Genomic DNA, 225,478 nt, shown 5'->3' with positions numbered 1-225,478 from the left:
CGTCTGGCGTCCGTGCCGACGATTCAGCCATTCGATCAAATGTTCCGAGTTATCAGATAGAACGATACCCGTTCGGCCTCTCCATAAGTGAGCCATGGGCCCAACGTACTCGCTCGGCGCCAACAGGGATCGGATCGGCCGTGGGGCGCTCTTGCGCCCAAGATAGGATAAAAACTCGTCGGAGATTTCTCGCTCGACGAATTCTGGGTTCGACCAATTCGCCGCAAGCTCCAACAGCCTCTTCAAGTAGGCATGTGCAATCCCAACCGGATTGGCAGGATCTACCGGGGTTCGGCTGGGAAAGGCACAGATGAACCCATCTGCTTCCAGGTGTGGAAGAGTGCCGAGCGCCGGCGGGCGTCGCATATAGAGACGTGGTGCCGACCAGGGGAAGACGGCGTCGAACACCAAGTCTACCGCCACAACGTCTGGCTCGACCGCTACCCTGAAGCGCCAACCTGCGACCCAAGGCCCCTTTGGCAGACGTCGCAGATCGTCGGCAGTAAGCCTCTGTCCGCGCCATTGGGTCTCAGCAGCCCGACCGACACTACCAAGCACTTCGCTCATGCCAGCAAGATCAGGCGTAGCGTTCATCTCCGCCCAGCTTCACCGCAGGCCGCTCGTCCTTGGTTTCAAGCAAGTTACTTGTCAGAACTTCGGGAGATGCGACGGCAGCTGCTGCCTGAGGCGCGTCGTCCACCAAAAGGCTCACATCTGTTGGAAACCTCGATCCGAAAGCGTCCAACATATGCCGCACGGTAGTCTGAGGGGTACTCGATCCGATGAGGGCCGCGTCTAGTTTCGCCGCCAAGTGCGTTGCAGCTGAAGCAAATGCCTGCCGGTCTGTCTCGCTCCATCCCTGGTCGAGGCGCTCACCAGGGACAACCGGGTTCGGTATCTCCTGGCGTAGGATGTCTGGAAGTGCGCGCGCGACGGCGAGCAGAGCCAAGTCATCTCGGCCACTAAAGGGTTTGTAGCCGCCATGGTTTTCGAAGACCTCGACAACAGCCCACATGAGCGCAATCGACGCAAGACCGCGAAGGTCCTGCTCATCCCGCCAGGCCTTCAGGTAGCGCGATACGAAGCGAACCTGGTCCCCATGATCCCGTACAGCATCCCGAAACCAGTCTTCCAGCTTGCGCGGGTCGGACGGGATCCACTTGCCGCGCCCGTCATCGCCGCGGCACGCAAGGCGCATTTGGTCAGCGGAAAGTTGGCCATAGATCTGGTTGGCAAAGTCATCATCGCGCAGCTCCGTGAAACCATCCCGCATCAGTCGGTTCTGGGCCATCGCGGTTTCGATCAGGCTGGCGAACTCCTTTTCCGGGACAGCGTAGAGCGCGATGTCCACGTGCGCCTCCCGATCAATCTCGACGCGGACGCAGGACGTCTTCGTCTTGAGCGTCCAACCATTCTTTTGGCACACATCCGACAGAAGTCGTTCAACGGCCCGGAAATAGCCATCTGCCGCGACCGAAGGCTTGAAGGCACCATCGCGGTCAATGTAACGTGTCGGAAGGAACATGCCGTCGTCCAGATCGATCTGCAGGGGAGGCGTCTTTCCCTTCGCCGGATCGTTGACTGTCGAATATGAGAAGCTTCCTTGCATCCGAAACTTCGGCCGACCGAAAGCTTCGGTAATATCCAACTGCTCTGAGTTGAGCGCAATGATTGCATCGCGCGTGACCATTTCGGTTATTGGAAAGCGGTCAGTCCAGTCCTTCAGTCCCGAACGTATCGCGTCTCGCAACTCGTCACGGGCCGCGCGCAGCTCTTCTTCACGCTCCTTGGGAAGCTTGAGCTTCTTGACGTAGCAGCTCTCGTTGGCACTGTTGAGCGCTTTGTGTGCGTTCACCGGCATAATGTTCCCTTCTCGTTCTAACGACCAAAATCATCAACTGGACTTTCAGCCTGTCGGATGGGACAACACCATGTAGCGGCTAGAGAGTCGTAAGCCCACAACATATATGGCATTTCCGACCTGATTCCAAGAGGTGGGAGTCCCAAAGTGTAGGAGAACAAAACATGTATACACTATTGCCATGGAAAACTCTGGGTACGGCGCTGATGATCGTTGTCGGACTTGCCGTCTATGCAGATAATTTCGGCGCTTGGGTCGGTGTGACGGTTTCCGACTCGGTGGTCATCCGCTACCTGCCAGTGGCTGTTCTTACGGTACTCGGGATTGTTTTCGGCCTCACGGCCTACTGGGCGCCATGGCGGTTCCTTTGGCGAACGATGCCTGTGCTCAACCGGACGGTGTTCCCGGACCTTAATGGTGTGTGGGTCGGGACGACTGCATCGAACTGGCCGACGATTGAAAAGATGCGGAACGCGGCAACTACCGAGAGCGCAATCGACCTTGCTGAACTTTACGGAACAGCGGAGCGCCACGATGCCATCGCGGTTGAGATTTCCGCTTCGTTGTACTCATTAAGGCTTGCGACGGGGCTGAGCTCCATGGACGCTACGTCTTACTCAATCACGGCACGACCTTGGAAGTGCCAGCATACGCCACGCATTCACCTCGCTTATGTGTATGAGCAGGAAACTAAGGACCCCTCGGCCACGGACGAAGAACGCCACTTGGGGGCAGCCGATCTCGTTTACGATGCGCATTCTCCGGATAGCCTCGAAGGTGTCTATTGGACGAGGCGTAGCTGGATCGAAGGGCTGAACACAGCTGGCCGGCTCAAATTACGCCGAGTGGCGCCGTCGAAAGATTCCTCGAAGACCCTTCGCGATTATGCGCTGGAAGAAAAGACGCGGCTCGATCCATGAAGTCCATTTTCTGCTGGCAATCCTACTGGTTCTACAACGGAGATTCGCAAAATGCCTGCGCCCCGATGTAGTCGCTCAATTGGCCGGTGGTGATGAAGAGGCGAATCGGACGACCGTTGCATTTGGTGGCGGCGTGCAACTTCGTACTCATGCCGCCCTTTGTCCGGCTAACCAGGTTCTTCACTCCCATTTTCACCTTGAGGCAGGTCGCCGCGTGGTGCGCCTTCAGATAATTCGCATTTATAATCAGTGCCTTACTTTCAAGGCCCACAGCAGCCAGTCCCACAAGGATTCGGGCGAGCAGGCCCGTTTGACTCAGGCGTTTGCCACGGGGCTTCGAGGAAAAAGTTCGAGACGCGCCATCATTGTGCCCATCAGCCGGAGGAAATTTTTCATGTCACCGTTCGCTTTCCAAGCACGGAATCAGCGGAAAGGAGCATGATCAATGGGCCGCAGCCCTGAGCGTAAACGAAGCAAGTTCCTTATGTGGAACGCCGAACTAACGTTCGATAACCGCCTTTCTCCCGAAGAAGCGCTCTACATCGGTGCGCAAGAACAAGTGCCCGAAGGTTTCGCCGCCCACGGTGAATCGCTCGACTCCCCCAGAATACAGCTCCGTAACAAGCGTTCTCCAGAAGCCGTTGTATTCGTCGGCCAGGGTCATCTGGGTAAGAAACCGTCGGTGGAAAGCGGCGATATCATCTTCAGTCACATAAAACCGTCGAGCCCCAGAATTGGAAATGACCTCGTGACTTGCCGACGTATGCCCTGCCATCACAAGCCGTTGGAAGGCTTGACCCTCTCTCATCCCGACAGAACGCCCAAACGCCGCTGCGGAGCTGACGACCTCTGCCGGTAGCTTTGACGGAGCTTCGACCGGGACTCCGACTTCTGCAGCAAGATGGTCTATCTCGACCTTTGAGACACAAAGGGACCGGTAACCGGCCAAGCCCTTCAATCGAGCGACATGCAGGCGACCATTCCGCATAGCGTCAATGATCTGGCCAACGCTCAAGCCGCTCCGTAATTTCGCCTGCTGGACCACCTCCCACTGGTTCTGGTCTTCGGCGTCACCAGTCACCAATGCGGTCAATTCCCTTAGGAGATCAACGCCATCCTGCAGTCGCCAAGGCGATTTCACCGTCGGTATCCTTGTTCTGGGAACCAGAACCTTGTCATCAACCAGCGATTTGAATTGAGATCTGGTCGCCCCAATCGCCTTCCACATTTCGATTGGACCGACGAGTGTTGGGATCTCGGCCAGCAACGAGGCATGACGGGTGGCATCGAACGTCTTGCGCGCCGCCGGCCTTTCGTCACCTTGGTCGTACGCCCCCGCTTCAACAAGAAATTGATCCAACAGGAACTCCCCCACACCCGTTTCCTTTGCTGCTGAAGTTAGCGAATGCAGGCGCCGCTCTGGAAGACTGCGGCCCAGTATTTCGTGATTGGCTGCAACGGGCCAGATCATAACGATCCGTTCCCAGAGGATGCGTCTGAAATCGTCGAATGCGCTCTCATTGAGATGAGCGTAAGCAAGATCACGGTAAAGTTCGCCAAAGGCCTTGTGCGGTAAATCACCTGCATCTGGAGCAAGAGACGCCAGCCTATCGAGTGCATCGTCGATCGCTTCCCTGCCTTCACTGGCGACTCCAAATCCAATTCTCTGTGCAGTTCTAAGTCGGATGGCCCCCCGAACGCCGCGATATTCGGGAAGTCTCAAGAGTTCGGAGCCAAGAAGTCGGCAAAAGGTTGTTGCAGCGTATAGAGGTTGTCCCGCCAACCAAGTGTCATCACGTCCGTTTTCAAGACGCTGATCAAGCCAGAGATCATAGGCATTCAGGGAAATCCGCTCCTGCTTAAGTGTGTCTTCCAGCATGTTCTCCAGAAGTTCTGCAAGCCTGGCGCTGATATCGAAGCGTTCTGTCGGTATTTGGTGTCTCCAAAGAGGGATCAGCGGGTGACGATGCCGAACGCATACCGAGACCTCGCGCAACTGCCAGTCCCCGCGCATCGCCATTGACTCGAGTGGCTTGGTCGAACTTCCATCTGCGTCATCTTGAAGGCAGATCGGACAGCCTCGGATCGTAGGATTCCTGAGCGCGCGCGATACGAACTTCTCATTTCGGAAGATCATCCGCACATCGTCGGCCTTCTTTCCCGTCCATTGAACTAAGTTGCCCATGGCCGCGTCGTCCAAATCAGCAATCTCTGCAATGATCTCCAGAGCTTCAGGGGCGAGATTGATCAGTCTCTTTATGGAAAAACCAATGTCGACGCAAAAGTTCTTCAGATCGACCCGGTTCATGGCAGCTGCACGGGATACGTACGAGGGAAGAGTCTCTCGAAGGATCGGTTCTGGTTTGATCGAGAGTCGACCCATCTCATCAACATTCTGGATCGTATGTCAGTTGCGGTCTCGCGCATATCTTGTGAGCGCGCCCATGGCAATTGGTGGCAATTCCCTCGCCCACTAAAACTCAGCACCCGACGTTGCGGCAAATCTTGGATGGAGGCTTGCTCTGCACCTTCAGTTTTCTGACCGAGGTGCTAGTAGCGTGTGCCAGATGGGTACACGACTGACATCAGAAGAACGTAGCCGGATACATTGGTGCCAGCTTTACTTTGCGCTGCCACGCGAAGGCGTTGCGAGGCGATTTCCCACCGCGGAGTCGGCAGAAGCTCAAGTTTGTAGAGTTCGGTGGCCTTCGGGCATCCGGTGTCCGCGATGTGAAGCGATGGATATCCTTCACTTTGAAGCGCGAAAAAGATATCAGTGCCGAAAATGCAGGCATCAGTTTTCCGCGAAAACCGGGACAATCTTTCATGGAAGCAACATCACCATCCGCAAGTGGTTGCTTGCTGCTGAGTACATAATCGCAAGTTATGCGAGAGATCGAGCAACGTACGTACTTACCTCTCATCAACTGAAAGATCGCATTGGACTGTCCTATAAGGTCGCGCATGCACGCCGGAAAGATCTGATGAATGATCTCACGAACACTACACCCGGCTTGATCGCGCGCAGCATCTGCACCGATCCGATACAGTTGCCACCAGATCTGGTGCCGTATTCGAGTGAACACCTGATGTGGTGCCGCGATCGTCTTGCGAGCAAGCCAGCCTAGACGCCTGCTTCTTAAAAGGGACAAATTCCTCCAAAAAAAGTTCTCCGAGCTGTATAAAGGCAAAAATTTTCCTCCTAGGTGATTTTTGAGATGAAGAGCAGACGCCTCAAAACACTAAGGAGAATTGATGGTCGGCCTAGTCTGGCCGCTTGAGTTGAAACGCTGGTCGACAAACATGGCGTGGCGGAAATTCGCAATAAGCAACTGATTTTGCGAAATAAAATTTCTGGACTCGACTTGTTTGAAACGACTACGTTCGTCGTGAGTGCTCACTGCACCACGTTCTTGGCGAGGGCAATCGAAAGGAATTGTATGGAAAAATGAGAGAATGGCAAAAGGGGCTGATCGCTGGAACGATCAACCCCCTGAGACTGGAAGACCAGCCGTGTTGCAACGTCAACGGTATCTGAGGAAGAGCCCTTAGACAACGGTTTTCCGCACTCTGACAAGCTGATTGCCTTCTTCGTGGGCTTCCCACGAGGGCCGGTCGGCTTGCATTCATTCAACGCCATTCGAGTCCCGGACGCGAAGACCGGCATTCCCCAACTTTGAGAGGCCAGAAACGCATTCCCCGCGGGCATGCGAACGGAGAACTTATGTCTAACGAACCCTTCGACACAGATCATCAGATCTATGCCAACTCGACCTTTGGTCCGCCGACACTGGCGGACCCTGACGATCCGTTTCGGGTCGAGAATTCCCACCTCATGAAAATGGAACTCGGTAAGTCCAGCAGCTCGTGCAAGCTGTCGTTTGTGACGCGGCTTAACCGCCGGACGGTCTTGCAGGAATTTTGGTGCGCGTCTTATGAAGAAGCCGCTGTCTACCAAAACCTGGCGGGGCACAGGGATGTCGTCAATTTCAAGGAGCAGCTCACGCGCGTTGATTTTGTCGATGGGAACGGCAAACCGACCCATACTAAGGTCGATGCCCATGTTTTGCTGAAGGACGCGAACGAGGTATTGTTCTCGGTCAAGTATGACAAGAAAGCCCGCCGAAAGTCGTACATCGAAGAGATCGCAAACATCGCAGGTCAGTGCAGCCGTCAGGTTGCCGATCGGTTCAATCTGGGCTCGCGCTACGCGTTTCACCCTGTTTTTCGGAAATGTGCAGCCGAAATTCACAAAGCTCGGCGTGGATGGGACCCGGAATCTGACCGCATCGTGTTGGAGGTGGCATACGATCTCGGCGGTGTCTTCAGCTTTGGCGAGTTGATCGATCGCTCAATGTTGGGTGCCAAGGGTTACCGCGCGGCGGTTCGCCTCATTGGTGATGGGGAGATCACAAAAAACATCTTGGATCCGTTTTGCCCAGAAACCCGGTGCCGGAGTGCGGCATGACCCTATTCAAGAACCTGACTGAGGCTGACCGTGTTACTTTTGAAGGCGCTGATGTCTGGAAGGTAACTCCGAAAGTTGACCCTAAGACGAAAGAGATCACGCACTACGTGCTTGCGGTATATTCGGATTCCGATGCGCAGATCAGGACCTTCTGCCCAGACGAGATCGTCACTCTGATCGAAGCTGAACGGCTCGTAGTCGACCGCGGATACTATAGCCTGAAGCGTGTCGAAGATCGTCGGATGCATAGCCGAAAAGAGCTTTATCTGGCTGGCAAGAAGCAACGGGAGTCTATTGGTCGTAAGGTCTTTCTCGCAGAACGCATGGTCCATTATCGTCGTTTGGGCATGACGCTTACACGCGAGGGTGTCGGTATTTTCACGTCAAAGATCGACACGGACTATCGGCAATTTCAAGCTCGCGTAAAATATGGAACCGAGAAGGCGAATTCTTCTCAGTCGCTGCACCCGCTTCCCTGTAGTGATACATTGCTGGGATATCTTCGGAAGTACGAGAACGCCGACAATGACCCGAACGTTTTCAACACCAAGCGCGTCTCTGTTCAAAAGCCGACCTTTGAGAATGATGACTTTAATTTCGTGATGAATATCCTGCGCGACTACGCGCGTGGTGGACCTAGTTCCGAGGATAGCCGCCCGGTTGGCAAGTCTTCAAAACGGGAAATTGCGCAGCGCGCCGTCAAGGAAGTGGCTGAAGAGAACGCGCGCCGGGCGAAGCTGGGGCCTCTCAAGCTGATTCCTGTGAAAAGCGTGAGAACGTACGAGCGCTACATCGACGAATATCTCGACCCGTTCACAGTTGTCCTGCAGCGAGAAGGCCTCGCAGCAGCTACTCGGAAATTTGGCATGTCTGAGGCTGGCATGTCGGTCAGCACAGTTGGTGAGAACGTCCAATTCGATGCATGGTGTTTCCATGTCGTCACCCTTGATGTGACACGCGCCGAGTACGAAAGGATGACAAAGGAGGAGCGCGCGAAAGTGAAGCGCGTGCGCCGATGGGTAGTTGTCGCGATCGATGTCGCTTCAAGGATCATCCTGGGATACTCCATTTGCCGGAGCCCAAACCAAAAGGCGACACTCGAAGCTCTCAGGTCCTGCTTTATGGACAAGACATACCTGTTCCGGAATGCGGGCATTAAAGACTCAGACTGGGATCATGTCTGCCCAATCCAGCTCGTTTCGACGGATTCAGGTTCTGAGTTCGGAAAGCACCCATTCGGTGGCGCTGAGTTTTCGGGCGCGGTGAAGCGGCTCCATAGTTCGTTCATGAACACAACGGCTGGGGTCGCAAATCTGCGAGGTCATATCGAGAGGTGGTTTCGAACCTGTGAACTGAAGTTCGCGAGAACCATTCCCGGTTGGACTGCAAGTATGCCGTCGAAACTGAACGACCGGAGACCATACGAAGAGGCATGCGTCACGGATGATGAGCTTGACCAGCTCTTCGTTATCTTTATCGCCGAATACCATAACACGCCGCACCGGGGGCTGAACGGGAAAACGCCCGCGACTGCTTGGGAAGAGCTGACGCAGGATTTTGCTTACGATCCAACGCAGATCCCAGGTGCCCAAGATCTTCGCGAAGCTTGTGGGTTCTCAACCACTGCACGGGTAACGCACGAAGGCATTCGCTTCGCCGGTGCGACCTACCTCAATGAATTTATTCGGAACGATCGAAGAACACCGGTGGCAGATCGGGTCGCCGCTCCAGATGGAACGGTGGAGATCATCGTTGATCCGATGGACATGGGTGCCATCTCCGTTGTTGGCCATGACGATACGATTTCCGTCCCCGCATTGGACAGCTCATTGCGTGGGAAGACCCTTCGGCAGTGGCAAGAAGAACGCCAGCTAAGGCGTGCGGAGGGGGCTCTGGACGGCCAACGTCGCAGTGGCGCGCGTGACGAAGCACAGCGGCGCCGCGCGGAACTCGTCGGAAAGATCATGCGTGGCAATGACATGGGGATGACCGGTTACACTCAAACGGAGTTGGATCGTGCCAGCCTCGAGCTGTCATTTGGAAAAGGCTCTAACGAAGAACCCTTCGTCGGACGGGATGAATATGACGATCCCATTTACGGCGGTTTCGAGGCGGATGCCAGTGATGTCGCTGATGAAGCCGAGGTCACGCAGGACGCAGACGTAGGGGACGAACACGGGGTCAACTCGGTGGTTCTCCCGGACGAGCCCGGTAGTCTCGACCGATTCCGGACCAGCAAGAAATTCTCTCGTTAAGCAGATGAAAGAGGAGCTCCTACCATGATGTCGGAAGCTATGATCGCGACCTTTGAGAAACAGAAAAAACAGGCTCAGCTAAGTGTTAGCCTAAAGAAACCTTACTTTGAAACTAAGGTTTTCGAGGACTTTAGGGCGCGCGTTTTCAAAGTTCTGTTGGAGCGTGATGAGCTCATCCGCAACGGTATCAGGGAAGTTCAAGGCGCCGCGTTGATTGGCCCGCCCGGCATTGGCAAGACACGAATGGTCGAGCAGATTTCCGCAGACTTTAGGCAATTGGTAGCTAAAACCGGTGGGCTAGAATTCGGCTCGAACTTTTGGAGTGTGACTATTCCGAGCCGGGCAACCGTGAAAGAAATCTGCGAACTGATCTTGCGCCAGTTGGGCTATCCCATCTCACCTACATCTAGGCGCAACCCAGATTATCTGATCGGCCTTGTGCGCAGTCGATTGAAAGATCGGGACGTCGCCGCCCTTCACCTCGATGAGGTACAGGACAGCGGTCGGTACACGACCAACAACACCATGAAGCAGATCACGTCGAACTTTCGGAATTTGATGCAGGACGATGATTGGCCAGTTAGCTTGATCGTCACCGGAACCATGGAGGCAAAGGCCATTATCAATGACAACGACACGTTTTTGAGGCGGCTTGAGCCAATCGAAGTTCTGCCCATGGAGTTCAGCGAAGAAGGAGTTGCTCTGAAGACAGCGGGCAAGGAGTTGCTGAAGAAGGCTGGAGTACTCGATGATGGTCTGTTGGATGAGGATGAGTTCATTCGGATTCTGATGCACGCATCCGCACAGCGGTTTGGCATTGCCATCGAAATCTTGATTTCTGCGATCAGCAGCGCCGGGATGTCGAAGCCAAAAACCATTTCCTTCGAACACTTTGCGAAAAGCTATTACGAAAGGATGAACTGCGATGATGCACTTAATCCCTTCCTCAGTCGTGATTGGCGAAGCATTGATACGATGATTGCTATGGACAGGCACATCAAAGAATCAAGGCAGACCCGCAGGAAACCTCGGCAGAGATAACCCGCCAGGATCAAAGATATTCAAGCCGCTCAGAGATGAGCGGCTTTTTTCTTGAGAAAATCGAAGAAAACGAACGGTTTGGGAATGTCGTAAGACGGAATTTAGATGTCGCGGAGACGAAACATAGAATGTCGCACCCAAAATATTATCTTGATATAACAATGAAGTGTTATTTTTTAGGAACGGACTTTGGATGTCGAACGTCACCTCGTCCAAAGCGGGCGATATCGGCAAATAACGCATCACGCGGGAACTTCGGTGGACGCTCATTGTTGGCTTATTGACCACATGAGGCGGAGGCATACCCATGCAGCAGATCACCACAACCAATCCCGCAACCGATCAAGACATCGCCACCTATGATGTGATGACTAAAGACACCGCATTCGAAAAGATTATGGTCGCGCATCAGGCCTTTCTGCAGTGGAAGGCAAAGACGCATGAAGAGCGCGGCGCATATTTGCGTGATATCGCCGCCGCATTGCGGGATGCGTCAGACGCATTGGCACAGCTGATGACGGAAGAGACAGGGAAACTGCTGCGCGATGGTAAAACCGAGGTCGAACTCTGTGCGCAGATTTTCGAATATACGGCCACGCACGGTCCAACGGTTCTCGCCGATGAAAATCGCACCCACAACGGTGGCAAAAAGAAAGGCATAGTCGCCCATTGCCCGATCGGCGTGATATACAGCGTGCAACCGTGGAACTTTCCGATCTATCAGCCTGTGCGCGTCCTTGCGGCGAACCTGATGGCAGGCAATGCGGTGATCCTCAAGCACGCCGAGATTTGCACCGGAAGCGCACTCAAGCTGAAAGACCTCTGTGAGGTGGCTGGGCTGCCTGAGGGGCTGTTTGACGTCATCATCATCGACCACGATACGTCAGACGAAGTCATCGCGCATGACCTTGTACGTGGTGTGACGATGACGGGCAGCGACGGCGCTGGACGTCATATTGGTCAGGTCGCAACAAAAAATCTCAAGAAGTCGGTTTTGGAATTGGGATCGAATGACGCCTATGTCGTTCTTGCCGATGCAGATATCGCACTGGCCGTGGAAACCTGCGTGAAGGGCAGGCTATACAACAACGGTCAGACCTGTGTCTCGGCCAAGCGGTTCGTCGTCGCCGACGCTGTCTATGATGATTTCGTCGATGCATTTGTCGCACAGATGAAAAACGTCAAGATGGGTGATCCAAAGGAAGACGATACGCAGTTAGGCCCGCTATCGAGCAAAGAGCAGTTCGACACCGTGCATCAGCAGGTCAAGGACAGTATCGCGCACGGGGCCGTGGCGCTTTGCGGCGGCGATCCGGGGTCCGAAACAGGTCAGTTCTATCCTGCGACCGTATTGAGCAACTGCACACCCGGCATGCCTGCCTATGACGATGAAATCTTTGGACCCGTTGCGTCGGTGATACGGGCCGAGGATGATGAAGATGCGATGCGCATCGCGAATGACAGTCGTTATGGTCTTGGCGGTGGTATTTTCACCAAAGACGAAGCAAAGGCGATCGACCTTGCCCGCAACCATTTCGATACCGGCATGGTGCGCATCAACTCTTTCGGCGCCGCCGACCCCAATATGCCGTTCGGCGGCGTGAAAGATTCCGGTTTCGGGCGTGAACATGGTGGTTTTGGCATGAAGGAATTTACCAACGCCAAGGCCATTTTCCTTCCTTGATTAGATGTGACGACGCATATGTGCCGCCACACGACAAGATGGTGACCAATCATGTGACAGAGTAACCAATAGTGCGCGCAAAAAGAACATAGCGCGAACTTAAAGTTCCGAAAAATCTCGCAATCTCAATGCGTTGTGCGATTCGAATTTTGTCGAGAAACTAATTATTTGCGCACGAAACAATTAGTCCGCGCAAATTTTTTTGAACTTTTTTGCAGTCTGCAAGGATGATGCAGAACGCACGAAAAAGCCCGCGTCAGAGACGCGGGTCTACATGGCAGACAGTTTGTGAAACGAGAGCTTACCCGGTCAGGGCTTCAACGAAGGGATGGTCCCTACGATACATCGTGTCGAAGCCCCTGTGGGTGAAGGGCGTGGCGGCCCGGCTCGCCTGTGTCTTGGCGACCCAGACGTCAATGAAGTGGTCCGCGCGGAGCATTCCACTGCCTTCTACCTTCTCGGCACCGATGGCACCGATCGTCAGCTTGATAGTCAGCCCCCAGCGGAAAGCCCCCGCAGCTACCAGACGATGATAGAAATCTTCGGTACGGATGCCGTCTTCCACCTGAAGTCCGGACTTCATTGCATAGCTGCCGACGATCTCGTGGACCGTATGAAAATCGTCGGGCAATGAGATGTCCTCGAATTCGATGCGGTTGATCAAGCGGTAGAGCTGCGGCTCCTGTCTCAGATAGCCGTTCAGTTCCGGCACACCCGAGAAGATCAGGATCAAGGGCCAGTCGTGGGACTTCATCAGTGTCTTGAAGGAGTCGAGGATCGCAAGTCGATCCGTGTCGTTCTTCTTGCGGAAAATGTGCTGTGCTTCGTCGTAGTGGATCCCGACGACACCGGCGAGCTTCGCCTCTGTGACAACACGCTCCCAGATCTCCGTTTGGGTCAGGCGAGCTTTTTCATGGAGCGGAAAGCCGATTGCCCCAATGGTGTTGCGCCCCAGATCCTTCCATCCCTGCGTCCCGCTCAAGATACACTCGGCAAACCGGGCGGGCTGACCTGACGGCAGGGCAATATCGCTGCTATTGAAGCGCTTCAGGAGTTCCCTGATCTCCTTCGTCTTCCGCAAGCCGGTACCACCTCGAAACCGTCCTCGCCCATCCGCCCCTCAGCGACGGCCCGTTCCTGACCAGCCTTGCGGGTCCTCTTCAGGAATTTCCGGTACCGCTCCTCGACGCCTCTGAGTGATGGGACATCATCGAGGAATTTGAGATCATGGAACGGGATCGTGGAGTTCGAACGAGACATGGCGGAATCCTTTCATGGCGCAGCCGTGCTTCTGCGCGCTTCGCCCGGCCAAAAGGCGGCGGGCTGACTGATATGAAAGGTTCCGGAACCTGTAGAGCGAACAAAGCGCGAACTGTCAAATCAGAGGCAGCCGAGAACTCTGGGACGACCTCAAGGGCACCGAGACGATCCCGACTTAAGCAATGTAAATCGATAGTTTATCCTGAACCTGGCACAGCTGCCAAACCGCTCTCAAATCAATTTGCGCGCACTATTGCTTTCTTTTGCGCGCACTTCCGGTTTTTCTGGCATGTCGCTGGATGATGGTGCTGTGAGGGAGGATTGAACTCCCGACCTCACCCTTACCAAGGGTGCGCTCTACCACTGAGCTACCACAGCACGATGGGCGGGAATTAGCGACAATCGCGCAGTGGCGCAAGCCCTCTTGCCGAAATTACGACGAGGCCGCAACAGGACGCCGCCGCGCCATCGCCGTCCGCCAGACACCACTCCGGAACCGCAGGTGAAACAAGGGAAACTTGACCAATTCCTCGGCCAAAAACAAAGCAAAGACCCATACGACCGGCGCATCCAGATAAAGGATCAGCAGCGCCGTCATCGGCATCCGGAACCCCCATTGCGAGATCAGGAAGATGTTCATCACATAGACCGTATCGCCACCGGCGCGCAGGGTATTGCCGCACATCGCGTTACTGATCTTGGGAAAGGTCAAGACCAACAGAACGGGCAGGAAACCCCACAACGCATCTAGCGTCGCGGGCTGCAGATCGGGGTAAATCCACGGAAACGCCAGCGATGCCCCCAGATACAGCAACGACACAAAGCCTGCCAAACCCAGCGCCACCCGCCAGCCCTGTGCCAAAAACCCGCTCAGCACCGCATCCGGTGCGCGACGGCCCAAAAGCTGCCCCACGAAAATCCCCGTCGCCTGCGCCCAGCACATCATCACGACGCCCACGACCATGACCCATGGCATGATGATCGTCATCGCCGCAAAGGCGTGGATGTCCATCCGCGCGAACAAAAGCGCACCGACCGAATGGGCCAGCGTATTGCTCATGAATGTCCCGGCGATGGGCAGGGCGAAGACCAGGCCGAACCAGGCAACCCGCGGGAACCCGCCCTGCGACCACCCTGGCACGCGCAGAACTTGGGCATCAAAACGCCACAGGCACACGGTCAAAAAGACCAATCGAAAGCCTGCGGCCACCGCACTCCCCGCCGCGGCCCCGGCAAGGCCCAGCGCAGGAAGCCCGCCCAGCCCATGGATCAAGGCGACACTCAGGCCGATATTCAACGGCATCTCGGCCAGACGGCTATAAAGCGGCACGCGCGGGCGGCCCGTTCCATTGAAATGACACGTGATCGGCTGACTGATGGCCTCGCACAGGATGACAACCGCAAAAAGACGCAGATACCCCATCGCATCCGCCGCAATCAGTTGCGTGTGGGCGAATGCCGCGAACAGATCGGCGGCGAACAGGGCAACGACAGCCAGCCCACACAGGGTCGCGGCCATGGTGACCGCCATCCCACCCAGCAAGGCACTTTTCAGGGCCACTTGATCATCCGCACCCTGCGCCTGTGCCACCAGAATCTGGATCGCGTTCGACAGCGAAAAGATCACCCCGATCAACAGCCCCGTCAGCACCCCCGCCAGCCCCATCGCGGCCAAGGCACCCTCCCCCAACGGGGCAACCAGCGCTGTATCGATCATCATCACGCCATACAGAAGCAACGCATTGATCCCCAGCGGCCATGCCAGCCGGAACACCGATGTCATAGTGGGTGTGCTCATACGTCGAACCCTACGCCTAGGTATGGGGAAATGACAGACAGACGAACAACGCCCGAGCTTTCACAATTTCGCCTCAAAGAAAGTGTTCGTTGAACCCAAGGTGGGAGCTAAAATCATGTTTGATTTCGCCCAAGCTGGCATGGCCTTTGCGTTTCTCATTGGGGTCGCCTTTTGGCTGTGGGGTGCGCATCGCATAGCGCGAACCACAAAGATATTGATAAGTGGTGGTGTGGCAGAGGGCGCTGCATACCAGGCACGATACACTGCGAAAGGCACGCTGGACCAAGAAGTTTCGGTGTCGATTGTATTTACGTCGGACCAGGGCGAATTTGTTGAATTTCGGCAAATGGTTCCGGTCGTGCGCGAGACATATCGCGTCTATTACGACCGGGCAAAACCGGCCAGAGCCGTTGTTTATCCATGGTTGCAACTGTTTTACGGAACATTCTTGTTGTTACTCGGCGGTTACTTTGTCTCCCAGCTTTATGCAGACGTCCTGCAGACCTTTTGGGAACGACTTTGAAAAGGCCGTTTCACACCTCTCTGGACGCATTTCCCCCGACTTGATAACAGAGCGGCCATGAACAAAAGCGTCGACAAAACCAAGGCAAAAGCCAAAGACCGGGACGACCGGCTGAAGGCGGCGCTCAAGGCCAATATGGCCAAACGCAAGGCGCAGGCGCGCGCGCGGGCCGAGCAGAACAACAATAAGAAAGGCTAGACAGGCATGGATTCCATCGTCGTCACAGGGGGCACGCCCCTCAACGGGCAGATTCAGATCGCAGGGGCAAAGAACGCGGCGCTGACGCTGATGCCGGTCACACTGCTTTCCGAAGAGCCGCTGACGCTGACCAACACACCCCGCCTGTCGGACATCAAAACGATGACCGCCCTCCTGCAATCGCTGGGGGTCGAGGTCACCGCGCTGCAGGACGGCAAGGTGCAGGTGCTGTCATCGCACAACGTCACCAACACGACCGCCGATTACGACATCGTCCGCAAGATGCGGGCCTCCAACCTCGTCCTCGGTCCACTCCTCGCCCGACACCATCAGGCGATCGTCTCCCTGCCCGGCGGCTGCGCCATCGGCGCGCGCCCAATGGACATTCACGTCACCGCGTTGGAAGCGCTCGGCGCCGAAATCGAACTCAAGGACGGCTACCTGCACGCCAAGGCCAAGGGCGGGCTCAAGGGCAATAAGGTCCCCCTCCGTTTCGCCTCTGTCGGGGCCACCGAAAACGTGCTGATGGCCGCCACGCTCGCCAAAGGCACGACCGTGATCGAAAACGCCGCGCGCGAGCCTGAAATCGTCGACCTCGCCCAATGCCTGCGCCGCATGGGCGCGCAGATCGACGGCGAAGGGACGGACACGATCACAATCCAAGGCGTCGACAAACTCGGCGCCGCCACCCACCCCGTCGTCACCGACCGGATCGAGCTTGGCACCTACATGCTCGCCCCCGTCTTTGCGGGGGGTGAGGTCGAATGCCTCGGCGGACGGATGGACCTCGTCGGCGCTTTCGCCGAAAAACTCGACGCTGCCGGGATCAGCGTGACCGAAACCGACAAAGGCCTGAAAGTCGCCCGAAACGGCGCACGCGCCAAGGCCGTCAACGTCACGACCGAAGTCTTCCCCGGGTTCCCCACCGACCTGCAGGCGCAGATGATGGCCATGCTTTGCACCGCCGAAGGGACCTCCATCCTCGAAGAAAAAATCTTCGAAAACCGCTTCATGCACGCCCCCGAACTGATGCGGATGGGCGCGGATATCGAGGTCCACGGCGGCACCGCCACCGTCCACGGTGTCGAGCGGCTGAAAGGCGCGCCCGTGATGGCCACCGACCTGCGCGCCTCGGTCTCGCTGATCCTCGCAGGGCTCGCGGCAGAGGGCGAAACCGTGGTCAACCGCGTCTACCACCTTGACCGCGGCTATGAACATGTCGAAGAGAAACTGGGCGCCGTCGGCGCGAAAATCGAACGGGTCCCAGGATCATGACTCAGGACGCTTCATTCGAAGACGGCAAGGAACGGCCCCTGCGGCTCAAGGCGCTCGACGCCGAGGACCTCTCGGTTATCGCCACCCTCACCCAAGACGCCATCTTCCCCGCGTCCGAGATGCAATACGACCGCAAAGCGCGCCGCTTCGGCCTGCTACTCAACCGGTTCCGCTGGGAAGACGCGGCCAACGCCACCGCGCGCAAACGCGGCTATGAACGGGTGCAGGCGGTTCTGGCGTTCGAGGACGTCACCCGCGTCCAGACCCAGGGCGTCGACAAATCCGACCCCGACATGGTGTTCTCGCTCCTCGGGATCAGCTTCACCCCCGGCGACGACGGCACCGGACGGATCGAACTGACCCTGGCGGGCGACGGCGTGATCGGGCTCGACGTCGAAACGCTCGAAGTCATCCTGCGCGACGTGACGCGGCCTTATGTCGCCCCATCCGGCAAGGCACCGACCCACCCCGATTGATCACAAAACAAAGCTCGAGGGGCGGAAGGTCGTATCGATCAGCTCATTCTCGAAATCCAGCACCAGCGGGCGCTGGATACCGGGCAGGATGCACAGATCATAAATCTCGGATGCCGGGCCATCGATCGTCAGCACATGAACGGGCTTTTCGGTCTTCAGATCGACAATCGTGATCTGGCACGCAGGGTCCTCCCCGGTGTCCTTCAAACGACGGTTCAACGGGGTCGCGTCATTGCCTTCGAACACACCGTCGCGGCGGGGTTTCGAACTGCCGACCAGGGCGTAATGCTTCCAAAACGCAATCCCGCGGGTAAACCCGGGCACCGCGCAAATCGGGCGATACCGCCCGGCGTCCAAATCCACCTCGCCAAACTCACCCATGCCACTATTGGCGACGAACAGCCGCCCCTGATGCAGCTGCGGCGAATGGGGCATATGCAATCCGTCGCACACGATCTCATCCGTCTGCACATCGATCACGATCCCACTGGACACGTCACGCGGCAGGCTGCGCCAGCCCCGACCGGGCGTGGCCTTCGCAAAACACGTCACATAACGCGGATACCCATTTTCCAGCGCCAGACAATTCAGATGACACAAATCACCAAAGGCAAATTCCGGGATAAAGGGCGGCTTCCAAATCGGCTCAAAGCTCCACTTTTCATGCAATCGCCCGATACAGTTGAAATTGCACGCCGCAAAGAACACACCCTTATCGGAAGCCCGCACATCATGCAGATTAACCAATCCCGTGGTTGTCGCCCCCATCGGCACCCAAACCGCGTCATGCCCGTGTGATGTCTGCCCCTTGCCCAGGAAATTCTCGAACCGCCACAACTGGTTACGGCCCGCCATCCACAAGGTCCCATCATGCAGGCTGAGCCCCATTGCGCGGGTAAAGGTCGCGTCGCGAAACTGCAGCTGGCGCAGGTCATTGACGCCCAACATGAACAGTTTGCCAATGTGATAAGTGTTGAACGCGAGCGACACACGCTGGTCAGCCAGCCATTTCGGAAAGCCGGGCGTGTACGAAAAACCTATCTGATCCGAGCGGCGCTCGGCCACTTGCATATCAGGCTGGCCCTGATCCCCGTCATGGTTGATACTCTCCGCCATAAAGCAAGCCATAGGACATAAAGTCTTGCACGTATATCGGTAACTTGGGGCGGACGAGGATGACAAAGCAGGACAACACAGATGCCGATGGCGGCATGATCGCCGTCTCACCCCTCTACCCCAACCTCGATGTGCTGACGGTGATTGGTGAGGTCTGTTTTCTCTGCTTCCATTCTACCCTATACCGGCACTGGAGCATGCAAACGATCGGTCGAGTCTTCGAACCGCCCATCTATCTCAAGCAATTCCAGATCTACCGCGCCCGCGGCGTACCGCGCGGGCTGGTCACATGGGCCAAACTCGACGCGGCAGCCGAAGAAAAGCACCTGCATGGCGGCGGGCTGGACACGTTCGAGGAATGGCGATCCGGCGATCAATTCTGGATCATGGATCTGATGGCGCCATGGGGGCATGGCCGGACCATCATCAAAAACGTGCTCGACACGGTGCCCGTGGACGAATTCAAAACGTTGCGGGTCAAAAACGATCGGCGATCGGTGGTGACATGGCAGCGCAGCGCCAACCGAAAAAAATGGACAACAAAACGCTGTAGGATCTCTTAGAGTAAACTATTAGTTGTATCATCGGCCGTTTTCGCCGATTTTACATAACAGTCATGATGTGAGGGGCAGGTAATGGTTTCACTTTCGGGGCCGACAACAGGGACGATCAGCGAAGGAATCAATGGGTCCGGTCTAGTAACTATCACCGGGACGGTGACAAATACCGAACCCCCTGGGGCGCCAACATGGCTTGCCGGCGGTTACACCGTTTTGGATGCACCAGCAGCAGGCACACTGACGATTGTCCAGAACACCACCGGAGGCGAAGGCGGATATACTTGGACCTACACGATCGACTCTGATGATCCGTTTCTGGATGCGATTGATGACGGCGACACAACAACAATCGATTTTACCGTTCGGGTAACAGACGTTTCTTACAATGCAGCCAATGGCTACGCGACTACGGTTGGCGGCGTGCCGGTTGTCGACGAACACACCGTCACCATCACCATCAACGGCCGGAACGAGGTCTGCTTCCTCCGCGGCACCGAAATAGCCACACCTACCGGCCCTCGCCCCGTTGAAGACCTCGCACCGGGCGATCTCATACTCACCAAAGATAACGGCCCTCAGCCGATCCGCTGGATCGGGTGCAGCACCGTGTCCGACGCATTCCGGCGCGGAAATGACAACCTTGAACCGATCATCATCTCGGCCGACGCCATTGCACCCGGCATGCCCAGCGCCGACCTCATCGTCTCGCCGCAGCACCGCATCTTGATCGCCGCCCCGCAATGCACGCTCTTGTTCGGCGAAGACGCCACGCTCGCCAGCGCCAAAAGCCTCTTGAACGGGCACAGCATTCGCAGGGCGGACAAGCGACTGGAAAACCTTGAATACTGGCACATCATGCTCGATACGCACGATGTCATCTTCGCCAATGGCTGCCCGGCAGAAACGCTTTATTTCGGCGACATGACGGACCAGGCCCTCAGCAAGGCGCAAGCCGCTGAAATCGACGCGCTTTTTCCTGACCTGCACGATGAGAAACCGGTGATGGCCTACCCCGAATTGAAAACGTTCGAGGCCAAGGTGCTGATGTCAGCTCTGCACGGTTGACACGGACGCCCTGCCTGCGAATTCTTAACAATCTCGGGCTTAAGGTGAATTCGTTAACAATTCACCCCGGCAGCGGGCGCGAGGGTCCGATGGAATTCTGATGAAATTCCGATGGTTTTCCGATAGCTCCTTTCGCCGATTAAATAAATAAATTCAAATACTTATATACAATCAATGGAAAAGTACTACGTTTTGCCGCCAAACCCTTAACACCACCTTAACATCCGCTACTTTTCCCGCATTGATGCCCCCCATCCATCCCGCTATGTCCTCGGGAAAGGAGCATCCGATGCCGCAATTTCTGTCTACCACCGACCCCGATTTCGAATCTCGCTTCACGGCCCTGCTGAACGCCAAACGCGAAGACAGCCCGGACGTCGATCATGTGGTGGCGGAAATCATCGCCGACGTCCGCACCCGCGGCGATGCGGCGGTGCTGGAATTGACAGCCAAATTCGACCGGCTGGACCTGACACCCGACAAGATGCGGTTTTCAAAGGCAGAAATCGACGCCGAATGCGCCAAGGTCAGTGCGGAGGATTGCGAAGCGCTCGAACTCGCCGCAGACCGCATCCGCGCCTATCACGAACGGCAAATGCCGCAGGACGCGAGCTGGACCGACGAAGCAGGTGCCATGCTCGGCTGGCGCTGGACGCCCGTTTCAGCCGCCGGCCTCTACGTCCCCGGCGGCCTTGCCTCCTATCCATCTTCGGTCCTTATGAACGCCATCCCCGCCAAGGTCGCTGGCGTCGAACGGCTCGCCATCGTCGTGCCCACTCCGGACGGCGTGACAAACCCTCTTGTCCTCATGGCCGCCCGCATCGCTGGGGTCGACGAAATCTACCGGATCGGCGGCGCACAAGCCGTCGCGGCGCTCGCCTATGGCACCGAAACCATTGCCCCCGTTGATAAAATCACCGGCCCCGGCAACGCCTTCGTCGCCGCCGCAAAAAGGAGGGTCTTCGGCAAGGTCGGCATCGACATGATCGCCGGGCCGTCCGAAATCCTCGTCATCGCAGACAAGGACAATGACCCGGACTGGATCGCGCTCGATCTGCTCAGTCAGGCGGAACATGATGAAAGCGCACAATCCTTGCTGATCACCGATAATAAGGCGTTTGGACAGGCCGTTGCAGAAGCCGTTGAAAAGCGGCTTGAAACACTCGAACGCCGCACGATCGCAAGTGCCAGTTGGCGCGATTATGGCGCGGTGGTCACCGTTGAAAACATGGAACAGGCGGTAGCTCTGACCAACCGGATCGCCCCCGAACACCTCGAAATCTGCACCGACAATGCCGATGCATTGGCAGCGCAAATCAAACACGCAGGCGCCATCTTCATCGGCGGCTGGACGCCCGAGGCGATCGGCGATTACGTCGGCGGCCCCAACCACGTCCTGCCCACGGCCCGATCCGCCCGGTTTTCCAGCGGCCTCTCGGTCATGGACTTCCTCAAGCGGACGACTTTGTCGCGCATGACCCCCGAAGCACTGGCTGCCATCGGCCCGGCGGCTGAACGCCTCGCACGATCCGAAAGCCTCGAAGCGCACGGCTTGTCAGTACGTGCCCGGCTAGACAAACTGAACCAATGATCCGCTCTCTCTTCCTCACCCTTGCTGTTGGAACCTTCGCAATGACCGCCCATGCGAACGAGGCCGAAGACCGCAGGGCACGCTCGATCGCGATCCTCGAAGCAGAGGGTATCCCATACCTCGACTCGCTGCCGCTGATCGAAACCGAAAAGACCGCCCTGCGCCGATCCGAAGAAGAGATCGTCCAGCGGGCTATCGCCCTTGCCATCGTTGCGGTCAAAGGCGAAACCGGCGATCACGCACTCGGTCTGGCGCTGATCGATCAGTTCGACGCAGATGGCTTTTTCAGCCCGGATGAATTGGCCTATCTGAACGATCCCGACCCTGACGAACAAACCCACATCAACTTCATCTGGCGCTACGAAAGCGCGTACGTGATGCTTTGGGCGCTCGGGTTTTATGACGATCTGGGGCAACCCGCCGATATCGTCGATGTCGGCCAAATGGCAGGCCTCTTGCGCGATCTGGGCACCGAAGGCCTCCGCCGCGAGGGCAGATTGCGCCCGCAAAGCGAAATCCTCGATGCCGCCGACCTGATCTATCGCTACAACTGGGCCGCAGTGAATGCACGGGTCAACGGCAAACCACCGCCTGAGGGTGTAAACCCCAGCGTCACCTATGAACGGCACTATGCCCTGAATTGGCTGATCGGGTATCTGGATCAGGCTTGGGATGATATTTCGACAGATACCTGAGCCTTGCCCGCCTCGGGACCGCGGGCTACACAAATCCGAACCCTGATTGGACCCGATATGATGCCCCGGATCACCCGCATAGAGCTTGACGATGCGAACCTGCCGCCACCCACGCCCGAGATCGAGCAGGAACGGAAAGTGGCGATCTTCGACCTGCTGGAAGATAACCGTTTCATCCTGCCGTCCCGCGAGGAACGCGATGTGCCCCCCGGGCCTTACGCGCTGAACCTGTCCATCCGCGAAAAACGGCTGGTCTTTGATATCAAACAGGAAAATAATGATCCGGCCAGCGAATTCCACCTCTCGCTCGGCCCGTTCCGGCAGGTCGTGAAGGACTATTTCCAGATCTGCGAAAGCTATTTCGATGCCGTCAAAACGTTACCGCCCAGCCAGATCGAAACCATCGACATGGCCCGCCGTGGCATCCACAACGAAGGGGCACGGGTTCTGCAGGAACGGCTGGACGGGAAGGCCGAGGTCGATATCGACACCGCCCGGCGCCTTTTCACCCTGATCTGCGTCCTGCATTTCGGGGGCTGACTTGGCCGAGGACGGCAAATATCAGCCGCTACCGCAATCGGTCCTGTTTTGCTGTGACTACAATTCGGTCCGCTCGCCGATGGCCGAGGGGATCATGAAAAAGCTCTACGGAACCGAATGTTACATCCAATCCGTCGGCGTCAAGAACGAGCTTGAGATCGACGGATTTTCCATCGCCGTCTGCGAAGAAATCGGCGTAGAACTGTCGCGGCATCGGTCACGCTCATTCGATGAGATGGAAGATTGGGGGGATGACTTGTCGTCCTTCGATCTGGTCCTGGCATTGTCACCCGCCAGCCAACGCCGCGCGCTGGATCTGACGCAATTCTACCACCTTGACGTCGAATACTGGCCGATCCTCGATCCAACGGGGCTTGGCGACAACCGGGAGGCCCGGCTTGACCTCTATCGGCAGGCCCGCGACCAGATCATAGAGCGACTGAAGACCCGCTGGGGCCCGGGGGTCGACACCTGAATCGTGTCCAAACCGCGCCAGATCGTAACGTGATTTGAGTTTGCTCTTGAAAAACCACTATCAGAGGCGCATCTAAGCGCCGTCCGCAAATAGCGGATGCACAAAACAGGAGATCACATGGCCAAGGAAGAACTGCTCGAATTCCCCGGTGTCGTGAAGGAACTCCTGCCGAATGCGACATTTCGGGTCGAGCTGGAAAATGGCCATGAAATCATCGCACATACGGCAGGCAAGATGCGCAAGAACCGCATCCGCGTTCTGGCTGGCGACAAGGTACAGGTGGAGATGACGCCCTATGACCTGACCAAGGGGCGGATCAATTACCGTTTCAAATAAGGGTCTCGTGGCTGTATGACGACCCTGCGGCCTGACCCGTCATTGCGGCTGGTGCTTGGCTCGGGCTCGCCCCGGCGGCTGGAATTGTTGGCGCAGGTCGGGATCACCCCCGATGACGTAAGGCCCCCGGATATCGACGAAGACCCGGCAAAGGGCGAAGTGCCCCGTGTTTATGTCAACCGGATTGCCGGCGAAAAGGTCGCTGCCGTTCACACGGCAGCGGATGAGGTCGCGTTATGCGCAGACACCACTGTCGCCCTTGGTCGCCGGATCATGGGCAAACCCGCTGACGCGAATGAGGCAACCGCCTTTCTGCAGGCGCTTTCCGGTCGGCGTCACAAAGTCATCACCGCCATCGCCATCAAACGCGGCGACCGGATCTGGCAAAAGGACGTGCAGACCAGCGTCGCGGTCAAGCGCCTCTCGGGCAGCGATATCGCATGGTACATCGACACGGGCGATTGGCAGGGCAAGGCAGGTGGCTATGCCATTCAGGGGCCAGCGAGCGCGTTCATCAGCTGGATCAACGGATCTTTCCACGCGGTCATGGGCCTGCCGCTGCCAGAAACGGTCGGTTTGCTGACCGCCGCCGGATATCCGGTATTGGGCCGGCGCGCATGAAGGGCCGCACTATCATTCTTGATCAAGTGAAGGGCATGGAGGCGGCAGCGCTGCTGGTCGATGGTAAGCTGGACGATCTGTTGATCGATCACGTCGATGCGCCCCGCCCCGGAGCGATCTATCGCGGCATCTGCGACCGCCCCATCAAGGGCCAGGGGGGCATGATGCTGCGGCTGTCCCATGGCGATGTCGCCTTTCTACGGCACGGCAAGGGGTTGCGTCCGGGGCAGGCATTGCTGGTGCAGGTCACAGGATATGGCGAGGGTGGAAAGGCGATCCCGGTCACCGACCGCGTCCTGTTCAAAAGCCGCTATGCCATCGTCACACCCGGCAAACCGGGCATGAACATCTCGCGCCAGATCAGTGACGATGACCGACGGGACGAACTGCTGACGATCGCGCACGAAGCTCATGACCAGGCCCATGGCCTGATCCTGCGCTCGTCCTGCGCGACCGCTGCGGCGGATGATATCACTGATGATGTCATCGCCATGCAAGACCTTGCCGCTGCCGTCCTGGACGACGCAGACGGCACCGACCCGGAAGCGCTGACCGAAGGTGACGGCCCCCACACGCTCGCTTGGCGCGAATGGACCGATAGGGCGGAGGTGGTGACGGAGGCTGGCGGTTTCGAGGCATATGGCGTGCTTGACCAGATCGCCGCGCTGACCGGCTCCGAGACCGCGCTGAACCCCGGCAGCATGGTCGTCGAACCCACCCGCGCTTTGGTAGCGGTGGATGTGAACACCGGAAACGACACGTCACCTGCCGCAGCTTTGAAAGCAAACCTCGCGGCATGCCGCGCCCTGCCGCGCGCGCTGCGGCTGCGCGGGCTGGGCGGGCAGATCAGTATCGACTTTGTCTCCATATCCAAAGCGCATCGGCGGCAGGTCGAACAATCGCTGCGGGCCGCATTCAAGGCCGATCCGATTGAAACGGCATTGGTCGGGTGGACGACCATGGGCCTGTTCGAATTGCAGCGCAAACGCGAACGCGCGCCGCTGCCATTGGCGTTATTGGAGGATATCTGATGAACTGCCCAATCTGTGATCGCCCAGTGGACACAAAATACCGCCCATTCTGCTCAAAACGCTGCGCGGATCGTGATTTGGGCAAGTGGCTGACCGGCGGCTATGCGATCCCATCCGATAGCCCCGACGATGTGGACGACATTGAACGCGAGATGCAGGAAAGCCAGTCACAAAAGCCGCACTGACGCAGTTTTGGCACGGGCCAAAGGCACCGGTATTTTTGTGGCAAACGGACTGGACACCCCCGCGCGCCTCGCCTAAGAAGCGTCCACCCAGCAGGTCATCTGCGCCCGTGCCCGGGTAGCTCAGGGGTAGAGCAGTGGATTGAAAATCCTCGTGTCGGTGGTTCGATTCCGCCCCCGGGCACCACTTAACAAGCTGATATAATTGCGTTTTCTGCTCATGGCTGATCCTCGTTCCGGTCAGGTTTGACGCTTTTCTGCGAAGGTTTGACACTTTCGGCCCGCCTTCGGTTCTCTTCTTCCAATGTCGCCATCGTCTCGCGGTTCTTGTCGGCAAGGTTCGCAGACCGCGAATAGTGCCGCGCCATGGACGGTGTTTTCTGTCCCAACAGGTCCGCGATGCGGCGTTCGTCGAGGCCCGCTTCGCGCAAAGTCGTGGCGACCGTGTGCCGCAAGCCCTTGAGGGTCAGGCCCTTTTCGATAAGGCCTTCATTCTCAAGGGCGGTTTTGAAACGGTGCCAGACGGTTGAGAAGCCGTTGTAGGTCCAGGCTTCACCGCGCGAATTGGAAAGCACGGTCTCGGCTTCGTGGTCGGGCATACGGTCAAGTGCAACCTGAAGCGTCGGACTAACCGGAATCGCGACCTCTTCGCCGGTCTTGCCTCGCACGCCCCAAATGGTGCCACCATCGACCTGATCTTTCCGCAGTCGCAAAGCGTCGGATGGATCGAGGCCGGTGTTCATCATCAGGGCTAGGGCCACGCGCACATGTGGCTTGGCCTTGCCCAAGACAATGTCTCGCTCCTCGATAGTCCAGGGACGGTTGGCATAAGCGCGGTCGCGCGGGCGGCGCTTGGGAATGACGTCTTTGGCGAAGTTGGCGGAGATAAGACCCTTCGGAATGTTGTAGCGAAAGACTTCGCTTAGAAGCGTGCGGACCATGTTCGCCCGCCGCCAGCCAATCTTCTTCGCGGCCTTGTCGTGGATGCCTGCGATCAGCGGTGTGTCGATCACATGGATCGGCGTGTCTCGGATTGGCTCAAGGAAATCGGCGCACTTGCGATAATCGCGCCGGGTCGCCTCCGCCAGGTTCTGATAGTGCTCTGTCTCAAAGTAGGACTGGATCAACCCGCCAAGGGTACCAGCTTTTGGCGCTTTCGCCCGCTGAGCTTCAGCGATGGCGCGGATCGTCTCGCATTCGGCAAAGAAGTCGGCGGAACCAATAGGAGCGTTGGTCAGGTCAACCTTGTGGCCGGTCTCGCGGTGATAGCATCGCTGCTTGCCGTGCCGGTCCTTGAAAATCTTGAACCCTTTGACCCGCACCTGTGTCATCAAAGGCGGTCCAGAATGGTGTCGCGGGTGTCGGTCACGGCCCCGGACTTCACATCATCAATCCAGAGATCGAGATCACGGCGATCCCAAAGAAGCGTGCCTTGCTTCAACTCAACGGGCCGAACCGGGCAGGCCGACTTGAAGTGCTTCACAGGCAACCCGGCATAACTCGCGGCCTCGGACTGCTTCAGCATGCGCTTGTCGATCACGCTGATATTCAGATTGGTCGTCGCCATGGCCTGACACCCCCATCAATTCGCTGCCGAACGCTCGGCCCCTTTGACCTTGGTCGCGTTCTTCTGAAACCGCTCCCATCCGCTCATCGTCAGCATCTTTGTTTTGGACGATATCTCCACGAACTCCAGTTTCCCGGCGTTCATGAGTGCGCGAATTTGCGCAGGACTAAGCCCAACGATTTCGCTGAGCTGTTTGGGAGAGAGAAGACGTTCCTGGGTCAATTTCAGCCTCCACTGTTGGATATGAATGGAATCGCTTGTTCCGCACCTTTTGACATGCTCAGATGGTAATAGGATAGAAATAGCGTCATTTTGTGCAGTTTCGCTCGTTATGACGATCGCGTCAATGGGAACCTTGCATGCCGCAGGACAATAGGTCAGCTTTCGCTTCTATGGGCGCGCGGCTCGCAATCGCGCGCAATGAAGTTGGCCTGACACAAACAGCCATGGCGGAGGCGATTGGCGTCTCTCATCGCGCCTATCACAGCTACGAAAAGGGCCAGCGCGGTTTGCCCGTCGAGGCTCTCGTGGCGATAGCGGACCGGTTCGAAGTGGATGCAGCGTGGATTCTGCTCGGAACCAAGGCTGTCCGAGCGGCGCATGACTTCGAGGCGCTAAAGCGGATCGAGACTTCACTCGATCAGCATCTGAATGAAGAAGACATCAAAATAAAAAGTGAAAAGCGCGGGGCCATCGTCGCGCGTTGGTACCAGTCGCATGTCGAGGGGCGGGAAGTAACGGATGATGACGTTCACACTTGGATCGAACTCGTAAGGGAGTAAGCAAATGCAAAAACCAAGCGACCAATGGAAGAAACTTCGCCGGGCAGCACTGGAACGTGCGCGCCGTAACGCAATTGACCCTCTGGCACCGCTGCACTGGCTCTATGCCTTGGCGTGTGTCGTTTACCTTGCCGGTTTCGTGGCTCTTCAGTTCCACCCCGGCGGCGCGGACCTTTCCGTACTGCTGGCAGTGATGCTTGTTCCGGTAGCTATTGCTGGCCTGCTGATCCCACTCCTGACTGGATCAGTCCTAACCCTGCATTTCACGAGCCGCCGCTTGGACGCGCTCGCGAACGAAAACTAACCGGCGAGCAACGCCACAAAAGGAAGAAGGCACGGAAATGTCCGGCAAATATGACGATTTGAGCAAGGCACAACTGATCGAGCTTCTGGAAAAGCGTGACCGGACCAAGAAACTTGGTTTGGTCTGGGAACGCGACGAGATCGCTGCGGATCAGGCCATTGATGAAAACTTCATTGCCTGTGAGATCGTGCCCGAGTTGTCGGACAAGCCTGCGCCCTGGGCGAATATGATCATCGAGGGCGACAACTTCGATGCGCTGCGTTGGCTTCGGATGACATTGTCCGGGCGGGTGAAGTGCATCTATGTCGATCCGCCGTACAACACTGGTAACAAAGACTGGGTTTACAACGACCGATACATGGATAAAGAGGACCGCTTTCGCCAATCCACGTGGCTGGAGTTTCTTTTCGAGAGGTTTTCGTTGGCTCGTGATCTCTTGGCCGAAGACGGAGTAATTCTTGTCTCAATCAATGACGAGCAGCGTGCCTTGCTAGAGTTGATGATGGATGAGGCAATGCCTGGGAAACGCATTGCTACCTTCACTTGGCGCACGCGAACAGGCGGAAACGATTCTAAAGGCGCATTTATTTCAGAAAATCATGAGCATGTGCTGATCTATGGGGGTCCTGACTTCCGTTTCGGTGGATACGAAAAGACCTTCGAGAAATACATCTTCTGGGATAAAGAGCGGAAGGATCACTTTCGTCTCAGCGACATTAGTCAGCCGAAAGACATGAACGAGCGGATCAACGGTTTTTATGCCATGTACGATCCACAGACTGACACCTACTACCCTCCCAATCCGCAAAGGGTTTGGCCTTCGCCCTTACCGAAGGGAGCCAAGTATGACGCTACTGATTACCCGGACCTTATGCCGGTATTTCCACCCGACGAAGCGACCAAAGGTAAGCTGCCAGCCAAGGACCAAATTTCAAAATGGGTGAAGCAAAGGCGTATCGTATTTCCCGAGGACCAGAGAGTTGAAGTCTTCGACGATATTGATGCTCTTCGAGCTGCCATCGATGCTGCTGATGTTCCTATGGCGAGGAAAACAAAGAAAATTTGGCGTGAGATGCCTCATCTGGAATTTTGGGTTGGGAAGCGCATTGGATACGGCATTCCGCAATGGGTTCGGTACAAGAAAGAACTAAAGAACGCGACGCAACCTGTTTCTTCGTGGATCACGCCGCTAGCAGAAACGCATACACTTCCAGCGACTGAAGAAGTCGACCCGAACGCGCATCTTGTGTCAGGATCAACGCAAGAAGGCACGACAGATATTCAAGACATTTTCGGCTCTAAGGCGTTCAACTATCCCAAACCGGTCTCGTTGGTTCGCGAAATGGTCCGTCAGGCGACAAGTCAAACCGGGATTGTACTGGATTTCTTCGCGGGGTCGGCGACTACTGCGCAAGCCGTGATGGAACTGAACGCCGAGGACGGCGGGGATCGGCGCTTCATCATGGTGTCTTCGACTGAAGCAACGGAAGACGAGCCGAACAAGAACCTTTGCCGAGATGTGACGGCGGAACGGGTCCGGCGGTTGAACGCCAGCGATGATCCCAAATACGACGGCCTTTCTGCCCCGTTTGCCTATCTGCGCACCCGTGAAATTGCATTCGAAGATCTGGACTATGATCTTGCGCCCAAAGACGCCTGGGCCGCACTGGAAACACTGCATGGCCTGCCATTGACGATCTATGAAGACGCAGCGGCTTGGAATGCGCATGAGAGTGAGGGTGTCACGCTTGTCATGGTCGACAAATACGATTCCGTGTTGTTGGACTGGCTGCGCGAGAGGTCACGTCAAAACGTCTTTGTTTACGCCTGGGCACCCGGTCAATTGGCGCGGGAACTTGGCGACGTAGAGGTCGAAATCCGTTCTGTGCGCGACACGCTCGTCCGAGGTTTCCAGCAATGAGCGACGGTCGCTATGCCCTTGCCAAATACCAGGACCGCGCGGTTGAAGCGCTGATCGGCGTTGTGAAGAAGGTCGCGGAATACCACGACGACCGGACCAAGGATCGCCAGCAGATTGCCCTGAAAAGTGGCGTAACGTTGCTGCAAGCCCCCACCGGTTCCGGCAAGACGCTTGTGCTGGGCCGGGTACTCGAAGGGCTGCGAGGCGGGCTTTCGCGTCCTGTGGTTTGGTTCTGGTTTGCGCCCTACGCGGGGCTGGTGACGCAAACCCGCGAGTCCATTGTGGATCAATGTGGCGCGTTGCGGGTACGGGATATTTCCAAGGACCGGGAACCCGTGGGCACACGGGATGGCGACGTGTTTGTCCAAACCTGGGGCGCAGTGGCCGCGAACAACAAGGATGCCCGCAAAGTGCGGCGCACAAAGGAGAGTGCGCTATCGCTGGATGATATGATCGAAACGCTCCGCGATGACGGCTTCTTTGTGGGGGTGGTGATTGACGAAGCGCACCTGAACTTTGGAGCGTCCGCACAAGCGGCGGCCAATTTCTATCTCAACACCCTCAAGCCAGACTTCACGATCCTGGCGACAGCAACGCCGAACGACGACAAGCTGGATGCCTTTGAGGATAAGGCCGGGATCGAAGTGGCAAGCCGTGTCATCGTCCCGCGAGATGATGTTGTGTTGTCCGGCCTGAACAAAGAAGGCTTGATGATGGGCGTGATCCGCATGAGCGATGCGGATCGTGACCTGGTAGACCATGAGCAAGCAACGCTAACTGCCGGATGGACCCAGCATCTTAGGGTGAAGTCGCGCCTGGAAGAGCGGGGCATCGCGCTCACACCCTTGATGTTGGTACAGGTCGAAGATCAGGCCAAGGGCGGAGAAGACCCGGTTGAGCGTGTTCGCCAGAAGCTTGTCGAAGTCGGCGTCCCCGAGAGCGCAATCGCGACGCACACCTCGGGTCAACCCGACCCGGATTTCCATACCCTCGCTTACGATCCAGACAAGCAGGTTTTGATCTTCAAAGTTGCCGTTGCAACCGGATTTGATGCTCCGCGTGCGTGGACACTCGTTTCGGTTCGCCCGAACCGCGGCAAAGAGTTTGGTCTGCAAATTGTTGGGCGGATCATGCGTGTCCACCCACTCATTCGGCCTTTCCACGGAGAAGACGATTTGTTGGACCGGGGATATGTGTTCCTCACTGATCCTGAGATGCAGGCAGGCTTGGACGCCGCTGTGGAAGAGGTAAAAGCGGTCAGACAGAGTATCGAGCTCCTGACAGACAGATTGGATGTCTTCGAGTTTGGAAGTGCGTCTAAGCCATTGGTCAACAATTCTTTTGCTCTCACAGCAACGGCCACACCGCAAACTCCGTCAGACCCTGAAGAACGCCAGCTTCGCCTTTCAAACTTGATCGAACAGGGGCTTGTGAAGCCAGAGGTCGAAGATCTGCCCGAAGAAGAACAAGACAGGGCAATCCTGGCTGGAGAAGCCTGGCAAGAGATGACGCAGACACCGCTATTCGGAAACTTGCCTGAGACGAAGCGACCATCAACGTCGACCGGACAGTCGAAGCCCAACTTGCGCCCCTATCCTTTACGGACAGATATCGATCTACCGAAAGGGCTATGGCGCGAATTGCCCCCTGATCCGGGCAATGCGGACAAGCTTGTCGAAGACATCGCGAAGGTCTTTTGCAGCACGTCCAACATCGTTTCGTTGCTTCAAAAGAAACGCGCAAAAGCCAAGATGAGCCTGCGGGACTTGTTTGTTGAAGACATGTCTGAAGAGGTCGATATTCGCCTGCGGCTTTCAAACGTCCGGGTCGCTGAGAAGGCTCAGATGGCCTTTAACTTCAATGACGCGATCGACCCTCGGTTGCTCAAGCGTTCCATGATCTCCGAGTTGCGGCGGATAGTTGACGACGAAGGCATTGAGGCTGAGGAACGCGACCTGAGACGCGCTCTGGACCTTGCGGTCATGGGCGAGCCTGAAAAGCTCAAAGAGGCTATGAAAACGGCCCAGGGTCGCAATGTGAGGCTATCGGACGCTGAGCCAATCCCTACGAGTTACTTCGGCCCGGACGGTCTTAAGGAGGCACAAAAATCCGCGTATAGAGTTTTTCCGGCGCGCCTAAACACAGAAGAGTTGGACTTTGCCGAAGTGCTGGATGCCGACGGTACAGGAACGGTGCTTTGGTGGATGCGGAATCCCGAAAACGAGCGTTGGGCTACCAGGATTGTTTTGCCGAGCGGCAAGAATTTCTTCCCTGACTTTGTGGTTGGTGTCGCTGGACGCGCAACTCCAAATGCTATCGCGCTCGTTGAGATCAAAGATGACGGGGAGACCGGTCGCCTTCAGTCGGATCGCAACATCGATAAGATACGCGTCCAACACAGGGAATATCGAAATGTTTTTTGGACCTACCGAGACAATGGCGAATGGGTTCGGGCGCGTTACGCAGAAGGTCTACACCGCATCTTGCCGAAGGACATGTTCCAGATTTCAGAGATGGTTTTCTTAGAGTGATAGTTGAGAAGTTAGCATGACAAGGCGATTTGAAATCGACGCTGAAACCCTTCCAGACCTGCCCGGAATGATGCTTGTCACCGTCGAGGCTCTGAAAGACCTCGGCGGGTCCGCAACGATCCAGGAGCTCGATGAGAAGGTGATTGAGCTGGAAGGTGTGACAGAGGCTGAACAGGCTTTCACCATGCCCCGCGACGAAAACCGGACACGGGTGAATTACTACCTCGCCTGGGCGCGAACCTATCTGAAACGGGGTGACGCGCTGAACAACTCCAAGCGCGGGGTCTGGGCGCTGACAGAGTCAGGTTCCGCGATCTCCGACCTAAGCGCGACGCAAGCGATCTATGATCAGGTGACGCTGGAAGAACGCGAGCGCGCGCGCCTGAAGCGTATGGCCGCCAAAAAAGCTGACGCTGGCACGGGTGAAGAGATCGAGGTCTTGGCCGAAGATGGCCCGGCTGATGAGGAAGATTGGAAATCGGCTCTCCTATCCGTGCTGGGCAAGATGACTCCAGACGGGTTCGAACGGTTAGCGCAGCGCCTTCTACGCGAAGCGGGCTTCACAAAGGTTGAGGTGCGAGGGAAGTCCGGCGATGGCGGGATCGACGGCGTTGGCGTGTTGCGGGTCAATCTCGTGTCGTTCCAGGTCTACTTTCAGTGCAAGCGTTGGAAGGGTAGCGTTGGCTCCAAGGAAATCCGTGACTTCCGAGGGGCCTTGCAGGGCCGTGCAGATAAAGGGCTGTTTATCACCACTGGGCACTTTACCAGCCAAGCTTCGGACGAAGCCACACGCGACGGCGCGATTGCGATTGATCTCATCGATGGCGACCGGCTCTGTGAGTTGTTGAAGGAGAACCGGCTCGGTGTCACAACCGAGATGATTGAGCGGGTCAGCATCAATCCTGAATGGTTCGGTGGCATTTAGAACAAACGCACCGAGAAAGCAACAAGGTTGTCAATTGACAACTTAATGAAAGAAGCCTATTTATGCGTAGAAAGCCGCACAAGTCCAAGGAGATCGAGGCGGTCCTGCGCGAGTTGGAAGACTTAGGTTGGACAGTCACTTTGCGTTCTGGGCGTGGTCATGCTTGGGGCCTGATCCGGTGCCCGAATAACGATCCTGACTGTCGGTGCGGTGAGTTTTGTCAGATGGGTGTCTGGTCGACGCCCCAGAATCCGGGCCGCTTTGCGCGGCAATTGAGAAGTCGGGCGCTCGGTTGCACGAAACTCGACAACACGAATGAAGACGCGCAAGAGGATGAATAATATGGCAGAAATTGAGTTCGAACTGATCTTCGCCCTTCCAGAGGGTGAGCATGAAGTATTCGATCTGATGGACGCGGTCTTCGAGGCTGGCTTCGAGGATGCCATCGTCGGCACTGGCGTGCCTGGCATGCTTGGCGTTGCACTGGAAGCAGCGAGTGATCGCGCGGAGGATGCGATCCTCGATGCTGCGCGTGCGATCCAAAAGCAATTGCCGGAGGGCTCGGTTTTGCGAGAAGTGCGGCCTGACCTCGTTAGCTTGGCGGATGTTGCCAAGCGGTTGGAGGTGACGCGCCAGTCGCTGCAAAAGCGTAAGATGCCCCCGGCCAGCCAAGGCGGGCTGTTCCGGATGGAAGAGGTTGCTGTCGTCATCATGGACGCGGCGGCAGGCAAGGGTACTGGAGCGCGCAAAGGGCGCTTCGTAGTGGACAAAGCGGGTAAGTGGCTGAGTGCGGGGAAACCGGCGCGTCGGGTAAATGCGGGCCTTGCCGTTGGCGCGATTGACGGAGCGACGCTAGAGGTGCGGGAGGATGCCAGAAGTTTTTTGTACTCTGAGTAACTTAAAGAGCCGCGAGCTACACGATCCTTTCATTCTTGTCGCCGAATCGGTCACGGGCTTCTGAGAGCACTTCCAAAGACTGGACAACTGAAGTTATAGCCTCGGTATCAACCCATTGTTTGGATTTCATTTCCTGAAGGTAGTTGTGGAGAAGGCCGATTGCTTCGTCGAACTTGGTATGAGTGTTTTCATCATAAACCTCTCGACGCTTTGCCACATGTTCAGCCCACGCAGAAACCGAATTTGTCATTACTGAAATCACAAAACGTGAGCGAACATAGCATTCAAAAGCCTCCGCTGCGATTTGGAAAATTTCGATCCCTTCTTGTGTGGCCGACAGGTCCCGCGCCGCAAGAGATAGTGAAGACTCAAAGCTTTCTTTACGCAACGATTTGATGTCTTCAGTGGGTATTGCAGCGTCTCCGAAATGATATGCTTGGTCAGCTAGCCGACCCGCCTTCAAATATAGGGTGGTAGCCGACGCCAGATTGCCCGTTCCGTGTATGATACCCGCTAGCCGATTGCTTGCGACGGCTTGCCGGTAGGTGAACCGGCCAGAATTGATGGACCTTCTGGCTTTCTCGCAGACTGCCAGCAAGCCATTCCAGTCTTCCTTTTCGGTCAAGACCTCGCACCAATCGTCGAATAGTTCATTTCGTCGACAACCCGCGCCAAAAGCTCTCTCTAGTGCGTTCTCGGCTTCGTCTAGTTTTTGTGGGCGAACTTTCAGATAGCAGCGTCCCAGCAAGCACAAGAGGCTAGGGTTGGCATTTGGTCTGTTTGCAACAGAGTACTCAACCAATCCAAGCGCGTCATCTGCACGATCCTGCTGCCAAAGTGCCACGGTGCGCCTAATTACATGCGCAACGTCTCTTTCGTTTCCTGAATAGGCTTTGTGAATATCAATTATTCTACGTTCAATTGCCTTAGGGTCTGTGATCATTGACTTAATCGTCTCTTGAAGCAGAGAGATCGATCTCGAGACCGCGTATCTAAAGCCACCTACATCTTCACTGTCAGGCAACTCCGCGAGATGGTGTCTTCTGAGTGAAGTTAGATCATCGTTGAGCGTCTTATGATCTTGCTGGAGTACTTCCTCGAGTTCGACGCGGGATGCACCCTTCGAAACGCAAAGAGCATACAGCAGACGACGTTGCCTATCCGAAAGTTGCTCCAACTCTCGCCGAAATGCAAAGTTGCGAACGTCTTCTCCCTCGTTGTCACGCCAGTCATTGAGCGCCTTGTCCAGAGGTTCCCCAAGGGCAACTAGCTGGAGGATTGACTTAAGGAATAGGGGGGAACCTCCTGAATAGTCGAATAGTCTCCTAAAAACCTTCGAGTCTGAGCTCAATTTCAACTGTTTGATGTCGAGCGCGTTGGCATAGCGTCTTGTCAACTTTAGGAAATCGGGCCGTGCAATTCCTTGCACTTGTAAGAGCTGTGCTGGCGCTGCCCCTAGATTGATACGTGACGTAAAAATTGCACGGGAACTGCCAACACCAACCCGATTGGCCAAGCCAATCGCAGTATTTAGAGTCTGAAATATTTCTGCTTGGTCGTCCGGACTGAGAGTGTCTAGGTCGTCAACGACGATGAAAGCCGAGATGACGGCGAGGCCCGAGGAGAGCGCGTCAATAAATTCGTCTCGGCTTTCAAGTCCTTCAATCTCTTCCTCAGAGAACGCTATATTCTCGAGTATCAGTTTGTATAGTTCAGTTGGGGTGGAAAAATCTGGAGAGAACTCCCCTGTGTTGGCTATCGGTCGTCCCAAGTCGGCTCGGAATGAATACTTCTTGGCTCCAAACCAAAGAATGTTGTTGACGAAGACTGGCGGCGAGTGTTCGATCTGTTCGCAAAATTCCCGCACCAGAGTGGTTTTCCCCATCCCTCCAAGTCCTGTGACGAGCCGGGTTGGATTGTACTTATCGAACATCCACTCCCACAGTTGACGCAATTCTGAGGAACGGCCAAAAAACTCGACAAGAGTTGGGTCTCTGCTGGGAAGATTTGCGTAAACAATTGATTTATGGAGGCTTTGATCCTTCTGACCCATCCCCGTGTCGCGTGAAAACAGAAATGAGTAATCCGCTGGAGTTTGCGCCTTACGGCAACTATCGTCAAAGCGACCAAACACATCGTTCTTCTCGTATATGTAGTTGCCTCTCGAATTTCGCCCTTTAGAGTTTTTGACGAACTGAGCTGGCTGGTCGTTGTCTGGTCGTCTTGGTATGAATAGAAGCCCCAATCGTGCATTCTGAAACGAAACCAATCGATAGACAAAATCAATTGACAAGCCCAAATCGGCTTCGACTCTGCTCTTTAAATCATCAAGCAATAGATGCTTATCAAAACCGATCAGCTCTCGCTTCTTTTCCTCAAAGCCTATGATTAGATACCCTCCGGATGAATTATAAAACGAAGCGATATCTTTCACGAGCTCGCAGAGGGAACGAACATAGTCCTCAGTGTTTTTCTTCTCTTCGATGACATTGCAGTCAGCTTTGAAATCCCAGAGAACGTCTTCGTGGTATGTAAAGTCACCATCGTCCCAAAGTAATTCAAGAACTTCAGTGCCGCATGAGCCTCGATGCACCATTTTGCTGACAGCGCTTCTTATGTTCGAAATTACAAAATCACTCAATTCTTTGCTCGCCTTATCGCGGAATGTACGCCCATTTTTGGACTTCAGGTCGAGGGCGAGTCAACGTCCTTGAAGCTCTGTGGTTCGCGATTTCCTGCAAGTTAGGCGAAAACGCTTGGTTTGGGCTATTTCTCAACAAAAATGGCTCTACTAAAAATTCGCGAAACCGGCTCCCTCGTCTCCGATGGCGAGGCCGCCGTGAGAGGTCATCCTGCTGCTGGGCGTTCAAGCTCGCGAAGTGAGAGGGCGTACCGCACTCAATGCCTCAATCCCCGCTCTGCATGCGCTTCCTGGCTGTCTAGCTGTCCCTCAATCTCTTGGCGGCGGCTTTCGCTAAGGTCAAGCTCTGCTGCAAGGTCTCGTCCAGCGTCTTGTAGCTCGCCTCGTCGTTCAGCAATCCGCTCAAGGCCTGCATGGATGCGGCTTGTGAACGAATGAGCAAGGTCACGCAGTCTTTCAAGCCAGCCAGCTCCTTCTCGATCCTCCCGGTCGAGCGTGTCTCCAAGGCGGTCAAATCCTTCGCGGAGGCCTCTGAGGCCGTCACCGACCGCTCGACACAGGCGAGCAAGTCGCGTTCCAAGGCTGTCAGTTGGGTCATCTAGTCCTCCTCGATCCGAATGCAGGTGACGTGTCTCTCGCCCATCGTGCAGGTGCGCAGCCGTGTCTTCGACGGGTCCAGGATCAACCACGTCCCCTCGGGCCGCTCGATCCGTGTCAGGCCCAGTTCCGTCAGTTCCGAGCGGGTCAGATGCACTGTCCAGAAAAAGCTCGCGGCCATCATCGAGGCGATCCCCGTTAGCACCATCCCCGCGATCAGCCAGGGCGAGATCGTCAGCCAGCGGCGGATCGAGCTCAGCCCCGTCTCGAACATGCTCGCCGTCTCGGTCTGGAAGTGGTGCGTATCGCTCGCGATGGTATGCTGCGCGGCGCCCACAATGTTCTTCAAATCGATCCTGAAGCTTTTCAGCTGGGATGAGATCGAGGCGACGTGTTCCTGCCTGATCTCGTCGAGTTCCGCGTTCAGCTTCTCGCTCAACCGGGTCGGCTTGCCAGTCTTCATGGAAAATCTCTCCTTTCAGCCGCCAACGTTCGCCGGTCTCGGGGTCGCGGGCGGTGATGTAGGCCTTGCCGGTGCGCGGCAGGTCGAAGCCCGCGTCGGTGAGGGCGTCGATCATGGTCGAGCGGTCAGTAATCAGACCCATGTCGATCTGGTCCTGAATCCAGGCGTGCAGCTCGTCGCGGCCCTGGGCGTGGGTCGGGGCCTCGACGGTATCGCGGACCTCCTGCGCGCGCTCCACATCCATCGGGTCAGCCCAGCCGTGGCGCTGGTTCATCAGGTCTCGCAAGCTGTCATAGTCGTCCTGGTATCCCGGCGGCGCGATGTTGAGGCTCTTGCCCGTCGTCAGCTCTAGGCGCGGTGTGCAGAAATGAAGCTCGACCCGGCCTTCGTGGCGATGGCGGACCCAGAGCACCTCATATTGCTCAGGGTCCAGCCCCGCGAAGGCCAGCCGCTCGAACCCATCCATGACCTCAGCCTGCTGGTCCTCGTTCGGATCATCGCTGTCCGCAAAGCTGATCACGCCTGCGCGGTAGGTCCACTGGTGGCGGCTGGCGTCGATCAGGGCTTCGGTGCGCTCGGGATTGCCGCGTAGGACTTCGGGCAGCGGATCGCGGGTGACGGTGATCGGCCGGCCGTCGGCATCGCGGATCAGATCGCGATTGCCGTCATAAGCCAGCACGCGCTCGGCTACGAGGTACCCGACCGGTCCCGCGCCCGCGCCTTTTCCGTTGGCGAAGAACTTGATCAGCATCGCCGCGCCTCATCGAGGAGCGCGGCGAGCTGGCGTTCGATCACCACAAGGCGGCGCGCGACGGTCAGCGTGTCGAGGTCGGTGCGCCCGGCCTTCATGGCGTGATTCAGCCAGCGGGCGATCTGGTTGAGGTTGCCGCCGATGCGTCCGACAGCCAGCACAAGCGCCGGATCAACGCGCGGCATGGGCTTGCGACGGCGGGCCTCAGTCAGGCCAAGCGCCTCGCGCAAAAGGGTCGAGGCGGGCAGGCCAGCGGCATCGGCCTTGGCGCGCAGTTGGGCCTTCTCGGACGCGGTGCAGCGGAAGACGAAGGTCTCGGTCAGCGGCTCTTTGGCGGGGGCTTTGCCCGCGCCGGTGGGGTTCGAAGGGGAGGCTTGCCGCCCCTCGCAAGGTCCCATGTCAGCAGCGTCAGCGTATGACATGGGTCGCCTTGCTGTTTGCGCTTCGGTGGGATCGGTAGCGGTCATGATCTGAGGCCTGCCGCCTGGATTTGCGCCTGCGTCACGAGCTCTAAGGCCAAGAGCGCTTCGGCCTGGCCGGGAGTGATGTGGCGGCAAAGCGGATGGCGATCCGTGACCCAATTCGCCAATCCTGTGAGAATCTCGGCTTCCTTGGCCTTCGTCTCTTCTCGGCCTTGGGCGATGTCCTCCACATAGGCCCGCCAGCGCCCGGACTTGAACCAGTTGTCCGAGAAACAGACTTTCGACCGGGTGAAGCCCGCGCTCTCGGTCGCGTAGGCCTTCACGGCCTGCAACAGGTCCTTGACCTCCGTTCCGGCGTTCAGGATGTTCCTGATCCGCTCGAGACACTCAGCCTTCCCGCGCAGACGGTCAGGCGGATAGCAGGCCAACACCTTCACAGCCTCTTCATCCTCCGCGGCCACGCGCTCGCGCGTAGGTGGTTTATGGATGGTTTTAGGATGGTTTGGGGGCCGTGGTGGCCCCGGTACCCCGGCCACTGTGGCCCCCGTTCCGGGTCCAGTCTGGACGGGGTCCACTGTGGCCCCCGTCTCAATCTCGGGTTCTGCGGTCAATTCCAGCGCCTCGATCCGGGCCAGATCGATCCGGTAAACGACGGTGAAGCCGTTCTTGCACCCCCGCGCGCCGGTCTCGATCAGGATACCTTTTTTCAGGAAGTCGCGGATCGTGCGTTTGACGGTCGTCTCCCCCAGCTCGGTATGCCGCTGGATCGTCCCCTTGGAACACCAAATGCCTGATCCATCATCTGACGCCTTGTCGGCCAGAAACATGATGATCTGCTTGCGCGTCGCGCTCCCGAACTTCCGCTCCGCACACGCATTCGCAACCCGCCAGCTCATCGGATGGCCTCGGGGCCAAGGTTTGACAATTCGCCGCTAAGTGTTTGATGGACCGTGGTGGGTTTGACAGATTTTCCGGCCTTAAGCTGTTGAATGCCGTTAGTAAGCTTCGGTTTGAAAATCCTCGTGTCGGTGGTTCGATTCCGCCCCCGGGCACCATAAAACTAACGGCCTTGCTAGTTTTTCGGAATTTCAAGCTCTTTGAGAGCACTGAAGTTTGGGACGATCTTCGCGACGAGGACAGGCGGAACTCCTCCATCCTTTTCGTTCCCGTAGATTGTCTCAGACAGTGCCCGAAATACTATCGACGGAGCGGCATCAAACCGCGACCGGTCCATGTCACTCTCTCAAAAGCAGTATCAGTGCCACGATCGTGAGCCCGACACCCGCCAGCACGAGTGGCGACGGAACCGCTCCGCCAAGCGCGATGTTCCATAAGATAACCCATGACGGGGTCAAATACGTGTAGGCCATGACCTTGGATGACGGCAATCGCAAGGTCGCGAATTGGAGCAGTGTAAACGTCGCGGCACTGGCAAAGATGGCTGTGTAAAGGATCGTCACCCAGACCATACCCGGCAGCGCCATCCAATCTGTCGCCACCAAGTCCCGCCACCCCCACGCGGTCAGCATGACCGATCCCGCCAAGAGTGTTCCGAACGTGAAGACGATGGCAGTCTCGCCCCTGTTCAGTTTGCGGACAAGCGGCGTATAGATCGCATGCGCAACACATCCCCAGAAGTAGATGATCTCTCCGCGTCCGATCTCGAATTTCAGCGCCGCGCTCAGATCCGCCTGAAATATCACCCAGAGTGCACCCAGAGCGCCCACGGCCAGGGCCAAAGCCATTCGCGCTGTCAGGACCTGCCGCAGCAGAAGGTATCCGAAACCCGCAGCCAGAATGGGTGTCAGTGTAAAGACGGCCGCGGCGCTGACCGCTGGGGCGGTTTTGAGCCCTTCGAACATCAGGACGAAGTATGTCGCAAAGAATGCGGCCAGCAGGACGTATCGCCAAGGTGCTATGGCCGCCGACGCCGGCAAACCTGTGCTGACCCATGCAACACCCCCGATGATCGCGGTCGCTATCCAGAATCGGGCGGCGTTCAGTGCGGTCGGCGATATGTCGTTGGCCGCCAATACGCCCAGCGCAAACGATCCGGCAACCAGCAGCGAGAAAGCGAGCATTGCCAGATGCCCGGCATGCGCCGGTTTCATCAGCAATCCATGTCTTTGATTCGATCCTTTAGAAACCGCAAGAAAGCCTGCACCTTGGCCGTCCGGTGCAGATCAACATGGGTGACCAGCCAAAGCGGCGCGGCCCATTCGTCTTGCCGCGGTATGACCTCTTTCAGTTCGGGGTGCTGCAGCAGCGCCTGCGTCGGCACAAAGCCGATGCCGGCACCCGCCAGAATGGCATCCTGCATATTGCGGTTGTCGGTGGCCCGATAGGTGAAACGATCATCGGCTACCATCCCCCGCAACCAGCGCACAAAAGGTGCGCGGCTTTGGTCATTGTCGTGGACGACGAAGTAGTGATTTTTCAGGTCGTCGATATCCTGCGGACTGCCATGCCGCCCGATATAGCTATCCGATGCGGCCAACGCCATTTGCTGCGACAGGAAAGGTTGAACAACGTTGTCCGGCTCTTCCGGCATGGACCCCGCCCGGATCGCCACATGCGCCTCGCCATATTCGAGCCGAAAGAGGCGATCACCCGTGCGATAGCGAATGCGTACTTCGGGATAGGCGGCCTGAAATGCGACGAGGATCGGGGTCAGCATGCGCGACACCATACCAAGCGACGTCACCACCAAATCGCCGGTGACGCCATCGCCCTGCCCCTTGATCCGGCCGGCCAGTTGCGTGAATTGGTCATCGGTCGCTTGTGCCACCTGCAGCAAGTCCTGCCCGGCCTCGGTCGCGGTGTAGCCGCGCGCGTGACGCTGGAAAAGTTTGACCCCAAGCCGCTGTTCCAACGCATCGATGTGGCGGATCACCGTCGCATGATGGACGCCGAGTCTGTCCGCCGCTCCGCTGACGGTGCCGTTGCGCGCCACTTGATAGGCGGTGCGGATTTCGTCCCAGTTATCCATGGCGTGACCTGTGCGCTGGCAAACATTCGATGTTAGAATTCAGGCATTTTGTTTGTTGATGCAAGGCGTAATTCTTGAACGAGAAATGCAACGCACAAAAGGTGTAGCACATGATCCGGAAAATTCTTCTTGTGGATGCGTCTGGTACGGTGGACGGCTCGGTTTCTCGTGCGGCGACGGCCAAGCTGATCGCTGACATGGCTCCCGCAGACATGACGATCCGCGATCTGGCCGAAACGCCCCTGCCACAGGTCGATCAGACCTGGATCAATGCCCGGCTGGTACCGGCGCAGGAACGCTCCGAAAACGAACGGGCCTCCCTCGCCCTTTCGGACAGACTGATCGCCGAAATCGCAGCCGCCGACACGATCGTTATCGGAATGCCGATGTACAATTTTGGCATGCCTGCCGCTTTGAAGGCCTGGATCGATCTGATTGCCCGCCCGAAAGTCACCTTCGCCTATACGGAAAACGGCCCCGTCGGCCTTTTGGAAGGGAAACGCGCGATCGTCGCCGCGTCTTCTGGTGGCGTACCGATTGGTAGCGATATGGATTTTGCCACGCCACACCTGCAGCAAGTGCTGCGCTTTATCGGTATCGACGATATCACAGTGCATGTGGCCAAGGATGTGGTCGCCGCGGCGGCTTAGACCCTTGAAGGCAGGCGGATGCCGATCGCATGCATCCGCCCTTTGCCTTTCATTTATATAAAGAAATCTGCTTCTGTCAGCGTTTCGACGCCTTCCAGAATGATTACCTTGTCGGGCACGGCGTCGGAATCCTCATCTATTTCCAAACGTCCATCTTCGAACCGCGCCTCGATGCCCAAAAGCGGATCAGCATCACCGGAAAAGGCGGCGTCCCCCAGATAGTCGACGCGCGTGCCCAGCTCTCCAAAGAAGATGCTGTCTTGGCCGGGCTGGAAGTTCTGGATCACATCGGGTGCATCGGCGGGGCTGTCATCGGCAAAGAAGTTGTAGCGGTAGATTTCCCGCACATCATTCGAGCCAACAAAGGTGTCGGTGCCGATATTGCCGAAGACCTGGACGACTTCTGGCTCGGGTTCCGGTTCTTCGGCGGTCCCGTCGATAATGAAACCTTCGAGATCGTCGACCTTGAACGTGTCCACCCCGATGAGTTCAAAGGCAAGGTCTGCGACCTGATCATTGTCGATATCCAGTTCCAGCAGCCCATTTTCAAACCGTGCTTCGGTCACGGCATCATCAGCGTCCGAGAATTCACCATCACCGATAAAGCGAACCTCGGCTTGTTCGCCGCCAAAGTCGAACACATCCTGACCGCTTTGGAAATTGTAGATGACGTCGGGGTTTTCCGGATCACTTTCGCGAGCAAATTGCAGGTAGGAATATGTCTCGGCCGTATCGTCCGAGCCGAAATAGACATCGGCACCTGCACTGCCGATAAAGGTGACCGCTGCAGCAGCCCCGGTCGAGATCAGCAGGTCATCCCCACCGTCACCGTTCATAATCCGCCCGCCGATCAGGATATCGTTGCCACCGCCACCGGTTATCACGTCCTCGCCATCGGGATCGAGGATGATGTCATCGCCACCTTCGGTCAAAAGCGCGGTGGTATCGCCAAGTATGCGGTCGCTTCCTGGGCCACCTATGACCACGTCATTGCCGGCGCCGCCTTGAATATTGTCGTTGCCTTCAAGACCCCGGATAAGGTCATCGCCTTCGGTTCCTTCGATCCGGTCGTCGTCTGCGGTGCCAAGGATATCGTTGAATTGTGGTATCATTGCAGTTTTCCTTTTCAGGTGTTTCCGCACTGACTGCGCCCCAAGTCGCATGCATATGTGGTGTCAACGACCGAACCTCACTGTTCGGTCTGGGGATGTTTAAATCAGCAAGAATGTAAGCCAGTACATTTTCGGCGGCCGCGCCCATAAATGGCGACTAGTCGCCGAAATCCCGAACGTCTCTGCGCAGCTAACGGCACAGCGCAGTCCCTTTCACCCAGATGTGATGTTTTGCCATTCCATCATCATCAAATACGGCATCGCCTGATATTTGGCGTATTCGGTTTGGGTACAATCATGCGGCTGTGGTTCGTCGAAACAGGTGAGTGTCAGGCCATGTTCCAGAAATGCACCCAGATATGTCGAGAGTGGACGGTGCCAGTTCCGAACGCGCAGGCCATCCCATTCGAACCAGATCTTGCCATGCTGCAAATACCTGCCAAGCGGACGTATTTCTTCACCTGTATCCTTGCAGGTTTTGCGCCCGGCGATGGCGCTGGAGGTGGCAAAACTGGACAGGTTCGCCACAAGTATCCGACCGGCGGGGCGCAGCACCCGCGCCATCTCCGCGATCGCGCTATTTGCGTCATCGATGTCGATCAACGACAGGTAGCTGACGACCAGATCGAACGAAGCGTCTTCGAAGGGCAACGCCTCGGCAAAGCCTTCGACGAACGTACCGTCCGGTTGCGCGGTCTTTGCCGCATCGATCATCGCCGCGACGGGATCCAGGCCGGTTGTCGCGATTCCGATGTCGGCCATCATACGGCAGAACCGCCCTTCGCCACAGCCGATATCAAGCGCGTTGCGGGGTGCGGCCTGCCGGACCCGTGCCATCATCGGTCGGTCGAGCACATGGCGGCGCGCGAAGTCTGCTCCTTCGGCACTGCGGGAGATCCATGCTGGGGCCGAATGCGCCCAACCATTTTCATCAGGGTCGCGTGGGGACATCGGACCTGTCTCCTTTTGGCATGGCAGAGCGCCAAATTATCACCCGTTTCCAAGATGACCAGACGCCCCTTGACCGCATCGCGCTGCGTGCGAATGTGCGCCTATGATTTCGGTGCAGCAAAAATTTTGGAACATCTATGCAAGCATGGTCCAGAAACCGACACTGGCGGCGGTTACACATCAGCCGCTGGCAAGGTGGATCGCATATCTGAACGCGGTCATCACGTTCAAGACACCCCAGGGCATGAGATTGACCAATCAGGATCTGACGCATCAAGGTCATACTGTCCGCGCCACAATATGCCATGTGGGGCCAGAACCGGCCGATGGCACGATGCTCTATCTGCATGGCGGCGCCTTTATGATCGGTGACCTGCGGATGTATCGACATTTGGTCGCGCGGCTTGGGCAGGCAGCGCGTCAACGCGCCTACTTTCTGCACTATGATCGCGCGCCGGAATATCCGTTTCCAGCGGCGCTTGATCAGGCGACGACAGCATATCTCGCGCTGTGCACCGACCCGGCGGCTGGACCGATTTCGCTAGTGGGTGACAGTGCCGGCGGCAATCTGGTTTTCGCGCTGCTGCACCGCATCTGCACCCGCGACCTGCCCCGCCCTGCCGCGGTTGCAGCAATGTCGCCCGTTGTCGATTTGCGGATGAGAGCGAAGTCGTTGACCACCAATCGCCGCACGGATCATCTGGTGCCGACAAGTTGGGCCCGCCGCGGTTGCACGGCCTATATGGGCAGCGCCGATCCTATGAATCCGGAGGTATCACCGGTGCTCGGACAGTTCGACGGTGCACCACCCTGTCTGATCCAAGCTGACGAGACCGAGATGTTGGCTGACGACAGTCGCGCGATGGCGGCGGCATTGCAGGCACAGGGTGTGCAGGTCGATCTGCAGATGAGCAAGGGCCTGATCCATGTGTGGCACCTGAACGTCGGGCGGTCGCCCGAGGCGGATGCATCGGTGGCCGAAATCGGGCGGTTCCTTCGGGGGGTGACTTCGCGGGAAACGGTCTAAATTTGACGAATGATCAACGCCATCACCTTGCTAAAAACCGCGCTGACGGTAGCATTTCTTTATTTCGGCATCCGCAAGCTGATCGGATACCATGTGGATATCGGTATTTATGAGGCTATCGGCTTTGGCCAGTTTCCGCGATACATCACTGGGTCGGTCGAGGTGCTGGGTGCCATATTGCTTTGGGTGCGCGGGGCCGAAGGGTTTGCCGGGATGTTGTTACTGACCACAATCTGCATCGGGCTTTCGGCGCTGCTGATTTGGGTCGGGCCGCCTTACTGGCATATGTTTGTGTTGATTGCTGGCACCAGTAGCGTCGTGTGGATTTATCGGGACCAGTTCCAAAGGTTGATCCGTTAACCCTTTCCGCCTAGCTGCACCGCCATGAAGATCATCCGCAATACCCCGGAGCAGCTGATCCTGCGGTCAGTGCCGTGGTTCATGGCAGCGCTGCTGTCTATCTTTCTTTTGGCCGTGATCGGCTTTGGTATGCAGTCGTTTTTCGAAGGGGATCGCGAAGGGGCGTTTTGGGGTCTTCTGGGCATCCCGGCTTTCCTAGGTATCTTTTTGATCGCCTTTATCCGCCGGGACGAGGTGATCCTCGACCGTACCCGCAATCTGGTCGAGATGCACCATTCGACATTTTTAGGCCGCAAGCGCGTGCGTCATGAATTGCAAAATCTGGAGCGCGCTATGGTACAGGCCCATTACGGCAGCAAAGGTGGCAAGACGCATCGTGTCGCGCTGGTGCTGAGCGGCGGAATGGATGTTGGACGGCATCCGGTTACACCGGTCTACTCCGGCGGGCGCAGCGCGCACCGCGCCATGGAAGCCATAAACATCTGGCTAGCCATGGATGTTGACTCGTCCTGACCGCAGGCGTAAATGCATCTCGAAATCCGGATTGCGTCAGCTTTCCGGTCCCTGAATTTAGGGATCGCCCCTCGTCAGCGCGTCGCGCCCACGGGGGCGCTACTGCTTTTTGCTTTGCCTTCTTATATTGGCAAGGTGACCGAAACGACGTGAGGGCCTTGGCCGATGTTTGAAAATCTCTCCGAACGCCTGTCCGGTGTTTTTGACCGGCTCACCAAGCAAGGTGCCCTGTCTGAAGACGACGTCAAAACTGCACTGCGCGAGGTGCGGGTCGCACTGCTGGAAGCCGATGTATCGCTGCCCGTGGCGCGGGATTTTGTGAAAGCGGTGCAGGAAAAGGCCACCGGTCAGGCGGTGACAAAGTCGATCACACCGGGCCAGCAGGTCGTCAAGATCGTCCATGACGAGCTGAAGCATGTGCTGACGGGCGATGATGATCCGGGTGCGCTAAAAATCGACAATCCGCCTGCGCCGATCCTGATGGTGGGTCTGCAGGGGTCGGGTAAGACGACGACGACGGCGAAACTGGCCAAGCGCCTGAAGGATCGTGACGGCAAGCGCGTGCTGATGGCGTCGCTTGACACCAACCGTCCCGCTGCGATGAAGCAGTTGGCGATCCTCGGTGGTCAGATCGGTGTGGACACACTGCCGATCGTGCCGGGTGAGACACCTGTGCAGATTGCTAAACGGGCGAAGACGCAGGCCTCTTTGGGCGGCTATGATGTCTACATGTTGGATACGGCCGGGCGCTTACATATCGATCAGGAGTTGATTGCGCAGGCCGCCGAAGTGCGTGATGTGGCCAACCCGCGCGAGACGCTGCTGGTTGTCGATGGTCTGACCGGTCAGGACGCGGTGAATGTCGCGCAGGAATTCGATGACAAGATCGGTGTGACCGGCGTTGTCCTGACCAGGATGGACGGTGACGGGCGTGGCGGTGCGGCCCTGTCCATGCGGGCGATCACCGGCAAGCCCATTCGCTTTATCGGCCTTGGCGAAAAGATGGACGCGATTGAGACGTTCGAGCCGGAACGGATCGCCGGCCGTATTCTGGGCATGGGCGACATCGTGGCTCTTGTCGAGAAGGCGCAGGAAACCATCGAGGCCGAGCAGGCCGAAAAGATGATGCGCCGGTTCCAGAAGGGCCGGTTCAACATGAACGACCTGAAAATGCAGCTTGAGCAAATGATGAAGATGGGCGGCATGGAAGGGATGATGGGCATGATGCCCGGTGCCCAGAAGATGGCCAAACAAATGGATCAGGCGGGCTTTGACGACGGGATCCTGAAACGCCAGATCGCGCTGATCAATTCGATGACCAAGAAAGAGCGCGCAAACCCAGATTTGCTGGCTGCTTCCCGTAAAAAGCGTATCGCCAAGGGTGCCGGTCTCGAAGTCTCCGAACTCAACCGCCTTGTGAAACAGCACAAACAGATGGCCGCCATGATGAAGAAGATGGGCAAAGGCGGCATGCTGAAACAGGCGATGAAAGGCATGTTCGGCAAGGGCGGCGGCATGCCCGACATGAACGACCCAAAGGCGATGGAAGAAGCGGCGAAGGCGCTGCAAGGCAAGATGCCGGGCGGTCTGCCCGGCCTTGGCGGTGGCGGGATGCAGTTGCCGCCTGGCCTGTCGGTGTTTGGGAAGAAGAAGTAAGCCATGACGCCGGCCCCCACCCTGACCACAGCGCGCCTTGTGCTGCGCGGCCCAGAGAAACGCGACCTCGCGGCCTTTACCGCGTGGATGACACGTTCCGAGCGGATGGAGGTCGTGGGCGGCAAGGGCACTGAGCGCGATGCGTGGCGCGGGTTTCTGGCGGGTATCGGACATTGGCAGTGGCATGGTTACGGCTTTTTTACCGTCACCGAAAAAGCGACAGGTGTCGCGGCGGGTCGTGTTGGCATCATCAACCACATCGAATGGCCCCAGCCGGAACTGGCCTGGCATATGTTCAACGGGTTCGAGGGCAAATCCTATGCGTTCGAGGCGGCTTGCGCGGTGCGCGAATGGGCTGGGCGATCGCTGGGGTTGGAGCGACTGATATCTCTCATTTCGCCGGATAACCTGCGATCGATGCGTCTGGCGTCTCGCTTGGGTGCGATGGAAGACCGGCGCGATGTGGTGGACGGGGAAAACGTCATCTTTTTCCGGCATCTGTCGCATGACGACCCCCGCGCGGTGAAGCAAGCGGCGGAGGCGATTGGATGATCCCGCTCCTGACCACCGACCGTTTGACCCTCGGCCCGTTCACCATGGCGCAGTACGAGGCGTTTCGTGCGTTTTGCGAAACTGATCGATCGGTCTATATGGGTGGTCCCACCGATGATCCGCGGGATGCATGGGATAGCTGCATGCAGGGCCTGGGTCAGTGGATCGCGCGTGGTTATGGTGCGTTTTTCATGACCGAGACGGCGACAGGTGCCCCGGTTGGCCGTGTACAGTTGCGCCATCCGATCGATCTGCAAGAGCCGGAACTGGCCTGGGCCGTCTATGCCGATTTTGAAGGTCAGGGGTTGGCGCGCGAAGGGGTTTTGGCGGTGCGTGACTATGCCTATCGGACGCTTAGCCTCGGCCCGCTCATGTCGCTGATCGCCCCGGAAAATACGCGGTCAATTCGGCTAGCCGAAAAACTTGGCTGCGTGCCCGACGGTGAAAAGACCGATGATGACGCGCCGAGCGTGACGATCTATCGGCATCCGGGGGTCGCAGCATGAGCGTATTGCAGACCGAACGCCTGATCTTGCGCCAACCGACACCGGATGACTGGCCGATTTATCGTGACTTCATGATGTCGGACCGCGCGCGCTATTTTGGCAGTAGTGGCGATCTGGGCGCGACGTGGAAGGCCTTTGCCGCGGAACTGGGGCACTGGCAGATCTATGGCGCGGGGCTTTGGGCTGTCACCTTGCGCGATGATGACATGATCATCGGTCTTGTCGGCCCGTGGCATCCGCCGCACTGGCCCGAGAAAGAGATTGGCTGGATGATGCTGTCTGCTGCCCACGAAGGCAGGGGCATCGCGACTGAGGCTGTCCGCGGCAGCCTTGAGCATGCTTTTGATGTGCTCGGATGGGACACGGCGGTCAGCTATATCTGGCCCGACAATAAAAGGTCAGTCCGCTTAGCTGAAAAGCTCGGGGCGGATCTGGATCAGGGTGCCATGGGTCCGACGCCGGAAACGCTGGTCTATCGTCACCCAAAGGTGGCCGCATGATCCCCGTTCTTCACACCGAGCACCTGACGATGCGTGCCCCCCGTTGGGATGATTTCGAGGCTTACGCCGCTTTTCGGGGGTCGGACCGTGCCAAGCTGCTTGGCGGCCCGTTCACACGCGCGCAGGCCTTTAACCAGCTGGCCGAGATCATCGGTCACTGGACCTTGCGCGGCTATGGCCGCTGGATGGTCGCGGATCATAAGACGGATGAGCCCTTGGGCATTGTCGGGCTGTACTATCCCGAGGATTGGCCCGAGCCAGAGATCGCATGGTCGGTTTTTGAAAATGCAGAGGGTCGCGGCGTTGCTTATGAGGCGGCACTGGCAGCCCGAGATTATGCATACAATACGCTTGGCTGGACTACCGCGATCAGTCTGATCGAGCCGGCCAATGAACGCTCGGTCGCGCTAGGGCGGCGGATGGGTTGCACGGATGGTGAGACCTATCAGCATGAGACATTGGGCCTGATGCATATCTGGCGTCATCCGTCACCGGAGGATCTGGCATGATCCCGACCTTACATACGAAGCGGCTAACCTTGCGTCCCTATCATCGGAGCGATTTCGACACCTATGCCGCGTTCATGGCAAGTGATCGCGCCAAATATATGGGCGGGCCGATTGACCGCGATAAGGCGTGGACTTGGTTTACCAATGATGCCTCAACATGGGCGCTTTACGGCTTTGGCACGCTCGCCGTTGAGATGGAGGGAGCATTGGCCGGGGCGGTTGGGCTGACCCATCCACCGCATTTTCCCGAGCCTGAATGTGGCTGGCACTTTTATGATGGATTTGCGGGGCAAGGTCTGGCGACGGAGGCCGGGCGCACCATTTTGAACCACACATTCGCTACGACCGATTTAGAGACGATCGTCAGCTATGTGCATGTCGATAATGCGGCCTCGATCCGGGTCGCGGAGAAGCTGGGCGGCGCCTGTGACCCGCACGCGGCAAAGGCCGATGGCGATGGCGATGGCGATGATACCGTTGTTCTGCGGCATATGCGGGGTGCGGCATGAGGCCTTGGGAGAAAGCACCGAGCGGTGGGGCCAGTCAGGTCACCGCTTTGACCGCGACTGTACCGGTCATTGAGACCGCACGGTTGGTCCTTCGCCTGCCCCGCATTACCGATTGGGCCGTACTGGAACCTATTTTCACGACGGAACGGGCTGTCCATATCGGCGGGCCCATGTCGGCTGAAGATGCATGGTTAGACTTCAACCAATTAGTCGCTGGCTGGGTACTGCGCGGGCATGGCGCTTTCACCATCTGCGACAAACAAGATAAGGTTCTTGGTCTTGTGTTGCTGGGCCATGAATTCGGCGATCCGGACCCTGAACTGGGCTGGCTTTTGACCGAAGAGGCCGAGGGACAAGGTTACGCGACCGAAGCGGCGCGCGCCCTTTTGCCACTGTGCCGCGAAATCTATGGCGATCAATTCGTCAGTTACATCGCAGACGGCAATGACGCCTCTGTCCGTGTGGCGCAGAAGCTAGGCGCGACCGAAACCGGCACGCATCCGATGGGCACGCACGTTGCTGTTTACTGTTATTCTCAGGAAGGAGACGCAGGATGACTGATCCCGTCACCCGTGCCGCCGAAATTCTCAAAGGTCATCGCGAAAGCATTGACCGGCTTGATGCCATACTCGTCTACACATTGGGCGAGCGGTTCAAGCATACGCAGGCCGTGGGCCGCCTGAAGGCGGAACATGCCCTGCCCCCGTCCGACCCCGCGCGTGAAGAAACGCAGATCGCGCGGCTTACCGATCTTGCGAACCGGGCCGATCTTGACCCGGAATTCGCCAAGAAATTCCTGAACTTCATCATTCAGGAAGTCATCCAACACCACAAACAACACCAATCCTGAGGGTATCCCCCTCAAACCCATCTTTAAGGAGAAAATCTGATGGCTATGAAAATCCGTTTGGCCCGTGGCGGCTCAAAGAAACGTCCGTTTTACGCGATTGTGGCTGCTGACAGCCGTATGCCGCGCGATGGCCGTTTCATCGAGAAACTGGGCACCTATAACCCGATGCTGCCGAAAGACAGCGAAGACCGCGTGAAGATGAACATGGACCGGGTGAAGTACTGGTTGGACGAAGGTGCACAGCCGACCGACCGCGTATCCCGTATGCTGGAAGCGGCCGGTGAGCTGCCCAAGAAAGACCGCAGCAACCCCAAGAAAGGTACACCTGGCAAGGCCGCACAGGCCCGTGCCGAGGAAAAGGCTGAAAAGGCGAAAGCTGCCGAAGAAGCTGCAAACGCTCCTGCAGAGGAAGCTCCTGCAGAAGAAGCCGCTGCTGAAGAGTAAGCCAGTTGATGCCCGGTTTCGCGCCGGGCATCGGCCCGTAATCTATGTTTCGTCTTCTGCGTTTGATCATCTTCACCGCCTTCGCATTTATTGCAGGAGTGCTTTATGAACGCAGCAATGCGGAAACGGCGTGCAACGTCGGGGGTGGGCTTTGGATCGACAACATTTGCGTCGGAGTGGACCTGAATGAGTGATCGCGTCATCGTCGGCAGTATCGGCGGCGCCTTTGGGGTGCATGGTGAGGTGCGGCTGAAATCCTTTTGTGCAGCGCCCGAGGCGATTGCCGACTATACCCCCTTGCATACGGAAGACGGCCGTCGCTTTGCGCAGGTCGTTTTGACCGGGCAGTTGAAAAATGGTTTCACTGCCCGTCTGGACGGTGTGATCACGAAAGAAGACGCCGACGCTTTGCGCAACACGTCCCTGTACGCAGATCGCGCTATGATGCCGACGCTGCCGGATGATGAATACTACTATGCCGACCTGATCGGAATGACCGTGCTGGATACAGGCGGTCAGACCCTTGGCACCATACGCAATGTGCTGGATCACGGGGCTGGCGATTTGCTGGAGGTGGCGGTGCCCGGGCAGTCGGATACGGTGCTTTTGCCGTTCACGCAGACCGCAGTGCCAACCATTGATCTGCACGTGGGCCGGATCATTGCGGACCCGCCAGAGGGTTTGTTTTAGGTACGGTTGAGGTCCCGGACCAAGTCCGGGACGGTGCTGCACTTGGTTTCACTGCAGAAAATGACTAGACGCAGCGCATGTCGAAACCAACCAAATCCCATGGCCGCCTGTCGATGCGCCCTACCCTGCAACCGCGCGAGTTAATCACGGATGCGCCCGACCTGGACGGGTCCTGGACGGCGCAGATTATCACACTGTTTCCGCAAGCCTTTCCGGGTGTGCTGGGCGAGAGCCTGACAGGCAGGGCCTTGCAGGACGGCCTTTGGCAGTTGCAGACCTACGACCTGCGTTCGCATGGCATCGGCAAGCATCGCAACGTCGATGACACACCGGCAGGCGGTGGTGCCGGGATGGTGTTGCGGGCTGATGTGTTGGCCGCTGCGATTGAAGAGGCGCAGGCCAACGCAAAAGGGATTATGCCGTTGGCCTATCTATCGCCGCGTGGTGCGCGGTTCGATCAGGCCATGGCCCGGAGCTGGGCACGGGCTGATGGCGTGACGTTGCTTTGTGGCCGCTTTGAGGGGGTAGATGAGCGGGTGCTGCAGCACTTTGCTATTCAGGAGCTCTCTCTCGGGGATTTTGTGATGACCGGTGGAGAGATTGCCGCACAGGCGATGATCGACGCTACGGTCCGATTGTTACCCGGTGTGCTAGGTAATTCAGCGAGCGCGGAAAAAGAGAGTTTTTCCAACGGACTGCTGGAACACCCTCAATACACTCGACCGGCCGAATGGCAAGGGCATGCGATCCCCGAAGTCTTACTGTCGGGCAATCATGCCAAGATCGCTGATTGGCGGCATGATATGTCCGAAAAGCTCACCCGGGAAGTACGGCCTGATTTGTGGGCGGACTATATCGACGACTAAAGCAGCCCGCGGAATTGTGCGGAAAGTATGCCAACCCTGTTCAGATCCGTACCGCCGACCAATACGTAACCGATCCCGTTGTCGACCCAGCTTTGCGTGGCGAGATCATGCGACATGACTTGCCGCATGTCGCCCCCAGCACTGGCAGCAGTGATGCAAAAGGCGAAGGGCACACCATCGTCATCCAGATAGGCAATCTGGATCAGGGGCTGTCCGTCGATTGCCAGGATCTGCGCGCGCTTGAAGGTCAGTCCGTTGATATCGATTGCCGCGCCCAAATCAACGCCCAGCATCTCTTTTGCCTGTCCCAGAACGGCTGCTGACTTTTGCGTGGGCTGGGTCGGCCCACTGAGTGTCTCGGTCACATAAAGCGCCTGATAAGACGCCACGGTATCAACCCAATCGGGTGCGGGGCGCAGCAAGGCCATCGCGACCATGCCCAGCGCGAACGTCGCGGCGAGTGCTGCGGGTATCTTCCAAAGTGACGTCTTGATCGCCGCCAAGTTTTCCGGGGGCGCAGGCGACCTAAGACTATCAAAATCATATGCGGATCGCAGGATATCAAGATCAATCGTCAACGCCTGATGACGCATGGCAAGCTCTGGATCGGTTTCCAACGCTGCGGCGATCCGGGTCGACAACGCATCGTCAGCCGCGCCATCAAGATAGGCGGTCAGGTCTTCGTCTGTGACGGGCCTATTTTCTTTGCTCATCCATCAAGTCCCGTTCTTGCCGCGGCGGCGCTGATCGCCTTGCGCGCGCTCGCCAATCTGCTCATCACTGTGCCCACCGGAATCTCCAATATCGCAGCCGCATCGCGATAGGAATGCCCTTCGACGTAGACCAGCAATACCGTCAGCCGTTGAGCCTCTGGCAAGGTTTGCACCAGATCAAACACCTCACGGGCGAAAATATTCGCCTCGGCTGTTGGTTTTTCATCGGCAAGGTCGCTGTCCTCGATCGCCACCAGCCCCGCGCCCTGCCGCACCTTGGCCGCCCGGATATCGTTCAGCCACAGCCGTCTTGCGATCGTGAACAGCCAGCGATCAAGATCAGTGCCGGGCATGAACTTGTCTGCCTTTGCCAACGCGCGTTCGCAGGTCATTTGCGCCAGATCGTCGGCCATATTCCGGTCGCGCGTCAGGACCAGACAAAACCGCCACAGCCGCGGATAGAGGTCCGGCAGCCCGTCGGCCACGACAGCCCGCGCAGATTTTTTGCGCAACCAGCGAATAAGTTCTCCTCCCCGGGTGTTCATTTAGCAACCGCTGATCATGGCGGGGCGTTTTTGTACCTATGGGAGGAGAAAGATATGCGCAATTTCAAACTGGCCACTGCGGCGATTGTGATCGGCCTGGGCTCGGGCGCGTGGGCCGATGGCCATGCGGGCGGCTGGGTGCTGAATGGCGATCAATCCGTCGTGAGCTTCGGATCCGTCAAAGGCAATGTTACCGGTGAGGCGCATACCTTTACCGGATTGACAGGCTCGGTCAGCAAAGACGGCGCCGCGACGGTTGAGATCGACCTGAACAGTGTCGAGACCAATATCGATATTCGCAATGAACGCATGATCGAACATGTGTTCAAGGCAGCCCCGAACGCGACATTGAAAGCGCAGGTCGATATGGCGGCCCTTGACAGTCTTGCGGTCGGTGAAAGCACGGTGACCGAGATTGAAGGTGATGTGGCGTTCTTAGGGGTGGAGGCCCCGGTATACATGGACGTGTTCGTAATGCGCACCGATGAAGAAAATGTCATGGTTACCACCAATAGCATGATGTTCATCAGCACTGATGAGCTGGAGATCAATGAAGGGATCGATATGTTGAAAGAGCTGGCCGGGCTTGATCAAATCACACGGACATCCCCTGTGACGTTCCGCTTGATGTTCAGTGCAGGATCGACGGAGTCCTGAGCCTCAAAGTCGGTGACCGGGCCTATCACGACCGGCCACATTTCCCTTGATCTGAACCGAGCCAGACCTTAGACAGCGGCATCCTCGGGATCGGGTAACCGATTCCGGGCTTTGATCTATGGAACCGTCGGAATACGGGTCGCTGCTTCGTTGCCGCATTCACCCCCGCACAGGCCGGATGATCACAAGAAAGAAATGATGACGGTATCTGCGGCGGGCAGCATGACTGAACCCGGAAACGACGCGCAGCTCTGACGGCACGAAAACACGTTGCGGGAAAACCCGTGCTTATAGATAGGAGCGGATCAATGGACTTGATCGCACAACTCGAAGCGGAGCAGGTTGCTGCGCTGGGGAAAGACATCCCCGACTTCAAAGCGGGTGACACCATCCGCGTCGGTTACAAGGTAACCGAAGGTACACGGACACGTGTGCAAAACTACGAGGGCGTCTGCATCGCCCGCAAGAACGGCAGCGGGATCGCAGGATCGTTCACCGTTCGCAAGATTTCCTTTGGTGAGGGCGTGGAACGTGTGTTCCCGCTGCATTCCACCAACATCGACAACATCACAGTGGTCCGCCGTGGTCGCGTGCGTCGTGCAAAGCTGTACTATCTCCGCTCGCGCCGTGGTAAATCCGCGCGGATCGCAGAAGTCACCAACTACAAGGCCCCCAAGGGCGCCGAAGCATAAGGACGTCAGACATGAAAAAAGATATTCACCCCGATTATCACATCATCGACGTCAAGATGACCGATGGCACTGTGGTTCAGATGAAATCCACGTGGGGCAAGGAAGGCGATCAGATGTCGCTTGATATTGACCCTTCGGTCCACCCGGCATGGACCGGTGGTGGCACCCGCCTGATGGATGCTGGCGGCCGCGTATCGAAGTTCAAAAACAAATATGCAGGTCTTGGCTTCTAAGACCCACGCAGATGGGCTTCACCCACCCTACTGTTTTTCGAAACGCCGCTCTTGTCAGAGCGGCGTTTTGCTTTGCTTAAGCTGAAATGGTCTGATCAAAGTCACCGTTGGTAGAAACGCGGTTCCGGATGAAATCCGAGACCGCTTTGCGCTAAGCCGAAGCCTTACCACGTGACCTGTTACGACGGCGTCCGCCGCCGGGTTTTCCAGCAGGACGTTGATCGCCGGGCTGACCTTGACGTGGTCCGCCACGCCGCTGACCGCCATTGGGCCGCTTCTTCTGGCCCGGCTGTACTTCCCACCGGCGCCCAGAGGACGTTGCAATGGTCTCTTTCATCGCCTTTTCGATGTCTTGAAGTTCGATCATCTCGTCAGGTGCGACGAGCGCCACCGCGGATCCATCCGCCCCTGCCCGCGCTGTACGGCCGATCCGGTGAACGTAATTCTCGGCCACATTCGGAAGGTCATAATTGTAGACGAACCGAACGTCGGGAATGTCGATACCCCTTGCGGCCACGTCGGTCGCGACCAGAACCCGAACGTCGCCTGCTTTGAAGGCCCTCAATGCCCGATCCCGTTGACCTTGCGATTTGTTACCGTGGATCGAGTCAGCGGCGAAGCCTTTCTTTTCCAGCACCTTGGATAGCTTCTCGCAACCGTGTTTGGTTCGGCCAAAAACGATGGCGCGGTCGTCGCGGTGAGCATCGAGCAGTTCGACCAACAGGTCGAGTTTGGCGGCCTGAGCGACAAAATGGACACTCTGGTTGATCTTACGGGCGGCCTGTCCCGGCGGGTTCACCTGCACACGGACCGGATCACTCAGATAGGTTTGCGCCAGTTCGTTCATCAATTTCGGCATCGTGGCGGAAAACATCATCGTTTGCCGATCTTTCGCCAACAGCGGCGCGATCTGTCGCAGGGCATGGATGAATCCCATGTCCAGCATCTGGTCGGCCTCATCGAGGACCAGGTAGATCGTTTGATCCAACCGCACGGCACGACGATCCAACAAGTCGATGAGACGACCGGGTGTTGCGACGAGAAGGTCCACACCGCCCGCAAGCCGTTTAGTCTGACCGACGATCCCCGCTCCACCAACGACCAAGGCAACTTTCAGATGGCTGCCTTTCGTATATGCCGTGAGGTTTTCGGAGATTTGCTTGGCCAGTTCGCGCGTTGGGGCAAGGATCAAACCACGCGCGGTCTTGGCCTGTGGTTTGACCCCCGCTTTCAGTAGCGCATGGATCATCGGCAAACCAAACGCGGCGGTTTTGCCCGTCCCGGTTTGTGCCAGCCCCATCACATCGCGGCCGTTCATGGCATGCGGAATCGCCTGTTTTTGGATCGGGGTCGGGTCAGTAATACCCTGTGTCTTCAAAGTTTTCGTTATTCGGGGCGCAAGGCCCAGCATGTCAAAATCCATTATGGATATCCACTTTCTGTGGGCCAGACGCCCACATGATATTGGCCCAGTCATCGCTGGGCGGTTGCAAGGTAGCGCTGGATCAATGGCCAGCGCGGAACCCTCGCGTGATGTTGGGAACCTGGTTTGGTCGATGCCTTGCGGATGACTTTACCGTCCCGCGCTGCTCACGCGGCAGCTTGCATCGGTTGGGTGGCAAATGAGGCCTATCCCATCACATGTCAAGGTCACCATAAGTGTTTCGCGGCGTTGTGCGCCTTGTGCAACCAGGCACGAAGATCGATTTTCGGATCCAGGGGCGTAATGTTGATCCAATTTCCGCTCGAGAAATCTGGATGTCTCATGCCGCCCAGTTCAAGCAGAGCTTTGGCATGTAGCGTCGACAAACGCAGCGTCACATATTTCATTCCTTCTACAAATGCGAAGATCTGACCATCCCGCAGAACGCCCGCCGCCGGGAAATCTGATCTGTCTCCTGACATCCATGCGGCATCCGAAATACCGTCCGCTGCAAGACGAAGCGGCATGCCGATATCAGAATGGGCCGCGCCGCCTCTGACAATCGCAATAGCCCGGTCGTTTTCGGTATCTTTCATGCGGGCAAAATGTCTCGGCTGCCCATTTCTGTAAAGACATCACAGTGTTTTCCAAAGCTGCGCCTTCCATCCCCAAGATCGACACCCTATAGCGTCGTCGGGATCGCATTAAGGAACACCGACGTGGCGCATATCATTGTCGTTGGCAACGAAAAGGGTGGCGCGGGCAAATCGACGGTTTCGATGCACGTGGCGACGGCCTTGGCACGTATGGGCCACAAGATCGGTACACTTGATCTGGATTTGCGGCAGAAAACGCTGGGCCGATATATTGCGAACAGACAGACATATTTGGCAAGGACTGGTCTGGACCTGCCAACTCCCGAATATCATGAACTGCCTGATATCGCAGCAGACCAGCTGGCCCCGGGTCAAAACAAGCAGGATGTGGCGTTGGGCCGGGTTATCGAGACAATGCATGATGTTTGTGACTTCATTCTCGTCGACTGTCCGGGGTCACATACGCGCCTAAGTCAGTTGGCACATGCGATGTCAGACACACTGATCACGCCGCTGAATGACAGTTTCGTCGATTTCGACCTGCTGGCCCATGTGGATGGAGAAGGCGAAGAGATCATCGGACCTTCAGTTTATTCCGAAATGGTCTGGAACGCCCGCCAGATGCGATCAGAGGCAGGGATGAGCCCCATTGATTGGGTCGTCGTCCGCAACCGGCTGGGTACGACGGCGATGATCAACAAAGAAAAGATGCAGCGCGCAATCAAGAAACTCGCCAAACGGATCGGGTTTCGCCCAGCCCCCGGGTTTTCCGAGCGGGTGGTGTTCCGCGAACTTTTCCCGCGTGGACTGACGCTATTGGATCTCCGGGATATCGGGGTGACAAGCCTGAGCATGTCGAACCTTGCCGCCCGGCAGGAATTGCGTGAATTGATCAAGGCACTGGATTTACCAGGTGTTAAACCGGATTTTTAAGATCCTGAACGCCCCAATCCCGCATTGCACCGATCACCGGCAGGATCGTCCGCCCGCGTTCTGTCAGCGCGTAATCTACACGCGGCGGCACCTGGGGGAAGACGGTGCGGGAAATCAGGCCGTCGGCTTCCAATTCGCGCAGTTGTTGGGTCAGCATTTGTTTGGTGATGGCCGGAATCGCACGTTGCATGGCCCCGAATCTGTCCACGCCGTTGGTGATGCAGAATAGCAAAAGCGGTTTCCACTTACCGCCGACAACCGACAGGCAATGCGTGACGGGGCAGTCTTTATCCTTATGTGGCAACATTAGTTCCGTTTTCATGACTACCTCATAAAATCCTGACTAGTTGCCATAAACATATCTATGAGCAGGTTAGAGAGCATCGTCAAGCATAAGGAGATTACGATGCGCTTATCTATCCTTCCTGCCCTTTGTCTGCTGGCCAGCCCGACCACTGCCCAGGATACCAGCCTCGCAGGTCTACAAGACCGGATCATCGGCGAATGGACGTCGATCACCTGCGAAATGCGACCGCAGCAAAACGCCTCTGATCCGAGTCTCGCTCCGACACCCAGTTATTTGGTGCGTGATTTTACCTATGATGCGGATGGTGGCTTTGCCGCGAACATCACCGTCTACGCCGACCCGGCCTGCAGCATGCCAGCCATCGCCTATGACTTTGCGGGCGAGATCATATGGCACGATGCCAACCCCGCCGTCGCGGGGGCATGGTCGCAGGATTATCTGCTGAACGATCAACTGGAATTGACTGTTCTTGCACAGCCAATGGCTGATGAACTGAACAGATTACCGCAAGGTGCATGTGGTGTCGGTCCCTTCGAAGTTGACGTGCGCCGGGACATTCTGGGACAGCCCTGTGCTTTGCTGAAATTCATCGAGGGCAGCGATTATGTCATTGACCACGATTTCTTATATGTCCGGGAAGATACGCCCAATATGCTGTTCATGGGGGGAAAGCATGTAGACGGCACAGGCTTTTACGCAGCTGAAAACCGCCCAATGGTAGGCTTGCAACAACCACTTATCCGAGTCGATTGAGCAATTCGCGGCGCGCGTTGGGGCGCGTCCGCCAATTTCTATTGCCTATAGGTTCTCAAAGGCGGAGGAGGGGTTTGCAATAAGCGATAGAGCGTCAAAACGATCCGGAAATCCCGATGCCGGTAGCGCTGATGTAGCTGGCGGAACCGGCTAGTTTCCCGCTTTGTGGGAGGAAAACGACCAAGGGCCACAGATCACATTCGGTTTGCTACACAATGATCCAACGACCGCTTTTTCAAGGCTCCGAAGAAATGCAGTCGCTAACCGTCGGATGGTTTCGGCCTTCGCGGCGGCACTACCCCTGCCATACGCATGCTCAGACTGACACGCGGCGTCGTACCGGTTTCCGATCGGGATCGCGTACGGAGAACAGGGGTGTTTTCCGACACATCGCTCCTGCTTTCGCGAAGGACGATGTAGACACCGCTGGCGATGATGATGGCCGCCCCGACGATGGTGGGGCGATCGATGATCTCGTCAAAGAAAACCATCCCAAAGATCGCGGCCCAGATAATCTGGCTGTACTGCATAGGTGCAATGATCGCGGCCTCACCTGCCTGATAGGCCGCGACGACCAAACGGCTGCCGATCCAGGCAAAAACCGCGATCACTGCCAGCATTCCCAGATGTTCGATCGGCAAAGGTTTGTAAACGAAGGGTAGGGCCACCGCCATGACAAGAAAGTTCACCACCATCGGATAAAGCAAAATGACGACGGGCCGCTCTTCCGCTCCGATTTTCCGCACCACGATCGACGCAACCGACCCTCCGATGGCTGCCGCGATCGCCGCCAGATGACCCAATGAAAATTCGGTCTGTCCGGGCCGCAGGACGACCAGGACACCCACCAGCCCAACCAACACGGCCATCCATCGGCGCAAGCGGACCCGTTCACCCAGAACGGGGATCGCAAGGACCGTGATCAATAGTGGTGAAGCGAAAAGGATCGCGTAGGTCTGGGCAAGCGGCAGGACCGAGAAAGCGTAAAAAACCGAAACGCCTGTGATCACCGCTGCAACCGTGCGCAGCGCCATCCACCATGGATGAACCGGAACCAGCGTGCCGGGCTTGGCATCACGCATCAGCATGATCGTAGCTAGCGGAAAGCTTAGCAAAACGCTGAAAAAGACGATCTGGAAGGGCGAATACGACGCCCCTAGCGTTTTCACAAAGACATCGTGGGTCGAAAAAATCGCGAAAGCGATCAGCGCCAGCAGCGCACCGCGTACATTCGATGACATCGTATTGCCCCTTATCCGTCGTCATTTACCTGACAAAGGAACAACGAGGCGTCAACGCCCTCTGGTTTGGGAAGGCCGACTTCGCTTGAACCGTGTCCTTTAGCTGGCGTTCAGTGCGTCCAGAATGGCGTCACCCATTTCTGCGGTGCTAAGCGGGGTCCCACCTTCCGGTCCCATCAGATCGCCGGTCCGCGCGCCATCCGCCAGCACTTTCTCGATTGCCGTTTCCAAACGATCGGCTTCTGCCCCCTGATCGAAGGAATAGCGCAGCGCCATGGCGAAACTCAGAATACAGGCAATCGGGTTTGCTTTGCCCTGCCCCGAGATATCGGGTGCAGAGCCGTGAACAGGTTCGTACATCGCTTTCGGCCGGCCATTGCCCATCGGCAGCCCAAGCGAAGCCGAGGGCAGCATGCCCAGCGACCCGGTCAGCATCGCGGCGCAATCGGACAGGATATCACCAAACAGATTGTCGGTTAGAATGACATCGAACTGTTTCGGCGCACGCACAAGCTGCATCGCGCCGTTGTCCGCATACATGTGGCTCAGCGCGACATCTTTGTAATCGGCCTGATGAACCTCATTCACCACATCACGCCAAAGAATACCGCTTTCCATGACGTTGGCCTTTTCCATCGAACAAACCTTGCCCGATCGCTTTTTGGCAAGCTCAAAGGCCGCCCGCGCGACCCGTTCAATCTCGGCCTCGGTATAGCGTTGCGTGTTGATGCCGACACGCATGTTGTCTTCGGTATGGATGCCGCGCGGTTCGCCAAAGTAAACGCCCGAGGTCAATTCGCGGACGATCATGATGTCGAGACCCGAAACCACATCATGCTTCAAGGATGAGAAGTCCGCCAAGGCATCGAAACACTGCGCGGGCCGCAGATTGGCGAACAAATCCATCTCTTTACGCAGGCGCAACAGGCCGCGTTCAGGTTTCACACTGAAATCAAGATCGTCGTATTTCGGCCCACCGACGGCCCCCAGCAACACTGCATCGACCTCTTGCGCTTTGGCCATCGTGTCGTCATGCAGCGGTACGCCATGCGCATCATATGCGGCACCACCGACCAAGTCCTCGGAAACATCGAAAACCAGATCGCGTTTGTCCCCGAACCAATCGATGATCCGCTTGACCTCGGCCATGACTTCGGGACCGATGCCGTCACCGGCAAGGATCAAGAGGGATGGATTGGACATCGTGAAACTCCTTAGCGTTCGTGGTCGGAAACCGACTAGCCCGGCGCCGTGCAATGTTCAAGCCACGAGCGGTTTCAGCCCCGCAGCCAGCAAATCCCAAACTCGGCGAATTCGTGGAGTCTGTCGCATGGCTTCATGCGCGGTTAACCAGATCGGCAATGTCGGTAAGGGAATGCCGAAATGCAGTTCTTCCACCAACGGATCGCTGCGACCGATACTGGTTTGTGCAAAACCGATGCCACAACCAGCACGGACCAATTCCCAATAGGCGATGTTATCGTCACACCGCACCTTGAAAAAGCTGCGATCAACGGCGATCCCCGCTGCGTTGAAACCGTCGATGATCGACGGATTGGCATCGTAGCCCACGAAGTCATGCTTATGAATATCATCCACGTTCGCAGGCCGGCCTCTTTTTTCGAGATAAGTCTTAGCGGCATACACGCCGAGCCCCAATTCGCCGATATGTTGCGTCACGAGGTCCAGTTGCGTCGGTCGGTACATGCGTACCGCGATATCGGCCTCGCGATATAGCAGGTTGCGACTGTCATCGCTTGGAACCAGTTCGACCGCGATCGCCGGTTCGGCCTCGCGAATGGATGAGATGATGGTAGGAAGATGCATCGCCGCTGTCGCGACACTGGCCGTGATCCGAACCGTGCCTTCCAATCGGGCCTGCTGACCCGCCGCCGATAGCGTGATCTGGCGGGCGGCGTCGCGCATCGCCTTTGCCGGATCGACCAAAGCGGCGCCTGTCTCGGTCAAGGCAAGGCCCCGCGGACGGCGATGAAACAGCTCCGCGCCCAGCTCTTCTTCGATGGTTCGGATTTGGCGACCCAGTGTCGGCTGGCTGGTGCCTATGTGCCGTGCTGCGCCCGACAGACTGCCCGTTTCTGCAACCGCCAAAAAGGCTTGTATCAGCGACCAGTCCAATGATGTGAGTGTTTTGTCCATTCATAGGTGAATATATGATCTGCAAATTTCGGCAATTCCAATGTTGGAATGAATAGGTGAGATTGCCGAACATCACATAGGCGGGAGCGATCCGATGCAACAAACAGTTCTTATCCTCGGCGGCAATGGCAAGGTCGGGCGACATGCCGTAGACGCATTCTGGAATGCCGGGTGGACGGTTCGAAGCTACAAGCGGGGCACGGATATGGTTGCCGCGGCAGAGGGTGTCGATGTCATCGTCAACGGCTTGAACCCGCCCAACTATCACAACTGGGGTCAGATCATCCCACAGATCACCACCGAGGTCATCGCTGCGGCCAAGGCATCCGGGGCAACTGTCATCATCCCAGGCAACATCTACAACTACGGCAACAAGCCGGGCCTTCTGGATGAAGATACGCCGCAAGTCCCCAACACCCGCAAGGGCAAAATCCGTGTCGCGATGGAGCAAGAGTACAAATCATCCGGCGTCCGGACGATCGTGCTGCGCGCTGGGAACTTTATCGATCCGTACTGCGACGACGACCTGATGAAAGCGGCACTCCTGCGCGATATCGGAAAGGACAAGCTGACAACGCTGGGCGATCCCGATGCAATACAGGCTTACGCCTACATGCCCGACTGGGCGCGGGCGGCATTGGCATTGGCTGAAAAGCGTTGGGACTTACCCACTTTCTCGGACATTCCGTTTCCCGGGCATAGCTTTACCACGACCCATTTGCGGGCCTTGATCGCAAACCACACACAGCGCGACGTCCGGATCGTCGGATTTCCATGGTGGATGATGAAGTTGCTATCTCCGTTTTGGGAATTGGCTCGTGAAATGGGCGAAATGCGCTATCTTTACGACATGCCGCATCAAATCGGCGATCGGACATTCCGCCGACTTTTGCCCGACTTTGTTCCAACAGATTTGGAAACGGTCATGCTAAGTGGGCTACCGGACGATATCGACCCAAACAAGATGATGCGGTCCGGCGGGCAGGTGATCCCCGCTGAATGACCGGTCTTCCGGCGTCGGCCAAAACGTACCGGCATCAACCACATCCCAAGTCGCTGCGGGCAGCACATAGCTGACCCGCAGCTTGCCAGGACCACGATCCGACCAATCCGCATTCGGCTGGTCAACCAATGGGTCCTGCAATCTTGGATCGCTCAGAAACGCAGCCATCGCGTCATTCATCCCATTTCCGGCGGCGGCATCCAGATTAGCGTTCCCCGCGATCAGAAAATGGCTTGGTACAGTGCCATTGCCGCCATCCAAAACCCACTCCCACATCCGCAGCTCATCGCGGTTGCGCAGTCCATTCCTGTCCTCGGGTCCGTCGAATACAGGAGGAGTCGCACCAAAGGCCAGCAAATGAAATCGGCCATCCGGGCCATCAATGGGAACGATCCAATGGGCTGTCGACGACAGCCTGAGGATGTCAATGACCTCATCGGCGTAATAGCCCGCGGGCATTGTGGCTCCGGGTAGGTCACGCCACAGCATATCCGACAAATCATCGACTTCTCCGATGGGATAACGCGACAGAATCGCCAGCCCGCCATCCCCTGCGAACCGACCATACCCCAATGCGTCACGTGGCTCTCCGGTGCGACCATTTTGGTCGAGGTCGAGATCCGTTTGCACGCCGCTATTGGGCTGTGCAGCGAAACGGTAGGGATAGTCGCCGTCGAAAAGATCGGCAAACGCCCCAAGCGCCGCGCCATCCAGATCGTAGTCGAAGTCCGTCAATAAAAGGACATCGGGCGCGGCCTGATCTATCACAATGCGCACCGCAGAAATCTGTGGATCGTCCAAACGGGAAATGTCTCGAAACAAAAGGCCCGGACCATCCCGGCTCAGCGGTGCCGCATAAGTGGCGACACGGATCGGATCAGCCGTTGTACATAGGGGAACAATGGCAAGGATTATGCTGGCAAATATCCGTTCGCCGCAGCCTTTTCGTAAGCGCGTTGCCGTTGCTGACGGATCATCTTCGCCACCCGGTTCAACGCGATCCCGCGCATCACGATCCCCGCAGGAAGAAAAGCCCATGCCGTCACCGTCCAAATCATCGTTTGCGGGTCGTTCAGCACAATCGGCGCACCGAGCCATGCGGCGAACTTCACGACCACCGGAATCAAGAAGGGCAGCAAAATACCTAATAGAACATTAAATTGCGCATCACGCTGCAAGCGTCGAACTACATCGCCGCCCGCCGTTGGATCAAAGGTCGGCAGATTGACCCATACATTGAACGCCCCACCACGACGGGGCCATTGTTGCAATCTGAGAAGTAGGACGAACCACACGATCGACAGGATTGAAATCGTATAGGCAAGACCCGCGGTATCCCGCAGTGCGATCAGGGTCTGTGGGCTTGTCTGCTCGGACATCATGGTCATCATCAGACGCACGGGAGATAACGGGAAATCCAAGGCTGCTCCGACATGCGCACCACTGTCTTGGAAAAGTCCGGTAAAGCCTGACGGATTTTCGTAACCACGAAAAATGATCGAAAGAGAAAAAACGGTCGCGAAAAGTGCGCAAAAGCGAACGCGATTGAACGGTGGTGCATCTCGGAACTCGACCAGGCTGGGGCTGCTTGCGCTGTATTCCACGATAGTGAACAAAGCCGCAAAGATAGCGACCAGCGTCACAACCTGCCGTCCATCCACCGTTCCGCCCGCAAGCATCAAAGATGGAAGCGCGATCAGCAATATGACAAGCGCAGCGCGTGCAAATGCTCCTGGCAGGCGGAATAGCAACTGACTTCGTACCCTTTTCGGTCGCTGGTCGATACTTATGACCAAAGTTCCAAACTATAAATAAACGGCTTTGATGACACCGCGAAACCGCGTCATGTAAAACCGACCACCCTATGACAACTTAAGGCAGGTATCCGCGTTGTCCAAATGATTTGAGAAACAACGTTTGGCGTATGCGTTGATCAACGCGCCAAGACACATCAACTATACTACTTTCGCGGTACCATACCATGATTAACCATAAAAAAGAACAGGTTAGCGGTTGGCAGGCGCAACGTCAGCAAGACGTTTTTTCGGCAGTCAAAAAGCCCGTTGTGGTTTGCTATCTTGGGCTCATAATCACAATCTCGTCAAAGCCAGGGGCGCACGGTCGTCGCTTCCGCTTCAAAGGCATCGATCGCAGCCGCTTTTTCCATCGTCAGCCCAATATCGTCGAGCCCATTCAGTAGGCAGTGTTTTTTGAAAGCATCAACGTCGAAACTGAACACATGACCATCCGAGGACGTGATGGTCTGCGCTTCCAGGTCCACCTCGATCCGGGCATTCGCCCCCTTCTCTGCGTCATTCATCAGCACGTCGACCTGATCCTGCGGAAGAGCAATGGGTAGGATCCCATTCTTGAAACAATTATTGTAAAAGATGTCGGCATAGCTTGGCGCGATGATGCAGCTGATACCGAAATCCTTTATCGCCCAAGGCGCGTGTTCGCGTGACGAACCGCAGCCGAAATTGTCACCCGCCACCAGAATCTGCGCTTCGCGATATTGCGGTTTGTTCAAGACGAAATCCGCGATCTCCTCGCCATTTTCATCATAGCGCATCTCATCGAATAGGTTCACGCCCAAACCCGAGCGTTTGATCGTTTTCAGGAATTGTTTGGGGATGATCATATCTGTGTCGATATTTACAAGAGGCAAGGGCGCTGCAACGCCGCTGAGTTTCGTAAACTTGTCCATTTTCGATCCTTTCTTAGGCCGCCAGTGCGGTGTTGTGAGGGGCACGCATCGTACGAATTCCGATCCTGCGCCATTTTGTTGTCATTGTCTGTTGATCTGCATGGTCATAGCCTGCCGCCGTAACAGATATGGATATGTTTCGATGCCTATTATTCTCGCCCTGATCGGGGCCGCCACTGCATTTTACTTTTTGGTCATTCGCGCCCGCAACGCGGCCGACATTGCCACGGATGTCGTTGATATGGCCAACGACGTCCGGCTCGCCGCACGTCGCTTCGGCTTTAAGCGCCGCACCAACCTGCACCCGGTCGAAAGCATCGAAGACCCAAACCTCGCCATCAGCGCCATCGCGCTGAGCTTTCTTGAACTGAACGACCTGCCGACCCAAGAACAACGAAATGCAATGGTCGTGCAATCCCAGTCCGTTCTCGACGTCAGCAAGATCGACGCCGAGGAAATGATGGTGCTTGGACGTTGGTTCATGAGCGAATGCGGCGGGCCTGACGCTGCGATCAGCAGGATAAGCAGGAAACTCTGCAAGATCGACCCAAGCGGCTTTGATCCATTGATGGGGCTTGTCAAAGCGGTGCTGCCCGACGACGGATTGAACGACAAACAGCGCGATGCGCTGGACGACATCAAGCGGGCGTTTCGGATCAGGTGATTTGGACCGTCGCCATGCCGCAACATCAGCTTGACGTTCAAAATTGAACTCGGACATTCCGGCAGACGAGCCACATCTTGTCAGTTGATGTTCGACTACGGTCCTCTCAGGCAGCCATCCGCTTTGGGTAAATTCATTATTCGCCATAATATGTTGGGAGGTTACATGATCTCCCGCACATCCGTCAGCCGCCCCGTGATCGCCGCTGCCGCTGCCATTTGGGGTGACATCAGGTGCGTGCGTCCGCCCCGGCCCTGACGGCCTTCGAAGTTACGGTTGGATGTGGCCGCGCAGCGCTCGCCTGGGGCCAACTGGTCGGGGTTCATCGCCAGGCACATTGAACAACCGGCAAGTCGCCATTCGAACCCCGCCTCTTTGAAGATGTCCGCCAAACCCTCTTCCTCGGCCTGAGCACGGACCAGGCCAGAGCCCGGCACGACCATCGCACGTTTTACGCGGATTTTTTTGCCCTTCAGAATCGCCGCCGCTGCGCGAAGGTCTTCAATGCGGCCATTGGTGCAGGACCCGATAAAAACCGTGTCGATCTGGATGTCCGACAAAGGCGTGCCCGGTTTCAAATCCATGTAGTCAAGCGAACGCTGGGCCGCGCCGACCTTGCCGCCTTCGAAATCGTCGGCAGCGGGGATCATGGCCGTGATCGGCAGCACGTCTTCGGGCGATGTGCCCCATGTCACGACTGGCGCTATGTCTTCACCTTTCAATGTCACGACCTTGTCGAAGTGCGCGCCTTCATCGGTATAGAGAGTCCGCCAATAGGCTTCCGCCGCCTCCCATGCGGCGCCTTTCGGCGCGTGAGGACGCCCCTTGCAGTATTCAAAAGTCTTCTCGTCGGGCGCAATCAAACCAGCCCGCGCACCCCCTTCGATAGCCATGTTACAAACTGTCATACGGCCTTCCATCGACAAGTCGCGAATAGCTTCGCCGCAATACTCGATCACATAACCCGTTCCACCAGCGGTTCCGGTTTCGCCGATGATCGACAGGGTGATGTCCTTTGCCGTCACACCGGGGCGCAGTTTGCCGGTGATCTCGACCTTCATGTTTTTGGATTTTTTCTGGATCAAGGTCTGGGTGGCCAGCACATGCTCGACCTCTGACGTGCCGATCCCGTGGGCCAAGGCGCCAAAGGCGCCGTGGGTAGCGGTATGGCTGTCGCCACAGACGACAGTCATACCAGGCAAGGTCCAGCCCTGCTCGGGCCCAACGATATGCACAATACCCTGACGAACGTCGGTGACGGGATAGTAGTGAATGCCGAACTCCTTGGCATTCTGATCAAGAGCCGCGACCTGAATCGCGCTGTCCTCGGTCATGTTCTTGGGGTCTTCTCGACCCGCGGTGGTGGGCACATTATGATCAGGAACGGCAATCGTCTTTTCCGGAGCGCGGACCTTGCGGCCCGCCATGCGCAGGCCTTCAAATGCCTGCGGAGAGGTCACCTCGTGGACGAGATGCCGGTCGATATACAGCAAGCATGTGCCATCGTCGGCCTCATGCGCCACATGGGCATCCCAGATTTTATCATAGAGCGTCTTGGGGGACATCGGTCCTCTCCCGTTTTGTCAAAATGTAGGTAATGCAAGCGTACGGAAGCAGGCGCTAGGCCCGCGCAGGGATCGTGCACGTCGCACCATAAAACCGCCAAGGCAGGCGAGCGCGATCATCCATGTCGAAAATTTGCTTCATGAATTTGAGATACACACGCCGCTACAATGCTGCAAGGGGCGTCAGGCCCGTTTTTCAAAAGGGATTCATGACCGAAAACTGAAACAACCCTTTAAGAAACCTAAGTGAGTTCAGGGTCAGTCACGGCAGGAACCACTGCTCCCGCTTTCACATTATCAAATGTTGTCTGAGCATCTTCAACCGACAGACCCGCATTCACCGTCACATCCACCCTGACGGCCTCGACGACTGTTTCGATGTCAAGGCTTCTACCAAGGACAAATGCGCGGGCGGTCTCAAAAGTTTCACCATCACCCGGTTCATCCGCTTCATTGGCGAATGCTACCTCAATATTATAGCCATCTTCGCCATTGATGGTTCCTTCGGTAACCGTGACCAAAAGGTCCGCATCTTCGGCGCTCGCATCACTCGTGTCGATTGTCATCACGATCTCATCGTCCAGCCCAAGTTCCCGAATAATAGCAACCGTCTGCTGTTCATCGTCATCGTTAGCTAAGGCGTAGTAGGTATTGCTTCCTGCGACACCATCCAACAGACCGCGACCAGTAACCATCACCAGCTCATCATCACCATCACCGCCAAAGGCCCGACCCTCTTCCCCCCAGAGGAATACATCATCATCGTCGTCTTCACCGCGCAGGGTGGCATCGCCGACGTCCCCATAGATCACATCGTCACCGGCACCCCCAAACACAATGTCAAAGCCTTCGCCACCATCAATGGTATCGTTGCCGCCGCCACCACGGATCGTATCGTTGCCGCCATCACCGTTCAGTATGTCGTCGCCAGGCCCACCGAAAATTTCGTCGCGATCTGGGCCACCATTTACCACATCCTCGCCTTCGCCGGCCCGTACCTCATCTACACCAGCTCCTGCATCTATGACATCATCCCCTGCAAAGCCGCGGATCAGATCATCACCGTCGGTTCCGTTAAGTTCCGGATCATCGCCTAGTGTCCCCCGAATCTCGTTTCGTTCCGGGCCATCATCATCATCGTCGTCGCCTCCAAGATTTGGTATGATCAATGCGGCACCGAGGCCAATCAGCAACAATAAAGTCAGGTCCATCTGGAAATTCCTTTGCGGGCGTCAACAAATTCGTAACGGCCCTATCCAGTTCCGGCAAGGCCTGACGGGACGCCGCCCTAATTTCGCATCTCGACTGTGCGCTCATCGCCATGCCATAGTTCTTGCACCTCAACAAAACCCATCTTTTTGTAGAATTGGACCGCAAAAAGCGACGATCTGACGGAAAAGCGGGTAACGCCAAGATCAGGTGCGGCTTGTCGGAGGCTTCGATAAAGGGCGGCCCCTGCGCCGCAGCCTTGATGAACAGGATCAACAAAGAAGGCCCGGACCCTGCCTACGTTACCCTCTGCAACCAAACTTGCGGTGCCGATGACACACCCGTCCAGCTCAGCGACCAAACAAATGTCGAAACGATCGATCATCGAATGCACGCCAGATTCGGTAAAATGGCTAGCAACCCGTTGAATATTGGCCGGTCCATAATCGGGCATGTTCGATACATATAATGCGTCGCACACGACACGCGACATCGCGCATGCGTCGGCTGTCGTCGCCGCTCTGACCCTGATATCATCCCCCATTCCATACCGCTCCGCTTGATAGGCCCGCGCGGACCGTGCAACACTTCTTTCAGCCGCACCGGACAAAGGAAACCCATGTCGCGCCACGTCACCATGAAAGGCCCCGATGACGCGATCTCGGAATTGTCGACGGACGAGCAGCTCGAACAGGTGATCGGCATTGGCAGCGAACTTCTGGAACGCGGACAGTTTTTTCTGGAAGCCATGTTCCGCACATGGAATCTGTACCAAATCCTGATTGCGATTGGTCTGCTTGTCGTGGCGCACCTGATGCGGGCACTCTTGGGGCCCCGCATACGGGCGTGGATGGCGGCGCGCGAGAATTGGCCGAAATGGCGGATGCGTATCCTTGCCGTCATTCATCAGCGGCTAAGGGCGATTTTCTTCGTCGGGCTCATCTGGGCCACGATTTGGATCATGCGCGAGATCACCTGGCCAAGCCGCAGTTATCTCCTCAGCATCATCGGCACGCTCGCTTTCGCATGGCTGATGATCGTTTTCGTCACGCGGCTGATCAAAAGCCCATTCCTGCGAAAGGCCGTTCGATACGGGGCATGGACATATGTCACCCTGCGCATTCTCGACCTTCTCCCGCAGGCCGAGCGGCTCTTGGACAGTGCAGGCTTTCAAGTCGGCGAAATCCGCTTTTCCTTGCTGCTGGTCGTACAGGCATTGGTGGTCCTTGGGGCGACCATCACACTCGCCCGCTTTCTCACGACCACGACCTCGAGCCGGGTTCGCCTTAACGACGATATCAGCCCGTCGATGCAGGTTCTGATCATTAAGGGCGTGCAGATCGCCTTTTATGGGGCAGCCCTTTTTATCGGCGTACGTGCGTTGGGCATCGATCTGACAGGCCTCGCCGTGTTGTCCGGGGCCATCGGCGTCGGCCTTGGTTTTGGTCTACAAAAGGTCGTCTCGAACCTGGTCTCCGGCGTGATCATCCTGCTCGACAAGTCGATCAAACCGGGCGACGTCATCAGCCTGGGTGAAACCTTCGGCTGGATCAATTCACTGGGCGCCCGCTATGTTTCTGTCGTCACCCGCGACGGGCGCGAATACCTGATCCCGAACGAAGACCTGATCACTGGCCAGGTGGTCAACTGGTCCCACTCGAACGATTTCGTCCGGCTCGACATCTTTTTCGGGACGTCATATGGCGACAATCCCCATGACGTTCGACGTATCGCCATCGAGGCCGCTCAAAGCGTGGATCGGGTGCTCAAAAACCGCCCCGCCGTTTGCCACATCGTTGGTTTCGGCGATAGTTCCGTCGATTACATCCTGCGTTTCTGGATTACCGACCCAACGGGGGGGCTGACGAATATCAGAGGAAATGTCTATCTGGCGCTTTGGGATGCGTTCAGCGAAAACGGCATTTCGATTCCGTTCCCACAGCGTGAAGTCAAGTTACTGGACAGCGATACTGTGTCGGTTTCGATGCGAAACGGATCAGCGGACGCTCACGACACATCATTTGAGACATCCGAGGTCAAGATCGACAAGCCCGCGCCTTAGAAGTCGAACGCGCCTTGCCGCTGGTCGCGCGTTTTACGGCGGGGATCGCGATCATTGACGAAATGCCCCCGCGGATCTTTCCGACTGGCATGTTTGTCGATCACCCGCGCGGCCTCTGCCCGGAAACCATCACGCCGGTGCACCGCGTAAATCCGATACCGCGCCTCTTTCGCGGCAGCGGTCACATCGACGATTGGGGCCGGATACGCCAGCGTATCCGCATCTTCCCATTTCCAAGGCTCTTGCAAATATGCGTCAGGAACATCGGCCAGTTCGGGCACCCATCTTCGCGTGAACACACCCGTCGGATCCTGATCGTGCCCCTGCTTGATCGGGTTGTAAATGCGGATCGTATTCATCCCAGTCGTCCCAGACTGCATCTGCGTCTGTGGCCAATGGATACCAGCCTCATAGTCCGTAAATTGCCGCGCCAGAAGCAACCCCGTCCGCCGCCAATCAAGCCACAGATGGTATGATGCGACCGCCATCACCATCGACCGCATGCGAAAGTTCAACCAACCCGTCGCAGCCACGTACCGCATACACGCATCAACGAACGGCAGCCCAGTCTCACCCTTTTCCCAGGCCTGTCGACGCGCGCTGTGATCCACCCGAAGCCCTTCGTAGGCGGAATGCAGGCAACGACGCTCGAGCGTTGGTTGGTCCTCCAGTTTTTGCATGAAGTGATCACGCCAAGCCAACCTGGCCTGAAACGACTGCAGTGATTTGGCCCAGTCCCCGTTGACCTCTCGCTGACGGGCAGCCCCGGCCTGCGCAGCCTCGCGACCTGACAGGCAACCCCAGGCCAGATAGGGCGACAGGCGTGAACATGCATTTGCACCGGTCAGAGGCGAGGACATGTCTCGGCGATAGGTTGCACCACGTTCGGTCAGAAAGCTGCCCAAGGTCTTCATTGCCATCGTGCGACCACCTATTTGGCGCTGCGGGCAATAATCAGGCGGCAATAGGTCGGGGACCTCATCAGAAGACGCATTCACGCCACGAACTTCTGACGGCGCCCGCACCTGTTCTTCCCGCAAAAACGTGTTCCGCGCCTTCGCCCACCCATCGCGACCATTCAGGCGACGGACGACTCCGGATTGGGCAAGTTCGGTCCAGATCACGCCATGCACCCGCGCCCAATCCGCTACCGCCAGATCGCGGGCATAGGTCCATGAATTGCCGGTTTCCTCATGGCTGAACATCGCAGAAACAGCGTGGGTCCGGCGCAGGTCGTCCAATATATCCGTAGCGACCCCAACTCGGATCACAAGCCGCAGCCCAATCCCGGTAAGCTGCTGCCTTAGATCAATCAGGCTTTCCTGCACGAAATCCCATTGCCGCACCGACATGTCTGGCTCTTGCCAATAGTCCGGCTCGATAATGTAAAGCGGCAGGACCGGCCCTGCCGCCACTGCTCGGGCCAAGGCCGGATGATCCGCCACCCGCAAGTCTCGTTTGAACCAAAGGATGGATGTCATACACCGTCAAATAGCGGCAAAGCGGAGCGCGTCAAAAAACACTCCGTTCATCATATTTGTCTAGAACACTCCCGTCGGATGCAGCCAGATATCGCCGTCAGGCCGGTGCCGGCCCTATTCGTGGTTCATTCGATTCTCGATCAGATCATCAACCACAGACGGGTCGGCAAGCGTCGAGGTATCGCCCAGTGCTCCGTAGTCGTTTTCGGCGATCTTACGCAAAATGCGACGCATGATCTTGCCCGAACGGGTCTTCGGCAAACCTGGGGCCCATTGCAGCAAATCGGGCTTGGCGATCGGGCCGATCTCGGACCGAACCCATGTTTCCAACTCTTTGCGCAGTTCATCCGACGGGTCCTCCCCCGTCATCAGGGTCACATAGGCATAAATGCCCTGCCCCTTTACCGCATGCGGGTAACCTACCACAGCGGCTTCGGCGACCTTTGCATGCGCCACCAGGGCGCTTTCCACCTCTGCCGTGCCCATGCGGTGGCCAGAGACATTGATCACGTCATCCACCCGGCCGGTAATCCAGTAATAGCCATCGGCATCGCGGCGGCAACCATCGCCCGTGAAATAGTAATTCTTGTAGTCCGCGAAATAGGTCTTTTCGAACCGTTCATGATCACCCCAGACAGTGCGCATCTGGGCCGGCCAACTATCCTTGATGCACAGCACGCCTTCGGCGGCTGTATCGTGTATTTCTTCGCCGGTTGTGGGCTCTAACACTACGGGTTGCACCCCAAAGAATGGCAGTGTCGCCGAACCCGGCTTCGTTGCCGTAGCCCCCGGAAGCGGTGTCAACAGATGCCCCCCGGTCTCTGTCTGCCACCATGTGTCCACGATGGGCACACGCCCCTTGCCAACCACGTTGTTGTACCAGTTCCATGCTTCGGGGTTGATCGGCTCGCCGACTGTGCCCAGCACTTTCAGATCAGACAAATCGTATTTTTCGACGAAATCATTGCCCTGCCCCATCAGGGCTCGAATAGCTGTCGGTGCGGTATAAAACTGATTGACCTTATGTCGTTCGCATACCTGCCAAAACCGACCCGCATCGGGATAGGTCGGCACACCTTCGAACATCAACGTCGTCGCACCATTCGCCAGCGGTCCATAGACGATGTAGCTATGGCCCGTGACCCACCCCACATCGGCGGTACACCAGAAAACATCACCGTCGTGATAATCGAACGTGTACTGGTGGGTCATCGACGCATAGACGATGTACCCACCTGTGGTGTGGACCACACCTTTGGGCTGGCCGGTCGAACCAGATGTATAGAGAATAAACAGCGGATCTTCGGCAGCCATTTCCTCTGGTGGGCAGTCCGCCGAGACTTTCTCCTCCATCTCATGCAACCAGAAGTCGCCATCCTCACGCCAGGCGATCTGCTGTCCGGTCCGCCGAACGCATAGGCATTTGACATCGTGCATCACATTGATCAGCGCCTGATTGACGCTGTCTTTCAGGTTCGTCACACGACCACCCCGCGGGGCACCATCTGCGGTGATCACGACCTTCGCCTGCGATCCGCTGATCCGCGCCGCCAACGCATCGGCCGAGAAACCGGCAAATACGATCGAATGGATCGCGCCGATCCGCGCGCAGGCCAACATCGCATAGGCCGCTTCCGGGATCATCGGCATGTACAGCACAACCCGATCGCCCTTTCTCACGCCCAACTCTTTCAGGCTATTGGCCATCAGACAGGTCTTTTCGTGCAGGATCGCGTAAGTGATATGCAGCGGTTTGTCGTCAGTGCTGTCGGGCTCCCAGATGATGGCCGTCTGATCGCCCCGATCTTTCAGATGTCGGTCGATGCAATTCGCACTGACGTTCAACGTGCCATCTTCAAACCATTTGATATCGATGTTGCCGGGGGCGAAACTGGTGTTTTTGACGGTCGCGTAGGGCTTGATCCAATCAATCCGCTTTCCATGCTCCGCCCAGAAGGCGTCCGGGTCGGCAATGGATGCGGCATACATCGCTTCATACGCCGCCTTGTCAGCATGCGCTTCGCCGGCCAAAGCGGCGGATGGCGGGTAGGTTTTGTCAGTCATGGCATGTCCCCTGATCTGTATTCTGCGCGAACCGGCGGCCGCGATTTCCTCCGAATGCTATGATGATGAGATTACGCAAGAAGCCAAGTCGGACCAAAGTGTCGCGTTGCAATTTGTCAATCTTCACATCTTCTCCGCGCAGAAGATGTCAAAAAATTAACACCCTTTTCATTCCGGTCGCCGAAATCCTAGATTTACATATGGATGCCATTCTTATCCTCGGGGCTGCCGTTTGGGCGGATGGCCCATCCCCCACCCTGCGGCGGCGGACACTGCACGCGGCTAAGCTCTGGCATCAGGGCGTCGCACCCTTGATCGTTCCTTGTGGGGGGCTCGGTGCGCACCCACCAACCGAAGCTGCCGTCATGCGGGATATTTTGCTGCAGGCCAAGGTCGCCGATCGAGCCGTATTGCTCGAGGATCGATCAACATCGACACTCGAAAACATCCGCTTTGCAAGGCGGCTCCTTTCGGGGCCCGTCGTAACGATCGTGACGGACAAATATCATGAACGGCGGGCACTGATGGTTGCACGTCATTTCGGACTCAAAGCGTCGGCATCTTGTCCGCCGCAAACCGGCTCTACGGCGAGACATCGACTCAGAGAGGCATTTGCGCGCCCGGCCTATACCGTTCAGCTTATGCGCATATCCCGCGACGACCGATCCGCCTGACCCTGTCCGCGACTGAACGCTCACCAAGGCAACGCGACGCGCGTCGCGCATCAGGTCGCCGCAAAACCTTACCCAAAAAAGCCGCGCGTCGCGAACAAGACCGCCAGCACAAAACACAACGGCCCAAAGTACATCTGATCAAGGCGCGCGAACGGCTGTTCCGGGGTCATACGGCGCCAAAGCCTCATATAGGCCATTGTCCCACGAACCAGAAAAACAACGGCGCCCCCCCAGGCGATAAACCCGACAACGGTGCCGCTGCCCCACACGACAATCGCCATCATCGTCAAGACGCCCGCGACCAGAAAGCAAGGGATCGGTCCCGGCATCCTGTCGGTATTTCTTGCGCCGACAACAGCATGGGCCAACCGTTCCTCGTCGCGTACGGGAAACCAGATGCCAAATCCCCAAAGGGCATGCACGGCCGCAACAGGCAATAAAATCAAAGTGATCAACAGACTCGAAAGCATTGTTCGCCACTTTGGCACTCACCCCGACAAAGATCAAAGGGCGTACGTCAGACGGGTTGCCGACTTTGCAGCATCCGCAAACGTGGCGGATGCCGCTTGCGATAAACGTACCGGGCCCAAACGCGCATGAGCGGCGTCGTCAGGCCCGCATCGATATGCACCGTATCAGTCAAACGGGCACCTTCATTTTCCGGTACGACCTGAAGAACATGCTCCCATCGACGGATAGATCCGCCGTGTTCGATACTGCGAAAGCAACGCAATGCCGGGTCATAGGCGGCAAGCGTCATGTAATAGTTCATCGGCGGCATCCAACCGAACAACCGCACGCGCACATCAAAGCGGTCGCCCGCTTTCAGTCGTCCCTCGGTTGGCATACCCTCGAATGTGGCAACGCCCCGCATTGCCTCAGCAAAGCATGCAAAGTCTGTCGCAACCTGCCAGACAGCTTCAGGTGGCGCCTGGTAAAAATGACTGATGACGACAGGTTTCGGCATATCGCGATCTCGCTCGATGTGCCGCTATGAATACGCCCATCTTCCAGGATGGAAAGAGCCAACGGCACCCGGTGGTGCCGCTGGCCCTTTCACGGCAAATCAGGCCGATGGTATGTCGGTTCGAACCTGATAGCGGACCGTACCTTTGACGGGCTGTCCCCAGTTTAGATGGACGCTCTGTCCGTCAGCGCCCTGACTGCCTTCAGCCCACGGTTGGTCATGCACCCGTACGTCCACGCCGTTCGTGATAGCCCCGTCCGGCATGACCGCATCGACGAAACGCGCGGGCCCGCCAAAGGGCAGCGTCTCTTCCGTATCCAGCGTCCAAGTCGTTGCTTCGGTCACCTGTGTATGGTCCAGAAACGCTGGATTGAAGGCGGGCAGGTTCACATTGTGATACACATTGTCCGAAAACACCAAACCCCGCGTCCGATTGCGATCAAGGTCGGCAAATGTGGTATCCACATACTCCACACGATCGATCCGCCCGTTCAGGGACCGGAAGACATTACTGACAACCGAGAAACCGTTGATATAGTGGCCTGGGCCATAAGGTTTGATCACGATGAAATTGAACCATCCCGCCACATCATTCGTGGTGAAGATGTTGCCGGTAATCGTAAGACCACCGAACGAAAACTGGTTGCCGAGTGCGGGTGAACTCGAATGCTCGTTCGTCCATTCGATGAAATTGTTGTCGCAGTAATTCCCGGTGAACACCGATTTCGGGTTCAAGGCGGTGATCACAACACCACCTTTGCGCGGGCCGTTAATCTCATCATCACCATGAAACCAGTGATTTGCGGTGATCAGCGTACCTGTCCCCGCCAGAACGCAGAAATGTTTGAACTTGCTGACACGGTTGTCGCGGATTTTGACATCGTTCGCATTCGCATTGAACCCGATCGTGGTGCGCTCCGACACCGGAATCGCCTGCTCGAAAGATATCAACTGACACCGGTCTATCATCATCCCCTGACAGCCGACACCGGGTGACGTGATGCCGCGATCCCTGGGCCGGTTGATAAAGCAATCACGCACGTGGAAGGTAAACCCGTCCGGGCACATCATGATGCCGCTGGCGATCCCGCGGCCCTGGAATTCGATGTCATCGATGACGAACTGGCTGAACTTATCAAAACCAGAGAAGTCCAGCATATATTTGAAGCGCGTAAAGGTGAAGTCCTGGGTGCCTTCCGCATCATAAAGCGGCTGGGTTAGGTCGACCGTTCCCGCGCTGACATTAACGGCACTTACATAAATCTCGCGCCCCACACCATTGCCCGTGACAAGGGAACCAACCGCGATATTGGCCACATTCACGACGTTGGTCAGGCGCTTCTGGTCGGTCACGGCATAAGTCGCCTGCGAGGTCACTACATCCGGATCCCAAGCAGCACCATCTATCGGCTGAAACTGACCGTTACGGATGACACGGCGCGTCTCGAACCGCGTCCGGGTCGGATCGGCGGCTTGCATGTCAACCGGCTCGCTCAAAGAAATCCGGCGCCCGTTCAGGTCCAGCGACTCATGCCCGGATGAGTTGATTAATGCCTGAAAGGCCTTTTTGAACGCGATCTCCTGATCCTCGAACGCCTCCACATACATCTGGTAATTGAAGTCACGGCGCAGGATGAACCGATGCTCTGGCGCTTGCACCACATGACCCTCAAAATGAATGCGATTGTCGATGGTGACGCTATTTTCCAACAAATATGTCCCGGTCGGAACCATGATCGTGCGGCCGGCAGCCGCGGCATCCGCCAGATCAAAGGCCGCGGAATCGTCCGTCACGCCATCGCCTTTCGCACCGTAATCTCGGACATCGACCAGCCCGACCAGATCGCGCGTGAACAGGGCGGATACGTCATCGACCACAATGTCATCGACACGCACCAACCCACCCGATGGACCGGTCAAATCGATCCCCAGGTGCCCATAACTTGCGCCGGTCCAGACCATATCCACGCCTGTGCGATCTGCCGTGGCGATAATGGCGGAAACCTCGACGACCTCACCATAGGTGGTCAGCGTGACCGATGAACCGAATTCCGGCAAACCCGTCGCCTCCGACCCGCCAGCCAAGCCGGCCCAGCCAGAAATGCGCACCGATGGCAATGGCCCCGCTACCGCCTTCACCCGTGCCGTCACCTTCAGATAGCACCCGGGCAGAACCGGTGTCTCACCCATATAGCGCACCCGCGCGACCGGTTCTGTTTTCAGGACCTCCAGACATCCTGCAAAGTCCTGATCAGCCGCCACGAACACACCGTTCCCGCTGGCCGCATAGGTATCCGACCCGGGCGTGCCATCCCCGCTCGACCACACACCCAGGCCCGCCGCAAAGGGCAATGGGTTGAATACAATACCGTCAGTAATCGCCTTGTTCATGAAAAACCCCTCTTGGCATCCGGTGAGCGCAGGTCGCGCCATTCGGTGCAGAGGGGTAATGCGATTGTCTAAAGAGGCGCTGATACCACCGTGACGGTGGCCTGATCAGGCCCCAACGTCGGGCCCAGGTAGCAACTGGACACCGTTGATCTGCCAGCCCTCGGGCGTTTCGATCATCTGATAATCCAGCACATGCAGCCCGCCGCGGGCATCACGCAGCATGATCTTTTGCCAAAGGTTTCCGGACACATCGCGCAGTTCTAAAAATCGCACATCCGCATTGTCCCATACCATGGGATAGCCTTGCTGGACCATCACACCGAAATTACCGGGGTTGCCAAAGATGCGCTTGATATTCGGGCTGGCATATTGCCACGCTCCCTCAACGTCGCGGTCGTTAAACGCCTGCAACTGGCTGCCAATCACATTCTCGATCGCATCCGCATCCTGAGCCAATACGGGTGAGGCCAACATGCAAAACCCAAGAAGAAAAGCAAATAATCTGCGCATAATCCGTCTCCCTTTCATATGGAATACGGCGCAATGCGCAGATCAGTTCACTCGGCCAGGCGTCCTTCGATCAGCGCGATGGTCTCGTCCACACCATAAAGTGCGATAAACCCACCAAAACGCGGTCCCTGCGACGCACCCAACAGCACCTCGTAAAGTGCCGTGAACCATACGCGCAAAGGTTCGAACCCATGCTCTTTACCAACGGCGAAAACCATCGTCTGCAGCTCTTCGGCATCCAATCCCCCATCCCAGGTCTTCAGATGCGCCACCAAATCCTCCATCGCCGCACGCTCCTGATCGGTCGGCGCACGGTAAACCTTCGTCGGCTTTACGAAGTCATTGTAGTAACGCACGGCAAAACCGGCCGCCTGATCCATTTGCGGGTTCTTCTCCGCTGACGCTTCTGGCGCGTAACGCTGGATAAAACCCCAAAGCGTTTCCTTGTCCTCAGCCCCCGAAACCGACGCGAGGTTGAGCAACATCGCAAACGGCACGACCATATCCGACGCGGGCACGTTATGCCCGTGAATGTGGAACACCGGGTTGTTCATCCGGGCGGCGGCGTCCTGATCTGCATAAGCCCGCAACTGCTGGTGATACTCATCGACCGCTTTCGGGATCACATCGAAATGCATTCGTTTGGCCGTCTTCGGTTTGAGGAACATGAAGTATGACAAGCTCTCCGTCGCCGCGTAAGACAGCCATTCATCAATCGAAATCCCGTTGCCGGAAGATTTGGAAATCTTCTGACCATTCTCATCCAAAAACAGCTCATACGAAAAATGGTTCGGCTTCCGTCCCCCAAGTATCTCGCAAATCCGGTCATAGATGGCCGTATTGGTGGCGTGTTCCTTGCCATACATCTCAAAATCGACGTCCAGTGCAGCCCAGCGCGCCCCAAAGTCAGGCTTCCACTGCAGCTTCACGTTGCCGCCGGTCACCGGCAGGGTCCATTCGCGGCCATCTTCATCATCAAATGTGACCTCACCTTTCGCGCCATCGACATTCTTCATTGGCACGTACAAAACACGACCCGTCTCAGGATGGATGGGCAAAAAGATCGAATATGTCCCCTGCCGCTCTTCCCGCAGCGACTTCAACATGACGGCCATCACATCGTCATAGCGTTCGGCCGCACGCAGAAGCACCTCGTCGAACTGACCCGAGCGATAAAACTCCCGCGCCGAGTAAAACTCGTACTCGAACCCGAACGTGTCCAGAAAACGGCGCAGCATGGCATTGTTATGATGGCCAAAGCTCTCGTGCGTCCCAAACGGATCGGGGACAGAGGTCAAAGGCTTCTGAATGTGCTCCTTCAACATCTCTTGCTGCGGCACATTTCCCGGCACCTTCCGCATCCCATCCAGATCGTCCGAGAAGCAGATCAGCTTCGTTGGAATGTCAGAGATTACCGCGAATGCGCGGCGTATCATCGTCGTGCGCAACACCTCACCGAATGTGCCTATATGCGGCAGACCGGACGGGCCATAACCCGTCTCGAACAATACATAGCCCTTTTCAGGCGGCGCTTTTTCATAGCGTTTCAGCAACGCGCGTGCCTCGACAAATGGCCAGGCCTTCGATGTCATCGCCGCGTCGCGAAAATTGCTCATGATCTCTCTCACATTTCGTTGTCGCCCCTGCGGCAACAACACCGCGCACTCCCTATTGCGGCGGGCGGGTCGGGTCAATAAATGAGGTGAAACAGCAAAGGACGCACAATGTTCGAAGACGCACCCCTTAGCGCGCAAGACGCGCTGGCAGCCCTGATGATCGCGGTATCCGCCGCCGATGAACAGATCAGCACGTCTGAACTTGTGAAAATGAGTAATGCGATCAACAACTTGCCTGTCTTTGCAGGCTATGACGCCGAGCGCCTGCCGCGCATGTCTCAGATGGTGTTCGACCTGCTCGAACAGGAAGACGGGCTTGAGGCGCTGTTCGGTCTGATCCGCGACACGCTGCCTGAAAAGCTGTTCGAAACAGCCTATGCGCTGTCGTGTGACGTCGCCGCTGCGGACGGGCGCATCGTCGGGTCCGAGGCCCGGATGCTCGAAGAGATCAGGGATGAGCTGAACCTCGACCGACTACACGCTGCGGCAATCGAACGCGGCGCCCGCGCACGGCACATGACCCTTTAGCAAAAAAGTCGGTTTCTTTCGTTCCGCCAAATTATGAACAAAGTTCAGTCACACATTGAACCAGCAGCTGCTTGAACGATAGCAAAGCCGCAATAATGTCGAAACCAGCCAAGGATTCTCCAAATGCCCATGTTCGTCTTTTTCCTGATCACACTGCCTTGTGCGCTTTATGCCATTCTTCAAGTCATCACGTCCGAGGAAACACGCGCGAACAAGGTCGTATGGACGCTGCTCATTGCATTGGCCCCTTTGGTCGGGTTCATCATCTGGTTCATCGGCGGGCCGCGTACCGCAAAAACCAAAAAAACGGCGGATTAAAGCAACCTGATCCAATTCTGCAGGATATCCTGCTGCAACCGTTTCGCAGCGCGGTTCCAACCGACGGCACCGCGGGGTGATTCGTCTCCGGCCCGTTTGCCCGCCTCGCGCGCCGCGAGGTCTGCCGCGAAAAATGCGAATGAAAGCTGTCGCCCACTTTGCGCCCGAACATAACCGGCAAGGCTGGACACAAAGTTCAGCGTTCCGGTCTTGCCACGAACCTCGCCCGGAAATTCCGACAACCGATCGCCACTGCGATCGGTCAGCGTAACCGGCTTCAGGATGGGATGCAGTGTCGCACGCACCCCATCCGCGGACAGAAACTTCACCATATCCGCCGCCGAGATGCGGGACTGATCACCCAACCCGGAATGATCGACGAAATTGGCACGGGCACCCGCACGTTGTTCGGCCCAACGGGCCATACTCAAAGCCGAAGTTCGCAAACCACGCCGCTGACCGCTGGCGGCGGCACTTGTCGCAAGGCCCGCAGCCTCTGCGGTGATATTGGTCGAAAATCGCAACATGCCGCGCATCATTTGCTCTAGCGGCCGACTCTCGAAAACCGCCAGTTCACTGATCTGCGGAAGGTCGGCGATTTCCTTGGGTGCGGCCAACACAATCCCATGCGACCGGGCAAAAGTGGCGAAGACCTCGCCTGCATAACGCGCGGGATTGCGCACCGGCAGCCAGCGCGACCCACCGTTGTTCAAAGCCCGGCGCGCAACCGTCCATTCATCGACACCTTCCCGGCCTCGATAGGTAAAAACCGGCGAAGCGCGATTGACAACGGCCATCCGGGCAGAGGTCACCTGTGGCTTGAAATTCTCGCTGCGTGCATCCAACACCGTGGTGTAATCATCACCTGATCGCTTCCATTCGAAATACACACGGTTGAAGTTCAGATTCAAACCGGTGATCGTAGGATTGTATCCTAGGTGATCCAGCTGCGACGGATCGATTTCATCCAGATTGACCAGCGCATCGTCCCACACGAGGAAGTCACCATTCACCGTGCTCAGTCCGGTATCCTTCAACCGGTCCGCCAAGGTCGCCAGCTGATCTGTCACGAGGTTCGGATCACCCCCGCCCGCCAAGATAAGATCGCCGTCCAGAACCCCGTTGACCAGCGGTCCCGTTGCTAGCAGGCGCGTGGCAAACCGATGCGCCGGTCCTAATGTCTCAAGCGCGTACAGCGCCGTGACCGCCTTGGTGACACTTGCCGGAGGCAGCCGTAAATCGGGAGCAACCTCCTGCAGAACCTCACCGCTTTCCAAATCCGCAAGTACACAGCCGACATCCCCCGACAGCCGGGCACGGCGGATGATCGTTCCCAAATCGGCGGTCGGAACGATCCGCGCGCGCGGCCGCATCGACGTAAACGGCGCTTCAGCCATCACGCCTGTCGCGACACTCGACAAAACCCCACCAAGAACACCACGCCGCGTGAAAGACATCACCACTGTCCTCTCGCTCGGATGGCCGTCGAGGATTGATGCGACATCGGCAGATTGACGAATGACCACGCCGGTGGCGCCATAAGACCTAGGCAATGGGCTGCCTGTTTCGGCAATCGTGCCTGCGCATAGATGCGCGCAGTCTTCGACATCCGCGCCGCGATCCGATCCCCCGGGCGTGCCATCACGCCGACGGGCACATGATCCATAATCCATCGCCAATCCTGCCAACGATGAAACTGCGCAAGATTATCCGCCCCCATGAGCCAGACAAAACGAACCCCCGAATATCGCCGCCGTAATGCCGCAAGGGTCTCCGCCGTGTACCTTGTCCCAAGACGCGCTTCGATATCCGTGATGATCACGCGCGGGTGGCTCATGATCGCGCGTGCCGCCGCGATGCGCTGCGACATCGAGGCTGGACCCTTTGCCTTCAAGGGGTTGCCCGGGCTCACCAACCACCACAACTGATCGAGACCGAAACGTTTCAACCCAGCCTTGCTGATGTGAACATGCCCTTCGTGTGGCGGATCGAATGACCCACCCAAAAGCCCGATGATCTGCCCCGGTCGCGCGACGGGCGTCGGGTTCATTTCCGTATCCCGTCCGGGCACCTCTGTCGCGTCATGCATCCCATAATTGAAAATTTGGTCGGTTCCCGCTATAATGCCCGCATTTAATTGCGATTTGTACTAGTCATTTCATCAGGGACCAAGTCAATGTCACCTATTAAAGTTATTGCTCAACTGTTCAAAGTATCCCCGAAAATCGCCACCATGATCCTTGCCGGAGTCGGCCTGTTCGCCGCAGCCGCCATCGTGCTAGGGTTCGGCTTCGATATGGCCGATCTGCAACTTGTGGCCATCTACATCCTCATCTTCGCCACCTGCGTAACGGTCTTCACTTTCATCCTCAACGACGGGCGCATGCGGTCGACGATCTGCTGGATCGTCATCGTCGCGTTCGGCGGATGGACCGTTGGGCTCTTCGACTCGGCACTACAAGCCACGGGCCGACTGCCCAGCTTGCCCTGCTATATCCGGATGCCGATCGAACATCCGCAAATGTGCGAGGTGCGGCTCGCCCCGACGATTGCGGTCGTCGGTGAACAGCAGGAGGCCAGGCTGACTTTGCCAGCAATTCGCGGACCCGAAAGGCTCTGGTTGGCGCAGGCGGATGTCACTGCACAGCCCGCGAATCCCCATCTGACCGCAAACACCAACATCTACTTGCAATTCACGCCCAACGTGCCACGTCAGCGGGTGGTCGACCTTGCGGCCAACCTCACGGACCTTAACTGGCACATCGAAGGTGGTGACAAGGGGGGCGAGCAGGTGAAGGCAGGACCGGACCGGAACGAGGTCCGCTATTTTCATCCCGGAGATCAGGCCGCCGCCATGGCGCTAGCGCAAAGCCTGCACGCCCTGAACCCGACAGCCCCGGTCGCCGTGCGGGATTTCACACGCTTACGGCGCGCGGCGCCGGACGGGCAACTAGAGATCTGGGTCAATACGATCGGCCCACGGCTCAATCCGACAAACTAAACCGCATGAACGCGAAACGGCGGCCATCCGGTGCCCAGCAAGGCACGTTAATCGTGCCTTGCCCGCCGAACAGTGCAACCAATTCTTCCGCCGGACCGCCATCTGACGACATCAGACGTAGCGTGACATCCAAACCGAATGGATGACCCTGCGTTCCTGGAGGATAGGCCAGATACAGAATATGCCTGCCGTCAGGCGATGGATGCGGAAACCAGTTCACAGCCCGATCATCCGTCATTCGCTCCATATCCTGCCCATCAGGGCGGACGCGCCACAGGTCCACCCGACCGTCTCGCTCGCCATTGAACCAGATCCGCTCACCGTCTGGCGTGTAGTCGGGGCCATCCACATGATCGAACGTATCGGCAATGCAGGTTTCCGCGCCCCCATGCGCCGGGCAGGTCAACAGCACGAACCGCCCATCCCGTTTGCCGACATAGGCCAGCATGGCCCCATCAGGCGACCAGCCGTGCCAATACGATGGAACGTCCTCCGTCACCCGCAGCGGCGATCCACCCGTAATGGGCAAGGTATAGATGCAACTCCCCTCGGTGCGGCTCTTGTCGCTGATAACAAGCGTCTTCCCGTCCGGCGAAATCCCATGATCATTGTTGCAAGCGACCGCAAAGCCGGCGTCGATCGGCTCCAAAACCGGTGCCTGCAAAGGAACACGATAAAGTCGTCCATCACCGTTGACGATCAGATACCCTTCCGGGTGCCAGTTGGGCGCTTCGATAATGCCCTCATGGACCAATAAGACTTCGACCCGCCTGTCTTCCAGATCATAGATGCATAGCTCACTGATCACGCAGGACGTCCTTTCGTAAGGTGGGTTTCAACCCACCGCCCCGGGGCATAGTCAAAATGCGAAAATCGCGCTTCGGCTGCATGACCGGTTACATCGAAACAGACCATCCCGACGAACGTGCCCGTGAAAGATGCATGCTCGCCGCGCCCACCCTCATCTGAAATGACCGAGGCATCCAGCGCCGGCCCTATCATCTGCCAGTCGTGATCCTGTTTGTACCAGAATTGCTGTTCCTTGCCGTCGACACGAACGCGCAACGACACCAGACCATCTTCAAGCATGATGGGCTTCGCCGGAAAAGCCAAAGCGCCGTCAGGCCGATCCCCCAGACAGGACATGATGGTCAAAACCCGACCATGTCCCGGCTCGTACGTGACCAACACCGCATGAAACTTGTGCCGATTGTAATACGTCGTCAGCCCCGCAGCCTGCTGATACGTCTTCGGATCGAAGGTGACGGTGGTCTCGGCTTCATAAGCCAGATGTTCCTGCCGCCGCGCGACAAGGGACTGTTCGAACCATGACCCAAGGCTGTCTCGCCCGATCAACACCAGCGCATCCGCTTCGACTCGAAAAATCCGGTCCGGCTCCGGCGTCCGCAACCACTGAAAGGCATCCGGCAGCACATCATTGAATGTATATCGCGCGGCCCGGGTCGGTGCCGGTTCCGCCTCGGTCGGCCCCGGCACATCCACCCGCGGCACCGTCCCGCCGGATTTCAAATACAACCAGTCATCGCGCCAAACCACTTCCTCCAACCCGGTTTCGCGACCCAAGGGGCAAAAGGGGCCCGGCAGCGGGCGCCCCATCAGGAAGGTGTGATAGCATTGGCCCCAATGGGTCTCGACATACTGGCCATGACCTGTGCGCTGGATCGGTCCGTTATCAGCATCTGTACAAATCACATGCTTGTCCGGGTGATCTTCATAAGGGCCCCAAATGTCGCGGGACCGGGCCAGGGTCACCGCATGCTGGTAACCGGTGCCACCCTCGGCGGTGGTCAGATAATAGTACCCGTTGCGCTTGAACATGTGCGGCGCCTCGGTCAGGCCGCGATCCGTCCCGACATAAATATTGCGAACGGGTCCGAACAGGCCGCGATCGGGCAACCATTCCTGCAGTAAAATCCCATCGAACGAGGCATGCGCAGGATTACCACCCGTCCCCGGCCCCCGATGGTTCCACTGCACATTCATGAACCACTTGCGACCATCCGCGTCGTGAAACAGGGACGGATCGAAACCCGACGCATTCACGAACCATGGATCGGACCATTCACCATCGATGGTCTCACATGTCGTGATGTAATTCGGCGCATCCTTGAACGCGCCATCCAGCCTTTTCACATCCGTATAGACCAACCAGAACCGCCCATCGGCATATGATAAACACGGCGCCCAAATTCCGCAGCTATCTGGATTGCCGCGCATATCCAGAAGCGAGGCCCGGTTCAAAGGACGCGCCACCAGCATCCAGTTCACCAGATCACGGGAATGATGGATTTGCACGCCCGGATACCACTCGAACGTAGATGTGGCGATATAATAATCTTTCCCCACCCGACAGATCGACGGATCGGGGTTGAAACCCGGCAGGATGGGATTGCGGATCATTTCCCGCGATCCGCCGCGCCCTCTCTGGTCTCGGACGAGGCGGCCCAAAGGTTGATCGCCTCTTCATCGGCGTATTCATCGATTTCGGCCAGCTCTTCCGCCGTAAAATCAAGGTTATCGACCACACCCGCACAATCGATCACCTGACTTGGCTTTGAGGCACCGATCAATGCCGTAGTGATCCCCTCATCACGCAAGACCCACGCAATCGCCATCTGTGCCAGCGTTTGCCCACGACGCTCGGCAATCTCGTTCAGCTTACGGATGTTGTCGATCGCACGATCAGACAGCATCGACGGAAACAACGACTTGTCCTGCGCCGCCCGGCTGTCCTCGGGTATACCGCCCAGATACTTCCTCGTCAGCATCCCCTGCGCCAACGGCGTAAACGCGATCGACCCGATGCCCAATTCGCCCAGTGTGTCCTTCAACCCGTCGCGTTCAATCCACCGGTTCAACATGTTGTACGACGGCTGATGGATCAGACACGGCGTGCCCAGATCATTCAGGATCGCGACGGCCTCACGTGTCCGCTCCGAATTATAGGATGAAATTCCGGCATAAAGCGCACGACCGGACCGAACGATGTAATCCAATGCGCCCATCGTCTCTTCCAGCGGGGTGTTGGGATCGAATCTATGCGAATAGAAGATATCGACATAATCAAGGCCCATCCGCTTCAGGGATTGATCACAAGACGCGACAAGGTACTTGCGGCTACCGAATTCGCCATACGGGCCTGGCCACATCAGATAGCCCGCTTTCGAGCTGATGATCAGCTCATCACGACACCCGGCAAAGTCCTCTTTCAGGATTGACCCGAACGCATGCTCGGCCGAGCCCGGGGGCGGACCATAATTGTTGGCCAGATCGAAATGCGTGATGCCATGATCAAAAGCAGCCCGGCAGATATCGACCTTGGTCTGATGCGGGGTGTCATGGCCGAAATTGTGCCACAGGCCAAGCGACACCGCGGGCAACTGCACCCCAGAACGGCCACAACGACGATAGACCATGCGGTCATAACGATCATCGGCAGGAACATAGACCATTTTCAGCCTCCTATAACGTTTTCGGGCACGGCATCATGAGGCAGGATCAAAGTCAACCTGACATCCGGAAAACCAGACCCGGACATGAAGGCCAAACTGTGCTATGCTGTTTTCACCGCATCATATTTCGCGGCATAAATTTATTTCGAAAGGAGTGCCCATGGCACAGATGACAACACGCGCCGGCATATTGCGTCGGCCTCAAACCGATCCATCCATGCACGATCGCAGGTCGAAAACGACGCCTGTGAACGACTGGCAAAATGTGATCCTGCGCCCGGAACTGGCCCAAATCCGCCGGCAAGAAGTGATCTGGACCGAAAGCCTCGACCGGCGCTGAATCGTAAGGTGGGTTCAAACCCACCTTGCGATTGCCACGGTGATCACCAGCCTTATCTTGGCGGACATGGTACGAAACCGGCTTCAGTTTATCGGACTTGCAGCGCTGATCCTTTTGGTGGTCCCGTTCGCGATCTATGCGATCAATTTCGGACAAGGCGGATTGCGGGATGCCCTGCCCAAGCCGCACTACATTCGATCAAGCGACACAACCGCAAACGGCGCCATCTTCACGCATATGATCCTCGGCGGACTGATCACCACTATGATCCCGCTCCAGCTGATCGGTGTCATCCGCACCCGCGTCCCGGTTTTTCACCGTTGGTCGGGGCGGATCATCACCATCGGCGCAGCCATCACAGCTCTCGGCGGGCTCATCTACATCGGCCTGCGAGGCACGATCGGCGGCCTACCGATGGATGTTGGCTTCACGCTTTATGGCATACTAATGCTCACCGCGGCGCTGCAAACCATCCGCCACGCACGCAGGGGACAGATTAATGCTCATCATGCCTGGGCACTGCGCCTGTTCTGGCTTGTGCTCGGTTCGTGGCTTTACCGGGTCCACTATGGCCTGTGGTATGCCGCAACCGGCGGTGCATGGTCCAATCCAGATTTCAGCGGCCCGTTCGATCTGGTCCAGAACTTCGCATTTTATGTCCCCTATCTCATCGGGGTCGAGATCTACTTGGCCCGCAAACGATATCGCGTCGCCGTCAGTTGATCCGAAACAGCACTGGTCTTGCTGTCGATAAAGCCAAGACCGCGCATGTGGCTTCTGATCACCGTATCGCCAATGACCGCGGCTTTGCCTTTGCGATACACCAACCAGATATGCTTTGCCGGGTACGACTGGGCAAGTGCAGCAGCATTGTCCAGATCCCGATCCTCAAGAATGATGGCCACCAATATCCCTGCATCTTCCGGCGTCGAAACGAGGTTGTTGATCAACGCGGCCTTCAATGCAGCGTCATCCAAGACGCCCTGCACATATGCCGGACTATCCTCGGAAACACCCAGTTTCTCGGCCAACGTCGGCGGTGTTTTCAACAACGCCTTCCGCCATCGGGCTGAAGCGTCAGGCGAGAACTCCATCAGCAAATCACCATTCGGGGTCGCGACCAAAACACCATCATCCGTCAACGCAACATCACGCATATCAGACCGGGCGATGGTGGCCCGGATATCGCCACGCAGGGTCAAGGCAGCGCTATCCAGATGAAGGCGCGCCTCTGCAACAGCACCTTGCCAATGACACACCGCGACATCCTCTCGGCCCACAACGATCTCCCTCAGCCGCCGCTTTTCATTGTGACACACAAATGCAAACTTGCCACCATGACACAGCTGACCACACGCGACGGCAGGCCCGTATCTCGGCTCACATTCGGCACCATGCAATTCGGAGGCAAAGCCGACGCAACGGCGAGCCAGGCCATGTTCGAAGCCGCATGCGCAGCCGGGATCAACCATTTCGATACCGCAGTAGGCTACAATGATGGAGCTTCAGAAAAGCTGCTCAGCCCCATGATCAAAGACGATCGCGACAGCTACTTTGTGGCGACCAAGGTCGGCTATATAGGCGGGGCCACCCGAGACAACATTCTGAAGCAATTCGACCGCTCACGCCAGCAACTGCAGGAAGACAGCGTTGATCTGCTTTACATGCACCGCTTCGATGATCAGACCGAGCTGAAAGAAACCTTCGGCACTCTGGCAGAATTACAGGGCAAGGGACTAATCCGCTACATCGGCGTCTCGAACTATGCCGCATGGCAAGTGATGAAGGCGCAGCAGGCCGCCTATTCGCAAGGCACCACGATCGACGCGATCCAACCGATGTACTCTCTCGTCAAACGGCAGGCCGAGGTCGAAATCCTGCCCATGGCGCAGGATCAGAACATCGCGGCATTCCCGTATTCACCCCTTGGTGGCGGTTTGCTGACCGGCAAATACGCAAACGGCGATGGCGGACGGCTGACTGAGGATACACGCTACGCCGCCCGCTACGGACAACCGTGGATGCATGACACGGCAAAGGCCCTCTTCGACACGGCCAAGCGATTGAACATCAGCCCAACAACCCTCGCCGTCGCGTGGGCGGCTGCACGTCCATGCCAGCCCGCTCCAATCATCTCGGCAAGGTCAGTCACACAACTCCAACCCTCGCTGGACGCCATGGAATTCAAAATAAGCGACCGCTTGTACGCCGACATCACGGCGCTCAGCCCAGCGCCAGCGCCAGCGACAGATCGACTGGAGGAGGCATGATCGATTTCCTCGTGATCGGCGGCGGTATCGCCGGCACATCCGCCGCCGCGCGGTTGTCCGAGCTGGGAAAAGTCATCCTTCTCGAGGCGGAAGACCACCTCGCCTATCACGCATCGGGCCGGTCAGCGGCATTGTTCGAGGAAAGCTACGGCAAACCCGCGACTATCGCCCTGAACAAAGCCAGCCGCGCGTATCACGTGCATGCCGACGTACTTAGCCCACGCGGCTTGCTTCTGATCGGGACGAAAGAAAACGCCACAGCATTCGCGCACGACCAGAAACACATGACCCTCGATCCGATCACCCTGGCAGAGGCCCGGAAACTGATCCCCGTTCTCGACACCAAAATAGTGGATCGGGCGGCATATCATACTGATGCTTGGGATATCGACACGGATCGCCTGATCCAGTCTTTTGTCCGGACAACCCGGCAAAACGGCGGACAAATTGTAACCGGCGCAAAAGTGACCGGGATCACGCGCAGCGGCAACGACTGGAACATCCTTTGCGGCCTCGACGCCTATTCCGCACATAACATCATCAATGCAGCAGGCGCATGGGTCGATCACATCGCAAAAATGGCGGGCATTACCCCCCTGGGATTTACGCCGATGCGCCGCTCCATGGCGCGCATACCAGCACCCAACCAACTTGATGTCAGCGCGTGGCCCATGCTCTTTGGTCCGGGCGAAACCTGGTACGCCAAACCCGATGCAGGCGCACTGCTCGTCTCTCCAGCCGACGAAGACCCGACCGATCCGCATGACGCATATGCAAACAACCTGACGCTGGCAGAAGGACTAGACCGATACAGCAAACACGTGACCGCCCCGGTCGAACGTCTACTCTCATCCTGGGCCGGATTGCGCACCTTTGCACCGGATCGGAACCTCGTGCTCGGACCCGATCCTGATACACCCAGCTTCATCTGGTGCGCCGGTCAAGGGGGCTACGGGATGCAATCATCACCGGGGGCGAGCCAGCTGCTCGCCGATATCGTCGCCGGTCGTTCCTCCGCGATTGACAAGGTACATATCGACGCACTATCGCCCGCGCGGTTCAGAAACGGGGGCCGCTAGGCATGCCGACCAACGCCCAAGGACAACCGATAGGTGCTGACGTGCCCGGCTGGGACGGGGCACGTGACATCCCGTATTCCGCGATGCATGGGCATTTCTGCGACGTCGCCCCGCTAGACATGACGCACGGCCCTGACCTCTTCACCGCCTACAGCGCCGACACGACTGGCACGCTTTGGACATACATGCCCACCGGACCTTTCGATGATATCGAGAAACTCACCGAATGGCTGCAAACCTGTTGCGCCAGCCGCGACCCGCTGTTCTTCGCCATTATCGACAAACAAACGTCCAAGGCTGTTGGGGTCGCCAGTTTCCTGCGCATCAAACCCAAGGACGGCGTGGTAGAGGTCGGCTATATCGCATTCGCCCCGGCGCTACAAAAAACGGCCGCTGCGACCGAAGCCATGTATCTGATGATGCGCCACGTCTTTGACCTGGGCTACCGGCGCTATGAATGGAAATGCGACGCACTGAATGCTGCTTCACAAGCCGCGGCCAAACGACTCGGCTTTCACTACGACGGGCTTTTCCGGCAGGCGCTTGTCTATAAAGGGCGCAACCGCGACACCGCGTGGTTTTCGATCCTCGATCGCGACTGGCCACGGATCAAACACGCTTTTGAGCAATGGCTCGATCCCTCTAACTTCGACGACCACGGCCAACAGATCCGGCGCCTATCCGACTGGATGCCAACCGATCTTCAAACCTGATGAAACCGCAACGGCTTGGTGTCTTCGCGAACGACCACGCCTTTCGCTTCCAGATCGAGCTGGACGGTCTTCTGCCACCAACCCGATGTCGCGCCCCCGGGGAACAGATCATCCGGCAAATGCGGTTTCGCGGCCTCTTTGGATTCCTTGGCTGTCATACCGGGCGCCGCCTTTGGCAAAGTGGCCAGCATCGCCGCCTTCATCGCCTCATACTTCGCTTTGTCGACACGACTGATCTGACCAGGCACGTTGACGTTCTCGACTTCTATTTTCTCACCCATGCGGCCCTCCACGTAAGATGGGTTTAAACCCACCTTACGACAGGTCAGCTGTCAACCATCGACACGAATGTTGCCGTTCTGCGGATCATACGGGCTATCTTCGACAATCTCGGCAGGCCACAACTGATCGAACATCTTCACTTGCAGCTTTGTCCCAACAGCGGCCATATCGGGCGACACATATCCCATCCCGATCGACTTCCCGAACACCACCGAATACCCGCCCGAGGTCAGGCGCCCCACCCGTTTGCCGCCAAGGTCATACAAAGCCTCACGCCCCCACGGATCAGCGTCATCCGGGCCATCTACCAAAAGGGTCACACATGTACTGCGGATGCCCTTTGCCTCCATCGCGGCATTCCCATGAAAGTCCTTTGACAAGTCCACAAACCGCGGCAAATCGGCCTCAAGCGGCGTGGCATCACGCCCCAGTTCCGTCCCAAACGCCCGATAAGATTTCTCCTGCCGTAACCAGTTCTGCGCCCGCGCGCCGACCAGTTTCAACCCATAGGGCTCGCCCGCCTTTTCAAGCAAATCAAAAAGATAGTTCTGCATCTCAATCGGGTGGTGCAATTCCCACCCCAACTCGCCCGTGTAAGCGACCCGAATAGCCCGCACCGGGCACATCCCCAATTCAATGTCGCGGACCGACAACCACGGGAACCGCCTATTCGACAACGCCGACTCTGGATCCGCATCCTTGATCACCGACTTCAACACATCCCGCGCCTTCGGCCCGGCGATGGCAAAGACACCCCATTTGGTCGTGACATCCTCTTCGTTGATCCGACCAAACGCGGCCTCTTTGTCCATCACCGCCTGATACAGAAAATCCTCATCATAGGCATGCCAACCACCCGCGGACACAAGGTAATAGTCATCCTCCGCAACCCGCACGATCGTATATTCCGTCCGGGTCGTCCCCGCGGCGGTCAGCGCATAAGTCAGGTTGATCCGCCCCACCTTCGGCAACTTGTTGCAGGTAAACCAATCGAGGAACGCCGTCGCCCCCGGGCCGCTGATCCGGTGCTTGGCAAAGGCTGTCGCGTCGATCAGCCCCACACCTTCACGGATCGCCTTCGCTTCATCCACCGCATATTGCCACCAGCCGCCCCGGCGAAACGACCGCGCATCATGGTCAAAGCTCTCTGGCGCATCCAGCGGCCCAAAATAATTCGGCCGCTCCCACCCATTCACCTGCCCAAACTGCGCACCCCGTGCCTTTTGGCGATCATAAGCAGGCGCCGTCCGCAAAGGCCTGCACGCCTCCCGCTCCTCGTCCGGATGGTGCAGAACGTAGACGTGGGAATAGCATTCCTCGTTCTTCCGCGCGGCATATTCGGTCGTCATCCACGACCCGTACCGCTTCGGATCAAGTGAGGCCATGTCGATCTCGGCCTCGCCTTCTACCATCATCTGCGCGAGGTAATGACCTGTGCCACCAGCCGCAGTGATACCAAACGAAAAGCCCTCAGCCAGCCACATATTCCGCAGCCCAGGTGCAGGCCCAACCAGCGGATTGCCATCGGGCGTATAGCAAATCGGCCCGTTAAAATCGTCCTTCAGCCCCACCTCCTCCGACGACGGAATGCGGTGGATCATCGACATGTATTCCGCCTCGATCCGCTCCAGATCGAGCGGAAACAGATCGGCCCGGAAACTGTCCGGCACGGCATATTCGAACCGGGCCGGCGCATTCCGCTCATAGGGTCCCAGAATCCACCCACCCCGTTCCTCGCGCACATACCACTTCGCGTCCGCATCGCGCAGGACAGGATGTTCGGGATTGCCCTTGCGCCATTCCACCAGCGCCGGATCAGGCTCGGTCACGATATACTGATGCTCGACCGGGATCGCCGGGATCTTGATCCCCAACAGCTGCGCCGTCCGCTGGGCATGGTTCCCCGTCGCCGTCACGACATGTTCAGCCTGAATGACGATCTGCTCGTCCGAGGCAACCAGATTGCCCCCCCTCTCGACCATCTTCGTGCAGGTCACGTCCCAATGATCGCCAGTCCAGGCATAGCCATCCACCTGCCACTTCCGCTCGATCATCACACCATGCTGACGGGCCCCTTTGGCCATCGCCATCGTCACATCAGCGGGGTTAATGTAACCATCCGTCGGATGATAAATCGCGCCCTTCAGATCCTCGGTCCGCACCAGCGGATAGCGCTCCTTGATCTGCGCAGGACTCAACCATTCATAGGGCACATCACACGTCTCGGCAGTGGATGCATAAAGCATGTATTCATCCATCCGTTCGTGCGTCTGTGCCATCCGCAAGTTACCAACCACGTAAAATCCAGCGTTCAGCCCGGTTTCTTCCTCCAGGGCCTTGTAGAAATCGACCGAGTATTTGTGGATATGGGTCGTCGCATAGGACATGTTGAACAATGGCAGCAAACCCGCCGCATGCCAGGTCGAGCCGGACGTCAGTTCATCCCGCTCCAACAGCATGACGTCATCCCACCCCGCCTTGGCGAGGTGATACGCAATCGACGTGCCCACAGCACCACCACCGACAACCAATGCTTTGACCTGCGTCTTCATCCGCACGACTCCCTGTCACCTTTCCGGCAGCATGAGCGAAACGGCCGATAGGCGACAGAACCAGCCGACACCTTGAAGCCCGATTGCGACGCCGCCGGGCGTAAGGCGGGTCGTGACCCACCTCCGAGGTCAGGGTTTCCGCACTGGCACAAAGCCGCCGGGCCGGTGTCTAATCAGGGTGTAGGAGGTTATGATTATGACACGTTTTTCCGTCGAAGACGCCGCCAAACTGGCCGAAGCCAGCTACAAAAGTACCAATATCATCAGCCCCAAGGTCATGAAATCCTGCCCTGACCGAGACGTGCAGGCACATTTTCTGGAAGGCGATATCCTGCTGCTGCCCGGCTCCAACTCCGTAAGCGATTATCTGAGATTCAATCTCCGTCCGCTCCGGCTTGGGCATCGCTCTCTCAAAATCGATGACAATGGGGCCGAAACGGGCGCATCCGGCACGCGCTGGCATCAGGGCTTTCTTGCCTATTCCGCCGTGATCATGCACTGGCTCACGCTGGAAAATGCACGTCCCCGCTTCATCATTGGGCACTCTCTAGGCGCCGCCGCGACGCAAATCCTCGCCAAAAGCTATCGTGTACCGGCTATCGCCTTCGCCGGACCCCGGCCCAAATTTTCACGAAACAGGGTCATGCACGACCGGAAATGCCTGCTCATCAATCGCGGTGATGACCCCGTCCCACGACTGCCCACCAGCTTTTTCCACTTGGCGAAGGTCAAGAAGATCGCACTGGCACAAGGGTCCCATGGAATCGCGCATTCGATGCGGCATTATCGGTCCATCGTCGATACGGGCTTGTCACACGGGCTTTTACCCAGCCATTGGGCGGGTGAATAACGCCTAGATCGCGGGATCGACCAATGCTCTCAAACCGGCGATATCAGTCTGTTCTAGGACTGCGCGCACATCGGACTTATCTGCGTTCGTCCACAATTCGATATCGACCTGTGGCCCGATAAACCCGACAAAGCGTTGGGCATCGGTGGTGCCTTCGATCGCGGACACGGCAAAAGTCATCCCCTGCACCTGCATCTTATCGGTCGCACCATATTCGGTTTCGCACAGGCCGCGCATCATTTCCTGCAACAGGCCAAACTCTGCGCCGGGAACACCTTCGAACGTCGCTGCGGGCAAAAAACGGATCGACATCAGGATCATTCGGTCGCCGTTGCGATAGGTCAGTGCGGCATGTTCGACATTCCGATCACGGCTGCGCACCCGGGCCTGCTCACCTATATGGGTGGCCATATCGCGATTCAGTTCGGCAATGGCCGGATTTTCGACGGCCCAATCGATCGGTGCAACACGCGCCATCTTTTCGTAGTCGCCATCTTCGGTATCGGCGCGCGACCAACCGGCCGCCGGATCAGCAGCAAAGGTCACAATCGGCGGGCGCACCGTCTCGATTGCCAGCGCAGCGGCCAAAGCGGTCGGCTGCCCGTCCGACACAGCGGCCACCTCCACCGTCGGCACTTCTTCGCCGACCTGCGCCACTCCTGCCTGCACATCTGCGACATAGGCCGAAATCCGCGCCTGATATCGGGCGAAATCTGCCTTGTCAGCCTGCGACAAACCAAATACGAGGCCGCCGCCAAGCAGCGCCAGAATCAGCAAAGAGCCATATTCCAAAGGGTTTCGGGACATTCAGTGCCACCCGTCGTTTTTCTTTATTGTTATGGTGACAGAAACAGTGGCGCAACTGAGGCAAGTATCAGAAAAATTCTGGCCTACAACATCGAAGGCACGACCAGATCCGGCGGTCGGTGGCCATCAGCGAAGGTGCGGATATTTACGATCACCTTCTCGCCCATCTCGACCCGCCCCTCCAACGTGGCCGAGCCCATATGCGGCAGCAGAATTGCATTGGGCAGTTCTTTCAAACGTGGGTTAATCTCGTGTCCGCGCTCGAACACATCCAGCCCCGCCCCCGCGATCTCACCCGCGCGGAGCATGCGCGTCAGCGCATTCTCATCGATCACTTCCCCACGCGACGTGTTGATGATCACCGCTTCCGGCTTCATCAGCTTCAACCGCCGCGCATTCATCAAATGAAAGGTCGAAGGTGTATGCGGACAGTTGATCGACAGCACATCGACACGCGCCACCATTTGATCGAGGCTCTCCCAATAGGTCGCCTCTAATCCCTCTTCTGCCTCTGCATGCAGACGACGGCGATTGTGGTAATGCACCTGCATCCCGAACACACTCGCACGCCGCGCGACGGCTTGCCCGATCCGACCCATCCCCAGAATACCCAACCTGCGGCCACGAATCCGGCCGCCCAACATCGCGGTGGGTGACCAGCCCTCCCAGTCGTTCGACTGTGCCAACCGCAACCCTTCGGCCAGTCTGCGCGTCACCCCAAGGATCAGCGCCATCACCATATCAGCGGTATCCTCGGTCACGACACCCGGCGTGTTCGACACATGAATGCCCCGCTGCCGGGCGGTCGTGACATCGATATTATCAACACCCGCCCCATAATTCGCGATCAGCTTCAGCCGATCACCGGCCCGCGCCAACAGCTTTGCATCGATGTCATCGGTGATCGTCGACACAAGCACATCAGCGCGCGCCATGGCCTCCGCCAGTTCCGATGTCGTCATCGGCTTGTCCTCATCGCGCAATTCGACGTCGAAAAGCTCTTTCATCCGGGTCTCGACCACCTCAGGCAACCGTCGCGTCACGACAACACTCAATCGCTTACCTGGCATGTTCGCATTCCCCCGACTTTTCAAAACGCGCGTGCCATGGCAGGTTGCGCCAAAGGGACGCGCAGCACAAGAACTGTGCGCCATAATACAGGCGGCAATGGGCAGATAATGCAAGTTCGGGTGAATTGGTTTCGCGCAATGGGGTCGGCGATGTTCGCCGTATTGGTCTGCGTGGGTATGGGCCATGCGCAGCAGACAGAGGCACCATTGCTCGGCCCCGAAACCAACCTGCCGCTCCCGCGCTTCGTCTCTCTCAAGGCGTCCGAGGCCAATGTCCGCCGTGGTCCATCCCTCTCGCACCGAATCGACTGGGTATTCCAGCGACGCGGCATGCCGCTGCAGGTCATCGCCGAATACGGCCACTGGCGGCGGGTGATCGACCGCGACGGCCAAGGCGGTTGGGTCCACTACACGATGCTCTCCGGTGCCCGCACCGTCCTCATCGACGGCGAAACCGTACCGTTGCGCAGCCGCCCCGAAATCGGCGCCCTCGAGAACGCGATGCTGGAACCCGGCGTGATCGCCCGGCTCGGCGACTGCAACCCCGATTGGTGCCGCCTGAACGCAGGCGGCTACCGCGGCTGGGCGCGCAAGTCATACCTGTGGGGCGTCGCCGCAGGTGAAATTCGGGATTGATACTGCTCACCAAACCCTAACAGCCAGCTAACGGAGAGCGCGCGAAGGTCCGATGGAATTCCGATGGTTTTCCGATGCAATTCCGATCGACGTTTTCCTACGCCGCCTTGTCCAATCCCCGCCCTTTCAGCAGCGCCTCCACCCCCGGCAAACGGCCCCGGAAAGCGGTGTATAGTTCCGCCGCATCAACAGAGCCACCAGACGACAAAACAGTCTCCTCCAAACGCTTTGCAACCCCTTGATCAAACGGATCACCGGTCTCTTCGAAGGCGGCGAAAGCATCGGCATCCATGACCTCGGACCACATGTAACTGTAATACCCGCTGGAATAGCCGTCGCCCGCAAAAACATGCGCGAAATGCGGCGTCGCGTGGCGCATGCGAATGGCGTGCGGCATCCCGATTTCTTCAAGGATTTCAGCCTGTTTCTGCATCGGATCAGCCGGGGCTGGCCCATCGTGAAAGCCCAGATCCACAAGAGCCGAGGCCACATACTCCACCGTCTGGAACCCCATATCATAGGTCGTGGCGGCCAGCACTTTCTCCAGCAACGCCTCCGGCATCGCCTCACCTGTATCGGCGTGAGTCGCGAACTCGGCCAGCACTTCGGGAACCTCCAGCCAATGTTCATAAAGCTGGCTCGGTAACTCAACGAAATCGCGGGCGACGGACGTGCCGCTAATACTTTCGTAAGTCACATCGGACAGCATCTGGTGCAGCGCATGGCCAAACTCATGAAACAAGGTCCGTGCATCATCATAAGACAACAACGCCGGTTTCCCCGCCTCCGGTTTCGCAAAATTGCAGACATTCACCACCAACGGGCGCTCTTCCCCGCCCAACCGTTTCTGAGACCGCATCGCCATGCACCACGCACCCGACCTTTTCGACCCACGGGCAAAGTAATCGCCCATAAACACCGCCAGATGCTTACCATTTCGGGTGACCTCCCACAGGCGAACATCTGGATGATAGACAGGGCCTTCGAACGCCTTGAATTCCAGTCCAAATAATCGGTTCGCACAGGCAAAAGCAGCCTCGATCATCCGATCAAGTTGCAGATACGGCTTCAACTCCGCCTCATCCAGATCATGCAATTCCTTGCGGCGCTTCTCGGAATAGAAACGCCAATCCCATGGCTCCAACGGGCCATCCCAGCCGTCTGCATGCAGCATTCGTTTAAGCACCGCGGCATCCTCTTCTGCCGCAGCTTTCGCAGGCTCCCAGACCTGCATCAGCAGGTCGCGCACCGCCTCCGGCGTTTTCGCCATCTCGGTTTCCAGCTTGTAATCAGAAAACGTGTCGTAGCCTAACAAAGCCGCCCGTTTCTCACGCAGCTTCAAAGTTTCTGCCGCGATCCCGCGATTGTCGGTCTTGCCCCCATTCGCGCCGCGCGACACCCAGGCCTCATAAGCCTTTTGCCGCAGATCCCGCCGCTCAGAGAACTGCAGGAAAGGCACAATCAACGACCGGGACAGGGTCACAACCGGGCCACCTGCACCCTTTTCTTCCCCAGCCGCCTTTGCTGTCGCAATGACGAAACCGGGCAGACCGATCAGATCATCGCCCTCTAACTTCAAGAACCATTCCCGCTCGTCCGCCAGCAAATTCTGGGTAAACTCGGTGCCCAAGACCGACAACCGAGACTTCACCTCGCGCAATTCTTCTGCCGGTTTGCCTTCCAACTGCCCGCCCGCACGCACAAACCCGCGACGGGTCAGCATCAACACGCGCTGTTGCTCATCCGTCAAATCCACATCATCACGTTGATCCCACACAGCCTGAACCCGCGCGAAAAGCGCTTTGTTCTCAGCGACTTCAGAAGAATACGCACTCAACTTCGGCGCAAATTCACGCTGCAATGCCTCGCGGACCTCATTACTGTCAGCCCCCGCTACACCATAAAAAACGCCCAGAACCCGGTTCAAATCGTCATCAGCGAGTTCAAGCGCTTCAATGGTGTTTTCAAATGAAGGGGATTCATCATTCTCAGCAATCGTGGCGATATTCGCGCGCGCCGTCTCTAACGCGGCATCCACAGCCGGAGCAAAATCATCGTCGGAAATCTGATCGAAAGGCGGCAGTTCAAACGGGGTGTTCCAATCGGATAGCAGCGGGTTTGTCATGGCAGATCTCCTTTCGTCATAAGGTAAGGTCAGCGCAGGCCAGTTGCCAGCGATCCGCCTATCATCTTGCCAAAAATACTCAGAAATCCGCCCTATCGGCTGCGCATCCGCTTCTCGAATTTGCGCAAGGCCAGGGACAGCGAAATCGTGATCGTCAGATAAACAAGAGCCACAACGTTGTAGGTTTCGAAATACCGAAAATTGCCCGCCGCCGTGACCTTGCCCAGCTGGGTCACATCGGTGACCCCTAGAACCGAAACCAGCGACGAATCCTTGACCATCGCCACAAAGTCGTTGCCCAGGGGCGGCAAGATCATCCTCAACGCCTGTGGAAAGACGATGAAACGAAAGCGTTGCCAGCGGTTCAAACCCAACGCTTCCGCAGCCTCGATCTGACCCTGATCGACCGATTGCAGCCCTGCGCGGAAAACCTCGGCCAGAAAGGACGAATAGGCAATCGTCAACGCGATCACTGCCCGCCAGAGCAACGAAAAGTCCCGCGTGCGCACTGGTTCGAACCCGATGCTTTCCGCAATCCAGTTCCATGCCGCCACCATTGCCGGAGCCAGCACGAAGGCGACGTAGAGAAGCAGCACTATGATCGGGATGCCCCGCACGACCTCGACATAGAACCGCGCCACCTGTCGCAGAATCAGGAACCGGGACAGGGCTGCCATGGCCAGTAACAATCCTAACACGCAGGCCATCGTATATGACACGAGCGTCACATAGATCGTCACCCAGATCCCACGTTGCAACGTATTGAGAACACGCGAATATTCCTCGACCGTCAGCACCTGCCAGAACACATAAAGGCCGATCGCCACAACGGCGACCAGCCACCAGGGAAAATCCCTGTCGTCAGGGGATGTCGGTATCAAAATGCTTCGTCCCGGACCCGACCCGGGACCTCCACGTCAGCGCCTATTCACCCAATTTATACTCAAGAAACCACTTCGTATTCAGCGCCTCGATGGTGCCATCGGCCTCCATATTCGCAATCGCGGCATTGATCGGCTCCACAAGGTCGGACCCTTTCGGAAAGATGAACCCGAAATCTTCCGTCCCCAGCTTTTCGCCGATGATCTTCAGACCGCCATCAGACGCCTCGACATAACCATTGCCCGCTGTGCCATCGGTCAAGACCAGATCGACATCGCCAGCACGCAAGGCCTGCACGGTGGCGCCGAATGTCTCCATCAGCTTGATCCGCGGATTGGCCTCGTCCCCGTCGAGCACATCATAGACGCCCACATAGAACGGCGTCGTCCCGGGTTGTGCTGCCATCAGCAGGTCCTCATCGGCAGCAAAACCGGCCGCATCTGTGAACCGCTCTTCATCGCCGCGCACCAGCATCACCATCTCGGACGTCATGTATTTGTCAGAAAAATCAACGACCTCCGCCCGATCCTCGCGGATCGTGATGCCCGTCATCCCCAGATCAAATTGTCCTTCCGACACAGCCGGGATCATCGCATCCCACGAGATATTCTCATAGGTCACCGTTGCGTTCAGCCGCCCCGCAATCTCGGCCATCGCGTCGTATTCCCAACCGACCGCATCACCGTTACCGTCGATGAACTGCAGTGGCGGATAGGCGTTTTCGGTCACGACGACAATCTCGCGGCCTTCAAGATCGGGCAGATGGCCATCGGCCACGGCAGAAGTGGCCAGCATCATTGCGGCCAAAATCGATAGAAGTCTCATGAAGCGTCTCCCCAGATTAACGTTATAAAGTATGATCGTCACTTGGCCGCGCGCAAGCCTTTGCCGGCACAAACCGGACAATCGGCGCGCGGTTTCACGGCAATCGTACGGGTCACAGCGTAAAGTGCGTCATAAATCAGCAGCTTGCCATGCAAGCCAGCACCGGCGCCGGTCACGACCTTCACGGCCTCAACTGCCATCATCGCCCCGATAACCCCGGGCAAAGGGCCAATGACACCCGCCTCTGCGCAGCTAGGCACCAGATCGGCATCAGGGGCTTTCGGGAAGACGCAAGCGTAACAGGGCGTTCCCTGCGCAGGGTCATAAAGACTGATCTGCCCTTCCCATTGCGTCAGTGCCGCCGCAATCAGCGGCTTGTCCTTTTCGACCGCAGCACGATTGACCAGATATCGGGTTTCGAAATTGTCGGTGCCATCAAGGATCAAATGATAATCATCGAACAAGTCACCGGCAATCTCTTCGGTCAGACGCCGATGATAAGGCCGTACCGTCACAAAAGGGTTCTGGGCCTTCATCGCCTCGGTCGCCGAATGGACCTTGGGCATCCCGATATTGGCATCGCGGTGGATCACCTGCCGCTGCAGGTTGGCGTTTTCGACGGTATCGTCGTCGATCACGCCGATGGTCCCGACACCCGCCGCTGCCAGATATTGCAGCGCTGGCGCGCCCAGCCCCCCCGCCCCGACAACCAGAATCTTTGCATCGCGCAAGGCCTTCTGCCCGGGTCCGCCGACTTCGCGCAGCACGATGTGGCGGGCATAGCGATCAAGCTCGGTTTCGGAAAACGTTTCCGATTCGACTTGGGGCATTTGACGTTCGGCGATCCGCGACCTTAGTCCGCCCAAAAACTTTCGATAGCCCCAGACCATGAAACCAAAGGCGATCAGCAATCCCCACAGCCGTGCATCACCACCTGTGGCCATCCGCAGCGGGTGGCCATCCGGCAGGGCGATATGCAGCATCATGACGGCGATCAAAAGGATGCCGATCATGGTCCAGCGCGCTTGATAAGGCGCCTTCATCGCGATGCCGACACCCCAAAGCGCCGCAGCCATGGCACCGACCATGATCATAGACCGGTTGACCCGAATCCGCCCGTGCCGCGTTTGGTCAGACCCAGAACCGGCACCGTCTTGAATGTCGCCCGAGCCACGGGCGCAACCACCATTTGCGCAATGCGCATCCCATGAGTGACCGCAAACAGGTCCGCCCCCAAATTGATCAGCAACACGCCGACAGGGCCGCGATAGTCCCAATCGATGGTTCCGGGCGCGTTGACCATGCTGATCCCGTGCGCCAAGGCCAGCCCGGAACGGGGTCTGATCTGAACCTCGAACCCTTCCGGGATTGCCATCCTGAGCCCCGTCGGAATCAGCTTGCGCGCACCGGTCGGCAGTTGAACATCACGCTTTTCGGGCAGGTTCGCACGCAGGTCGGCACCCGCCGCACCGGCGGTTTCGTAACAGGGCAATCCAACGCTCAGATCAGCCCCGTCATCCCATTGCACTTGGATTTCCGGGATCACGCGATCGCCTCGGCGATGCGTTTTGCCAAAAGGGCAGCAACCTGATCTTTGCCCATGCGGGGCCAGCTTTCCGCGCCATCCGGAGTGATCAGCGTCACCGCATTCTCGGTTCCACCCATGATCCCCGTGGCGGGCGAGACGTCATTGGCGACGATCCAATCGCAGCCCTTCCGATCCCGTTTCGCGGTGGCATGGGCGATCAGATCGTCAGTTTCGGCAGCGAAACCGACCACAAGTTCAGGCCGCGCCTTTTTCATTTGCGAAACGGCGGCAAGGATGTCCGGGTTTTCGCCAAACTCCAGTTTAGGCAGGCCGCTGCCATCTTTCTTGATTTTGCTTTCGCCTGCATTGATCACATGCCAATCGGCGACGGCCGCGGCGAAAACGGCCGCATCGGCACGAGACGCATCTTTCACGGCATTCAACATTTCGCGCGCAGTTTGCACCTTGATCACCCTCACACCGGGCGGCGGCGGAACATCGGCCGGGCCGGTGACGAACGTGACATCGGCCCCCAAGTCCGACAGTGCTTTGGCGATGGCGGTTCCCTGTGCACCCGACGATCGATTGGCGATGTAGCGCACGGGATCGATCGGCTCATGCGTCGGACCAGAGGTCACCAGCACATGCTTGCCCTTCAGCGGCCCGTCCGACAATGCCTTGTCGATGGCGGCAATAATCTCGGGCACCTCCGCCATCCGACCCGACCCATATTCGCCACAGGCCATGTCACCCTCATTCGGGCCGACATGCCGAACGTCATCGGCTTGCAAAGTCTTCAGGTTCCGCTGTGTCGCGGGATGCTCCCACATCCGCACGTTCATGGCCGGCGCGATCAACACGGGCTTGTCCGTCGCCAGCAAGAGCGTCGTCGCCAAATCATCCGCATGACCACCCGCCATCTTCGCCATCAAATCGGCTGTTGCCGGGGCCACGACAATCAGGTCTGCTGCGCGGGACAATTCGATATGGCCCATCTCCGCCTCGTCGGTGAGATCGAACAAATCCTGATAGATTTTCGCGGCGGAAAGCGCGGATAGGCTAAGCGGGGTTACAAACTGGGAGCCTGCCGTCGTCAACACCGGCGTTACCCGCGCCCCATGTTCACGCAACCGACGTACCAAATCCAAACATTTAAAGGCGGCGATCCCGCCGCCCACGATAAGCAATATATGTTTTTTGGCCAGCATGTCTCGCCCCCGGCATCGTCTGTCGCGACACTAGGTCAGATGATACCGGAATGACAATGACATGCGATTAGACGAAAAACGCATGCACCTCATTGCTTTGCGCCTCAAGGCTCTTGCGCATCTTGCCGAATGCGGCCGCTTCGAGCTGCCGCACACGTTCTTTGGACAGGCCCAATTCGTTACCCAGACTTTCAAGCGTGCGCGGATCATCCCGCAGCTTTCGCTCGCGCACGATAAATTGCTCCCGATCGTTGAGCGCTGACAGCGCCGTCACCAGCCATTGACGCAATGTTTCATTGTCATGACTGTTTTCGACGGTCTCCGCAGCCTGCGGCGCATCATCTTCCAGAGCATCGATCCACTCGCGTCCTTCATCTTCGGCCGATTGCGTCGCATTCAGCGAAAAATCCGATCCCGACAAACGGCCTTCCATCATCTCAACATCATGCAGCGGCACGCCGACTTCGACGGCGATCAGCTCACGCATTTTCTGGCGATCGATTTCACGGCCCTCCGCCGCCGCTTCCCGTTCCAGTCGGGCTTGCACACGGCGCATGTTGAAGAAAAGCGACTTTTGAGAAGAGGTCGAACCGGTCCGTACCATCGACCAATTCCGCATCACGTAATCCTGAATAGATGCCTTGATCCACCAAACCGCATAGGTCGAAAAACGCACGCCGCGATCCGGATCGAACTTATCGGCTGCCTTCATCAGACCGACAGATGCCTCTTGGATAAGATCGTTCATCGGTGCGCCGTAACGTTTGAATTTTGACGCCATCGAGATCGCCAAACGCATGTAGGCCGTGATTAGACGATGCAATGCCTTTTCGTCCCGATCATCCCGCCATGCATAGGCAAGTGCCAGCTCCGTCTCGGCGTCGAGCAATTCCGCTCGCATCGCTGTGCGTGACAGGGTTTGGTCGGAAAAGCGGGCAGCGGTCATATTGTCTCTCCCATGTTACAAACAATGCGTGTGCTTTGTGTTTGAAATGGTTACGTGAGGTGAAACGCATTGGATCAAAGAAAGTTGCGTGATGACGTTGCCAAAATTGACAATGGTGCTAGGCGGGGCTGCCTCGGGAAAATCCGCTTTCGCGGAAGCGCTTGTTTTGCAGGCAGGAATTTCACCCCTATATGTCGCGACCGCACAAGCATTCGATGATGAGATGTCCGTGAAGATACGGCGCCATCAGGCGCGTCGCGGCGATGATTGGGACACGGTCGAGGAACCGTTCGAACTGGCAACGTTTCTTGGCACACTTGATGAAACCAGGATCGTTCTCATAGATTGCGCTACGCTGTGGCTGACCAATATCATCCTCGATCACCGCGACATCGCGGCAGAGACAACAGCGCTGATCTCGGCTTTGCGCGTGTGCGCTGCCCCCGTCGTCATCGTTTCGAACGAGGTCGGCTATGGCATCGTCCCGGAAAATGCGCTGGCCCGCAATTTTCGGAATGCTCAAGGGACGCTCAATCAATCCATCGCGGCCGAGGCCGACCGCGTTATTGCCGTGATGGCGGGGCTGCCGATCGCATTGAAGGGGCAGTTGTGACCCACCTATGGTTCGTCAGGCACGGGCCCACACATGAAAAGCGATTTGTCGGCTGGCGGGATGTACCCGCAGATTTGTCCGATCACGCGCAACTTGCGCGGCTCGACGCATATCTTCCCCGCGAGGCTGTGATCGTCGCATCCGATCTGCAAAGGGCCTCTGCAACCGCTGACGTAATATCGGCGGGCCGGTCAAGACAACCGGATGATCGGGACTTGCGCGAATTCGACTTCGGACGATGGGACGGGAAATCATTCGCCGAAGTCAGCGCGATGGACCCGGCCCTCAGCCGCCGTTTTTGGGAGGAACCGGGTGATATCGCGCCGCCGGACGGAGAAAGCTGGAACACCGTCGCCGGACGGGTGAATGGCGCGATCGACTCTCTGGTCGATCAGAATATCGGCCAGCATATCATCGTCGTCGCACATATCGGTGTCATCATGACCCAGATACAACGCGCCAACGGGGGTGACGCCTATGCGGCGATGGGCCACCAGATCGATAATCTTTCAGTTACCGACATGCGCTGGACCGGTACGTGCTGGGCTCTTGGAATGATCAATCACGTTCCGTGATGGCCGACTTCAAGAATGACCATTATGAACGACCGTCCCGACCGGGATATCGTTCGCGCCATGACGTACCAGATTTACATCGGCGATCGCACGTTCAGCTCTTGGTCATTGCGTGGCTGGCTGATGCTGGAAAAATTCGGGCTGGACCATCAGGACCACCAGGTCGGCCTTTACACCGGCACCTATCGGGATGAACTGGCGCATCTTGTCCCTGCACGTACGGTGCCCGCGATGCAGACACCCGAAGGCCATGTCCTGTCCGACAGCCTGGCGATGGCCGAAACACTGGTCGAGCGTCACCCGGACATCGATCTTTACCCCCGCGATCCTGGCGCCCGGGCTTTGGCGCGATCCATCTGTGCCGAGATGCATAGCGGTTTCACCGCACTGCGGGCGGAATGCCCGATGATCATCCGACATCGCTGGACGGGGTTCCAGCCATCGACCGCGACGCTTGATGATCTGGGGCGCATAGAAACACTTTGGGCGTTGGCCAGGGGCAGGCACGGTGGCGACGGACCGTGGCTCTTCGGTCGATATTCGCTGGCAGATGTATTCTACGCACCTGTCGCCTGCCGTATCATCGCCTATGATCTGCCTGTTTCAAATGAATCCATGGCATATGTGCAAACGCACCTTCAAGACCCCGCTTTTTTCAAATGGCGTGCGGCCTCATTGTCCGAAACGTTCGATCCATGGCCCTACACCGTGGATCTGCCGCAAAAGCCGTGGCCGGGCGATCCTGGTTAACCATTCCTAAACCACGCCCATCTACCCGTTAATCATTAGATGGGAGTTCCGGCATGGTTGCCAAAACCTATACGGTCGCCTTTGAAGGGATCGAAGCACGACTGGTCGAGGTGCAATGCGCCGTAACGCCGGGCGTCCCGGCCTTTTCGGTCGTCGGCTTACCGGACAAAGCGGTGTCCGAGGCCAAGGAAAGAGTGCGCGCCGCCCTGACGGATATGGCGATCGCGTTACCGTCCAAGCGGATCACGGTGAACTTGTCCCCTGCCGACCTGCCGAAAGAGGGTTCGCATTTCGACCTGCCGATCGCACTTGCCCTCCTCGCTGCTCTCGACATCGTACCGCGCGAAGACGCGGAAAACACAGTGGCCTTGGGGGAATTATCGCTGGACGGCGCGCTTGTGCCGGTCGTCGGCGCGCTACCCGCTGCAATGGCCGCCGCGGAAGAGGACCGGACGCTGCTTTGCCCGCAAGCCTGCGGGGCGGAGGCCGCATGGGTCGGCGCGGCCAACGTCATCGCCCCCGCATCGCTGGCAGGCGTCGTCAGGCACTATACCGGCCAAGCGGTCCTCCCTCCATCCGAACCGGGCGAAGTCCAAAGCACCGCCAAACCGCGCGACCTGTCCGAGGTCAAAGGACAGGAACGCGCCAAACGCGCAATCGAAATCGCCGCTGCGGGCCGGCACCACCTGCTGCTTGTCGGTGCGCCGGGATCAGGGAAATCCATGCTGGCTGCGCGCATCCCCGGTTTATTGCCACAGCTTACCCCGGCAGAGGCACTGGAAACCTCAATGATCCATTCCCTGTCCGGTCTGCTGGACGAAGGGGGCATCAACCGCGAACGCCCGTTCCGGGAACCGCACCACACAGCTTCGATGCCCGCCATCGTCGGCGGTGGCCGCACGGCCAAGCCGGGTGAGATCAGTCTGGCACATAACGGGGTACTCTTCATGGACGAATTCCCCGAATTCGCCCGCACCGTCCTCGAAACCCTGCGGCAACCGATCGAAACGGGCGAGGTCGTCGTCGCGCGCGCCAATGCGCATGTGCGTTACCCTTGCCGCTTCATGCTGATCGCGGCAGCAAACCCGTGCAAATGCGGACATTTGGCGGACCCGGCGCGCGCCTGCGCAAGAGTTCCACATTGCGGTGAAGAATACATGGGCCGCATATCAGGCCCATTGATGGACCGTTTCGACCTGCGGGTCGAAGTACCCCCCGTCGCCTTCACCGACCTCGACCTGCCCGAAAGCGGGGAAAAATCAGCCGACGTCGCCGCTCGGGTTGAGAAAGCGCGCCAAATGCAGACCGCACGCTATCAGAACCACGCGAGCGTTCGGGTCAACGCAGATGCCGAAGGACACCTCCTGGAAGAGATTGCGACGCCGGATACCGAGGGGCGTGACCTTTTGACGAAAGTCGCCGAGCGCTTTGGCCTGTCCGCCCGCGGCTATCATCGGGTGCTACGTGTCGCGCGCACCATCGCTGATCTGGAAGGGGCCAAAGACGTCCGCAAACCCCACGTGGCCGAGGCCGTTGGCTATCGGTTGGCGTTGTCCAAAGAGGTCTGAGGAACCGTCGAAACCCAATCATCACCGCGCGCGCCAAACTAGAAATGATACAGCGCCACCCGGAACATCAGCCAGACGAAAGACATCATCCTCGCCCGCACCTTGCCGACAATGTGGGACCGCTTCGGATATTAGTTTTGCCAACGTCGATCCAACATCGATTTAATGACGACGAAAATCATCAGTCTGCTTGGTCAATGGACAGATCATTGAAAGACCGGGACATGGATTCGCACCAAAATCTCGAATGCCCTGGGCCTGTCGTTCGGGTGACCAGGCCAGGCACAGCATGGGGCGAACGCCATAGCGAAGGCCCAGATTCAAAAGGCGGTGGCGCATGTCAGGCGGCGCGGCGTCCTTCGATCGCCTGCCAGATCTTTTCGGCCACGTTGATCCCGTCGAACCGCTCAAGTTCCTGAATGCCGGTGGGCGAGGTCACATTGATCTCGGTCAGCCAGTCGCCGATGACGTCGATACCGACGAATATCTGGCCCTTATCGCGCAGCAATGGACCGATCCGCGCACAAATCTCTTTATCGCGATCGGTCAGGTCCACCTTTTCGGGCCGCCCACCTACATGCATGTTCGACCGCGTCTCACCAGCCGCAGGCACACGGTTGATCGCACCGACCGGTTCACCATCCACGAGGATCACGCGTTTGTCGCCCGCAGACACGGCGGGCAGGAATTTCTGCATGATCAACGGCTCGCGATTAATGCCCGAAAACAGCTCGTGCAGCGACGCAAGATTGCTATCGCCCTCTTTCAGCTTGAACACCCCGGCTCCGCCATTGCCATAAAGCGGCTTGAGGATCACGTCCCCATGCGTCGCGTGAAATGCCTTCAGCGTCTCCAGATCACGGGCGATCATCGTCGGTGGGATCAGGTCGGGGAACTGCAGGACCAACAGCTTTTCCGGATAATTCCGTACCCAGAATGGATCATTCACCACCAGCGTATCGGGGTGAACCATATCCAGGATATGGGTCGTCGTGATGTATCCCATGTCGAAAGGCGGATCCTGCCGGAGCCAGATCACATCCATCTGCGCCAAGTCGATGACCTGCTCATCCCCTAACGTGAAATGGTCGCCTTTCTGCCGTTTCACCTGCAACGGCCAGCCGCGCGCGACGACCTTGCCTTGATCATAGGCCAGCTTGTCGGGCGTGTAGTAGAACAGCTCATGACCGCGCGCCTGCGCCTCTTCGGCGATGCGAAAGGTGCTGTCGGCATCGATATCGATAGGACTGATCGGGTCCATCTGAAAGGCCACTTTCAACGCCATGCTCCACCTCTTCCATTTCGCGGTCGAATGTTAAATGGCGAAGTTGCACGCAGGGCGCAATGCTTTGTTCAGGCTTCCATAAAGGCGTTTTCCATCACGTTCACGGCACCATGCGCGTCCACCAATGCCAGATCGAACCGCATGTCGGTCAGCAATCCGCGCGGTTCGCCTGCGACGAATTCGGTCGCGGCGGCGCAAATCCGGTCCATCTGGCGCCGGGACAGCCGGGTCGACGCGGTCGCGAAATCGCGGCTTTTCTTGACTTCGACAAAAATCAAAGCCTCTCCATCGCGCACGATCAGATCAATCTCGCCCGCCTTACCGCGCCACCGTTGCGCCGCGACGACATAATGGCGCCGGGTGTAGTCCCGTGCGACGATATCCTCTGCCGCCTGCCCGCCAAAGTAACCCTGCCGCCCGGTTTCCGCGGTTTGCCGAAATGTCATGTATCGTCCTTCATCCGCAACGCGGTCTGATAAACATCGCGACGCGGCAGGCCCATAGCACCCGCCACCACCGTCGCTGCATCCTTGACCCGCATGGTTTTCATGGCCTCTCGCAATGTTGCCTCGACATCGGCGTCACTGGTGGCGACCGCAACCGGTTTACCGACCAAAACCACCAACTCGCCCTTCACCTTTCGTTCCTGAAAAGCACCGGCAACCTCCGTCAAATTGCCGCGCGTCACCTCTTCGAATCGTTTCGTCAGCTCACGACAGACGACCGCCTGCCGCTCGTCACCGAACACTTCGCGCAGATCGCTTAACATTTCGCCAATACGCTTGGGGCTTTCGTAGAAAACCAGGGTAAAAGGCAGCGCCTTCAGTTCGGCCAGTTCGGTCCGGCGTGCTTGTTTCGCCGCCGGTAGAAAACCGACAAAGGCGAAACGATCGCTGGGTAAACCGGAAACCGTCAACGCCGCCAGCACTGCAGATGCGCCTGGGGCCGTCGTGACTGGCAGGTCGTTTTCGATCATCGCGCGGCCCAGTTCATATCCCGGATCGGCCACCAACGGCGTGCCTGCCTCAGAGACATAGGCGACGGATTTGCCGTCTTTGACTGCCGTGACCAGTCCCATGATCGCGCCATCAACGCTGTGATCATGAAAGGCGATCACCTTTCGCCCATTTAGCGGCACCCCGTGGATTTCCATCAACTTTCGCGCCGTGCGCGTATCCTCGGCCGCGATCAGATCGGCGGTCGCCAGAACATCCAGCGCCCGCAAGGTGATGTCCCGCGCAGTCCCGATCGGCGTCGACACGAAATAGAGCCCGGCGGAGAGTGGCTTGGTCGGTTGATTCATCGCTGGACCCGCGTGCCCCCATCTTTATGATGCCCCTGAATAACGAGAAGAGCGGGAGAGGTCATCCCGCTTCGTTCGCAACAGTTTTCGGGGGATCGTTTTAATGCATGCTCGTTCTATCGTTTGGCGCAGCCTGGCCCTGCGCGTTTTTAGTGCCCTATCACTTTTGTGGCTGGCGGCCTGCGACACGACAGCCTTGTCGCCCAATGCCAATGTCGGCCCGCAAATCGACGCCGAAGCCCCGGTGCAGGTTGCCCTTTTGGTCCCCGGCGGTTCCGGCGCGGGCAGCGATGCGTTTTTGGCGCGGAACCTGGAAAATGCGGCAAGGCTGGCCATCGCCGATCTGGATGGGGCAGATATCCGGCTGCAGGTCTATAACACAGGCGGAAACCCCGCCGTCGCCGCCGACGTCGCGCGGCGTGCGGTGGATGAGGGGGCCCAGATCATCCTCGGACCGCTTTTTGCCGAGGCCGCCGTTTCGGCGGGGGTCGCCGTCGCCGACCGGAACGTGAATGTGCTGGCGTTTTCCAATAACCCAACGATCGCTGGCGGAAACGTCTTCGTGCTCGGGGCCACCTTCGACAACACTGCCAATCGCCTCGCGCAATACGCCAGTCGTCAGGGGATCAGCCGCTATCTTGTTGTCAATGGCGATGATGTCGGCGGCAATGTCGGACGCAACGCGATTACATCCGCCGTCCAAAGAAATGGCGGACAGGTCATCGGAAACGAAAGCTATTCGCTATCCCAACAGGGGGTGGTTTCCGCCGCAGGACGCATAGCAGCCGCCGCACGTAATGCCGACGCGATCTTCATGACCGCATCCGTCAATGCAGAGCTGCCAATTCTCGCCACCTCGTTGCCAGAGGCCGGTATCGACACAAGCACCACCCGTTTCATCGGTCTGACGCGGTGGGATGCCGCCCCACAAGCGCTCGCCTTGCCAGGACTGCAAGGCGGATTATTCGCCGTCCCGGACCAGGGACGGGCCGGTCTGTTCGCCAACCGCTACTCAGCGACCTACGGCGAAGCGCCCCACCCTCTTGCAGGTCTCGCCTATGACGGGATCGCCGCCATCGGCGCTTTGGTCGCCGCCGGAAACGAGAACGCGCTGACCAAAGCCGCATTGACCACGCCACAGGGCTTTCAGGGCACATCGGGCGCATTCCGCCTTTTGCGCAACGGTCTGAACGAACGCGCCCTTGCCGTCGCAACCATTCAAAACAACCAGGTCGTGATCCTTGAACAAGCGCCAAGAAATTTCGGCGGCTTCGGCTTCTGATCCAGTCGCCACTGCGGACGACAGCGCGCCGGACAATCTCATTTGTCCGGCGTCGGTCATTTTTGATGGCAGCGCCGTGCGAGCCACCATACTGGATGAACTGGGCGATCTGACGGCCGAACAGGACGTCAGACGCACAAGTGTAAGCATCCTCAAAAAGGCACGGTCTGAGGGGCGTGAAGCGATCGCCGACGCATTTCGCGCTGCGCCATTCAAAGCGCGGGCCACGACCCGCGCTTATAGCTGGCTGACAGATCAGGTCATTCAGCAGGTCCTGCACATCGTAACGACGATATTGCACCCGCTACCCAATCCGACCGAGGGCGAAAGGCTGTCCGTGATCGCCGTCGGCGGCTATGGACGCAATGAAATGGCCGGGTTTTCGGATGTCGATCTGCTGTTTCTGACGCCCTACAAGATCACGCCATGGGCGGAAAGCGTGATCGAGTCGATGTTGTACATCCTGTGGGACCTAAAGCTAAAGGTCGGCCATGCCAGCCGTACGATCAAAGACTGCATCCGGCTTGCACGCGAAGATTACACGATCCGCACATCGCTTCTCGAATATCGCTACCTGGCAGGTGACCCCGACCTCGCGACACAGCTTGGCGATCAACTGCGCCGGGATCTGTTCCGCAACACGGCCTCGGAATTCGTCGAGGCGAAGCTGGAAGAGCGGGCCGAACGACATCGCAAACAGGGCGGCCAGCGCTACGTGGTCGAACCCAACGTGAAAGAGGGCAAAGGCGGGCTGCGTGATCTGCAATCGCTGTTCTGGATCAGCAAATACGTCAACGACGTGCAGGATGCGGCGGACCTGATCGATCTGGGTGTCTTCACACAGGATGAATTCGAAACCTTCATCAAGGCACAGGATTTTCTATGGGCCGTGCGCTGTCATCTGCACCTGATCGCGGGGCGGGCCATGGATCAGTTGACCTTTGACCTCCAGGTCGAAGTCGCCAATGCGATGGGCTATACCGATCAGGGCGGCAGGCGCGGGGTCGAGCATTTCATGCAGGCTTACTTTCGGCATGCCACCAAGGTCGGCGAGCTGACCCGCATCGTGTTGACCGCGCTCGAGGCGAACCACACCAAGGCCGAACCCATGCTGGTGCGCCTCCTGACACGCCGCAAGCGGGCGAAGCCGCCCTATGCGATCAAGCAGAACAGGCTGACCGTCGCCGACGAAAAGGCCTTCTTCGACGACAAACTCAATATGCTGAGGATTTTCGAAGAGGCATTGCGCACAGGCACGCTGCTTCATCCAGATGCCATGCGCCTTCTTTCGGCCAATCTTGACCTGATCGACGATGACTTTCGCGAGAACAAGGAAGCACAGCGCACATTTCTCGACGTCCTGCTGAAACACGGGAACCCGGAACGCGGACTGCGGCGCATGAACGAACTGGGCGTACTTGATGCCTTCATCCCCGAATTCGCACCGATCGTGGCGATGATGCAATTCAACATGTACCACCACTACACGGTCGACGAACATACGATCCAATGCATCAGCAACCTCGCACAGATCGAACGGAAAGAGCTGATCGAGGAACTGCCCGTCGCGTCCGGCATCCTCGAACGCGGCGTGAACCGCAAGGTTCTTTATGTCGCCCTTCTTCTGCACGATATCGGCAAAGGCCGCCCCGAGGATCATTCGATCCTGGGCGCGCTGATCGCCCGCAAGGTGGCACCACGCCTTGGCCTGAAGAAAAAGGAATGCGAAACGGTCGAGTGGCTGATCCGCTATCACCTGCTGATGTCCGACGTCGCGCAGAAACGCGACATCTCCGAACCGCGGACCATCCGCGGTTTTGCGAATGCGGTAAAGTCGGTCGAGCGGCTTGACCTTCTGACCGTGCTGACGGTCTGCGACATCCGCGGCGTCGGCCCGGGCACGTGGAACAACTGGAAAGCGGTGCTGATCCGCAACCTTTACAAGGCCACCAAAAACGCCCTGCAGACCGGAATCGAAGATCTCAACCGCGAAGCACAGGAAACCGAAGCAAAGCGCGCGTTGCGCGACGCACTGGCAGATTGGACACCCAAGGACATCAAGTCCGAAATCGGGCGGCATTACGGGCCCTACCTGCAAGGCATGCCGCTGTCAGCACAGGTCGTCTTTGCCGGTCTGCTCCGCGATATCGCCGATCACGAAATCCTCGTCGATCTGATGCCCGATCAGGACCGCGACGCGACGCGCGCCTGTTTCGCCATGGTCGACCATCCTGGCCTTTTCAGCCGGATGACCGGGGCGCTTACCCTTGTCGGCGCGAATATCGTCGACGCACGGACCTACACGACCAAGGACGGCTATGCCACGGCCGTATTCTGGATCCAGGACAATGACGGCAACCCCTTTGAAGAGGCGCGATTGGCACGACTGCGTCAGATGATCGTGAAAACGATCAGGGGCGAGGTCGTCCCCCGCGACAAATTCAAGGAAAAGGAAATCAAGAAACGCGAACGCGCCTTCAAGGTGCCGACCAACATCACGTTCGACAACGATGGTTCGGACATCTACACGATCATCGAAGTTGACACCCGCGATCGCCCCGGACTTCTGTTCGATCTCACACGAACGCTTGCGAACAACCACGTCTACATCGCCTCAGCCGTCATCGCGACATACGGAGAGCAGGTTGTGGATACATTCTACGTCAAAGATATGGTCGGACTGAAATATCACTCCGAGGCGAAACGGGACGCGCTGGAACGCAAATTACGCCACGCGATCACACAAGTGGCAGAGCGGGCGGGGGCATGATGAAACGTTTTGTCATGGCAGCGATGATGACGCTGGTTGCTGCATCGGCGTTCGCCAACCCGCCCTATCGCAATTCCGTCGCGTCCAACGATATCGCCTTCATCACGTCGGACGACCCGAACAATTTCAACTGCGTGGCCTTCATCGAAACGGGCGAGCGTGAAATGCCGAAAGGGCCGCAGGACGGACTTTTCGCCGAGGCTCATGTTTATGAGGCCCGTTTCGACGACGGCTTGAACATCGAATTATGGGTGCATCACCAACTTGGTGATCTTGCGGTGGGTTATGCGGGAAAGGTCGGCCTGGCCATGGGGCATCTGCCGACCCGCATGCGGCAAACGCTGAACCATGTCGTGATCCTGCCGGGCGATGAGGCCGCGTTCGAGGAAGCGGGTGGCGGTTTCTTCGGTATGTTCGCGGGCAACATCGACACCCGCATCAGCAACGACGACCTCGAAGAAACTGTCTTTCATGAAACCGTCCATGTCGCGTTGGATCGCACATTGGGGCGCGGCGCTGCGTGGCGTGCGGCGCAGCAGGCCGATGGCGATGCCATCACCCGATATGCCGCGGAAAATCTTGATCGGGAGGATTTGGCCGAAAGCGCCCTTTTCGCCTATGCTTATCATGCGACACCCGGACGGCTCGACGACAGCGTGGTAAGAAACATCCACGACCGGATGCCGAACCGGCTGGAGGTGCTACGGCAGGTCTTCGAAGAGAACGGCCCTCGCTTCCAGCAAATCGCCCCAGCCAAACCTTGCAGCTAAGTCCTCGCCCATGAAACCGATCCGCCTGATGGCAGGCTTCTTTACCGTCGGCATCTGGACGCTGCTCAGCCGCGTCCTTGGCTTCGCCCGCGACATCATGATCGCAGCCTTCCTTGGCACGGGGCCAGTGGCCGAGGCCTTCCTGATCGCCTTCTCCCTCCCCAACCTCTTCCGCCGCTTCTTCGCCGAGGGCGCATTCAACATGGCGTTCGTGCCCATGTTCTCGAAAAAGCTGGAGGCGGATGACGGCGCACACAAATTCGCGCAAGATGCCTTTGTCGGGCTGGCAGGGATCCTCACCATCTTCACCATCATCGCGGTCATCCTGATGCCCGCTTTGGTCGTTATGATGGCGAGTGGGTATCTGGGAACGGAGCGGTTCGACCTCGCCGTCTATTACGGACGGATCGCCTTTCCTTACATCCTCTTCATCTCGCTCTCGGCGCTGCTCTCCGGCGTTCTTAATGCGACGGGGCGTTTCGCGGCAGCGGCGGCGGCACCGGTGCTGCTCAACATCATTTTCATCATCGCCCTCCTCGGCAGTGCCGTTTTCGGCAACAGAGCGCCACCCCAGATCGGCACGGCCCTCGCTTACGCAGTCCCTGTCGCGGGCATCGCGCAGATGATGCTGGTCTGGTTCGCTGCCAAGCGGGCGGGTTTTGCGCTCTTACCCGGCTGGCCGACTTTCACGCCAGAGCTCAAACGGCTCGCCATCATCGCGGCCCCCGCAGCCCTGGCGGGTGGTGTCGTCCAGATTAATCTGCTCGTCGGGCGACAGGTCGCCAGTTTCTTCGATGGCGCGGTAGCCTGGCTGAACTATGCGGATCGCCTTTACCAACTGCCCCTCGGCGTTGTCGGAATCGCCATCGGCGTCGTCCTATTGCCCGACCTCTCCCGCAGGCTGCGTTCGGGCGATGACGCGGGCGGACGCGACGCCTTCAACCGCGCGACCGAGGTCAGCCTCGCCCTGACGGTCCCGGCCGCAATCGCGCTGATGGTCATACCCCTGCCCCTTGTCAGCGTTCTTTACGAACGCGGCGCGTTCACCAGCGATGACACGGCAGCCACGGCCATCGCGGTCGCGATTTATGGGCTGGGCCTGCCCGCCTTTGTCTTGCAAAAGACGCTGCAACCGCTTTATTTCGCCCGCGAAGATACAAAGCGGCCGTTCTACTACGCCCTCGTCGCACTCGCGCTTAATGCAGCCTTGGCGATCGGGCTGTCGCCCCTCATCGGTTTCACAGCAGCAGCCATCGGAACGACGCTGACAGGCTGGGCGACGGTGGCGCTATTGTGGCGTGGGTCACGCCGCATGGGCAGCGCTGCACAACTGGACGCGCGCTTCAAGCGGCGTGTGTGGCGCATCCTTCTGGCCGCGATCGGCATGGGCCTGATCCTGGCCTTCGTCGCCACCGTCATGAAACCGTTCTTTGGCATTGCGGGCATGCGCTATGTCGCGCTGGTCCTGCTCGTCATCATCGGCATGACGAGCTATTTCGCACTGGGCCACATGGTGGGCGCATTCCGACTGTCCGAGTTTCGACAGGCCATGCGGCGTCAGGAACGCTGACGCATCCGCGCCACGAAAGCGGTCCAACCGCCCGGTGCAAGAATCATAGATATGGCAAAGCCACCCACAAATCCTGCCAGTTCAGCAATCCAAGTGGGTGTCGCGCCAAAAATCACTCCGTAGATCAACTGGATCACCAACAGGACCCCGATCAAACGAAAGGCCAGCACCTGGTTTTCGCCCGCTTCGGACAGACGCAACCACAGCGCATATGTGTAGGCACCGATCAGACCGTAGACCGGGGGAAATCCACCAAATAGCGGGTAAGTGCCACCAGCCAACAAGCCGAAAACAACGGCTCCAAACACACTGGCCACCAGATACACGATCAGCACACGCATGCCGCCGTAATACTCGCCCACGAATTTGCCCAGGGCCAGCGTAAGCGCCGCGCAAAAGGCCACCTGGGTCGGTTCGGCGTTTATGAAGGGATAGGTGACGAACCGTTTCAACAGATCGAACGAAAAGTTGCCTTGAAACGCGACCAGATCGAACACCCGGGCGGAAAAACCGTAATCACTGACAGCCTCCAACCGCCAGCCCACCCCTTGCGGCCCCCCGATCATCCCGTAATTGGCTAATTGAAAAATCACCTCGATCCCAACAATCACCAAAGCCAGCAGCAAGACCGCGGCGGGGATGGTGTTCAGCGGGCTTTCTGGCTGCATCTGTGCATCTCGGGCTGTTGAAGTTGACGGGTCGCTCTGGCATGGGTATGCGACGCCAGCCACGAAATCCAGCCCTCGGACCCACCTTATGAGCGACAAGAAATTCACCCCGCGCGTCTTTTCCGGGATCAAGCCGTCGGGCGGCCTGCAACTGGGTAATTACCTCGGCGCGATCAAGCGTTTCGTGCAAATGCAGGACGAGATGGAGACGGTCTATTGCGTCGTCGACCTGCACGCGATCACCGTCTGGCAGGACCCCAAAGAGCTGGCGAATGGCACGCGAGAGGTCGCCGCGGGTTACCTCGCCGCCGGGCTTGATCCGACCAAATCCATTCTGTTCAACCAGTCGCAAGTCGCCGCCCATGCCGAGCTGGGCTGGATCTTCAACTGCGTCGCCCGCATGGGCTGGATGAACCGCATGACGCAGTTCAAGGACAAGGCCGGGGCGAATGCTGAAAAGGTCTCTTTGGGCCTTTATGCCTATCCTTCGCTGATGGCGGCTGACATCCTGCTTTACCACGCCACCCACGTACCTGTGGGTGAAGATCAAAAACAGCATGTGGAGTTGACTCGCGACATCGCGGCCAAATTCAATCACGATTTCAAGACCGATTTCTTCCCGATGACCGAGCCGATCATCGACGGCCCCGCCACCCGCGTGATGAACCTGCGTGACGGGACCAAGAAGATGTCGAAATCCGGCGAAAGCGACATGGAGCGGGTCAACATGACCGATGACGCCGACACGATCGTGAAGAAATTCAAAAAGGCGAAGACGGACCCGGAACCTCTGCCGGATACTCTTGAAGGCCTGAAAGACCGGCCCGAGGCGCGGAACCTGGTCGATATCTACGCCGCACTCAACGACAGCACGCCGGACGCCGTGATAGGTGAATATGCCGGTGCCGGATGGGGCAGGTTCAAACCCGCTCTCGCAGATCTTGCCGTATCGAAACTTGCACCTATAGCCGACGAAATGGCGCGACTGATGGATGACCCAACCGAAATCGACAAAGTCCTGAAAAACGGTGCTGATCGCGCGCGTGCCATCGCCGATCCGGTCCTCGCGCAGACCTACGATATCGTCGGTTTCCTGCGCAGCTAAGTGATGGCGGTCTCTCTGGATGATATCGACCGCAAAATTCTGAAAGCCCTGCAAAAGGACGCGAGCGTCAGTATGGACGGGCTCGCCGATCAGATCGGCCTGTCGCGTAACGCCTGCTGGCGGCGGGCAAAAGCGCTGGAGGCGTCCGGTTTCATTCGTGGTCGTGTCGCCCTTGTCGATGCGGCCAAGGTGGGCTGCGGCCTGTCGGTCTTCGTCTTGATCAAGACGGCGCAGCACGACACGGACTGGCTGGACCGGTTTGAACGGGCTGTCACGGGCATGCCGGAAATCATGGGCGCGCACCGGATGGCGGGCGAGCTGGATTACATCCTGCGGGTGCGCGTTGGCAGCGTCGATGAATATGACGCCTTTTATCAACGGCTGATCAGCAAGGTGCCCGTCGCCAACATCTCGGCCAGTTTCGTGATGGACGATATCAAGGATACGACGGAATTACCGCTCTAAAGGGGACAGCGAATGATCATCGGCCATATTGGCGCTCGGGCGGGCAGCAAGGGTGTCCCGAACAAGAACTTTCGGATGCTGCATGGGAAACACCTGATCGATTGGTCGCTGGATCAGTTGGTGGAAAGCGACCGGGTGAATCACGTGGTGGTCTCGACCGACTCGCAGGACATCTATGATCATGCAGTGGCAAAGGGCTGCTTGCCCATGGGCTTACGCCCTGCTGAACTGGCCTCCGACACGGCGGCCAAATGGCATGTCTGGCAGCATGCCTTGGGCAAGGCTGAAGAGATGGTTGGGCCAGCGACGGCTTTCCTCGATCTCGACTGCACGTCTCCTTTGCGCAGCCCGGATGATATTCCTGCTGCACTTGACCTGTTCATGGCGGAAGAGCCCGACATGGTCATGTCCTGCTGCGAGGCCCGCAAGAACCCTTACTTCAACCTTGTCGAGCCGGACGAAACCGGCGCGTTGAAGGTGTCCAAACCCTTGCCCGGCGGCGTTGTCGCCCGCCAACAGGCGCCGACGGTCTATGAGCACGCGGCGTCCACCTATGTCGTCAAACCGGATTATCTGCGCAGCGCCGGCGGCCTGTTCGAGGGCCGCGTCATCCCTTACCTGATGCCGACCGAACGCTGTGTGGACATCGATAGCCCCTTTGATTTCAAGCTGGTAGAGTGGCTCTTGGGCGAGCAATTAAAGGGGCAGAGCAATGCATGAGCAACTGAAAGGCCGCACGGTCTTTATCACGGGGTCGGGGGGTGTTCTCGGGTCCACCTATGTGCAGCGGATGCTGGAGGCCGGGGCGCGCGTTGTTGCGTCTGACCTAAAGGGGCATCGGGCTGATACTTTGGTCGAAAGCCACGGCAGTAACGAGAATTTCCGTTTCTACGATCTGGATGTCAGCGTCGAGGATGAAGTCGTGACCATCTTTCAACGGATCATGGGCGACGGGTGGGAACCCAATGTGATCCTCAACAACGCCGCGATTACAGGCGAGCTGCTGATGGGCGCAGGCAAGTCCTTTCCCGACTTTGCCAATACGAGCGTCGAGGATTGGGAAAAGACCCTGCGCACCAACATGACCGGCGCGTTCATGATCGCCCGCCAGATGGACCGGGATATCGTTGGGAAGTACCCGGCGACCCTGATCAACGTGGCCTCCATGTACGCCCTTAACGGACCGCACCATCAGATTTACGAAGGGATGCCGTTCAAGTCTTTCTCTGCTTATTCCGCGACCAAAGCCGGGATTCATGGACTCACGCTCTGGCTGGCAGGCTATTGGGCAAAACGTCATGCAACGGTGAACACCATCGCGCCGGGGGCTGTATTCAATGGCCATTCAGATGAATTCCAGCGCCGTGTGGGCGAGTTGATCATGGCGGGCCGCATGGCGCAGCCGGATGAGATCGCAGATGCCATGCTGTTCCTCTGCTCGGAACAGGCGGGCTATATGACCGGGCAGTTGGTCAATGTCGATGGCGGTTTCAGCGGATGGTGACCGACACCTTTCTGGTGATCGGGGCCGGATCGATCGGGAAAAGGCATGCCGGGAACCTGGCGGCGCTGGGGGAAAAGGTCGAGTTGATCCCCTACCGATCATTCGATCATGCCGCGATTGGCAAGCGTAACGACGTCGCAGGTATGGTCATCGCGACGGCAACGCCTATTCGTTTGGACCTGATCACCCTTTGCGCCGAGAAAGGCTGGCCGTTCTACGTTGAAAAGCCGTTGGCGTGGACGACCGAACAAGTTGATGCGCTTTATGACGCAGCCGCTCCGGTCGCCCATCGCAGTGTCATCGGTCTGATGATGCGCTATCACCCTGCCATCCGCACTTTGGCAGCGAGGGATTTGTCCAACATCTACAGCTTTGCCTTTGAGATCGGGCATGACGTGCGGCAATGGCGGGCGAATTGGTCTTTTGCGGATAGCTACGCCTCTGACGCCGAAGGTGGGGGCGTTCTGCTGGATCTGTGCCACGAACTGGACATGGTGCATGCGCTGTTCCCCGATGCCGCCGTTGGTACGGCGCAAAGCCTTGACCACGCCGATTTCCCGCGGGTGGATTTCGCCACGCGGGTGAACCTGTCGGCGCCGCTAGGCACGGTTGCGATGGATTACCTTTCGCCGGTCAGCATCCGCAACGGCAGTCTGCGCGGGCGGGAGCAGGTGATCGACCTCGACCTGTTACACCCGACGCTGCGTATTCAGGACGGCGATGGAGACCGGACACAGGACTTTACCTTTGAACGAAACGATATGTTCCTAGGGCTGATTGCTGACTTTGTGGCTTTGTCGAAAGGGGCGGCGCCTTCGGACAATCCTCTTTTTCCGCGATTCGACCGGATGCGGGGGAGTTGTGATCTGGTGGCAAGCGCGTGGCAGGCCCGTCAGTTCGTGGGCCAAGTCGGTGTCGATTTTGCCGCCAAACCTTAACAGATTGCTAACTTTTGGACGGATTTTGGTGAAAAATTGCGATGTTTTCTGAAAAATCAACCTAACTTTCTGAATATAAACATATTTTCCCGAAATCCTCGTGTCGGAAATGCGTCGGACAAACGTCGGACTTCCGTCGGACCCCGCCGCACGCTGCGTGGGCTTTGCATTAACGAATTGAGCTTAATGATACCGGCGCTGCCAAAGCGTTAATCCTACGCCCGCCCGACGTTAACGCCAACCCTGCCAGAACCGTAGCGACGCCTGTTTTGCGTCGAAACTGGCCTGCAACGCATCCGCATCATATTCGGTCGCAATCCAATCACGAATATCGATCGGGTCTTGGGCATTGCGTGCCTCATACACATCCAAGAAATGATCCAGAATACCGGTCCTGATGCGCCGGATATGCAAGTAGCGAAAGCTCAACTGCTTGCGCGCCTCTTTCACCGATTTGCCTTCCTGCACCATCATATAGAGCGCGGCGGCCAGCCCCGTGCGATCCGCACCCGACTTGCAATGCATAAGAAACGGGCGGTCGATCTCTTCAAAAACATCGAGCAGCAACGATAGTATATCACGCAGTGGCGCAGACCTGGCACCCATATGAACAGTGATCAGGTCAAGGCCAAGCTGTCGACAGCTTTCTTCCTCGAACAGATAATGCGGCTGTTTTTGCACGCCGCGCAGGTTCAGCACCGCCTTGATCCCCATCTTGGCATAGCGTTCAAAGCGTTGATGGTCCGGGTGGTTCGACCGATAGGCCCCCGGCGCGAATTCTTCGAAATTGTGCCAATATCTCCGCAGCACACCATGATCGAGCCACTTGTAGTGCCACAGCGACCGCCGCCGTTCTTTGGGATCGGTGATGTCGTGCCCGAACGAGGCGCGAAACGCCTGTTCCTTTCGTTCGAGATACTTTTGCAGTCTGCCGATCATCGGGGGTTGCACATCTGTGGTCACTGCGCTGTCACTTGGCGTATCGGCGACGTCATTGCAATGGCAGGTAGGATTTGCGCTGCGTCAGGAAGTTTCCTAAACACAGGCGCAGCAACTGCGGGGAACAGCCATCATGAACATTGCCGGACGCGACATCGGGCCAGACCATCCCCCCCTCGTCATCGCCGATATCGGGATCAATCACGGGGGCGATCTGGCGGTCGCGAAAAAGATAGTGCGCCTTGCGGCAGGTGCAGGATGCGAGGTGATAAAGCACCAAACGCATATCATCGAAGACGAGATGACCGAGGAAGCCAAGCAGATCTTCCCCCCGAACGCCGACGTGTCGATCTGGGACGTGATGGCCGCCTGCGCGCTGTCGCTGGATGAAGAGGCCGAACTGAAGCGGTATACCGAAGAACTGGGGATGATCTGGATTTCGACCCCATTTTCCCGCGCAGCCGCAAATTTCCTGCACGATCTGGACGTACCCGCATACAAGATCGGGTCGGGCGAGGCCGACAATATCCCGCTGATCCGCCACATCGCGAGACTGGGCAAGCCGGTGATCATGTCGACGGGTATGCAAAGCATCGACACGATTCGCGCGTCGGTCGATATTCTGGAGCAGTCGGGCGTGGAATATGCGCTGTTGGAGTGCACGAACCTTTATCCCTCGCCGCCTGAAATCGTTTCACTGCAAGGCGTGACCGATCTGAAGAACGCTTTTCCGAATGCGGTTGTCGGCTTTTCGGATCATTCCATCGGGCCGGAAATGGCGCTGGCCTCGGTCGCGCTGGGTGCTTGCATTCTCGAACGGCACTATACCGATACCCGCTATCGCAAGGGCCCCGACATCATCAACTCGATGGACCCGTCCGAGCTGCGGCATATCATCGACCGGTCGCGCGAAATTCATACCGCGCTGCACAACCCGAAAGAACGGACGAGCGCCGAGGAAGACGTCTATCGCTTTGCCCGTGCCTCTGTCGTTGCGGACACGGACCTGCCTGCCGGGCATGTCATCACCGAAGCCGACATATGGGCGCGGCGCCCGGGATCAGGCGAAATCGCGGGCTATGATTTCGACAAGGTTGTCGGCAGGACGCTGCACCGCGCGGTCACGCGGAATACGCAGCTGAAATGGAAAGATTTTGAAGAATAAAGGATGGCAACGGCGTTACTCCGGCGGAAGCGCGCGCCGGATATCACCGCCATTTTTATTGTATGCCCGGACAAAAACAGGTGCCTTGAACAGGTGCTTTAGCACAACCGAAATCACCTTTTTCACCTGAAGTTGGCGCGGATATCCTCCCATTTTCACCTCTAAATCGGGGTAATGCGTTGTCAGGAACCGTCGCGCCACCTCGCGATACGCGGCGGGCAACTTTCCCGCGGGATCGGTCCAGGGTTTTTGATCCGATATGAAATGAATGATCTGAACATTGACGTACATTTCAAACATCGGTCGAACCACGGACCACTGCCAATTCCAGGCGAGGTCAAGGCAAGCCCAGTTTCTTTGCAGCGCAAGATTCAGAACGGTCTGATCGAAATACAGTTTGTCAGAGCCGTACTTATCAAACTGCGCAATGCATTTTTCCTTGATCTGCTGGTCAAGGAAGGTCCCGGTATCGATAAGCAACACTCCGGAATTGAAGTACGATCCGGTCATGCCGACATTTTTCTGGTCGAATGTACTTTTGCCGGGTCTTTTCAGCTTTAGCGAATCGCTGGCAGCACCCACCGGCGCGCCATGCAGGTCGATCGAAAAGATCGTCCCGATATCTTCGCCGACAACCATCGTGTCACAATCAAGATACAGAATGCGATCGTAGACGCCTTCGAATACCTCGGCCAGAATGATCCGCAGATACGCCGCATGAGAAAAGCGGGCCGATGTCGGCAGCCCCGTAAAGGCCGATTGCACGTCGACCTCACATGTTCTGATGTCACCGTTGGCCACCGCTGCGGGCGGTTCCAGCCGTTCCTGTGAAACGATGCAGATATCGAAGGCGCGGTCAGGCGTTGTCCGCAAAAGCGTGTGAATTGCCAAGGCCGCATAAGGCAAGTATTTGGCGTCGCAGCAGAAAACGACGGCATTTCGGTGTTGCGGGGGACGGTTTTCATGGACCAAAACGGCTTTCACGGTATCGACCTTTTTGATAACAACATGCGACGTTGATTGCGGAAAATCAGGCGATTTAGGGCGAAAGACCATGAATACCGGGGGCTTACAAGGGCGTATCGACGGCACGAGCCCGACCTTCGCCGACCTTGGTGTCTGGCTGATCAACCTTGATCGCGATACCGACAGATTGGCCGCCATGGATCGACAGCTGGCCAAAATGGGCATGGCTTATACCCGTTTTCCGGCAATCTATGGCAAAGACTGCGCGGCAGCGCTTGCTGAAAATGTGGATGCGGACGCCTATGCCCGGAACATGGGCAGCCCGATCCTGCCGGGAAAGATGGGCTGCTATGCCAGCCACCTGGCCGTGTGGGACAAGTTTCTAAAGTCTTCGCACGACATCGCGCTTATCCTCGAGGATGATGTGGTGTTTCATGATGATTTTCTGGAAAGCGTCGGTGTCGCGCTGGCCCATGCGGATGATTGGGACCTGATCCGGTTCAACTGCATTCGGGCGAAGCTGCCGATCGTTCAAAAGACATGCGGAGATTATCGGCTGAATGCCTATCTGGGTCCTTTCACCGGAAACGCGACCTATCTGATCCATCGTCACACCGCCGAACGCCTGACGCCACATCTCTGGCCACAGACACGCGCTTTCGATCATGAACTGAACCGGTTCTTTGTGCATGACTATCGGCAACTGGGGTTGGAGCCTTGGTCGAGCCACCCCGATGACGGTGGGGTGTCCACGATAACGGGGAAGGGCTTTGGGCTGGTCGACAAACCGGCCTGGTATCGCCGCTTGCCGCATTATCGGCTGAAGGCTGCGAACTATTTTCGGCGGGGCTATTGGCTGATGCGGCAGGGGATGCTTTGGCCACGCAAGGCGCCGCATCATGATTGAAACACTCAGCACCCTTCGGGTGCCCGAGGGGGCCGGACAACGCCGGGACGCACCGCCGCGATGCAGGGTCACGAACGATGCGTTCTGGGACACCTACGACACCAGCACGCTGATCTACGATTGTGTTTATTCTCCCGACGAACGGAAGTTGCGGCTGTATTGTCCGAAGCTGTTCAATCTGGAAAGCCTGCTGACGCAAACCGTCTTTGCGGTCGACGGCACGCAGTTGGGTGGTGGAAAATGGCAACGATCCCGGCATCTGGATGTCGTCGAATACAGCGATGTCGCGCCTGCGAACGAACTGCATTGCGCCATGCCGACGGGCGATCGCGTGCTTGCCGTCAATACAGTCGACCGGCGGCTGGACGGGCTGAATACCCTCTACACGTTGTCCAGAAACAACGACCTGATGTGGATCGGGGACTGGGCCAGGTTTCATGTGGCGCAACACAAGGTCGAGGCGATCGTTTTCGTCGACAACGGAAGCGACAGGTATTCCACTGATGAGGTTGCGGATACCCTCAAGACGGCCACCAACCTAAAGAAAATCATCGTTTTGGACGCGCCACTGCGGCATGGCCCGCGTTCGCACACATGCACGTCGTCCGGCGATGCCAGGTTCTTTCAGACGTCGATCATGAACATCTGTTTGAACCGCTTCATGTCACGGTCACGCGCCGTTCTCAGCATCGATGTCGACGAACTGGTCGTGCGGAAAACAGATGTGACAATCTTCGATGCGGCAAGCGACAGCAGGCTGGGCCTGAGTATGTTCGATGGGCGGTGGCATTATGCGGATCAGCGGATATCGCCTGTTCGGCACGCGACCCACTATCTCTATCGCGATGGCGAAGCGCCCTGCCCCACCAAATACGCGATACGTCCGAAAGGGCTGATCGCACGTGGCCGGCAAATGGAGGTCCACAGCCTGTCGAACGTCAATCGTCGTCTCTACCCAAGCGATAAACGCTTCTATTTCGCGCATTGCCGTCAGATTTCGACAAACTGGAAATCCACCCGCCAAAGCGACAGTACCCAAGATTTGTCCGAGGATCCGTTGCTGAAATCCCAGTTGTCCGCTGTTTTTCAACCGTCATCGGAAACCACATGACCCGATCTCTTCTTTTCGTCACGGGCACACGCGCCGATTTCGGCAAGCTGGAACCCCTTGCCATCGCCGCCTGCGATGCCGATCACGACGTGTCGTTCTTTGTGACCGGAATGCACATGTTGGCCCGATACGGCCTGACGAAACTCGAGGTGCAGCGCGTCTCGGGCGTGCCGACGCATGAGTTTCTCAATCAGCGGCCCGGCGACCCACAGGACATGATCCTGGCCAAAACGGTCATGGGCTTTTCCGATTTCGTCAAGGAACACCGCCCCGACCTCGTGATCATACATGGTGATCGGGTCGAGGCGCTGGCCTGCGCGCTGGTCTGTGCGACGAATTACATCCCCTGCGCTCATATCGAAGGCGGCGAAGTATCGGGCACGATCGATGAGATCTATCGCCATTGCAACAGCAAGCTGGCGGCGCATCATTTCGTATCATCCGAGGATGCGGCGCGGCGGGTCAAGCTGCTGGGCGAGGCGGATAGCCATATCCATGTGATCGGTTCACCCGAACTGGACTTTCACGCCGGACCATCGGGCGTCACGATCGACAAGGTCAAAGATCGCTACGCCATCACGGCGGATGATTTCGGCATCTGCGTGTTTCACCCCGTCACATCCGAGGCCGACACGATCGGTACGCAGGCCAAGGCACTGTTCGATGCGCTGATGCAATCGGGTCGATATTTCGTCGTGATCGCACCCAATAACGATCCCGGTTCGGCCGACATTTTCGCGCAGATCGACCAGTTACCAAAGGACCGCTTTCGCGTCCTGCCGTCGATGCGGTTCGCACATTTTTCAGAGCTGATGAAAAACGCTGCCGTCATGGTCGGCAATTCGTCTGCCGGAGTGCGCGAGGCCCCGTTTATCGGGCTGCCGTCACTGGACATCGGCACGCGGCAGACGAACCGGGCAAAGGCATCGTCGGTGTTTTTCGCCGATGCCGCAGAGGCGGAAGGGATCGCGCAGTTTCTGGCGACGCAATGGGGCAAAAAGTATCCGCGTGATGCTGCCTTTGGTGGGGGCAGTGCCGCCGAAAGATTTGTCAATGCGCTGTCACAAGATGCGTTCTGGACCGCGCCCATGCAAAAGACCTTTCAAGAGACGACCGACTGATATGCGCCGGGGTCTGTTGCTAAGGGCCTATCTGGCGCTATCGCGCAGCTTTCCCTTGGTCGCGCCTGCGCTGTTGCGCCGTCGTCTTGCCCGCGGGAAGGAACACCCGGATCGCTGGCGCGAAAAGGTGGGATTGGATCTGACGGCGCGGCCCGACGGCAAACTGATCTGGCTGAACGCCGTCGGTCTGGGCGAGGTTCTGTCACTGCGTGGCCTGATCGCGCGGATGGCCGAACACGATCCCGATACGCATTTCATGATCACCTCGACGACCCGTGCATCCGCCGAGGTGATCCACCGCAATATGCCGCCCCGCACATTTCACCAGTTTTTGCCCATCGATGCGCCGCGCTATCGCAGGCGTTTTCTGGATCACTTTCACCCGGACCTGTGTGTCTGGGCCGAACAGGACCTTTGGCCCGGCTTCGTGAATGAATTGGCCCGGCGCGACATCCCGCAGGCCATGGTGGCGGCGCGCATGAACGACGCCTCATACCGATCACATGTCCGGGCGCGGGCGCTGTTTCGCGATCTGTATGGGGCGATGAAAGTAATCACCGCGCAAGACAGCAGGACCGCGGCGAATTTGAAATCTCTTGGCGCTGCGGATGTCACTATCACCGGGTCGCTGAAACCCGGCGCGCCCGTGCTCGCCTGCGATGCCGGTCAGTTATCCGATCTGCAAACCATCCTGGGAAACCGGTTTGTCTGGGCGGTCGCCCCGTCGCATCCCGCAGACGAGGATATCGCGCTTGCTGCGCATCGAACGCTGCGCGAGGTCGTGCCGGGCGCATTGTTGATCATCGTTCCACGCTATCCCGAGCGCGGCGTTGAAATCGCGGCCCGATGCGACCCGAAGCCACCGCTGCGGTCGTCCGGCGAACGACCGGGTACGGACGATGCGGTCTGGATTTGCGACACGTTTGGCGAACTTGGCTTGGTCTATCGGCTGTGCATGATCGTACTGATCGGCGGCACGTTCAGCGACATCGAAGGGCACAACCCATGGGAAGCTGCGGCCCTAAACACCGCGATCGCGCACGGGCCCCGCGTTGCCAACTTCGCGAACGACTATGCCATCCTGCGAGACGCCGAAGGCGCGATACCAATCACGACGGCAGATGATCTGTCCGATGCGCTGATGAAAGATGATTTGACCCAGCGCGCGGTGAATGCGCAGGCCGCCGTCGCCAAAGCGGCTGGTGAAACCGATGCATTGGCGGCACGGCTGATGTCACTGGTCGGGGCGGATCATGGTTGACGATTTTCCACCACTGAAACTTCGGATCGCGCTGTGGCTCTACAGCCTGCTGTGGTGGGTGATGCTGCCCGTCATCTTGCTTTACCTGTGGCATCGCGGACGAAAAGATCCGCTTTACGCGCAGCACATGAACGAACGTTTCGGACGTTACGACCGCCCACTGAATGGCGCGGTTTGGGTGCATGCCGTTTCCTTGGGCGAGATGCGTTCGGCCACCCCGCTGATCCGGGCGCTGTTGGACAAGGGGGAAAAGGTGGTCACGACCCATTTCACCCCTGCCGGACGACGCGAAGCGGAACGGGAGTTCGCGACAGAGATGGCGAACGGCAGCGTACGCACCATCTGGGTTCCGTTCGAATATGGCTTTGCCTATCGCCGTTTCTTTCGCGCATTTGCTCCGAAATACGGGCTGGTCATGGAAATCGAAATCTGGCCCCGGATGATCACGGCCGCGCGAAAGGTGGATGTGCCGTTATTCATGTGCAACGCGCAATATCCCGAAAAGAGCTATGAGAAGGATAAAGGCGGTGTGCGCGCGGCGCTGATCGCGGGCTTTGCCGGCGGTTTCGTCAAATCAGACATTCAAAGGGCGCGTTTTGCCGATGCGGGGTTGCGCGATATCCATGTCACCGGCGAATTGCGCTTTGACCAGCCCATCCCGCAGGCGCAGATCGATGCTGCCGTGGCGCTGCGCGAAGGATTATCCAGAGGCCGCCCGACCTATACGCTGACCAGCGTGGTCGAGGGTGAAGACGCAATCTACATCGACATGATCCGAAAGAATCCTGACGCCTTTTTCGTCTATGTCCCACGGGCGCCCGAACGGTTCGATGAGGTCGCCCGATTGCTGCAAGATGCGGATCTGACCGTCGCGCGCCGATCTGCGCTGCTGAATGATCATCTGTTATTGGAACAGGGCCCGCCCGACATCAATGTCCTTCTGGGGGACAGCATGGGCGAGATGTATTTCTACCTCGCCCTATGTGATCGCGCGATCGTCGGGGGTGGCTTTCGCGAAAGCGGCGCGCACAATGTGATCGAGCCGCTGGCGCTAAAAAAACCGGTCATCGTCGGCCCGCATATTTGGACGATCGAATATCCGGCGACCGAGGCGATCGCTGCAGGTGTTTGTACACAGGTTCAGGATGCAGCGGCCCTTTCGCGGGTCGTGGCGCAACCGCCGACAGTGACCGATGCGCAAATCACGGCCTTTTACAAAGTTCATGCGGGCGCGGTGCAGCAGACGCTGGAGGTGATCGAAAAATTGACTTAACCCACATCCTGCGGCGCCACCGCCGTTGCCTTGATGATCGCAAAAATGGATTGCCCGACGGCCAGTTCCATTCGCAATGCGCTGCGTCGGGTGATCCGGGCCAGCAGATGATCCTGCCCCGCCCGCAATCCGACAGCGACACCGGGCCCGCGCCCCTTTTCAATCGCGGTGACGGTCACGGGCAGAACGTTCAGCGCGGACATGCCCACCGGCTTTTCACGCGACAGGATCACGTCTTGCGCCGGGATACGCAGCCGGACCTTCTGCCCCAACGCGCCCAGATTGCCGGGCATCATCAGGCGACCGCCAGAAAATGACAGTTCGGTCAGCCCGTCATCCAGCAGCCGCCCCGCGACTTTGGCCATGATCACCGCGCCCGCATCGCGCACACCAAGCTGGGGAACCAGCGATGGCGTCGCCAGAACGTCGCTCACCGGCCCCGAGGCGACAACCCCGCCGCCTTCAAGCACGACCAAAGTCGTGGCAAGGCGCGCGACCTCCGAAATATCGTGACTGACATAGAGGATCGGGACCTTGGCCGCGTCCCGCAGCCATTCGAAATAAGGCAGTATCTCGGCCTTGCGGCCTGTATCCAGCGCCGCAAGCGGCTCATCCATCAGCAGGATCTGCGGATCCGACATCAGCGCGCGCCCCAGCGCCACGCGCTGTTTCTCACCACCAGACAGACCGGCCGGGCGACGGTTCAGCAGATCCTCCAGCCCCAGCGTCGCGATGATACGGTCCCGGTCATGCGCGCCGCCATAGGTCAGGTTGCGCTCGACCGTCAGATGCGGAAACAGACGCGCATCCTGAAACACATAGCCGACGCGCCGTTTTTTCACGGCCAGATCGACCCGTGCATCTGCGTCGAACAGCACCTGATCACCCAAAGCGATGCGCCCGCTGTCGGGGCGCAGCAGCCCTGCAACCGCATTGATCATCGACGTTTTGCCAGACCCCGACCGCCCGAACACCGCCGTCACACCGGCGGGGGCATCGAATGCAGCGTCCAGGATGAACCGACCCAGCCGTTTGCGTATATCGACCCGCAGCATCAGCGGCCCACCTTGCGCGCCATGCGATGGGCCAGCCATTCCGATACAAGCAGCGCACCCATCGCCAGCACGATCGATACCACGACCAGACCGACGATCGCCGGTTCCTGCCCCGGTACCTGCAGCAGACCATAAATGGCGGAGGGGATTGTCTGTGTCTGTCCGGGAATGGCAGCGACGAACGTGATCGTCGCGCCGAATTCGCCCAGCGCCTTGGCAAAGCCCAAGACCGCGCCCGCCAGAATACCGGGCGCGATCAGCGGCAACAAGACCGAGGTGAAGACGCGCGACCGCGACGCGCCCAATGTCTTTGCTGCCTCTTCCAGCCCGTCGGGCACGGCCTCAATCCCCAGCCGGATCGCGCGGACCATCAGGGGGAAGGCCATGATCGCGGCCGCCAGCGCGGCGCCGGTCCAGCGAAAGGCCAGCGTGATTCCGAAGGTATTGAGGAGGAAAGCGCCGATGGAGCCTTGGTTGCCGAAAACGACCAAAAGCAGGTAGCCGGTGACGACGGGCGGCAGGACCAGGGGCAGATGGACGAGGCCGTTCAGCAGTTGCCGACCGGGGAAGGATTTGCGGGCGAGGATGTAGGCGACGGCAAGGGCGAATGGTAAAGCGCAAATGGTCGCGACCGTGGCGACCAGCAGCGACAGTCGGATGGCGGCCCATTCGGTGGGGCCCAGGCCCTCGATCATTGGGGTGGCTCGACGGGTGGGAGGAAGCCGAAACGGGCAAAAATCTGTTCTCCCTCCGGTCCGGTCAAGCGGTCAAAGTAGTCGGCGGCTTCGGGGCTGTCAGAGACAAGCGCTGCGACATAACGGATTGGCGGAAAGCTACCTTCAGGAAACACGGCAACAGTGCGCACATCATCACTGCTTCGCGAGTCTGTTTCATAGACGATCCCCAAGGGTGCTTGGCCCCTGATCACCTGCGCGAGGGCGGATCGCACATTGTCAAACTCTGCCAGATCATTTTCGAACGCCTCCCACAGACCGAGATTTTCAAGGGCTGCCTTGGCATAGATACCTGCAGGTACGGCCTCGGTCATGCCCGTCGCAATACGCCCGCCATTTATGGCGGCACGAATACCGTCTTCGGTCAAAGGAACATCGCCTATGTCTTTCGGGCCAACCAAAACGAGCCAATTCGTTGCAAAGTCGGCAACCCGGTCCGGAGCGACGTGGCCGCCATCGATCAATATGTCCATCCAATCGACATGAGCGAGTATAATGATATCAGCGGGCGCGCCCTGCATGACCTGCCGCGCTAAAGTGCCGCTACCGCCGTAAGAGACGACGATATCGCTGTCCGCGGTTAGCGCATCCAACGGCTCTTTCAGGCTGGCGGCGGCGAAAACGGTCACCTCTGCGGTGGCGGAACCGGCAAGCAAAGCGAGGTATATGGTCAGATACTTCAACATCATGGCGCGACTATCCGGCTGTTGCCCTTCGATGACAAGGTGTCAGACCCAGGCCCGCGATCGTTCGCGCAACTCCGTCACCCATTGTCGGATGTCCGGGTCAATCGCACCCTGGCGCGGAGCGTCTCGCAGCGTGGTGATCCAGTGCGGCAAGGGTTGCTTTTCACGTCCCGGCCCTTGCCACCGCAATGCCGCCAGAACGTCCTGCCCCGGTTGCGGCAGCGCATCGGGTATCTCGGCCCCTGTCAGTGTTGCCCAAACGCCTGTCCATAACCGCCCCACGGACCACGGATTGTAGCCGCCGCCACCGATAACCAAATAGCGCGGGCTGAGCGGCCTCAGCGCGGCCACGATCGCCCAATGCGCGTTATTCGACAGCGCCATCCGCGATTGCGGGTCTTCTTTCACGGCGTCGGCGCCGCACTGTAGGACAATCGCATCCGGGCGAAAGTCGACAACGTGGCGCAGGATGAGTTCCTCGCGGATGAAGGCCATATCGTCGTCGTGGCTGCCCGCAGGCACCGGCAGGTTGAAGACCTGACCTACGCCACGATCCGTGATCGCCCCGGTCCGCGGCCAGCGGTTTTGTTCATGGACCGAGATCATCAGCGTGTCGGGGTCGTCGGCAAAGGCATATTCGACTCCATCAGGGTGATGCGCGTCGATATCGACATAGGCGATCCTGCGCGCGCCATTCCGGCGCAGCGACTGAATCGCCAGCACCGGATCGTTGAGGTAGCAGAACCCGTTCGCCCGATCAGGAAAAGCATGATGGGTGCCAGCAGCCGGAGCGTAGATGACCCCGCCATCGCGGAGCAGTTCGCCCGCCAAAAGCGCCCCGCCCGACGATGTGGCGGGGCGACGGTACACCTCGGCAAAGACCGGGTTGGCGACGGTGCCTAGGCTGTGCCGCGCCTTGACCTCTTCGGTCACGGATTGCGCGGCCTCGGCCGCCTGCAGGGCGGCGACGTATTCCAGGGTGTGGAAACTGTAAAGCGCCGCAGGCTTCGCGCGCGGGCTGTTGATGTATTGCGCAGGCGGCAACCACCCCATGGCACGGCACAAATCCATGACCGTCGACACCCTTGGCACCCGCAACGGGTGCCAAGCGCCATAACTGGAATGGCGATAAATCTCGGACCCGATAAATTGCGGCACAGGGCTTGTCGTTGCGCTTTTGCCATTGATAAACTGCGACATAATCGGGAATTAACCCATTTTGAAAGCGGAACCATGGTCCAAATGCCAGTGCGTCAACTTCCGCTGAAATTTCAAACGAAACACAAGACCGATATTCGCGCACAGTTCGCCGCCCTTTGTTGGCGCGTAAAGAACGGCAAAATTCAGGTTTGCCTTGTCACCAGCCGCACCCGCAAACGCTGGATCATTCCAAAGGGCTGGCCGATGCGGGACCAAACCCCTGCCCTCGCCGCCGCGACCGAAGCCTTCGAAGAAGCCGGGCTCAGCGGCCATGCGATCGACCATTGCCTTGGCATCTATACCTATTCCAAGCCGCTCGATCGACGTATGACACCGGTCGTCGCGATGGTTTATCCGGTTCAGGTGCGCAAGGTGCACAACACCTGGCCCGAGAAAGGTGAACGCAAACGGAAATGGTTCACCCCCAAAAAAGCGGCCAAGAAACTGACCGAGCCGCAGTTGAAACGGATTGTTGCCGGTTTCACACCACACCAGCTGCCCAAATCATCGTAACTTGCGTCAACCTGCAGAAGCCTTATCTAAACGGTCTGACCTGGATAAACGGTAGCGATGATCAAATTCCACCTCAAATGTGACCAAAGCCATGCATTCGAAAGCTGGTTTCAGTCGGGTGCGGCGTATGAAAAGCTGACCGCCGCTGGTATGGTCAACTGCGACATCTGTGGCTCGACCAAGATATCCAAAACGATCATGGCCCCGGCCGTCAGCACGTCATCGCAGATCACGGCGCCCAAGCGGATCGAGGCGGCGCTGACCGAGATGCGGCAGAACGTCGAAAAGAACTCCGACTATGTCGGCAAGAAATTCGCTGATGAAGCGCGGGCGATGCATGACGGGGTGAAGCCGGAACGCGCGATCTATGGCGAGGCCAGTTTCAAGGATGCCAAGAAGCTGGTCGATGACGGCATCCCGGTGATGCCGCTGCCCTTTGTGCCCAGCAAGAAGACAAACTGATGACGGTGCTGATCACCGGTGCCAATCGCGGGATTGGCCATGCGCTGTTCTGCACCTATCAACAGCGTGGTGACGTGATCGGGACGCATCGCGCGCCTGATGACGGGGCAATGCTGGAATTGGACGTCACCGAGACGGCGTCACATCAAAAGTTAGCTGAAAAACTAAATGATACGCCGCTTGATCTGCTCGTCTGCAATGCCGGGATTTATTTGGATAAAGGCCAGTCGCTAAGTGACGGATTTCCGGCGGATATGTGGGCGGATAGCTTTGCGGCGAATGTGACGGGTGTGTTTCTGACCGTACAGCACTTGCTGCCCAATCTTCATAAGGCGGGCGGTGCGAAGATCGCGATCATCTCGTCCCAAATGGCGTCGCATGAACGTGCACCGGGTGGCAGTTACATCTATCGCGCCAGCAAGGCCGCCGCGCTGAATCTTGGGCGCAATCTGGCCGCTGACCTGCGGCCCCAAGGGATCGCCATTGGCATCTACCATCCGGGCTGGGTCCGCACGGATATGGGCGGCGGTGCTGCCGACATCAGCGTGGACGAGGCCGCCGCCGGTCTTGTGGCGCGGTTTGACGCGCTATCCATCGAAACCACGGGCTGTTTTGAAACCTGGGACGGGCGCCGGCATCCTTTCTAATTGCGCTTCGCCGCCCGCGCCCTTAAGGAAGCGCGGACGATTTTGAAGGTTTGCAAGGACGTGCGGGATGCCGACACTTGTCATGAAATTCGGCGGCACCTCGGTGGCCAATCTGGACCGGATCGCGCGGGCGGCGAAGCGTGTCGCGCTTGAGGTGGCCAATGGCTATGACGTGATCGTCATCGTCTCGGCCATGTCAGGCAAGACCAACGAATTGGTCGGCTGGGTTGACGAGACATCGCCGCTTTACGATGCCCGCGAATATGATGCGATTGTGTCGTCCGGCGAGAATGTCACCGCTGGCCTGATGGCTTTGCGGCTGCAGGAAATGGATATCCCGGCACGGTCATGGCAGGGCTGGCAGGTGCCGGTCAAGACGACGTCTGCCCATTCCAGCGCGCGGATCGAGGAAATTCCGACCGACAACATCAACGCAAAGTTCGGCGAAGGAATGAAGGTTGCCGTCGTCGCGGGCTTTCAGGGGATCAGCCCCGAAGGCCGGATCACCACCCTGGGGCGCGGCGGGTCGGATACGACGGCTGTTGCTTTTGCCGCGGCCTTTGGCGCCGAACGGTGCGATATTTATACGGACGTCGATGGCGTCTATACGACCGATCCGCGGATCAGTTCCAAGGCGCGCAAACTCGACAAGATCGCATTTGAGGAAATGCTGGAGCTCGCATCGCTTGGCGCGAAAGTCCTGCAGACCCGTTCGGTCGAGTTGGCCATGCGCTACAATGTCCGCCTGCGGGTGCTGTCATCATTCGAGGAACCATCAGAAAGCGCGGGCACACTCGTCTGCGATGAGGAGGAAATCATGGAATCCAACGTTGTGGCCGGGGTCGCCTATTCCCGTGACGAGGCCAAGATGACCCTCATTTCCGTCGCTGACCGCCCCGGCATCGCCGCCGCGATCTTTGGGCCATTGTCCGAGGCGGGGGTGAACGTGGACATGATCGTCCAGAACATTTCCGAGGAGGGACGGACCGACATGACCTTTTCCTGCCCGGTGGATCAGACCTTGCGGGCGGAAAAGGCAATGGAACAGGCCAAGGCAGATGGCCACATCAACTTCCACGATCTGGTCAAGGACGATGCCGTCGCCAAGGTGTCGGTCGTCGGAATCGGGATGCGCAGTCATGCGGGGGTGGCGGCGCAGATGTTCAAGGCCCTTCACGATGAGGGGATCAACATCAAGGTCATCACGACGTCCGAGATCAAAATTTCCGTTTTGATCGACAGAAAATACATGGAACTTGCGGTGCAAGCCCTTCATGATGCTTTCGAACTGGAAAAAGCGGCGTAACCCGGAAACAGGGTCCGGCCGTGGCGCGGGGGGCCAATGCCACATCGGTTAGAAAGCGAAAGCCGCAAGCTGCTTGGCCGCCTGCGCGAAGCACTCGCGGCGCATGGCGAGGGCCAGGCACGGCTTGACAAGGTCGTGCAACTGATCGCAGATTCGATGCTGGTCGAAGTCTGTTCGATCTACCTGTTCCGCGACGACGAAACGCTTGAACTTTGCGCGACGATGGGGCTGCGCCAGGACGCCGTGCATCAAACACGTATGCGACTGGGCGAAGGTCTGGTCGGGCGTACCGCCAAATTCGGGCGGGTGATCAATACGGCCGACGCCCCGGCGGAGAAGGGTTTCCGCTTCATGCCGGAAACGGGGGAGGAACGGTATTCATCCTTCTGCGGTGTGCCCATTCAACGGCTTGGCGAAGCATTGGGTGTGCTGGTCGTGCAGACCAAGACCGAACGCAAGCTGACCCAGGATGAGGTCTATGCCCTCGAAATCGTCGCCATGGTCATCGCCGAAATGACCGAACTTGGCGCTTTTGTCGGCGAAGGCGCCGCCCTTTCCGCGCGTCACCAACAACCGGTGATGCTGCGTGGCACCGTCGCGCAGGAAGGCGCGAGTGAGGGTAAGGTGTTCCTGCACGAACCGCGTGTCGTGGTGACGAACCCGATCTCGGACGACCCGGAAAAGGAACACGACCGGCTGGTCAAGGCCATCGATGAATTGCGGGCCTCCGTCGACAACATGCTGACGGGTGCGCGCACGGTGGATGCGGAACAGGCGCAGGTGCTGGAGGCGTACCGCATGTTCGCCAATTCCGGCAGCTGGTTGCGGCGGATGAAAGCGGATATCGAGAACGGATTGTCCGCCGAGGCGGCTGTCGAAAAGGAACAATCGCTCGCCCGGACCCGCCTGTCGCAAGCTGGCGATCCTTACCTGCGGGAACGGATGAACGATCTGGACGATCTGTCCAACCGGCTGCTGCGCATCCTGACGGGCCAAGGTGCGGATGCCCGCGCCGATATGCCCGACAACCCGATCCTCGTGGCCCGCAATATCGGGCCCGGCGAATTGCTGGATTACGGGAAGAAGCTCAAAGGGATCGTGCTGGAAGAGGGCTCTGTCGGCAGCCACGCCACGATCGTCGCGCGTGCATGGGCGATCCCGCTGATCATCAATGCACAGGGGGTGACAAGCGAGGCGCTGAACGGCGACACGATCCTTGTGGACGGCGAACAGGGCATCGCGCATCTGCGGCCCGATGACACGGTGCACGGGGCGTTCCGAGACAAGCTGGCGATGCAAACCCGCGCGCAGGAACGCTATGCCTCGATCCGCGATCTGCCTGCGACGACGAAGTGCAACAACACCATTTCCCTGCAGATGAATGCCGGCCTGATCGCCGACCTGCCGTCACTGGCCGGATCGGGGGCCGAGGGCGTGGGCCTGTTCCGTACCGAATTGCAATTCCTGATCCGCAACCAGATGCCCAAGCGGGCCGAGCTCTCGGCGCTCTATTCACGGGTGATCAACGCCGCGGGTGGCAAACGGGTGGCCTTCCGGACGCTCGATATCGGGTCGGACAAGGTCCTGCCTTACATGAAGCCCAATGATGAACCCAACCCCGCCATGGGGTGGCGCGCCATCCGCGTCGGGCTCGACAAACCCGGCGTGCTGCGGATGCAGTTGCAGGCACTTCTGCGCGCGACGAATGGCGGACCTTTGGCGGTGATGTTCCCTTTCATCACACAAACCCGCGAATTCCGCGACGCCAAGGCGGAAATGGACAAGGCGCTCGCCCGCGAGAAAAAGCTGGGCCACCCCCTGCCTTCGTCTCTGGAAGTGGGCGCGATGCTGGAAACACCGTCGCTTGGCTTCGCACCTGACGCCTTTTTCGAAGAAGTCGATTTCCTGTCGATCGGCGGCAACGATCTGAAACAATTCTTCTTCGCCGCCGACCGTGAAAACGAACGGGTGCGCAAACGCTACGACACGCTCGACGTCAGCTTTCTGTCGTTCATCGAACGGGTCGTCAAACGGTGCGATGCGACGGGAACGCCCGTGTCCTTTTGCGGCGAAGATGCCGGGCGCCCGGTCGAAGCGTTGTGCTTTGCCGCCCTCGGCATCCGCAACCTGTCGATGCGCCCGGCCTCCATCGGGCCGGTCAAGCATTTGCTGCGGCGCGTCGACCTGGGCGAGGTCAGGAAGGTGATGGATGACGCCACCGCGAACGGCGATCAATCCGTGCGCCGGGCGGTGGCCGACTGGCTGGTCTATCAGGTTTAAGCGGCTTTCGACGCGGACAGCACGCGATGGAATTCGTCCAGGACAACCTGTTGGCCATGCACATGCGCCAGGCGGCGCAGGCCAAAATGCACATGCGCCAGTGATACATAGTAATCCACGAAAGCATAATTCGTGCCCGCCCCGGCAGCGGCGCCCAGCAGTGGCACGGTCTGAGTCGACAGCTTTTGGGTCAGCATTGCGGCAAAACGCGGGGCCACCTTGCGGATCAGACCGCTAAGGGCGGCGCCCGAAATGCTCAACCGGGCACCGATGAAAGATGTATCCACGCCGTCATCCTCTTTCCCCGGCCCGCCCGATCCGAATACGGCGAGGCATTCCATCCGCGTCTCTTCCGACAGGGGATCCTCACCATATTCCGCAGCGACGCCCTGCACCGCGCGAAAGATGATCGTGGTCGCGACCGGCAGTTCGGCCAGCGCCGTCGACAATCCTCCGAAACCGCCCATCGCCCCCGAGATGGTGCCAGCCGCACGGTGCAACCCGTCAGACCCGATCTTTCCGCCCACACCCCCACGGGATTTGCTGGCCAGTTCATAGCTTTGGTGCAACGCCTTGCGGGCCAAGTCTTCCATCTGATTGCGAAACTGCTTGGGCAGCAGTTTCAGACCATCCTCGACCTGACCACCGACAAAGGTAATCGCCTTCATCAACACGCCATTCGCGCGGGTCTGGCGACGGGCAATCGCTGCGATCTCCTCTTTCGCTGCATTGGTCAGCGGCACCGGCGGATCGCGGGGATTGATCTCTTTCAGAACGGTTTCATCATCATGCATTGACTAAAGATGGGGGGATAGTCCGGAGATTTCAATCATCTATGGGCCTCACCATGCCAGACAAACCATCCCAGCCCCCATCAATCAGCGCCAGACCAAGAACGCGATCGGGATTCGTAGGGGGCGGCATGACAATCCCCGACAGTCGCTCAAACCCGAAACGCCGGTAATAGGGCGCATCGCCCACCAGCATGATCCGCGCCCAGCCAGCCGCACGGGCATCATCCAGACACCGCATCATCAGCGCCTGCGCCACACCTTCGCCCTGCCGGGTCGGATGAACGGCAATCGGCCCCAGCAGGATCGCGACCGCGTCCCCCACCCTTACCGACCAATTCCGCACGGCACCCGCCAGGATGCCTGCCGGATCGCGGGCCGTGAGGCATAGGGGTGCAATCGGATCTACACCTTCGCGCAACCGGTATGAGGACAGCGCCGTGCGTCCGGGCGCAAAGCACAGATCATACAGCGCCTCGACCTCCCACCAGTCAGCGCCCGTTTCCTGGGCCAGTGTCATCGCCGTCTGCTGCATCTTTCTTTCGTCTGGCCAAGCGTGCCGGGTCACGCTAACCCTTGGGCAATCCAAGGAAAAGACCGCACATGTTCTATGAACCTCAAAACGGGCACGGCCTGCCGCACAATCCTTTCAACGCCGTCGTCACGCCGCGCCCCATCGCATGGGTATCCACGCGCGGCAGCGACGGGCGTGACAACCTTGCCCCCTATTCGTTCTTCAACGCCGTCGCCTATGTGCCGCCGCAGGTCATGTTCGCCTCGACCAGCGCCAAACCCGACCGGGACGGCACCAAGGACAGCGTCGGCAATATCCGCGACACGGGCGTGTTCGCCGTCAACATCGTGGAATACGCGGCGCGCAACATCATGAACCAGACCTCCGGCCCGTGGGAACGAGAGACCGATGAATTCGCCCTGGCGGGTGTGGACAAGGCCGAGTGTGAAACGATCCCCTGCCCGCGCGTCGCCAATGCCCCGGCAACGCTGGAATGTAAGTTGACGCAGATCGTCCAACTGCCCGGTGAGGCGAACTTTACCGTCTTCGGCGAGGTCACCGGCGTTCATCTGCGCGATGATTGCATCGTCGATGGCAAGTTTGACGTCACCACCTTCAATCCGCTCACCCGCCTCGGCTATCGCGATTACTCGGTCATTCGGGAAGTGTTCAGCCTAACCCGCCCCGACGACTAACGCCGTCGTATAGGCGGCATAGGCCATCACCATCACCAGCCCCGCCATCCGGGAAATCCGGCCAAATGCCAGCATGATCAGCGCGGGCATAACCGCAGCGCCGATCAACACCCACAGGCTGAGGCCCAGCATATCGGGTGGAACGGCCAGCGGATGAACCAGGGCTGTGATCCCCAGAATACCCAGCACGTTGAAGATGTTGGACCCGATCACGTTGCCCACCGCAATGTCGCCCTGGCCCTTGCGCGCCGCAATGACCGACGTGACAAGCTCAGGCAATGACGTGCCGACGGCGACAACGGTCAACCCGATAACCGCGTTTGAGACATCAAAGGCCGCCGCAATCGCGCTTGCCCCATCGACGAGCAGTTTGGCCCCGATCAACACGCCGACCAATCCTGCAACGAAGAACGCAAAGCCTTGCCATAGCGGCCCGGCCACAACAGGCAGTTCAGGTGCATCATCCTGCGTCGCGCTGCGCAAAGTGACGATCAGGTAGACCGCCAATAGCAGCGCACAGCCCGCACCTGCGACCCGCCCGATATCGCCCAAAAACATCAGCCCGGCACACAGGGCCGTCACGCCCAGCATGACCCACCCATCGCGCCCGAGAACAGCCCGCGCCGCAACTGGCGCGATCACCGCGGACAGACCAAGGATCAGCAGAATGTTGGCGATGTTGCTGCCGACGACATTGCCCAAGGCAATCCCGGGCAAACCATCGAAGGCGGCAATCAGGCTTGTCATCAATTCAGGCACTGATGTGCCGAAACCGACAAGGGTCAACCCAATGACCAAAGGGGATAGCCTGGCCCGCTGGGCCACGCCGACAGCACCGCGCACAAGGCTTTCGCCGCCAACAACCAGCGCCACCAAGCCTGCGAGCACGAAAAGGACGTCAGCAATCATGACACGTCACCCCAGGCCAGACCGACACCTCGCGCCGCTGGCCAACCCGGACGCGCTGTGCATTTGGGCGCTGCGTGGGGTGACGTCAAGATATCCGGTCAGTCGGTGAACTGAAAATTCAACCGTGCATCGCCGCGATATGTGGTCGGCCTGTCAGGGTTCCGGAACGGGCTGCCGCCGGGCAGTGCCTCATGCTGCAGGTAGCTGTTGAAGACGATGGCGATACTCATCAGCACACCGGTGCCCTGCATGCCGGTCCGCTGCATCGCAGGCTGGAGCCGATTCAGGATGTGCCAGGCCGGATTGGCCATGCGGTTGGTCAACCGAAAGCTGCGATGCGCGGAATCGTCCACCCACATCAGATTGCTGCTGCGAAACGAAAACGACAGGATGATGTCGCCCGCCGCCTGAAACAATCCACACGCATCGCGAAAATGGTGAAGGTGCACGATGTCGCTCTCTGCCGTCAATGCGCGTTCCAGCGCCGATGTATTGGCCTGCGCATCGGCCGCGGCAATGGCACGATGAGCATTGGTGGGCGCGGTCATGATGCTGGCCATATTCGACATCTCGAACACTTCACCGACGCTGACGCTTGTCAAACGGTACTCGAAACCGCCGCTTCCAACGGCGAACAGATGAATGGGCATATCAAATTCCTTTTTTGCTAATGCAGGCACATTAGCAAAAAATCGAAATTCACAAAATAGCGCCGCAGGTAAGGAATCTAATGCCCTCCGATGATCCCCGTCCGGACATCATAGTCGACGGCCAGGGCATAGTCCGGATCGTCATCGCTATCGACCATCAAATGCCCTGCCTTCGACAGCAGCTTGTGACAATCACGGGTCAGGTGGCGCAACTGAATCTTCTTGCCTGCGTCCTGATATTTTTGCGCGACAGCCTCGATCGCCTGCAAAGCCGACTGGTCGGCGACGCGGCTCGCGGCAAAGTCGATGATGACGGTATCGGGGTCGTTTTCGACCTCGAACAACTCCATGAAACCATCGGCTGAACCAAAGAACAGCGGCCCCTGGATTTCGTAGACCTGCGCCCCTGCCTCGGTCCGGCTTTCCCGTTTGATCGCATGGATGCGCGTCGCGTTCTGCCATGCATAGGCCAATGCACTGACGATCACACCGACGACAACCGCCGTGGCCAGGTCGGTCATGACGGTGACAACCGTCACAAGGATCGTCACGAACGCATCGGTGCGCGGCACCTTCCGCAGGATCCGCAGCGAATTCCACGCGAATGTCCCGATGACCACCATGAACATCACACCGACCAGCGCTGCCAGCGGAATCCGCTCGATCAGCCCGCTCGCGAACATGATGAATGCCAGCAGAAACAGCGCAGCCGCGACACCTGCGACCCGGGTCCGTCCGCCGGATTTCACGTTGATCATCGACTGCCCGATCATGGCACAGCCACCCATTCCGCCGAAGAAGCCGGTCACCGTATTGGCCGCACCCTGCGCCAGACATTCCTGGCTCGCCCCGCCGCGCTTACCGGTCATCTCGCCGACAAGGTTCAGGGTCAAAAGGCTCTCGATCAGGCCGATCGCGGCGAGGATCAGCGCATAGGGCAGGATGATCTCGAACGTTTCCCAATTCAGCGGAACCATGGGCACGTGGAACGGCGGCAGGCCACCCTCGATGCTCGCCAGATCACCCACCAATGGCGTATCCAGCCCGAACCCGATGACGATCGCCGCGACGATCCCGATCCCGGCCAGTGGTGCGGGCACCACATTGGTCACCTTGGGCATGAACCAGATGATCGCCATGGTCAGCGCCACCAGCCCCAGCATCAGATAAAGCGGCAGGCCCGATAGCCACTCGCCATTGGCCATCCCGTGCCCCCCACCGCCATGCGCCGTGCCGGGCACCTGAAACTGGCCCAACTGGGCAAGGAAAATCACGATGGCCAGCCCGTTGACAAAGCCCAGCATGACGGGATGCGGCACCAGCCGGATGAACTTGCCCCAGCGCATGATGCCAACGACAATCTGGATAAGGCCCATCAGGACGACCGTGGCGAACAGGTATTCGACGCCATGCTGCGCCACGAGGCTGACCATCACGACGGCCAGGGCCCCGGTCGCCCCTGAAATCATGCCCGGACGGCCCCCGAATAATGCAGTGATCAGTCCCACGATGAAGGCGGCATAAAGGCCCACCAGCGGCTCTACCCCTGCAACGAACGCAAATGCGACCGCTTCTGGCACCAGCGCCAGTGCCACGGTGAGGCCCGACAAAACTTCGGTTTTCAACTGCATCGGCGTCAGCGGCGCGTCGGGATCACGAAGGGAAAGGCTGTCGGCGAAACTCGCCAAAAGTGCACGGGCCATCAGGATGTCCTGTCAAATCGGGGATTGTTGAGGCTGCCCTAACGAAGGCCGCGCAACTTGTCACCCCTTCCGCCCGACCAAAGACGCGAGGTCGCGCGATTGACGTGGCAAACAGGGTTCACATTTCACCCGATCCGTTTCAGTGTCCCCATGACCATACGACGAGGGCGATCATGCAAACCAAAATCGGGATCATCGGCGGATCCGGCATTTACGATATGGAGGGACTGCAGGATGCGACATGGACCAGTGTCGACAGTCCCTGGGGCACGCCGTCCGATGACATTCTGACCGGCACGCTTGACGGCGTCGCGATGGCGTTCCTGCCCCGCCACGGGCGTGGGCACGTGCATTCGCCGACCACTGTGCCGTACCGCGCCAATATCGACGCGCTGAAACGGGTCGGCGTGACGGATATTATTAGCGTCAGCGCCTGCGGATCATTCCGGGAAGAGCTGGCACCGGGCGACTTCGTCATCGTCGATCAATTCATAGACCGGACCTTTGCCCGCGAGAAATCGTTCTTCGGCACCGGCTGCGTCGCCCATGTGAGCGTCGCGCACCCGACCTGTGACCGCCTGTCCAGCGTCTGCGAAAAGGCGGGGCGCGATGCCGGGATCACGATACATCGGGGGGGCACATACCTTGCCATGGAGGGCCCGCAATTCTCATCCATGGCCGAAAGCAAGCTCTACCGTGAATGGGGCTGCGACGTGATCGGCATGACCAACATGCCCGAAGCGAAACTCGCCCGCGAGGCCGAGATTTGCTATGCCTCCGTCGCCATGATCACCGATTATGACAGCTGGCACCCCGATCACGGGGCGGTGGATATCACCGAAATTATCGCGACTTTACGAGGGAATGGCAGCAAAGCCCGCGATCTGGTCGCGCGCCTGCCCGCCCTTCTCGGCCCCGATCGCGCCCCCTGCCCGCATGGCTGCGACCGGGCGCTCGAACATGCCTTGATGACCGCCCCCGACAAACGGGACCCAGCCCTGACCGCCAAACTCGATGCCGTTGCGGGTCGTGTTCTTTGAAAGAGTGAGCCCCATGAAAACTGTCCAAGACTACATCCGCACGATCCCCGACTTTCCCCATGAAGGGATCATGTTTCGGGATGTCACAACGCTTTTCAACGACCCGCGCGGCTTTCGGATCGCTATTGACCAACTTTTGCACCCGTATGCGGGCCAGCCGATCGACAAGGTCGTGGGGCTTGAAGCCCGTGGCTTTATCCTCGGTGGTGCGATCGCGCACCAACTTTCCCTGGGCTTCGTCCCGATCCGGAAAAAAGGCAAGCTGCCCGGCAAAACCATCGAACAGCCCTACACGCTGGAATATGGCGAGGCCGTGATGGAGGTGCACGACGATGCGCTGCAGGCCGGTGAAAAGGTCCTGCTGGTCGATGACCTGCTCGCCACCGGCGGCACGGCGGAGGCTGGGATCAAGCTGATCGAACGGATGGGGGCCGAGGTCATCGGTTGCGCCTTCATCATTGATCTGCCCGATCTGGGCGGACGGAAAAAGCTGGAGGCGCTGAACATGGATGTCCACGCCTTGTGTGAATTCGAAGGCGACTAACCTCCTCTTTTGGCCAAAAATATCCCCGCCGGAGGCAGCGCGACGGTTCAAGAAAACCAGCGCCAAAGTAGCGCACGGGATCGCCACACACGGCCAAACATATCTCGCGCCGCAGGCGCTCCTTTGGATCAGAGCTGTCGCAAAACAGCCCCGGGGTTCATGATGCCCAGCGGGTCCAGCGCGTCCTTCACCGCGCGCAGCATGGCCATCTTGGCCGGGTCGGCATACCGTTCCAGATCATCCACTTTCAGTCGCCCAATACCATGTTCGGCACTGACCGAGCCGTCCATCTGATGCACCAGATCATGCACGGCCTGTTTCACCAATGCGCGCTCTGTTTCATAATCCGCACGACTCGATCCCGGCTTTGGAAACACGTTGTAATGCAGGTTCCCGTCGCCCAGATGTCCAAAGCAGTTGATGCGAAATTCGCCAATCTCTGCAAGAACTTTTGGCGCCCGCTGAATAAATCCGGGGATCGCGCCCAGCGGGACCGAGATGTCATGCGAACTGACCGATCCGATCCGCCGGTTCGCCTCGGGAATGCTTTCACGGATGTGCCAGAAATCGGCGCGTTGGGTCATGTTCTGGGCGATCACGCCGTCGCTGACGAGGCCCTGTTCCAAAGCCTCCGCAAACAGGTTCTCCAACGCGACATCCGGCGCCAGACCGGCGGGCAGTCCGACATCGATCAAGACGCACCATTCGGGCACCGTTTCAAAGGGCACCCGTATTTCGGGCCCGACTTCCGCAAGAAAATCAAAGCCTTGCCGATGCATGATTTCGAACGCGGAAATCCCATCGCCGATTTGCGCCCCGGCCAAGGCGAGAAGATCCAAGGCCGCGTCCGGGGACGGCACCACCATCATCGCGGCCCCGACCTCTGCCGGGCGCGGTGCAAGTTTCAGCGCAGCGCCTGTGATGATCCCAAGTGTCCCCTCTGCCCCGATCATCAGATTGCGCAGATCATACCCGGTATTGTCCTTCCGCAGCCGTGTCAGCCCGTGCCAAATCGACCCGTCGGGGCGCACGATCTCGAGCCCCAGACACTGCGCGCGGGCATTGCCGTAGCGCAGGACATTCACTCCACCGGCATTCGTCGCCAACAAGCCCCCGATCCGTGCGGACCCTTCCGAAGCCAGTGACAACGGGAAGAGGCGGTCAACATCCTCCGCCGCTTTCCGGATATCGGCGAGGATCACGCCCGCGTCACAAACCAGAACATTTTCAACGGGATAGATGTCGCGGATGCGGTTCATCCGTTCCAGCGACAGCACGACCGGCGCCGCGCCATCCTCTAGCAGTTGACCACCGACCAGACCTGTCCCGCCGCCATATGGCACCACGCCTATCCGCGCCTCGGCGCAGGCTTTGACGACTACCGCGACCTCTTCCGTCGATCCTGGTGCTATGACCAGCCCCCGCCCCGCCCAGCGCCCGCGCGGTTCTGTGAGGTAAGGTGCAGTATCCTCTTTGAACGCGGCAGCGGGCAGCAGTTCGCGCAGTTTGGCGGCGAAATCGTCAGTGACGGGGTTGAGCATTTCGTTGTCCTTTCAGCCCTCTACATGGGCCAAAAGGCAGGCCAGTCCAACCTGATTTCAGGCCGCGTTTGCCGCGCCTTCCGACAAGGCACCCAGCTTGGCATAGGCGATCTCGGGGTCGACCGCGCCAAAGCCCGCGAAGGTCCCGAATCCGCAATCCGATCCGGCGATCACGCGATCTGCACCGACGATTTTCGTAAACCTTTCAATACGTTGCAACACAAGTTCCGGATGTTCGACAAAATTAGTCGTGGTGTCCACCACACCGGGAACCAGAACCTTATCATCCGGTATATCGCCCGCACGGTCGCGGAACACGGTCCATTCATGGCCGTGGCGCGGGTTGGATGTCTCGAACAACACGTACCGCGATTTTGTCGCCATCAGCGTATCGAACATCTTGGCCATCGGAATGTCGCAGACATGCGGTCCTTCGTAATTTCCCCAGCAGATATGCACGCGCACTTTGTCCTGCGGCACGTCGGACAAGGCGTGATTCAGCGCCTCGACATGGCTTGCCGCGATCTTAAGGAATTCATCATCGGACAAATCGTTAAACAACATGTGACGCGACAGTGCGAGGTCGGGGCAGTCGAGTTGCACGTCAAGGCCCGCGGCGACGATTGTCTCGTATTCTTCCTTCATCGCGTCGGCCAAGGCGGCCAAGTAAGCCTCGCGTGTTTTGTAAAAATCGTTCTGCAAAAACAATGAGATGACACCCGGGGAGGCCGCGTTCATGAAACCGCGTGTCGCACCATGTTCAGCCATTGCCGCCTTGAGGTTGGCGATATCTTTTTGCAACTCGCCCTGCCCTTTGGACTTCACCTCGCCCACGCACATGGGTCTTGCGTATTGGGGGGTGCCGCCGCCTTCCGCTAAGCGTTTGAGAAAGCTGGGGAATTTCTTGAGGTCGGCGGGCGCATTGCGCGGACTGTCGCCGTCGAAGCCGGTATAGCGATCTTTGACATAGGTAGCATAGCTGATCTTGGACGTCTCGCCGTCGCTGACGATGTCGATGCCTGCATCCACTTGTTTTTTCACGGTTTCCGAGACCGCTGCGGTCATCGTGGCGTCGAATGCGGCCTGATCGTAGGCTTCATTGTTTTCGCGGGCGAAGATGAAATCCACCACCTCTTGCGTGCGCGGCAGAGAGCCGGTGTGCGTTGTTAAGACTTTGGCCATTTGGCGGTTTCCTCGCTATCGAAATTTTATCGGAATACTATCGGAATTCCATCGGACCCTTGCGTGCGGTGGGTCGCGTTAACCATTAACCTTTCCAGGTCGGTCCGGCAGGATCATCGGTGGCGACGACGTGGTAAAGGCTCGCCTCTCCGGTCATGGCGGGCACGGCACTGTGCGGCAGATTTTCGGGCACCGACATCGTGTCGCCGGGGGCGAGCGTCGCGGTACCATCGTCCCACGCGACCCGCCAATGCCCGCGCATCGGCATCAGGACCGAAGGGCGGTCATGCTGGTGCATCTGATCGCTGGCTGACGCCCGTGTGACGAAAGCGACCTCAAATCCCGGCTTGTCTGGCAACATGCCCTTCTCGCCGATCACGATCGCCGGTTTCGTATCGGCCATGGCCACCATGTCCCAATAACGCGCAACGTGCCGAGGGATCACATCCGCCGTCGTCGGCTCGGGGTAGTTCATCAATTCTTCAGGGGTCAGCAATGGCATCGGCATGACCCCGTCGGGTAGGTTTTGCCCCTTCTTGCTGTCGTAGAGTTTGCCATTCTGGCCCAAGACCAGCCCATGATCCTGCGCGTCCGTGATCACGTGCGGTGCCCAGATGACCCCGCCGCCCGCATCATCCCCGCCAAGGATCGCCATGATCATCCCGTAATCGGTGCCGATGTTTTCGAATCCGCGGAAAATGCCGGTGGGGATGTTGAAGATGTCGCCCTCTTCCAGCACGACCTCGCCCGCGGTTCCGTGCTGCCCCCAGAAAAACCGCCAGCGGCCCTTGAGGACGAAAAACACCTCGGCCGTACGGTGGGAATGCAGCGAGTTCCGGCATTTCGGCGGCTGCCCCGCCGCCCCGATGTTGAAGCCGTGCGGGATCGCGATATGCACATGCTGGTCCGGGCTTTCGGACACGCCGCCGCCGATGATCGTGAAGTTTTCCTTTTGATCCGATCCTGGCGTGTGGGCGTCGATAAAGGCGGTTTTGCAGGGCTGCAGATCGCCATAGCGGACGATGCGGTGTTCCATTTCGGCGGGTGTCATTTGCTTTCCTTTAACAGGGCGGTAGGATTTCGCGCGCAAGATTGTTCCATGCTTGAGCGCCCGCGCTTTGAAGTTCTGGATTGGCAGGTGCACTTGTTGTGATACGCAGCATGAGCATCTGGCCACCGAGCGCCGTGCGCCACTTGAACTGCTCCAGCCCCCAGTGCGCAACATGCTCAATATAGCCAGCAACTGTTCCAAGCGGTGCCGCGTTCACAGTGCAGTTCGGGACGCTCGCAACACAATCATCCTGCAGCACGGCGATGGTATTGGTCCCCTGTGTCAGCCGCACCTCAAGGTCGCGCGCGTCAATGCCCAACATCAGTTGAACGGTGACAAACGGATCGGCCATCGCCGTTCCGGTTGCAGTACCGGGTTCAATGACTTGCATGCGCGGCAACCCTTCGTACTGCATAGCAACGTTGGCGAGGTCGTCTGTACAAAACGCAGTTTGCGCCCCAGCGATCATCGGGACAAAAGCGAGCGTTATGGGGAGAGCAATCCTCATTTGGACGACGCTCTTGCCATCAAAATCTGTTTCCAGATGGCCACTTCGTCGTAAAGCGCCCATTCCCGGCGGAGGCCGATGCCGTCAGGGCCATAAGGCCCGAATTCGGCGTGGCTGATCCCCATGACGTGCACCTTGGCGCCTGTCGGTGCGCCGAAGGTCCCCCAGCCGTCATGCACGCCGTCTAACGACCAGCGGATCGCGGCGCGGGGGGGCAGCATGTTACCCTCCATCCCGATCTGGTGGTGGATTTTGAAGTCCGCGTGCGGAAAGGACGACCGCAGCCCGACCCAGAATTCCAGCACGTCGTCCCAGCCGATGGCCCGTTTCGCCCCCGCATATTCGCCGATCACCGCCCGGTCATAGCTGTCGCGGATATGGGTGAAATCGTGGTTCATGATCCGGGTGAGCGTGTCGGCATAGCGCTGGCCCCAGGTGTTGTCGTTGCCTGTGCCGCTATAATCGCCCTGGATGTCGGCGTCGGGCGTGAAGGGTTTGCTGGCCTGATCCGGGCCGCCTTCGCGGTCGATCAGGCTGGCGGCATAATCGCGCGGGTCGAGGCCCAGTTGCCGCACGATGCCACCGTAATCGCGGACGAGCCATTCGTCATAGATCGTGTCCTCTTTCGCGGCGCAATCGGCGAGGACATAGACCTGCCAATGCTTGCCCGTCGCCGGACCGAACTGGCCGTCGCGGGTATGGGTGGCCTTGGTCAGCAGCCGGTGGGAGGACAGGTAGCCGGTGTCGGCATCGCCGGACCAGATCACATCCTCGCCCAAAAGCTCTCGGTCGGGGAATTCGTTAATCGTGGCCATGGTTGACGCGATGACGGCCTGATTGCCGCGGCTGATCCCCATGGGTGACCGCACGGGGATGTCGTCGCTGTAATAATGGTTCAGCGTGCCGACGCCGCGATCTTCCCAGATTTCCTTGGTGATCCCGATGATGTAGTCGGGGAAATCTTTCCAGCGATTGGAAAAGCCTTTCATTGTATTGGGTCCTTGGTGCTGCCGCGCCGGATCAGCGGGCTTTCGATTTCGATGTGTTTTGTGGGACTTGTGGGATTCTCGATGCGCGTCAGAAGCGCATCGACGGTGGCATCGACCATGCGATTGAGGGGTTGCCGCATCGTGGTCAGGTCGTAGGCCGCCCAAGCGGCGAGCGGGACATCGTCATAGCCGATCACCGCCACATCATCCGGGACGCGCAGCCCAAGTTTGCCGCGCAAGGTATCCATGACAGAGAACGCCATGTGATCGTTGCCGACAAAGATCGCATCGGGCGGGTTCGGTCCGGTCATCAGTGTCTCGGTCGCGGCGGCGGCTGTATCGCGATGATACATCCCGTCGATGATCTGCGGTGTGATCCCGGCCCCATGCATGGCCTCGCAGAACCCCTGCTGCCGGTCGCGCCCGGTGGAGGAGCCCTGCCAACCGCTGATATGGGCGATCACCTTGTGCCCGCAATCCAGCAGGAATTGCCCCGCTGCGCGGCCCCCTTCGACATTGGCGGAGGTCACGCTGGACACGTCTGCCCCGTCTTGTCCGCGATTGAACATGACAATGGGAATGCCTGCCGCGTTGCACCGATCAGTCAGGTCGTTGGTCATCCCGACCGAGGCGGTGATGATCCCGTCGACCTGATAGTCGAGCAGTTGCTGCATGACCTCTTCGATATCGGCCCGGCTGTTGGCGGCGGTGAAGACGAGGATGTGATAGCCCCGCTCTTGCAGCGCATTCGACAGCCTTTCCAGCGCGTGTGGGTAGAATTGATTGTCGAGGTAGGCCACGACCAGTGCGATCATCCGGCTTTTGCCGGTGATCATGGCGCGGGCCATCATGTTGGGGCGGTAACCGAGTTCTTCGGCGGCCTTGCGCACCTTTTGGACCGTTTTCGCGCTGGCCGACGCCCCGGGCGTGAACACCCGGCTGACCGCCGACTGGCTGACGCCTGCGCGCTCCGCCACCTGAAGGGAGGTGATCTTTTCCATCAATCCGCCGTCCAGCCGCCGTCGATCAGCATGTGGGTGCCGGTCATCAGCGCGGAGGCATCGGAGGCGAGATAGACGACCGGCCCCATGATATCGCTGACCTCGCCGATGCGGTCGAGTTTGATTTTCTCCATGATCCATTTGACCCGGTCGGGGTTCTGGAACGTGGGCTCGGTCAGGGGGGTGCGGATGAAGGTCGGGCAGATCGTGTTGACCCGGATCCCCAGCTTGCCCCACTCGATGGCCATGGCCTTGGTGAAGCCTTCGACGGCGTGTTTCGTGCCGCAATAGACGGCCCGGTCGATCCCGCCGACATAGGCCATCTGGCTGGTGATGTTGATCAGGCTGCCGGGTTTGCCGGCGTCGATGAGGCCTTTGGCGACGGCGCGGGTGAGGAAGTAGGCACCCTTGAAGTTGAGGTTCGAGACGGCGTCGAAATCGGGTTCTTTCGTGTCCAGCACGGGGGTGTGGATGGCGAGGCCCGCGGCGTTGACGAGGATATCGAAGGGGCCATTGGCGGCGACGGCACCTGTCGTCGCGCGAATGTCGGAGACGTCGAGGGGGAGGACGTCGGCGCTCATCCCAGCGTCGGTCATCTGCTGGGCGATGTCGTTGAGTTTGTCCTTGCTGCGTGCGGCGAGCGTGACCGTGGCCCCTGCCTGCCCCAAGGCCACTGCGCAGCCGAGGCCGATGCCGGAGGAAGCGCCGGTAACCAAAGCGCGTTTGCCGGTCAGGCTGAAGGATGGCGTTTGTGGCAGGGTCATCGGGTGGTTCCTGTGGCCGGTGTGGGAGCCTCCGGCGGGAGTATTTTTGGCGAAATGATAAGGCTACTCAGCGGCTGTTCCGTAGGCCACGTTCTTGCCGCCATAGCGGCGGACGCGGATGTTGCATTGTTCGGCGTGGCCGACGAAGCCTTCGAGCATGCAGAGGCGTGAACCGTATGCACCGACGAGGGCGGCGGCCTCGTCGGTGAGGACCTTTTGATAGCTGTGCGTTTTCAGGAACTTGCCGACCCAGAGGCCGCCGGTATACCGCCCAGCCTTTTTTGTGGGGAGCGTGTGGTTGGTGCCGATGACCTTGTCGCCGTTGGCGACGTTCGTGCGGGCGCCGAGGAAGAGCGCGCCGTAGCAGGTCATGTTTTCAAGGAACCATTCGTCGCGGTCGGTCATGACCTGCACGTGTTCTGAAGCGATCTCGTCCGCCATGTGCAGCATTTCGTCGTAGGTGTCGCAGAGGATGACCTCGCCGTAATCTTCCCATGACGTGCGGGCGGTTTCGGCTGTTGGCAGGATGACGAGGATACGATCGATTTCCGCAAGCGTCGCTTTTGCCAGTTTTTCCGAATTCGTCAGCAGGACGGCGGGGGAGTTGTAGCCGTGTTCGGCCTGGCCCAGCAGGTCGGTGGCGCAGAGTTCGGCATCGACCGTGTCATCGGCAATGACCATCGTCTCGGTGGGTCCGGCGAAGAGATCGATGCCGACGCGACCAAAGAGTTGCCGCTTGGCCTCTGCCACGAAAGCGTTGCCGGGACCGACAATCATGTGGACGGGGTCGATGGTTTCCGTGCCGAGCGCCATGGCACCCACGGCCTGCATGCCACCGAGGACGTAGATTTCGTGTGCCCCGCCCATATGCATGGCGGCGACGATGGCCGGGTGCGGTTCGCCGTTTTGCGGCGGGGCGGAGGCGACGATGCGGGGGACGCCTGCGACGTTGGCCGTCAGCACGGACATGTGGGCCGAGGCGACCATCGGGAACTTGCCGCCGGGGACGTAGCAGCCGACGGATTGGACCGGGATGTTCTTGTGGCCGAGGATCACGCCGGGCAGCGTTTCGACCTCGATATCCGTCATCGAAGATCGTTGCGCCTGTGCAAAGGTGCGTATCTGATCCTGTGCGAATTTGATGTCTTCCATGTCGCGGGTCGAGACCTTGGACATGGCCGCTTCGATCTCGGATTGCGTCAGGCGGAAGCTGGGCGGGCTGTACTTGTCGAATTTTTCGGACAGGTCGCGGACAGCGGCATCGCCGCGCGTTTCGATGTCTTTGAGCGTGTCTTCGACAATCTTGCGCACCTTTGCATCGTCTTCGGCGCGCTCGGATTCTGGTTTGCCGGATTTGAGGTATGTGATTGTCATCTTTGCTCTCCGCGTCCCGGGTCTGAACCGGGACCTCAACGTCAGTTCTGCCAGAGATCCCGGATCGGGCCCGGGACGGCGTTAGTCTGGTTTTGCCGGTTTGGCGCTGCCATTATCGTAATTTTCCCAACCATGGCCGTTGAACACGTCAACGCCCAGTTGCGCCATGACGGATGCGAAATCGACCGATACCGGGTTGTCGGCGATCCGACCATCCTCGATCCGCCAGAAATCCATATATGGTATTTTGATCCGCTTGCCGGTTGGCGCGATCCCCATGAACGTCCCGGAATGCGTCGCCTCGATATGGCCAAAGCAGGCAGCCCAATCGCCGTCGGCCATGAATTTTTCAGTCTTGTAGTGGCGGTCGGTGAAGGCCGCGCGGATCGGGAATTGCCAGTTGCGTTGAAAGTCGGCGATGCCGTTTTTGGTGCCGCAGCCTTGGTTACCCCGCCAGACGAAATCCTCGGTGAAATAGGGGGTCATGTCCATTTCACCGGCCGCGAGTCCCGCCTCCATCCGTTTGACCGCAGCGAGCGACGCGGCGGTTTGTGCGTCGTGGCTCATGTCAGGCGCTCACCGGTCTCGGAATCGAACAGGTGGCAGATCTCGGCCGGGATGCTGGCGCTGACCGGATCGCCGATTTCGGCCCGGTAATCCTTGGCCGATTTGACCGAGATGATCGTGCCGCCTGCGCGCATCGTGACCATCGTCGCCTCGCCCAGCAGTTCGAGCGAGTAGACCTTGGAATTGGCCTGCGCCTCGTTCGCGGCCACGCTGGCGTCCTCGGCCCGGAAGCCGAGGGTGACCTTGCCATTGTGATTGCTGGGCAGGCCCGAGATGCTGATATTCGGCGCGGTGAAGGTCCCGTTTGCGATGTCGCCATCCATCAGGTTCATGGCGGGTGAGCCGATGAAGCCCGCGACGAAGGTGTTCGCCGGATAGTCGTAGATATCCGTCGGCGTGCCGACCTGCTGCACGACACCCTTGTTCATCACGACGACCCGATCGGCGAGCGTCATCGCCTCGATCTGGTCGTGGGTGACGTAGATCGTCGTCGTCTTGAGTTCGTGGCTGAGGTTCTTGATCTGCGCGCGGGTGGATACGCGGAGTTTCGCGTCGAGGTTGGACAGCGGTTCATCCATGAGGAACACGTTGGGTTCGCGCACGACGGCGCGGGCAAGCGCCACGCGCTGTCGCTGACCGCCGGACAGTTCGGCGGGTTTGCGGTGCAGGAATTCGTCCAGTTCGACCATGGCCGAAGCGCGCTTGACCCGTTCTTCGTGTTCGGATTGCGGAACCCCGCGCACCTTCAGCGGGAAGCGGATGTTGTCGTAGACGTTCATGTTGGGGTAAAGCGCGTAGCTTTGGAACACCATGGCGACGTCGCGGTCTTTCGGGTCCAGATCGTTGATCCGCTTGCCGTCGACCAGAATGTCGCCGCCCGACGCATCCTCGAGCCCTGCGATCATGCGCATCGTCGTCGTCTTGCCGCAGCCCGAAGGGCCGAGGAGGACAAGGAATTCCTGATCGGCGATGGTCAGGTCGAATTCCTTCACGCCCACAAACGATCCCCATCGTTTGCTCACGTTGCGTAGCTGAATTTCGGCCATGCGCACCCCCATTGCATACGTTTGCAAAAACACTCGCCTGATTCCGAAACTCGCGCAAGACTTAATTTCGAATCTTCCGTTGCGCCTGTTTTTTCCAGAATTATCTTGCGCGGCCATGGCGTTTACCGCTTAACTTGCAAACGTATGCAAACGCGCCGCGATTCGGTCGTGGCGAAAAGAGTGTGGTGGCAAACACCACGTTGGGGGGCGCCGTCAACCGGTGCTGTCAAGACAACTGGGAGAGTACAAGCATATGACTTTTATGACGAAATTGACGCTGGGCACGGCCTTTGCCGCATTGACGGCGACAACGGCTTTGTCGGACGGCCATGAAGGATGCGGCGATGGTCGCCTGAACATCATCGGCAACGAATTCCCCGCGATCCAAACGGTTGCGGCGGCTGCAGTGGAATGTGCCGGCGGCGAGGCCGAGGCGAACCTGACCGCCGATCACCAGACGCTGAATGTGGCGGGCATGACGGGTAATCCGGCGGAATATACGACTGCAATCGTGGCCAATTCATCCATCGTCGCGCTGATCAATGAAGATGTGATCCGCCCCTTGGACGATCTTGTCGCCGAGTTCGGGCAGGATATCCCGCAGCAGCAGCTGATTACCGTCGACGGTAAGGTCATGGCGGTCGCGTTCATGGCAAACGCCCAGCATCTTGTGTACCGCGAGGACGTGCTGGAACAGATCGGGGCCGAGGTGCCGACATCGTATGAAGAGGTGCTGGAGGCCGCCGCGCAAATCCGCGAGGCGGGTATCATGGAATATCCCGTCGGCGGGGCCTATGCCGCCGGGTGGAACCTGGCCCAGGAATTCACCAACATGTATCTGGGCACTGGCGGGCAATTCTTTGAACCCGGCACCGCACAGGTCAGCATCAACAACTCGCAAGGCGTGGAAGCGCTGGAGATGATGAAGGCGCTGTCGGAATACATGAACCCCGATTTCCTGACCCATGACAGCAACGCGACCTCTGCCGAATGGGAAGCGGGCAACGTTGCCCTGATGAACATGTGGGGCAGCCGGACCGGCGTTTTGATGGATGAAGAAGGGTCCGAACCAGAAGTGTACGAGAACACCAAGGTCGGTGGCCCATTGACCGTCGGTGAAAGCGGTACACCGGCGACGACGCTGTGGTGGGATGGCTGGACCGTCGCCAAGAATATCAGCGACGACGATGCCGCAACCACATTCAAGGCCATGGCAGCCGGTGTGTCCCCTGCGATCCTGAATGACGAAACCATGCCACAGGCCGTTTGGCTGATGGAAGGGTTCGAGCCCGCCCCGGTGAACGAAGGCGTGCTTGCCACGGTTCAGTCCGGAGCGGCCCCTTACCCGATGGTTCCTTTCCAGGGCCTGCTGCACACCGCATTGGGTGACAATATCGCCGACTTCCTGCAGGGTAACGAAAGTGCCGAGCAGACGCTGGCCGATATCGAGGCGGCCTATACCGCCGCGGCAAAAGAAAAAGGCTTCCTTCAGTAAGCCAATCCGGCGAGGGGTCGGCCCCTCGCCCATCTGACGACCAGACGCAAACCGGGGGCGATTGCGATGAAACACGGCACCTTTTTCTGGTTCGTCTTTCCATCTGTATTCCTCATGCTGGCTTTTATCGCGCTGCCGATCGTGTCGATCGTGACGCAGTCACTTTATTCCGAGCATGAACAGGTTGTCGTGGTCGTCGAGAATTGCGGCCCGTTCGGCTGCACCGAATCCACCAGCGTTGATCAAGAGGCCACTGCTGCCCTGCGCGAGGCCGAACCTTTGGGCAAATGGGCCGGTCTTGATATCTACAAGGACCGCAACCATCTGGCGGTCGATCAGGTCGCCAGCGCGTGGGAGAACACGGTCAGTTGGTCCCATTTCTGGGGCACGATCATGAACCTGCCCTTCTATAGCGCCATGGCGTTTACGCTGACCTACACTGCGATCGTCACACCCATGACCATTATTCTGGGCTTTGTCGTGGCTGTTGTCGTCAACTCGGTCGCGCGGTCCTTGCGTGGCCCGACGATTTTCTTCTCGCTTTTGCCGATGATCGTGACGCCTTTGGTGGGCGCGCTGATCCTGTTCTGGATGGTCGATGCGCGCGGTATTCTTGGCACGGCTTTGCAATGGCTCGCGGATGATCCGTCGCTATCGGTCAAGGCCTCGACCCCGCTGATGTGGATAATGCTGATGGTCTATGGCACGTGGAGTTCGATCCCCTTTGCCTTCATCGTCTATTATGCGGGCCTACAGACCGTAAATCAGGACACGTTAGAGGCCGCGATGATCGACGGCGCCAGCCGGTGGGAACGGATTCGGTATGTCGTGATCCCGCATCTGGCGCCGCTGACGACCTTCATCGCGCTGATCCAGCTGATGGATAACTTCAGGGTGTTCGAACCCATCATCTCGTTCGAGGCCCTCGCCCATGCGCGGTCGCTGTCCATCGCGATCTTCACTGATCTGGGGGGCGAGACACGGTTGTTGTCGTCCGCCGCCGCCACATCCGTCATCACCATCGTCTTTGTCGCCATCCTGCTATCGCCTGTCCTGATCCGGACATGGCGTGATTTTGGCACGCAAAAGTAAGGGAACGCCCGATGTCTGTTGCTACCCGTCGCCCGCTGACCCTGCGCTTTCTGGCTACGTCTTTTCTGGTGCTGTGGTTGATCATGGCCGCATTCCCCTTCCTTTGGACGCTGTGGGGGTCGTTCAAGGTTGAGGGGGATTTCTTTTCAAAGGCCAACTGGGCGAATTCGCTTTTCGGCACGCTGACCACGATTGAAACGGGCGGTAGCTTTACCGGCGACGGGTATTATGGCGCGTGGGTGCAGGAGGAGTTCTGGCGGGCGGCGCTGAATACGGCCATTGTGTGCATCTGTGTCGTGACCATCTCGCTGACCTGCGGCACGCTTGCAGGCTATGCCCTGTCACGCTCGACCTATCGCTATGCCTTCTGGTTGCTGCTCTTCGCCCTGATCTTCCGCGCGACACCGCCGATCACGCTGGTATCGGGCTATCTGCTGCCATTCTTTGAGTGGAACTTGTGGGGGCATTTATCGACGACGATCATCGTGCTTGTGGCGATCAATCAGCCGTTCACGTTGTGGATGCTGCATTCATTCTTTAAGAACATCCCGCAGGATCTGGATGAAAGCGCGATGGTGGATGGCTGCACCCGGTTTCAAGCGTTCAGGCATGTGATTATCCCGGTCATGTGGCCCGGTGTGATCACCACGGGACTTTTCAGCTTCCTTTTGGCTTACAATGACTTCGTTGTAACTACATTGCTGCTGACAAAGGAAAATCAGACCATGGTGCCCAAGATCGCAAGTTTCCTTGGCACAACCCAAACCAAGGGCAACGTTATGTTCGCAGTTGCTGCGGTTGTTTCTGTCACCGCGCCATTGTTCGTGATGATCCTGTTCTTCCAGCGCCAGATTGTCTCTGGTCTGACAGCAGGTGCCGTGAAGGGTTAAGATGACTTTCCAAGACGAAAAGGCCCTGCTGCGCGCCCATTATGCTGCGCTGGCCAAAGCGACGCCCGGGAATGTGGGCGCGATCCTTGCCGAGCGCACGAGCGACGACTGGCACTGGCGCGGGATGCATCCCTTTTATGAACAGCACGGCGCGCATGCCGTGGCCGACAGCTTTTGGGCGCCGTTCCTGACGGCGATGTCACGGGTGCAGCGGCGGCAGGATATCTTGTTTGCCGGACGGAATGAGATCGACGGGTTTGACGGCACATGGGTCGTGTCCATGGGCCACCTGATGGGCCTGTTTGATGCACCGTTCCTCGGGATCAAACCGCATCGTCGCATTGCGATGCTGCGCTATGCCGAGTTCAACCGGATCGCTGACGGCAAAATCGTCGAAACCGCGATGTTCTGCGACCTCCTGCATTTGATGCGGCAGGCGGGCCAGTATCCCCTGCCCCCGCAGACCGGCGCGCATCTGGTCCAGCCCGGCCCGGCCACCCATGATGGCCTGCTGTTCGACGATGCCGACCCGGCTGAGGGCGAGAAAACACTGACGCTGGTCAATCGCATGATCGGCGATATCAACGCGCATCAGAGATATGAAAGCCCCCAAGACGAACTGCGCCGGAGCTGGCACGACGATTTCATCTGGTGGGGGCCGGAAGGGATCGGCGCGACTTATACGATTGATCGGTACGTGGAACAGCACCAGAGGCCCTTCCGCACGCAGATCAAGGACCGGGTCTATAACGGGCATGTCGCGCGGTTGGCCGAGGGGAATTTCGGGGGGTTCTTTGGCTGGGCGAACCTGACCGTCACGAATGCAGGCGGTTACATGGGCCTGCCGTCGGGCAAGCCTGCGGACATGCGGGTGGTCGATCTTTATCGCCGGGACGGTGACAAGCTGGCCGAGAACTGGATCTTCATCGACATGCTGCATTTCCTGCATATGCAGGGGCTGGATGTGCTGGGTCGGCTAAAGCAGACCTAGGCGAAGGTGTGGGCGGAGATATTGATGTCTCCGCATTCCTGCAGCGGGATATCAGACGCGCTCAGGTCATCTTTGATTTGCCACCCCTTCTGCGTGAGGCCCATGCCCACCGGATGGATTGTCCGTGCCTTTCTGTTGGCATTGATACGGACAATCCGCCGTCCACGAATAGCAGCGGCGAAGGCGGGGATGCGGGGATCGTTGTCAGACTGCCCGCTATCGATGTTGAACTGCCGCATCCCCCGCTGCACCGTCTCGCGCACTTTGTCGGGAAAGCTCTCCACCAGCTTCGCCCGCGCCCGCCATGCCGCCTGATCCATGCCGAGTGTGGCCAGCGCCGTATCGGCTGATCCGAGGATCACGCCCAAAGCCTCGGCCTCGTCCTGATCCAGCCCGGTCAGACGGGTCCGATAGTTGAATCCCAACTCGATCCCGCCCTGATTGCCTTGGAAAACGATAATCGGCAGCCCCGCCTCGGTCATCGCATCCACATCGCGCAGGATGGTACGGGGAGTGACCTCGAGCTCTGCGGCCAACTGTACCGAGGTCAACCGCCCCCGGTTCTGGAGCAAGAGCAGGATCTGCAAAAGACGGGATGCGCGCAATGGGCTTTCTCAAACATGACAGAAGACGTCATATTAGGGTTGCTACGCCCGGTCCTGTCAAGAGAGTGGAGCGAACATGGCATCATATCATGTGGCGCGGGATATCGGAGCGAGCCCGGAAAAGGTCTGGGCGATCCTGACCGATCCGGCCAAGTTGAACAGTGACTTTGGGATTGTGAAAATGACGGGGAATATCCGGTTAGGCAGCAAGATCAAACTCTGGTCCGAGGTTGATCCAAAGCGAGCATTTGGTTTGCGGGTCAAGACCTTCGCGAAGGATGCAAAAATGGTCTGGGAAGGTGGGATGCCGTTTGGTTTGTTCACCGGAACGCGGACGTTTACGCTGACACCCATCGCCAACGGGACCAAATTCGACATGCGCGAAGACTTCACTGGCCCGCTGGCCGGTTTGATCACCAAATCCATCCCCGACCTGCAACCGTCCTTCGACAAATTCGGCGACGCACTCAAACGAAAGGCAGAACAATGAACCGCGTGACATATGGGACTGGCGTCGCTGGCGATCCGTGGATCCTGAAGACACCTCCGCTGACATCCGCATTCGAGGTCTGGAAAGACGAGGCAACCGACCCACCAGCGCTGGTCGTTCAGGTCGGCAAGACCCAGCTATCCTACCAGCTGCGCGCCATCGCGGATGCGCACGCGATGCTGAAAGCGCATGGCGACTGGATGCCGCTGGGCAATGCGGATGAAGGCAAGCCGGTCAAGGATGGCACGTTGGAGGCCTGGGCGCGAGATGCGGGCAACCCCGTCGGCGGCTACTATGGATTGCGCAAAGGCTATCGCGGGCGCTTCGCGAATTACGTCGCGCCGGTGCTGGAGATGCTGGGGCTGGTGGAGTTGGAGCACAACGCGCGAAACAACCGGGTGCGGGCGCTATGAGGCGTGGTCCGACGGCATCCATTTCAGCAGATCGGCGGGCGGGTCATAGGCATGCTCCAGATGGTTCGCACCCCAGCGCGCGATGGCTTGAATGACAGGTAGCAGATCGGCCCCCTTGGCTGTCAGAACGTAGTCAAAACGTGGTGGCTTGTCCTGATAAGGCACCCGTTCGATCAACCCATGTTCATTCAATCGCTTTAGGCGGTCGCTGAGAATATTGCGCTTCATCCCCTCGGCGCTGGCCACGAAATCCGAGAATTTCCGCGCGCCGAACAGCATGTCGCGCAGGATCAGCAGGGTCCATTTGTCGCCGATCAAATCGAGGGTCGAGGCAATCGGGCAGTCCGAGCGGTAGGTTGTGTTCTTCATCGGCGCTGTTTAGCGCAGTCAGTTGCAAAAGAAAACTCACCGGATATAGTAAGTTGCAAATCAGAACTGACTCGGGAGGCGACACCATGAAACCTTTGATCCTTGGCGGCCTGCTTTGCGCTTTGGTCGGGCAGGCCAATGCAGGACCGCTGGACGATGCCATCCGGCAAGGCGATGTGCTGCGCGCGGATGCAGCGATCGACGATGGAGCCAGCATCGATGCGCCGATCCCCCCGTTCATGATGACGCCGCTGGCCATGGCTGCGATCCGCGATGATTTGCCCATGGTGGACCTGCTTTTGTCCGAGGGCGCCGATCCGGACGCGCCCGGTTTGCGCGGCATGAATGCATTGTCCGCCGCGGTCCGCAGTTGTACCGCGGGTGCCGACGTGATCGCGGCGCTTATCGATGCGGGCGCTGATCTTGAGGATCGTTCGGGCGCCGACCTGACGCCGCTGATGGCCGCCATTCAGGAGGAACGCACCGATATCGCGCTGTTGCTGATGGATAAGGGTGCTGATGTGAACGTCCTGAACCAGTATCGGGACGGCGTGCTGAACTATGCGATCTACACCAAGAACCCTGTCATTGTGCAGGCTGCCATGGCGGCGGATGTCGATCTGACGCAACTCGACATCCTATTCACGACGGGCGTCTACTATTATCCTGGGTTCGGATCCGCACGCCCGCATTGTCGCAGCGATTCAGATTTTTAGCTAAAAATCTGGCGCGTCAAAAATCTTCGTAACGAAGATTTTTCTACCCGACGTCGGTCTTCCCACGCCGGTCGTGTCGGAGGTTGGCATAAAGAACGTGGTTCCGCCAACGTCCGTTGATCTGCAGATAGCTTTGCGCGACGCCTTCGTATTTGTAGCCGCATTTTTCCAAGAGACGGCGTGAGGCGTCGTTTTCGGGCAGACACCCTGCCTCGACCCGGCTGAGGTCGAGTGTCGTGAAGGCGTGATGCACAACGGCCTCGATCGCCTCGCGCATGTAACCCTGCCGCGCATAAGGCGCGCCGATCCAATAGCCTGTCGTGCCTGCCTGCGCCGGGCCGCGCCGGATGTTGTCGAGCGTGATCGCGCCCAGCAGCATGTCGTCGGTGCGTCGGATCAGGAAGAGTGGGATGGCGGTGCCGTTGCTGATCGACCGTTGCGCCCAATAGACACGGTTGGTGAAGGCCTTGCGCGACAGGTGGTCGGGTGCCCAGGTCGGCTCCCACGGGCGGAGGAAGTCTTCGCTGGCTTGCCGCAGCGATGTCCAGGCCCGAAAGTCGCCGTGGAGCGGTGGCCGCAGGCTCATCCGCTCGGTTTCGATCCGCACCTTCCGCCGGGCGCCGAGCATCAGGCGACCAGTCGTGCCTTCAAGGTGTCCAGGCTGGGCGCCGCCGCGGCTGGGCCGTAAAGCGCCATTGCGGTGCCCGCCTGCCCGGCCATGTGCCCGGCGAAGGATTTGACGTCGCCGGTTGTCACCGCGTCAATCCGTTCGATGGTCTCATCGAGGCTTGGGATCCGGTCCCAGATCGCGAGCAGCCGCGCGAGCCGTTCGGCGCGGTTTGATGGGCTTTCGAGGCCCATGAGCAGGCCTGCTTTCATCTGGGCGCGGGCGCGGGCGACCTCGGCGGCAGTCATATCGTCGGCGGCGCGCTTCATCTCGTCCACGGTCAGGTGCGCCAGTTCGGCGATTTGTTCGGCGCTGGTGCCTGCATAGATCGTCGTCAGCCCCGTGTCTTCATAGGCCCCGGCCTGGGCGAAGATCGTGTAGCAGAGGCCCCGGTTTTCGCGGATTTCCTGGAACAGGCGCGATGACATGCCGCCGCCCATGGCGCTGGCGTAGATTTGGGCAGTGTAGATGGCGGGGTCGCGGTAGGTCGGGCCTTCGAGCGCCAGCGCGAAATGCACCTGCTCCAGCGCCCGGTCTTCCCGCCGCTCGCGTCCGTCGAAGCGGGCGCGCTCCAGTTGATCCGCCGGGCGTGGCACGGCGGGCAGGTGCCCGAACAGGTTTTCGGCCTGTTGGACAATCGCGTCATGGTCGATGGCCCCCGCAGCGGCGAGGATCATCTGGTTGGGGCCGTAATGTTCGGCCACAAATCCTTGCAGATCATCGCGGTGAAACGCGCTGACCCGCTCGGACGGGCCGAGGATCGTGCGACCAAGCGCTTGGTCGGGATAGGCCGCCTCTTGCAGCCAGTCGAAGATGATGTCGTCGGGTGTGTCGAGCGCCTGACCGATTTCCTGCAGGATCACGCCGCGTTCGACCTCGATCTCTGCCGGGTCGAAGACCGGATTCAGCAGGATGTCAGCGATCACGTCCAGCCCGAGCGCCACGTCGTCTTCCAGCACGCGGGCGTAATAAGCTGTCATCTCGCGGCTGGTATAGGCGTTGATGTAGCCACCGACGTCTTCGATCGCCTCGGCGATCTGCAGGGCGCTGCGCGTCTTGGTCCCCTTGAACGCCATATGTTCGAGGAAATGCGCGATGCCGTTTTGGTCGAGCCGTTCGTGCCGTCCGCCTGCATTGACCCAGATCCCGATACTGGATGATTTCAGCCCGGGCATATGTTCGGTAACAATCCGAAACCCGTTGGACAGCGTGTGTAGTTCAATCGTCAAATCAGTTGATCCGTTCCCTGATGACGGCCTGAATTGCCGCCAGTTCCCCCGCAACGCGCGTGACGCGCTCTGGCCGGTCATACAGGTCTGCCATCCGTGGGGGAAGGGGTGCCGCGACGCCAGAGGCCGCTTTCACGGCATCGGGGAATTTGGCCGGATGGGCCGTGGCGAGGGTGACCATGGGGGTTGTGCCGAGATGTTTTTCCGCCACGTGGACGCCGACGGCCGTGTGCGGGCAAAGGAGTTCGCCGTGGTTTCGGCGATATGTCCGGATGGCGGCGCTGGTGTCTTCCTCGGACGCGCGGCCAGATTTGAACGTGTCCTTGAGCATCTGGTAGGCGCCTTGGCTGATGTGGAAGCCGCCTTTTTTGAGGTCGTCCATCTGGCTGGCCACAGTCGCGCCGTCGCGGTCATAGGCATCGAAAAGCGCCCGTTCGAAATTGGAGCTGACCTGAATGTCCATGGAGGGGCTGATCGTCGGGGTGACGCCTTCCTTGGTGTAGGCGCCAGTTTCCAGCGTCCGGTGCAGGATGTCGTTGCGGTTCGTGGCGACGACCAGATCGGCGATGGGTAGGCCCATTTTCTTGGCGATGTAGCCTGCGAAGATGTCGCCGAAATTGCCGGTGGGGACGGTGAAGCTGACTTTGCGGTGCGGCGCGCCCAGCGACACGGCAGCGGTGAAGTAGTAGACGACCTGCGCGAGGACCCTGCCCCAGTTGATCGAGTTCACGCCGGCGAGTTTGACCTCATCCCGGAAGGCGAAGTCGTTGAACATGTCTTTCACGGCGGCCTGGCAATCGTCGAAATCACCGTCGATGGCGAGGGCGTGGACGTTCGCCTCGGTTGGTGTTGTCATTTGCCGCCGCTGGACTTCGGAGACGCGCCCGTGGGGGTAGAGGATGAAGACGTCAACGGCGTCGAGGCCGCGGAAGGCCTCGATCGCGGCGGAGCCTGTGTCGCCGGAGGTGGCGCCAACAATGGTGACCCGATTGCTCGAGCGGCCCAATGCCGCCTGGAACATCTGCCCGATCAACTGCATCGCGAAGTCTTTGAAGGCGAGCGTTGGTCCGTGGAACAGTTCGAGCAGATAGTGGTTGCTGTCGAGTTGCACCAGGGGGGCGCGGGCAGCGTGGCCGAAACCGGCATAGGCTTGGGCGATCAGCTTGCGGAATTCATTGCCCGTGAAGGTGTCGCCGATAAAGGGGCGCATGACGTCAAACGCGACCTCTTCATAGCTTTTGCCAGCCATCGCCGCGATCTGATCGGCGCTGAGTGTGGGCACCTCTTCCGGCACATAAAGGCCGCCGTCGCGGGCGAGACCGGTCAGCATCGCCTCTTCGAATGTCAGGATGGGCGCATCGCCGCGGGTCGAGATGTAGCGCATCGCTCAGGCGTCCTTTTGCCGGGTCACACGAACGACCAGAAAGCAGGTCATCGCGGCCCAGACAAGGGCCAAAAGGAACCACGTGATCGCGTATTCCAGATGGTCGTTGGGGATGTTGGCCGTGTTGATTGGGAGGGGGGTCAGGCGCGGATCGGCGGGCGTCGCCTCGGACACGACGACCATCAATGGTTGGGTGCCGAAATGGTCAGACATGGCGGGGACGTTGCGCGCGAACCAGATGTTTTCGGCAAGGTCCGGGTCCGGTGTGCTGTCGTTTTGATCGTCCGGCCAAAGGAGCGTGCCAACGACCTTCATCGGCGCGATGAGCGGGGCCTCCGCCTTCTTGTCGAGCGGGAGGAGACCCTGATCCAGCAGGACCGTCAGGCCATCGGTCACGGCGAATTCCGAGATGACCTGATACCCGGTGCCCGCCGCTGTCCCCGAGACCAGCACATGCAATTCGCGCCCAGTCGGCGCACCACCAAGCATGACCCGGCTGTATTCGTGCGTTTCCTCGCTGACATCGACTTGCAGCGGTGTGGGATCTGCAGCGAGACGCGCATTAATGTTGTCCAGTATACCCTCTTTCCAGTCCAGCCGCTGCAACTGCCAGATGCCAAGCGCGATCAGGATCGCGCAGCCGACGACGCCAAGGAGGATGGGAAAGATGATTTTGCGCAGCATCGCTGACCTTCAAAAGGAAAACGCGCGAGGGCCCTCGCGCGCTAACATATCCAACCGTAAGTCGGGGTTGACCCCGACTTACCCGCCCCAGACATAGACGGCGGCAAAAAGAAACAGCCAGACCACATCGACAAAGTGCCAGTACCAGGCGGCCGCTTCGAACCCGACATGTTTCTCTGGCGTGAAATCGCCCTTTTGCAGACGCAGCAGGCACACGGCGAGGAAGATCGTGCCGATGACAACGTGCGCGCCATGGAAACCGGTCGCCATGAAGAAGTTGGCACCGTAGATGTTCCCGGCAAAACCAAAGGCCGCGTGGCTGTATTCGTAGACCTGGAAGACGGTAAAGATCGCGCCCAGACCGATGGCCAGGATCAGCCCCCATTTCATATCTTCGCGGTTGTTTTCATGGACCAGCGCGTGGTGCGCCCAAGTCGCTGCAGCGCCGGAACACAGCAGGATCAAAGTGTTGATCAGCGGCAGGTGCCAGGGGTCAAACGTTTCGATCCCTGCGGGCGGCCATTGGCCATCGACGGCAGGGCTTTGCGGGCCCATAGGGTACATGGCGTGTTTGAAGAACGACCAGAACCATGCGGCGAAGAACATGACCTCGGACATGATGAACATGATGAAGCCGTAGCGCAGGCCGATCCGCACCACAGGTGTGTGATCGCCGACCCGGCTTTCGGTCACAACCTCGGCCCACCATGCGTACATGACGTACAGAACCGCCGCGAGGCCCATCAGGAAGACGTATGGACCCGATCCATGCATCCACAGCACCGATCCGAACAACATTACAAAGGCGCCGATGCCCCCGACCATCGGCCAGATGGATGGGGCCAGAATGTGATAATCGTGGTTCTTTGCATGCGCCATGGCTGCGTTCCCTATCGGCTAGTCGTTAGTTCGTTTCTATGGCGTCTTGCGGCGCCGGTGTCAAAAGATCGGTGTCGACAGAGGCCTGGATTTCCTCTTCCGGCACGTCGATCTGGTAGAATGTATAGCTGAGCGTGATGGTATGCACATGCTGCCCTTCGCGATCGTCCACGATCGCCGGGTCCACGAAAAAGCTGACGGGCATCATCATTGTCTGACCGGGCTGCAGGACCTGCTCGACAAAGCAGAAACATTCGATCTTGTCGAAGAATGCGCCAGCCTCATATGGCGTGACGTTATAGGCCGCCTGCCCGGCAATCGGGACGTCCAACGGGTTGTGCGCCTCGTAAAAGGCCAGCCCAGTCTCGCCGATGCGGATTTCCATCTCGCGCACTTCGGGTTTGAAAGTCCATGGCATGTCGCGTTCCAGCGACGCATCGAAACGGACCTTGATCGTCTGGTCGAGGATCACATCGCTGCCCGTTTCGGCCACGTTGGTCGCCCCGCCAAATCCGGTGACGCGGCAGAACCAGTCATAAAACGGCACCGACGCCCAGGCGAGCGAGCCCATGATCAGCACGACGCTGACGGCTTGCGCCGCTGTGCGCTGCGGGCCTTGGAGGTTCGGGAACAGTCTCATTCGTCGCCCTCCTGCGGTACGATCTGTGGCCGCACAGAATGATCGAACTTTTCGAACTGCGCCACTTCACCAAGCTGAGTCACCTTGACGACGGTCAGGCCGAAAACGATCGCGATGAATCCGATCAAGAGCAGGAACACCCCGTAATTCCGGCCTTTGCGCCGTTCATGCACCTCATGTTCGACCTTGATCGCCATCACCAGCCACCCCAGCCATAGGCACGCAGTGCGGCCTCGGCCAAAAGCGCGCCGAAATGCAGGAAAAGATAATAGAGCGAGACTTTGAACATGCCGATCTCGACCGCATGTTTGTCCGCTTCGCTATCGGCATCCGTCCGGCGCCAGACGTCGTAAGCGCCTTTCAGGAACCACAGGTTCAGCGTGACAGCAACGGCCATGTAAAACGGCCCGCCGATGCTGGTCAGGCCAAGACCCAGCGCCACGGGGATCAGCAAAAGGGTGTAGATCAGAATATGATTGCGGGTGACCCTGCGCCCATGCGTTTCGGTCAGCATGGGGATACCCGCGTTGCCGTAGTCCGATTTCACGAACAGCGCCAGCGCCCAGAAATGCGGCGGCGTCCACATGAAGATCAGCGCGAACATCAAGGCACTTTCGATGCTGACGTCTCCGGTCGCGACAGCCCAGCCGATCATCGGTGGGAACGCACCGGCGGCACCGCCGATCACGATGTTCTGCGGCGTCGCACGCTTCAACCACACCGAATAGATGACCGCATAGAAAAAGATGGTGAAGGCAAGAAGGAAGGCGGCCAGCATGTTCGTGGCCAAGGCCAGCATCACGATCGAAAAGCCCGACAGCGCCAGCCCGATCGCCAGTGCATCGCCGGGCTGCACGCGGCCCGAAGGGATCGGACGCCCCGCCGTTCGCTTCATCCGCGCGTCGATATCGGCATCCCACCACATGTTCAGCGCGCCGGATGCGCCCGCCCCGACGGCGATACACAGGATGCCGACGAAACCGATGAAGGGATGCACCGGCATCGGCGCGACAAGCAGCCCCACCAGCGCGGTGAACACCACGAGCGACATCACACGCGGCTTCAGCAGGGCAAAGTAATCGCCCATATTCGCCTCGTAAACCGTGTCTTGAACGCTGATATCGCTCATCTTTCGCCCCTAGCCGGATCGCCCAGCGATCAGGCCTTCGCCTCGGCAAGCCACTTGTCGTACGTCTCTTGGCTCACGACCTTGACCGTGATCGGCATATAGGCGTGATCCTTGCCGCACAGTTCCGAACATTGGCCGAAATAGATGCCCTCGCGCTCTGCCGCGAACCACAGCTGCGCCAAACGACCGGGCACCGCATCCTGTTTCACGCCAAAAGCGGGGATCGTCCAGGAGTGGATCACGTCCGCCCCGGTCACCTGCATCACGACGGTGGCACCGACCGGCACGACGACGGCGGTATCGGTGGCCAGCAGATATTCATCGTCACTATACCCGAACTCTTCCAGCTCTTCCCGGGCCAGCATAAAGCTGTCGAACTGCACGCCTTCATCCACATATTCATAGCCCCAGTACCATTGGTATCCGGTGACCTTGATGTTGATATCCGCCTCTGGAATTTCCTGCTGTTTGAACAGCACAGGCAGCGAAAACGCCCCGATGAACACGAGGATCACAATCGGCACGACCGTCCACGCAACCTCGAGCGGGGAGTTGTGGGTGAATCCCGCCGGCTCGGGGTTTTTCCTGGCATTGTAGCGCAGAACAACCCATGCCAGCAGACCTGTCACGAACAGCGTGATCGCCGTGATGATGATCAGCAGCATGTTGTCCAGCCATTGCACGTCGCGCGCCAATTCGGTCGCGGCAGGCTGAAAGCCCATCTCACCGTCATTGGGGCGCCCTACGATCTCAAGCTCTTGGTCGACATCCTGCGCCCACAAAGGTGCGCCCGCCATGACCAGACCCGCCCCGGTCCAGAGTGAGGTTGCAAAGGTTTTCAATCTCATGGTTACCCCTAACGTCGTTGCGCGTCTTGCGCGGCCCGTCGGTCTTTCGCCCGACTGCGGACGGAATCCCGTTGTATCTGGCGCACCATGTCCCATATCCTTTCGCACAACTCAAGAAGCGCTGTTGCGGCAAACAGACGCTTTTTTCCATAAATCGTACCAGACGCAGGAAAAATCCATGTCCGTCGATCCATTCCGGCCCTTTGAAACCAACCTCGACAAAGACAGGGCGTTGGCCCTGGTGAACGAAGCGACACATGGGGCCGATGACGGCGAATTGTTCCTCGAACGGCGCAAGTCCGAAATGCTGTCATTCGACGACGGCCGGGTGAAAACGGCCAGTTTCGACGCCTCCGAAGGATTCGGGCTGCGGGCGGTCAAAGGGGAAACGACCGGATATGCCCATTCCACCACGATCGACGAACACGCACTGAAACGGGCCGTTTCGACCGCACGTCTGGCCGTCGGTGACGGTGGTGGCACGATGGCTGCGGCCCCCGCAGGCACCAACCGCAAACTCTATTCCGACGACGATCCTATGCTGCAGGCGACCTTTCCGGCCAAGATTGACGTATTGCGCGAGATCGACGCTTTCGCGCGCGGCCTTGACGAAAGGGTCGTGCAGGTCAGCGCAACCCTTGCCGCGTCGCATCAAGAGGTGCTGATCCTGCGCCCCGATGGCACGCTGGTCACCGATACGCGCCCCATGACCCGGCTGAATATCAGCGTCATCGTCGAACAGGATGGCCGCCGCGAAAGCGGGATGGCCGGTGGCGGGGGACGCGCCGGTCTGGACCGCGTGATCGCCCGCGAAAACTGGGAGGCCAAGGCGCGCGAGGCCCTGCGCATCGCCCTCGTCAACCTTAACGCCGAACCGGCCCCCGCAGGCGTCATGGACGTCGTCCTCGGCCCCGGTTGGCCGGGCATCCTGCTGCACGAGGCGATCGGGCATGGGCTGGAAGGCGATTTCAACCGCAAGGGATCATCCGCCTTTGCCGGGCTAATGGGCCAGCAGATCGCGGCAAAGGGCGTGACGGTACTGGATGATGGCACGATCCCCGATCGACGCGGCTCGATCACCGTCGATGACGAAGGCACGCCCAGCGCCAAGAACACGTTGATCGAAGACGGCGTGCTGGTCGGTTACATGCAGGACCGCCAGAACGCGCGGCTGATGGGGGTCGCGCCGACAGGCAATGGACGACGTGAAAGCTATGCACATGCACCGATGCCGCGAATGACGAATACGTACATGCTGGGCGGGGACACCTCGCCGGAAACGCTTGTCGCCGATCTGAAGGACGGTATCTATGCGGTTGGTTTCGGCGGCGGACAGGTGGACATCACCAACGGCAAGTTCGTCTTTAGCTGCACCGAGGCCTACCGGGTGAAGAGCGGCGTGGTCGGCGCCCCTGTCAAAGGGGCCACCCTGATAGGTGACGGCGCCACGGCGCTGAAACACATCCGAGGGATCGGCAACGACTTCGCCCTCGACCCTGGGATGGGGAATTGCGGCAAGGACGGGCAATGGGTGCCTGTTGGGGTCGGTCAGCCCAGCCTGCTGATCGGCGAGCTGACGGTTGGGGGTGCGGCGGCGTAGAATGGGTGCTTGAACCCATGCTCTGCGAAATCAAAACAACATGACGGACCTCACACACCCCTCGATCCACTCCGCTAAGTCCAACGATGCCGATGGCGTCAGTGCCGTCCTGACCGCTCTCGTCGCCGCTGGGAAGCGCACGAAGCCGGCCGATATCGCCTTTGCTCTCGATCACTATATCGCACATCCTGATACGATCCGCTGTTCGGTCGCAGTGGATCAAAACGGCACGATCCTTGGCTTTCAATCGTTGAAGTTGGCGATTGATGGCAACATCTATGACGTCACACCCGGCTGGGGCATTATCGGCACGCATATCCACCCGGAGGCAGCGCGCCGCGGTGTGGGTCGTGCGCTGTTCGTCGCGACCTGTGACGCCGCCCGCGCAGCGGGTATCGCGAAAATCGATGCAACGATCGGAGAAGCGAACGCAGAGGGGCTTGCTTACTACAGCGCGATGGGGTTCGCGACGTATCGCAGGATGAAGGGCGCTGTCTGCAAGTGTTTCGATCCGCATGTCTCACGCATAAGTTGATTCGGTCTTACAAAGGCGTAACCACACCGCCCTCCCCATTTGTGGTGGGGTGTGCGCATAAGTGTGTGTACAGCGTGTGCACGCTGTGTGTACGCGAAACACATCCCGAAAACGCCTAAAACAGCGCGTTAACACCCTTTCGCCAATATTTCCGAAAAATTTCTCGTTTCGATTTACCCGCCGTTAACCCTGCGAAACTAATCCTGTCTCTGCAACAAGGCGGAGCACGGGATGGCCGGAAAACAGTTTTCTTCCACTCACCCCCCACTCCTACCCACCACGGAAGAGGATATGGTCAACCGCCTCCGCCTGTTGCGCTCACGCCGTGTCGGGGTTGCGACATATCATCGTTTGATCGCCGAATATGGCACCGCAGCCGCAGCATTGAAAGCGCTGCCCGACATCGCGAAAGAGGCTGGTGTCGACAATTACGAAATCTGCCCCGAAGGCGTGATCCACGCCGAACTGAAAGCCGCGCGCGCTGCGGGTGCATCGCCACTGATGTACGACGTGCCCCCCTACCCCGTTGATCTTGCACAGATATCCGATGCGCCGCCATTCCTTTGGGCAATCGGCGATCTGGATTTGCTGACCCGCCCCATGATCGCGATGGTGGGCGCGCGCAATGCGTCGTCACTCGGCACACGCATGGCCAAACGGCTAGCCAAGGAGTTGACCGAAGCGGGCTATGTTGTTGTCTCAGGCCTTGCCCGTGGCGTAGATACAGCCGCCCATCACGGCGCGCTCGACGGCGGCACGATCGCCGTTCTGGCGGGCGGGGTCGACGTAATCTATCCGGCCGAAAACGCACAACTGGCTGACGACATTCGAAAAAATGGGCTGCGGATCGCCGAAATGCCGATGGGTCTGCAACCGCAGGCCCGCCATTTCCCGGCGCGCAACCGCGTCATCTCGGGCGTCGCACGTGCCGTTGTCGTGGTCGAGGCGGCGGCGAAATCGGGTAGCCTGATCACCGCCCGCAACGCGCTGGATCAGGGGCGCGAAGTGATGGCGGTACCGGGTCATCCGCTGGATGCGCGGGCGGCGGGATGCAACATTCTGATCCGCGACGGCGCGACACTGGTACGCTCGGTCGAGGACGTCATAGCAGGGCTCGCCCCGCTCGATGAAGGCGCTGACGAGGTGCCACACGCGCCTGGGCAATCCACGCTGCCGCTACCCGATATGGCCAAGCTGCACGATGCGATCCTGTCCCGACTGGGACCTTCACCGCTCGCCGAAGATCAGCTGATCCGCGATATGGCCGCCCCGGCCACGCACATCGCGCCGGTCCTTGTCGATCTGGAACTGGACGGCAAAATCACCCGTCAGGCTGGCGGATTGCTGGCGCGTGTGGTCTGAAATCCACGGCCCTTCTTGCACTGCATTGACATTCCACGAACAGAGGCCACATCTTGCGCGACTTAAGCAGGTCTTGCACTGATAAAGGATTCCCATGCCCGTCGTCGTTGTCGAATCTCCGGCTAAAGCCAAGAAAATAAACGGCTATTTGGGCAGCGATTATACCGTTCTCGCGTCTTACGGCCATGTCCGCGATCTGCCGCCCAAGGATGGGTCAGTCCTTCCCGACGACGATTTCGAGATGAAATGGGAGGTCACAAGCGACAGCAAGAAACACATCAAGGCGATCGTCGATGCGCTGAAAGATGATCCTGAACTGATCCTCGCCACCGACCCCGATCGCGAGGGTGAAGCGATTTCCTGGCACCTGACCGAGGCGCTGACGGCACGCAAGGCGATCAAGAAAGACATGCCCGTCAGTCGGGTGGTGTTCAACGCGATCACAAAGGCTGCGGTGACCGATGCCATGGCCAATCCGCGTCAGGTCGATGTGCCTTTGGTCGACGCCTATCTGGCCCGGCGTGCGCTGGATTATCTCGTTGGCTTCAATCTGTCGCCTGTCTTGTGGCGGAAGCTGCCCGGTGCAAAGTCGGCGGGTCGTGTGCAATCGGTCTGCCTGCGCCTGATCGTCGAACGCGAGATGGAGATCGAGGCGTTTCGCGCCCGTGAGTATTGGTCGGTCAAGGCGCAGTTGCAGACGCCTCGGGGACAGGCATTCGAGGCGCGGCTGACGACGCTGGCTGGCAAGAAGCTGGATAAATTCGACCTTGAAAATGAAACGCAGGCCGAAATGGCCGTGCAGGCGATCAATTCGCGCGATCTGGTGGTCAAATCGGTCGAGGCGAAACCGGCAACCCGCAATCCCTCCCCGCCGTTCATGACCTCGACCCTGCAACAAGAGGCCAGCCGCAAATTTGGGATGGGTGCGCGCCAGACCATGTCGGTGGCGCAACGGCTGTATGAGGCCGGTCTCATTACATATATGCGGACGGACGGGATCGACATGGCGCCCGAGGCCGTGACCAGCGCCCGCGATGCGATCAAGGCGAAGTTTGGTGACAGCTATCTGCCCGATCAGCCCCGTATATATAAGAACAAGGCGAAGAATGCGCAGGAAGCGCATGAATGCATTCGCCCGACGTATATGATGGTGGGAACCGAGGATGCGAAGATCGCCGATAGCGATCAGCGTAAGCTGTATGACCTGATCTACAAGAGGACCATGGCGAGCCAGATGGCCGCCGCCCGGCTGGAACGCACTGTTGTCGATATTCAGAGCGCGGATGGCCAGGTGATCCTGCGCGCCAACGGTCAGGTGATGGTGTTTGACGGCTTTATCGCGATCTATGAAGAGGGCAAGGATGACAGTGTCGTCGAAGATGACGACAAGCGCCTGCCGCAGATTGCCGAGGGCGAGAAGGCCGAGAAGAAATCAGTCGATCCAGAACAGCATTTCACTCAACCCCCGCCCCGTTATACCGAGGCGACGTTGGTCAAGCGGATGGAGGAATTGGGGATCGGGCGGCCTTCGACCTATGCCTCCATCGTCACGACCATTCAGGATCGTGGCTATGTAGAGAAAGACAAGAACCGACTGATCCCGCAGGACAAGGGCCGTCTGGTGACGGCGTTCCTGACCAATTATTTCCGCAAGTATATCGGATACGACTTCACAGCTGATCTGGAAAATCAGCTTGATGAGGTGAGCGCAGGCGATGCTGACTATAAACAGGTATTGGGACGGTTCTGGCGCGATTTCTCGGCGGCGATCGCCGAGACCGCCGATCTGCGCATCACCGAGGTGCTGGAAAAGATCAACGAGGTCTTGGAGCCGCATCTATTTCCGCCGAATGAGGACGGTACGGATCCGCGGCTTTGCCCGAATTGCGGAAACGGGCGGCTGTCGATGCGCACGGCCCGGTCGGGCGGTGCGTTCATCGGATGCTCGAACTATCCAGAATGTCGCTATACCCGTCCCTTCGGCCCGCCGGACCCGGAGGCCGAAGCGTCGGCGATTCCGCCCGATGGGAAAATGCTGGGCGAGGATGAGGGGGATGAGATCCGGGTCTTCAAAGGTCGCTTCGGTCCTTATGTGCAGCGTGGCCAGGTGACCGAGGATAACAAGAAACCGCCGCGGACCGGCGTGCCCGAGGGATGGAACCCCGAAGAAATCGGGTTGCCTGAGGCCTTGCGCTTGCTGGAACTGCCGCGTTTGATCGGGGCCCACCCGGAAGACGGCGTGAATGTCTGGGCCAATCTGGGCCGCTATGGGCCTTACATCAAACATGCGGAAAATACGTCGTTCAAAGGGGGCACCAATGCCAACCTTGAAACGATCGAGGATGTCTGGACCGTTGGGATGAACCGCGCGGTGCAGTTGTTGGCAGAGAAGAAGGCCAGCCGTAGCGGTCGGGGCCGTGCGGCAACGCCGATCCGCGAATTGGGAGAACATCCGGAGGCGGGCGGGCCGGTCAATATTTTTGACGGGAAGTACGGGCCTTATGTGAAGTGGGAAAAGATCAACGCGACGATCCCCGACACGATCGAACCGGGTGATCTGACGATGGCGCAAGCCGTTGATCTGATCGATGAGCGGGCGGCGAAGTCGGGCAAGAAGGTGACCAAGAAGAAGCCGGCGGCGAAGAAGAAGGCGACAGCGAAGGCGAAGGCGAAGGCGAAGGCGAAGGCGAAGGCGAAGAAGTAGGCCTGAGACCATATGAAACTCAAGTCCGGTACCTTGCGGTTTGAAAACAGCAATAGCTACACCGACACCTACCGGTTCACCGATGGTGACATATCGCTGATTGTTTCAATTAAGCCTGGTCATGAAGATACTGTGCCGAATGTGCTGGATAATCTCCCACGGTGGGACGCAATGGCACGGGATAAGTTGGCCGAGGCATACAGCAAAATCTACAACGAGTCTTGGAGAGAGCTCGATGAGCCGTCACTGGATGAAGTGGCATTCCGTCAAGCGTTGACCATTGAAAGTGTGGGGGTGTGCGACGCCCGGTTCGGCCCCGGGCATTTCAGTCTGCAATACGGCGACGCCGGTCTGTTTGACGGGCATGGCTTCTTCGTCTCTTTCACCGATGCAGGCGACATACGCGGAGAAGAAATGTTTGGGTGACCCGTCCCCACGAATTGACTTTCTGCGCTTGCATCGTCACGTTCCGGGTAAATTTGCGGGGGATTATTATGCAGAAAATCTACGGCTCTGCCGCCGAAGCGCTTGATGGCCTTTTGCATGACGGCATGTTCATCGCAGCCGGTGGTTTTGGGCTGTGCGGCATCCCGGAATTGCTGCTGCAGGCGATCAAGGACGCGGGCACCAAGGATCTGACCTTTGCCTCGAACAACGCGGGTGTCGATGATTTTGGTATCGGCATCCTGCTGCAGACGCGGCAGGTGAAGAAGATGATCAGCTCTTACGTGGGTGAGAATGCCGAATTCATGCGGCAATACCTGTCGGGTGAGCTGGAGCTGGAGTTCAACCCGCAAGGCACGCTGGCCGAACGGATGCGGGCCGGTGGCTGCGGCATCCCGGGCTTTTATACCAAGACCGGTGTGGGAACGGTGATTGCCGAAGGTAAAGAGCACAAGGATTTCGACGGCGAGACGTATATAATGGAGCGCGGTATCTTCGCCGACCTGTCGATCGTGAAGGCGTGGAAAGCGGATGAGACGGGCAATCTGGTCTTTCGCAAGACCGCCCGCAACTTCAACCCACCTGCGGCCATGTGTGGCAAGGTTTGCGTTGCCGAAGTGGAAGAGATCGTGCCCAAAGGCAGCCTCGACCCCGACCACATTCATTTGCCCGGCATCTATGTGCATCGCCTGATCCAGGGCGAACACGAAAAACGGATCGAACAGCGCACGACGCGCAAACGGGAGGATGCGTGATGCCCTGGGATCGCAATCAGATGGCCGCGCGCGCAGCGGAAGAGCTTGAAGACGGCTGGTACGTCAACCTTGGGATCGGCATCCCGACGCTTGTGGCGAACTATGTCGGCGACAAGGACATTACCCTGCAGTCCGAAAACGGCATGCTGGGCATGGGCCCGTTCCCTTATGAAGGCGAAGAGGACCCGGACCTGATCAATGCCGGCAAGCAGACCATCACGGAACTGAACCGCACAGCCTATTTCGATAGCGCCACGTCATTCGGCATGATCCGGGGTGGCAAGATCGCAGCGGCGATCCTGGGCGCGATGGAAGTGGCCGAAAACGGGGATCTGGCGAACTGGATGATCCCCGGCAAGCTGGTCAAGGGCATGGGCGGTGCCATGGACCTGGTCGCCGGTGTCGGTCGGGTCATCGTGGTCATGGACCACACGAACAAGCATGGTGAGAGCAAGCTGTTGAAGGAATGCACGCTGCCGCTGACCGGCCAAGGTGTGGTGGATCGCATCATCACCAATCTTGGCGTGCTTGATGTTGTAGATGGCGGCCTGAAGATTGTGGAGACCGCAGACGGCGTGACCGAGGATGAGTTGCGTGCCGCGACCGAGGCGACGATTGTCTGACCATCGGGTGCAGCATGAGGTGGCCTCTGGCAGGGGCCGCTTTTTTATTCAGCATCCGGACGGCCTGAGTGAACTGACTTATACGATCACATCACCCAGCCTTGTGATCGCCGACCATACTGTCGTGGCGTCCGGCTATGAGGGTCAGGGTGTCGGGCTGCTGTTATTGGATCATTTGATCAGGACGGCGGATGCATCGGGTTTCAAGATCATGCCGCTCTGCCCTTTCGTGAATGCGCAACGGCGCAGACACCCGGAATGGGCCGCTTACTTTGCCGTCTAAATTCCATTCACGTTAAAGACACATGCATCGGTGATCAGCTCGGGCGGCGTTTGGCACAACCCCTTGGCGATCTGCCACGCGGCGAGCACTTTGGGCACGTAAGCGCGTGTTTCCGCGAATGGCGGGACGCCATTATACTTGCGCACGTTACCTTCGCCTGAATTGTAACCGGCCAGCGCCATCAACGGATCGTTTTCGAAATGATCGAGAAGCCAGACAAGATAGGCCACGCCACCTTTGATATTCTGGCTGGCGTTCATACTGTCGGCCACGCCAAACCGGGTGGCCGTGTCGGGCATCAGCTGCATAAGGCCTTGCGCCCCTGCGGAACTGACCGCATCCGTTCGCCCGGCGCTTTCGACGGAGATCACCGCGAGAACGAGCGCGGGGGACACTTTCGTTCCGACGGTCTCTTTCAGGATGTCGATCCCATGCTCAGCGGCGATGTTCTGCAGGCTTTGCAACCGGGGGGCCGGTACGCCCTTGCCTGAGGGCGGATTACTGATTTGGTTCAGCGCAGCCATCACCCGGGTCGGCGACGCACCGGCAAGATCTGCGGGCACGTTCGCCCAGAACCATTCCATGCCTGTCGCCTGTGGGATCGGCGCGCCCGCAGCCACCTCTGTCGGCCCTTCCTCTGGCTCATCGGCATATACGGGACCCAAGCGCGGCGCACTGGGGTCGATCTGTACTGTGATCCGCCCACTGACACTGGCACCGGGCAGGCCAACACGTTTAAAGGTGAAATCAGGTTGCAGTCGTTCGATCTCGGCCATGGCCATGTGGCCGCAGGCAAACATGGAAAAAACCGTTGCCATAACGATGTATCGAGTCATGTGAATGTCCGCCTGCTTATTTTTATTGAATCAAGGATGGCACAAAACCGCCCAAATGCCACTTTCACCGGAACAATCTAGTTAATTTCCCCAAATTACCGACTTTTTCGCAACGCATTGTTGATGGTGAACTATGCAAAAAGAGATTTTTTTCCTTTGTAACCAGCATATTACAGCTTTTTGCGTTGAAAATTCCCCAAGGTCGAAAAAAACACCAAACGCGCCAAACTCCCGCCCCATTCCGGGGGCTATATAAGTACATCCAAGACGGGGAGTGACCATCAGGACGGTGGAAAGCGGGACCCGGCGAGGTGAAGACAAACTCTAGCGAAACCCTGAGGAGGGACCACAATGCTTAACTTTATCAAAAACTTCCGTAAGGACGAAGACGGCGCCGTAACTGTTGACTTCGTTGTTCTGACTGCTGCTCTGGTTATCCTGGGCCTGCTGGTAGGCAACGCACTGCGCACAGGTGCAACTGACCTGGCCGGCGAAATCCAGAACACTCTGGAAACAATCGACGTTCCTGACGACATCTAAGAATAGGCAAGCCTGAGGCATACCTATTGCTTGATCAAAGCTGCGCCTCAGAAATTTGGCGCAGCTTTTTTGAACCGGCCGATCGGATCATGACGAACCGCGGCAAGACGACCGACAACTGGGTACAGTTGTAACTAGCGGCGGCTAAGTGCGCCGGACGATTAAGGAACGACAGCATGCACATCCAACTGAAAAAGTTCTTCGAGCAAGAGGATGGTGCCGTGACTGTCGATTTTGTTGTTATCACGTCAGCACTGGCTTTCTTGGCGTTGTTGACCGTTGTCGGCATCCGGGACAGGGCGGTCGAGGCTGCCGAGCGTGAAGGTCAGGCACTGGCCGACTATGAGATGGAAGAAGTTCCGGAATTCATGCGTTAAATCGCATCGTCGCTAAAATCCGCGAATTGGGTTTCTTTTCAAGACACCAGACCGAATTAGTAGTGGTTTTGCAGTCATACCCAACGTCAACAGTGCGCCATAACCTACCGATCCGACTTTCAAACCGCTCATAATACGTGATAACATCCGTCAGAGACGATCTTTGTTAAACCAATCCTCCACAACTTCGTGGTAGGTCGGGATGCGAAGACCAGCATCACCAAGCAAGACGAAAGTTGAGATATGCGCGCAGTTTTTGGATTGGTACTTTTGATCGGCATGGGCCTGGCCGGCTTTGCCGTATATATGGTCAATGGCCATCTTGAACAGCAAGAAAGACGTGTGCAGTTAGAGCGCCAACGTGCTGCGGCTGTTGTGGCAACGGTCGAAATCTATGCACCGACACGCAAGATCACTTACGGGGAAGAAATAACGCCCGACGATGTGAAACTGATCAAATACGCGACCGACTATCTGCCCGAGGGCGTTTTCGCAACGGAGGAGGAGTTGTTTCCGCGGGGCACAGATGTGCTGCGCGTTGCGACGCTTCCCATGGAGGTGAACGAGCCGATCCTTTCGTCGAAAGTATCGGAGCCCGGGGCACCCCGCGGTATCACCGCCCTGCTCTCTCCCGGAATGCGCCCTTTCCCGTTATCCGACAGGATGACGGCCGCGTATGCCGGTGAATTGCGGATATCGGACCGTGTAGATGTTTATTGGGTCGGCAAGATTGGACGCGGACCAAACATTTCTCGCCGTGTAAAACAGCGGCTTGAAATTATCTCAATGGATGACGCCGACGCAAACGGCGTTGGCGGTAGTGGCGTCGTTCTTCAGGTCAGCGAAAAAGACTTTCAGGACCTTCAACTGTTGAATTCGGCCGGGTCACTGACGGTGACACCCGTCGGACAAGCTGACACTGCCGTGACATCCGAGATTGCGGACTCTTCTCTCCGTGAGATTCTGGATATTGAGGTCGCAACGCCCGAAGTCGTCGTCGAACAAGAACGATGCTATCGAACGGAAAGAAAGGGTGCACAGGTGACCCGCTTTGAGGTCCCTTGCAACGAAACCCGCGAAGGTGACGAAAGCCGCCGAGGTAACTAAAAAAACGCCGGGTTCGCCCGGCGTTTTTTATTGCGACAAGACCAAGTGTTGCGATTTATCCACATTCGATTCATCCGCCAACGTATTGATTATTGCAATAAATGACCAAGTGCAGCATGGTCCACCTCATCATGGGCAGTTAAGACCCGTATAACGAGGCGTGATCGGAGAGGCAGGTCACTTATGAAATACAATCGCTTTATCAAAGCCGCTGTTGCCGGCTTGGCGTTGTCGCTTACCGCGGCAGCTCCTTCTATTGCACCGGCCGAAACGTTGCGCGTCTTGCGCGGCGCGGCGTCCAGTGCGCTCAATGTACCAATGAACCGGGCCGTCATCGTCGAAAGCGATGTGCCCTTCACGGAACTGTCGATCGCCAATCCAGGCATCGCCGACATTTCGTCGCTGTCCGAGCGGACGATCTATGTTCTGGGGAAAGAGCCAGGACGGACGACCCTGACCCTTTTGGGCACCGATGGACGTCTGATCACGAACGTAGAAGTTCACGTCACACCCGACGTGGCCGAGTTCAAAGAGCGTCTGACGCAGATCCTCCCAAACGAAAGTATCGAGGTACGGACGGCCAATGACGGGATCGTCTTGTCCGGCACCGTAAGCTCGATCGCACGTCTGGATCGCGCATTGGAACTTGCAGAACGATATGCGCCAGAGCGTGTGTCGAACATGATGGTCGTTGGTGGCACCCAGCAGGTGATGCTGAAAGTGCGGTTTGCAGAAATGCAGCGTACGGTGAGTAAGGCGTTGGGTGCATCTCTGGCCGTCAGTGGGCGCACCAATGCCACAACGATAGCCGGCGGCACAAATGGCGGTGGCGTCTTATCAATTCCTGATCCTGACAACGCAGGTCAATCTCTTACTGGGGCAACCGCGCTCAGCTCTGCTCCCGAAAGCAATGGAGCCGCTCTATTCAGCTTTGGTGCGGGCGGTCTGAGTGTGGACTTGCTGATCGAAGCCTTAGAAACTAAGGGTATGGTACGCACACTTGCGGAACCCAACCTGACTGCGCTGAGCGGACAAACCGCTACCTTCCTTGCTGGCGGTGAATTCCCGATCCCGGTAGCGCAGGATGACGACACGATAACGATCGAATTCCGGCCATTTGGTGTCGAGCTCGACTTCGTGCCGACCGTCGTTGACCAAGACATCATCAATATCGAGATGGTGGCGGCAGTATCCGAACTGGATCGCGCCAACAGCTTCATCGCAAGTGGTTTCGAAATCCCGGCTTTCAGCCGTCGGGAAACCTCGACAACGGTAGAAATGCGTGATGGCGACAGCTTTGCAATCGCGGGTCTGCTACAGGATGACTTCACCGATGTAAGCGGCCAAGTGCCTTGGATCGGTGACGTTCCGGTACTTGGCGCCCTGTTCCGTAGCGCGAACTATCGCCGTCGGCAGACAGAGCTCGTGATCATCGTCACGCCGCATCTGGTGACACCGACACGCGGTACGGCATTGGCGCTTCCCACGGATCGCGTCCGGCCACCAAGCGAAGCCGACCTGTTCCTGTTCGGTCGCGTTGGATCGACCGGCGGCCCGACCACGGGTGGCGCGGGTGAAGTCGCACGCCAGGACTTTACCGGGTCCTACGGCTATGTCCTGGATGAATGATTGGAGCACGGGTCAATGAAAAAACTTATGACAACAGCCATGGCGACCGCGCTTCTTGCCGCGTGTTCAGCCGATGATCCCGCATTCGACCGCCTAGAGGTCGAAGCAGGGTCCGAAGTGGATACCGGATCGTTCGGCAACGCCACGATGAACAATATGCTGGCGCATCAAGGGCGGCAGCAGGACTTTGCGATCAACCTGGCGCGGCGTTTCGCGTCCGAGGTCAACTCGACGGTCAACTTCGCATTCAACTCGACAGTGTTGGATGCCAATGCCCGCGCGACGCTGATGCGTCAGGCGGACTGGATCAGACAGTTCCCCGAGGTACGCTTCCGCGTTTATGGTCATACCGACCTTGTGGGCAGCAACGCCTATAACCGTGGATTGGGTCTGCGTCGTGCGCAAGCCGTCGTGGCGTTCCTGACCGCACAGGGCATTGATCGCAGCCGGTTGGAAGCAGTGGCTTCCTTCGGTGAGACACGCCCGGTCGTGGAAACCCAGAACCGCGAAAGACGCAACCGCCGTACGGTGACAGAGGTATCGGGTTTCGTTCAAAACAACCCGCTGATCCTGAACGGCAAATATGCACAAGTGATCTTCCGTGAATATGTCGGCTCGGCCTCGCGCCCAAGCGCGCTGGTCCAGCAGACAAGTTCGATCGAGCAGTAGCAAGAAACTGCCTAGATATAGTTCACGCCGACCCGGCGTCGGCGTGAACAACACCCCAAAATCCACTTAGATCGTCGCAACATTCCGCACAATTACGATCTTTTGGTCCAAATCTCGACACGATTGTAACGAATAGTCCTCACAAAGGAATCCTATCGCCTGTGGTGGCGGTCATGAACTTTTGCGTCACTGGTCCATCTATGTCAGATGCCGTAGATTTTCATGAATAGATGATGAGGACGCGACAAGAATGAGCACGGGACCGGCTGTTCAACACGACCCACCAGCGATCATTGCCTGCACGATCAGCCGCGATGTTCAGATTTTCGATCTTCTGATCGAGGATATGGAGTCCGCCCTTGGCGACAGTTGGGGCGATCTTAGTTTCGACGATGCGATTTCGTTCCTGGGCCAGCCAGAGGCCCGGTCTCTGCAATTCGTGACGATCGCGATGGATGCCGAGGACGAGGATCGGCTTCAGACCATCAGCGACATCATCGCAGCCGCGAAAGATCATAAGGTCAAGGTCATCCTGATCGCCGAGGATGTCAGCCCCACCGTACTGCACCAGCTCCTGCGCGAAGGCGGGGATGAATTCGTTCCCTACCCTCTTCCCGAAAACGAGCTTGCGCGCGCGATCGAACGTGTTCTGACCGCGGAAGAGCCCAAAGCGCCGACCGAGGGCGATGCCAAGTTCAAGGCGACCGGTGACCGGTCAGGCGTCGTCATCCCCATTCACGGCCTTGCCGGTGGCATTGGCGCGACGATGCTGGCGGTCAACCTCGCCTGGGAATTGGCCAATATCGATAAGGACTCGGACGTCAAAGTATGTTTGATCGACCTTGATTTCCAGTTTGGCACCGCCTCGACCTATCTTGATCTGCCGCGCCGTGAATCCGTACTGGAAATGCTGACCGATACCGAAAACATGGACAGCGAAGTCTTTATGCAGGCCTTGTTGACCTACGGCGAAAAGCTGCATGTTTTGACATCGCCGACCGACATGATCCCTCTGGATATGATCACGCCACAAGATATTGAGCGCGTGGTGGAAATGGCTCGGGTGAACTTCGACTATGTGATCGTCGACATGCCATCGACCATGGTCGAGTGGTCGCAAACCGTTCTTGAGTTGTCGCATGTCTATTTCGCGTTGATCGAATTGGATATGCGCTCTGCACAGAATACGCTCCGGCTGAAGCGTGCGCTGCAATCCGAAGATCTGCCATTCGAAAAGCTGCGTTTTATCTTGAATCGTGCGCCGGGCTTTACCGATTTGAACGGCAAAAGTCGGGTAAAGCGGCTGTCCGAAAGTCTTGGTATCTCGATCGAGATTTTGCTGCCCGACGGCGGAAAGCCTGTCGCGCAAAGCGCAGACCATGGCGCGCCGATGTCCGAGACGATCGGGAAGAATCCGCTGCGCAAGGAAATCCTGAAACTCGCGCAATCTGTACACGATGTTAACCAGTCCGATGCGGCCGAAGCCAAAACCTGAGAGGCAAGATAATGTTTTCGAAGTACAAAAAACCGACGGCTGACAAAGCGGTGCCCGCAAAACCAAGCGCCGGAGCACCAAAGGTTAAAGTGGCACCGATCGCCGTGGCACCAGCGGAAGAACAGCGCAAATCGTTGATGAAGGCGATGCCGAACAAGCGCCCTGCGGATGCTGGCCCTGTCGACAAGGAAAAGCGCAGAAAAGAGCGGTTGGGCGAGATCAAGCTGGAACTGCATAAGGCCTTGCTGGACAATCTGAATCTGGCCGCGTTGGAAACGGCGACCGAACAAGAGCTCCGGACCGAGATCAATGCGATCGCCGCGGAATCGCTTGAAGAAATGGGTGTCGTGCTGAACCGCGAGGAACGGCAAACCCTTAGTCAGGACCTGTTTTTCGAGGTCACCGGCCTGGGCCCGCTCGAGACGCTGCTGAAAGACGACACGGTCAACGATATTCTGGTCAACGGCCCACAGCAGATCTTTGTGGAACGGTCAGGTCGTCTGGAACTGACGGACATTACCTTCAAGGACGAACGCCACCTGTTGCGGATCATCGACAAGATCGTGTCCGCCGTCGGCCGTCGCGTCGATGAATCGAACCCTTACGTCGACGCCCGCCTTGCCGATGGTTCGCGTTTCAACGCCATGGTCCCGCCCATTGCGGTCGACGGATCGCTGGTGTCGATCCGGAAATTCAAAAAAGACAAGCTGGGCATCGAAGAACTGATCAAATTCGGGGCCTTTACCGAAGAGATGGCCGCATATTTGCAGGCTGCCGTATCGACCCGCCTGAATGTGATCGTGTCGGGTGGTACGGGGTCCGGTAAGACGACGACGCTGAACGCCCTGTCGGGTTTTATCGACGACGCCGAACGCATCCTGACGATCGAGGATACGGCGGAACTTCAACTGCAGCAGACCCACGTGGGCCGGATGGAAAGCCGCCCACCCAACGTCGAGGGCAAAGGTGGCGTTTCGCAGCGTGACTGTCTGAAAAACGCTCTTCGGATGCGCCCAGACCGGATCATCGTGGGGGAAACCCGGGGTGATGAGGTTATCGACATGCTGCAGGCCATGAACACCGGCCACGATGGTTCGATGACGACGATCCACGCGAACTCGGCTCGTGATGCGGTTTCGCGTCTTGAAAACATGATTGCGATGGCCGGGATCGAAATGCCGATCAAAGCGATGCGCAGCCAGATCGCATCGGCTGTAAACCTTGTCGTGCAGGCCTCGCGGTTGCAGGACGGTTCGCGTCGTATGACGTCGATCACCGAGATTACGGGCATGGAAGGCGATGTGATTTCCATGCAGGAAATCTTTCGCTATCAACGTGTGGGCTTGACCCCTGAAAACAAGATCATCGGTCACTTTACGGCGACCGGTGTGCGCAGCAACTTCTCTGAACGTTTCAAGCTGTGGGGCTACGATCTGCCGCCAGCCATCTTTGAACCCATGGTCGCGGAGTAAATCGCATGATTTCTGCTGAACCGATTATCTACGTCATCGTCTTTGTGGCGGTCCTTGCGTTGGTGCAGGGCGTCTATCTTGTCATCTTCGGCAAGTCGATCAGCATGGACGGCAAGGTAAACCGCCGTCTGGACATGCTGGACAAGGGCGGGAACCGCGAACAGGTGCTTGAACAGCTGCGTAAGGAAATGACGCAGCACATGAAGTCGCAAAGCATTCCGATCTATTCGATCCTTGCGGACAAGGCGCAGAAGGCGAATATCGTCTTCACCCCGACGCAGCTGATCCTTGTGATGGTGCTGGTGAGTGTCTGCGCGTTCGTGATGCTGACTTTCGCGACCGAGGTGGGCGTATTGGTCCGCGCCGTCGTGGCGGTCGCGATGGGTGTCGGTGGCGTCTACACCTGGGTCGCGGGCAAAGCCAAGAAACGCATGAACATGATCCAGGAACAGTTGCCCGAGGCGGTTGAACTGATGGTTCGATCGCTGCGTGTCGGTCACCCGTTTTCCTCTGCCGTCGCAATCGTCGCCCGTGAGGTGCCTGATCCGTTGGGCACCGAAATGGGTATTATCTCGGACGAGGCGGCCTATGGCCGTGATATGGGTGAAACGCTCAAAACCATGGCCGAACGGCTGGATAGTCAGGACATGCGGTTCCTCGCTGTTGCGGTCACCATCCAGCAGACCTCTGGTGGTAACCTTGCGGAAATCCTGGATGGTTTGGCCAAGGTGATCCGCGCCCGTTTTCGCCTGTTCCGCCGCGTGGCGGCCATCACGGCCGAGGCGAAATGGTCAGGCAACCTGCTGTCGGCCTTCCCGCTTGTCGCGCTTGCCGGGATCAACCTGGTAAAGCCCGACTATTATGATGAAGTCATGGAAAGCCCGCTGTTCATCCCGGCCGCATTGGGTGTCGCGGCTTTCCTCGTGCTGAACATCATCGTCATGCGTGCCCTAGTGAACATCAAAGTCTGAGGATTATTCGATGGAAGCCATTCAACAGATGATCATCGACTTTCTTGGGCCTTACGGCCCGCTGATGGTCGTCGGCCTGCTTGGGATCTTTCTGATCCTGATCACTTTGCCCGTGCTATTGAAGAAAGAGGTCGACCCGCTCGACCGCTTGCGGAACTCTGCCAAGCAGGACCAAAAGGCGGCAAAGAAGGGCGAGAAATTAAGGACGGCAAGCAACCGCGACAAGTTGGAGAAATACTCCAACTTTCTCGAACCGCAAAATGCCGATGAGTATTCGGCGGTCAAACTGAAGCTGATGCAAGCCGGTTACCGCGGCAAGAATTCCGTGCGGATTTATCACTTTATGCAATTCGCTCTTGGTGTCTTCGGTCTTTTGCTTGGTGGTATATATGCGATTTACGCGACTACGCAGGGCGACGTATCGACCCAAGATCTCGCACTATACGTTCTTGGCCCTGGCATTGTGATGTATCTGTTGCCACGGTACTGGGTGACACGTCGTCAGCAGGGTCGCATCGAAGCGATCGAAAACGCTTTTCCAGATAGCCTTGATATGATGCTTGTTTGTGTAGAGGCCGGTCAATCGCTTGATCAGTCGCTTATCAGGGTGGCCACCGAACTGAAGTCCGGTTTCCCCGAAATGGCCCAGGAGTACGAAATCGTCAGTCAGGAAATGAAGGCAGGCAAGGACAAGACCACGGTTCTTAAGGATATGGCGGAAAGGTCGGGTACGACCGATATTTCCAGCTTTGTCACCGTCCTTGTGCAATCACAGCAATTTGGTACGTCGATCGCCGACGCATTGCGGGTCTATGCATCGGAAATGCGCGATAAGCGCGTGATGCGGGCTGAGGAAGCGGCGAACAAATTGCCGACCAAGATGACACTCGCCACGATGATGCTAACGGTTCCGCCCCTGCTCGCAATGTTGATTGGACCATCGATCTACGCCATTGTAACTAATCTGGGCAGTTGATCATCGAGGCGTAATGAAACGACTTTTGCCGATTGGCTTGGTTATCGCTCTGGCCGCTTGCGACACCGCAGGCGGCCTTGGTGAATCCGATGGTGTGTTCGCACCGGGTGTCGCGGGCCGGTCCAATGTGGATGGCTTGATCGTCGGACACCGGCTGATGGCCGCCAACGAATACGAACTGGCGCTGAAGGCTTACCTGCGCGCCGCGGCCCAGCAGGGCCTGAACGTCGATACGTTGTCGGCGCTGGGGTCTGCGAACCTCAGGCTGGGGCGGCTTGGCCAGGCGGAAAGGCTTCTCAGACGAGCGACCAAGGAAGATCCATCCTTTCCCCCCGCCTGGAACAACCTTGGTGTCATCCTGATGGAACGCGGCAATGCAGCCGAGGCAAGCGAGGTTTTCCGCCGCGCATATGCCGCAGATAACGGAAATTCCGACGAAATTCGCGATAACTTGCGCTTAGCGCTCGCAAATTTGGAAAATTCAGGTAGTAATGAGTTAGAAGAAAATCAGAACTTCAATCTGATCCGACGGGGCGCAGGCGATTTCGTCCTTATGTCGGCACTATAGGGTAGAGCAGCAAAAGGACGCAGGAACATGCGCCATTCCATTCTATTGACGCTATGCGCGGCCATGGCCTTGTCGGCTTGTGAGCGGGACGACGAGGCAGAAGTCGAACGCGCTTTGAAAGATCTCAACGTCATCGATGAAAGCAATCTGAACGATGTGTTTCTGACAGTCGGTGACCCGGACGAGGCGGTCAACTATTTCACCCGCGCCAATGCGAACGATCCGGGACGGATCGATCTGCAACGTGGCCTGGCAAAATCGCTCGTGCGGGCGGGCCGCCGCGACGATGCGGTGGCCGCTTGGCAAGCGGTCGTTCAACATGAAGAGGCGCAGAGCGCCGACCGCGTTGACCTTGCCGATGCCTATATCCGCAACAACAACTGGGACGAGGCCGCGTCGGCGCTGAACACCGTGCCGCCGACATTCGAGTCTTTCAAACGCTACCGGCTCGAGGCGATGGTCGCCGATAGCCGCCAGCAATGGGACAAGGCCGACAGTTTTTACGAAACCGCCATCGGTCTGACGACCCGCCCGGGCTCGGTCTATAACAACTGGGGTTACTCCAAGCTGACACGCGGAGACTACGGCGGCGCCGAGCGCATGTTCGTCAGCGCATTGCGCCACGATAAGTCGCTGTTCACCGCCAAAAACAATCTGGTGCTCGCCCGTGGCGCGCAGCGCAACTATGCCTTGCCCGTCGTCGACATGACCCAGGTCGAACGTGCGCAGCTGTTGCACACGATGGCCCTGACCGCGATCAAGCAAAACGATATCACCATGGGCAAATCGCTGCTGAGCGAGGCGATCGATACGCATCCGCGTTTCTTCCCCGAAGCGACCCGCGCTTTGGAAGCGCTTGAAAACAACGTGAACAACTAAGTCATGGGCATGACGGCGGACGCGGCCCTGTGGTTTTTGCCCGCCGTCATTCCGATCGCCATCTATGTCTCATGGACCGACATGAGCATGATGAAGATCACGAACAAGGCGGTGATGGCGCTGGTCGCCAGCTATGCCATTCTGGGCCTCTTCGCCTTCCCGTTCGACATGTATCTGTGGCAGTGGCTGAACCTTGTGGTCATGCTGGTGATCGGTATTGCGCTTAACGCAGCCGGCGTGATGGGCGCCGGTGACGCCAAGTTCATGGCCGCAGCCGCCCCCATGATCGTTCTGGCCGATATCCGCGATCTGATGTTGTTGTTCGCGGCATGCCTTATCGCCGCGCTTTTGGTGCATCGCGCCGCCAAATACAGCCCGATCCGGGCAGCCGTTCCGCATTGGAAAAGCTGGGAAGATCGCAAGTTTCCCAAGGGGTTTCCCCTCAGCGTCACGCTTTTGATGTATCTTTTGCTGGTGGCGATATATCGCTGAGGGGCGATCGAATGCCTTGGACAGGCACCTGTTTGTTCACGATTTCGCCATAATGGGCTGCGATCTTATGCGGGTCTTTGGCTATTGATGTTCTTTGAAGGGGCTGGATCACGATGAACGTTCAAAACTCAAATGTGCTGGCACCACCCGCGCCGCGCGGTCTTGATGGCATGCTGCTGCCCATGGCGATGATGCGCGACATCCTGATCAAGACGATGTTCCGCATGAACCTTGATCTGGTGTCGACGATCAGCCGTGCGATCTGTCTGCCCATCCCGGTGACGCAGGAACTGGTCGACCTCGCCCGTAGTCAGCTGTTGCTTGAGGCGACAGGGACACTGAACGCCAATAACGGCAACGAGATGGGGTATCAGCTGACCGATGCAGGCCGCGCCCGAGCGTTGGATGCGTTGAACCAGTCCGAATATTATGGCGCGATGCCGGTACCGCTCGAAATCTATCGCGAGCAGATCAAACGCCAGTCGATCCGCAACATCCAGATCACACGCGACCAGCTATCCACCGCGATGGGGCATCTGATCCTGCCGGACGATCTTTTGTCGAACCTTGGTCCCGCCGTCGGCGCGGGCCGGTCGATCCTGATGTATGGCCCGCCCGGTAACGGTAAATCCTCGATCTCGAACGGGATCCGGGATGCGCTGGGCGATAAAATCTATGTACCCCGCGCCATCGAATATTCCGGTCAGGTGATCACCGTCTATGACCCGATCGTGCACAGCGCGGCGGAGGATGACGTGGATGATCCGAACAGCCTGCGCCGCACCTCCGGACGGTTCGACACCCGCTATGTGCGCTGCGAGCGCCCGACTGTGATCACCGGTGGTGAATTGTCGCTGTCGATGCTCGATCTGGTCTACAACCCGACCGCGCGCACCTATCAGGCACCGCTGCAGCTGAAATCGACCGGCGGCATCTTTATCGTGGACGACCTTGGACGTCAGGCCGAACCACCACAGACGCTGGTCAACCGCTGGATCGTGCCGCTGGAAGAAAGCAAGGATATCCTGGCCCTGCAATCGGGTGAAAAATTTGAGGTACCGTTCGATACGCTGGTCATTTTCTCGACCAACTTCCACCCGAACGCGATCTTCGACAAGGCGGCGCTGCGCCGGATCTTCTTCAAGATCAAGATCGACGGACCGGATCAGGAGGATTACCTGAAAATCTTTGCCATGGTCGCGCGCAAACGCAAGATGCCGTTGGACGAAGATACGCTGGTGCACCTGCTGAACGTCCGTTACCCGGAAATCGATAATGTCTATGCGAACTATCAGCCGATCTTCCTGATCGACCAGATGATCTCGATCTGCGAATTCGAAGGCATCCCCTACCAGATGAGCCCCGAATTGATCGACCGCGCCTGGGCGAACATGTTCGTCAGGGAAGAGGAAATCGTGCACTAAAATAACCGCGAATAGCTTGCTGAAAGGCGCCCCATGCGGGCGCCTTTTTCAGTTGTCCAATCGCACGGCGCTGCCCGATCCCTGCTCTGCGCTGGAGAACCCGACATTATCCAGGATGACATTGGCCCCCACGGCAATCAGGGCAATCGCCGCAAAGGCCGCAAGCATGGCTTTCATATTCAATTCTCTCCTCCTATTGTCGCATCCCGCAGATAGGCAATCAGATCATCCCGATCCTGCTGCGCCGCGATCTGCTGCATCGGCATCTTGCTACCCGGAATGTAGTGGTCTGGCCCCTCTTCGAACAGGGCGTTGATCGTTTCGGCTGACCAGATAATGGACGAACCGCTGAGCGTTTCGGAATAGGTGTAGTCGTCGACCGTGCCCGCAGCCCGTCCAAAAAGGTTGTGCAGGCTCGGCCCCGCCCGGCGCGCGCTGCCAGCCTTAAGCGTATGACAGATCGAGCATTTGCGCTGGAACTGCCGTTCACCATTGCTCATCGTCGTTGGGTCTTGGAGAAAACTGCGCGTTTCATCAGCCATGCGATCATGTTCATCCATGGTCGCGATGGGCCATGAATACATGATGTTCTCGATCCCGCCTGCATGGATATTCTGACCATCCCGCGAAAAGGCCAGCGCCCAGATCGGGCCGCGCTGCGTCGCGCGAAAATCCCGTGCGATCCGCATTGCCCGTGTGTCGACGATCATGATGTAGCCTTCGCCATCTCCGACAGCGAGCAGGCCCTCGGCCGGCGCAAAGGCCATCGCAAGGATCGGTCGCCGCTCCAGAGTGAAGTCGTCGATCACCGCTCCCGTTTGCATATCGACGACGCGGGTGCCGCCATCAACCACGCCGTATGCCAACCAGCCCGCGGCCTCGTTCAGGACCAGCTCATTCACGCCGAAACCGTGGCTGACAAGCTGCTGTATCTCATCGCCCGTCTGCGGGTCCCAAATGCGGATCGTCCCGTCAGCCGATGCGGAATAAAGGCGTGATCCGTCAGCATTGAACACCACATCATTCACCGCCTGCCTATGACCGCTTAGAAACCGCGGCGCGGCCTGATCCGCGATCGCCCATATTCCGACCCGCCCGTCCCAACTTGCCGAAGCGATCAGGCCCGCCTGTGGCGACCCGGCAAGCGCCACGATCTTTCCTTGATGTTCACCCAGCACCTGCTGATCATCCGGCCCACGCCATAGCCGCAGCTTGAAATCGTCACCGGCCGAGATCAGCGTTTGGTCATCCCAGAACAGTACGGCATTCACCGCTGCGTCGTGTCCATCGTGCCATACTGCCTCTGAACCGCTCCAAAGCCCGACGGCATTGTCGAAGCTGGCCGTTGCTATCTGGCCATCCGGCGACACGGCAATGTCCATGATCGGACCGCCATGGCCCTGAAGCGTAAAGAAATCCTGCGCTGCGGCGGGCGATCCAACGATCGCGATAAGCGACAGCACGCGCCACATTATTCGGCCGGGGCGGCGCCTTCCTTCGCCTTCACCTCCTCGACCCACAGCGAATGGTGCTCGCGCGCCCATTGCTCTTCCACCTGGCCGGATCCCATCGCGTCATAGGCCCCCTCCATCCCGATTGAGCCGATATAGATATGGGCGAGGACAATCGCCATCAGCACAAAGCTGACGATCGCGTGCCATAGCTGCGCATATTGCATCTCTTCATGCGGGGCGAGGGTCGTGCGCAACTCGCCCAGCCCCAGCAAACTGGAAATGCCCCAGGCGTTCATCTTTTCGAAGGTGGCGGCAAACATCGGCATCTCGAACGGGAACAGCAGGGACAGCCCCGTCAATGAAATGGAAGTACCGAACACGATCACCGACCAAAAGATCAGCTTTTGCCCCGCATTGAACTTTTTCGCGGGCGGATGCCCTTTGGTCAGCAACCCGCCACCCTTCAACAGCCAGTTGATGTCGGTCCGGCTGGGCAGGTTGTGAACCACCCACATCACGAAGATCATGATCAACGCCAGCATGAACGCCCACGATACGTTGTTATGCACCCATTTCGATCCTGTCGCGATGAACGCAAAACTTTCATGACCGAACATCGGGATCAGGAACTTGCGGCCCATCAATGATATCAGCCCGGTGATCCCCAGCAGGATGAACGATCCTGCCAACAGCCAGTGGCCAAACCGTTCGATCGCCTTGAACCGTTCAATCGTGCGCCCGGTCTTTTCCCCATCGATGCGGATGCGCCCACGGATCAGGAAGAATAGTGCCAGCAACCCAAGCGTGCCCAGCAGCAGATACCCGCCATAGGTGACCAGCGGCCCTTCGCGAAATGACAACCAGCGCATACCGCCATCCTGCACCAGCGTGGTGGCGGCATGGCCGCTGTTCGAGGCCGTCACATCGGCGGTGTCGTATCGCAGCGCGCGCCACAGCTCAGAGTCCGAGGCGCCGCCAAGCGTGCCCAACTGATCCGAAATACCGGCACCGTCCGCGTTGCCTGTATCATCGCGGCGAAACCCGTCATCAAGCGTTTCGCCACGTTGCCGGGCGAGGATATCCTCAAGCGTTTGCGCGCCACCAGTGGCGGAGCGGTCTGGCACCGCCTCGGGCGCGTCTTGCGCCGTGGCAGACGTGAACAGAAACACACTCAGCAACGATACCAGCAAGACACGCAGCATAACGAACCTCAGTAAATGTCGATAAACGGGCGCGACCCAGCCAGGTCGCGCCCCTCGCTTCAGAAAGCCTTAGTTGCTTTTCTGATCATAAGCCGTGCCCCATCCCCACGCACCGGAACCAAAGCCGCGGGCCACCACACGCTCGCGATAGATGCCGGATACAACGTCGCCATCACCAGCCAGCAGCGCCTTGGTCGCACACATCTCGGCACAGATGGGCAGCTTACCCTCGGCGATCCGGTTGCGCCCGTATTTGGCGAATTCGGCGGTGGAATGCGTCTCCTCGGGCCCACCGGCGCAGAACGTGCACTTGTCCATCTTGCCCCGCGATCCAAAATTGCCTGCCTGCGGATATTGCGGCGCGCCGAACGGGCATGCGTAGAAGCAATAGCCGCAACCGATGCACAGATCCTTGGAATGCAGCACGACCCCTTCTTCGTTCTGATAAAAGCAGTCGACCGGGCATACGGCCATACAGGGTGCGTCCGAACAATGCATACAAGCAACCGAGATCGACCGCTCACCGGGTTTGCCGTCATTGATCGTGACCACCTTGCGGCGGTTGATCCCCCAGGGCACTTCGTGTTCGTTCTTGCAGGCGGTGACGCAGGCATTGCATTCAATGCAGCGTTCGGCATCGACGAGAAACTTTGCTCTTGCCATGATCTGATCTCCTTACGCTGTCCAGATTTTGCAAAGAGTGGCCTTGGTCTCTTGCATCTGGGTCACTGAATCGTAGCCATAGGTTTGCGCGGTGTTGGTACTTTCGCCCAGCACGTAAGGGTCGGCCCCTTCGGGGTATTTGGCCCTTTGATCCTCGCCCTCGAAATGGCCGCCAAAGTGGAACGGCATGAAGGCGACGCCCTCGCCGACCCGTTCGGTCACCATGGCCATCACTTTGACCTTGCCACCTTCGGGCCCTTCCACCCAGACCTGCGCGCCGTCACGGACGCCAAGGTTGTTGGCGTCGCGGGTGTTGATCTCGACGAACATGTCCTGCTGCAATTCGGCCAGCCACGGGTTTGATCGCGTTTCATCGCCGCCGCCTTCATATTCGACCAGACGGCCGGATGTCAGGATGATCGGATAATCCGCACTGAAATCCTGCTTCTGGATCGAGGCATACATGGTCGGCAAGCGATAGAATTTGCGATCCTCGTAGGTCGGATAGTCTTCCACCAGATCGCGCCGGTTCGTATATAGCGGCTCTCGGTGCACTGGCACCGGATCGGGGAAGGTCCAGACGACCGCCCGCGCCTTGGCGTTGCCGAATGGCGCGCATTCATGGGCGATCGCAACGCGCTGGATACCGCCTGACAGGTCGGTCTTCCAGTTGATGCCACCCATGTTGTCGGCACCACCGGCAACCTGTTCGATGCTCGCCCTTTCCTCATCGGTCAGGTCACCCTCCCAGCCCAGATCGACCAGCATCTGATAGGTGAATTCAGGATAGCCATCCTGAATTTCCGACCCGGCGGAATAAACACCTTCGGCCAGCAGGTTGTCACCGTCGCGTTCCACCCCGAACCGGGCGCGGAAGGTCAGGCCGCCTTCGGACACAGGCTTGGACATATCGTAGAGGTTCGGCGTTCCCGGATGCCGCATCTCGGGCGTGCCCCAGCACGGCCATGGCATCCCGTAGTAATCGCCATCCGCGGGGCCGCCATTCGCCCGCAAGGTCGTGCGGTCGAATGTATGCTGGTTCGCCATATGCAGCTTCATCCGCTCGGGCGATTGGCCGGTATAGCCAACGGTCCACATGCCCCGATTAAACTCGCGCGTGATGCTTTCGACATTCGGCGTTTCGGGGTCGTCCATTTCGATATTGCGGAAAAGGCGGTCAGCCCAGCCGAACTTGTTGGCGAACTTGGCCATGATGACCTCGTCCGGGAGGGATTCGAACAGGGGCTCAACTACTTTGTCGCGCCACTGGATCGACCGGTTCGATGCCGTTACCGATCCGCGGGTTTCGAACTGCGTACAGGCGGGCAACAGGTAAACGCCATCCGTCCGGTCATGCAGAACCGCCGAGACTGTCGGATACGGGTCGATCACGACAAGCATATCCAACTGCTCCATCGCGGTCTTCATTTCCTTCATCCGGGTTTGCGAGTTTGGCGCATGACCCCAGAGGACCATCGCCCGGACCCTGTCCGGGTTGTCCATGTTTTCGGGGTCCTCCAGAACCCCGTCGATCCAGCGCGACACCGGAATACCAATTTCGTTCATCAAGGGTTTGTCGTTCCCGTCAGCATCCTTGATCGTCGCGAATTGCGCCTGCAGCCACTCGGGGTCCTCACCCCAGACCCGGCCCCAATGCGCCCATGCGCCTGCGGACAGACCGTAGTACCCCGGCAGCGTATGACTGAGAACGCCAAGGTCCGTCGCACCCTGCACATTGTCATGGCCGCGGAAGATATTCGTGCCGCCACCCGATGTGCCCATGTTGCCCAGTGCCAACTGTAATACGCAATAGGCACGGGTGTTGTTGTTGCCGTTTGTGTGCTGGGTCCCACCCATGCACCAGATCACGGTGCCGGGGCGATTGTTGACCATGGTTCGCGCCACACGGCGCAGCTGCGATCCGGGCGTGCCGGTGACACGTTCGACCTCTTCCGGAGTCCAGCGCGCAACCTCTTCCTTGATCTGGTCCATGCCCCAAACGCGGGTGCGAATGAATTCCTGATCCTCCCACCCGTTTTCAAAGATGTGCCACAGGATCCCCCAAACCAGCGCCACATCGGTGCCGGGGCGGAAGCGGACATATTCGTCAGCATGCGCGGCCGTGCGTGTGAAACGCGGATCGCAGACGATCAACGGGGCGTTGTTCTGCTCTTTCGCGCGCAGCACGTGCAGCAGCGACACAGGATGCGCCTCGGCCGGGTTGCCGCCGATGATGAATATCGCCTTGGAGTTATGGATATCGTTATAGCTGTTCGTCATGGCGCCGTAGCCCCATGTATTCGCCACACCGGCAACGGTCGTCGAATGGCAAATCCGCGCCTGATGGTCGACGTTGTTCGTGCCCCAATAGGCAGCGAATTTGCGGAACAGATAGGCCTGTTCGTTATTGTGCTTGGCCGAGCCCAGCCAATAGACGCTGTCCGGCCCGCTTTCTTCGCGGATGTTCATCATGCCGCCGCCGATTTCGTCGATGGCCTGATCCCAGCTGATCCGGACCCATTCGCCGTTTTCACGCTTCATCGGGTATTTCAGGCGACGTTCACCATGGGCGTGTTCACGGACGGCAGCACCCTTGGCGCAATGTGCGCCCAGGTTGAACGGGCTGTCCCAACCGGGCTCTTGCCCCGTCCAGACGCCGTTGGATACTTCGGCAACCACCGTACAACCAACCGAGCAATGGGTGCAGACCGATTTCACCGTTTCGACCACTGTCGATGCCGTCTGCGCCGCGGCGGGTGCTACTGCACCACCGGTTGCCGAAATCGCGGCCAGGCCCCCGATCGTCAGCCCCGACCCCCGCAGAAATGCGCGCCGATCAACGGATTTTTCCGCCACCTCGGACAGTACCCCTGACCGTTTGCGCCGCTGGCTGGTTTCTCTGGTCTTTCTCCGTAACATCGTCTTCCTCCCTCAATGCCACCCGCCCAGAGTGGCTCGGTCATTCTTTAGAAACGTGCGCTTTGGAAATAGGCGCGTGTGTGTGGCGTATCCTGCATCTTCTCCGACGTTGGATCGGGCAATGCCTCTGACGCCTCGCCTGCTGTCGCGGCCACGGCGACCGCGGCAGGAGTCGCCACACCCGCCAGTTTCAGAAATGATCGTCTGCTTGTGGTGTCGTTGTCGTCCTTCGCCATAAGAGGTCTCCCTTTCATTGTCGTGGCGGCTGCCCGCCGATATCTGTGGCCGCTACGCGGTCATGCGGAACGCTTCGCGTTCGATTTCCATGAATGCGCGGCCCACTCGTCCCACCGCCGTATAGAATTGTGCACCTTTCGCGGCCTCCAGATCGGCAAAGAAATGGCCCGCCCATGGTGCAAGGTGTTTGTTGAAGAATTGCCGCTGATCCGGCAGCGATGCAGGCGCGCGGAAGCGACCGACGATCATACCCGCCATCATCTCCATCAGCGATGCAATGTTGTCCTCAGGCTCGTACACATTGTCAGCCCGGGTCATCCCCAGCGCGGTCATATCGGCACGCAGGCGCGCCAACGGTTTTTCATTCAGAAACCCGGTCAGATAGTAGCTGGCATAAGGAAGCAGTTCCCCCCGACCCAGACCGATGAACAAAACATTGAATTCCTGCGTCAGGGCCTTTGGTCGGGCCTTCCGCGCAGCCGTCGAAAGCGCCGTGATTGCCTGACCCAATGTGGTCTCATCACCGGTCAGCGCGGCGCATTGATCCAAAAGCAGTTGATCCGGGGGGCGTGCCAGCAGAAGGCCAATAAAGTTGTAAAGATCGGCGCGCAGGCGATCTTCGGGGGCGAGCGCGATATCTGCAGCAGCGGTCACGCGATCCCCTCTTTCGTGAATGTCATGCGGCGGGGGCGTGTGGGTGTGGGCTCTTCTTCGGGCGCTGCGACCTCTTCCGCTTCAATGACCGCAACAGGTTCTTCCGGTTCGCTCTCCGGTTCCGGCTCGATCACCTCCACTTCTTCCAGCCAGTGCGTGATATGCCGCAACATCCCGCGCCCGACCTGATAGGCCGTCTGCATATCCGGGATCACGCAGGCCTTGTCGGTAAAGTCCTGCCCGTAATCGACCAGATCATCAAGGTTCGCCAAAACCGCATTCGACCGCCACAACCGGCGCAAGGCGCGCTGACGAATGCGCTGTGGCACGATCTTTGCCATGAACTGGCTGAAATCATCGCCTTGCCCCAAGCCGTCCGGGTCAGGCAAATCAAGCGCCAGCAAAACCTCTTCATCGGACATCTCATCAAAAGATGCCTGCTGTGCGGCGACAGCCTCAGCCTCTTTCGACGCAGCTTCGGCACGGGTTTCCGCAGCGACCGCCGCCCGCCTGCGCGACCAAGTGTCGATCACGCCGCTCATTGCAACACCGCCCGCTTAGAGCCCGGCGCACGATAAACATCCGCCAGCTGCCGCACCCGCGCATCGCCAATACCATCCTGATCCAGATCGATACGTTTCTTGTCGCGACGCCGTTTCACAAATGGCTCTTCATCATGGTGCGTCTGGGCAAAATCGCGGATCCAGGCAACCAACCCTTCCGGCATCGGCACCTTCTCAACGATCTCTTCACCCGTGTCCGCAAAATCCTGCGCCTCAAAGGCGGAGGCGGTGACATGGGTGATGTCAGGTCGCGTTGCGCCACCCTGCATGACGATGTAGACCGACGGTTGGTCGGCCGAGAGACTTTGCAGATAGGCCTCGGCGTCTGCACGATGCAGGGTCAGCGGTAACGTTGTCGCATGATATTCGATCGCATCGCCTTCGCGCCGCAGCTCGTGCCAATCGACTTTTGATGCGCCGGGCAGAACCGCGACAACGCGCCAAACATGTTTGACCCATTTCGTCACGCCCGGCTGTCGCCGGATCACGATACCCAGTGGTATCGTTGCAATTCTTTCATGTGCTGGCGTCAAAACGTTCCCGATTTTCAACTGGCTAAGTCAATGCTGCACGACGTTGCGTCAAACGCAAAGTGGATTTTAGTTTAGTTGCAATATGGCGAAAGGTGGTGCTGCAGCGCAGAGCCTAGAAAGATCACTCCATTTCCCCGGCAAAATCAGCGATTTACGACCGGGCCGGAGGGCTCTTTGCGCTGTATACCTTCGCACACGCAGCGCAAGGAATGTCGCACCCCATAAGCCGAATATTGGTTTACGCCGCGCCAGAGTCGCGCATAGCCTACCGTGACGGCGGCACTTTGCGGCACCGACCGGAGGGCGAGATCATGATAAGACGGCTCATTCTTTGCGATTGCGCGGGCAGCCAATCGCTGGAGCCAGAAACCATATCGCAAGCCAGCGGCTTGACATGTTCACGGGTCTACACTGGTCTTTGCATGCACCAAACCGAAGACGCCGCGCGCGAAATCGCGGCCGGTGACGCAATGATCGCCTGCCAGCAGGAACGCCACCTTTTCGAAGAGCTGGCCAACGATCTGGGGCATGCCTTACCCGGTTTCGTAGATCTACGCGACCGGGCGGGTTGGGGTGCGGCCCCTGCCCCCGCCAAAATGGCCGCCCTCGCCGCCGAGGCGGCCTTGTCCATACCGCCGGAGAAATCGATCGACGTCGTCTCGGAAGGCACCTGCCTGATCATAGGTGGCGCGACAGCGGTCGAGGTCGCCGCGCAACTGTGCGACACATTGGCCGTCACGGTGCTGGTGTCTTCGGCAGAGCATATCCCGACTGACCGCAGTTTTGACGTCGTGGTCGGCAAACTGCGCCGCGCCTCGGGTGCGCTTGGCCACTTCAGAACAACCTTCGACCGGCTTCAGCAACTGCTTCCCGCCGGCCGGGGTGCTTTTGCTCTTGGCCCGGCAACAGACGGCCAGACATCCGAATGCGACATCATCTTCGACCTCTCCGGCGCTACCCCGTTGTTCCCGGCCCATGAAAAACGCGATGGCTATATACGGGCCGACCCCGCCCATCCAACTGCCGTCGCCAAGGCGACCTTCGACGCGGCCCAAATGATCGGAACGTTCGAAAAGCCGCTTTATGTACGGCTGGAACCGACCCTTTGCGCCCATAGCCGCGCTGAACAGCCCGCCTGCAGTCGGTGTCTGAATGTCTGCCCGACCGGCGCGATCACCCCGGCAGGAGAGCACGTGACTGTCGACCCGATGATTTGCGCGGGCTGCGGCGCATGTGCGGCGGTCTGCCCCTCTGCCGCGATCAGCTATGATGCCCCGTCGGTCGATGTGGTGTTCAAACGGCTGGACATTCTGGCACGCACATATCGCAAGGCGGGCGGTAAAAGCCCTCGCCTTTTGATGCATGATGACGACTATGGGCGCGAGATGATCGCGCTGTTCGCCCGCTTCGGGCGGGGACTTCCCGCGGACGTCATTCCGTTCGAACTGACCGCTATGGCTCAATTCGGCCATGCCGAAATGCTGGCTGCGCTTGCCAGCGGCTTCGCGCATGTCGATATCCTGATCGGCCCGAAGGCGGATCGAGATGTGATCGCCGCGCAGGCGGAACTGGCCAATGCGATCGCCGGTCAGGGCACTGTCTCGTTGATCGACCCCGCCGATCCTGATGCCCTTGGCGATGCGCTATCCACCGAACCGCTTCAGGCGGACGTCGAACCCATCTTGCCCATCGGGACGCGGCGACAAGTCACCCGTCTTGCAGCCAAAACGCTGAACCCGGATACCGAGACCATCACACTTTCCGATGGTGCCCCTTACGGCGCTGTCGTGGTCGACACCGACGCCTGCACGCTCTGCCTGTCCTGTGTTTCACTCTGCCCGTCCGGGGCCCTGGCCGACAATCCCGACCAACCACAGCTACGCTTTCAGGAGGATGCCTGCCTGCAATGCGGACTTTGTCGGAATATTTGCCCCGAAGACGCGATCACGCTAACCCCGCGTCTGAACCTGACCGATGCCGCATTGTCGCAGGAGGTGCTGCATGAAGAAGAACCTTTTGCCTGCATCTCTTGCGGGGCGCTGTTCGGGGTCAAATCCACGGTCGAGAAGATCATGGAAAAACTGGCTGGCAAACACGCCATGTTCGCCAGCAATGAGGCCGCCAACCTGATCCAGATGTGCGACAACTGCCGGGTCCAGGCGCAATTCCATTCAACCGACAACCCTTTTCAAGGGGGCACGCCGCCCCGGCCACGCACGACCGATGACTACCTGTCGAAGCGCAAAGATCACTGAGACTGGATGGGCGCACCTAGGTCGGCGGGGCGTATCAACGCGACATATGCGACGATCGCGTCGATCTCGTCCAGCGTGACTTTTACCGGCGCGATAGGCGACGGCAGGTTATCCGCAAATGGATCGGTCACGCCCGCGACCTGTGTAAAGGCCGCGTGCGGTTTGAGCAGGAAGAACCGCTGAAACCGTCCCTCCCAATCGGGAAAGGTCCGCATCAACGCGAATGACGGGGTCGAACCAATCGCATTCATGCGGTTCGTATCATTGACAACATGGCAGCGGCCACATTGCGCAAGACTGATATCTTCACCCATCTCCGCATTGCCACTTGGTCCCGGACCAAAGGAAACATTGGCGACAGCGGCGATCCCGCTGAAATCCTCACCAAACGCATCGATCGTCCGGTGTCCGACCTCGGATTGCAGCCAGTCGCGGAACGCAGCGGCGTCCGGATCATCTGATGTATCCAAAGACCATATCAGCGCCCCATGACGCAGCACTGGAACGCCCGCTTCGCCAAAGGTGGCATCCACGCTGCCCTCAGCCGCCGCGATTTGGATCCCGGTTTTCAATGAAAACCGCGGCAACAGGTGTTGCATCAGGCCCGTTTCGCCCAGCGCATCGGGCACGTGCAGCGTAAATCGCTTGTCGTCCGCCCAGACCGGGCTGGACAGCAACGCCAAAAGAAAAACGAAGGATCGCAACATTCCGACGGCTCCCCCAAGGCGTCAGGTTGCATGTCAGCCTAGGCGCGCTAGGCTCGGTTCGTCAATACGGGGAGGATTTGATGATGAGCGACGACTTCAACATGTCGATGCGCAAGTTTCTGAAACAGGTCGGCGTCACCTCGCAGCGAGCGATCGAAGAGGCGATGCGCAATGCGGGCGATACGTCGGGCAAGAGTTTTGACGCAAAGGTCGTGCTGACGATCGACGGTGTCGATCTAGAACACGTCGTGACCGGCAAGATTGAAGGCCCCTAGGTGACCATGACCCGAGATCAGGTCCTTGATTGCCTGAAAAAAATCAACGATCCACAAGGTACCGATATCGTCAGCGCCGGCCTTGTCCGTGCGCTGCAGGTCGATGGCGGGTCCGTCCGCTTTGTCATGGATGTCGCGCAACCCGAACCCTACCTGCCGATCAAGGAGCAGGCGGAGGAAAAGCTGCGCGCACTTGGGGCCAGCGATGTCAACATCATCATGACGGCGCACAAGACCCAAGCCGCGCCGCCAGACCTCAGGCCAAAATCACAGCCGTCATCTGGTCCGGAAAAGATCGCCGGGATCGATAGGATCATCGCCATCGCCTCGGGCAAGGGCGGGGTCGGCAAATCGACGATTGCAGCGAACCTCGCCTGTGCCCTCGCCGCCGAAGGACAACGTGTCGGCCTACTTGATGCCGATGTCTATGGCCCGTCCCAACCGCGTATGCTCGGTGTTTCGGGACGCCCGCAAAGCCCGGACGGCAAGCTGATCCTGCCATTGCGCAATTTCGGCGTCACGATGATGTCGATCGGGCTGATGACCAACGAAGATCAGGCCGTCGTCTGGCGCGGCCCAATGCTGATGGGCGCGTTGCAGCAGATGCTGACGCAGGTGCAGTGGGGCGCGCTTGACGTACTGATCGTCGATCTGCCGCCCGGTACGGGCGACGTGCAGATGACGCTGGCGCAAAAGGCGCATCTGGACGGGGCCATCATTGTATCGACGCCGCAGGACATCGCCCTTTTGGACGCGCGCAAGGGGATCGACATGTTCAACCAGATGAAAACCCCGATCCTCGGCATGATCGAGAATATGAGCACCCATATCTGTTCCGCCTGCGGATACGAGGAACACGTATTCGGCCATGGCGGCGTCGCGCATGAGGCGGAAAAACTGGGTGTGCCGCTGCTGGCGGAAATTCCACTGCATCTGGACATACGGCAAGCCGCCGATAGCGGCGCACCGGTCGTCATCGCGAAACCGGATTCTGCACAGTCCAAAGCCTTCCGCGATATCGCCCAAGCCCTCATAGCGTCTTGGGGCGCATGACCATGCCCGATTTTCCGCCGCTTTTCACCGGCACACCGGCCGATGACCCTTTCGAAGTTGCCTGTGCGCGCGCGGACGAAGGGTGCGATGCCGGCCTGATCACCTATGACATCGGACAAACCAATCTACAGGCGGCTATCGTCTTTGCCCCCGATGTCCCGTTGGCAGAGGCGATGATCATGCACCCCATCTGCGGGGTGGGGTTTCAGAATGCGCTCGGTGCGCTGGCACCGCCCGAGGTCGCCGTTCATCTGGAGTGGGCGGGCGGTATCCGGGTCAACGGCGCATCCTGCGGAAGGCTGAGTGTCGCCAGCGCCACTTTGGACGCCGACAGTATCCCAAATTGGCTGGTCGTGGGTTTGCACGTCAACCTCTGGCCCGAAACCGACGACCCCGGATCGACACCTGACCGGACCGCGCTTTTCGCCGAAGGCTGCGTCGGTCTGGACCCCGCCGGGCTGATCGCGGCCTGGGCACGACATACGCTCGTGTCGATCAATACCTGGTCAGACAAAGGTGCCGCCGCCATTCACCGCGAATGGTGCGGCCTTGTCCACGGCATTGACGCACCCATTGAAATGCAGGGAAAATCCGGCATATTCGTCGGCGTGGATGAGCATTTTGGGATGCTCATCAATGACGACGAAACCATGCACCTGATCGCGCTGACAACAATACTGGAGCCCCGACCATCATGAACCTCGCCCGTGCGATCCATTTCGATGAAAGCGACACGCGCGTGTTTCATGCACCCGCCCGCACGGGTGAATGGTGCATTTCGGGTGGTTTCGAATTCTCGAACTGGACGGAAGGTGATCTGACCGGCAAGGCGCAGCAGGCTTTTACCAACGGCTGGCTGGGGGTCGAGACATTCGGCAGGGTCACCTTCGTCGCCGTCACGCAGATCGAACCGGCGGAGCTGGAAAAACTGACAGACGATCTGGCACAGCATTTCGTCGACATCTACGGCGCGCCATCCATGGACGCCGCACGGCCGACCGCGCAGGAAGAGCTGCGGCAGATGTGCGACCTGTGCGCCGACCACGACCCGAACACGGTACTGACCGTCGCGCGAGAACTGACCGAGGCAGGTTTGAAAGAAAGCTACCGGGTTATCGTCTCACAAGAGGCTGATCTGAACATGTTTGCGGTGCACGGCAACTAGACGACAACCCTCACAACCGGCATCGCGATTTCAGGGACCGACATGTCGAACGCATGGGCCGGTCGCGATACGGTTTCGGCCAACATCTCCAGTGGCGACATCGTGGCCGCTGGCAATTCGGGCATATCCGATAAAACGACCGCATCCGGCGGGGCAACCTTGGTCACACCACGATACGCGGCCACCAGCGGATCGGGATCATTCAATGGCACGCCGTTCCGCTCCAGCTCGATCATATTGCGCCAGGACAGGACGGCCTCGTGCGCGGCCTTCAAAACCGCATCAACGATATCAAGACCAGCCGCGCGCCCAAAGGTCGGACGCCCGCCATCGGGATCGGCCAGGATCACACGGCAAACACAAAAACCAAGGGGCGAGGTTAATACCTCCAGCGTGATATGGCGGAGACGGGCCCGCAGATAATCCACCAGCGGCGCAAGCATCGGGATGGTGACCGGGTCGACGTTGACCGTATCCGGCGCGGATGACACGATATCAGGCACCAACAGATTTTCGATTAATTCCAACGCCGCCCGATCGGTCGCATCGGCAAGGCTTTCACCCGTGGCGCAGCCCTTCGAGTCCACAGGATGCTCTGGATGCCCCAGGCAAAGCGTCTCGATCATCCACGGCGTGGGATCGCCGCCGACCGTTCTGATTGGATCAACCGAACCAGTCCTGCCCTCCTGAAACTGCAGCGCATAACGCTCGGCAGCTTCGCACATGGCGTGAAAAGCGGCGATCTCCGGCGTCAGACCAGCCCCCGCGGCAACGCGATGCGAAGCACCGTCTGGCGCGGCACAGCCCTTGGACAGCTTGATCGAAGAAACAGCGATCACCATCGGAAACCTAGATGGCAAGAAAGGGAAGTGAGGCTTCGAAAACAGGCCGCCGGACATCGCTGCTGCCAAAGCCGCAGACGTTATTTTGTCGTTTGTCACCATTGACCTAAGGGCAATGCACCCGCAATGTTACGGCATTCACACTTTGAAAGCATAGGACAAAGCATGGCACGTTTTGGTATAAAGGTCAGAAATATTCAACGTGAAGTTGGCGCCTGGGTGCGTCGCCTCGCCGCTCGGGTGGCCGCAGGTGGTCTAGGCGCTGCGCAGGAAGAGAAATTCGACCCCAAGTCGAGTGGCAAAGATACCCCGATCAAACGAGGCGAGGGCGTCGCGTTGACGGAGGAGTTCTGCGCCGATCTTGAAGGTGGCTTTGCATTTGACGAATCCGTCGAAGCCGCCGCCGAGCAATCTAAACGAGCGCTAGCAGCATCCAGCGGCAAGGAAATGACCTATGTGCAATTTCACTTTGATCGCACATTGACAACCAAAGATGGCGGCAACGAAGTCCGGGTCGTGAATGTGGTCGTTCCCGATTTGTCGTCCAAGCTGGTGCTGAAGGACGGCAAACCCCAAGTTGGCGATGATGGCGAACCTTTGACCGATCTCAACGGCATCGTCGAAGAAGCTTTTGGGAATATCGTCTTTTCGACCTGTCAGAAATAAATCAATCTGCCGGAGTTCGCGTGAATTAGATGATCATTGACGAAAAAGATCCGAACACCGGCGACAACCAGGACTTCCCTCCGGATGGGCAAACAGCGATCACCCTGTTTGGACCATTCTCCATCACGTCCCCCGGGGGGCGCGACATTACGCCCAATAGCAAAAAGGCGCGGGCGCTAGTGGCGATGCTAGCGCTTGCGCCGCAAGGACGACGATCACGGGCATGGCTACAAGACCGACTTTGGAGCGAAAAGGCCCAGAAACAAGGTCGCGCAAGCTTGCGTCAGCTTCTCAGCGAATTGCGGAAGCATCTTGACGTAGCGGCTTGCGACTTCGTCGAAACGGGCGGTGACGACATTTCGCTGAATCTTCGCCAAGTTTCCATAGACGTCCAAGCCCGAAAACCCCCGGCGCACTATGAACTTCTCGAAGGCTTCGATATGGACGATCCGGCCTTCGAAGAGTGGCTTAGTGAAGAACGTGCACATTGGTACGATCGACTGAAGACTGAAGATACGCCACCGTCCGCGCCCGCCATTCAAAAGAGTAAATCCACACTACGCCGCTGGACGCCGCGCATTCTGCTGGCCGACTTTGCAACCATTGGCGACGACACAGTCGGTCACCTTGCCGCTGGGGTCGTTTCCGAAATCGTCTCGATGTTCGGGGCAATATCGGACATGTACGAACTGGCGCATCGTGGCCCAGACGAGGATCAACAGGCCGACTACACCCTGACCGGCACGGTACGCCAGGGAAATGGCTTTCGTATCACCGTCCAGTTGATCCGTCAGGAAAGCCGCGCCATCGTCTGGACAGAGAAATATGATGTCCCTTCGGCGGCCCATTTCGACGCGCAAGAACAGGTAGCGCGCAACATTGTCGAAGCGGTCCAGTCCGTTCTGAATGACAGCAGCCAGGCGGGTTTTAGACAGATTGAGACAGTGCCGACACGCGCATGGGAACTCTATCAGCGCGCCCGGTCATTGGATCAACTGGGCGGTCGACGAAGGCTCAACCCGACGATCGCCTATTACAAAGAGGCGTTGTCGATCACGCCTGATTTCCTCGCGGCTCGGGTCGGTCTCGCCTTCAGTTATCTTGACGGTCTGCGCAACTGCTGGCTCGACCGTACCGATGAAGTATTGCGAGAGGTACAAAACATCGCCACCTCACTGGTTAAAACCGACGGTGAAAATCTTTGGGTGTGCGCCCTGACGGCATTTGCCGCCTGCGCTGAACAGCAATTCACCTCGGGTCTTGGTATCATGGAAGACGTCGTGAATGAGGCGCCGGAAAGCCCGGAATTCAACGGCTGCATGGGCGCGATCCTGGATTACTGTGGTCGGAACGACGAGGGCATCAAAATCCATCGTCACGCACTCACCCTCTCCGAATATCCACCGGCGTGGATCAACACGAACCTCGCCATGTCATTGCTGATCGTCAAAGACCCTGCGGCGCTTGAAACGGCAGAGGGCATTCTGGCGAGAGACGCCAAAAACCAACGCGCGTTGATGGTCAAGGCCGTCCACTGCTTACGCTACGGTCGCATGCCGCAGGCAGAGGAAGCGGCGGAAACCCTGCGTGTGCTCGATCCGCGTCTAACGGCGCAGACATGGCGATCACCCACCTTCTTTGCGGATCGATCCCAACACCGGGCCATTGCCGCTGAGCTGAAAAAACTTGGCTTCTGATCCGTTTTCACACCTTTTTCACCAAATCCTGACGTTCACCTGACGCCCCGTTCACACACAAAATGCATAAAGGTTGCAGGAACTGTGGTGGGGAGCAAACGCGAATAACACGTGTAAGTCGGATCAGTCTCATTAAGGCGCTGACATCCGGTTTCCTTGGAACGGCTTTAGGTGTGAGTGGTGTTAACCTTCCAGAATTGGATCGGTCAGCAATCGTCCCGAACGTTGATCGACTTGCTGTTTCAATCCCCGCCACAGCTTCCGCCAGTATACGCGGTGCTGCCATATTTTGGTGCCGCCGCGATTAACGAGTAACTCTTTTCCCTGCGCAAAGGGCGCGTTGTTGCTGTGACCTTTGTGCTTGGTAAGGGGTGAGATTGCAAACCGGATGGGTGATCCGACATAGGAACATATGATGAAGCTCACAAAAGATGATCCTTTATATTCGACACTCTCCGATCAGTTTGTCGTGCGGTATGTCGCTCGTATCGCGCGTATTCTGGATCGGGAGCCATTGATCAAATTCAACCTTAACGAGGTCGGGCAAGCCGAACGTGACCTTCTCTTCACGGTCTGCTTTGAAGGCGTCGTCAATTTCGAAGATCCGCGTAGTTGCCAAGACGGCGGTCGCGCCTATCGGCTAAGACCGGTCTTTCAGGGTGAACCCGATGTCGAGACCGAGACAATGATTTTCGGCGATACGGCGATGCATGGCCTGATCGACGATCCGATCCTCGAATTGGGCATCCAACGCGCCAAGGGTCACTAACCCTTTGGCACACCACGCGCCCCGCGCTGCCTCTCCCCGGCGCGGGGCGTTGTTACTGTGCGTTGAAAACAAAAAGCGGCTCGCCATTGATCTTATAATCGTTGATCAACCCGGCGGCCCTCTCCCCGGTCAGCCAGGTTTCCAGCCGTAACGCCAGATCATGGCTGACATGCGGATGTCGTTCCGGGTTGATGGGAAGATAGGCATATTGATTGAAGAGGGCCGGGTCACCTGCGAACAGCAGGGCCAGGCCACCCTTGTTCCCGAAATTCAGCCAACTGGCGCGATCGGCCAGGATATAGGCATCGAGACCCACCGCGGTGTTCAACGCCGCCCCCATCCCGGCACCGACGGCATTGTACCAGGGGCCGAAATCATCGACGTTCAGCCCTGCGTCGGCCCAGATGCGCAGTTCCGCTTTGTGGGTCCCGCTGTCGTCACCGCGGCTGACGAAACCGGCCTGTACGGTCGCAATGCTTTGCGCGGCTGCAGTCACCGCCGTCGCATCCGCGATCCGCGCGGGATCATCAGCTGGGCCGATCATGACAAAATCATTGTACATGATCTCGCGCCGGTGGGTGCCGTAACCCGCATCGACAAACGCCTCCTCGGCCGCGCGGGAATGGACGAGGATCGCATCGACATCGCCCGCTTCACCCAAACGCAAAGCCTGCCCGGTGCCGACCACCAGCAACTGCACATCGATATCCAGATCATCTTTGATCGCAGGCAACAGAACGTCGGCCAGACCGGAATTTTCGAAAGACGTCGTCACCGCCAGCCGCATATCATCCGCCAGCGCCGACGTACCCAACCAAAGGGCGACAATAAACGAACCCAAAAATTTCATCCGACGATATCTCCTTTCAAAAACGCGGCAAGTTCCGGGGTCACGGGGCGATCGAACACCCGCGGTGACGGCCCGCTCTCATGCACCTTGCCCGACAGCATGAACACGACCTCTGCCGCCAACCGTCGCGCCTGTCCCATATCGTGGGTCGCCATGATCAACCGGGTGCCGGCAGCGGCACTTTCCTGCAGCAATGCCTCGATCTCGCGCGTGGATTGACCATCCAGGTTCGCCGTCGGCTCATCAAGGAAAAGAACCGCCGGGTCGGTGATCAGCGCCCGCGCGATGGCCAGCTTCTGCCGCTCGCCCCCCGATAGCCTGTTCGCCGCGCCATCGGCCCAATCATGCAAACCGATCCTGTCCAACCAGCGCCTTGCGTCTTCCAAAGCGAAAACCTTCCCCACACCCGACAACAACAGCGGAAACATCAGGTTTTCGGTCACCGAGCGGCGGAGAACGATCGGGGACTGAAAGACAAAAGCGCGCCGTTTCGGATCGTCGTCGTGCCACTGCACCGCACCGTCGCTGATCCTTTCGATTCCATGCATCACCCGTAACAACGTCGTCTTGCCTGAACCGTTTGGTCCGACGATCATGGTTGGACCGCCTTCATCCAACGTCAGATCGACAGGCCCCAGCACCTGTTTATCCCGTCTGCGCACGCCGCAATCTTTCACCACCAACGGAAACATCACCAGCGCCCCTCTTGTTCTGTCCGCGACAACGAGTGGATGGCGATGTTCACCGCCAGCGCCAAACCGATCAGCACAAATCCAAGACCCAACGCCAACGCGAAATCACCTTTGCCTGTTTCCAGCGCGATGGCCGTCGTTAGCACACGGGTTGCATTGTCGATATTGCCGCCCACGATCATGATCGCCCCGACCTCGCCGATCGCCCGCCCGAAACCGGCCAGCGCAGCCGTCAGCAAGGCCCGTCGCCCGTCCCAGACCAATGTCCTGATCCGCTGCCATTTCGTCGTGTTCATGGAAATCAGCAGGTCATGATACTCTGCCCACAATTCGCGCATCGCCTGATGGGCAATAGACGCGATCAGGGGTGTGATGATGATGACCTGCGCGATGATCATGGCTGTGGGGGTGAACAACAGGTTCAACACCCCGAACGGGCCTGACCGCGATAGCAGGATATAGAGCATCAAACCGACAACCACGGGCGGTAACCCCATCAGCGCGTTCATGATGGATATTGTCAGACGCCGAAACCGGAACCGTTGCACGGCGAGGAACGCACCGAACGGGATCGCGATAAGCGACGCAATCACAACCGCCGACAGGCTGACCTGCAAGGATCGCAGGCTGATCGCCCAAAGCTCTGCGTCAAACGTGACGATCAGCCAGAACGCCGCCTGTAGCCCCTCCCAGATATCGTTCATGCTGCCCGTCGACACCGTTTCATTCGGCGCATCTTGGGGTCAAGCGCGAGGGATCACAAGACGTTGTGGCTTCCATAAAGCGTGGACCAGATGCCGAAGGCGCCGACAAGCACGAGGCTCAGCGCCCAGACGATATCGAGGTTCAGCCAGGTCTTCGACAGGAACCGCAGGCCCAGCCAGACATAGATCGCAACGGCGATGACACCGCCAGCAAGGGTCATCGCCATCGTGTGGACGAAAGCGACCGTAAACGCCGTCATAACGTTGTTCCCCATCAGCACTTCCGCCGCCGCATGCCCTGTCTGGGCAGAGTCAACCGCGCAGATGCCCAGGAAGATCGGGACCAGCATCAGCCCTGCCCCGTGGGCCATCGCGGCAAGAAATGACCAAAGGGTCAGCCGTGCCGGATGCACCCGCGCCAAATAGCGCGGGTGGCGGCGGTTGATCAGCAGATAAAGCCCCATGGCAATGACGATCAGGCCAGCGGCGATACGGATTTCGCCCTCCCATGCCACAAGAAATAACAGCAGCGAAAACGGCAGCAGAATCGCGACCATGGCAAGGAAATGACCCACGGCCAGCAACCCCAGCGCCCTGGGCAGGGCCTTCGCCCGCTGCTCCATCAACGCGCCGGATACGGCCAGCGGCCAGCCCATGCCGGGATTCACCCCATGATAGAAACCAGCCGCAATGACGGCCCACCAAAGGGCCGTCAGATCAAGATCGGGCGTCACTTAGGCGGACGGGTAACAAAAGCTGTCGGTCGAACAATCGCCCCCTTCCAGCCTGATCTGGTGACTGCGATATCCTTCGGGGAAGTCGATGTAGAAATCCTTGTCGAGCTCAAAGCCGCCGTTGTCGCCGACCCGCGCCATCACCATCTGCCCGCCTTCATCGTCCGGGTAGAACTGATCATCCCATGATGAATAGAGCGAGTTGGTCCAATAGACCCGCTTCCCGTCGCGGCTGACCTCGACCATCTGCGGTCCGTAGACAAACGGTTTGCCATTTGGGTGCTTTGCCCCTCGGGCAATACCGCCCAACTCGACCTTCCCGGCCAGAACCGGGTTCATCGGGTCCGAAACATCGTACTGATGCATCTCACCCAGCCCCCAACAGGCGACGTAAAGATATTTGTCATCGAGACTCAGGTCGATATCCGTAACCAAAGGCGGTACGGCGCCAAAGCCTTTCAGCAGTTCGGGCAGGTTGTCCGCATCCTCGGGGCGTGGATCGATCGTGATTGTCTTCTTCGCCTGCCACGTCCCGTCATCCCCGCGCCACCAGGTAAAAATCGCTCCCTGCAGGTTGGTCGTGTCCACCACGACGCCGCAGAACCCATAGGACTTTTTGGGGTCATGCGCTGGTCGGATTTCCAGCGCCATCTGGTAATTCTCACCGAAATCTATGGTCTGGATATTCTTGCGCTTGCGCAAATCCCAGAAGTGGATCGAGTGGCCGTATTTATTCGACAGCAAATCCTCGGGCACCACCCCGTTTTCGAATTGCGGCGGCAGCCCCCATTCGGAGCTGACCATGTAATCCTGCGGCAAGTTCCACCAGAAATCGTAATGCTTGTCCTGCGGACCACGATCCATCTCGTACTGGCCGATGATCTCGAAAGTCTCGCAATCCATGATGAAGATGCCGGGCGGGCCGTCGGTGCCATCTTCGCCACCACCGCCAAGGGTGGAAACATAGATGCCCTCGGGACCGCAATGGATGGTGTGCGGGCGGGAATAGCCGGTCTTGGCAAAAACCTCTTCCGGTTCGATGATCTTGTGAATTTTGGCCTTCAACGGTTCTTTCACGTCGATCACATAGATACGCGACGAACGGATGCCCGGCACGATCAGATAGCGGCGTTCAAGGAAAGCGTGGCCCGATAGCGGCGACAGCGACGACGAACAGGCGTTCCAGCCGAAATGATGAAATTCGTCGCCTTTGTTGGGCACGATCACCTGATGCACGATCTGGCCGTAAGTGTCCGATTTCGGGTCCAGGTCCACCACGGCAAGCCCATCCGATTTGGACCCGTCCGGGCTAAGCATCACGGTAAACGCATAATTCTCGACTGGCGCTTGCATCGCCAATTTCGGAGACGCATAAAACGTCGGGTCTGGTCTTAAATTCATACTGATCCTCCCTGGGAAATGCTGCTCGTTCTCGACGCATTATTGGGCCATGTTCGGCCTGCCTTAGGATCGCCTGTTCCCCCTTCCAATCCGGCCAGTCCTCATTTCTGGCCGTAATCCGCGAATGAGGCCAAAGCCTCTTCAATATCGGCGTCCGTCAATAAAACGGGTCGCCCACTAGTCTTCGCCACCGTATACACTTTGGCGAGGTTTTCTAACTCTTGCATACGCCACAGCGCCCGGTCCAGCGTTTCTGCCACCGTGACGGCGCCGTGATTGGCCAGCAGGCAGCCGTCCCGCTCAGCCAACGCTGCGGCCACCATCCGCGCGAGCGTGTCACTCCCGAACAGCGCGTAATCGGTCACCGGTACGTCAGGGCCACCAAACGCCGCAATCATGTAATGCACTGCCGGGATCGGACGGCGATGTGTCGATACCGCCGTGGCATGGACCGGATGCGCGTGCACAACCGCGTTCACATCCGGCCGGGCCTGCAGGATCGCCTGATGAAAGCGCCATTCGGTCGACGGTTTCAGGCCCGCTGGATCAGGCCCACCGTCGAGGGGAACCTTGCAGATCATGTCCGGCGTCATCGCCGCATAGGCAACCGCAGAGGGCGTGATCAGCATGCCATCCAGCACACGCACCGACACGTTGCCAGACGTGCCCTGATTGACCCCAACCGTGCCCATCCACAGACACGCATCAATAATCGCCTGCCGTGTCGCGGTCGTGTCAGGCAGGCTCACTCTGCCGCCTGCGCCATTTCGGGGAACATGGCGGCCAGACCAGCCTCCGATGCATCGCAGATGCCGCGTTCGGTGATCAGGCCGGTGACAAGATGGTTCGGCGTCACATCAAATGCCGGGTTGCCGCCCGGTGTGCCATCCGGCGTGACCTGAACCACGCCAATCTCACCATCGTTCCGCCCCTGAATATGCGTCACCTCCTGCGCATCACGCTCCTCGATCGGGATTTCTGCCACGCCGTCCGAGACCGTCCAGTCAATCGTTGGGGATGGTAGCGCCACATAGAACGGCACGCCATTATCCTGCGCCGCCAGCGCCTTCAGATATGTCCCGATCTTGTTGCAAACATCGCCCCGACGGGTTGTCCGATCCGTCCCGGTGATCACCAGATCCACCTGCCCATGCTGCATCAGATGCCCGCCGGCATTGTCGGTGATGTAGGTATGCGGGATCCCATGCGACCCAAGCTCCCACGACGTCAGCGCCCCCTGATTGCGGGGCCGTGTCTCATCCACCCAGACATGCAGCGGAATTCCTTTGTTATGGGCCTGATACATCGGGCTGGTCGCGGTGCCCCAATCAACGGTGGCGATCCAGCCAGCGTTGCAATGGGTCAACAGGCGCACCGGCTCACCCGCCGGTTTCTTCGCCGCGATCTCTTGGATCAAAGACAACCCGTGCACACCAATCATGCGGTTGATCTCGACATCCTCATCGGCAATCTCATGGGCCAATCGCAATGCTGCTCCCGCCCGATCAGCCTCTGCCAGCGGCGCCAGCGCAGCCCGACAGCGATCCAACGCCCAACGCAAATTTATCGCCGTCGGGCGCGTCGCATGCAGATACTCCCACGTCCGGTCCATATTGGCATCCGTCGGATCATCCGCCACCGCCAACGCCATACCATACGCCGCTGTCGCTCCGATCAGCGGTGCGCCCCGCACCCGCATCTCGACAATCGCAGCGGCGTAATCCTCAAGCGTCTCGACCGACTGCACCCGAAAATCATGCGGCAGCCAGCGTTGATCGATGATCTGCAACGCGCCCTTGACGTCATCCCACCAAAGCGAGCGATAATGCGTTCCATTGACCTTCATGCGCCGATATCCCCTGCCAGCCAGACAACGCCAGTGTTGCGGAACTCATTCGATCTGACAACCGGCGCCGGGCAAAATCGCCGAAAGATAACGATACCTTTCCGGCGCGTTGTCCGACCGTGCAAAACCAACTAGCCTTCACCAGCACGGAGGACGTTATGCGCATCATCGGCCTTATCCTCGTCGCCCTCATCGCGGCGGTCCACATCTACATCGCCTATTTTGAGATATTCGCCTGGGAAACGCGCGGCCCCGTTGTGTTCGCCAGCCTCCCGCCAGAGCTTTTCGAACCTACCGTCCCGATGGCCGCTAACCACGGGCTCTACAACGCCTTTCTCGCCGCGGGTTTGATCTGGGCATTGCTGATCAAGGATCGATCCTGGCAGCAAAACGTCGCAACATGTTTTCTGTTATTCGTGCTGATCGCCGGTATCTTCGGTGCGGCAACGGTATCGACACGCATCCTGGTCGTGCAGTCCGTACCGGCAACGCTCGCACTCATCTTCCTGTGGCTGGGACGGCAGCGCAGCTGACGTGCATCTCACCTTTTGATGTTCTCGAACTTCTTCCCGCGCGCCAGTTCATCGATCAGTTTGTCCAGATACCGGATCTCCTGCATCAGGGGCTCGGCGATCTCTTCCACCCGAACGCCGCAAACAACCCCTTTGATCAGTTTGCGGTTAGGGTTCATCGCAGGGGCCTGCGCAAAGAAGGCTTCAAAGTCCCGCTCATCCGCCAGTGCCTCTTCCAACCCATCCGCATCATAGCCGGTCAGCCAACAGATCAGATCATCCACTTGGCGCTTGGTCCGGTCCTTCTTTTCGGCCTTTGCGACGTAATGCGGGTACACGCTGGCAAAGCTCATTTTGTAGATCGGGTGCGACATGGGCGGGCCTCCTGCCATGTCAGCATAGAAAAGGCCCCGGACGCTGTCACGCCCGGGGCCTGTATTCATTCTCAAACCGAACTTAAAGACCGGTGGACACGTCGATCGTGTTGCCCTCTTCGAGCGTCACGTAGGCCTTCTTCACGTCGCTCCGCTTGCCCAACTGGCCGCGGAAGCGTTTGGTCTTGCCTTTGGTGATCGTCGTGTTGACCGCTTTCACCTTCACGCCAAACAGTGCCTCAACGGCCTGTTTGATCTGCGGCTTATTGCTGTCGATCGCCACCTCGAACACAACGGCGCCATTCTCGGACGCCATCGTGGATTTCTCGGTGATGATCGGCTTGCGGATCACGTCGTAATGTTCTGCTTTCGCGCTCATGACAAACGAGCCTCCAGTGCTGCGACGCCTGCTTTGGTCAGCACGAGCGTGTCCGACCGCAGGATGTCATAGACGTTCGCGCCCTGGCTGGGCAGAACATCCAGTGTTTTGATGTTTTGGGCGGCCTTCTTGAAGTTTTCGTTCACTTCGGCCCCATCGATGACCAGCGCGCGCTTCCACCCCAATGCGCCGACCTGTTTGGCCAGTGCGCCGGTTTTGGCGTCTTTCACATCGATGCTGTCCACGACAACCAACTCACCCGCTGCGACTTTCGCGGATAAGGCGTGCTTTAGTCCCAGCTTGCGGAATTTCTTCGGCAGGTCATGGGCGTGGCTGCGAGGCGTCGGACCTTTGTAGATACCACCCGACCGGAAGATCGGCGCACCGCGCGACCCGTGACGTGCGCCACCGGTGCCCTTTTGGCGATAGATCTTCTTGGTTGAATACGACACTTCGGACCGGCCCAGCACGTCATGCGTACCAGCCATGGCCTTGTTGCGCTGCCAGCGGACGACGCGGTGCAGGATGTCCTTGCGGGGCTCCAGACCAAAGATGTCGTCGCTCAGATCGACGGAACCGGCTTTGCCGCCGTCAAGTTTGATGGCATCAGCCTTCATTGTTCTCGCCTCCTTCTTCATTGGTGGCTTCTTCGGCCTCGGCAGCCTCGAGTGCGGCCTGTTCCGCCTCGGCAGCGGCCTTTGCGGCGGCTTCCTCTTCAGCGGCGGCTGCGGCGGCGGCTTCTTCGGCCAGACGCTCGGCTTCTTCCTTCATGGATTTCAGACCGGCGGGGTAGATTACGTTTTCAGGTGTCGGCTTTTTGACCGCGTCCTTGATCGTGACCCAGCCACCTTTCGATCCGGGAACAGCACCCTTGACCATGATCACACCACGGTCGGTGTCGGTTTTGACGACTTGCAGGTTCTGGGTGGTGACTTTCGCCGCACCCATATGCCCGGCCATCTTCTTGCCTTTGAACACCTTGCCGGGGTCCTGACACTGACCGGTGGAACCATGCGAACGGTGCGAAATCGACACACCGTGCGAGGCGCGCAGACCACCAAAGTTGTGCCGCTTCATCGCACCGGCAAAACCTTTACCGATGGATGTGCCCGACACGTCCACATACTGACCTTCAAAGTAATGATTGGCGAGGATTTCTTCGCCGACTTTGATCAGGTTCTCAGGGGCCACGCGGAATTCAGCCACCTTGCGCTTGGGCTCGACCTTGGCGGCGGCAAAATGACCGCGCATCGCCTTGGAGGTACGCTTGGCCTTCGCCTCACCCGCGCCCAGCTGAACGGCGACATAGCCGTCCTTGTCAGCGGTGCGCTGTGCGACAACCTGCAGTTTTTCAAGCGAAAGAACGGTGACAGGGATCTGCTTGCCGTCTTCCATGAACAGCCGGGTCATCCCGACTTTCTTTGCGATAAGTCCGGTACGGAGCATGATGTCTACTCCTTATACGGAAATCTGAACGTCAACACCGGCGGCCAGGTCGAGCTTCATCAGCGCGTCCACGGTCTGCGGTGTCGGGTCCACGATATCAAGAAGGCGCTTATGCGTGCGGATCTCGAACTGATCGCGGGATTTCTTGTCCACGTGGGGACCACGCAGAACGGTGAACTTTTCGATCTTGTTCGGAAGCGGGATCGGACCACGAACAGAAGCGCCTGTGCGCTTGGCTGTGCTGACGATTTCCTGTGTGCTTGCATCAAGCACCCGGTAATCAAACGCCTTCAGGCGGATACGGATGTTCTGGCTTTGAACGGCCATATGTCATCCCCTTATACTGGGGTGAAGATCGGATTGGACGATACCGGCTCATCCGGCACCCTCATCGCGTCTTTGGTCTAACGTATAAAGGGCGCGCATGGCGCACCCTTGGCTTGGATGAGCGGCGTATAGGGGGAGTCGAAGGGGGTGTAAAGGGGGATCATCGGCTGTCTGCTACGGAATGTAGCAGTTTAAGTAGATGAATTCCCGGTTAGGCGATTCTTAGTTTTCGGAGAGCCGTATCGAGCTTCTCATGCAGATCACCTACGCCGCGATAGGCATTCTTACGATCTCTTATCAAAAGCAAAACTACCCGCTCTGATGAAAGCGGGTAGTAAACCAGTCGGTAGCTACCGATACGTAGACGATAGAAATCAGGTGCCGATTTGATCTTCTCGACATCTAGCTTTAACTCGCCTGATCGCCATTTTTTGAGGTCAGCCCAAATTTTCGTACGGTCAGATTTGTTTATCTTCTTTAGTTCGCGCTCAGCATTGGGCGCGACTATGACTTCTTTTTGCAACTGCTCCTCCGATCATTGCGTCGGCTAGTCCACGTCTAGCTCTCTTTCTAGTTCATCCATCGTCTTTCCTCCCTTTTGTTGAAACTCACTCAAGGCTGCTTTCGCTGCCTCGGCTTCGAGTTCTGCCTCTGCTTCTAGTAGCTTGTCCACGCGATCCAGAAACTCCATCGATACGACGGCGACTTTTCTGTCTCGCTTGGTGATTACTACCCGCTCACCAAAATATGCAGCATCAAGAATATCCGATATTTTAGCGCGCGCCTCAGTCGCAGAGTATTTGATGGGCGTTTTTGTAGCTCCTTGCATCTCTCTTTCCATCTAGCTGAAGGCGTCCTTGGTTGGACCCATCTAGGCCCCAACCGAGCAGCTGCCAATTTTGTACATTATGTACATTTTAACGTCAATATACATAATGCGCATTTTAGAAACTCCAAATGAACAAACCGTGTATTTAAGCAGAACTTTGCCGCAAAAGAGCATCGTCCTGAAAGTCTCAAAGAACAGACAGTAGACCTCCCGCCCGGTGGGCACCACCGGGCAGCGCCCGACCGCCCCCCTGGGCGGGCGCTTTCAGCGCGACGCCCGCGGTCGGGCACTGCCCTTAGTTCTGATGCGTAAACGTTACGGGCTATCGGGGCATGCCTCGCACGCAAAAGGCCGCCCCTATAAGGAGCGGCCTTTGTCTGTTTCGCGGTTTGGTGGGTTCTACCCACCCTACGTAGGGTAGGTGCAACCCACTCGCCGGGAAGGGCTACCGAGTGAGTTCTCGGCATTTGCTGCGCAAACGCCTGCCACTCACTGGCACCCAGATCGGAGAGGGTGCGGGTTCTCAGGGGCTTTCGCAGAAAGGCCCGTCCCACCCGCGCGGTGCGTTTGCGGTCAATGACCGCAAGCCGCCCCGTGATTACTCGACGATTTTGGACACCACGCCCGCACCGACAGTCCGGCCACCTTCACGGATGGCGAAGCGCAGGCCGTCTTCCATCGCGATCGGCGCGATCAGTTCGACGTTGAACTTCAGGTTGTCGCCCGGCATCACCATTTCGGTGCCTGCGGGCAGC

General features: G+C 58.4%; 243 protein-coding genes, 2 tRNA genes and 2 pseudogenes. 127 read left to right on the top strand and 120 right to left on the bottom strand.

The window, feature by feature from the left end; all coding sequences use genetic code 11:
• Positions 1-165 precede the first annotated feature (165 nt).
• Together V8J85_RS20080 and V8J85_RS14300 are read right to left on the bottom strand one after the other, a co-directional pair.
• Positions 166-567, bottom strand: a pseudogene (locus V8J85_RS20080) (E2/UBC family protein); the annotation flags it as partial.
• 10 nt (positions 568-577) lie between these two features.
• Positions 578-1,861: a CBASS cGAMP synthase gene (locus V8J85_RS14300; protein ID WP_339954429.1), complete on the bottom strand. Its 1,284-nt coding sequence runs from the start codon at positions 1,859-1,861 to the stop codon at positions 578-580.
• Positions 1,862-2,025: 164 nt separating this feature from the next.
• Between V8J85_RS14300 and V8J85_RS14295 the strand changes: the two genes are divergently transcribed.
• Together V8J85_RS14295 and V8J85_RS14290 are read left to right on the top strand one after the other, a co-directional pair.
• Positions 2,026-2,781: a hypothetical protein gene (locus V8J85_RS14295; RefSeq protein ID WP_339954428.1), complete on the top strand. Its 756-nt coding sequence runs from the start codon at positions 2,026-2,028 to the stop codon at positions 2,779-2,781.
• Positions 2,747-3,223, top strand: a complete 477-nt coding sequence (locus V8J85_RS14290) for a hypothetical protein (RefSeq protein ID WP_339954427.1) — start codon at positions 2,747-2,749, stop codon at positions 3,221-3,223. Before V8J85_RS14295 ends, V8J85_RS14290 begins: the two co-directional genes overlap by 35 nt.
• 57 nt (positions 3,224-3,280) lie before the next feature.
• On the opposite strand, the gene V8J85_RS14285 is transcribed toward V8J85_RS14290, so the two are convergent.
• Positions 3,281-5,164: a TniQ family protein gene (locus tag V8J85_RS14285; protein ID WP_339954426.1), complete on the bottom strand. Its 1,884-nt coding sequence runs from the start codon at positions 5,162-5,164 to the stop codon at positions 3,281-3,283.
• A 184-nt stretch (positions 5,165-5,348) separates the two neighbouring features.
• Between V8J85_RS14285 and V8J85_RS14280 the strand changes: the two genes are divergently transcribed.
• The 5 genes from V8J85_RS14280 to V8J85_RS14260 all read left to right on the top strand — a co-directional run bounded on the left by V8J85_RS14280 (position 5,349) and on the right by V8J85_RS14260 (position 12,229).
• On the top strand, positions 5,349-5,909 hold the full coding sequence (locus V8J85_RS14280) for a transposase (protein WP_339954425.1): 561 nt from the start codon (positions 5,349-5,351) through the stop codon (positions 5,907-5,909).
• A 707-nt stretch (positions 5,910-6,616) separates the two neighbouring features.
• On the top strand, positions 6,617-7,249 hold the full coding sequence (locus tag V8J85_RS14275; RefSeq protein WP_339954424.1) for a hypothetical protein: 633 nt from the start codon (positions 6,617-6,619) through the stop codon (positions 7,247-7,249).
• A complete protein-coding gene (locus tag V8J85_RS14270; protein WP_339954423.1) occupies positions 7,246-9,504 on the top strand; it encodes a hypothetical protein in 2,259 nt (752 codons plus the stop codon). The genes V8J85_RS14275 and V8J85_RS14270 overlap by 4 nt, the downstream gene beginning before the upstream one ends.
• Positions 9,505-9,528: 24 nt before the next feature.
• Positions 9,529-10,545: an AAA family ATPase gene (locus V8J85_RS14265; RefSeq protein ID WP_339954422.1), complete on the top strand. Its 1,017-nt coding sequence runs from the start codon at positions 9,529-9,531 to the stop codon at positions 10,543-10,545.
• Positions 10,546-10,852: 307 nt separating this feature from the next.
• Complete coding sequence (locus tag V8J85_RS14260) at positions 10,853-12,229, top strand: NAD-dependent succinate-semialdehyde dehydrogenase (protein WP_339954421.1); 1,377 nt, start codon at positions 10,853-10,855, stop codon at positions 12,227-12,229.
• Positions 12,230-12,530: 301 nt separating this feature from the next.
• Here the strand turns inward: V8J85_RS14260 and V8J85_RS14255 are convergent, their stop codons facing one another.
• The 4 genes from V8J85_RS14255 to V8J85_RS14240 all read right to left on the bottom strand — a co-directional run bounded on the left by V8J85_RS14255 (position 12,531) and on the right by V8J85_RS14240 (position 15,287).
• Positions 12,531-13,310 carry an ATP-binding protein gene (locus tag V8J85_RS14255; RefSeq protein ID WP_339954420.1) on the bottom strand — a complete coding sequence of 260 codons (780 nt, stop codon included), beginning with the start codon at positions 13,308-13,310 and terminating at the stop codon, positions 12,531-12,533.
• Positions 13,277-13,489, bottom strand: coding sequence for a hypothetical protein (locus V8J85_RS14250; protein ID WP_339954419.1), 213 nt, complete (start codon positions 13,487-13,489; stop codon positions 13,277-13,279). The genes V8J85_RS14255 and V8J85_RS14250 overlap by 34 nt, the downstream gene beginning before the upstream one ends.
• Positions 13,490-13,792: 303 nt before the next feature.
• Positions 13,793-13,867, bottom strand: a tRNA-Thr gene (locus V8J85_RS14245).
• A gap of 55 nt (positions 13,868-13,922) precedes the next feature.
• A complete protein-coding gene (locus tag V8J85_RS14240) occupies positions 13,923-15,287 on the bottom strand; it encodes an MATE family efflux transporter (RefSeq protein ID WP_339954418.1) in 1,365 nt (454 codons plus the stop codon).
• 115 nt (positions 15,288-15,402) lie between these two features.
• Between V8J85_RS14240 and V8J85_RS14235 the strand changes: the two genes are divergently transcribed.
• From V8J85_RS14235 to V8J85_RS14220, 4 genes are read left to right on the top strand one after another with little or no spacing between them, the layout of a single operon-like run.
• Positions 15,403-15,810, top strand: a complete 408-nt coding sequence (locus V8J85_RS14235) for a hypothetical protein (RefSeq protein WP_339954417.1) — start codon at positions 15,403-15,405, stop codon at positions 15,808-15,810.
• A gap of 57 nt (positions 15,811-15,867) precedes the next feature.
• The gene (locus tag V8J85_RS14230) at positions 15,868-16,008 is read left to right on the top strand and encodes a hypothetical protein (protein ID WP_339954416.1); all 141 of its coding nucleotides are present in this window, start codon (positions 15,868-15,870) and stop codon (positions 16,006-16,008) included.
• A 6-nt stretch (positions 16,009-16,014) separates the two neighbouring features.
• Complete coding sequence (gene murA, locus V8J85_RS14225; protein WP_339954415.1) at positions 16,015-17,283, top strand: UDP-N-acetylglucosamine 1-carboxyvinyltransferase; 1,269 nt, start codon at positions 16,015-16,017, stop codon at positions 17,281-17,283.
• Complete coding sequence (locus V8J85_RS14220; RefSeq protein ID WP_339954414.1) at positions 17,280-17,759, top strand: DUF2948 family protein; 480 nt, start codon at positions 17,280-17,282, stop codon at positions 17,757-17,759. The genes murA and V8J85_RS14220 overlap by 4 nt, the downstream gene beginning before the upstream one ends.
• Here the strand turns inward: V8J85_RS14220 and V8J85_RS14215 are convergent, their stop codons facing one another.
• Complete coding sequence (locus V8J85_RS14215; protein WP_339954413.1) at positions 17,760-18,875, bottom strand: TIGR03032 family protein; 1,116 nt, start codon at positions 18,873-18,875, stop codon at positions 17,760-17,762.
• 59 nt (positions 18,876-18,934) lie between these two features.
• On the opposite strand from V8J85_RS14215, the gene V8J85_RS14210 reads away from it, so the two are divergent.
• The 11 genes from V8J85_RS14210 to V8J85_RS14160 all read left to right on the top strand — a co-directional run bounded on the left by V8J85_RS14210 (position 18,935) and on the right by V8J85_RS14160 (position 26,158).
• The gene (locus tag V8J85_RS14210) at positions 18,935-19,438 is read left to right on the top strand and encodes a toxin-activating lysine-acyltransferase (RefSeq protein WP_339954412.1); all 504 of its coding nucleotides are present in this window, start codon (positions 18,935-18,937) and stop codon (positions 19,436-19,438) included.
• Between the two features lie 72 nt (positions 19,439-19,510).
• A complete protein-coding gene (locus V8J85_RS14205) occupies positions 19,511-20,500 on the top strand; it encodes a Hint domain-containing protein (protein ID WP_339954411.1) in 990 nt (329 codons plus the stop codon).
• Positions 20,501-20,789: 289 nt separating this feature from the next.
• Positions 20,790-22,091 (top strand): histidinol dehydrogenase, encoded by a 1,302-nt coding sequence (gene hisD, locus V8J85_RS14200; protein WP_339954410.1) that lies wholly within the window; start codon positions 20,790-20,792, stop codon positions 22,089-22,091.
• Positions 22,088-22,786: a DUF4272 domain-containing protein gene (locus V8J85_RS14195; RefSeq protein ID WP_339954409.1), complete on the top strand. Its 699-nt coding sequence runs from the start codon at positions 22,088-22,090 to the stop codon at positions 22,784-22,786. The genes hisD (V8J85_RS14200) and V8J85_RS14195 overlap by 4 nt, the downstream gene beginning before the upstream one ends.
• A 60-nt stretch (positions 22,787-22,846) precedes the next feature.
• Positions 22,847-23,326 carry a UPF0262 family protein gene (locus V8J85_RS14190; RefSeq protein WP_339954456.1) on the top strand — a complete coding sequence of 160 codons (480 nt, stop codon included), beginning with the start codon at positions 22,847-22,849 and terminating at the stop codon, positions 23,324-23,326.
• Position 23,327: 1 nt separating this feature from the next.
• On the top strand, positions 23,328-23,801 hold the full coding sequence (locus V8J85_RS14185; RefSeq protein ID WP_339954408.1) for an arsenate-mycothiol transferase ArsC: 474 nt from the start codon (positions 23,328-23,330) through the stop codon (positions 23,799-23,801).
• A 117-nt stretch (positions 23,802-23,918) separates the two neighbouring features.
• A complete protein-coding gene (gene infA, locus V8J85_RS14180) occupies positions 23,919-24,137 on the top strand; it encodes a translation initiation factor IF-1 (protein ID WP_007205486.1) in 219 nt (72 codons plus the stop codon).
• Positions 24,138-24,152: 15 nt separating this feature from the next.
• Positions 24,153-24,758 carry a Maf family protein gene (locus V8J85_RS14175; protein ID WP_339954407.1) on the top strand — a complete coding sequence of 202 codons (606 nt, stop codon included), beginning with the start codon at positions 24,153-24,155 and terminating at the stop codon, positions 24,756-24,758.
• On the top strand, positions 24,755-25,789 hold the full coding sequence (locus V8J85_RS14170) for a ribonuclease E/G (RefSeq protein WP_339954406.1): 1,035 nt from the start codon (positions 24,755-24,757) through the stop codon (positions 25,787-25,789). The genes V8J85_RS14175 and V8J85_RS14170 overlap by 4 nt, the downstream gene beginning before the upstream one ends.
• On the top strand, positions 25,789-25,974 hold the full coding sequence (locus tag V8J85_RS14165; RefSeq protein WP_339954405.1) for a DNA gyrase inhibitor YacG: 186 nt from the start codon (positions 25,789-25,791) through the stop codon (positions 25,972-25,974). Before V8J85_RS14170 ends, V8J85_RS14165 begins: the two co-directional genes overlap by 1 nt.
• 109 nt (positions 25,975-26,083) lie before the next feature.
• Positions 26,084-26,158 (top strand) — tRNA-Phe (locus V8J85_RS14160).
• Between the two features lie 31 nt (positions 26,159-26,189).
• On the opposite strand, the gene V8J85_RS14155 is transcribed toward V8J85_RS14160, so the two are convergent.
• Genes V8J85_RS14155 through V8J85_RS14145 form a run of 3 tightly spaced genes read right to left on the bottom strand, consistent with a single transcriptional unit; the run spans position 26,190 to position 27,760 of the window.
• A complete protein-coding gene (locus V8J85_RS14155) occupies positions 26,190-27,302 on the bottom strand; it encodes a tyrosine-type recombinase/integrase (protein ID WP_339954404.1) in 1,113 nt (370 codons plus the stop codon).
• On the bottom strand, positions 27,302-27,538 hold the full coding sequence (locus tag V8J85_RS14150) for a hypothetical protein (protein ID WP_339954403.1): 237 nt from the start codon (positions 27,536-27,538) through the stop codon (positions 27,302-27,304). The genes V8J85_RS14155 and V8J85_RS14150 overlap by 1 nt, the downstream gene beginning before the upstream one ends.
• Before the next feature lie 15 nt (positions 27,539-27,553).
• Complete coding sequence (locus V8J85_RS14145) at positions 27,554-27,760, bottom strand: hypothetical protein (RefSeq protein ID WP_339954402.1); 207 nt, start codon at positions 27,758-27,760, stop codon at positions 27,554-27,556.
• Between the two features lie 137 nt (positions 27,761-27,897).
• Here V8J85_RS14145 and V8J85_RS14140 point away from each other — a divergent pair, with 137 nt between their 5' ends.
• The 6 genes from V8J85_RS14140 (at position 27,898) to V8J85_RS14115 (ending at position 34,898) form a co-directional block, all read left to right on the top strand.
• Positions 27,898-28,320, top strand: coding sequence for a helix-turn-helix domain-containing protein (locus V8J85_RS14140; protein WP_339954401.1), 423 nt, complete (start codon positions 27,898-27,900; stop codon positions 28,318-28,320).
• A 4-nt stretch (positions 28,321-28,324) separates the two neighbouring features.
• A complete protein-coding gene (locus tag V8J85_RS14135) occupies positions 28,325-28,624 on the top strand; it encodes a hypothetical protein (RefSeq protein WP_339954400.1) in 300 nt (99 codons plus the stop codon).
• A 37-nt stretch (positions 28,625-28,661) separates the two neighbouring features.
• On the top strand, positions 28,662-30,545 hold the full coding sequence (locus tag V8J85_RS14130; RefSeq protein WP_339954399.1) for a site-specific DNA-methyltransferase: 1,884 nt from the start codon (positions 28,662-28,664) through the stop codon (positions 30,543-30,545).
• The gene (locus tag V8J85_RS14125; RefSeq protein WP_339954398.1) at positions 30,542-33,076 is read left to right on the top strand and encodes a DEAD/DEAH box helicase; all 2,535 of its coding nucleotides are present in this window, start codon (positions 30,542-30,544) and stop codon (positions 33,074-33,076) included. Before V8J85_RS14130 ends, V8J85_RS14125 begins: the two co-directional genes overlap by 4 nt.
• Positions 33,077-33,092: 16 nt before the next feature.
• Entirely contained in the window at positions 33,093-34,001 is a 909-nt protein-coding gene (locus V8J85_RS14120; RefSeq protein WP_339954397.1) for a restriction endonuclease, read from the top strand.
• Positions 34,002-34,343: 342 nt separating this feature from the next.
• Entirely contained in the window at positions 34,344-34,898 is a 555-nt protein-coding gene (locus tag V8J85_RS14115; RefSeq protein ID WP_339954396.1) for a hypothetical protein, read from the top strand.
• A gap of 16 nt (positions 34,899-34,914) precedes the next feature.
• Here the strand turns inward: V8J85_RS14115 and V8J85_RS14110 are convergent, their stop codons facing one another.
• The 6 genes from V8J85_RS14110 to V8J85_RS14085 form a co-directional block, all read right to left on the bottom strand.
• Positions 34,915-37,539, bottom strand: coding sequence for an RNA-binding domain-containing protein (locus tag V8J85_RS14110; protein WP_339954395.1), 2,625 nt, complete (start codon positions 37,537-37,539; stop codon positions 34,915-34,917).
• 257 nt (positions 37,540-37,796) lie between these two features.
• Entirely contained in the window at positions 37,797-39,350 is a 1,554-nt protein-coding gene (locus tag V8J85_RS14105; protein ID WP_339954394.1) for a relaxase/mobilization nuclease domain-containing protein, read from the bottom strand.
• On the bottom strand, positions 39,344-39,772 hold the full coding sequence (locus V8J85_RS14100; RefSeq protein WP_339954393.1) for a plasmid mobilization protein: 429 nt from the start codon (positions 39,770-39,772) through the stop codon (positions 39,344-39,346). The genes V8J85_RS14105 and V8J85_RS14100 overlap by 7 nt, the downstream gene beginning before the upstream one ends.
• 41 nt (positions 39,773-39,813) lie before the next feature.
• Positions 39,814-40,668 carry a hypothetical protein gene (locus V8J85_RS14095; RefSeq protein ID WP_339954392.1) on the bottom strand — a complete coding sequence of 285 codons (855 nt, stop codon included), beginning with the start codon at positions 40,666-40,668 and terminating at the stop codon, positions 39,814-39,816.
• Between the two features lie 339 nt (positions 40,669-41,007).
• The gene (locus V8J85_RS14090) at positions 41,008-41,883 is read right to left on the bottom strand and encodes a DMT family transporter (RefSeq protein WP_339954391.1); all 876 of its coding nucleotides are present in this window, start codon (positions 41,881-41,883) and stop codon (positions 41,008-41,010) included.
• On the bottom strand, positions 41,883-42,761 hold the full coding sequence (locus V8J85_RS14085) for a LysR family transcriptional regulator (protein WP_339954390.1): 879 nt from the start codon (positions 42,759-42,761) through the stop codon (positions 41,883-41,885). The genes V8J85_RS14090 and V8J85_RS14085 overlap by 1 nt, the downstream gene beginning before the upstream one ends.
• A gap of 110 nt (positions 42,762-42,871) precedes the next feature.
• Here V8J85_RS14085 and V8J85_RS14080 point away from each other — a divergent pair, with 110 nt between their 5' ends.
• The gene (locus V8J85_RS14080) at positions 42,872-43,411 is read left to right on the top strand and encodes an FMN-dependent NADH-azoreductase (protein WP_339954389.1); all 540 of its coding nucleotides are present in this window, start codon (positions 42,872-42,874) and stop codon (positions 43,409-43,411) included.
• A 53-nt stretch (positions 43,412-43,464) separates the two neighbouring features.
• On the opposite strand, the gene V8J85_RS14075 is transcribed toward V8J85_RS14080, so the two are convergent.
• Both V8J85_RS14075 and V8J85_RS14070 read right to left on the bottom strand, forming a co-directional pair.
• The gene (locus V8J85_RS14075; RefSeq protein ID WP_339954388.1) at positions 43,465-44,523 is read right to left on the bottom strand and encodes a calcium-binding protein; all 1,059 of its coding nucleotides are present in this window, start codon (positions 44,521-44,523) and stop codon (positions 43,465-43,467) included.
• 213 nt (positions 44,524-44,736) lie between these two features.
• Positions 44,737-45,474: a class I SAM-dependent methyltransferase gene (locus V8J85_RS14070; RefSeq protein WP_339954387.1), complete on the bottom strand. Its 738-nt coding sequence runs from the start codon at positions 45,472-45,474 to the stop codon at positions 44,737-44,739.
• Between the two features lie 145 nt (positions 45,475-45,619).
• Here V8J85_RS14070 and V8J85_RS14065 point away from each other — a divergent pair, with 145 nt between their 5' ends.
• The 15 genes from V8J85_RS14065 (at position 45,620) to trmD (ending at position 54,456) form a co-directional block, all read left to right on the top strand.
• Positions 45,620-46,501, top strand: coding sequence for an alpha/beta hydrolase (locus V8J85_RS14065; RefSeq protein ID WP_339954386.1), 882 nt, complete (start codon positions 45,620-45,622; stop codon positions 46,499-46,501).
• A 9-nt stretch (positions 46,502-46,510) separates the two neighbouring features.
• On the top strand, positions 46,511-46,861 hold the full coding sequence (locus V8J85_RS14060) for a hypothetical protein (protein WP_339954385.1): 351 nt from the start codon (positions 46,511-46,513) through the stop codon (positions 46,859-46,861).
• Between the two features lie 24 nt (positions 46,862-46,885).
• Complete coding sequence (locus V8J85_RS14055) at positions 46,886-47,374, top strand: hypothetical protein (protein WP_339954384.1); 489 nt, start codon at positions 46,886-46,888, stop codon at positions 47,372-47,374.
• Between the two features lie 165 nt (positions 47,375-47,539).
• Positions 47,540-49,030, top strand: coding sequence for a signal recognition particle protein (ffh, locus tag V8J85_RS14050; protein ID WP_339954383.1), 1,491 nt, complete (start codon positions 47,540-47,542; stop codon positions 49,028-49,030).
• Positions 49,031-49,033: 3 nt separating this feature from the next.
• Positions 49,034-49,582, top strand: coding sequence for a GNAT family N-acetyltransferase (locus V8J85_RS14045; RefSeq protein ID WP_339954382.1), 549 nt, complete (start codon positions 49,034-49,036; stop codon positions 49,580-49,582).
• Positions 49,579-50,088: a GNAT family N-acetyltransferase gene (locus tag V8J85_RS14040; RefSeq protein ID WP_339954381.1), complete on the top strand. Its 510-nt coding sequence runs from the start codon at positions 49,579-49,581 to the stop codon at positions 50,086-50,088. Before V8J85_RS14045 ends, V8J85_RS14040 begins: the two co-directional genes overlap by 4 nt.
• Entirely contained in the window at positions 50,085-50,588 is a 504-nt protein-coding gene (locus V8J85_RS14035; protein ID WP_339954380.1) for a GNAT family N-acetyltransferase, read from the top strand. Before V8J85_RS14040 ends, V8J85_RS14035 begins: the two co-directional genes overlap by 4 nt.
• Complete coding sequence (locus V8J85_RS14030; RefSeq protein WP_339954379.1) at positions 50,585-51,097, top strand: GNAT family N-acetyltransferase; 513 nt, start codon at positions 50,585-50,587, stop codon at positions 51,095-51,097. The genes V8J85_RS14035 and V8J85_RS14030 overlap by 4 nt, the downstream gene beginning before the upstream one ends.
• Positions 51,094-51,606 carry a GNAT family N-acetyltransferase gene (locus V8J85_RS14025; RefSeq protein ID WP_339954378.1) on the top strand — a complete coding sequence of 171 codons (513 nt, stop codon included), beginning with the start codon at positions 51,094-51,096 and terminating at the stop codon, positions 51,604-51,606. The genes V8J85_RS14030 and V8J85_RS14025 overlap by 4 nt, the downstream gene beginning before the upstream one ends.
• A complete protein-coding gene (locus V8J85_RS14020) occupies positions 51,603-52,163 on the top strand; it encodes a GNAT family N-acetyltransferase (RefSeq protein WP_339954377.1) in 561 nt (186 codons plus the stop codon). Before V8J85_RS14025 ends, V8J85_RS14020 begins: the two co-directional genes overlap by 4 nt.
• Positions 52,160-52,456, top strand: coding sequence for a chorismate mutase (locus V8J85_RS14015; protein ID WP_339954376.1), 297 nt, complete (start codon positions 52,160-52,162; stop codon positions 52,454-52,456). Before V8J85_RS14020 ends, V8J85_RS14015 begins: the two co-directional genes overlap by 4 nt.
• Positions 52,457-52,495: 39 nt before the next feature.
• A complete protein-coding gene (gene rpsP / locus V8J85_RS14010; RefSeq protein ID WP_339954375.1) occupies positions 52,496-52,900 on the top strand; it encodes a 30S ribosomal protein S16 in 405 nt (134 codons plus the stop codon).
• Between the two features lie 44 nt (positions 52,901-52,944).
• Positions 52,945-53,094: a hypothetical protein gene (locus V8J85_RS14005; protein ID WP_339954374.1), complete on the top strand. Its 150-nt coding sequence runs from the start codon at positions 52,945-52,947 to the stop codon at positions 53,092-53,094.
• Positions 53,087-53,590, top strand: coding sequence for a ribosome maturation factor RimM (rimM, locus tag V8J85_RS14000; RefSeq protein WP_339954373.1), 504 nt, complete (start codon positions 53,087-53,089; stop codon positions 53,588-53,590). The genes V8J85_RS14005 and rimM overlap by 8 nt, the downstream gene beginning before the upstream one ends.
• 77 nt (positions 53,591-53,667) lie before the next feature.
• Positions 53,668-54,456, top strand: a complete 789-nt coding sequence (gene trmD, locus V8J85_RS13995) for a tRNA (guanosine(37)-N1)-methyltransferase TrmD (RefSeq protein ID WP_339954372.1) — start codon at positions 53,668-53,670, stop codon at positions 54,454-54,456.
• On the opposite strand, the gene V8J85_RS13990 is transcribed toward trmD, so the two are convergent.
• Positions 54,453-55,169, bottom strand: a complete 717-nt coding sequence (locus V8J85_RS13990) for an anti-sigma factor family protein (RefSeq protein ID WP_339954371.1) — start codon at positions 55,167-55,169, stop codon at positions 54,453-54,455. The two genes, trmD and V8J85_RS13990, sit on opposite strands and share 4 nt — an antisense overlap.
• The gene (locus V8J85_RS13985; protein ID WP_339954370.1) at positions 55,166-55,681 is read right to left on the bottom strand and encodes an RNA polymerase sigma factor; all 516 of its coding nucleotides are present in this window, start codon (positions 55,679-55,681) and stop codon (positions 55,166-55,168) included. The genes V8J85_RS13990 and V8J85_RS13985 overlap by 4 nt, the downstream gene beginning before the upstream one ends.
• Positions 55,682-55,768: 87 nt before the next feature.
• Here V8J85_RS13985 and V8J85_RS13980 point away from each other — a divergent pair, with 87 nt between their 5' ends.
• The 3 genes from V8J85_RS13980 to rpmE all read left to right on the top strand — a co-directional run bounded on the left by V8J85_RS13980 (position 55,769) and on the right by rpmE (position 57,296).
• A complete protein-coding gene (locus V8J85_RS13980) occupies positions 55,769-56,371 on the top strand; it encodes a YceI family protein (protein WP_339954369.1) in 603 nt (200 codons plus the stop codon).
• 308 nt (positions 56,372-56,679) lie between these two features.
• Positions 56,680-57,063: a 50S ribosomal protein L19 gene (gene rplS / locus V8J85_RS13975; RefSeq protein WP_339954368.1), complete on the top strand. Its 384-nt coding sequence runs from the start codon at positions 56,680-56,682 to the stop codon at positions 57,061-57,063.
• Between the two features lie 11 nt (positions 57,064-57,074).
• Complete coding sequence (gene rpmE, locus V8J85_RS13970) at positions 57,075-57,296, top strand: 50S ribosomal protein L31 (protein WP_339954367.1); 222 nt, start codon at positions 57,075-57,077, stop codon at positions 57,294-57,296.
• 151 nt (positions 57,297-57,447) lie between these two features.
• On the opposite strand, the gene V8J85_RS13965 is transcribed toward rpmE, so the two are convergent.
• The gene (locus tag V8J85_RS13965) at positions 57,448-58,719 is read right to left on the bottom strand and encodes a DEAD/DEAH box helicase (protein WP_339954366.1); all 1,272 of its coding nucleotides are present in this window, start codon (positions 58,717-58,719) and stop codon (positions 57,448-57,450) included.
• Between the two features lie 227 nt (positions 58,720-58,946).
• The gene (locus V8J85_RS13960) at positions 58,947-59,315 is read right to left on the bottom strand and encodes a hypothetical protein (RefSeq protein WP_339954365.1); all 369 of its coding nucleotides are present in this window, start codon (positions 59,313-59,315) and stop codon (positions 58,947-58,949) included.
• Positions 59,316-59,438: 123 nt separating this feature from the next.
• Here V8J85_RS13960 and V8J85_RS13955 point away from each other — a divergent pair, with 123 nt between their 5' ends.
• A complete protein-coding gene (locus V8J85_RS13955) occupies positions 59,439-60,248 on the top strand; it encodes a division plane positioning ATPase MipZ (protein ID WP_339954364.1) in 810 nt (269 codons plus the stop codon).
• Here the strand turns inward: V8J85_RS13955 and V8J85_RS13950 are convergent.
• Positions 60,232-60,570: a winged helix-turn-helix transcriptional regulator gene (locus tag V8J85_RS13950; RefSeq protein WP_339954363.1), complete on the bottom strand. Its 339-nt coding sequence runs from the start codon at positions 60,568-60,570 to the stop codon at positions 60,232-60,234. The genes V8J85_RS13955 and V8J85_RS13950 overlap by 17 nt on opposite strands.
• Before the next feature lie 84 nt (positions 60,571-60,654).
• On the opposite strand from V8J85_RS13950, the gene V8J85_RS13945 reads away from it, so the two are divergent.
• Positions 60,655-61,308 carry a hypothetical protein gene (locus tag V8J85_RS13945; protein WP_339954362.1) on the top strand — a complete coding sequence of 218 codons (654 nt, stop codon included), beginning with the start codon at positions 60,655-60,657 and terminating at the stop codon, positions 61,306-61,308.
• A 260-nt stretch (positions 61,309-61,568) separates the two neighbouring features.
• Here V8J85_RS13945 and V8J85_RS13940 read toward each other — a convergent pair whose 3' ends face one another.
• The 3 genes from V8J85_RS13940 to V8J85_RS13930 all read right to left on the bottom strand — a co-directional run bounded on the left by V8J85_RS13940 (position 61,569) and on the right by V8J85_RS13930 (position 64,706).
• A complete protein-coding gene (locus tag V8J85_RS13940; protein ID WP_339954361.1) occupies positions 61,569-62,549 on the bottom strand; it encodes a DMT family transporter in 981 nt (326 codons plus the stop codon).
• 99 nt (positions 62,550-62,648) lie between these two features.
• Positions 62,649-63,752 (bottom strand): 3-isopropylmalate dehydrogenase, encoded by a 1,104-nt coding sequence (gene leuB, locus V8J85_RS13935; protein ID WP_339954360.1) that lies wholly within the window; start codon positions 63,750-63,752, stop codon positions 62,649-62,651.
• A 57-nt stretch (positions 63,753-63,809) separates the two neighbouring features.
• Positions 63,810-64,706 (bottom strand): LysR family transcriptional regulator, encoded by an 897-nt coding sequence (locus V8J85_RS13930; RefSeq protein WP_339954359.1) that lies wholly within the window; start codon positions 64,704-64,706, stop codon positions 63,810-63,812.
• Between the two features lie 94 nt (positions 64,707-64,800).
• Here V8J85_RS13930 and V8J85_RS13925 point away from each other — a divergent pair, with 94 nt between their 5' ends.
• A complete protein-coding gene (locus tag V8J85_RS13925) occupies positions 64,801-65,709 on the top strand; it encodes an epimerase (protein WP_339954358.1) in 909 nt (302 codons plus the stop codon).
• Here V8J85_RS13925 and V8J85_RS13920 read toward each other — a convergent pair.
• The 3 genes from V8J85_RS13920 to leuD form a co-directional block, all read right to left on the bottom strand.
• Entirely contained in the window at positions 65,644-66,486 is an 843-nt protein-coding gene (locus V8J85_RS13920) for an endonuclease/exonuclease/phosphatase family protein (protein ID WP_339954357.1), read from the bottom strand. The two genes, V8J85_RS13925 and V8J85_RS13920, sit on opposite strands and share 66 nt — an antisense overlap.
• 134 nt (positions 66,487-66,620) lie before the next feature.
• Positions 66,621-67,412, bottom strand: coding sequence for a hypothetical protein (locus tag V8J85_RS13915; RefSeq protein WP_339954356.1), 792 nt, complete (start codon positions 67,410-67,412; stop codon positions 66,621-66,623).
• 398 nt (positions 67,413-67,810) lie between these two features.
• Positions 67,811-68,416, bottom strand: coding sequence for a 3-isopropylmalate dehydratase small subunit (gene leuD, locus V8J85_RS13910; protein WP_339954355.1), 606 nt, complete (start codon positions 68,414-68,416; stop codon positions 67,811-67,813).
• Between the two features lie 142 nt (positions 68,417-68,558).
• On the opposite strand from leuD, the gene V8J85_RS13905 reads away from it, so the two are divergent.
• Positions 68,559-69,080 (top strand): hypothetical protein, encoded by a 522-nt coding sequence (locus V8J85_RS13905; protein WP_339954354.1) that lies wholly within the window; start codon positions 68,559-68,561, stop codon positions 69,078-69,080.
• Positions 69,081-69,241: 161 nt separating this feature from the next.
• Here V8J85_RS13905 and leuC read toward each other — a convergent pair whose 3' ends face one another.
• From leuC to V8J85_RS20075, 3 genes are all read right to left on the bottom strand, one after another.
• On the bottom strand, positions 69,242-70,645 hold the full coding sequence (leuC, locus tag V8J85_RS13900) for a 3-isopropylmalate dehydratase large subunit (RefSeq protein ID WP_339954353.1): 1,404 nt from the start codon (positions 70,643-70,645) through the stop codon (positions 69,242-69,244).
• 242 nt (positions 70,646-70,887) lie between these two features.
• Positions 70,888-71,856 (bottom strand): calcium-binding protein, encoded by a 969-nt coding sequence (locus V8J85_RS13895; RefSeq protein ID WP_339954352.1) that lies wholly within the window; start codon positions 71,854-71,856, stop codon positions 70,888-70,890.
• 77 nt (positions 71,857-71,933) lie between these two features.
• Entirely contained in the window at positions 71,934-72,308 is a 375-nt protein-coding gene (locus V8J85_RS20075) for a GNAT family N-acetyltransferase (protein WP_445285909.1), read from the bottom strand.
• Between the two features lie 165 nt (positions 72,309-72,473).
• Here V8J85_RS20075 and V8J85_RS13890 point away from each other — a divergent pair, with 165 nt between their 5' ends.
• The gene (locus V8J85_RS13890) at positions 72,474-73,916 is read left to right on the top strand and encodes a mechanosensitive ion channel family protein (RefSeq protein WP_339954351.1); all 1,443 of its coding nucleotides are present in this window, start codon (positions 72,474-72,476) and stop codon (positions 73,914-73,916) included.
• Here the strand turns inward: V8J85_RS13890 and V8J85_RS13885 are convergent.
• Together V8J85_RS13885 and acs are read right to left on the bottom strand one after the other, a co-directional pair.
• Positions 73,913-75,397: an FAD-binding domain-containing protein gene (locus V8J85_RS13885; protein WP_339954350.1), complete on the bottom strand. Its 1,485-nt coding sequence runs from the start codon at positions 75,395-75,397 to the stop codon at positions 73,913-73,915. The genes V8J85_RS13890 and V8J85_RS13885 overlap by 4 nt on opposite strands.
• Positions 75,398-75,511: 114 nt before the next feature.
• Positions 75,512-77,461, bottom strand: coding sequence for an acetate--CoA ligase (gene acs / locus V8J85_RS13880; protein WP_339954349.1), 1,950 nt, complete (start codon positions 77,459-77,461; stop codon positions 75,512-75,514).
• A gap of 200 nt (positions 77,462-77,661) precedes the next feature.
• Here acs and V8J85_RS13875 point away from each other — a divergent pair, with 200 nt between their 5' ends.
• Complete coding sequence (locus V8J85_RS13875; protein WP_339954348.1) at positions 77,662-78,135, top strand: YdcF family protein; 474 nt, start codon at positions 77,662-77,664, stop codon at positions 78,133-78,135.
• 68 nt (positions 78,136-78,203) lie between these two features.
• Here V8J85_RS13875 and V8J85_RS13870 read toward each other — a convergent pair whose 3' ends face one another.
• The 5 genes from V8J85_RS13870 to V8J85_RS13850 all read right to left on the bottom strand — a co-directional run bounded on the left by V8J85_RS13870 (position 78,204) and on the right by V8J85_RS13850 (position 83,619).
• Positions 78,204-78,590 carry a DUF3995 domain-containing protein gene (locus V8J85_RS13870; RefSeq protein ID WP_339954347.1) on the bottom strand — a complete coding sequence of 129 codons (387 nt, stop codon included), beginning with the start codon at positions 78,588-78,590 and terminating at the stop codon, positions 78,204-78,206.
• 62 nt (positions 78,591-78,652) lie between these two features.
• On the bottom strand, positions 78,653-79,102 hold the full coding sequence (locus tag V8J85_RS13865) for an SRPBCC family protein (protein WP_339954346.1): 450 nt from the start codon (positions 79,100-79,102) through the stop codon (positions 78,653-78,655).
• A gap of 99 nt (positions 79,103-79,201) precedes the next feature.
• Entirely contained in the window at positions 79,202-81,493 is a 2,292-nt protein-coding gene (locus V8J85_RS13860; protein WP_339954345.1) for a glycosyl hydrolase family 28-related protein, read from the bottom strand.
• Positions 81,494-81,598: 105 nt separating this feature from the next.
• Complete coding sequence (locus tag V8J85_RS13855) at positions 81,599-82,003, bottom strand: DUF4864 domain-containing protein (RefSeq protein WP_339954344.1); 405 nt, start codon at positions 82,001-82,003, stop codon at positions 81,599-81,601.
• 47 nt (positions 82,004-82,050) lie between these two features.
• A complete protein-coding gene (locus V8J85_RS13850) occupies positions 82,051-83,619 on the bottom strand; it encodes a lysine--tRNA ligase (protein WP_339954343.1) in 1,569 nt (522 codons plus the stop codon).
• A 108-nt stretch (positions 83,620-83,727) separates the two neighbouring features.
• Between V8J85_RS13850 and V8J85_RS13845 the strand changes: the two genes are divergently transcribed.
• Both V8J85_RS13845 and V8J85_RS13840 read left to right on the top strand, forming a co-directional pair.
• Positions 83,728-84,147, top strand: a complete 420-nt coding sequence (locus V8J85_RS13845; RefSeq protein WP_339954342.1) for a tellurite resistance TerB family protein — start codon at positions 83,728-83,730, stop codon at positions 84,145-84,147.
• A 123-nt stretch (positions 84,148-84,270) separates the two neighbouring features.
• On the top strand, positions 84,271-84,465 hold the full coding sequence (locus tag V8J85_RS13840; RefSeq protein ID WP_339954341.1) for a PLD nuclease N-terminal domain-containing protein: 195 nt from the start codon (positions 84,271-84,273) through the stop codon (positions 84,463-84,465).
• Here the strand turns inward: V8J85_RS13840 and dacB are convergent.
• Positions 84,462-85,922 (bottom strand): D-alanyl-D-alanine carboxypeptidase/D-alanyl-D-alanine endopeptidase, encoded by a 1,461-nt coding sequence (gene dacB / locus V8J85_RS13835; RefSeq protein ID WP_339954340.1) that lies wholly within the window; start codon positions 85,920-85,922, stop codon positions 84,462-84,464. The genes V8J85_RS13840 and dacB overlap by 4 nt on opposite strands.
• The gene (locus V8J85_RS13830; protein ID WP_339954339.1) at positions 85,922-86,554 is read right to left on the bottom strand and encodes a nicotinate-nucleotide adenylyltransferase; all 633 of its coding nucleotides are present in this window, start codon (positions 86,552-86,554) and stop codon (positions 85,922-85,924) included. Before V8J85_RS13830 ends, dacB begins: the two co-directional genes overlap by 1 nt.
• An 87-nt stretch (positions 86,555-86,641) precedes the next feature.
• On the opposite strand from V8J85_RS13830, the gene V8J85_RS13825 reads away from it, so the two are divergent.
• Positions 86,642-87,466 (top strand): hypothetical protein, encoded by an 825-nt coding sequence (locus tag V8J85_RS13825; protein WP_339954338.1) that lies wholly within the window; start codon positions 86,642-86,644, stop codon positions 87,464-87,466.
• Here V8J85_RS13825 and V8J85_RS13820 read toward each other — a convergent pair.
• From V8J85_RS13820 to mgrA, 3 genes are read right to left on the bottom strand one after another with little or no spacing between them, the layout of a single operon-like run.
• Complete coding sequence (locus V8J85_RS13820) at positions 87,450-88,274, bottom strand: TolB family protein (RefSeq protein WP_339954337.1); 825 nt, start codon at positions 88,272-88,274, stop codon at positions 87,450-87,452. The two genes, V8J85_RS13825 and V8J85_RS13820, sit on opposite strands and share 17 nt — an antisense overlap.
• Positions 88,271-89,887, bottom strand: coding sequence for a glycoside hydrolase family 43 protein (locus V8J85_RS13815; protein ID WP_339954336.1), 1,617 nt, complete (start codon positions 89,885-89,887; stop codon positions 88,271-88,273). The genes V8J85_RS13820 and V8J85_RS13815 overlap by 4 nt, the downstream gene beginning before the upstream one ends.
• On the bottom strand, positions 89,884-90,939 hold the full coding sequence (mgrA, locus tag V8J85_RS13810) for an L-glyceraldehyde 3-phosphate reductase (protein ID WP_339954335.1): 1,056 nt from the start codon (positions 90,937-90,939) through the stop codon (positions 89,884-89,886). The genes V8J85_RS13815 and mgrA overlap by 4 nt, the downstream gene beginning before the upstream one ends.
• A 160-nt stretch (positions 90,940-91,099) precedes the next feature.
• Between mgrA and V8J85_RS13805 the strand changes: the two genes are divergently transcribed.
• A complete protein-coding gene (locus V8J85_RS13805; protein WP_339954334.1) occupies positions 91,100-91,279 on the top strand; it encodes a hypothetical protein in 180 nt (59 codons plus the stop codon).
• 66 nt (positions 91,280-91,345) lie between these two features.
• Entirely contained in the window at positions 91,346-92,002 is a 657-nt protein-coding gene (locus V8J85_RS13800; protein ID WP_339954333.1) for a DUF2306 domain-containing protein, read from the top strand.
• On the opposite strand, the gene V8J85_RS13795 is transcribed toward V8J85_RS13800, so the two are convergent.
• Positions 91,963-92,538 (bottom strand): hypothetical protein, encoded by a 576-nt coding sequence (locus V8J85_RS13795; RefSeq protein ID WP_339954332.1) that lies wholly within the window; start codon positions 92,536-92,538, stop codon positions 91,963-91,965. The two genes, V8J85_RS13800 and V8J85_RS13795, sit on opposite strands and share 40 nt — an antisense overlap.
• A gap of 78 nt (positions 92,539-92,616) precedes the next feature.
• Between V8J85_RS13795 and V8J85_RS13790 the strand changes: the two genes are divergently transcribed.
• From V8J85_RS13790 to V8J85_RS13780, 3 genes are read left to right on the top strand one after another with little or no spacing between them, the layout of a single operon-like run.
• Positions 92,617-93,549 carry an aldo/keto reductase gene (locus V8J85_RS13790; RefSeq protein WP_339954331.1) on the top strand — a complete coding sequence of 311 codons (933 nt, stop codon included), beginning with the start codon at positions 92,617-92,619 and terminating at the stop codon, positions 93,547-93,549.
• Positions 93,546-94,628, top strand: a complete 1,083-nt coding sequence (locus V8J85_RS13785) for an NAD(P)/FAD-dependent oxidoreductase (protein WP_339954330.1) — start codon at positions 93,546-93,548, stop codon at positions 94,626-94,628. The genes V8J85_RS13790 and V8J85_RS13785 overlap by 4 nt, the downstream gene beginning before the upstream one ends.
• A gap of 2 nt (positions 94,629-94,630) precedes the next feature.
• Complete coding sequence (locus V8J85_RS13780; protein WP_339954329.1) at positions 94,631-95,341, top strand: GNAT family N-acetyltransferase; 711 nt, start codon at positions 94,631-94,633, stop codon at positions 95,339-95,341.
• Here V8J85_RS13780 and V8J85_RS13775 read toward each other — a convergent pair.
• A complete protein-coding gene (locus V8J85_RS13775) occupies positions 95,332-95,622 on the bottom strand; it encodes a DUF6958 family protein (RefSeq protein ID WP_339954328.1) in 291 nt (96 codons plus the stop codon). The genes V8J85_RS13780 and V8J85_RS13775 overlap by 10 nt on opposite strands.
• A gap of 51 nt (positions 95,623-95,673) precedes the next feature.
• Entirely contained in the window at positions 95,674-98,175 is a 2,502-nt protein-coding gene (locus V8J85_RS13770; RefSeq protein WP_339954327.1) for a GcvT family protein, read from the bottom strand.
• A gap of 196 nt (positions 98,176-98,371) precedes the next feature.
• On the opposite strand from V8J85_RS13770, the gene V8J85_RS13765 reads away from it, so the two are divergent.
• The gene (locus V8J85_RS13765; protein ID WP_339954326.1) at positions 98,372-99,025 is read left to right on the top strand and encodes a hypothetical protein; all 654 of its coding nucleotides are present in this window, start codon (positions 98,372-98,374) and stop codon (positions 99,023-99,025) included.
• Between the two features lie 3 nt (positions 99,026-99,028).
• On the opposite strand, the gene V8J85_RS13760 is transcribed toward V8J85_RS13765, so the two are convergent.
• Entirely contained in the window at positions 99,029-99,832 is an 804-nt protein-coding gene (locus tag V8J85_RS13760) for a hypothetical protein (protein ID WP_339954325.1), read from the bottom strand.
• A gap of 83 nt (positions 99,833-99,915) precedes the next feature.
• On the bottom strand, positions 99,916-100,902 hold the full coding sequence (locus V8J85_RS13755; protein WP_339954324.1) for a 2-hydroxyacid dehydrogenase: 987 nt from the start codon (positions 100,900-100,902) through the stop codon (positions 99,916-99,918).
• Positions 100,903-101,079: 177 nt separating this feature from the next.
• On the opposite strand from V8J85_RS13755, the gene V8J85_RS13750 reads away from it, so the two are divergent.
• Positions 101,080-101,538: an SH3 domain-containing protein gene (locus tag V8J85_RS13750; protein WP_339954455.1), complete on the top strand. Its 459-nt coding sequence runs from the start codon at positions 101,080-101,082 to the stop codon at positions 101,536-101,538.
• Positions 101,539-101,635: 97 nt separating this feature from the next.
• On the opposite strand, the gene V8J85_RS13745 is transcribed toward V8J85_RS13750, so the two are convergent.
• From V8J85_RS13745 to V8J85_RS13715, 7 genes are all read right to left on the bottom strand, one after another.
• Entirely contained in the window at positions 101,636-103,663 is a 2,028-nt protein-coding gene (locus V8J85_RS13745) for a M3 family metallopeptidase (RefSeq protein ID WP_339954323.1), read from the bottom strand.
• 92 nt (positions 103,664-103,755) lie between these two features.
• Complete coding sequence (locus tag V8J85_RS13740) at positions 103,756-104,544, bottom strand: amino acid ABC transporter permease (protein WP_339954322.1); 789 nt, start codon at positions 104,542-104,544, stop codon at positions 103,756-103,758.
• A 43-nt stretch (positions 104,545-104,587) separates the two neighbouring features.
• A complete protein-coding gene (locus V8J85_RS13735; protein WP_339954321.1) occupies positions 104,588-105,370 on the bottom strand; it encodes a transporter substrate-binding domain-containing protein in 783 nt (260 codons plus the stop codon).
• 38 nt (positions 105,371-105,408) lie between these two features.
• Entirely contained in the window at positions 105,409-106,464 is a 1,056-nt protein-coding gene (locus tag V8J85_RS13730; RefSeq protein WP_339954320.1) for a HesA/MoeB/ThiF family protein, read from the bottom strand.
• Positions 106,461-106,913, bottom strand: a complete 453-nt coding sequence (gene dut, locus V8J85_RS13725) for a dUTP diphosphatase (RefSeq protein ID WP_339954454.1) — start codon at positions 106,911-106,913, stop codon at positions 106,461-106,463. The genes V8J85_RS13730 and dut overlap by 4 nt, the downstream gene beginning before the upstream one ends.
• Positions 106,913-108,106 (bottom strand): bifunctional phosphopantothenoylcysteine decarboxylase/phosphopantothenate--cysteine ligase CoaBC, encoded by a 1,194-nt coding sequence (coaBC, locus tag V8J85_RS13720; RefSeq protein WP_339954319.1) that lies wholly within the window; start codon positions 108,104-108,106, stop codon positions 106,913-106,915. The genes dut and coaBC overlap by 1 nt, the downstream gene beginning before the upstream one ends.
• Positions 108,107-108,173: 67 nt before the next feature.
• A complete protein-coding gene (locus V8J85_RS13715; protein WP_339954318.1) occupies positions 108,174-109,052 on the bottom strand; it encodes an RNA polymerase factor sigma-32 in 879 nt (292 codons plus the stop codon).
• Positions 109,053-109,143: 91 nt separating this feature from the next.
• Here V8J85_RS13715 and cobU point away from each other — a divergent pair, with 91 nt between their 5' ends.
• Genes cobU through V8J85_RS13695 form a run of 4 tightly spaced genes read left to right on the top strand, consistent with a single transcriptional unit; the run spans position 109,144 to position 112,558 of the window.
• Positions 109,144-109,665, top strand: a complete 522-nt coding sequence (cobU, locus tag V8J85_RS13710) for a bifunctional adenosylcobinamide kinase/adenosylcobinamide-phosphate guanylyltransferase (RefSeq protein WP_339954317.1) — start codon at positions 109,144-109,146, stop codon at positions 109,663-109,665.
• Entirely contained in the window at positions 109,662-110,240 is a 579-nt protein-coding gene (locus tag V8J85_RS13705) for a histidine phosphatase family protein (protein WP_339954316.1), read from the top strand. The genes cobU and V8J85_RS13705 overlap by 4 nt, the downstream gene beginning before the upstream one ends.
• Positions 110,241-110,300: 60 nt before the next feature.
• Positions 110,301-110,990: a glutathione S-transferase gene (locus tag V8J85_RS13700; protein WP_339954453.1), complete on the top strand. Its 690-nt coding sequence runs from the start codon at positions 110,301-110,303 to the stop codon at positions 110,988-110,990.
• Between the two features lie 53 nt (positions 110,991-111,043).
• Complete coding sequence (locus V8J85_RS13695) at positions 111,044-112,558, top strand: YifB family Mg chelatase-like AAA ATPase (protein WP_339954315.1); 1,515 nt, start codon at positions 111,044-111,046, stop codon at positions 112,556-112,558.
• A 340-nt stretch (positions 112,559-112,898) separates the two neighbouring features.
• On the opposite strand, the gene gshB is transcribed toward V8J85_RS13695, so the two are convergent.
• From gshB to rsmI, 3 genes are all read right to left on the bottom strand, one after another.
• On the bottom strand, positions 112,899-113,843 hold the full coding sequence (gshB, locus tag V8J85_RS13690) for a glutathione synthase (protein ID WP_339954314.1): 945 nt from the start codon (positions 113,841-113,843) through the stop codon (positions 112,899-112,901).
• Positions 113,844-113,911: 68 nt separating this feature from the next.
• Positions 113,912-114,289, bottom strand: a complete 378-nt coding sequence (locus V8J85_RS13685; protein ID WP_339954313.1) for a YraN family protein — start codon at positions 114,287-114,289, stop codon at positions 113,912-113,914.
• Positions 114,286-115,146 carry a 16S rRNA (cytidine(1402)-2'-O)-methyltransferase gene (rsmI, locus tag V8J85_RS13680; protein ID WP_339954312.1) on the bottom strand — a complete coding sequence of 287 codons (861 nt, stop codon included), beginning with the start codon at positions 115,144-115,146 and terminating at the stop codon, positions 114,286-114,288. Before rsmI ends, V8J85_RS13685 begins: the two co-directional genes overlap by 4 nt.
• A 103-nt stretch (positions 115,147-115,249) precedes the next feature.
• On the opposite strand from rsmI, the gene V8J85_RS13675 reads away from it, so the two are divergent.
• The 4 genes from V8J85_RS13675 to murJ are packed head-to-tail and all read left to right on the top strand — an operon-like array spanning position 115,250 to position 121,538.
• Positions 115,250-116,428, top strand: coding sequence for a penicillin-binding protein activator (locus V8J85_RS13675; RefSeq protein WP_339954311.1), 1,179 nt, complete (start codon positions 115,250-115,252; stop codon positions 116,426-116,428).
• Positions 116,388-119,198, top strand: a complete 2,811-nt coding sequence (locus V8J85_RS13670; RefSeq protein ID WP_445285907.1) for a [protein-PII] uridylyltransferase — start codon at positions 116,388-116,390, stop codon at positions 119,196-119,198. The genes V8J85_RS13675 and V8J85_RS13670 overlap by 41 nt, the downstream gene beginning before the upstream one ends.
• Complete coding sequence (locus V8J85_RS13665) at positions 119,195-119,968, top strand: hypothetical protein (RefSeq protein WP_339954310.1); 774 nt, start codon at positions 119,195-119,197, stop codon at positions 119,966-119,968. Before V8J85_RS13670 ends, V8J85_RS13665 begins: the two co-directional genes overlap by 4 nt.
• A gap of 10 nt (positions 119,969-119,978) precedes the next feature.
• On the top strand, positions 119,979-121,538 hold the full coding sequence (gene murJ / locus V8J85_RS13660; protein WP_339954309.1) for a murein biosynthesis integral membrane protein MurJ: 1,560 nt from the start codon (positions 119,979-119,981) through the stop codon (positions 121,536-121,538).
• Here the strand turns inward: murJ and V8J85_RS13655 are convergent.
• A complete protein-coding gene (locus V8J85_RS13655; RefSeq protein WP_339954308.1) occupies positions 121,526-122,206 on the bottom strand; it encodes a rhomboid family intramembrane serine protease in 681 nt (226 codons plus the stop codon). The genes murJ and V8J85_RS13655 overlap by 13 nt on opposite strands.
• Positions 122,207-122,294: 88 nt before the next feature.
• Between V8J85_RS13655 and trpS the strand changes: the two genes are divergently transcribed.
• From trpS to V8J85_RS13630, 5 genes are read left to right on the top strand one after another with little or no spacing between them, the layout of a single operon-like run.
• Positions 122,295-123,311 (top strand): tryptophan--tRNA ligase, encoded by a 1,017-nt coding sequence (gene trpS / locus V8J85_RS13650; protein WP_339954307.1) that lies wholly within the window; start codon positions 122,295-122,297, stop codon positions 123,309-123,311.
• A 3-nt stretch (positions 123,312-123,314) separates the two neighbouring features.
• Entirely contained in the window at positions 123,315-123,776 is a 462-nt protein-coding gene (locus tag V8J85_RS13645) for an Lrp/AsnC family transcriptional regulator (protein ID WP_339954306.1), read from the top strand.
• A gap of 12 nt (positions 123,777-123,788) precedes the next feature.
• A complete protein-coding gene (locus V8J85_RS13640; RefSeq protein WP_339954305.1) occupies positions 123,789-124,496 on the top strand; it encodes an acylneuraminate cytidylyltransferase family protein in 708 nt (235 codons plus the stop codon).
• On the top strand, positions 124,489-125,280 hold the full coding sequence (locus tag V8J85_RS13635; RefSeq protein ID WP_339954304.1) for an SDR family NAD(P)-dependent oxidoreductase: 792 nt from the start codon (positions 124,489-124,491) through the stop codon (positions 125,278-125,280). Before V8J85_RS13640 ends, V8J85_RS13635 begins: the two co-directional genes overlap by 8 nt.
• Positions 125,274-126,218: a Gfo/Idh/MocA family protein gene (locus V8J85_RS13630; RefSeq protein WP_339954303.1), complete on the top strand. Its 945-nt coding sequence runs from the start codon at positions 125,274-125,276 to the stop codon at positions 126,216-126,218. Before V8J85_RS13635 ends, V8J85_RS13630 begins: the two co-directional genes overlap by 7 nt.
• A 231-nt stretch (positions 126,219-126,449) precedes the next feature.
• On the opposite strand, the gene V8J85_RS13625 is transcribed toward V8J85_RS13630, so the two are convergent.
• Entirely contained in the window at positions 126,450-127,157 is a 708-nt protein-coding gene (locus tag V8J85_RS13625) for a fused DSP-PTPase phosphatase/NAD kinase-like protein (RefSeq protein ID WP_339954302.1), read from the bottom strand.
• A 133-nt stretch (positions 127,158-127,290) separates the two neighbouring features.
• On the opposite strand from V8J85_RS13625, the gene V8J85_RS13620 reads away from it, so the two are divergent.
• A complete protein-coding gene (locus tag V8J85_RS13620) occupies positions 127,291-128,322 on the top strand; it encodes an N-acetylneuraminate synthase family protein (RefSeq protein WP_339954301.1) in 1,032 nt (343 codons plus the stop codon).
• A gap of 15 nt (positions 128,323-128,337) precedes the next feature.
• Here V8J85_RS13620 and V8J85_RS13615 read toward each other — a convergent pair whose 3' ends face one another.
• Positions 128,338-129,306, bottom strand: coding sequence for a glycosyltransferase family 8 protein (locus V8J85_RS13615; protein WP_339954300.1), 969 nt, complete (start codon positions 129,304-129,306; stop codon positions 128,338-128,340).
• A gap of 70 nt (positions 129,307-129,376) precedes the next feature.
• Here V8J85_RS13615 and V8J85_RS13610 point away from each other — a divergent pair, with 70 nt between their 5' ends.
• From V8J85_RS13610 to V8J85_RS13590, 5 genes are read left to right on the top strand one after another with little or no spacing between them, the layout of a single operon-like run.
• Positions 129,377-130,195, top strand: coding sequence for a glycosyltransferase family 25 protein (locus tag V8J85_RS13610; RefSeq protein ID WP_339954299.1), 819 nt, complete (start codon positions 129,377-129,379; stop codon positions 130,193-130,195).
• The gene (locus V8J85_RS13605) at positions 130,188-131,306 is read left to right on the top strand and encodes a hypothetical protein (RefSeq protein ID WP_339954298.1); all 1,119 of its coding nucleotides are present in this window, start codon (positions 130,188-130,190) and stop codon (positions 131,304-131,306) included. Before V8J85_RS13610 ends, V8J85_RS13605 begins: the two co-directional genes overlap by 8 nt.
• A complete protein-coding gene (gene neuC, locus V8J85_RS13600; protein ID WP_339954297.1) occupies positions 131,303-132,427 on the top strand; it encodes a UDP-N-acetylglucosamine 2-epimerase in 1,125 nt (374 codons plus the stop codon). The genes V8J85_RS13605 and neuC overlap by 4 nt, the downstream gene beginning before the upstream one ends.
• Before the next feature lies 1 nt (position 132,428).
• Complete coding sequence (locus tag V8J85_RS13595) at positions 132,429-133,688, top strand: 3-deoxy-D-manno-octulosonic acid transferase (RefSeq protein WP_339954296.1); 1,260 nt, start codon at positions 132,429-132,431, stop codon at positions 133,686-133,688.
• The gene (locus tag V8J85_RS13590) at positions 133,681-134,961 is read left to right on the top strand and encodes a 3-deoxy-D-manno-octulosonic acid transferase (protein WP_339954295.1); all 1,281 of its coding nucleotides are present in this window, start codon (positions 133,681-133,683) and stop codon (positions 134,959-134,961) included. The genes V8J85_RS13595 and V8J85_RS13590 overlap by 8 nt, the downstream gene beginning before the upstream one ends.
• On the opposite strand, the gene modC is transcribed toward V8J85_RS13590, so the two are convergent.
• The 4 genes from modC to V8J85_RS13570 are packed head-to-tail and all read right to left on the bottom strand — an operon-like array spanning position 134,958 to position 138,636.
• Entirely contained in the window at positions 134,958-136,016 is a 1,059-nt protein-coding gene (gene modC, locus V8J85_RS13585; RefSeq protein ID WP_339954451.1) for a molybdenum ABC transporter ATP-binding protein, read from the bottom strand. The genes V8J85_RS13590 and modC overlap by 4 nt on opposite strands.
• Positions 136,016-136,711: a molybdate ABC transporter permease subunit gene (modB, locus tag V8J85_RS13580; protein WP_339954294.1), complete on the bottom strand. Its 696-nt coding sequence runs from the start codon at positions 136,709-136,711 to the stop codon at positions 136,016-136,018. Before modB ends, modC begins: the two co-directional genes overlap by 1 nt.
• A complete protein-coding gene (gene modA, locus V8J85_RS13575) occupies positions 136,708-137,439 on the bottom strand; it encodes a molybdate ABC transporter substrate-binding protein (protein WP_339954293.1) in 732 nt (243 codons plus the stop codon). The genes modB and modA overlap by 4 nt, the downstream gene beginning before the upstream one ends.
• Positions 137,440-137,478: 39 nt before the next feature.
• Positions 137,479-138,636, bottom strand: coding sequence for an acetoin utilization protein AcuC (locus V8J85_RS13570; protein WP_339954292.1), 1,158 nt, complete (start codon positions 138,634-138,636; stop codon positions 137,479-137,481).
• Here V8J85_RS13570 and V8J85_RS13565 point away from each other — a divergent pair.
• From V8J85_RS13565 to ptsP, 5 genes are all read left to right on the top strand, one after another.
• On the top strand, positions 138,559-139,149 hold the full coding sequence (locus V8J85_RS13565) for an NUDIX hydrolase (RefSeq protein ID WP_339954291.1): 591 nt from the start codon (positions 138,559-138,561) through the stop codon (positions 139,147-139,149). The two genes, V8J85_RS13570 and V8J85_RS13565, sit on opposite strands and share 78 nt — an antisense overlap.
• 57 nt (positions 139,150-139,206) lie before the next feature.
• Positions 139,207-139,611 carry a DUF1178 family protein gene (locus V8J85_RS13560; RefSeq protein WP_339954290.1) on the top strand — a complete coding sequence of 135 codons (405 nt, stop codon included), beginning with the start codon at positions 139,207-139,209 and terminating at the stop codon, positions 139,609-139,611.
• Positions 139,611-140,258 carry an SDR family oxidoreductase gene (locus V8J85_RS13555; protein WP_339954289.1) on the top strand — a complete coding sequence of 216 codons (648 nt, stop codon included), beginning with the start codon at positions 139,611-139,613 and terminating at the stop codon, positions 140,256-140,258. The genes V8J85_RS13560 and V8J85_RS13555 overlap by 1 nt, the downstream gene beginning before the upstream one ends.
• A 67-nt stretch (positions 140,259-140,325) precedes the next feature.
• Positions 140,326-141,564: an aspartate kinase gene (locus tag V8J85_RS13550; RefSeq protein WP_339954288.1), complete on the top strand. Its 1,239-nt coding sequence runs from the start codon at positions 140,326-140,328 to the stop codon at positions 141,562-141,564.
• Positions 141,565-141,600: 36 nt separating this feature from the next.
• Positions 141,601-143,844 carry a phosphoenolpyruvate--protein phosphotransferase gene (gene ptsP, locus V8J85_RS13545; protein ID WP_339954287.1) on the top strand — a complete coding sequence of 748 codons (2,244 nt, stop codon included), beginning with the start codon at positions 141,601-141,603 and terminating at the stop codon, positions 143,842-143,844.
• Here ptsP and V8J85_RS13540 read toward each other — a convergent pair.
• Positions 143,841-144,638 (bottom strand): EcsC family protein, encoded by a 798-nt coding sequence (locus V8J85_RS13540; protein ID WP_339954286.1) that lies wholly within the window; start codon positions 144,636-144,638, stop codon positions 143,841-143,843. The genes ptsP and V8J85_RS13540 overlap by 4 nt on opposite strands.
• Before the next feature lie 31 nt (positions 144,639-144,669).
• Positions 144,670-145,170, bottom strand: coding sequence for a GNAT family N-acetyltransferase (locus tag V8J85_RS13535; protein WP_339954285.1), 501 nt, complete (start codon positions 145,168-145,170; stop codon positions 144,670-144,672).
• Positions 145,171-145,238: 68 nt separating this feature from the next.
• On the opposite strand from V8J85_RS13535, the gene V8J85_RS13530 reads away from it, so the two are divergent.
• The gene (locus V8J85_RS13530; RefSeq protein WP_339954284.1) at positions 145,239-145,844 is read left to right on the top strand and encodes a flavin reductase family protein; all 606 of its coding nucleotides are present in this window, start codon (positions 145,239-145,241) and stop codon (positions 145,842-145,844) included.
• Here the strand turns inward: V8J85_RS13530 and V8J85_RS13525 are convergent.
• The 3 genes from V8J85_RS13525 to V8J85_RS13515 form a co-directional block, all read right to left on the bottom strand.
• Positions 145,824-146,753, bottom strand: a complete 930-nt coding sequence (locus V8J85_RS13525; RefSeq protein WP_339954283.1) for a calcium/sodium antiporter — start codon at positions 146,751-146,753, stop codon at positions 145,824-145,826. The genes V8J85_RS13530 and V8J85_RS13525 overlap by 21 nt on opposite strands.
• 98 nt (positions 146,754-146,851) lie before the next feature.
• The gene (locus V8J85_RS13520) at positions 146,852-147,403 is read right to left on the bottom strand and encodes a hypothetical protein (RefSeq protein ID WP_339954282.1); all 552 of its coding nucleotides are present in this window, start codon (positions 147,401-147,403) and stop codon (positions 146,852-146,854) included.
• Between the two features lie 77 nt (positions 147,404-147,480).
• The gene (locus tag V8J85_RS13515; RefSeq protein WP_339954281.1) at positions 147,481-149,106 is read right to left on the bottom strand and encodes a SulP family inorganic anion transporter; all 1,626 of its coding nucleotides are present in this window, start codon (positions 149,104-149,106) and stop codon (positions 147,481-147,483) included.
• Between the two features lie 173 nt (positions 149,107-149,279).
• Here V8J85_RS13515 and V8J85_RS13510 point away from each other — a divergent pair, with 173 nt between their 5' ends.
• Positions 149,280-150,146 carry an S-methyl-5'-thioadenosine phosphorylase gene (locus V8J85_RS13510; RefSeq protein WP_445285906.1) on the top strand — a complete coding sequence of 289 codons (867 nt, stop codon included), beginning with the start codon at positions 149,280-149,282 and terminating at the stop codon, positions 150,144-150,146.
• Between the two features lie 13 nt (positions 150,147-150,159).
• Complete coding sequence (locus V8J85_RS13505) at positions 150,160-150,690, top strand: adenine phosphoribosyltransferase (RefSeq protein ID WP_339954280.1); 531 nt, start codon at positions 150,160-150,162, stop codon at positions 150,688-150,690.
• A 128-nt stretch (positions 150,691-150,818) separates the two neighbouring features.
• Here V8J85_RS13505 and V8J85_RS13500 read toward each other — a convergent pair whose 3' ends face one another.
• From V8J85_RS13500 to V8J85_RS13455, 10 genes are all read right to left on the bottom strand, one after another.
• Entirely contained in the window at positions 150,819-152,231 is a 1,413-nt protein-coding gene (locus V8J85_RS13500; protein WP_339954279.1) for an FAD-binding oxidoreductase, read from the bottom strand.
• A gap of 57 nt (positions 152,232-152,288) precedes the next feature.
• Positions 152,289-153,413, bottom strand: coding sequence for a cobalamin-independent methionine synthase II family protein (locus tag V8J85_RS13495; protein ID WP_339954278.1), 1,125 nt, complete (start codon positions 153,411-153,413; stop codon positions 152,289-152,291).
• An 85-nt stretch (positions 153,414-153,498) separates the two neighbouring features.
• Positions 153,499-154,464: a cupin domain-containing protein gene (locus V8J85_RS13490; RefSeq protein WP_339954277.1), complete on the bottom strand. Its 966-nt coding sequence runs from the start codon at positions 154,462-154,464 to the stop codon at positions 153,499-153,501.
• A gap of 10 nt (positions 154,465-154,474) precedes the next feature.
• Positions 154,475-154,972 carry a hypothetical protein gene (locus V8J85_RS13485; protein ID WP_339954276.1) on the bottom strand — a complete coding sequence of 166 codons (498 nt, stop codon included), beginning with the start codon at positions 154,970-154,972 and terminating at the stop codon, positions 154,475-154,477.
• On the bottom strand, positions 154,969-155,961 hold the full coding sequence (locus V8J85_RS13480; RefSeq protein WP_339954275.1) for an ester cyclase: 993 nt from the start codon (positions 155,959-155,961) through the stop codon (positions 154,969-154,971). Before V8J85_RS13480 ends, V8J85_RS13485 begins: the two co-directional genes overlap by 4 nt.
• Positions 155,958-156,962: a LacI family DNA-binding transcriptional regulator gene (locus tag V8J85_RS13475; protein ID WP_339954274.1), complete on the bottom strand. Its 1,005-nt coding sequence runs from the start codon at positions 156,960-156,962 to the stop codon at positions 155,958-155,960. Before V8J85_RS13475 ends, V8J85_RS13480 begins: the two co-directional genes overlap by 4 nt.
• Complete coding sequence (locus V8J85_RS13470; protein WP_339954273.1) at positions 156,962-157,726, bottom strand: SDR family NAD(P)-dependent oxidoreductase; 765 nt, start codon at positions 157,724-157,726, stop codon at positions 156,962-156,964. Before V8J85_RS13470 ends, V8J85_RS13475 begins: the two co-directional genes overlap by 1 nt.
• A gap of 63 nt (positions 157,727-157,789) precedes the next feature.
• Positions 157,790-159,100 carry a histidinol dehydrogenase gene (gene hisD, locus V8J85_RS13465; protein WP_339954272.1) on the bottom strand — a complete coding sequence of 437 codons (1,311 nt, stop codon included), beginning with the start codon at positions 159,098-159,100 and terminating at the stop codon, positions 157,790-157,792.
• Positions 159,101-159,181: 81 nt separating this feature from the next.
• Entirely contained in the window at positions 159,182-159,667 is a 486-nt protein-coding gene (locus V8J85_RS13460; RefSeq protein ID WP_339954271.1) for an ester cyclase, read from the bottom strand.
• Positions 159,664-160,713, bottom strand: coding sequence for an ABC transporter ATP-binding protein (locus V8J85_RS13455; protein ID WP_339954270.1), 1,050 nt, complete (start codon positions 160,711-160,713; stop codon positions 159,664-159,666). The genes V8J85_RS13460 and V8J85_RS13455 overlap by 4 nt, the downstream gene beginning before the upstream one ends.
• A 253-nt stretch (positions 160,714-160,966) precedes the next feature.
• On the opposite strand from V8J85_RS13455, the gene V8J85_RS13450 reads away from it, so the two are divergent.
• The 4 genes from V8J85_RS13450 to V8J85_RS13435 all read left to right on the top strand — a co-directional run bounded on the left by V8J85_RS13450 (position 160,967) and on the right by V8J85_RS13435 (position 165,181).
• Positions 160,967-162,208 carry an ABC transporter substrate-binding protein gene (locus tag V8J85_RS13450; RefSeq protein WP_339954269.1) on the top strand — a complete coding sequence of 414 codons (1,242 nt, stop codon included), beginning with the start codon at positions 160,967-160,969 and terminating at the stop codon, positions 162,206-162,208.
• 66 nt (positions 162,209-162,274) lie between these two features.
• On the top strand, positions 162,275-163,300 hold the full coding sequence (locus V8J85_RS13445) for a carbohydrate ABC transporter permease (RefSeq protein WP_339954268.1): 1,026 nt from the start codon (positions 162,275-162,277) through the stop codon (positions 163,298-163,300).
• Between the two features lie 11 nt (positions 163,301-163,311).
• Positions 163,312-164,190 (top strand): carbohydrate ABC transporter permease, encoded by an 879-nt coding sequence (locus V8J85_RS13440; RefSeq protein WP_339954267.1) that lies wholly within the window; start codon positions 163,312-163,314, stop codon positions 164,188-164,190.
• A 1-nt stretch (position 164,191) separates the two neighbouring features.
• Entirely contained in the window at positions 164,192-165,181 is a 990-nt protein-coding gene (locus V8J85_RS13435; RefSeq protein ID WP_339954266.1) for an ester cyclase, read from the top strand.
• Here V8J85_RS13435 and V8J85_RS13430 read toward each other — a convergent pair.
• Complete coding sequence (locus V8J85_RS13430) at positions 165,178-165,768, bottom strand: helix-turn-helix transcriptional regulator (protein ID WP_339954265.1); 591 nt, start codon at positions 165,766-165,768, stop codon at positions 165,178-165,180. The two genes, V8J85_RS13435 and V8J85_RS13430, sit on opposite strands and share 4 nt — an antisense overlap.
• Positions 165,769-165,862: 94 nt before the next feature.
• Between V8J85_RS13430 and V8J85_RS13425 the strand changes: the two genes are divergently transcribed.
• Together V8J85_RS13425 and V8J85_RS13420 are read left to right on the top strand one after the other, a co-directional pair.
• Positions 165,863-166,276 (top strand): SRPBCC domain-containing protein, encoded by a 414-nt coding sequence (locus V8J85_RS13425; RefSeq protein WP_339954264.1) that lies wholly within the window; start codon positions 165,863-165,865, stop codon positions 166,274-166,276.
• A complete protein-coding gene (locus tag V8J85_RS13420) occupies positions 166,273-166,689 on the top strand; it encodes a DUF6855 family protein (protein WP_339954263.1) in 417 nt (138 codons plus the stop codon). Before V8J85_RS13425 ends, V8J85_RS13420 begins: the two co-directional genes overlap by 4 nt.
• Here the strand turns inward: V8J85_RS13420 and V8J85_RS13415 are convergent.
• A complete protein-coding gene (locus V8J85_RS13415) occupies positions 166,684-167,058 on the bottom strand; it encodes a winged helix-turn-helix transcriptional regulator (RefSeq protein ID WP_339954262.1) in 375 nt (124 codons plus the stop codon). The two genes, V8J85_RS13420 and V8J85_RS13415, sit on opposite strands and share 6 nt — an antisense overlap.
• Before the next feature lie 86 nt (positions 167,059-167,144).
• Between V8J85_RS13415 and V8J85_RS13410 the strand changes: the two genes are divergently transcribed.
• Positions 167,145-167,774 (top strand): ankyrin repeat domain-containing protein, encoded by a 630-nt coding sequence (locus tag V8J85_RS13410; protein WP_339954261.1) that lies wholly within the window; start codon positions 167,145-167,147, stop codon positions 167,772-167,774.
• Positions 167,775-167,817: 43 nt separating this feature from the next.
• Here V8J85_RS13410 and V8J85_RS13405 read toward each other — a convergent pair whose 3' ends face one another.
• From V8J85_RS13405 to coxB, 9 genes are all read right to left on the bottom strand, one after another.
• Positions 167,818-168,402, bottom strand: a complete 585-nt coding sequence (locus tag V8J85_RS13405) for a GNAT family N-acetyltransferase (protein ID WP_339954260.1) — start codon at positions 168,400-168,402, stop codon at positions 167,818-167,820.
• Positions 168,402-169,670, bottom strand: a complete 1,269-nt coding sequence (locus V8J85_RS13400; RefSeq protein ID WP_339954259.1) for a M16 family metallopeptidase — start codon at positions 169,668-169,670, stop codon at positions 168,402-168,404. Before V8J85_RS13400 ends, V8J85_RS13405 begins: the two co-directional genes overlap by 1 nt.
• A gap of 1 nt (position 169,671) precedes the next feature.
• The gene (gene thrC, locus V8J85_RS13395; protein ID WP_339954258.1) at positions 169,672-171,054 is read right to left on the bottom strand and encodes a threonine synthase; all 1,383 of its coding nucleotides are present in this window, start codon (positions 171,052-171,054) and stop codon (positions 169,672-169,674) included.
• 3 nt (positions 171,055-171,057) lie between these two features.
• Positions 171,058-171,738 (bottom strand): SURF1 family protein, encoded by a 681-nt coding sequence (locus V8J85_RS13390; RefSeq protein WP_339954257.1) that lies wholly within the window; start codon positions 171,736-171,738, stop codon positions 171,058-171,060.
• A gap of 78 nt (positions 171,739-171,816) precedes the next feature.
• Positions 171,817-172,617 carry a cytochrome c oxidase subunit 3 gene (locus tag V8J85_RS13385; protein ID WP_339954256.1) on the bottom strand — a complete coding sequence of 267 codons (801 nt, stop codon included), beginning with the start codon at positions 172,615-172,617 and terminating at the stop codon, positions 171,817-171,819.
• 25 nt (positions 172,618-172,642) lie between these two features.
• The gene (locus tag V8J85_RS13380) at positions 172,643-173,257 is read right to left on the bottom strand and encodes a cytochrome c oxidase assembly protein (RefSeq protein ID WP_339954255.1); all 615 of its coding nucleotides are present in this window, start codon (positions 173,255-173,257) and stop codon (positions 172,643-172,645) included.
• Positions 173,254-173,454 (bottom strand): hypothetical protein, encoded by a 201-nt coding sequence (locus V8J85_RS13375; protein ID WP_339954254.1) that lies wholly within the window; start codon positions 173,452-173,454, stop codon positions 173,254-173,256. The genes V8J85_RS13380 and V8J85_RS13375 overlap by 4 nt, the downstream gene beginning before the upstream one ends.
• Positions 173,454-174,386, bottom strand: a complete 933-nt coding sequence (gene cyoE / locus V8J85_RS13370; RefSeq protein WP_339954253.1) for a heme o synthase — start codon at positions 174,384-174,386, stop codon at positions 173,454-173,456. Before cyoE ends, V8J85_RS13375 begins: the two co-directional genes overlap by 1 nt.
• A gap of 29 nt (positions 174,387-174,415) precedes the next feature.
• On the bottom strand, positions 174,416-175,234 hold the full coding sequence (coxB, locus tag V8J85_RS13365; RefSeq protein ID WP_339954252.1) for a cytochrome c oxidase subunit II: 819 nt from the start codon (positions 175,232-175,234) through the stop codon (positions 174,416-174,418).
• Between the two features lie 178 nt (positions 175,235-175,412).
• On the opposite strand from coxB, the gene tldD reads away from it, so the two are divergent.
• The 8 genes from tldD to V8J85_RS13325 all read left to right on the top strand — a co-directional run bounded on the left by tldD (position 175,413) and on the right by V8J85_RS13325 (position 183,540).
• Entirely contained in the window at positions 175,413-176,834 is a 1,422-nt protein-coding gene (gene tldD, locus V8J85_RS13360) for a metalloprotease TldD (RefSeq protein WP_339954251.1), read from the top strand.
• 40 nt (positions 176,835-176,874) lie between these two features.
• Positions 176,875-177,369, top strand: coding sequence for a GNAT family N-acetyltransferase (locus V8J85_RS13355; RefSeq protein WP_339954250.1), 495 nt, complete (start codon positions 176,875-176,877; stop codon positions 177,367-177,369).
• A 291-nt stretch (positions 177,370-177,660) separates the two neighbouring features.
• The gene (gene dprA, locus V8J85_RS13350) at positions 177,661-178,731 is read left to right on the top strand and encodes a DNA-processing protein DprA (protein WP_339954249.1); all 1,071 of its coding nucleotides are present in this window, start codon (positions 177,661-177,663) and stop codon (positions 178,729-178,731) included.
• Between the two features lie 94 nt (positions 178,732-178,825).
• Positions 178,826-181,435, top strand: coding sequence for a type I DNA topoisomerase (topA, locus tag V8J85_RS13345; protein ID WP_339954248.1), 2,610 nt, complete (start codon positions 178,826-178,828; stop codon positions 181,433-181,435).
• Between the two features lie 12 nt (positions 181,436-181,447).
• Positions 181,448-181,861 (top strand): hypothetical protein, encoded by a 414-nt coding sequence (locus V8J85_RS13340; RefSeq protein ID WP_339954247.1) that lies wholly within the window; start codon positions 181,448-181,450, stop codon positions 181,859-181,861.
• A gap of 68 nt (positions 181,862-181,929) precedes the next feature.
• Positions 181,930-182,634 (top strand): CoA transferase subunit A, encoded by a 705-nt coding sequence (locus V8J85_RS13335; protein ID WP_339954246.1) that lies wholly within the window; start codon positions 181,930-181,932, stop codon positions 182,632-182,634.
• Positions 182,634-183,257, top strand: coding sequence for a CoA transferase subunit B (locus tag V8J85_RS13330; RefSeq protein ID WP_339954245.1), 624 nt, complete (start codon positions 182,634-182,636; stop codon positions 183,255-183,257). The genes V8J85_RS13335 and V8J85_RS13330 overlap by 1 nt, the downstream gene beginning before the upstream one ends.
• The gene (locus V8J85_RS13325) at positions 183,250-183,540 is read left to right on the top strand and encodes a GNAT family N-acetyltransferase (protein ID WP_339954244.1); all 291 of its coding nucleotides are present in this window, start codon (positions 183,250-183,252) and stop codon (positions 183,538-183,540) included. Before V8J85_RS13330 ends, V8J85_RS13325 begins: the two co-directional genes overlap by 8 nt.
• Here the strand turns inward: V8J85_RS13325 and V8J85_RS13320 are convergent.
• Entirely contained in the window at positions 183,537-184,376 is an 840-nt protein-coding gene (locus V8J85_RS13320) for a lytic transglycosylase domain-containing protein (RefSeq protein WP_339954243.1), read from the bottom strand. The genes V8J85_RS13325 and V8J85_RS13320 overlap by 4 nt on opposite strands.
• A 351-nt stretch (positions 184,377-184,727) precedes the next feature.
• Here V8J85_RS13320 and V8J85_RS13315 point away from each other — a divergent pair, with 351 nt between their 5' ends.
• From V8J85_RS13315 to V8J85_RS13255, 13 genes are all read left to right on the top strand, one after another.
• The gene (locus V8J85_RS13315; RefSeq protein WP_339954242.1) at positions 184,728-184,916 is read left to right on the top strand and encodes a Flp family type IVb pilin; all 189 of its coding nucleotides are present in this window, start codon (positions 184,728-184,730) and stop codon (positions 184,914-184,916) included.
• A 176-nt stretch (positions 184,917-185,092) separates the two neighbouring features.
• On the top strand, positions 185,093-185,293 hold the full coding sequence (locus V8J85_RS13310) for a hypothetical protein (RefSeq protein WP_339954241.1): 201 nt from the start codon (positions 185,093-185,095) through the stop codon (positions 185,291-185,293).
• 243 nt (positions 185,294-185,536) lie between these two features.
• Entirely contained in the window at positions 185,537-186,400 is an 864-nt protein-coding gene (cpaB, locus tag V8J85_RS13305) for a Flp pilus assembly protein CpaB (RefSeq protein ID WP_339954240.1), read from the top strand.
• A gap of 183 nt (positions 186,401-186,583) precedes the next feature.
• A complete protein-coding gene (locus V8J85_RS13300; protein WP_339954239.1) occupies positions 186,584-188,029 on the top strand; it encodes a type II and III secretion system protein family protein in 1,446 nt (481 codons plus the stop codon).
• A gap of 15 nt (positions 188,030-188,044) precedes the next feature.
• Complete coding sequence (locus tag V8J85_RS13295; protein WP_339954238.1) at positions 188,045-188,698, top strand: OmpA family protein; 654 nt, start codon at positions 188,045-188,047, stop codon at positions 188,696-188,698.
• A 250-nt stretch (positions 188,699-188,948) separates the two neighbouring features.
• On the top strand, positions 188,949-190,193 hold the full coding sequence (locus V8J85_RS13290; RefSeq protein ID WP_339954237.1) for an AAA family ATPase: 1,245 nt from the start codon (positions 188,949-188,951) through the stop codon (positions 190,191-190,193).
• Between the two features lie 11 nt (positions 190,194-190,204).
• Complete coding sequence (locus V8J85_RS13285; RefSeq protein ID WP_339954236.1) at positions 190,205-191,665, top strand: CpaF family protein; 1,461 nt, start codon at positions 190,205-190,207, stop codon at positions 191,663-191,665.
• Positions 191,666-191,670: 5 nt separating this feature from the next.
• Positions 191,671-192,636 (top strand): type II secretion system F family protein, encoded by a 966-nt coding sequence (locus tag V8J85_RS13280; RefSeq protein WP_339954235.1) that lies wholly within the window; start codon positions 191,671-191,673, stop codon positions 192,634-192,636.
• Positions 192,637-192,646: 10 nt separating this feature from the next.
• Positions 192,647-193,612 (top strand): type II secretion system F family protein, encoded by a 966-nt coding sequence (locus V8J85_RS13275; RefSeq protein WP_339954234.1) that lies wholly within the window; start codon positions 192,647-192,649, stop codon positions 193,610-193,612.
• 13 nt (positions 193,613-193,625) lie between these two features.
• Complete coding sequence (locus tag V8J85_RS13270; protein WP_339954233.1) at positions 193,626-194,180, top strand: tetratricopeptide repeat protein; 555 nt, start codon at positions 193,626-193,628, stop codon at positions 194,178-194,180.
• Positions 194,181-194,207: 27 nt separating this feature from the next.
• The gene (locus V8J85_RS13265) at positions 194,208-195,059 is read left to right on the top strand and encodes a tetratricopeptide repeat protein (RefSeq protein WP_339954232.1); all 852 of its coding nucleotides are present in this window, start codon (positions 194,208-194,210) and stop codon (positions 195,057-195,059) included.
• A 3-nt stretch (positions 195,060-195,062) separates the two neighbouring features.
• Positions 195,063-195,551, top strand: coding sequence for a prepilin peptidase (locus V8J85_RS13260; protein WP_339954231.1), 489 nt, complete (start codon positions 195,063-195,065; stop codon positions 195,549-195,551).
• Positions 195,552-195,664: 113 nt separating this feature from the next.
• Positions 195,665-196,975, top strand: coding sequence for an ATPase (locus V8J85_RS13255; RefSeq protein ID WP_339954230.1), 1,311 nt, complete (start codon positions 195,665-195,667; stop codon positions 196,973-196,975).
• 48 nt (positions 196,976-197,023) lie between these two features.
• Here V8J85_RS13255 and V8J85_RS13250 read toward each other — a convergent pair whose 3' ends face one another.
• The 9 genes from V8J85_RS13250 to V8J85_RS13210 all read right to left on the bottom strand — a co-directional run bounded on the left by V8J85_RS13250 (position 197,024) and on the right by V8J85_RS13210 (position 205,155).
• The gene (locus V8J85_RS13250; protein ID WP_339954229.1) at positions 197,024-197,152 is read right to left on the bottom strand and encodes a hypothetical protein; all 129 of its coding nucleotides are present in this window, start codon (positions 197,150-197,152) and stop codon (positions 197,024-197,026) included.
• 2 nt (positions 197,153-197,154) lie between these two features.
• A complete protein-coding gene (locus tag V8J85_RS13245) occupies positions 197,155-198,447 on the bottom strand; it encodes a c-type cytochrome (RefSeq protein ID WP_339954228.1) in 1,293 nt (430 codons plus the stop codon).
• Entirely contained in the window at positions 198,447-199,631 is a 1,185-nt protein-coding gene (locus V8J85_RS13240) for a formate dehydrogenase subunit gamma (protein WP_339954227.1), read from the bottom strand. The genes V8J85_RS13245 and V8J85_RS13240 overlap by 1 nt, the downstream gene beginning before the upstream one ends.
• Before the next feature lie 69 nt (positions 199,632-199,700).
• On the bottom strand, positions 199,701-200,294 hold the full coding sequence (gene fdh3B / locus V8J85_RS13235; RefSeq protein WP_339954226.1) for a formate dehydrogenase FDH3 subunit beta: 594 nt from the start codon (positions 200,292-200,294) through the stop codon (positions 199,701-199,703).
• Between the two features lie 12 nt (positions 200,295-200,306).
• Positions 200,307-203,213 carry a formate dehydrogenase subunit alpha gene (locus V8J85_RS13230; protein WP_339954225.1) on the bottom strand — a complete coding sequence of 969 codons (2,907 nt, stop codon included), beginning with the start codon at positions 203,211-203,213 and terminating at the stop codon, positions 200,307-200,309.
• A gap of 47 nt (positions 203,214-203,260) precedes the next feature.
• Entirely contained in the window at positions 203,261-203,449 is a 189-nt protein-coding gene (locus V8J85_RS13225) for a twin-arginine translocation pathway signal protein (protein WP_339954224.1), read from the bottom strand.
• A 52-nt stretch (positions 203,450-203,501) separates the two neighbouring features.
• Positions 203,502-204,104, bottom strand: a complete 603-nt coding sequence (locus tag V8J85_RS13220) for a TorD/DmsD family molecular chaperone (RefSeq protein WP_339954223.1) — start codon at positions 204,102-204,104, stop codon at positions 203,502-203,504.
• Positions 204,101-204,646: a DUF3306 domain-containing protein gene (locus V8J85_RS13215; RefSeq protein WP_339954222.1), complete on the bottom strand. Its 546-nt coding sequence runs from the start codon at positions 204,644-204,646 to the stop codon at positions 204,101-204,103. Before V8J85_RS13215 ends, V8J85_RS13220 begins: the two co-directional genes overlap by 4 nt.
• Positions 204,643-205,155, bottom strand: a complete 513-nt coding sequence (locus V8J85_RS13210; protein WP_339954221.1) for a DUF3305 domain-containing protein — start codon at positions 205,153-205,155, stop codon at positions 204,643-204,645. Before V8J85_RS13210 ends, V8J85_RS13215 begins: the two co-directional genes overlap by 4 nt.
• 356 nt (positions 205,156-205,511) lie before the next feature.
• Between V8J85_RS13210 and V8J85_RS13205 the strand changes: the two genes are divergently transcribed.
• Entirely contained in the window at positions 205,512-207,455 is a 1,944-nt protein-coding gene (locus V8J85_RS13205) for a 4Fe-4S binding protein (protein ID WP_339954220.1), read from the top strand.
• Here the strand turns inward: V8J85_RS13205 and V8J85_RS13200 are convergent.
• On the bottom strand, positions 207,449-208,162 hold the full coding sequence (locus tag V8J85_RS13200; RefSeq protein WP_339954219.1) for a hypothetical protein: 714 nt from the start codon (positions 208,160-208,162) through the stop codon (positions 207,449-207,451). The genes V8J85_RS13205 and V8J85_RS13200 overlap by 7 nt on opposite strands.
• An 83-nt stretch (positions 208,163-208,245) precedes the next feature.
• On the opposite strand from V8J85_RS13200, the gene V8J85_RS13195 reads away from it, so the two are divergent.
• From V8J85_RS13195 to V8J85_RS13180, 4 genes are read left to right on the top strand one after another with little or no spacing between them, the layout of a single operon-like run.
• Positions 208,246-208,437 (top strand): DUF6494 family protein, encoded by a 192-nt coding sequence (locus V8J85_RS13195; RefSeq protein ID WP_339954449.1) that lies wholly within the window; start codon positions 208,246-208,248, stop codon positions 208,435-208,437.
• Complete coding sequence (locus V8J85_RS13190; protein ID WP_339954218.1) at positions 208,438-209,490, top strand: Mrp/NBP35 family ATP-binding protein; 1,053 nt, start codon at positions 208,438-208,440, stop codon at positions 209,488-209,490.
• Between the two features lie 2 nt (positions 209,491-209,492).
• Positions 209,493-210,188 carry a biotin/lipoate--protein ligase family protein gene (locus V8J85_RS13185; RefSeq protein ID WP_339954217.1) on the top strand — a complete coding sequence of 232 codons (696 nt, stop codon included), beginning with the start codon at positions 209,493-209,495 and terminating at the stop codon, positions 210,186-210,188.
• Complete coding sequence (locus tag V8J85_RS13180; RefSeq protein WP_445285905.1) at positions 210,185-210,655, top strand: DUF6505 family protein; 471 nt, start codon at positions 210,185-210,187, stop codon at positions 210,653-210,655. The genes V8J85_RS13185 and V8J85_RS13180 overlap by 4 nt, the downstream gene beginning before the upstream one ends.
• Here V8J85_RS13180 and V8J85_RS13175 read toward each other — a convergent pair.
• Positions 210,652-211,497, bottom strand: a complete 846-nt coding sequence (locus V8J85_RS13175) for a YcaO-like family protein (protein ID WP_445285904.1) — start codon at positions 211,495-211,497, stop codon at positions 210,652-210,654. The genes V8J85_RS13180 and V8J85_RS13175 overlap by 4 nt on opposite strands.
• A 165-nt stretch (positions 211,498-211,662) precedes the next feature.
• Between V8J85_RS13175 and V8J85_RS13170 the strand changes: the two genes are divergently transcribed.
• The 3 genes from V8J85_RS13170 to V8J85_RS13160 all read left to right on the top strand — a co-directional run bounded on the left by V8J85_RS13170 (position 211,663) and on the right by V8J85_RS13160 (position 214,629).
• Positions 211,663-212,163 carry a hypothetical protein gene (locus V8J85_RS13170; RefSeq protein WP_339954216.1) on the top strand — a complete coding sequence of 167 codons (501 nt, stop codon included), beginning with the start codon at positions 211,663-211,665 and terminating at the stop codon, positions 212,161-212,163.
• Positions 212,164-212,441: 278 nt separating this feature from the next.
• Complete coding sequence (locus tag V8J85_RS13165; RefSeq protein WP_339954215.1) at positions 212,442-213,860, top strand: hypothetical protein; 1,419 nt, start codon at positions 212,442-212,444, stop codon at positions 213,858-213,860.
• A 412-nt stretch (positions 213,861-214,272) separates the two neighbouring features.
• Positions 214,273-214,629: a hypothetical protein gene (locus V8J85_RS13160; protein ID WP_339954214.1), complete on the top strand. Its 357-nt coding sequence runs from the start codon at positions 214,273-214,275 to the stop codon at positions 214,627-214,629.
• Positions 214,630-214,681: 52 nt separating this feature from the next.
• Here V8J85_RS13160 and V8J85_RS13155 read toward each other — a convergent pair whose 3' ends face one another.
• From V8J85_RS13155 to mtnA, 7 genes are all read right to left on the bottom strand, one after another.
• Entirely contained in the window at positions 214,682-215,479 is a 798-nt protein-coding gene (locus V8J85_RS13155; RefSeq protein ID WP_339954213.1) for a substrate-binding domain-containing protein, read from the bottom strand.
• Positions 215,476-216,171, bottom strand: a complete 696-nt coding sequence (locus V8J85_RS13150; protein ID WP_339954448.1) for an ABC transporter ATP-binding protein — start codon at positions 216,169-216,171, stop codon at positions 215,476-215,478. The genes V8J85_RS13155 and V8J85_RS13150 overlap by 4 nt, the downstream gene beginning before the upstream one ends.
• The gene (locus V8J85_RS13145) at positions 216,171-216,875 is read right to left on the bottom strand and encodes an ABC transporter permease (protein ID WP_339954212.1); all 705 of its coding nucleotides are present in this window, start codon (positions 216,873-216,875) and stop codon (positions 216,171-216,173) included. Before V8J85_RS13145 ends, V8J85_RS13150 begins: the two co-directional genes overlap by 1 nt.
• Positions 216,876-216,928: 53 nt before the next feature.
• On the bottom strand, positions 216,929-217,531 hold the full coding sequence (locus tag V8J85_RS13140) for a hypothetical protein (protein ID WP_445285908.1): 603 nt from the start codon (positions 217,529-217,531) through the stop codon (positions 216,929-216,931).
• A gap of 78 nt (positions 217,532-217,609) precedes the next feature.
• The gene (locus V8J85_RS13135; protein WP_339954210.1) at positions 217,610-219,010 is read right to left on the bottom strand and encodes a selenium-binding protein SBP56-related protein; all 1,401 of its coding nucleotides are present in this window, start codon (positions 219,008-219,010) and stop codon (positions 217,610-217,612) included.
• A 101-nt stretch (positions 219,011-219,111) separates the two neighbouring features.
• Complete coding sequence (locus V8J85_RS13130) at positions 219,112-219,759, bottom strand: class II aldolase/adducin family protein (RefSeq protein ID WP_339954209.1); 648 nt, start codon at positions 219,757-219,759, stop codon at positions 219,112-219,114.
• Entirely contained in the window at positions 219,756-220,856 is a 1,101-nt protein-coding gene (gene mtnA / locus V8J85_RS13125) for an S-methyl-5-thioribose-1-phosphate isomerase (protein WP_339954208.1), read from the bottom strand. Before mtnA ends, V8J85_RS13130 begins: the two co-directional genes overlap by 4 nt.
• Positions 220,857-221,014: 158 nt before the next feature.
• On the opposite strand from mtnA, the gene V8J85_RS13120 reads away from it, so the two are divergent.
• Positions 221,015-221,389, top strand: a complete 375-nt coding sequence (locus V8J85_RS13120; RefSeq protein WP_339954207.1) for a DUF1304 domain-containing protein — start codon at positions 221,015-221,017, stop codon at positions 221,387-221,389.
• Between the two features lie 8 nt (positions 221,390-221,397).
• Here V8J85_RS13120 and V8J85_RS13115 read toward each other — a convergent pair whose 3' ends face one another.
• The 8 genes and pseudogenes from V8J85_RS13115 to tuf all read right to left on the bottom strand — a co-directional run.
• The gene (locus tag V8J85_RS13115) at positions 221,398-221,742 is read right to left on the bottom strand and encodes a DUF2200 domain-containing protein (protein ID WP_339954206.1); all 345 of its coding nucleotides are present in this window, start codon (positions 221,740-221,742) and stop codon (positions 221,398-221,400) included.
• A gap of 82 nt (positions 221,743-221,824) precedes the next feature.
• Positions 221,825-222,121 (bottom strand): 50S ribosomal protein L23, encoded by a 297-nt coding sequence (locus V8J85_RS13110; protein ID WP_339954205.1) that lies wholly within the window; start codon positions 222,119-222,121, stop codon positions 221,825-221,827.
• Positions 222,118-222,738: a 50S ribosomal protein L4 gene (rplD, locus tag V8J85_RS13105; RefSeq protein ID WP_339954204.1), complete on the bottom strand. Its 621-nt coding sequence runs from the start codon at positions 222,736-222,738 to the stop codon at positions 222,118-222,120. Before rplD ends, V8J85_RS13110 begins: the two co-directional genes overlap by 4 nt.
• Entirely contained in the window at positions 222,728-223,567 is an 840-nt protein-coding gene (gene rplC / locus V8J85_RS13100) for a 50S ribosomal protein L3 (RefSeq protein ID WP_339954203.1), read from the bottom strand. Before rplC ends, rplD begins: the two co-directional genes overlap by 11 nt.
• Positions 223,568-223,579: 12 nt before the next feature.
• Positions 223,580-223,894, bottom strand: a complete 315-nt coding sequence (gene rpsJ / locus V8J85_RS13095) for a 30S ribosomal protein S10 (RefSeq protein ID WP_339954202.1) — start codon at positions 223,892-223,894, stop codon at positions 223,580-223,582.
• Positions 223,895-224,105: 211 nt separating this feature from the next.
• Positions 224,106-224,417: a type II toxin-antitoxin system RelE family toxin gene (locus tag V8J85_RS13090; protein ID WP_339954201.1), complete on the bottom strand. Its 312-nt coding sequence runs from the start codon at positions 224,415-224,417 to the stop codon at positions 224,106-224,108.
• A gap of 24 nt (positions 224,418-224,441) precedes the next feature.
• Positions 224,442-224,735 (bottom strand): type II toxin-antitoxin system prevent-host-death family antitoxin, encoded by a 294-nt coding sequence (locus V8J85_RS13085; protein WP_339954200.1) that lies wholly within the window; start codon positions 224,733-224,735, stop codon positions 224,442-224,444.
• 586 nt (positions 224,736-225,321) lie between these two features.
• Positions 225,322-225,478: pseudogene (gene tuf, locus V8J85_RS13080) on the bottom strand (elongation factor Tu); the annotation flags it as partial.

It is taken from the genome of Yoonia sp. 2307UL14-13, assembly GCF_037572755.1.
Classification (GTDB): Bacteria; Pseudomonadota; Alphaproteobacteria; order Rhodobacterales; family Rhodobacteraceae; genus Yoonia.
The sequence above is the reverse complement of the archived record's forward strand: the minus strand, read 5'-3'. Positions and strand labels throughout refer to the sequence as shown.

Coding starts and splice junctions, on each gene's coding strand:
- V8J85_RS14300 (WP_339954429.1), bottom strand. CDS start 1,861: ATGCCGGTGAACGCACACAAAGCGCTCAACAGTGCCAACGAGAGCTGC.
- V8J85_RS14295 (WP_339954428.1), top strand. CDS start 2,026: ATGTATACACTATTGCCATGGAAAACTCTGGGTACGGCGCTGATGATC.
- V8J85_RS14290 (WP_339954427.1), top strand. CDS start 2,747: ATGCGCTGGAAGAAAAGACGCGGCTCGATCCATGAAGTCCATTTTCTG.
- V8J85_RS14285 (WP_339954426.1), bottom strand. CDS start 5,164: ATGGGTCGACTCTCGATCAAACCAGAACCGATCCTTCGAGAGACTCTT.
- V8J85_RS14280 (WP_339954425.1), top strand. CDS start 5,349: ATGGGTACACGACTGACATCAGAAGAACGTAGCCGGATACATTGGTGC.
- V8J85_RS14275 (WP_339954424.1), top strand. CDS start 6,617: ATGAAAATGGAACTCGGTAAGTCCAGCAGCTCGTGCAAGCTGTCGTTT.
- V8J85_RS14270 (WP_339954423.1), top strand. CDS start 7,246: ATGACCCTATTCAAGAACCTGACTGAGGCTGACCGTGTTACTTTTGAA.
- V8J85_RS14265 (WP_339954422.1), top strand. CDS start 9,529: ATGATGTCGGAAGCTATGATCGCGACCTTTGAGAAACAGAAAAAACAG.
- V8J85_RS14260 (WP_339954421.1), top strand. CDS start 10,853: ATGCAGCAGATCACCACAACCAATCCCGCAACCGATCAAGACATCGCC.
- V8J85_RS14250 (WP_339954419.1), bottom strand. CDS start 13,489: ATGTCTCGTTCGAACTCCACGATCCCGTTCCATGATCTCAAATTCCTC.
- V8J85_RS14240 (WP_339954418.1), bottom strand. CDS start 15,287: ATGAGCACACCCACTATGACATCGGTGTTCCGGCTGGCATGGCCGCTG.
- V8J85_RS14235 (WP_339954417.1), top strand. CDS start 15,403: ATGTTTGATTTCGCCCAAGCTGGCATGGCCTTTGCGTTTCTCATTGGG.
- V8J85_RS14230 (WP_339954416.1), top strand. CDS start 15,868: ATGAACAAAAGCGTCGACAAAACCAAGGCAAAAGCCAAAGACCGGGAC.
- murA (WP_339954415.1), top strand. CDS start 16,015: ATGGATTCCATCGTCGTCACAGGGGGCACGCCCCTCAACGGGCAGATT.
- V8J85_RS14220 (WP_339954414.1), top strand. CDS start 17,280: ATGACTCAGGACGCTTCATTCGAAGACGGCAAGGAACGGCCCCTGCGG.
- V8J85_RS14215 (WP_339954413.1), bottom strand. CDS start 18,875: ATGGCGGAGAGTATCAACCATGACGGGGATCAGGGCCAGCCTGATATG.
- V8J85_RS14210 (WP_339954412.1), top strand. CDS start 18,935: ATGACAAAGCAGGACAACACAGATGCCGATGGCGGCATGATCGCCGTC.
- V8J85_RS14205 (WP_339954411.1), top strand. CDS start 19,511: ATGGTTTCACTTTCGGGGCCGACAACAGGGACGATCAGCGAAGGAATC.
- hisD (WP_339954410.1), top strand. CDS start 20,790: ATGCCGCAATTTCTGTCTACCACCGACCCCGATTTCGAATCTCGCTTC.
- V8J85_RS14195 (WP_339954409.1), top strand. CDS start 22,088: ATGATCCGCTCTCTCTTCCTCACCCTTGCTGTTGGAACCTTCGCAATG.
- V8J85_RS14190 (WP_339954456.1), top strand. CDS start 22,847: ATGCCCCGGATCACCCGCATAGAGCTTGACGATGCGAACCTGCCGCCA.
- infA (WP_007205486.1), top strand. CDS start 23,919: ATGGCCAAGGAAGAACTGCTCGAATTCCCCGGTGTCGTGAAGGAACTC.
- V8J85_RS14175 (WP_339954407.1), top strand. CDS start 24,153: ATGACGACCCTGCGGCCTGACCCGTCATTGCGGCTGGTGCTTGGCTCG.
- V8J85_RS14170 (WP_339954406.1), top strand. CDS start 24,755: ATGAAGGGCCGCACTATCATTCTTGATCAAGTGAAGGGCATGGAGGCG.
- V8J85_RS14165 (WP_339954405.1), top strand. CDS start 25,789: ATGAACTGCCCAATCTGTGATCGCCCAGTGGACACAAAATACCGCCCA.
- V8J85_RS14155 (WP_339954404.1), bottom strand. CDS start 27,302: ATGACACAGGTGCGGGTCAAAGGGTTCAAGATTTTCAAGGACCGGCAC.
- V8J85_RS14150 (WP_339954403.1), bottom strand. CDS start 27,538: ATGGCGACGACCAATCTGAATATCAGCGTGATCGACAAGCGCATGCTG.
- V8J85_RS14140 (WP_339954401.1), top strand. CDS start 27,898: ATGCCGCAGGACAATAGGTCAGCTTTCGCTTCTATGGGCGCGCGGCTC.
- V8J85_RS14135 (WP_339954400.1), top strand. CDS start 28,325: ATGCAAAAACCAAGCGACCAATGGAAGAAACTTCGCCGGGCAGCACTG.
- V8J85_RS14130 (WP_339954399.1), top strand. CDS start 28,662: ATGTCCGGCAAATATGACGATTTGAGCAAGGCACAACTGATCGAGCTT.
- V8J85_RS14125 (WP_339954398.1), top strand. CDS start 30,542: ATGAGCGACGGTCGCTATGCCCTTGCCAAATACCAGGACCGCGCGGTT.
- V8J85_RS14120 (WP_339954397.1), top strand. CDS start 33,093: ATGACAAGGCGATTTGAAATCGACGCTGAAACCCTTCCAGACCTGCCC.
- V8J85_RS14115 (WP_339954396.1), top strand. CDS start 34,344: ATGGCAGAAATTGAGTTCGAACTGATCTTCGCCCTTCCAGAGGGTGAG.
- V8J85_RS14105 (WP_339954394.1), bottom strand. CDS start 39,350: ATGCTGATCAAGTTCTTCGCCAACGGAAAAGGCGCGGGCGCGGGACCG.
- V8J85_RS14100 (WP_339954393.1), bottom strand. CDS start 39,772: ATGTCATACGCTGACGCTGCTGACATGGGACCTTGCGAGGGGCGGCAA.
- V8J85_RS14095 (WP_339954392.1), bottom strand. CDS start 40,668: ATGAGCTGGCGGGTTGCGAATGCGTGTGCGGAGCGGAAGTTCGGGAGC.
- V8J85_RS14090 (WP_339954391.1), bottom strand. CDS start 41,883: ATGAAACCGGCGCATGCCGGGCATCTGGCAATGCTCGCTTTCTCGCTG.
- V8J85_RS14085 (WP_339954390.1), bottom strand. CDS start 42,761: ATGGATAACTGGGACGAAATCCGCACCGCCTATCAAGTGGCGCGCAAC.
- V8J85_RS14080 (WP_339954389.1), top strand. CDS start 42,872: ATGATCCGGAAAATTCTTCTTGTGGATGCGTCTGGTACGGTGGACGGC.
- V8J85_RS14075 (WP_339954388.1), bottom strand. CDS start 44,523: ATGATACCACAATTCAACGATATCCTTGGCACCGCAGACGACGACCGG.
- V8J85_RS14070 (WP_339954387.1), bottom strand. CDS start 45,474: ATGTCCCCACGCGACCCTGATGAAAATGGTTGGGCGCATTCGGCCCCA.
- V8J85_RS14065 (WP_339954386.1), top strand. CDS start 45,620: ATGGTCCAGAAACCGACACTGGCGGCGGTTACACATCAGCCGCTGGCA.
- V8J85_RS14060 (WP_339954385.1), top strand. CDS start 46,511: ATGATCAACGCCATCACCTTGCTAAAAACCGCGCTGACGGTAGCATTT.
- V8J85_RS14055 (WP_339954384.1), top strand. CDS start 46,886: ATGAAGATCATCCGCAATACCCCGGAGCAGCTGATCCTGCGGTCAGTG.
- ffh (WP_339954383.1), top strand. CDS start 47,540: ATGTTTGAAAATCTCTCCGAACGCCTGTCCGGTGTTTTTGACCGGCTC.
- V8J85_RS14045 (WP_339954382.1), top strand. CDS start 49,034: ATGACGCCGGCCCCCACCCTGACCACAGCGCGCCTTGTGCTGCGCGGC.
- V8J85_RS14040 (WP_339954381.1), top strand. CDS start 49,579: ATGATCCCGCTCCTGACCACCGACCGTTTGACCCTCGGCCCGTTCACC.
- V8J85_RS14035 (WP_339954380.1), top strand. CDS start 50,085: ATGAGCGTATTGCAGACCGAACGCCTGATCTTGCGCCAACCGACACCG.
- V8J85_RS14030 (WP_339954379.1), top strand. CDS start 50,585: ATGATCCCCGTTCTTCACACCGAGCACCTGACGATGCGTGCCCCCCGT.
- V8J85_RS14025 (WP_339954378.1), top strand. CDS start 51,094: ATGATCCCGACCTTACATACGAAGCGGCTAACCTTGCGTCCCTATCAT.
- V8J85_RS14020 (WP_339954377.1), top strand. CDS start 51,603: ATGAGGCCTTGGGAGAAAGCACCGAGCGGTGGGGCCAGTCAGGTCACC.
- V8J85_RS14015 (WP_339954376.1), top strand. CDS start 52,160: ATGACTGATCCCGTCACCCGTGCCGCCGAAATTCTCAAAGGTCATCGC.
- rpsP (WP_339954375.1), top strand. CDS start 52,496: ATGGCTATGAAAATCCGTTTGGCCCGTGGCGGCTCAAAGAAACGTCCG.
- V8J85_RS14005 (WP_339954374.1), top strand. CDS start 52,945: ATGTTTCGTCTTCTGCGTTTGATCATCTTCACCGCCTTCGCATTTATT.
- rimM (WP_339954373.1), top strand. CDS start 53,087: ATGAGTGATCGCGTCATCGTCGGCAGTATCGGCGGCGCCTTTGGGGTG.
- trmD (WP_339954372.1), top strand. CDS start 53,668: ATGTCGAAACCAACCAAATCCCATGGCCGCCTGTCGATGCGCCCTACC.
- V8J85_RS13990 (WP_339954371.1), bottom strand. CDS start 55,169: ATGAGCAAAGAAAATAGGCCCGTCACAGACGAAGACCTGACCGCCTAT.
- V8J85_RS13980 (WP_339954369.1), top strand. CDS start 55,769: ATGCGCAATTTCAAACTGGCCACTGCGGCGATTGTGATCGGCCTGGGC.
- rplS (WP_339954368.1), top strand. CDS start 56,680: ATGGACTTGATCGCACAACTCGAAGCGGAGCAGGTTGCTGCGCTGGGG.
- rpmE (WP_339954367.1), top strand. CDS start 57,075: ATGAAAAAAGATATTCACCCCGATTATCACATCATCGACGTCAAGATG.
- V8J85_RS13965 (WP_339954366.1), bottom strand. CDS start 58,719: ATGGATTTTGACATGCTGGGCCTTGCGCCCCGAATAACGAAAACTTTG.
- V8J85_RS13960 (WP_339954365.1), bottom strand. CDS start 59,315: ATGAAAGATACCGAAAACGACCGGGCTATTGCGATTGTCAGAGGCGGC.
- V8J85_RS13950 (WP_339954363.1), bottom strand. CDS start 60,570: ATGAAAACGGAACTAATGTTGCCACATAAGGATAAAGACTGCCCCGTC.
- V8J85_RS13945 (WP_339954362.1), top strand. CDS start 60,655: ATGCGCTTATCTATCCTTCCTGCCCTTTGTCTGCTGGCCAGCCCGACC.
- V8J85_RS13940 (WP_339954361.1), bottom strand. CDS start 62,549: ATGTCATCGAATGTACGCGGTGCGCTGCTGGCGCTGATCGCTTTCGCG.
- leuB (WP_339954360.1), bottom strand. CDS start 63,752: ATGTCCAATCCATCCCTCTTGATCCTTGCCGGTGACGGCATCGGTCCC.
- V8J85_RS13930 (WP_339954359.1), bottom strand. CDS start 64,706: ATGGACAAAACACTCACATCATTGGACTGGTCGCTGATACAAGCCTTT.
- V8J85_RS13925 (WP_339954358.1), top strand. CDS start 64,801: ATGCAACAAACAGTTCTTATCCTCGGCGGCAATGGCAAGGTCGGGCGA.
- leuD (WP_339954355.1), bottom strand. CDS start 68,416: ATGGACAAGTTTACGAAACTCAGCGGCGTTGCAGCGCCCTTGCCTCTT.
- V8J85_RS13905 (WP_339954354.1), top strand. CDS start 68,559: ATGCCTATTATTCTCGCCCTGATCGGGGCCGCCACTGCATTTTACTTT.
- leuC (WP_339954353.1), bottom strand. CDS start 70,645: ATGTCCCCCAAGACGCTCTATGATAAAATCTGGGATGCCCATGTGGCG.
- V8J85_RS13895 (WP_339954352.1), bottom strand. CDS start 71,856: ATGGACCTGACTTTATTGTTGCTGATTGGCCTCGGTGCCGCATTGATC.
- V8J85_RS20075 (WP_445285909.1), bottom strand. CDS start 72,308: ATGCCCGATTATGGACCGGCCAATATTCAACGGGTTGCTAGCCATTTT.
- V8J85_RS13890 (WP_339954351.1), top strand. CDS start 72,474: ATGTCGCGCCACGTCACCATGAAAGGCCCCGATGACGCGATCTCGGAA.
- V8J85_RS13885 (WP_339954350.1), bottom strand. CDS start 75,397: ATGACATCCATCCTTTGGTTCAAACGAGACTTGCGGGTGGCGGATCAT.
- acs (WP_339954349.1), bottom strand. CDS start 77,461: ATGACTGACAAAACCTACCCGCCATCCGCCGCTTTGGCCGGCGAAGCG.
- V8J85_RS13875 (WP_339954348.1), top strand. CDS start 77,662: ATGGATGCCATTCTTATCCTCGGGGCTGCCGTTTGGGCGGATGGCCCA.
- V8J85_RS13865 (WP_339954346.1), bottom strand. CDS start 79,102: ATGCCGAAACCTGTCGTCATCAGTCATTTTTACCAGGCGCCACCTGAA.
- V8J85_RS13860 (WP_339954345.1), bottom strand. CDS start 81,493: ATGAACAAGGCGATTACTGACGGTATTGTATTCAACCCATTGCCCTTT.
- V8J85_RS13855 (WP_339954344.1), bottom strand. CDS start 82,003: ATGCGCAGATTATTTGCTTTTCTTCTTGGGTTTTGCATGTTGGCCTCA.
- V8J85_RS13850 (WP_339954343.1), bottom strand. CDS start 83,619: ATGAGCAATTTTCGCGACGCGGCGATGACATCGAAGGCCTGGCCATTT.
- V8J85_RS13845 (WP_339954342.1), top strand. CDS start 83,728: ATGTTCGAAGACGCACCCCTTAGCGCGCAAGACGCGCTGGCAGCCCTG.
- V8J85_RS13840 (WP_339954341.1), top strand. CDS start 84,271: ATGCCCATGTTCGTCTTTTTCCTGATCACACTGCCTTGTGCGCTTTAT.
- dacB (WP_339954340.1), bottom strand. CDS start 85,922: ATGTCTTTCACGCGGCGTGGTGTTCTTGGTGGGGTTTTGTCGAGTGTC.
- V8J85_RS13830 (WP_339954339.1), bottom strand. CDS start 86,554: ATGCATGACGCGACAGAGGTGCCCGGACGGGATACGGAAATGAACCCG.
- V8J85_RS13825 (WP_339954338.1), top strand. CDS start 86,642: ATGTCACCTATTAAAGTTATTGCTCAACTGTTCAAAGTATCCCCGAAA.
- V8J85_RS13815 (WP_339954336.1), bottom strand. CDS start 89,887: ATGATCCGCAATCCCATCCTGCCGGGTTTCAACCCCGATCCGTCGATC.
- mgrA (WP_339954335.1), bottom strand. CDS start 90,939: ATGGTCTATGTTCCTGCCGATGATCGTTATGACCGCATGGTCTATCGT.
- V8J85_RS13805 (WP_339954334.1), top strand. CDS start 91,100: ATGGCACAGATGACAACACGCGCCGGCATATTGCGTCGGCCTCAAACC.
- V8J85_RS13800 (WP_339954333.1), top strand. CDS start 91,346: ATGGTACGAAACCGGCTTCAGTTTATCGGACTTGCAGCGCTGATCCTT.
- V8J85_RS13790 (WP_339954331.1), top strand. CDS start 92,617: ATGACACAGCTGACCACACGCGACGGCAGGCCCGTATCTCGGCTCACA.
- V8J85_RS13785 (WP_339954330.1), top strand. CDS start 93,546: ATGATCGATTTCCTCGTGATCGGCGGCGGTATCGCCGGCACATCCGCC.
- V8J85_RS13780 (WP_339954329.1), top strand. CDS start 94,631: ATGCCGACCAACGCCCAAGGACAACCGATAGGTGCTGACGTGCCCGGC.
- V8J85_RS13775 (WP_339954328.1), bottom strand. CDS start 95,622: ATGGGTGAGAAAATAGAAGTCGAGAACGTCAACGTGCCTGGTCAGATC.
- V8J85_RS13770 (WP_339954327.1), bottom strand. CDS start 98,175: ATGAAGACGCAGGTCAAAGCATTGGTTGTCGGTGGTGGTGCTGTGGGC.
- V8J85_RS13765 (WP_339954326.1), top strand. CDS start 98,372: ATGACACGTTTTTCCGTCGAAGACGCCGCCAAACTGGCCGAAGCCAGC.
- V8J85_RS13760 (WP_339954325.1), bottom strand. CDS start 99,832: ATGTCCCGAAACCCTTTGGAATATGGCTCTTTGCTGATTCTGGCGCTG.
- V8J85_RS13755 (WP_339954324.1), bottom strand. CDS start 100,902: ATGCCAGGTAAGCGATTGAGTGTTGTCGTGACGCGACGGTTGCCTGAG.
- V8J85_RS13750 (WP_339954455.1), top strand. CDS start 101,080: ATGGGCCATGCGCAGCAGACAGAGGCACCATTGCTCGGCCCCGAAACC.
- V8J85_RS13745 (WP_339954323.1), bottom strand. CDS start 103,663: ATGACAAACCCGCTGCTATCCGATTGGAACACCCCGTTTGAACTGCCG.
- V8J85_RS13735 (WP_339954321.1), bottom strand. CDS start 105,370: ATGAGACTTCTATCGATTTTGGCCGCAATGATGCTGGCCACTTCTGCC.
- V8J85_RS13730 (WP_339954320.1), bottom strand. CDS start 106,464: ATGATCATGGTCGGTGCCATGGCTGCGGCGCTTTGGGGTGTCGGCATC.
- coaBC (WP_339954319.1), bottom strand. CDS start 108,106: ATGCTGGCCAAAAAACATATATTGCTTATCGTGGGCGGCGGGATCGCC.
- V8J85_RS13715 (WP_339954318.1), bottom strand. CDS start 109,052: ATGACCGCTGCCCGCTTTTCCGACCAAACCCTGTCACGCACAGCGATG.
- cobU (WP_339954317.1), top strand. CDS start 109,144: ATGACGTTGCCAAAATTGACAATGGTGCTAGGCGGGGCTGCCTCGGGA.
- V8J85_RS13700 (WP_339954453.1), top strand. CDS start 110,301: ATGACGTACCAGATTTACATCGGCGATCGCACGTTCAGCTCTTGGTCA.
- V8J85_RS13695 (WP_339954315.1), top strand. CDS start 111,044: ATGGTTGCCAAAACCTATACGGTCGCCTTTGAAGGGATCGAAGCACGA.
- gshB (WP_339954314.1), bottom strand. CDS start 113,843: ATGGCGTTGAAAGTGGCCTTTCAGATGGACCCGATCAGTCCTATCGAT.
- V8J85_RS13685 (WP_339954313.1), bottom strand. CDS start 114,289: ATGACATTTCGGCAAACCGCGGAAACCGGGCGGCAGGGTTACTTTGGC.
- rsmI (WP_339954312.1), bottom strand. CDS start 115,146: ATGAATCAACCGACCAAGCCACTCTCCGCCGGGCTCTATTTCGTGTCG.
- V8J85_RS13675 (WP_339954311.1), top strand. CDS start 115,250: ATGCATGCTCGTTCTATCGTTTGGCGCAGCCTGGCCCTGCGCGTTTTT.
- V8J85_RS13665 (WP_339954310.1), top strand. CDS start 119,195: ATGATGAAACGTTTTGTCATGGCAGCGATGATGACGCTGGTTGCTGCA.
- murJ (WP_339954309.1), top strand. CDS start 119,979: ATGAAACCGATCCGCCTGATGGCAGGCTTCTTTACCGTCGGCATCTGG.
- V8J85_RS13655 (WP_339954308.1), bottom strand. CDS start 122,206: ATGCAGCCAGAAAGCCCGCTGAACACCATCCCCGCCGCGGTCTTGCTG.
- trpS (WP_339954307.1), top strand. CDS start 122,295: ATGAGCGACAAGAAATTCACCCCGCGCGTCTTTTCCGGGATCAAGCCG.
- V8J85_RS13645 (WP_339954306.1), top strand. CDS start 123,315: ATGGCGGTCTCTCTGGATGATATCGACCGCAAAATTCTGAAAGCCCTG.
- V8J85_RS13640 (WP_339954305.1), top strand. CDS start 123,789: ATGATCATCGGCCATATTGGCGCTCGGGCGGGCAGCAAGGGTGTCCCG.
- V8J85_RS13635 (WP_339954304.1), top strand. CDS start 124,489: ATGCATGAGCAACTGAAAGGCCGCACGGTCTTTATCACGGGGTCGGGG.
- V8J85_RS13630 (WP_339954303.1), top strand. CDS start 125,274: ATGGTGACCGACACCTTTCTGGTGATCGGGGCCGGATCGATCGGGAAA.
- V8J85_RS13625 (WP_339954302.1), bottom strand. CDS start 127,157: ATGATCGGCAGACTGCAAAAGTATCTCGAACGAAAGGAACAGGCGTTT.
- V8J85_RS13620 (WP_339954301.1), top strand. CDS start 127,291: ATGAACATTGCCGGACGCGACATCGGGCCAGACCATCCCCCCCTCGTC.
- V8J85_RS13610 (WP_339954299.1), top strand. CDS start 129,377: ATGAATACCGGGGGCTTACAAGGGCGTATCGACGGCACGAGCCCGACC.
- V8J85_RS13605 (WP_339954298.1), top strand. CDS start 130,188: ATGATTGAAACACTCAGCACCCTTCGGGTGCCCGAGGGGGCCGGACAA.
- neuC (WP_339954297.1), top strand. CDS start 131,303: ATGACCCGATCTCTTCTTTTCGTCACGGGCACACGCGCCGATTTCGGC.
- V8J85_RS13595 (WP_339954296.1), top strand. CDS start 132,429: ATGCGCCGGGGTCTGTTGCTAAGGGCCTATCTGGCGCTATCGCGCAGC.
- V8J85_RS13590 (WP_339954295.1), top strand. CDS start 133,681: ATGGTTGACGATTTTCCACCACTGAAACTTCGGATCGCGCTGTGGCTC.
- modC (WP_339954451.1), bottom strand. CDS start 136,016: ATGCTGCGGGTCGATATACGCAAACGGCTGGGTCGGTTCATCCTGGAC.
- modB (WP_339954294.1), bottom strand. CDS start 136,711: ATGATCGAGGGCCTGGGCCCCACCGAATGGGCCGCCATCCGACTGTCG.
- modA (WP_339954293.1), bottom strand. CDS start 137,439: ATGATGTTGAAGTATCTGACCATATACCTCGCTTTGCTTGCCGGTTCC.
- V8J85_RS13565 (WP_339954291.1), top strand. CDS start 138,559: ATGGCGATAAATCTCGGACCCGATAAATTGCGGCACAGGGCTTGTCGT.
- V8J85_RS13570 (WP_339954292.1), bottom strand. CDS start 138,636: ATGTCGCAGTTTATCAATGGCAAAAGCGCAACGACAAGCCCTGTGCCG.
- V8J85_RS13560 (WP_339954290.1), top strand. CDS start 139,207: ATGATCAAATTCCACCTCAAATGTGACCAAAGCCATGCATTCGAAAGC.
- V8J85_RS13555 (WP_339954289.1), top strand. CDS start 139,611: ATGACGGTGCTGATCACCGGTGCCAATCGCGGGATTGGCCATGCGCTG.
- V8J85_RS13550 (WP_339954288.1), top strand. CDS start 140,326: ATGCCGACACTTGTCATGAAATTCGGCGGCACCTCGGTGGCCAATCTG.
- ptsP (WP_339954287.1), top strand. CDS start 141,601: ATGCCACATCGGTTAGAAAGCGAAAGCCGCAAGCTGCTTGGCCGCCTG.
- V8J85_RS13540 (WP_339954286.1), bottom strand. CDS start 144,638: ATGCATGATGATGAAACCGTTCTGAAAGAGATCAATCCCCGCGATCCG.
- V8J85_RS13535 (WP_339954285.1), bottom strand. CDS start 145,170: ATGCAGCAGACGGCGATGACACTGGCCCAGGAAACGGGCGCTGACTGG.
- V8J85_RS13530 (WP_339954284.1), top strand. CDS start 145,239: ATGTTCTATGAACCTCAAAACGGGCACGGCCTGCCGCACAATCCTTTC.
- V8J85_RS13525 (WP_339954283.1), bottom strand. CDS start 146,753: ATGATTGCTGACGTCCTTTTCGTGCTCGCAGGCTTGGTGGCGCTGGTT.
- V8J85_RS13520 (WP_339954282.1), bottom strand. CDS start 147,403: ATGCCCATTCATCTGTTCGCCGTTGGAAGCGGCGGTTTCGAGTACCGT.
- V8J85_RS13515 (WP_339954281.1), bottom strand. CDS start 149,106: ATGGCCCGTGCACTTTTGGCGAGTTTCGCCGACAGCCTTTCCCTTCGT.
- V8J85_RS13510 (WP_445285906.1), top strand. CDS start 149,280: ATGCAAACCAAAATCGGGATCATCGGCGGATCCGGCATTTACGATATG.
- V8J85_RS13505 (WP_339954280.1), top strand. CDS start 150,160: ATGAAAACTGTCCAAGACTACATCCGCACGATCCCCGACTTTCCCCAT.
- V8J85_RS13500 (WP_339954279.1), bottom strand. CDS start 152,231: ATGCTCAACCCCGTCACTGACGATTTCGCCGCCAAACTGCGCGAACTG.
- V8J85_RS13495 (WP_339954278.1), bottom strand. CDS start 153,413: ATGGCCAAAGTCTTAACAACGCACACCGGCTCTCTGCCGCGCACGCAA.
- V8J85_RS13490 (WP_339954277.1), bottom strand. CDS start 154,464: ATGACACCCGCCGAAATGGAACACCGCATCGTCCGCTATGGCGATCTG.
- V8J85_RS13485 (WP_339954276.1), bottom strand. CDS start 154,972: ATGAGGATTGCTCTCCCCATAACGCTCGCTTTTGTCCCGATGATCGCT.
- V8J85_RS13480 (WP_339954275.1), bottom strand. CDS start 155,961: ATGAAAGGCTTTTCCAATCGCTGGAAAGATTTCCCCGACTACATCATC.
- V8J85_RS13475 (WP_339954274.1), bottom strand. CDS start 156,962: ATGGAAAAGATCACCTCCCTTCAGGTGGCGGAGCGCGCAGGCGTCAGC.
- V8J85_RS13470 (WP_339954273.1), bottom strand. CDS start 157,726: ATGACCCTGCCACAAACGCCATCCTTCAGCCTGACCGGCAAACGCGCT.
- hisD (WP_339954272.1), bottom strand. CDS start 159,100: ATGACAATCACATACCTCAAATCCGGCAAACCAGAATCCGAGCGCGCC.
- V8J85_RS13460 (WP_339954271.1), bottom strand. CDS start 159,667: ATGAGCCACGACGCACAAACCGCCGCGTCGCTCGCTGCGGTCAAACGG.
- V8J85_RS13455 (WP_339954270.1), bottom strand. CDS start 160,713: ATGGCCGAAATTCAGCTACGCAACGTGAGCAAACGATGGGGATCGTTT.
- V8J85_RS13450 (WP_339954269.1), top strand. CDS start 160,967: ATGACTTTTATGACGAAATTGACGCTGGGCACGGCCTTTGCCGCATTG.
- V8J85_RS13445 (WP_339954268.1), top strand. CDS start 162,275: ATGAAACACGGCACCTTTTTCTGGTTCGTCTTTCCATCTGTATTCCTC.
- V8J85_RS13440 (WP_339954267.1), top strand. CDS start 163,312: ATGTCTGTTGCTACCCGTCGCCCGCTGACCCTGCGCTTTCTGGCTACG.
- V8J85_RS13435 (WP_339954266.1), top strand. CDS start 164,192: ATGACTTTCCAAGACGAAAAGGCCCTGCTGCGCGCCCATTATGCTGCG.
- V8J85_RS13425 (WP_339954264.1), top strand. CDS start 165,863: ATGGCATCATATCATGTGGCGCGGGATATCGGAGCGAGCCCGGAAAAG.
- V8J85_RS13420 (WP_339954263.1), top strand. CDS start 166,273: ATGAACCGCGTGACATATGGGACTGGCGTCGCTGGCGATCCGTGGATC.
- V8J85_RS13415 (WP_339954262.1), bottom strand. CDS start 167,058: ATGAAGAACACAACCTACCGCTCGGACTGCCCGATTGCCTCGACCCTC.
- V8J85_RS13410 (WP_339954261.1), top strand. CDS start 167,145: ATGAAACCTTTGATCCTTGGCGGCCTGCTTTGCGCTTTGGTCGGGCAG.
- V8J85_RS13405 (WP_339954260.1), bottom strand. CDS start 168,402: ATGCTCGGCGCCCGGCGGAAGGTGCGGATCGAAACCGAGCGGATGAGC.
- thrC (WP_339954258.1), bottom strand. CDS start 171,054: ATGCGCTACATCTCGACCCGCGGCGATGCGCCCATCCTGACATTCGAA.
- V8J85_RS13390 (WP_339954257.1), bottom strand. CDS start 171,738: ATGCTGCGCAAAATCATCTTTCCCATCCTCCTTGGCGTCGTCGGCTGC.
- V8J85_RS13385 (WP_339954256.1), bottom strand. CDS start 172,617: ATGGCGCATGCAAAGAACCACGATTATCACATTCTGGCCCCATCCATC.
- V8J85_RS13380 (WP_339954255.1), bottom strand. CDS start 173,257: ATGAGACTGTTCCCGAACCTCCAAGGCCCGCAGCGCACAGCGGCGCAA.
- V8J85_RS13375 (WP_339954254.1), bottom strand. CDS start 173,454: ATGGCGATCAAGGTCGAACATGAGGTGCATGAACGGCGCAAAGGCCGG.
- cyoE (WP_339954253.1), bottom strand. CDS start 174,386: ATGAGCGATATCAGCGTTCAAGACACGGTTTACGAGGCGAATATGGGC.
- coxB (WP_339954252.1), bottom strand. CDS start 175,234: ATGAGATTGAAAACCTTTGCAACCTCACTCTGGACCGGGGCGGGTCTG.
- tldD (WP_339954251.1), top strand. CDS start 175,413: ATGTCCGTCGATCCATTCCGGCCCTTTGAAACCAACCTCGACAAAGAC.
- V8J85_RS13355 (WP_339954250.1), top strand. CDS start 176,875: ATGACGGACCTCACACACCCCTCGATCCACTCCGCTAAGTCCAACGAT.
- dprA (WP_339954249.1), top strand. CDS start 177,661: ATGGTCAACCGCCTCCGCCTGTTGCGCTCACGCCGTGTCGGGGTTGCG.
- topA (WP_339954248.1), top strand. CDS start 178,826: ATGCCCGTCGTCGTTGTCGAATCTCCGGCTAAAGCCAAGAAAATAAAC.
- V8J85_RS13340 (WP_339954247.1), top strand. CDS start 181,448: ATGAAACTCAAGTCCGGTACCTTGCGGTTTGAAAACAGCAATAGCTAC.
- V8J85_RS13335 (WP_339954246.1), top strand. CDS start 181,930: ATGCAGAAAATCTACGGCTCTGCCGCCGAAGCGCTTGATGGCCTTTTG.
- V8J85_RS13330 (WP_339954245.1), top strand. CDS start 182,634: ATGCCCTGGGATCGCAATCAGATGGCCGCGCGCGCAGCGGAAGAGCTT.
- V8J85_RS13320 (WP_339954243.1), bottom strand. CDS start 184,376: ATGACTCGATACATCGTTATGGCAACGGTTTTTTCCATGTTTGCCTGC.
- V8J85_RS13315 (WP_339954242.1), top strand. CDS start 184,728: ATGCTTAACTTTATCAAAAACTTCCGTAAGGACGAAGACGGCGCCGTA.
- V8J85_RS13310 (WP_339954241.1), top strand. CDS start 185,093: ATGCACATCCAACTGAAAAAGTTCTTCGAGCAAGAGGATGGTGCCGTG.
- cpaB (WP_339954240.1), top strand. CDS start 185,537: ATGCGCGCAGTTTTTGGATTGGTACTTTTGATCGGCATGGGCCTGGCC.
- V8J85_RS13300 (WP_339954239.1), top strand. CDS start 186,584: ATGAAATACAATCGCTTTATCAAAGCCGCTGTTGCCGGCTTGGCGTTG.
- V8J85_RS13295 (WP_339954238.1), top strand. CDS start 188,045: ATGAAAAAACTTATGACAACAGCCATGGCGACCGCGCTTCTTGCCGCG.
- V8J85_RS13290 (WP_339954237.1), top strand. CDS start 188,949: ATGAGCACGGGACCGGCTGTTCAACACGACCCACCAGCGATCATTGCC.
- V8J85_RS13285 (WP_339954236.1), top strand. CDS start 190,205: ATGTTTTCGAAGTACAAAAAACCGACGGCTGACAAAGCGGTGCCCGCA.
- V8J85_RS13280 (WP_339954235.1), top strand. CDS start 191,671: ATGATTTCTGCTGAACCGATTATCTACGTCATCGTCTTTGTGGCGGTC.
- V8J85_RS13275 (WP_339954234.1), top strand. CDS start 192,647: ATGGAAGCCATTCAACAGATGATCATCGACTTTCTTGGGCCTTACGGC.
- V8J85_RS13270 (WP_339954233.1), top strand. CDS start 193,626: ATGAAACGACTTTTGCCGATTGGCTTGGTTATCGCTCTGGCCGCTTGC.
- V8J85_RS13265 (WP_339954232.1), top strand. CDS start 194,208: ATGCGCCATTCCATTCTATTGACGCTATGCGCGGCCATGGCCTTGTCG.
- V8J85_RS13260 (WP_339954231.1), top strand. CDS start 195,063: ATGGGCATGACGGCGGACGCGGCCCTGTGGTTTTTGCCCGCCGTCATT.
- V8J85_RS13255 (WP_339954230.1), top strand. CDS start 195,665: ATGAACGTTCAAAACTCAAATGTGCTGGCACCACCCGCGCCGCGCGGT.
- V8J85_RS13250 (WP_339954229.1), bottom strand. CDS start 197,152: ATGAAAGCCATGCTTGCGGCCTTTGCGGCGATTGCCCTGATTGCCGTG.
- V8J85_RS13245 (WP_339954228.1), bottom strand. CDS start 198,447: ATGTGGCGCGTGCTGTCGCTTATCGCGATCGTTGGATCGCCCGCCGCA.
- V8J85_RS13240 (WP_339954227.1), bottom strand. CDS start 199,631: ATGCTGCGTGTCTTGCTGGTATCGTTGCTGAGTGTGTTTCTGTTCACG.
- fdh3B (WP_339954226.1), bottom strand. CDS start 200,294: ATGGCAAGAGCAAAGTTTCTCGTCGATGCCGAACGCTGCATTGAATGC.
- V8J85_RS13230 (WP_339954225.1), bottom strand. CDS start 203,213: ATGTTACGGAGAAAGACCAGAGAAACCAGCCAGCGGCGCAAACGGTCA.
- V8J85_RS13225 (WP_339954224.1), bottom strand. CDS start 203,449: ATGGCGAAGGACGACAACGACACCACAAGCAGACGATCATTTCTGAAA.
- V8J85_RS13215 (WP_339954222.1), bottom strand. CDS start 204,646: ATGAGCGGCGTGATCGACACTTGGTCGCGCAGGCGGGCGGCGGTCGCT.
- V8J85_RS13205 (WP_339954220.1), top strand. CDS start 205,512: ATGATAAGACGGCTCATTCTTTGCGATTGCGCGGGCAGCCAATCGCTG.
- V8J85_RS13200 (WP_339954219.1), bottom strand. CDS start 208,162: ATGTTGCGATCCTTCGTTTTTCTTTTGGCGTTGCTGTCCAGCCCGGTC.
- V8J85_RS13195 (WP_339954449.1), top strand. CDS start 208,246: ATGAGCGACGACTTCAACATGTCGATGCGCAAGTTTCTGAAACAGGTC.
- V8J85_RS13185 (WP_339954217.1), top strand. CDS start 209,493: ATGCCCGATTTTCCGCCGCTTTTCACCGGCACACCGGCCGATGACCCT.
- V8J85_RS13180 (WP_445285905.1), top strand. CDS start 210,185: ATGAACCTCGCCCGTGCGATCCATTTCGATGAAAGCGACACGCGCGTG.
- V8J85_RS13175 (WP_445285904.1), bottom strand. CDS start 211,497: ATGGTGATCGCTGTTTCTTCGATCAAGCTGTCCAAGGGCTGTGCCGCG.
- V8J85_RS13170 (WP_339954216.1), top strand. CDS start 211,663: ATGGCACGTTTTGGTATAAAGGTCAGAAATATTCAACGTGAAGTTGGC.
- V8J85_RS13160 (WP_339954214.1), top strand. CDS start 214,273: ATGATGAAGCTCACAAAAGATGATCCTTTATATTCGACACTCTCCGAT.
- V8J85_RS13155 (WP_339954213.1), bottom strand. CDS start 215,479: ATGAAATTTTTGGGTTCGTTTATTGTCGCCCTTTGGTTGGGTACGTCG.
- V8J85_RS13150 (WP_339954448.1), bottom strand. CDS start 216,171: ATGTTTCCGTTGGTGGTGAAAGATTGCGGCGTGCGCAGACGGGATAAA.
- V8J85_RS13145 (WP_339954212.1), bottom strand. CDS start 216,875: ATGAACGATATCTGGGAGGGGCTACAGGCGGCGTTCTGGCTGATCGTC.
- V8J85_RS13140 (WP_445285908.1), bottom strand. CDS start 217,531: ATGGGCTGGCCGCTGGCCGTATCCGGCGCGTTGATGGAGCAGCGGGCG.
- V8J85_RS13135 (WP_339954210.1), bottom strand. CDS start 219,010: ATGAATTTAAGACCAGACCCGACGTTTTATGCGTCTCCGAAATTGGCG.
- mtnA (WP_339954208.1), bottom strand. CDS start 220,856: ATGAAGGTCAATGGAACGCATTATCGCTCGCTTTGGTGGGATGACGTC.
- V8J85_RS13120 (WP_339954207.1), top strand. CDS start 221,015: ATGCGCATCATCGGCCTTATCCTCGTCGCCCTCATCGCGGCGGTCCAC.
- V8J85_RS13115 (WP_339954206.1), bottom strand. CDS start 221,742: ATGTCGCACCCGATCTACAAAATGAGCTTTGCCAGCGTGTACCCGCAT.
- V8J85_RS13110 (WP_339954205.1), bottom strand. CDS start 222,121: ATGAGCGCGAAAGCAGAACATTACGACGTGATCCGCAAGCCGATCATC.
- rplD (WP_339954204.1), bottom strand. CDS start 222,738: ATGAAGGCTGATGCCATCAAACTTGACGGCGGCAAAGCCGGTTCCGTC.
- rplC (WP_339954203.1), bottom strand. CDS start 223,567: ATGCTCCGTACCGGACTTATCGCAAAGAAAGTCGGGATGACCCGGCTG.
- rpsJ (WP_339954202.1), bottom strand. CDS start 223,894: ATGGCCGTTCAAAGCCAGAACATCCGTATCCGCCTGAAGGCGTTTGAT.
- V8J85_RS13085 (WP_339954200.1), bottom strand. CDS start 224,735: ATGGAAAGAGAGATGCAAGGAGCTACAAAAACGCCCATCAAATACTCT.